General features: G+C 70.4%; 207 protein-coding genes, 1 tRNA gene, 4 pseudogenes and 2 riboswitches (1 of these 214 only partly in view). Of the genes and pseudogenes, 79 read left to right on the top strand and 133 right to left on the bottom strand.

Annotation, left to right across the window (positions count from 1 at the left end; genetic code table 11):
- On the bottom strand, window positions 1-617 hold the 5' portion of the coding sequence (locus tag ACWIHT_RS17875) for a helix-turn-helix domain-containing protein (RefSeq protein WP_456169062.1). It extends 244 nt beyond the left edge of the window; only the first 617 of its 861 coding nucleotides appear in the window; it begins with the start codon at window positions 615-617; its stop codon lies beyond the left edge, outside the window.
- Window positions 618-982: 365 nt separating this feature from the next.
- Here ACWIHT_RS17875 and ACWIHT_RS17870 point away from each other — a divergent pair.
- From ACWIHT_RS17870 to ACWIHT_RS17860, 3 genes and pseudogenes are all read left to right on the top strand, one after another.
- Window positions 983-1,468, top strand: a pseudogene (locus tag ACWIHT_RS17870) (ATP-binding protein); the annotation flags it as partial.
- A 371-nt stretch (window positions 1,469-1,839) separates the two neighbouring features.
- Window positions 1,840-2,283: a hypothetical protein gene (locus ACWIHT_RS17865; protein ID WP_456169061.1), complete on the top strand. Its 444-nt coding sequence runs from the start codon at window positions 1,840-1,842 to the stop codon at window positions 2,281-2,283.
- Window positions 2,284-2,479: 196 nt separating this feature from the next.
- Window positions 2,480-4,423, top strand: coding sequence for an ABC transporter ATP-binding protein (locus ACWIHT_RS17860; RefSeq protein WP_456169060.1), 1,944 nt, complete (start codon window positions 2,480-2,482; stop codon window positions 4,421-4,423).
- A 4-nt stretch (window positions 4,424-4,427) separates the two neighbouring features.
- Here the strand turns inward: ACWIHT_RS17860 and ACWIHT_RS17855 are convergent, their stop codons facing one another.
- The 4 genes from ACWIHT_RS17855 to ACWIHT_RS17840 form a co-directional block, all read right to left on the bottom strand.
- On the bottom strand, window positions 4,428-4,610 hold the full coding sequence (locus tag ACWIHT_RS17855) for a hypothetical protein (RefSeq protein ID WP_456169059.1): 183 nt from the start codon (window positions 4,608-4,610) through the stop codon (window positions 4,428-4,430).
- Window positions 4,611-4,781: 171 nt separating this feature from the next.
- The gene (locus tag ACWIHT_RS17850) at window positions 4,782-5,471 is read right to left on the bottom strand and encodes a DUF899 domain-containing protein (RefSeq protein ID WP_456169058.1); all 690 of its coding nucleotides are present in this window, start codon (window positions 5,469-5,471) and stop codon (window positions 4,782-4,784) included.
- Window positions 5,472-5,582: 111 nt separating this feature from the next.
- Window positions 5,583-6,890, bottom strand: coding sequence for a cytochrome P450 family protein (locus ACWIHT_RS17845; RefSeq protein ID WP_456169057.1), 1,308 nt, complete (start codon window positions 6,888-6,890; stop codon window positions 5,583-5,585).
- Between the two features lie 22 nt (window positions 6,891-6,912).
- A complete protein-coding gene (locus ACWIHT_RS17840) occupies window positions 6,913-8,265 on the bottom strand; it encodes an amidohydrolase (protein WP_456169056.1) in 1,353 nt (450 codons plus the stop codon).
- 127 nt (window positions 8,266-8,392) lie between these two features.
- Here ACWIHT_RS17840 and ACWIHT_RS17835 point away from each other — a divergent pair, with 127 nt between their 5' ends.
- Window positions 8,393-9,343 carry an endonuclease/exonuclease/phosphatase family protein gene (locus tag ACWIHT_RS17835; protein WP_456169055.1) on the top strand — a complete coding sequence of 317 codons (951 nt, stop codon included), beginning with the start codon at window positions 8,393-8,395 and terminating at the stop codon, window positions 9,341-9,343.
- An 18-nt stretch (window positions 9,344-9,361) separates the two neighbouring features.
- Here ACWIHT_RS17835 and ACWIHT_RS17830 read toward each other — a convergent pair whose 3' ends face one another.
- The 3 genes and pseudogenes from ACWIHT_RS17830 to ACWIHT_RS17820 all read right to left on the bottom strand — a co-directional run bounded on the left by ACWIHT_RS17830 (window position 9,362) and on the right by ACWIHT_RS17820 (window position 12,468).
- A complete protein-coding gene (locus ACWIHT_RS17830; protein ID WP_456169054.1) occupies window positions 9,362-11,221 on the bottom strand; it encodes an FUSC family protein in 1,860 nt (619 codons plus the stop codon).
- A gap of 210 nt (window positions 11,222-11,431) precedes the next feature.
- Window positions 11,432-11,959 (bottom strand): annotated as a pseudogene (locus ACWIHT_RS17825) (hypothetical protein).
- Between the two features lie 56 nt (window positions 11,960-12,015).
- Window positions 12,016-12,468, bottom strand: coding sequence for a hypothetical protein (locus ACWIHT_RS17820; protein WP_456169053.1), 453 nt, complete (start codon window positions 12,466-12,468; stop codon window positions 12,016-12,018).
- 235 nt (window positions 12,469-12,703) lie between these two features.
- Here ACWIHT_RS17820 and ACWIHT_RS17815 point away from each other — a divergent pair, with 235 nt between their 5' ends.
- From ACWIHT_RS17815 to ACWIHT_RS17800, 4 genes are all read left to right on the top strand, one after another.
- Window positions 12,704-13,294 carry a hypothetical protein gene (locus ACWIHT_RS17815; protein ID WP_456169052.1) on the top strand — a complete coding sequence of 197 codons (591 nt, stop codon included), beginning with the start codon at window positions 12,704-12,706 and terminating at the stop codon, window positions 13,292-13,294.
- Window positions 13,295-13,394: 100 nt separating this feature from the next.
- Window positions 13,395-14,057, top strand: coding sequence for a hypothetical protein (locus tag ACWIHT_RS17810; RefSeq protein WP_456169051.1), 663 nt, complete (start codon window positions 13,395-13,397; stop codon window positions 14,055-14,057).
- Window positions 14,058-14,114: 57 nt separating this feature from the next.
- Window positions 14,115-14,576 carry a RidA family protein gene (locus tag ACWIHT_RS17805; protein WP_456169050.1) on the top strand — a complete coding sequence of 154 codons (462 nt, stop codon included), beginning with the start codon at window positions 14,115-14,117 and terminating at the stop codon, window positions 14,574-14,576.
- Entirely contained in the window at window positions 14,573-15,049 is a 477-nt protein-coding gene (locus ACWIHT_RS17800; protein WP_456169049.1) for an N-acetyltransferase family protein, read from the top strand. Before ACWIHT_RS17805 ends, ACWIHT_RS17800 begins: the two co-directional genes overlap by 4 nt.
- A gap of 12 nt (window positions 15,050-15,061) precedes the next feature.
- Here the strand turns inward: ACWIHT_RS17800 and ACWIHT_RS17795 are convergent, their stop codons facing one another.
- The 3 genes from ACWIHT_RS17795 to ACWIHT_RS17785 form a co-directional block, all read right to left on the bottom strand.
- A complete protein-coding gene (locus ACWIHT_RS17795) occupies window positions 15,062-16,009 on the bottom strand; it encodes a glycoside hydrolase family 6 protein (RefSeq protein ID WP_456169048.1) in 948 nt (315 codons plus the stop codon).
- A 213-nt stretch (window positions 16,010-16,222) separates the two neighbouring features.
- Complete coding sequence (locus tag ACWIHT_RS17790; protein ID WP_456169047.1) at window positions 16,223-16,942, bottom strand: aspartate/glutamate racemase family protein; 720 nt, start codon at window positions 16,940-16,942, stop codon at window positions 16,223-16,225.
- A gap of 5 nt (window positions 16,943-16,947) precedes the next feature.
- Entirely contained in the window at window positions 16,948-18,423 is a 1,476-nt protein-coding gene (locus ACWIHT_RS17785) for an NCS1 family nucleobase:cation symporter-1 (RefSeq protein WP_456169046.1), read from the bottom strand.
- 195 nt (window positions 18,424-18,618) lie between these two features.
- Between ACWIHT_RS17785 and ACWIHT_RS17780 the strand changes: the two genes are divergently transcribed.
- Complete coding sequence (locus ACWIHT_RS17780; protein WP_456169045.1) at window positions 18,619-19,293, top strand: GntR family transcriptional regulator; 675 nt, start codon at window positions 18,619-18,621, stop codon at window positions 19,291-19,293.
- Here the strand turns inward: ACWIHT_RS17780 and pip are convergent.
- Window positions 19,281-20,252, bottom strand: a complete 972-nt coding sequence (gene pip / locus ACWIHT_RS17775; RefSeq protein ID WP_456169044.1) for a prolyl aminopeptidase — start codon at window positions 20,250-20,252, stop codon at window positions 19,281-19,283. The genes ACWIHT_RS17780 and pip overlap by 13 nt on opposite strands.
- Before the next feature lie 40 nt (window positions 20,253-20,292).
- Window positions 20,293-20,988 (bottom strand): uracil-DNA glycosylase, encoded by a 696-nt coding sequence (locus tag ACWIHT_RS17770; RefSeq protein WP_456169043.1) that lies wholly within the window; start codon window positions 20,986-20,988, stop codon window positions 20,293-20,295.
- A 191-nt stretch (window positions 20,989-21,179) separates the two neighbouring features.
- Here ACWIHT_RS17770 and ACWIHT_RS17765 point away from each other — a divergent pair, with 191 nt between their 5' ends.
- A complete protein-coding gene (locus ACWIHT_RS17765) occupies window positions 21,180-21,764 on the top strand; it encodes an RNA-binding S4 domain-containing protein (RefSeq protein ID WP_456169042.1) in 585 nt (194 codons plus the stop codon).
- A gap of 67 nt (window positions 21,765-21,831) precedes the next feature.
- Here ACWIHT_RS17765 and ACWIHT_RS17760 read toward each other — a convergent pair whose 3' ends face one another.
- A complete protein-coding gene (locus ACWIHT_RS17760; protein WP_456169275.1) occupies window positions 21,832-22,512 on the bottom strand; it encodes a class I SAM-dependent methyltransferase in 681 nt (226 codons plus the stop codon).
- A 138-nt stretch (window positions 22,513-22,650) separates the two neighbouring features.
- Window positions 22,651-23,565, bottom strand: a complete 915-nt coding sequence (locus ACWIHT_RS17755; protein WP_456169041.1) for an acyltransferase domain-containing protein — start codon at window positions 23,563-23,565, stop codon at window positions 22,651-22,653.
- A gap of 87 nt (window positions 23,566-23,652) precedes the next feature.
- Between ACWIHT_RS17755 and ACWIHT_RS17750 the strand changes: the two genes are divergently transcribed.
- The gene (locus ACWIHT_RS17750) at window positions 23,653-23,919 is read left to right on the top strand and encodes a DUF6343 family protein (protein WP_456169040.1); all 267 of its coding nucleotides are present in this window, start codon (window positions 23,653-23,655) and stop codon (window positions 23,917-23,919) included.
- Window positions 23,920-23,946: 27 nt separating this feature from the next.
- On the opposite strand, the gene ACWIHT_RS17745 is transcribed toward ACWIHT_RS17750, so the two are convergent.
- The 5 genes from ACWIHT_RS17745 to rpsA form a co-directional block, all read right to left on the bottom strand.
- Window positions 23,947-24,327 (bottom strand): tetratricopeptide repeat protein, encoded by a 381-nt coding sequence (locus ACWIHT_RS17745; protein ID WP_019067641.1) that lies wholly within the window; start codon window positions 24,325-24,327, stop codon window positions 23,947-23,949.
- Between the two features lie 50 nt (window positions 24,328-24,377).
- Window positions 24,378-24,998 carry a dephospho-CoA kinase gene (coaE, locus tag ACWIHT_RS17740; protein ID WP_456169039.1) on the bottom strand — a complete coding sequence of 207 codons (621 nt, stop codon included), beginning with the start codon at window positions 24,996-24,998 and terminating at the stop codon, window positions 24,378-24,380.
- 69 nt (window positions 24,999-25,067) lie between these two features.
- On the bottom strand, window positions 25,068-26,006 hold the full coding sequence (locus ACWIHT_RS17735; RefSeq protein ID WP_399120602.1) for a PAC2 family protein: 939 nt from the start codon (window positions 26,004-26,006) through the stop codon (window positions 25,068-25,070).
- Window positions 26,007-26,141: 135 nt separating this feature from the next.
- Complete coding sequence (locus tag ACWIHT_RS17730) at window positions 26,142-27,668, bottom strand: flavin monoamine oxidase family protein (RefSeq protein WP_456169274.1); 1,527 nt, start codon at window positions 27,666-27,668, stop codon at window positions 26,142-26,144.
- Window positions 27,669-27,904: 236 nt separating this feature from the next.
- Window positions 27,905-29,410 carry a 30S ribosomal protein S1 gene (gene rpsA, locus ACWIHT_RS17725; RefSeq protein ID WP_200690747.1) on the bottom strand — a complete coding sequence of 502 codons (1,506 nt, stop codon included), beginning with the start codon at window positions 29,408-29,410 and terminating at the stop codon, window positions 27,905-27,907.
- Between the two features lie 393 nt (window positions 29,411-29,803).
- On the opposite strand from rpsA, the gene ACWIHT_RS17720 reads away from it, so the two are divergent.
- Window positions 29,804-30,625, top strand: coding sequence for a class I SAM-dependent methyltransferase (locus tag ACWIHT_RS17720; RefSeq protein ID WP_200714620.1), 822 nt, complete (start codon window positions 29,804-29,806; stop codon window positions 30,623-30,625).
- Window positions 30,626-30,682: 57 nt separating this feature from the next.
- Window positions 30,683-33,205, top strand: a complete 2,523-nt coding sequence (hrpB, locus tag ACWIHT_RS17715; protein ID WP_456169038.1) for an ATP-dependent helicase HrpB — start codon at window positions 30,683-30,685, stop codon at window positions 33,203-33,205.
- Here hrpB and ACWIHT_RS17710 read toward each other — a convergent pair.
- From ACWIHT_RS17710 to ACWIHT_RS17700, 3 genes are all read right to left on the bottom strand, one after another.
- Window positions 33,195-34,187 carry a DUF3068 domain-containing protein gene (locus ACWIHT_RS17710; protein WP_456169037.1) on the bottom strand — a complete coding sequence of 331 codons (993 nt, stop codon included), beginning with the start codon at window positions 34,185-34,187 and terminating at the stop codon, window positions 33,195-33,197. The genes hrpB and ACWIHT_RS17710 overlap by 11 nt on opposite strands.
- Window positions 34,188-34,252: 65 nt before the next feature.
- On the bottom strand, window positions 34,253-34,387 hold the full coding sequence (locus ACWIHT_RS17705; RefSeq protein ID WP_456169036.1) for an SPW_0924 family protein: 135 nt from the start codon (window positions 34,385-34,387) through the stop codon (window positions 34,253-34,255).
- A gap of 194 nt (window positions 34,388-34,581) precedes the next feature.
- A complete protein-coding gene (locus tag ACWIHT_RS17700; protein ID WP_456169035.1) occupies window positions 34,582-36,309 on the bottom strand; it encodes a lytic transglycosylase domain-containing protein in 1,728 nt (575 codons plus the stop codon).
- 258 nt (window positions 36,310-36,567) lie between these two features.
- Here ACWIHT_RS17700 and ACWIHT_RS17695 point away from each other — a divergent pair, with 258 nt between their 5' ends.
- The gene (locus tag ACWIHT_RS17695) at window positions 36,568-37,422 is read left to right on the top strand and encodes a DUF4184 family protein (protein ID WP_456169034.1); all 855 of its coding nucleotides are present in this window, start codon (window positions 36,568-36,570) and stop codon (window positions 37,420-37,422) included.
- Here ACWIHT_RS17695 and ACWIHT_RS17690 read toward each other — a convergent pair.
- Window positions 37,385-37,792, bottom strand: a complete 408-nt coding sequence (locus ACWIHT_RS17690) for a hypothetical protein (protein ID WP_456169033.1) — start codon at window positions 37,790-37,792, stop codon at window positions 37,385-37,387. The genes ACWIHT_RS17695 and ACWIHT_RS17690 overlap by 38 nt on opposite strands.
- A gap of 260 nt (window positions 37,793-38,052) precedes the next feature.
- Window positions 38,053-40,779: a DNA polymerase I gene (gene polA, locus ACWIHT_RS17685; protein ID WP_456169032.1), complete on the bottom strand. Its 2,727-nt coding sequence runs from the start codon at window positions 40,777-40,779 to the stop codon at window positions 38,053-38,055.
- 539 nt (window positions 40,780-41,318) lie between these two features.
- Between polA and ACWIHT_RS17680 the strand changes: the two genes are divergently transcribed.
- The 8 genes from ACWIHT_RS17680 to ACWIHT_RS17645 all read left to right on the top strand — a co-directional run bounded on the left by ACWIHT_RS17680 (window position 41,319) and on the right by ACWIHT_RS17645 (window position 50,860).
- Entirely contained in the window at window positions 41,319-43,598 is a 2,280-nt protein-coding gene (locus tag ACWIHT_RS17680) for an FdhF/YdeP family oxidoreductase (RefSeq protein ID WP_456169031.1), read from the top strand.
- A gap of 51 nt (window positions 43,599-43,649) precedes the next feature.
- Window positions 43,650-44,138: a PaaI family thioesterase gene (locus ACWIHT_RS17675; protein WP_456169030.1), complete on the top strand. Its 489-nt coding sequence runs from the start codon at window positions 43,650-43,652 to the stop codon at window positions 44,136-44,138.
- Between the two features lie 96 nt (window positions 44,139-44,234).
- Window positions 44,235-44,906, top strand: a complete 672-nt coding sequence (locus tag ACWIHT_RS17670) for a hypothetical protein (protein WP_456169029.1) — start codon at window positions 44,235-44,237, stop codon at window positions 44,904-44,906.
- Window positions 44,907-45,131: 225 nt separating this feature from the next.
- A complete protein-coding gene (locus ACWIHT_RS17665; RefSeq protein WP_456169273.1) occupies window positions 45,132-46,343 on the top strand; it encodes a branched-chain amino acid ABC transporter substrate-binding protein in 1,212 nt (403 codons plus the stop codon).
- 140 nt (window positions 46,344-46,483) lie between these two features.
- Window positions 46,484-47,413, top strand: coding sequence for a branched-chain amino acid ABC transporter permease (locus ACWIHT_RS17660; protein ID WP_456169028.1), 930 nt, complete (start codon window positions 46,484-46,486; stop codon window positions 47,411-47,413).
- A 4-nt stretch (window positions 47,414-47,417) separates the two neighbouring features.
- Window positions 47,418-49,295, top strand: coding sequence for a branched-chain amino acid ABC transporter permease (locus ACWIHT_RS17655; protein WP_456169027.1), 1,878 nt, complete (start codon window positions 47,418-47,420; stop codon window positions 49,293-49,295).
- Window positions 49,296-49,301: 6 nt separating this feature from the next.
- Window positions 49,302-50,147, top strand: coding sequence for an ABC transporter ATP-binding protein (locus ACWIHT_RS17650; protein WP_456169026.1), 846 nt, complete (start codon window positions 49,302-49,304; stop codon window positions 50,145-50,147).
- Entirely contained in the window at window positions 50,144-50,860 is a 717-nt protein-coding gene (locus ACWIHT_RS17645; RefSeq protein WP_329247674.1) for an ABC transporter ATP-binding protein, read from the top strand. Before ACWIHT_RS17650 ends, ACWIHT_RS17645 begins: the two co-directional genes overlap by 4 nt.
- Before the next feature lie 79 nt (window positions 50,861-50,939).
- Here the strand turns inward: ACWIHT_RS17645 and ACWIHT_RS17640 are convergent, their stop codons facing one another.
- Window positions 50,940-51,596: an ANTAR domain-containing response regulator gene (locus tag ACWIHT_RS17640; protein ID WP_019062225.1), complete on the bottom strand. Its 657-nt coding sequence runs from the start codon at window positions 51,594-51,596 to the stop codon at window positions 50,940-50,942.
- A gap of 105 nt (window positions 51,597-51,701) precedes the next feature.
- Here ACWIHT_RS17640 and ACWIHT_RS17635 point away from each other — a divergent pair.
- Together ACWIHT_RS17635 and ACWIHT_RS17630 are read left to right on the top strand one after the other, a co-directional pair.
- Window positions 51,702-51,774: transfer RNA gene (locus ACWIHT_RS17635), tRNA-Leu, on the top strand.
- A 104-nt stretch (window positions 51,775-51,878) separates the two neighbouring features.
- Window positions 51,879-52,625: a helix-turn-helix domain-containing protein gene (locus ACWIHT_RS17630; RefSeq protein WP_456169025.1), complete on the top strand. Its 747-nt coding sequence runs from the start codon at window positions 51,879-51,881 to the stop codon at window positions 52,623-52,625.
- A 10-nt stretch (window positions 52,626-52,635) separates the two neighbouring features.
- On the opposite strand, the gene pyk is transcribed toward ACWIHT_RS17630, so the two are convergent.
- Both pyk and ACWIHT_RS17620 read right to left on the bottom strand, forming a co-directional pair.
- Entirely contained in the window at window positions 52,636-54,072 is a 1,437-nt protein-coding gene (gene pyk / locus ACWIHT_RS17625) for a pyruvate kinase (RefSeq protein WP_456169024.1), read from the bottom strand.
- A 145-nt stretch (window positions 54,073-54,217) separates the two neighbouring features.
- Complete coding sequence (locus tag ACWIHT_RS17620; RefSeq protein WP_456169023.1) at window positions 54,218-54,937, bottom strand: SIMPL domain-containing protein; 720 nt, start codon at window positions 54,935-54,937, stop codon at window positions 54,218-54,220.
- A gap of 127 nt (window positions 54,938-55,064) precedes the next feature.
- Here ACWIHT_RS17620 and ACWIHT_RS17615 point away from each other — a divergent pair, with 127 nt between their 5' ends.
- Window positions 55,065-56,867 carry a bifunctional metallophosphatase/5'-nucleotidase gene (locus tag ACWIHT_RS17615; RefSeq protein WP_456169022.1) on the top strand — a complete coding sequence of 601 codons (1,803 nt, stop codon included), beginning with the start codon at window positions 55,065-55,067 and terminating at the stop codon, window positions 56,865-56,867.
- Between the two features lie 33 nt (window positions 56,868-56,900).
- On the opposite strand, the gene ACWIHT_RS17610 is transcribed toward ACWIHT_RS17615, so the two are convergent.
- The 7 genes from ACWIHT_RS17610 to ACWIHT_RS17580 form a co-directional block, all read right to left on the bottom strand.
- Window positions 56,901-58,352: a lysine N(6)-hydroxylase/L-ornithine N(5)-oxygenase family protein gene (locus tag ACWIHT_RS17610; protein WP_456169021.1), complete on the bottom strand. Its 1,452-nt coding sequence runs from the start codon at window positions 58,350-58,352 to the stop codon at window positions 56,901-56,903.
- Window positions 58,349-59,716, bottom strand: coding sequence for a pyridoxal phosphate-dependent decarboxylase family protein (locus ACWIHT_RS17605; protein ID WP_456169020.1), 1,368 nt, complete (start codon window positions 59,714-59,716; stop codon window positions 58,349-58,351). Before ACWIHT_RS17605 ends, ACWIHT_RS17610 begins: the two co-directional genes overlap by 4 nt.
- 117 nt (window positions 59,717-59,833) lie before the next feature.
- Window positions 59,834-60,664: an SDR family oxidoreductase gene (locus ACWIHT_RS17600; protein WP_456169019.1), complete on the bottom strand. Its 831-nt coding sequence runs from the start codon at window positions 60,662-60,664 to the stop codon at window positions 59,834-59,836.
- 113 nt (window positions 60,665-60,777) lie between these two features.
- Window positions 60,778-63,261 (bottom strand): aminopeptidase N, encoded by a 2,484-nt coding sequence (gene pepN / locus ACWIHT_RS17595; RefSeq protein WP_456169018.1) that lies wholly within the window; start codon window positions 63,259-63,261, stop codon window positions 60,778-60,780.
- A 56-nt stretch (window positions 63,262-63,317) separates the two neighbouring features.
- Window positions 63,318-63,848, bottom strand: a complete 531-nt coding sequence (locus tag ACWIHT_RS17590; protein ID WP_456169017.1) for a response regulator — start codon at window positions 63,846-63,848, stop codon at window positions 63,318-63,320.
- Window positions 63,849-64,001: 153 nt separating this feature from the next.
- Window positions 64,002-64,352, bottom strand: coding sequence for a chorismate mutase (locus tag ACWIHT_RS17585; protein ID WP_456169016.1), 351 nt, complete (start codon window positions 64,350-64,352; stop codon window positions 64,002-64,004).
- A gap of 43 nt (window positions 64,353-64,395) precedes the next feature.
- Complete coding sequence (locus tag ACWIHT_RS17580) at window positions 64,396-65,286, bottom strand: helix-turn-helix domain-containing protein (RefSeq protein ID WP_456169015.1); 891 nt, start codon at window positions 65,284-65,286, stop codon at window positions 64,396-64,398.
- 102 nt (window positions 65,287-65,388) lie between these two features.
- On the opposite strand from ACWIHT_RS17580, the gene ACWIHT_RS17575 reads away from it, so the two are divergent.
- Together ACWIHT_RS17575 and ACWIHT_RS17570 are read left to right on the top strand one after the other, a co-directional pair.
- Entirely contained in the window at window positions 65,389-67,152 is a 1,764-nt protein-coding gene (locus ACWIHT_RS17575; protein ID WP_456169014.1) for a glycoside hydrolase family 35 protein, read from the top strand.
- Between the two features lie 46 nt (window positions 67,153-67,198).
- The gene (locus ACWIHT_RS17570; RefSeq protein ID WP_456169013.1) at window positions 67,199-68,080 is read left to right on the top strand and encodes a hypothetical protein; all 882 of its coding nucleotides are present in this window, start codon (window positions 67,199-67,201) and stop codon (window positions 68,078-68,080) included.
- Between the two features lie 43 nt (window positions 68,081-68,123).
- On the opposite strand, the gene ACWIHT_RS17565 is transcribed toward ACWIHT_RS17570, so the two are convergent.
- A complete protein-coding gene (locus ACWIHT_RS17565) occupies window positions 68,124-69,035 on the bottom strand; it encodes an SDR family oxidoreductase (RefSeq protein WP_456169012.1) in 912 nt (303 codons plus the stop codon).
- Between the two features lies 1 nt (window position 69,036).
- On the bottom strand, window positions 69,037-69,810 hold the full coding sequence (locus tag ACWIHT_RS17560; protein WP_456169011.1) for an SDR family oxidoreductase: 774 nt from the start codon (window positions 69,808-69,810) through the stop codon (window positions 69,037-69,039).
- Window positions 69,811-69,895: 85 nt separating this feature from the next.
- On the opposite strand from ACWIHT_RS17560, the gene ACWIHT_RS17555 reads away from it, so the two are divergent.
- The 5 genes from ACWIHT_RS17555 to ACWIHT_RS17535 are packed head-to-tail and all read left to right on the top strand — an operon-like array spanning window position 69,896 to window position 73,935.
- On the top strand, window positions 69,896-70,660 hold the full coding sequence (locus ACWIHT_RS17555) for an enoyl-CoA hydratase family protein (protein ID WP_456169010.1): 765 nt from the start codon (window positions 69,896-69,898) through the stop codon (window positions 70,658-70,660).
- Window positions 70,657-71,505 carry a CoA transferase subunit A gene (locus tag ACWIHT_RS17550; RefSeq protein ID WP_456169009.1) on the top strand — a complete coding sequence of 283 codons (849 nt, stop codon included), beginning with the start codon at window positions 70,657-70,659 and terminating at the stop codon, window positions 71,503-71,505. Before ACWIHT_RS17555 ends, ACWIHT_RS17550 begins: the two co-directional genes overlap by 4 nt.
- On the top strand, window positions 71,505-72,233 hold the full coding sequence (locus tag ACWIHT_RS17545; protein ID WP_456169008.1) for a CoA-transferase subunit beta: 729 nt from the start codon (window positions 71,505-71,507) through the stop codon (window positions 72,231-72,233). Before ACWIHT_RS17550 ends, ACWIHT_RS17545 begins: the two co-directional genes overlap by 1 nt.
- The gene (locus ACWIHT_RS17540) at window positions 72,233-73,297 is read left to right on the top strand and encodes an NAD(P)H-dependent flavin oxidoreductase (RefSeq protein ID WP_456169007.1); all 1,065 of its coding nucleotides are present in this window, start codon (window positions 72,233-72,235) and stop codon (window positions 73,295-73,297) included. The genes ACWIHT_RS17545 and ACWIHT_RS17540 overlap by 1 nt, the downstream gene beginning before the upstream one ends.
- On the top strand, window positions 73,294-73,935 hold the full coding sequence (locus ACWIHT_RS17535) for an SIMPL domain-containing protein (RefSeq protein ID WP_456169006.1): 642 nt from the start codon (window positions 73,294-73,296) through the stop codon (window positions 73,933-73,935). Before ACWIHT_RS17540 ends, ACWIHT_RS17535 begins: the two co-directional genes overlap by 4 nt.
- A gap of 42 nt (window positions 73,936-73,977) precedes the next feature.
- Here the strand turns inward: ACWIHT_RS17535 and ACWIHT_RS17530 are convergent, their stop codons facing one another.
- The 3 genes from ACWIHT_RS17530 to ACWIHT_RS17520 are packed head-to-tail and all read right to left on the bottom strand — an operon-like array spanning window position 73,978 to window position 76,601.
- Window positions 73,978-75,135 (bottom strand): acetyl-CoA C-acetyltransferase, encoded by a 1,158-nt coding sequence (locus ACWIHT_RS17530; RefSeq protein ID WP_456169005.1) that lies wholly within the window; start codon window positions 75,133-75,135, stop codon window positions 73,978-73,980.
- Window positions 75,136-75,161: 26 nt separating this feature from the next.
- Complete coding sequence (locus tag ACWIHT_RS17525) at window positions 75,162-75,773, bottom strand: TetR/AcrR family transcriptional regulator (RefSeq protein WP_456169004.1); 612 nt, start codon at window positions 75,771-75,773, stop codon at window positions 75,162-75,164.
- Between the two features lie 39 nt (window positions 75,774-75,812).
- Window positions 75,813-76,601 (bottom strand): SDR family oxidoreductase, encoded by a 789-nt coding sequence (locus ACWIHT_RS17520; protein WP_456169003.1) that lies wholly within the window; start codon window positions 76,599-76,601, stop codon window positions 75,813-75,815.
- 48 nt (window positions 76,602-76,649) lie between these two features.
- On the opposite strand from ACWIHT_RS17520, the gene ACWIHT_RS17515 reads away from it, so the two are divergent.
- On the top strand, window positions 76,650-77,789 hold the full coding sequence (locus ACWIHT_RS17515) for an acyl-CoA dehydrogenase family protein (protein ID WP_456169002.1): 1,140 nt from the start codon (window positions 76,650-76,652) through the stop codon (window positions 77,787-77,789).
- Window positions 77,789-78,751, top strand: coding sequence for an acyl-CoA dehydrogenase family protein (locus ACWIHT_RS17510; protein WP_456169001.1), 963 nt, complete (start codon window positions 77,789-77,791; stop codon window positions 78,749-78,751). Before ACWIHT_RS17515 ends, ACWIHT_RS17510 begins: the two co-directional genes overlap by 1 nt.
- Here the strand turns inward: ACWIHT_RS17510 and qcrB (ACWIHT_RS17505) are convergent.
- From qcrB (ACWIHT_RS17505) to ACWIHT_RS17495, 3 genes are read right to left on the bottom strand one after another with little or no spacing between them, the layout of a single operon-like run.
- Window positions 78,726-80,375, bottom strand: a complete 1,650-nt coding sequence (qcrB, locus tag ACWIHT_RS17505; RefSeq protein WP_456169000.1) for a cytochrome bc1 complex cytochrome b subunit — start codon at window positions 80,373-80,375, stop codon at window positions 78,726-78,728. The genes ACWIHT_RS17510 and qcrB (ACWIHT_RS17505) overlap by 26 nt on opposite strands.
- Window positions 80,376-80,428: 53 nt before the next feature.
- The gene (locus ACWIHT_RS17500) at window positions 80,429-80,989 is read right to left on the bottom strand and encodes a HutD/Ves family protein (RefSeq protein WP_456168999.1); all 561 of its coding nucleotides are present in this window, start codon (window positions 80,987-80,989) and stop codon (window positions 80,429-80,431) included.
- The gene (locus tag ACWIHT_RS17495; RefSeq protein WP_456168998.1) at window positions 80,986-81,705 is read right to left on the bottom strand and encodes a vWA domain-containing protein; all 720 of its coding nucleotides are present in this window, start codon (window positions 81,703-81,705) and stop codon (window positions 80,986-80,988) included. Before ACWIHT_RS17495 ends, ACWIHT_RS17500 begins: the two co-directional genes overlap by 4 nt.
- Before the next feature lie 116 nt (window positions 81,706-81,821).
- Here ACWIHT_RS17495 and ACWIHT_RS17490 point away from each other — a divergent pair, with 116 nt between their 5' ends.
- On the top strand, window positions 81,822-82,661 hold the full coding sequence (locus ACWIHT_RS17490; RefSeq protein ID WP_456168997.1) for a chitosanase: 840 nt from the start codon (window positions 81,822-81,824) through the stop codon (window positions 82,659-82,661).
- 128 nt (window positions 82,662-82,789) lie between these two features.
- Here the strand turns inward: ACWIHT_RS17490 and ACWIHT_RS17485 are convergent, their stop codons facing one another.
- The 3 genes from ACWIHT_RS17485 to ACWIHT_RS17475 form a co-directional block, all read right to left on the bottom strand.
- Window positions 82,790-84,253 carry a glutamate synthase subunit beta gene (locus tag ACWIHT_RS17485; RefSeq protein WP_456168996.1) on the bottom strand — a complete coding sequence of 488 codons (1,464 nt, stop codon included), beginning with the start codon at window positions 84,251-84,253 and terminating at the stop codon, window positions 82,790-82,792.
- Entirely contained in the window at window positions 84,246-88,841 is a 4,596-nt protein-coding gene (gene gltB / locus ACWIHT_RS17480) for a glutamate synthase large subunit (RefSeq protein ID WP_456168995.1), read from the bottom strand. Before gltB ends, ACWIHT_RS17485 begins: the two co-directional genes overlap by 8 nt.
- Before the next feature lie 365 nt (window positions 88,842-89,206).
- Window positions 89,207-89,938, bottom strand: a complete 732-nt coding sequence (locus ACWIHT_RS17475) for a VIT1/CCC1 transporter family protein (protein WP_381242174.1) — start codon at window positions 89,936-89,938, stop codon at window positions 89,207-89,209.
- A 281-nt stretch (window positions 89,939-90,219) separates the two neighbouring features.
- On the opposite strand from ACWIHT_RS17475, the gene ACWIHT_RS17470 reads away from it, so the two are divergent.
- The 7 genes from ACWIHT_RS17470 to ACWIHT_RS17440 are packed head-to-tail and all read left to right on the top strand — an operon-like array spanning window position 90,220 to window position 98,136.
- Complete coding sequence (locus ACWIHT_RS17470) at window positions 90,220-91,281, top strand: ADP-ribosylglycohydrolase family protein (protein ID WP_456168994.1); 1,062 nt, start codon at window positions 90,220-90,222, stop codon at window positions 91,279-91,281.
- Complete coding sequence (locus ACWIHT_RS17465) at window positions 91,278-92,675, top strand: ADP-ribosylglycohydrolase family protein (protein ID WP_456168993.1); 1,398 nt, start codon at window positions 91,278-91,280, stop codon at window positions 92,673-92,675. The genes ACWIHT_RS17470 and ACWIHT_RS17465 overlap by 4 nt, the downstream gene beginning before the upstream one ends.
- An 8-nt stretch (window positions 92,676-92,683) precedes the next feature.
- Window positions 92,684-93,877, top strand: coding sequence for an ADP-ribosylglycohydrolase family protein (locus tag ACWIHT_RS17460; protein ID WP_456168992.1), 1,194 nt, complete (start codon window positions 92,684-92,686; stop codon window positions 93,875-93,877).
- A complete protein-coding gene (locus ACWIHT_RS17455; protein WP_456168991.1) occupies window positions 93,865-95,238 on the top strand; it encodes an ADP-ribosylglycohydrolase family protein in 1,374 nt (457 codons plus the stop codon). The genes ACWIHT_RS17460 and ACWIHT_RS17455 overlap by 13 nt, the downstream gene beginning before the upstream one ends.
- Entirely contained in the window at window positions 95,235-96,128 is an 894-nt protein-coding gene (gene rbsK, locus ACWIHT_RS17450; RefSeq protein WP_456168990.1) for a ribokinase, read from the top strand. Before ACWIHT_RS17455 ends, rbsK begins: the two co-directional genes overlap by 4 nt.
- Window positions 96,125-97,327: a CaiB/BaiF CoA transferase family protein gene (locus ACWIHT_RS17445; RefSeq protein ID WP_456168989.1), complete on the top strand. Its 1,203-nt coding sequence runs from the start codon at window positions 96,125-96,127 to the stop codon at window positions 97,325-97,327. The genes rbsK and ACWIHT_RS17445 overlap by 4 nt, the downstream gene beginning before the upstream one ends.
- Window positions 97,324-98,136 carry an HpcH/HpaI aldolase/citrate lyase family protein gene (locus tag ACWIHT_RS17440; protein ID WP_456168988.1) on the top strand — a complete coding sequence of 271 codons (813 nt, stop codon included), beginning with the start codon at window positions 97,324-97,326 and terminating at the stop codon, window positions 98,134-98,136. The genes ACWIHT_RS17445 and ACWIHT_RS17440 overlap by 4 nt, the downstream gene beginning before the upstream one ends.
- Window positions 98,137-98,194: 58 nt before the next feature.
- Here ACWIHT_RS17440 and lgt read toward each other — a convergent pair whose 3' ends face one another.
- The 11 genes from lgt to hisI form a co-directional block, all read right to left on the bottom strand.
- Window positions 98,195-99,172, bottom strand: a complete 978-nt coding sequence (gene lgt / locus ACWIHT_RS17435; protein ID WP_456168987.1) for a prolipoprotein diacylglyceryl transferase — start codon at window positions 99,170-99,172, stop codon at window positions 98,195-98,197.
- Window positions 99,173-99,264: 92 nt separating this feature from the next.
- A complete protein-coding gene (locus ACWIHT_RS17430) occupies window positions 99,265-100,044 on the bottom strand; it encodes a DsbA family protein (protein WP_456168986.1) in 780 nt (259 codons plus the stop codon).
- A 90-nt stretch (window positions 100,045-100,134) separates the two neighbouring features.
- A complete protein-coding gene (trpA, locus tag ACWIHT_RS17425) occupies window positions 100,135-100,950 on the bottom strand; it encodes a tryptophan synthase subunit alpha (protein WP_401945250.1) in 816 nt (271 codons plus the stop codon).
- Window positions 100,947-102,236 (bottom strand): tryptophan synthase subunit beta, encoded by a 1,290-nt coding sequence (gene trpB / locus ACWIHT_RS17420; protein ID WP_456168985.1) that lies wholly within the window; start codon window positions 102,234-102,236, stop codon window positions 100,947-100,949. The genes trpA and trpB overlap by 4 nt, the downstream gene beginning before the upstream one ends.
- Window positions 102,237-102,292: 56 nt before the next feature.
- Window positions 102,293-102,508: a tryptophan biosynthesis modulator TrpM gene (trpM, locus tag ACWIHT_RS17415; RefSeq protein ID WP_456168984.1), complete on the bottom strand. Its 216-nt coding sequence runs from the start codon at window positions 102,506-102,508 to the stop codon at window positions 102,293-102,295.
- 21 nt (window positions 102,509-102,529) lie between these two features.
- Window positions 102,530-103,339, bottom strand: coding sequence for an indole-3-glycerol phosphate synthase TrpC (gene trpC / locus ACWIHT_RS17410; protein WP_456168983.1), 810 nt, complete (start codon window positions 103,337-103,339; stop codon window positions 102,530-102,532).
- 125 nt (window positions 103,340-103,464) lie between these two features.
- Window positions 103,465-103,926 carry a DUF2752 domain-containing protein gene (locus ACWIHT_RS17405; protein WP_456168982.1) on the bottom strand — a complete coding sequence of 154 codons (462 nt, stop codon included), beginning with the start codon at window positions 103,924-103,926 and terminating at the stop codon, window positions 103,465-103,467.
- A 102-nt stretch (window positions 103,927-104,028) separates the two neighbouring features.
- Window positions 104,029-104,277, bottom strand: a complete 249-nt coding sequence (locus tag ACWIHT_RS17400) for an HGxxPAAW family protein (protein ID WP_456168981.1) — start codon at window positions 104,275-104,277, stop codon at window positions 104,029-104,031.
- Window positions 104,278-104,386: 109 nt separating this feature from the next.
- On the bottom strand, window positions 104,387-105,028 hold the full coding sequence (locus tag ACWIHT_RS17395; RefSeq protein WP_456168980.1) for a TIGR02234 family membrane protein: 642 nt from the start codon (window positions 105,026-105,028) through the stop codon (window positions 104,387-104,389).
- A 52-nt stretch (window positions 105,029-105,080) separates the two neighbouring features.
- Window positions 105,081-106,559 carry an anthranilate synthase component I gene (locus ACWIHT_RS17390; protein ID WP_456168979.1) on the bottom strand — a complete coding sequence of 493 codons (1,479 nt, stop codon included), beginning with the start codon at window positions 106,557-106,559 and terminating at the stop codon, window positions 105,081-105,083.
- Between the two features lie 11 nt (window positions 106,560-106,570).
- On the bottom strand, window positions 106,571-106,981 hold the full coding sequence (gene hisI, locus ACWIHT_RS17385) for a phosphoribosyl-AMP cyclohydrolase (RefSeq protein WP_456168978.1): 411 nt from the start codon (window positions 106,979-106,981) through the stop codon (window positions 106,571-106,573).
- Window positions 106,982-107,086: 105 nt separating this feature from the next.
- Between hisI and ACWIHT_RS17380 the strand changes: the two genes are divergently transcribed.
- Window positions 107,087-107,722, top strand: coding sequence for a TIGR03085 family metal-binding protein (locus tag ACWIHT_RS17380; RefSeq protein WP_456168977.1), 636 nt, complete (start codon window positions 107,087-107,089; stop codon window positions 107,720-107,722).
- Between the two features lie 95 nt (window positions 107,723-107,817).
- Here the strand turns inward: ACWIHT_RS17380 and hisF are convergent, their stop codons facing one another.
- From hisF to hisD, 8 genes are read right to left on the bottom strand one after another with little or no spacing between them, the layout of a single operon-like run.
- Window positions 107,818-108,573 (bottom strand): imidazole glycerol phosphate synthase subunit HisF, encoded by a 756-nt coding sequence (hisF, locus tag ACWIHT_RS17375; RefSeq protein WP_262059920.1) that lies wholly within the window; start codon window positions 108,571-108,573, stop codon window positions 107,818-107,820.
- Window positions 108,570-108,986, bottom strand: coding sequence for a RidA family protein (locus ACWIHT_RS17370; RefSeq protein WP_456168976.1), 417 nt, complete (start codon window positions 108,984-108,986; stop codon window positions 108,570-108,572). Before ACWIHT_RS17370 ends, hisF begins: the two co-directional genes overlap by 4 nt.
- Window positions 108,983-109,708, bottom strand: a complete 726-nt coding sequence (gene priA / locus ACWIHT_RS17365; RefSeq protein ID WP_200714877.1) for a bifunctional 1-(5-phosphoribosyl)-5-((5-phosphoribosylamino)methylideneamino)imidazole-4-carboxamide isomerase/phosphoribosylanthranilate isomerase PriA — start codon at window positions 109,706-109,708, stop codon at window positions 108,983-108,985. The genes ACWIHT_RS17370 and priA overlap by 4 nt, the downstream gene beginning before the upstream one ends.
- A gap of 3 nt (window positions 109,709-109,711) precedes the next feature.
- The gene (hisH, locus tag ACWIHT_RS17360) at window positions 109,712-110,359 is read right to left on the bottom strand and encodes an imidazole glycerol phosphate synthase subunit HisH (protein ID WP_456168975.1); all 648 of its coding nucleotides are present in this window, start codon (window positions 110,357-110,359) and stop codon (window positions 109,712-109,714) included.
- Window positions 110,350-110,514, bottom strand: coding sequence for a hypothetical protein (locus ACWIHT_RS17355; protein ID WP_456168974.1), 165 nt, complete (start codon window positions 110,512-110,514; stop codon window positions 110,350-110,352). The genes hisH and ACWIHT_RS17355 overlap by 10 nt, the downstream gene beginning before the upstream one ends.
- Window positions 110,511-111,104 carry an imidazoleglycerol-phosphate dehydratase HisB gene (hisB, locus tag ACWIHT_RS17350; RefSeq protein ID WP_043675308.1) on the bottom strand — a complete coding sequence of 198 codons (594 nt, stop codon included), beginning with the start codon at window positions 111,102-111,104 and terminating at the stop codon, window positions 110,511-110,513. The genes ACWIHT_RS17355 and hisB overlap by 4 nt, the downstream gene beginning before the upstream one ends.
- The gene (locus tag ACWIHT_RS17345) at window positions 111,101-112,228 is read right to left on the bottom strand and encodes a histidinol-phosphate transaminase (RefSeq protein WP_456168973.1); all 1,128 of its coding nucleotides are present in this window, start codon (window positions 112,226-112,228) and stop codon (window positions 111,101-111,103) included. Before ACWIHT_RS17345 ends, hisB begins: the two co-directional genes overlap by 4 nt.
- A complete protein-coding gene (gene hisD / locus ACWIHT_RS17340) occupies window positions 112,204-113,529 on the bottom strand; it encodes a histidinol dehydrogenase (RefSeq protein ID WP_456168972.1) in 1,326 nt (441 codons plus the stop codon). Before hisD ends, ACWIHT_RS17345 begins: the two co-directional genes overlap by 25 nt.
- Window positions 113,530-113,699: 170 nt before the next feature.
- Between hisD and ACWIHT_RS17335 the strand changes: the two genes are divergently transcribed.
- The 4 genes from ACWIHT_RS17335 (at window position 113,700) to ybaK (ending at window position 117,798) form a co-directional block, all read left to right on the top strand.
- Window positions 113,700-115,277: an oxidoreductase gene (locus tag ACWIHT_RS17335; protein ID WP_456168971.1), complete on the top strand. Its 1,578-nt coding sequence runs from the start codon at window positions 113,700-113,702 to the stop codon at window positions 115,275-115,277.
- A 139-nt stretch (window positions 115,278-115,416) separates the two neighbouring features.
- Window positions 115,417-116,523, top strand: coding sequence for a hypothetical protein (locus ACWIHT_RS17330; RefSeq protein WP_456168970.1), 1,107 nt, complete (start codon window positions 115,417-115,419; stop codon window positions 116,521-116,523).
- An 11-nt stretch (window positions 116,524-116,534) separates the two neighbouring features.
- On the top strand, window positions 116,535-117,278 hold the full coding sequence (locus tag ACWIHT_RS17325; protein ID WP_456168969.1) for an LON peptidase substrate-binding domain-containing protein: 744 nt from the start codon (window positions 116,535-116,537) through the stop codon (window positions 117,276-117,278).
- A 7-nt stretch (window positions 117,279-117,285) separates the two neighbouring features.
- Window positions 117,286-117,798, top strand: a complete 513-nt coding sequence (ybaK, locus tag ACWIHT_RS17320) for a Cys-tRNA(Pro) deacylase (protein WP_456168968.1) — start codon at window positions 117,286-117,288, stop codon at window positions 117,796-117,798.
- A 220-nt stretch (window positions 117,799-118,018) separates the two neighbouring features.
- On the opposite strand, the gene ACWIHT_RS17315 is transcribed toward ybaK, so the two are convergent.
- The 4 genes from ACWIHT_RS17315 to ACWIHT_RS17300 form a co-directional block, all read right to left on the bottom strand.
- Complete coding sequence (locus ACWIHT_RS17315) at window positions 118,019-118,726, bottom strand: DUF2567 domain-containing protein (protein ID WP_456168967.1); 708 nt, start codon at window positions 118,724-118,726, stop codon at window positions 118,019-118,021.
- Window positions 118,727-118,760: 34 nt separating this feature from the next.
- Window positions 118,761-119,588: an ABC transporter permease gene (locus tag ACWIHT_RS17310; RefSeq protein ID WP_456168966.1), complete on the bottom strand. Its 828-nt coding sequence runs from the start codon at window positions 119,586-119,588 to the stop codon at window positions 118,761-118,763.
- A gap of 64 nt (window positions 119,589-119,652) precedes the next feature.
- Window positions 119,653-120,624, bottom strand: coding sequence for an ABC transporter ATP-binding protein (locus ACWIHT_RS17305; RefSeq protein WP_456169272.1), 972 nt, complete (start codon window positions 120,622-120,624; stop codon window positions 119,653-119,655).
- Window positions 120,625-120,748: 124 nt separating this feature from the next.
- A complete protein-coding gene (locus tag ACWIHT_RS17300; RefSeq protein ID WP_456168965.1) occupies window positions 120,749-121,972 on the bottom strand; it encodes an NYN domain-containing protein in 1,224 nt (407 codons plus the stop codon).
- A gap of 227 nt (window positions 121,973-122,199) precedes the next feature.
- Between ACWIHT_RS17300 and ACWIHT_RS17295 the strand changes: the two genes are divergently transcribed.
- On the top strand, window positions 122,200-122,364 hold the full coding sequence (locus tag ACWIHT_RS17295; RefSeq protein WP_019067731.1) for a hypothetical protein: 165 nt from the start codon (window positions 122,200-122,202) through the stop codon (window positions 122,362-122,364).
- Between the two features lie 83 nt (window positions 122,365-122,447).
- Here the strand turns inward: ACWIHT_RS17295 and dnaE are convergent, their stop codons facing one another.
- On the bottom strand, window positions 122,448-125,987 hold the full coding sequence (gene dnaE / locus ACWIHT_RS17290) for a DNA polymerase III subunit alpha (RefSeq protein WP_456168964.1): 3,540 nt from the start codon (window positions 125,985-125,987) through the stop codon (window positions 122,448-122,450).
- A gap of 187 nt (window positions 125,988-126,174) precedes the next feature.
- Here dnaE and ACWIHT_RS17285 point away from each other — a divergent pair, with 187 nt between their 5' ends.
- The 4 genes from ACWIHT_RS17285 to ACWIHT_RS17270 all read left to right on the top strand — a co-directional run bounded on the left by ACWIHT_RS17285 (window position 126,175) and on the right by ACWIHT_RS17270 (window position 130,921).
- Complete coding sequence (locus ACWIHT_RS17285) at window positions 126,175-127,500, top strand: DUF2252 domain-containing protein (RefSeq protein ID WP_456168963.1); 1,326 nt, start codon at window positions 126,175-126,177, stop codon at window positions 127,498-127,500.
- Window positions 127,501-127,568: 68 nt separating this feature from the next.
- Window positions 127,569-128,258: a hypothetical protein gene (locus ACWIHT_RS17280; RefSeq protein WP_456168962.1), complete on the top strand. Its 690-nt coding sequence runs from the start codon at window positions 127,569-127,571 to the stop codon at window positions 128,256-128,258.
- A 103-nt stretch (window positions 128,259-128,361) separates the two neighbouring features.
- Window positions 128,362-129,180 (top strand): DsbA family protein, encoded by an 819-nt coding sequence (locus ACWIHT_RS17275; RefSeq protein WP_456168961.1) that lies wholly within the window; start codon window positions 128,362-128,364, stop codon window positions 129,178-129,180.
- Between the two features lie 79 nt (window positions 129,181-129,259).
- On the top strand, window positions 129,260-130,921 hold the full coding sequence (locus ACWIHT_RS17270) for an alkaline phosphatase D family protein (RefSeq protein WP_456168960.1): 1,662 nt from the start codon (window positions 129,260-129,262) through the stop codon (window positions 130,919-130,921).
- Here the strand turns inward: ACWIHT_RS17270 and ACWIHT_RS17265 are convergent, their stop codons facing one another.
- Window positions 130,922-131,491 (bottom strand): dienelactone hydrolase family protein, encoded by a 570-nt coding sequence (locus ACWIHT_RS17265; RefSeq protein WP_456168959.1) that lies wholly within the window; start codon window positions 131,489-131,491, stop codon window positions 130,922-130,924.
- A gap of 29 nt (window positions 131,492-131,520) precedes the next feature.
- Between ACWIHT_RS17265 and ACWIHT_RS17260 the strand changes: the two genes are divergently transcribed.
- A complete protein-coding gene (locus ACWIHT_RS17260; RefSeq protein WP_456168958.1) occupies window positions 131,521-132,633 on the top strand; it encodes a mechanosensitive ion channel family protein in 1,113 nt (370 codons plus the stop codon).
- 10 nt (window positions 132,634-132,643) lie between these two features.
- On the opposite strand, the gene ACWIHT_RS17255 is transcribed toward ACWIHT_RS17260, so the two are convergent.
- The 6 genes from ACWIHT_RS17255 to ACWIHT_RS17230 form a co-directional block, all read right to left on the bottom strand.
- Window positions 132,644-133,381: an SDR family NAD(P)-dependent oxidoreductase gene (locus tag ACWIHT_RS17255; protein ID WP_456168957.1), complete on the bottom strand. Its 738-nt coding sequence runs from the start codon at window positions 133,379-133,381 to the stop codon at window positions 132,644-132,646.
- A gap of 77 nt (window positions 133,382-133,458) precedes the next feature.
- Window positions 133,459-135,045, bottom strand: a complete 1,587-nt coding sequence (locus tag ACWIHT_RS17250; RefSeq protein WP_456168956.1) for a Na+/H+ antiporter — start codon at window positions 135,043-135,045, stop codon at window positions 133,459-133,461.
- 86 nt (window positions 135,046-135,131) lie between these two features.
- A complete protein-coding gene (locus ACWIHT_RS17245) occupies window positions 135,132-135,614 on the bottom strand; it encodes a GNAT family N-acetyltransferase (protein WP_456168955.1) in 483 nt (160 codons plus the stop codon).
- Complete coding sequence (locus ACWIHT_RS17240; protein ID WP_026178396.1) at window positions 135,611-136,555, bottom strand: RluA family pseudouridine synthase; 945 nt, start codon at window positions 136,553-136,555, stop codon at window positions 135,611-135,613. Before ACWIHT_RS17240 ends, ACWIHT_RS17245 begins: the two co-directional genes overlap by 4 nt.
- A 93-nt stretch (window positions 136,556-136,648) precedes the next feature.
- A complete protein-coding gene (lspA, locus tag ACWIHT_RS17235) occupies window positions 136,649-137,224 on the bottom strand; it encodes a signal peptidase II (RefSeq protein WP_456168954.1) in 576 nt (191 codons plus the stop codon).
- A 101-nt stretch (window positions 137,225-137,325) separates the two neighbouring features.
- On the bottom strand, window positions 137,326-138,357 hold the full coding sequence (locus ACWIHT_RS17230; RefSeq protein ID WP_456168953.1) for a TraR/DksA family transcriptional regulator: 1,032 nt from the start codon (window positions 138,355-138,357) through the stop codon (window positions 137,326-137,328).
- Window positions 138,358-138,973: 616 nt separating this feature from the next.
- Here ACWIHT_RS17230 and ileS point away from each other — a divergent pair.
- Window positions 138,974-142,111 (top strand): isoleucine--tRNA ligase, encoded by a 3,138-nt coding sequence (gene ileS / locus ACWIHT_RS17225; protein ID WP_456168952.1) that lies wholly within the window; start codon window positions 138,974-138,976, stop codon window positions 142,109-142,111.
- Between the two features lie 185 nt (window positions 142,112-142,296).
- On the opposite strand, the gene ACWIHT_RS17220 is transcribed toward ileS, so the two are convergent.
- The 16 genes from ACWIHT_RS17220 to rsmH all read right to left on the bottom strand — a co-directional run bounded on the left by ACWIHT_RS17220 (window position 142,297) and on the right by rsmH (window position 160,101).
- Window positions 142,297-143,571, bottom strand: coding sequence for a DivIVA domain-containing protein (locus ACWIHT_RS17220; protein ID WP_456168951.1), 1,275 nt, complete (start codon window positions 143,569-143,571; stop codon window positions 142,297-142,299).
- A 52-nt stretch (window positions 143,572-143,623) separates the two neighbouring features.
- Window positions 143,624-143,914: a YggT family protein gene (locus tag ACWIHT_RS17215; RefSeq protein ID WP_019062316.1), complete on the bottom strand. Its 291-nt coding sequence runs from the start codon at window positions 143,912-143,914 to the stop codon at window positions 143,624-143,626.
- Between the two features lie 50 nt (window positions 143,915-143,964).
- Window positions 143,965-144,606, bottom strand: a complete 642-nt coding sequence (locus ACWIHT_RS17210; RefSeq protein WP_026178397.1) for a cell division protein SepF — start codon at window positions 144,604-144,606, stop codon at window positions 143,965-143,967.
- Between the two features lie 128 nt (window positions 144,607-144,734).
- Window positions 144,735-145,454 carry a YggS family pyridoxal phosphate-dependent enzyme gene (locus tag ACWIHT_RS17205; RefSeq protein WP_456168950.1) on the bottom strand — a complete coding sequence of 240 codons (720 nt, stop codon included), beginning with the start codon at window positions 145,452-145,454 and terminating at the stop codon, window positions 144,735-144,737.
- Window positions 145,455-145,460: 6 nt separating this feature from the next.
- Window positions 145,461-146,189 (bottom strand): peptidoglycan editing factor PgeF, encoded by a 729-nt coding sequence (gene pgeF, locus ACWIHT_RS17200; protein WP_456168949.1) that lies wholly within the window; start codon window positions 146,187-146,189, stop codon window positions 145,461-145,463.
- Window positions 146,186-147,373, bottom strand: coding sequence for a cell division protein FtsZ (gene ftsZ, locus ACWIHT_RS17195; RefSeq protein ID WP_456168948.1), 1,188 nt, complete (start codon window positions 147,371-147,373; stop codon window positions 146,186-146,188). The genes pgeF and ftsZ overlap by 4 nt, the downstream gene beginning before the upstream one ends.
- A 277-nt stretch (window positions 147,374-147,650) precedes the next feature.
- Window positions 147,651-148,445, bottom strand: coding sequence for a cell division protein FtsQ/DivIB (locus tag ACWIHT_RS17190; RefSeq protein ID WP_456168947.1), 795 nt, complete (start codon window positions 148,443-148,445; stop codon window positions 147,651-147,653).
- Between the two features lie 25 nt (window positions 148,446-148,470).
- Window positions 148,471-149,562, bottom strand: coding sequence for an undecaprenyldiphospho-muramoylpentapeptide beta-N-acetylglucosaminyltransferase (gene murG, locus ACWIHT_RS17185; RefSeq protein ID WP_019067754.1), 1,092 nt, complete (start codon window positions 149,560-149,562; stop codon window positions 148,471-148,473).
- Between the two features lie 6 nt (window positions 149,563-149,568).
- Window positions 149,569-150,936 carry a putative lipid II flippase FtsW gene (gene ftsW / locus ACWIHT_RS17180; protein WP_456168946.1) on the bottom strand — a complete coding sequence of 456 codons (1,368 nt, stop codon included), beginning with the start codon at window positions 150,934-150,936 and terminating at the stop codon, window positions 149,569-149,571.
- Between the two features lie 21 nt (window positions 150,937-150,957).
- Window positions 150,958-152,391: a UDP-N-acetylmuramoyl-L-alanine--D-glutamate ligase gene (murD, locus tag ACWIHT_RS17175; RefSeq protein ID WP_456168945.1), complete on the bottom strand. Its 1,434-nt coding sequence runs from the start codon at window positions 152,389-152,391 to the stop codon at window positions 150,958-150,960.
- Window positions 152,373-153,446, bottom strand: coding sequence for a phospho-N-acetylmuramoyl-pentapeptide-transferase (mraY, locus tag ACWIHT_RS17170; protein ID WP_200712987.1), 1,074 nt, complete (start codon window positions 153,444-153,446; stop codon window positions 152,373-152,375). The genes murD and mraY overlap by 19 nt, the downstream gene beginning before the upstream one ends.
- Window positions 153,443-154,858 carry a UDP-N-acetylmuramoyl-tripeptide--D-alanyl-D-alanine ligase gene (locus tag ACWIHT_RS17165; protein WP_456168944.1) on the bottom strand — a complete coding sequence of 472 codons (1,416 nt, stop codon included), beginning with the start codon at window positions 154,856-154,858 and terminating at the stop codon, window positions 153,443-153,445. The genes mraY and ACWIHT_RS17165 overlap by 4 nt, the downstream gene beginning before the upstream one ends.
- 4 nt (window positions 154,859-154,862) lie before the next feature.
- Entirely contained in the window at window positions 154,863-156,383 is a 1,521-nt protein-coding gene (locus tag ACWIHT_RS17160; protein WP_456168943.1) for a UDP-N-acetylmuramoyl-L-alanyl-D-glutamate--2,6-diaminopimelate ligase, read from the bottom strand.
- A 161-nt stretch (window positions 156,384-156,544) separates the two neighbouring features.
- Window positions 156,545-158,515 carry a peptidoglycan D,D-transpeptidase FtsI family protein gene (locus tag ACWIHT_RS17155; RefSeq protein WP_456168942.1) on the bottom strand — a complete coding sequence of 657 codons (1,971 nt, stop codon included), beginning with the start codon at window positions 158,513-158,515 and terminating at the stop codon, window positions 156,545-156,547.
- 5 nt (window positions 158,516-158,520) lie between these two features.
- Window positions 158,521-159,099, bottom strand: a complete 579-nt coding sequence (locus ACWIHT_RS17150) for a septum formation initiator family protein (RefSeq protein WP_456168941.1) — start codon at window positions 159,097-159,099, stop codon at window positions 158,521-158,523.
- A gap of 45 nt (window positions 159,100-159,144) precedes the next feature.
- Window positions 159,145-160,101 carry a 16S rRNA (cytosine(1402)-N(4))-methyltransferase RsmH gene (rsmH, locus tag ACWIHT_RS17145; RefSeq protein ID WP_456168940.1) on the bottom strand — a complete coding sequence of 319 codons (957 nt, stop codon included), beginning with the start codon at window positions 160,099-160,101 and terminating at the stop codon, window positions 159,145-159,147.
- Window positions 160,102-160,517: 416 nt separating this feature from the next.
- Between rsmH and ACWIHT_RS17140 the strand changes: the two genes are divergently transcribed.
- The 4 genes from ACWIHT_RS17140 (at window position 160,518) to ACWIHT_RS17125 (ending at window position 166,073) form a co-directional block, all read left to right on the top strand.
- The gene (locus ACWIHT_RS17140; protein ID WP_200711559.1) at window positions 160,518-161,066 is read left to right on the top strand and encodes a beta-class carbonic anhydrase; all 549 of its coding nucleotides are present in this window, start codon (window positions 160,518-160,520) and stop codon (window positions 161,064-161,066) included.
- A gap of 227 nt (window positions 161,067-161,293) precedes the next feature.
- Window positions 161,294-162,331 carry an AAA family ATPase gene (locus ACWIHT_RS17135; protein WP_456168939.1) on the top strand — a complete coding sequence of 346 codons (1,038 nt, stop codon included), beginning with the start codon at window positions 161,294-161,296 and terminating at the stop codon, window positions 162,329-162,331.
- Complete coding sequence (locus ACWIHT_RS17130; protein ID WP_456168938.1) at window positions 162,331-163,695, top strand: DUF58 domain-containing protein; 1,365 nt, start codon at window positions 162,331-162,333, stop codon at window positions 163,693-163,695. The genes ACWIHT_RS17135 and ACWIHT_RS17130 overlap by 1 nt, the downstream gene beginning before the upstream one ends.
- Window positions 163,692-166,073 carry a transglutaminase TgpA family protein gene (locus ACWIHT_RS17125; protein ID WP_456168937.1) on the top strand — a complete coding sequence of 794 codons (2,382 nt, stop codon included), beginning with the start codon at window positions 163,692-163,694 and terminating at the stop codon, window positions 166,071-166,073. Before ACWIHT_RS17130 ends, ACWIHT_RS17125 begins: the two co-directional genes overlap by 4 nt.
- A 105-nt stretch (window positions 166,074-166,178) precedes the next feature.
- On the opposite strand, the gene ACWIHT_RS17120 is transcribed toward ACWIHT_RS17125, so the two are convergent.
- The 3 genes from ACWIHT_RS17120 to ACWIHT_RS17110 form a co-directional block, all read right to left on the bottom strand.
- Entirely contained in the window at window positions 166,179-166,574 is a 396-nt protein-coding gene (locus tag ACWIHT_RS17120; RefSeq protein WP_456168936.1) for a DUF3040 domain-containing protein, read from the bottom strand.
- Between the two features lie 277 nt (window positions 166,575-166,851).
- Window positions 166,852-167,622, bottom strand: coding sequence for a methyltransferase (locus tag ACWIHT_RS17115; protein WP_456168935.1), 771 nt, complete (start codon window positions 167,620-167,622; stop codon window positions 166,852-166,854).
- Window positions 167,623-167,782: 160 nt separating this feature from the next.
- The gene (locus tag ACWIHT_RS17110) at window positions 167,783-168,322 is read right to left on the bottom strand and encodes an SAV_6107 family HEPN domain-containing protein (RefSeq protein WP_456168934.1); all 540 of its coding nucleotides are present in this window, start codon (window positions 168,320-168,322) and stop codon (window positions 167,783-167,785) included.
- Between the two features lie 181 nt (window positions 168,323-168,503).
- Between ACWIHT_RS17110 and ACWIHT_RS17105 the strand changes: the two genes are divergently transcribed.
- The 5 genes from ACWIHT_RS17105 to ACWIHT_RS17085 all read left to right on the top strand — a co-directional run bounded on the left by ACWIHT_RS17105 (window position 168,504) and on the right by ACWIHT_RS17085 (window position 174,532).
- On the top strand, window positions 168,504-169,205 hold the full coding sequence (locus ACWIHT_RS17105; RefSeq protein WP_456168933.1) for an ATP-binding cassette domain-containing protein: 702 nt from the start codon (window positions 168,504-168,506) through the stop codon (window positions 169,203-169,205).
- Window positions 169,177-171,261 carry a YhgE/Pip family protein gene (locus tag ACWIHT_RS17100; RefSeq protein WP_456168932.1) on the top strand — a complete coding sequence of 695 codons (2,085 nt, stop codon included), beginning with the start codon at window positions 169,177-169,179 and terminating at the stop codon, window positions 171,259-171,261. The genes ACWIHT_RS17105 and ACWIHT_RS17100 overlap by 29 nt, the downstream gene beginning before the upstream one ends.
- Before the next feature lie 62 nt (window positions 171,262-171,323).
- Entirely contained in the window at window positions 171,324-171,953 is a 630-nt protein-coding gene (locus tag ACWIHT_RS17095; protein ID WP_456168931.1) for a TetR/AcrR family transcriptional regulator, read from the top strand.
- A gap of 365 nt (window positions 171,954-172,318) precedes the next feature.
- Window positions 172,319-172,945 carry a DUF4126 domain-containing protein gene (locus tag ACWIHT_RS17090; protein WP_456168930.1) on the top strand — a complete coding sequence of 209 codons (627 nt, stop codon included), beginning with the start codon at window positions 172,319-172,321 and terminating at the stop codon, window positions 172,943-172,945.
- 45 nt (window positions 172,946-172,990) lie between these two features.
- Window positions 172,991-174,532 (top strand): phytoene desaturase family protein, encoded by a 1,542-nt coding sequence (locus ACWIHT_RS17085; RefSeq protein ID WP_456168929.1) that lies wholly within the window; start codon window positions 172,991-172,993, stop codon window positions 174,530-174,532.
- Between the two features lie 3 nt (window positions 174,533-174,535).
- Here ACWIHT_RS17085 and ACWIHT_RS17080 read toward each other — a convergent pair whose 3' ends face one another.
- From ACWIHT_RS17080 to ACWIHT_RS17055, 6 genes are all read right to left on the bottom strand, one after another.
- On the bottom strand, window positions 174,536-175,534 hold the full coding sequence (locus tag ACWIHT_RS17080) for an SCO2102 family sporulation regulator (RefSeq protein WP_456168928.1): 999 nt from the start codon (window positions 175,532-175,534) through the stop codon (window positions 174,536-174,538).
- Between the two features lie 56 nt (window positions 175,535-175,590).
- Window positions 175,591-176,514 carry a methylenetetrahydrofolate reductase [NAD(P)H] gene (metF, locus tag ACWIHT_RS17075; RefSeq protein ID WP_456168927.1) on the bottom strand — a complete coding sequence of 308 codons (924 nt, stop codon included), beginning with the start codon at window positions 176,512-176,514 and terminating at the stop codon, window positions 175,591-175,593.
- Between the two features lie 111 nt (window positions 176,515-176,625).
- A complete protein-coding gene (gene thiE / locus ACWIHT_RS17070) occupies window positions 176,626-177,288 on the bottom strand; it encodes a thiamine phosphate synthase (protein ID WP_456168926.1) in 663 nt (220 codons plus the stop codon).
- Window positions 177,289-177,379: 91 nt separating this feature from the next.
- The gene (locus tag ACWIHT_RS17065; protein ID WP_456168925.1) at window positions 177,380-177,751 is read right to left on the bottom strand and encodes an Rv2175c family DNA-binding protein; all 372 of its coding nucleotides are present in this window, start codon (window positions 177,749-177,751) and stop codon (window positions 177,380-177,382) included.
- A 64-nt stretch (window positions 177,752-177,815) separates the two neighbouring features.
- Window positions 177,816-179,045, bottom strand: coding sequence for an NAD(P)/FAD-dependent oxidoreductase (locus ACWIHT_RS17060; protein ID WP_456168924.1), 1,230 nt, complete (start codon window positions 179,043-179,045; stop codon window positions 177,816-177,818).
- 32 nt (window positions 179,046-179,077) lie between these two features.
- Window positions 179,078-179,428, bottom strand: coding sequence for a hypothetical protein (locus ACWIHT_RS17055; protein ID WP_456168923.1), 351 nt, complete (start codon window positions 179,426-179,428; stop codon window positions 179,078-179,080).
- 52 nt (window positions 179,429-179,480) lie between these two features.
- Window positions 179,481-179,592, top strand: a riboswitch (TPP riboswitch).
- Between ACWIHT_RS17055 and thiO the strand changes: the two genes are divergently transcribed.
- From thiO to ACWIHT_RS17030, 5 genes are all read left to right on the top strand, one after another.
- Window positions 179,590-180,753 (top strand): glycine oxidase ThiO, encoded by a 1,164-nt coding sequence (gene thiO / locus ACWIHT_RS17050; RefSeq protein ID WP_456168922.1) that lies wholly within the window; start codon window positions 179,590-179,592, stop codon window positions 180,751-180,753. It overlaps the preceding riboswitch by 3 nt.
- Window positions 180,750-180,950 (top strand): sulfur carrier protein ThiS, encoded by a 201-nt coding sequence (gene thiS, locus ACWIHT_RS17045; protein ID WP_201049026.1) that lies wholly within the window; start codon window positions 180,750-180,752, stop codon window positions 180,948-180,950. The genes thiO and thiS overlap by 4 nt, the downstream gene beginning before the upstream one ends.
- A 3-nt stretch (window positions 180,951-180,953) precedes the next feature.
- Window positions 180,954-181,748, top strand: a complete 795-nt coding sequence (locus ACWIHT_RS17040) for a thiazole synthase (RefSeq protein ID WP_456168921.1) — start codon at window positions 180,954-180,956, stop codon at window positions 181,746-181,748.
- 104 nt (window positions 181,749-181,852) lie between these two features.
- Window positions 181,853-183,787, top strand: coding sequence for a Stk1 family PASTA domain-containing Ser/Thr kinase (gene pknB, locus ACWIHT_RS17035; RefSeq protein ID WP_456168919.1), 1,935 nt, complete (start codon window positions 181,853-181,855; stop codon window positions 183,785-183,787).
- 34 nt (window positions 183,788-183,821) lie between these two features.
- Window positions 183,822-184,715, top strand: a complete 894-nt coding sequence (locus ACWIHT_RS17030) for a deoxyribonuclease IV (protein WP_456168917.1) — start codon at window positions 183,822-183,824, stop codon at window positions 184,713-184,715.
- Between the two features lie 8 nt (window positions 184,716-184,723).
- On the opposite strand, the gene ACWIHT_RS17025 is transcribed toward ACWIHT_RS17030, so the two are convergent.
- The gene (locus ACWIHT_RS17025) at window positions 184,724-185,338 is read right to left on the bottom strand and encodes a sulfite oxidase-like oxidoreductase (protein ID WP_456168915.1); all 615 of its coding nucleotides are present in this window, start codon (window positions 185,336-185,338) and stop codon (window positions 184,724-184,726) included.
- 157 nt (window positions 185,339-185,495) lie between these two features.
- Here ACWIHT_RS17025 and bfr point away from each other — a divergent pair, with 157 nt between their 5' ends.
- Entirely contained in the window at window positions 185,496-185,972 is a 477-nt protein-coding gene (gene bfr, locus ACWIHT_RS17020) for a bacterioferritin (RefSeq protein WP_019062355.1), read from the top strand.
- Between the two features lie 9 nt (window positions 185,973-185,981).
- Here bfr and ACWIHT_RS17015 read toward each other — a convergent pair whose 3' ends face one another.
- Both ACWIHT_RS17015 and ACWIHT_RS17010 read right to left on the bottom strand, forming a co-directional pair.
- Complete coding sequence (locus ACWIHT_RS17015; protein WP_456168912.1) at window positions 185,982-186,224, bottom strand: (2Fe-2S)-binding protein; 243 nt, start codon at window positions 186,222-186,224, stop codon at window positions 185,982-185,984.
- 135 nt (window positions 186,225-186,359) lie between these two features.
- Window positions 186,360-187,715, bottom strand: coding sequence for a class II 3-deoxy-7-phosphoheptulonate synthase (locus ACWIHT_RS17010; RefSeq protein ID WP_456168910.1), 1,356 nt, complete (start codon window positions 187,713-187,715; stop codon window positions 186,360-186,362).
- A gap of 63 nt (window positions 187,716-187,778) precedes the next feature.
- On the opposite strand from ACWIHT_RS17010, the gene ACWIHT_RS17005 reads away from it, so the two are divergent.
- Together ACWIHT_RS17005 and ACWIHT_RS17000 are read left to right on the top strand one after the other, a co-directional pair.
- On the top strand, window positions 187,779-187,868 hold the full coding sequence (locus tag ACWIHT_RS17005; RefSeq protein ID WP_456168908.1) for a trp operon leader peptide: 90 nt from the start codon (window positions 187,779-187,781) through the stop codon (window positions 187,866-187,868).
- 93 nt (window positions 187,869-187,961) lie between these two features.
- Window positions 187,962-189,860 (top strand): anthranilate synthase family protein, encoded by a 1,899-nt coding sequence (locus ACWIHT_RS17000; RefSeq protein ID WP_456168906.1) that lies wholly within the window; start codon window positions 187,962-187,964, stop codon window positions 189,858-189,860.
- Between the two features lie 34 nt (window positions 189,861-189,894).
- On the opposite strand, the gene ACWIHT_RS16995 is transcribed toward ACWIHT_RS17000, so the two are convergent.
- The 4 genes from ACWIHT_RS16995 to ACWIHT_RS16980 all read right to left on the bottom strand — a co-directional run bounded on the left by ACWIHT_RS16995 (window position 189,895) and on the right by ACWIHT_RS16980 (window position 193,725).
- Window positions 189,895-190,923, bottom strand: a complete 1,029-nt coding sequence (locus tag ACWIHT_RS16995) for a 6-phosphofructokinase (protein ID WP_200681653.1) — start codon at window positions 190,921-190,923, stop codon at window positions 189,895-189,897.
- A gap of 121 nt (window positions 190,924-191,044) precedes the next feature.
- The gene (locus ACWIHT_RS16990) at window positions 191,045-191,722 is read right to left on the bottom strand and encodes a response regulator (RefSeq protein WP_427922990.1); all 678 of its coding nucleotides are present in this window, start codon (window positions 191,720-191,722) and stop codon (window positions 191,045-191,047) included.
- Entirely contained in the window at window positions 191,719-192,942 is a 1,224-nt protein-coding gene (macS, locus tag ACWIHT_RS16985; protein ID WP_456168904.1) for a MacS family sensor histidine kinase, read from the bottom strand. The genes ACWIHT_RS16990 and macS overlap by 4 nt, the downstream gene beginning before the upstream one ends.
- Before the next feature lie 33 nt (window positions 192,943-192,975).
- The gene (locus tag ACWIHT_RS16980; RefSeq protein ID WP_456169271.1) at window positions 192,976-193,725 is read right to left on the bottom strand and encodes a lysophospholipid acyltransferase family protein; all 750 of its coding nucleotides are present in this window, start codon (window positions 193,723-193,725) and stop codon (window positions 192,976-192,978) included.
- 199 nt (window positions 193,726-193,924) lie between these two features.
- Between ACWIHT_RS16980 and ACWIHT_RS16975 the strand changes: the two genes are divergently transcribed.
- Entirely contained in the window at window positions 193,925-194,737 is an 813-nt protein-coding gene (locus tag ACWIHT_RS16975) for an alpha/beta hydrolase (RefSeq protein WP_456169270.1), read from the top strand.
- Complete coding sequence (locus ACWIHT_RS16970) at window positions 194,730-195,347, top strand: hypothetical protein (RefSeq protein WP_456168902.1); 618 nt, start codon at window positions 194,730-194,732, stop codon at window positions 195,345-195,347. Before ACWIHT_RS16975 ends, ACWIHT_RS16970 begins: the two co-directional genes overlap by 8 nt.
- On the opposite strand, the gene ACWIHT_RS16965 is transcribed toward ACWIHT_RS16970, so the two are convergent.
- From ACWIHT_RS16965 to ACWIHT_RS16940, 6 genes are all read right to left on the bottom strand, one after another.
- The gene (locus ACWIHT_RS16965) at window positions 195,344-196,090 is read right to left on the bottom strand and encodes an endonuclease/exonuclease/phosphatase family protein (protein WP_456168900.1); all 747 of its coding nucleotides are present in this window, start codon (window positions 196,088-196,090) and stop codon (window positions 195,344-195,346) included. The genes ACWIHT_RS16970 and ACWIHT_RS16965 overlap by 4 nt on opposite strands.
- Window positions 196,091-196,225: 135 nt before the next feature.
- Window positions 196,226-197,179 (bottom strand): ROK family glucokinase, encoded by a 954-nt coding sequence (locus tag ACWIHT_RS16960; RefSeq protein ID WP_456168898.1) that lies wholly within the window; start codon window positions 197,177-197,179, stop codon window positions 196,226-196,228.
- Between the two features lie 104 nt (window positions 197,180-197,283).
- Window positions 197,284-197,769: a DUF5304 domain-containing protein gene (locus ACWIHT_RS16955; protein ID WP_456168896.1), complete on the bottom strand. Its 486-nt coding sequence runs from the start codon at window positions 197,767-197,769 to the stop codon at window positions 197,284-197,286.
- Window positions 197,770-197,850: 81 nt separating this feature from the next.
- Window positions 197,851-199,029: an ArsA family ATPase gene (locus tag ACWIHT_RS16950; RefSeq protein ID WP_456168894.1), complete on the bottom strand. Its 1,179-nt coding sequence runs from the start codon at window positions 199,027-199,029 to the stop codon at window positions 197,851-197,853.
- Between the two features lie 124 nt (window positions 199,030-199,153).
- Entirely contained in the window at window positions 199,154-199,597 is a 444-nt protein-coding gene (locus tag ACWIHT_RS16945; protein ID WP_456168892.1) for an SRPBCC family protein, read from the bottom strand.
- Between the two features lie 124 nt (window positions 199,598-199,721).
- Window positions 199,722-200,477 (bottom strand): metallophosphoesterase family protein, encoded by a 756-nt coding sequence (locus tag ACWIHT_RS16940; RefSeq protein WP_456169269.1) that lies wholly within the window; start codon window positions 200,475-200,477, stop codon window positions 199,722-199,724.
- 338 nt (window positions 200,478-200,815) lie between these two features.
- Between ACWIHT_RS16940 and ACWIHT_RS16935 the strand changes: the two genes are divergently transcribed.
- Window positions 200,816-202,612, top strand: coding sequence for an AMP-dependent synthetase/ligase (locus ACWIHT_RS16935; protein WP_456168890.1), 1,797 nt, complete (start codon window positions 200,816-200,818; stop codon window positions 202,610-202,612).
- Between the two features lie 13 nt (window positions 202,613-202,625).
- On the opposite strand, the gene ACWIHT_RS16930 is transcribed toward ACWIHT_RS16935, so the two are convergent.
- Both ACWIHT_RS16930 and ACWIHT_RS16925 read right to left on the bottom strand, forming a co-directional pair.
- Window positions 202,626-204,257, bottom strand: a complete 1,632-nt coding sequence (locus ACWIHT_RS16930) for a GMC oxidoreductase (protein WP_456168888.1) — start codon at window positions 204,255-204,257, stop codon at window positions 202,626-202,628.
- A 32-nt stretch (window positions 204,258-204,289) separates the two neighbouring features.
- A complete protein-coding gene (locus ACWIHT_RS16925; protein ID WP_456168886.1) occupies window positions 204,290-205,444 on the bottom strand; it encodes a glycosyltransferase family 4 protein in 1,155 nt (384 codons plus the stop codon).
- 148 nt (window positions 205,445-205,592) lie between these two features.
- On the opposite strand from ACWIHT_RS16925, the gene ACWIHT_RS16920 reads away from it, so the two are divergent.
- Complete coding sequence (locus tag ACWIHT_RS16920) at window positions 205,593-206,828, top strand: glycosyltransferase 87 family protein (RefSeq protein WP_456169268.1); 1,236 nt, start codon at window positions 205,593-205,595, stop codon at window positions 206,826-206,828.
- 69 nt (window positions 206,829-206,897) lie between these two features.
- Here ACWIHT_RS16920 and ACWIHT_RS16915 read toward each other — a convergent pair.
- Both ACWIHT_RS16915 and ACWIHT_RS16910 read right to left on the bottom strand, forming a co-directional pair.
- Window positions 206,898-207,623: pseudogene (locus tag ACWIHT_RS16915) on the bottom strand (MATE family efflux transporter); the annotation flags it as partial.
- A gap of 552 nt (window positions 207,624-208,175) precedes the next feature.
- A pseudogene (locus ACWIHT_RS16910) lies at window positions 208,176-208,811 on the bottom strand (MATE family efflux transporter); the annotation flags it as partial.
- Between the two features lie 129 nt (window positions 208,812-208,940).
- On the opposite strand from ACWIHT_RS16910, the gene ACWIHT_RS16905 reads away from it, so the two are divergent.
- Entirely contained in the window at window positions 208,941-209,471 is a 531-nt protein-coding gene (locus ACWIHT_RS16905; protein ID WP_456168884.1) for a PadR family transcriptional regulator, read from the top strand.
- Here ACWIHT_RS16905 and ACWIHT_RS16900 read toward each other — a convergent pair.
- From ACWIHT_RS16900 to ACWIHT_RS16880, 5 genes are all read right to left on the bottom strand, one after another.
- The gene (locus ACWIHT_RS16900) at window positions 209,459-210,649 is read right to left on the bottom strand and encodes a hypothetical protein (protein ID WP_456168882.1); all 1,191 of its coding nucleotides are present in this window, start codon (window positions 210,647-210,649) and stop codon (window positions 209,459-209,461) included. The two genes, ACWIHT_RS16905 and ACWIHT_RS16900, sit on opposite strands and share 13 nt — an antisense overlap.
- A 30-nt stretch (window positions 210,650-210,679) precedes the next feature.
- Window positions 210,680-211,702 (bottom strand): NlpC/P60 family protein, encoded by a 1,023-nt coding sequence (locus tag ACWIHT_RS16895; RefSeq protein ID WP_456168880.1) that lies wholly within the window; start codon window positions 211,700-211,702, stop codon window positions 210,680-210,682.
- A gap of 220 nt (window positions 211,703-211,922) precedes the next feature.
- A complete protein-coding gene (locus tag ACWIHT_RS16890; protein ID WP_456168878.1) occupies window positions 211,923-212,957 on the bottom strand; it encodes an NlpC/P60 family protein in 1,035 nt (344 codons plus the stop codon).
- Between the two features lie 238 nt (window positions 212,958-213,195).
- A complete protein-coding gene (locus tag ACWIHT_RS16885) occupies window positions 213,196-214,539 on the bottom strand; it encodes an NYN domain-containing protein (RefSeq protein ID WP_456168876.1) in 1,344 nt (447 codons plus the stop codon).
- Between the two features lie 37 nt (window positions 214,540-214,576).
- On the bottom strand, window positions 214,577-214,816 hold the full coding sequence (locus ACWIHT_RS16880) for a hypothetical protein (RefSeq protein ID WP_019067815.1): 240 nt from the start codon (window positions 214,814-214,816) through the stop codon (window positions 214,577-214,579).
- Window positions 214,817-214,977: 161 nt separating this feature from the next.
- Between ACWIHT_RS16880 and ACWIHT_RS16875 the strand changes: the two genes are divergently transcribed.
- Both ACWIHT_RS16875 and ACWIHT_RS16870 read left to right on the top strand, forming a co-directional pair.
- Window positions 214,978-215,712: a rhomboid family intramembrane serine protease gene (locus ACWIHT_RS16875; RefSeq protein ID WP_456168874.1), complete on the top strand. Its 735-nt coding sequence runs from the start codon at window positions 214,978-214,980 to the stop codon at window positions 215,710-215,712.
- Complete coding sequence (locus ACWIHT_RS16870) at window positions 215,709-215,990, top strand: Lrp/AsnC family transcriptional regulator (protein ID WP_019062383.1); 282 nt, start codon at window positions 215,709-215,711, stop codon at window positions 215,988-215,990. Before ACWIHT_RS16875 ends, ACWIHT_RS16870 begins: the two co-directional genes overlap by 4 nt.
- 113 nt (window positions 215,991-216,103) lie before the next feature.
- On the opposite strand, the gene ACWIHT_RS16865 is transcribed toward ACWIHT_RS16870, so the two are convergent.
- The 6 genes from ACWIHT_RS16865 to ctaE form a co-directional block, all read right to left on the bottom strand.
- Window positions 216,104-217,465: an aminotransferase class V-fold PLP-dependent enzyme gene (locus ACWIHT_RS16865; protein ID WP_456168872.1), complete on the bottom strand. Its 1,362-nt coding sequence runs from the start codon at window positions 217,463-217,465 to the stop codon at window positions 216,104-216,106.
- Window positions 217,466-217,632: 167 nt separating this feature from the next.
- Window positions 217,633-217,749, bottom strand: a riboswitch (SAM riboswitch).
- 85 nt (window positions 217,750-217,834) lie between these two features.
- Entirely contained in the window at window positions 217,835-218,899 is a 1,065-nt protein-coding gene (gene trpD, locus ACWIHT_RS16860) for an anthranilate phosphoribosyltransferase (RefSeq protein WP_456168870.1), read from the bottom strand.
- A gap of 135 nt (window positions 218,900-219,034) precedes the next feature.
- Complete coding sequence (gene qcrB / locus ACWIHT_RS16855; protein WP_456168868.1) at window positions 219,035-220,666, bottom strand: cytochrome bc1 complex cytochrome b subunit; 1,632 nt, start codon at window positions 220,664-220,666, stop codon at window positions 219,035-219,037.
- On the bottom strand, window positions 220,663-221,718 hold the full coding sequence (gene qcrA, locus ACWIHT_RS16850) for a cytochrome bc1 complex Rieske iron-sulfur subunit (protein ID WP_456168866.1): 1,056 nt from the start codon (window positions 221,716-221,718) through the stop codon (window positions 220,663-220,665). The genes qcrB (ACWIHT_RS16855) and qcrA overlap by 4 nt, the downstream gene beginning before the upstream one ends.
- Window positions 221,715-222,524, bottom strand: coding sequence for a cytochrome bc1 complex diheme cytochrome c subunit (qcrC, locus tag ACWIHT_RS16845; protein ID WP_019067822.1), 810 nt, complete (start codon window positions 222,522-222,524; stop codon window positions 221,715-221,717). The genes qcrA and qcrC overlap by 4 nt, the downstream gene beginning before the upstream one ends.
- 80 nt (window positions 222,525-222,604) lie before the next feature.
- Window positions 222,605-223,225 (bottom strand): aa3-type cytochrome oxidase subunit III, encoded by a 621-nt coding sequence (gene ctaE / locus ACWIHT_RS16840; protein ID WP_019067823.1) that lies wholly within the window; start codon window positions 223,223-223,225, stop codon window positions 222,605-222,607.
- Window positions 223,226-223,382: 157 nt separating this feature from the next.
- On the opposite strand from ctaE, the gene ACWIHT_RS16835 reads away from it, so the two are divergent.
- The gene (locus ACWIHT_RS16835) at window positions 223,383-223,784 is read left to right on the top strand and encodes a hypothetical protein (RefSeq protein WP_456168863.1); all 402 of its coding nucleotides are present in this window, start codon (window positions 223,383-223,385) and stop codon (window positions 223,782-223,784) included.
- A gap of 83 nt (window positions 223,785-223,867) precedes the next feature.
- Here ACWIHT_RS16835 and ACWIHT_RS16830 read toward each other — a convergent pair whose 3' ends face one another.
- The 3 genes from ACWIHT_RS16830 to ACWIHT_RS16820 form a co-directional block, all read right to left on the bottom strand.
- Entirely contained in the window at window positions 223,868-225,133 is a 1,266-nt protein-coding gene (locus ACWIHT_RS16830) for an Ig-like domain-containing protein (protein ID WP_456168861.1), read from the bottom strand.
- A 129-nt stretch (window positions 225,134-225,262) separates the two neighbouring features.
- The gene (locus tag ACWIHT_RS16825) at window positions 225,263-225,661 is read right to left on the bottom strand and encodes a cytochrome c oxidase subunit 4 (protein ID WP_200711608.1); all 399 of its coding nucleotides are present in this window, start codon (window positions 225,659-225,661) and stop codon (window positions 225,263-225,265) included.
- Window positions 225,658-226,515: cytochrome c oxidase subunit I (locus tag ACWIHT_RS16820; protein WP_456168859.1), on the bottom strand; the 858-nt coding region annotated here is incomplete at its 5' end. The genes ACWIHT_RS16825 and ACWIHT_RS16820, both read right to left, overlap by 4 nt.

Here is a 226,515-nt window from a genome sequence, read left to right as displayed (position 1 = left end):
GTCACGTTGGGCAGCTTCGTGGCGTCGAGCAGTTTGTCGATCTGGGCACGCATCACCTCCGGGCCGCCGACCGGGCGGCGCAGGGCGGTCTCGTCCATGACGGCCCAGAAGCGGGGCGCGTCGGTACGGGTCAGCAGGTCCTGGCGCTGCATGCGCAGCGCGACATGGCGCTCGATCTCGTCGGGCTCGGTCTGGCCGATGGCACCCGACAGCAGCACCCCGCGCGCGTACTCCTCGGTCTGTAGCAGCCCGGGCACGAAGTGCGGTTCGTACGACCGGATGAGCGCGGCGGCACCCTCCAGGCTGACGTACATCGAGAACCAGCCGGGCAGGATGTCATGGAAGCGCTGCCACCAGCCGGGCCTGTTGGCCTCCTCGGCCAGCCGGACGAAGGCTTCGGCCTCCTCCTCGGAGACCCCGTAGGACTTCAGGAGGAGCTGGAGGTACGGGATCTTGAGGGAGACCTCGGCCATCTCCATACGGCGGACCGTGGCGGGCGCGACGCGCAGGACCTTGGCGGCCTGCTCGCGCTTGAGCCCGGCACGTTCCCGCAGGTCCAGCAGTCGCCGGCCGAGGACGACCTGGCCGACCGTCGGTGCGGACCGCGGCTCGCTCACGCTCCACCTCCCCCTATGAGTCCCGTTGAGTCCCGTACGGCGAATGAGCCCGGCGGTCGAATCCTGACAGCCCTGCGGCGCCATTCGAAGACTCGTTCGAAGATCGGGAGTGATCTCCGGAGATTCCAACTGGCGCCGCGCGACGTTCTGTTGCGAGCAGTGTGCCACGACCGTGCAGAGCGTCATACGGCACTCTGCATTTTTCATTGTGACACTTGCCAAGTGTTCACGGCGGGGCGATAGTGGCAAGCGTGATTCCGTCCGCGCCCTTAGGAACAGACGCCACCGCAGGCCGCCTCGGCCTCGGTGCCGCCACGGGAGCCGCCCCAGGTGGGGCCGCTGCCGAGCGCCGGTTCCGGTTCGAGCTGGCCGCCCATCCGGGTTCCCCCGCCCAGGCGAGACGCCTGACGCGGGCCCGGCTGTCCGGCTGGTCCGTGTGCGAGGACACCTGCGACACGGCGGTTCTGGTCGTCTCCGAGCTGGTCACCAACGCCATCGTGCACACCGCGAGCAGCCACATAGTCTGCGAGCTGCACGACGGCGACGACCTGGTGCGGATAGCCGTCCGTGACGAGGGCTGCGTTCCTGGCGAGGCGTATCCGTCCCCGCAGCGGCCCGATGAGGAGCACGGGAGGGGATTGCTTCTCATCGACGCGCTGTGCCGGGCCTGGGGCGCACAGGAACACGGCCCCGGCCTGCTCGTCTGGGCCGACCTGCCCCGGCAGGCCGACCCGACCCACGGCCACCACCCGGCCCCCGGCCACGACAGCTCCGTACCGCGCAACGACCTGGGATGGGGCGCACGACCCAAACCGGTGCCGTCGGGCGGTACGGGCGACGAGGACGAGGCGACGGCACACTTCGGGGCCTTCGAGAATCTGGGCGTATATCCGACACGGGGGCATGGGGATGCCTCCCGCGGGCATGGGGGTGCCGGCGAGTTCGGAGGCCTGGATCTCGGCGGCTTCGGGGGCCGGGAACACGAGAACGGGGTGGGTCCCGGCAAGGGGACCGGCTCCGTACACCGGAGCCGGGAGGTCGCCGGACACTTCGGGGAGCCGGGCCTGGAGGAAACAGGATCCTCCAGAGGCCTGGGCCACCTGGACGCCGGCGACCTCCCGGACTCCGCGGACACGGCGGACACCGGGGATTCCGGTGGGCTCGTGAATCCGGGTGCGCCGAGCGGTTCCAGCGGGTTCGGTGACTTCGGGTCGGGGGTCGAATGGGTCTGAGCGGCGTTTCCGGTCCCGGCCAGGTACTCAGTCTCGACACGCTGGTCCGGCTGGGGCGCGCGCTGCACGGACCGGGCACGCCCCGGCGACTGCCCGTCCCCGAGGGCATGACGGCTCCGCTCGGCTGCGACGCGGTGGCGGTACCCGCACGTTTCGGACCGCTGGTCCTGCCCCGCCTGCCGCGCGTCGGCTGTGTCTACGCCGACGCGACGCACTGGTGGTGGATCGTGCCGTCCGACTCCGACTACGCCCTGGACTGGCCGGCACCCGCGCGGTACACCGCCGGGGCGCTGGTGCCGGACGCGCCGCGGGCGCCCGGGCTCATTCATCGGCCGGACGGGAAGCTGCCGTATACGCCGCCGATTCCGTTGTATCTGGCTGTGTGCCGGGTTACGGGGGCTACGCCTTCCTGGTCACGGCCTATCAGCGCGTAGCGCTCTGCGGGGTGGGCTGTTTTTGTCTGCGGGCCGGTGGGGGCTGGTCGCGCCCACGCGGCGGAGCCGCATATCGACACAGCGCCGCGCCCCCCGGCGTACGCCCGCGCGTCTGCGCCCCCTTCCCTCGCGCTCTCCCCCACACCGCCCCACCCCGCGATAGTGGCCGTTCGTCCGCTATCGGGGGAGGTCGACGGTGGGAAGCAAGGGTGACTCGGGACAGGTGGGGCCGTCCGCTTCGGAGCAGCTGCTCTTCGGTGGGCCCTTGCGGTACGACATGGGGTGGAACCAGCACAGGGACGCGTTCCTGGAGCTGAGTTTCCGGGCCATGGTGACGCGGTTGCCGGCGATGCTGGGGTCGAGTTTCCGGCTGGCCCGGCAGGCCGATCGGCGGGCCGCGCGGATCGTGCTGGCCGCCGAGGCGGGCCGGGGTGTCACGCAGGCGGTGAGTCTGCTCGCGGTCAACAGCGTGCTGGGGCGGCTGATCACCGGCGGCACGATCGCCGACCGGCTGCGCGGCGCTGTGCCCGCGCTGGTCACGATGGCCGCCGTACTGCTAGTGGGCGCGCTGCTGCGGGCCGCGTCGACGTATGCGACCGGGCGGCTGGAGCCGAAGGTGGAGCGGGTCGCCACCGAGCTGTATCTGGAGCGGGCGGCGGCCGTGGAGCTGGCCGCGATCGAGGACCACGCGTTCCACAAGCTGCTGGACACCGCGCAGTACGGCGCCTCGTCGGCCCGCCGCATGATCTCGCTGGCGACGCGGGTGATGAACGCGGTGATCTCACTGATCGCGGCGGCCGGTGTGCTGACCGTGCTGCACCCGGCGCTGCTCCCGCTGCTGGTGACGATGACGCTGCCGAGCGCGTGGGGCGCCCTGACGAACGCGCGCCGCCGCTACGAGTCGTTCCACATCTGGGTGCAGCACGCCCGCGCCGGCCATCTCATCAGCGGTCTGCTCACCGAACCGGAGGCGGCGCCGGAGATCCGCGTCCACGGGGTCGGCCCGTTCCTGCTGCGCCATTTCCACGCGATGTCGGAGAGCGCGGAGGCGGAGCAGGCCCGGCTGGCCCGGCTGGCGGCCCGTACCGGGCTGATCGCGGCGACCTGGACTGGCCTGGCGACGGCGGCGACGTACGCGACGCTGGGCGGGCTGCTGCTGTCCGGTGCGATGGCGCTGTCGGTGGCGGGTACGGCGGTGATCGCGATCCGCACCGGTTCCGGGAGCCTCGACACGCTGGTCCTCGCGGTGAACCAGCTGCACGAGGAGGCCCTGTTCGTGGGTGACCTGGAGAAGCTGTACAAGGAGGCGGCGGAGCGGGCGATTCCGGTCGGCGGGGCTGCGCTGCCCGAGGAGCCGCGGGAGATCCGCTTCGAGAACGTCACGTTCAGTTACCCGGGCGAGTCCACGCACCCCGCGCTCGACGATGTCACGCTCAGGCTGCCGCTCGGCCGGATCATCGCGCTGGTCGGCGAGAACGGCTCCGGCAAGACGACCCTGGTCAAGCTGCTGGCCGGGCTGTACCGGCCGGACCGGGGCCGGATCCTGTGGGACGGCGTCGACGCGGCGACGGCCGACCGGCACCAACTGGCCGACCGCATCGCGATGGTGGCGCAGAACTTCAAGCGGTGGCCGTTCACGGCCCGCGTCAACGTGGCCGTCGGGCGGTCGTCCGCTCCGCTGACCGAGGAGCGGCTGGCGGGCGCGCTCGCCGAGGCCGGTGCCGAGGACGTGGTCGCGGATCTGCCGCGCGGCCTGGACACCCTGCTGGCCCGCAACTTCAGCGGCGGGCACGAGTTGTCGGGCGGCCAGTGGCAGCGGCTCGGCATCGCCCGGGCCGCCTACCGCAAGGGCCGCATCCTGATCGTGGACGAGCCGACCGCGGCCCTCGACGCCCGCGCCGAGCTGGAGGTCTTCGAGAAGATCCGCGCGCTGGCCGGGACCGGCCAGACGGTCGTCCTGATCACCCACCGGCTGGCGTCCGTACGCCACGCGGACCTGGTGCACGTCCTCGACCAGGGGCGGCTGGTGGAGTCCGGGACGCCCGACGAACTCCTGCTCAGCGGCGGTGTCTACGCGGAGCTGTACGCGCTCCAGGCGGACCAGTTCACGACGAAGGTGCCCGCCCCGAAGGCGGGCTGACGGGTCAGGCGGCCACGTCCACGGTGTCGGCGCTGCGCACGATCACCAGGAACATGTCGGTCGCGATGTCCATGACGACCTCGGCGGGCAGCCCTTCCACCCGGCGTGCCTGCGCGAACTCCTCCGCCGGCCACGACCCACGCGGCCCGCCGGCGGGAAAACGCTGAAGCACCGTTCGCCCGTTCACCCTGTACCTCCCTGTCGTGCTGAACTCGGAGAGCTTCGTGAAGCCTCGTAGAGTTAAACGCCGACAGTACGGTGAACGGCTCGCGAAGTGACGGTACTGAGACATAGTCGACACCTGGCCACACATCTTGAACACAGGTTCCCGTAACAGGTTTCGTACTTGTCAGTCGTCTCAGTCCTCGTACTCGTCGTGATAGAGAACGCGTGCGCTGCCGGCGGGCGCCCCCAGCACCGACGCGCGCCCCTTCGGCTCCTCCCACGCCTCCTGCCGCCCCAGCGCGGTCAGGTCCAGGAAGGACGTGGTCGAGCCGAGCCCGTCGAGCCCGCGCTCATAGGTGGAGTAGGTGTGGAACACCCGGTCGTGGTCCCGCAGGAAGCAGCTGACCCCGGGCCGCTCGACGGGCTCCCCGTCCCCGACGAGCGTCACGTCGAAGTCCCAGTTGAACTCCCCGCCGAAGGACGAGTACCAGGGCACCGTCCACCCCATCCGCGCCTTGAACGGCAGGATCTTCGTGTACGGCGCCCTCGACACGGCCGCGAACGTCGTACCGCGCGCCCGCAGATGGGCGAGATGTCCGATCTGGTCGAGGAACGCCGAGCAGCTGCGGCAGCCCGCGTCCCACTCGGGCGCGAACATGAAGTGGTAGACGACGAGTTGACCGCGCCCGTCGAAGAGGTCGAGCAGGGTGGCCTTCCCGTCGCCGCCCTCGAAGAGGTACTCCTTCTCGATCTCCACCATGGGCAGCCCGCGCCGCTCGGCGTTGAGCGCGTCCCGCGCGCGCGTGGCTGCCTTCTCCTTGACCAGCAGTTCCTCGCGCGCCGCGCGCCACTGCGCACGCGAGACGATCTCCGGAAGCGACATGGGCCCTCCTGTGACAACGGTCCGTTGAGGGGTGGACCGGAGCGAGGACGGGAACTCATCGCTGCCGCGAGAAACTTCCGGAGATTCGTCGGAAACTTCTTTCGGGGACTTCTAAAGACTCGTCCCGTACGACACCGGGAGCGTGAGCAGCCCCCTCGCGCGCAGCGAGGGCCGCCACCGCACCTCGCCCTCCCCCAACTCCAGCCGGGGGAAGCGCTCCAGGAGGGCGGCGAGGGCGATCTCGGTCTCGGCGCGGGCCAGCGGCGCGCCCAGGCAGTAGTGGATGCCGTGACCGAGCGCGAGATGCCCGGTGGTGTCGCGGCCGAGGTCGAGCCGCTCCGGGTCGGGGAACCGGTCGGGGTCGCGGTTCGCGGCGGACGGGGACACCCAGACCGTCTCACCGGCGGGAATGGTGACCCCGCCGATGGTGACGTCCTCGACGGGGAAACGCCGGATGGCGAGCAGCGCGGGACCTTCGTAGCGCAGGAACTCCTCTACGGCGGCGGGGAGTTGACCGGGATCCTTGCGCAACGCGGCCAGCTGCTCCGGGTGTTGCAGCAGCGCGAGCACCGCGTTGCCGATGAGCTGGACGGTGTTCTCGTACCCGGCGAAGAGGATGAGGAAGGCCAGCGACATCAACTCGTCCTCGCTCAGCCGGTCGCCCTCGTCTCGTACGGCGATCAGGTCGGAGAGCAGGTCGTCGCCGGGCTCTTCCCGTTTGTCGGCGAGGAGTTGGGTGAAGAAGCCGAGCATCGCGACGACCGCGTGCTTGCCCGCCTCGGGCGGTGTGCCGGGGGCGGGCGCGACCAGGGTGTCGGTCCACACCCGGAAGTCCCGCCGGTGCCGGTCGGGCACGCCGAGCAGGTCGCAGATGACGGTGATGGGGAGGGGCGCGGCGTAGGAGGCGATGAGGTCGGCGTCGCCGTTCTCGCCCAGTGCGTCGAGGAGTTGGTCGGCGGTGCGCCGAATCGGCGTACGGAGCTGCTCCGTTCGGCGCACCGCGAGTGAGCCGGAGGGGCGCGCCGATGTCGAGAGTGCGGGCGCGCGGAGGCCCGAAGGGCTGAGCACGGTCGTGCTCTCGACATCGGCTGGAGCGCCCCGGAGGCGAGCCGCGGAAGAAAGAGGGGTGAAAGCACGGCCGACCAGGCGGCGGATGCGGGTGTGGTCCGGCGGGTCCATGTTGAGGAGGTTCGCGTCGAGCGCGGGCGGCAGCGCGAACCCCTTGTAAGTCCCGGCCGTGGCATGCCTCTTGTCGAGCGAGAGCCGCGGATCGGCCAGCGCCGCCCGGACGTCCTCGTACCGGGTGACGAGCCAGGCGGGGGTGCCGTCGGGGCCGGCGATGCGGTGCACGGGGGCGCTGTCGCGCAGGCGCTGGTACACGTCGTACGGGTGGTCGAGAAGGCCGTCCGCGAGATCCATGAACCTAGCGTAGAGGCGCGGCTCAGGTGTCGTATTCCTGAATGCGCCGACCGTGACTCCGGTCGACGAGTGCGGGCAGCCGCTCCCCCAACTCCCCTACGACAGCGGGTATATCGAGGGTGAGCAACTCGCGGTCGCGCATCAGGACGCGGCCGTCGACGATCGTGGTGCGGACGTCGGCGGAACGGGCGCTGTGCACGAGGGTGGCGGCGAGGTCGTGGACGGGCTGGGTGTGCGGCCCGGTGAGGTCGACGAGGATGATGTCGGCCCGCCGTCCCGGCGCGAGGGACCCGATCGAGTCGCCGAGTCCGACCGCCCGGGCACTCTGGAGGGTGGCGTGGTGCAGCGCCTGACGGGACGTCAGCCAGCGTGGGTCGCCCTCGGTCGACTTCTGGACGAGGGACGTGAGGGCCATCGACTCCCACACGTCGAGGGAGTTGTTGGAGGCGGCGCCGTCCGTGGCGAGTCCGACCGGGATGCCGATGGCGCGCAGGGCGCGGATCGGAGTGGTGCTGGGCCAGCCGAACTTGAGGTAGCCGCGGGGTGCGGTGGCGACCGCGACACGGCCGCTCGCGCGCTCCAGGACGGGCAGGTCGCGCTCGATGATGCCGGTGCCGTGGGCGATGAGCAGGTCGGTGGTCAACAGGCCGGTGCGGTCGAGGACTTCGATCGGGGTGAGGCCGTGGCGGGCGAGGCTGGCGTCGGTCTGGTCGCGGTTCTCGGCCGCGTGGAGGTGGACGGGGAGGCCGTGTTCCAGGGCGAGTTGGGCGGTGGCGGCGAGGTCGGCGTCGGTCACCGTGTAGGGGGCGTGCGGGGCGAGGGCGGTGGTGACGCGGCCGTCGGCGGCGCCCCGGTGCCGTAGCGCGAACTCCACTGATTTCTCCCGGCCTTGAGGTCCCTGGGAGGAGAAGTAGGCCTCGCCGAGGTGGGCGCGGATCCCACAATCGGTGACCACGGCGGCCACCGTGTCCATCGAGAAGTAGTGATCGGCGAAGCAGGTGACCCCGGCCCGGATCATCTCGGCGCAGGCGAGCCGCGCCCCCAACTCGACATCTTTTTCAGTGAGGTTGGACTCGACAGGCCAGACCACGTCGTTGAACCACTCCTCGGTGGGCAGGTCCTCGGCGAGCCCGCGCAGTGCGACCATCGGCGCGTGGGTGTGGCAGTTGATCAGCCCCGGCAGGGCGACCTGCCCGCGCGCGTCGAGACGTTCGAGGGCGGCGAGGCCGGCCGCGTCCGCCGCGCTCGTCACCGACGCGACGAGCCCGTCCCGTACGACGATCGCCGCGTCCGACTCGAAGCCGATCCGCTCCTTGTCGTCGTGCACGAGGACGGCGCAGCCGGTGATCAGCAGATCTGCGGGAGAGTGACTCACTCTCCCAACGTACGACGCCGTCCTCGCCCCGTGTGAGCCGAACCGCGCATCCCGGCGTGGCGCTGTCGCGAGCCGCCCCGGACCAGCACGCTTGCCCCATCACCAAGGCTTCTGGAAGGAGCCCGGCATGCTCCTCGGCACCTGGAATCTGGAGAACCTGTACCGCCCCGGCGGCCCGTTCGGCCCCAAGGACAAGGCCGCCTACGAGGCGAAGCTCGCCTCCCTCGCCGCCGTGATCACGGAACTGGACCCGACCCTGCTGGGCGTGCAGGAGGTCGGGGAGCCCGAGGCGCTCCAGGACCTGGCGGGGATGCTGGGCGGCGAGTGGCACATCGCCCTGTCCGCGCATCCGGACGTCCGGGGCATCCGGGTCGGCTTCCTCAGCCGTACGGAACCCCGGGTCGTCGCCGACACGAACGCGTTCCCCGCTCAGCTGCGCCCGGTGCAGTCCGACGACTCGGGCGCCGAGGAGTCGGCCACGGGGCGCGGCCTGCTGGCGGTGGAGGTCACGACGGCGACCGGGCCGTTGACGGTGGCGGTCGCCCATCTGAAGTCCAAGCTGCTGACGTACCCGGGGGACAGATTCTTCCCCCGCGACGAAGGCGAACGGGCCCGCTACGGCGCCTACGCCCTCTACCGGCGGGCCGCCGAGGCGGCGACCCTGCGGGCGCTGGCCGACGAACTGCTGGCCGGTGACGGCCGTACCCGGGACGTGGCCGTGCTCGGCGACATGAACGACGAGGTGCAGGCGGCCACCACACAGATCCTGCTCGGCCCGCCCGGCTCGGAGATCGGCACTCCCGGATACGACCGCCCGGACCAGGGCGACGCGGTCCGGCTGTGGGACGTGGCCCCGCTCATCCCCGCCGACCAGCGCTACTCCCGCATCAACTCCGGGCGCCGTGAACTGATCGACCACATCCTGGCCAGCCATCATCTGGTGCACCGGGTGACGGCGGCGGGGACCGGACTGCCCGGTGCGGAGGCGCCCCAACTGCCGTCCGTGGGACCGGATCCGGCGGCGCGGCGCGAGGCACCGGGGTCGGACCACGCGCCGGTGTGGGTGCGGGTGGAGTAGCCAGGACGGTCCAAGTGGCTATACGGCGACCGGGAGTTCGATGGCACGCAGCCCGACCCGTCCCCGCCCCCGCTCGAACTCCTCCAGCAGTTCGGTGAGTTGCTCGATGTGCCGACGGGTGAGCCGTCCCGTGTCGTCGAGGTGGACGGCGCAGGCGGTGGTGGTGTCGACGAGCCGTTCGAGGACGGCGGCGACCTCGTCGGTGCCCTCCGTGTGCCGGGCGAGGGCGGGGAGTTCGGCGGCCGAGACGGCGATGGCGCCACGGGCCTCGGCGAGCGTGCGGTAGGCCTCGCGGCGCAGCGTCCAGCGCTCGGCGCGGTCGCCGGACTCGTTCAGCACGTGCACGAGATAGGCGCGCGCGGCGTCGCCGGCGGCCGCGAGCCGCGCCCGCACTCCCCCACCGCTCTTCCCCGGCATCGGTAGATGTCCGACGATCAGGACGATCGCGCAGGCCATCAGCGTCTCGCTGATCCGTCCGGCGGAGGCCTGCGGTTCGCCGCCGACCATCACGAGCGAGAGCACGAGGACGGTGACGACGGCGGTCTGCGCGGCGAAGTGCCGGGTGGCGACGGGAATGAGCGCCCCGCTGAGCGCCACGAGCGCGATCAGCCCCTCGGGCCGGGGCAGCACGGCGGCGAACCCGGCGAAGAGGACCGCCCCCAGCACGGTCCCCGCCGCCCGGCACAGCACCCGGGAGGCGAGCGGTCCGAGGTCGGGCTTGACGAGGAAGACGGCGGTGGCGGGCAGCCAGTACCAGTGCTCGTGCAGCCCGTACCAACGGGCCTGGTGCAGCGCCTGCGCGACGGCGACACTGGCCCCGAAGCAGAGGGCGACCCGGAACCCGTACTCACGCCCTCCAGCCCCAAATGCCGTACGGAACAGATCAGTTGCGGTCCTGGGGCGGGTGTGTAGATCGCTCCCCTCGGCCTGGTCGAAGGCGTCGGCGGCGTGCAGCAGGGCGTCGTCGAGGGCGCGCAGCGCGGGCGCGGACCGGTTCGGGGCCGGCAGCGGCCCGGTGTGCGCGTTGCCGCGCACGGCGGCGGCGAGCCGTCGGGGCCCCTCCCCCGCCCGGGCGGACACGGCCTCCCCACCCCACGCGAGCGCGGTCGCGGCCTCGGCGAGCGGCAGTGCGGCGGCGTACTGCCCGTGCAGCCGCCGCTCGGCCGCGGAACTGGCGTACCGCCGCAGCCTGGGCCCGGCGAGGGCGTCCTGCGCGTGATCGAGAGCGGCGGTGAGCGCGGCGCGCCGGGCCGTCGCCTCCGGCCCACCCGTGGCGTCGAGCAGCGCGGCGATCGCGTCGTAGACGGCGGCTACGGCGTCCCGCTCGCCGTCGAAGCGGTAGTCACCGGCGATGGCGCCGGGCGTGGGCAGCGCGAGCCGCAGCCCGACGAGCCAGGCGGCCCCGGCGAGAAACGCGAGGGCCCGCTGCCAGCCCGGTTCGGGCAGGGGCATCCCGGCCCCGATGGCGGAGGCGACGAGCAGTTGCGTACCGGCGCCGGACGCGACGGGTCCGACGGCGCTGAACCCACCGGCGACCAGCCCGATCCCGGTGAGGAGCAGCGTGAGCACGACGGCTCCGACGTGCTCCCCGGCGTACGTCCCGACGAGCAGCCCCGAAGCACCTGCGAGGGCGGGCCCACCGAGCCGCTTGACGGAGGCCCGCCGACTGCCGGGCCGGTCGTTGATCCCGGCGAGCATGGCCCCCAGCGCGGCCAGCACGCCGAGGGACGTCCTGTCGACGAGCACGGCGACGAGGAGCAGCGGCCCGGCGGACAACGCCCCTCGCGTGACCGCACTCCAGGGAACCGGCCCGCGCTGGGCGCGCAGGGCGTGGGCGAGCCAGGGCGGAAGGGACAGTGCGACGGTACGACGGGACACAGGGCTCCTGTCTTGACGAGGGCGGGGTGTGCCTTCGGGCGACGGTGGCCGGGGCGGAACTGAGGCTGTGGTGTCCACGGTAGTTGGGGCGGGGGTGCGGAACGGGCGGGGCGTATTTCGGGGGCGTGAAGGTTGGGGGTGGGGGTGCTTTCTTTATGAACGCAACGCCCGGAAGACAGATTCCGCGTCGGCAACCGCGCGAGCGAGCACCTACGGTTCCGGGCGCAGGCCACCCGCCACGATGTCGTCGATCCGCCACAGCCCGGCCCGCTCCAACAACCGCTTCTCGCTCGTCACCCACTCCCCCCGCCCCGCCCCGCCAGCACACCGTGCCCGGCCTGTACGGCGGCCACGGCGAGCGCGCCGGCGACCTCGGTGAGGTTTCCCTTCGGCGCGTGGTTGGCCCGCGCGGGCGGTGCCGTGCCGGCGTTCGACGGCGGAGCGCCGCAGCTTCTCGGGATAGGCGTCGGGGCACGGCAGTTCACCTCGCAGCACACGATTGATCGCGAGTTCGGCGACCACCAAGTAGCTGGGGATTCCGGCGAGATGGAACAGCGACGGCTCCACCCGGAAGCGCCCTTTCTCCGCCTCGGCCTCCGCCAAGTCCCAGTCGCTGTCGGGCCGGTGGGTGCCCTGGGCAGGGGAACCGCCCAGGGCGACGGCTTGGACGGTGGGGAGGGCGGCGAGACGGTCGGCGGTGGCGGTGTCGAGGAACTCCGCGTCGTCACGCGTGGGCACGGCCGTGGCTCCAACTGGTCGGTCGGGGAAGGTAAGTGAAGGGAATCACTGGATCCTCAGCCCGTCGCCGCCACCCCGAAGTCCGCCCCCGAGATGCCTCCCAGCGCCTCCGTGATGCGGAGCAACGGCTCGCGCAGTGCGGTCAGTTCGGCGCGCATGGCCTCGGCCTGGGGCCAGGCGGCCTCGTGGTCGAGGGGGACGGTGCCGGCGGGGCAGCGGGCCTCGTAGGCGGCGAGGCGGGGATGCCAGGTGCTGGTGAAGGGGCGGATGGTGTCGTTGACGAGGGCGTGGGCGAGGCTCTGGACGGTCGGTGTGCCGGAGCCTCGCTCCAGACCGACGCTGTACGTGTGCAGCGTCCCGCGCGTGAAGTCGATCAGCGAATTCAGGGACGCCAGCGTCTCGCGCAGACTGCCCGTGCCGGGAGCCAGTTCCTGCACGCCGATCCGGGTGACCAGCTCGACCTGGATGCCGAAGGCGGCCATCCGCTCCGACTCACTGGATGCTGCCATGGGTGCCTCCCTCCGGCTTCCTGGGAAGGTCAGCGTAACCGGGTCGCGGCGGACGCACAGGCCGCGCGGCGGGGTTCGGAGAGGTGGGCGACGTGCTCGCGTACGTCGGTCGCCACGGCGGTGAGGTCGTCCGCCGGGGCGGGTCGGCTCGCGCCGGACGGTGTCGCTGATGCCGTCGCTGAGAAGGACGTCCCACACGGCGACTTGCCCTACTGTGGGTACCGGGGAGGCGATCATGAGAAACAGGCAGCGCAAGCGACGGCGTCCGAGCGGTCCGTCGCAGATCACGGCCAGGCTGACGATCCCGTTCGTCGGGGAGATCTCGGGAACCTGGGAACCGGCCGACGCGGAACGCAGCGCGGCCTGGGAGTTGTACCTCGAACTGGTCACCCGCGTCTCGGTCGAGGAACTCGCCGCCGACGAGGGGTTCTTGAGGGAGGCCCTGTCCTCCCTCTACACCTTCTTCGGCACCACCCGGGACATACTCCGCCGCTACGGCCCCGACATCGCCCCGCCGTTGGCCCCCGGCCACGTCAGCTTCGCCGTCCTCGCGGTCACCGTCCTCAACCGCGTCCTGCGTCCCCTGCTCGCGTCCTGGCATCCCCGCCTCGCGGCCTACGAGTCGCAGCGGCCCGAGGGCGAGGACCCGGTGGCGTGGGAGCGGGAGTGGGAACACGAGGACGCGCTGCGCCGGTCGATCTCCGAGGTGCGGAGTTCGCTGATGTCACTGGCCCGGACCTTGCAGGAGGTGGCCGGAGTCAGCGACCTCATCGACCTGCCCGCACCGCGCGATCCCGAGAACACGCCGACGGCCGCGGACGGCTGAGAGGTCGCTCTCTCGGCCGGAGAACGGGCCCTCGGGCCGATTGTCAGTGGTGCGCGCTTCAATGGAGTGGTCACTGAGAGTCACCACGGGGGAGCGGTCGATGACAGCACACAAGACCAGTGAGGATGGCGGCGACTCGCGGGCCGCACGTACGCATCTCTCGGCGGCCGGGTTGCGGGCGCGGGGATGGACGGCCGGCATGGTGCGTCAACTGCTCGGCGAACCCGATCTGTTGCGGGCCAACCCGCATGTCAGGTCGTCCCCGCCGACCCGCCTGTACTGCGTCGAGCGGGTCGAGGCCACCGAGCGGAGTGACGCGTTCCGGGCCGTCGCGGCGGCTGCCGCGCGGCGGTCCGCCGCGGCCCGGGGCGCCGCTCGGCGCAGGCGGCGGGAGGTACTGGCGCGCATCACGGCCGAGCCGATCGACGTACCGCGCCTGACCCCGCAGAGGCTGACGGCACTGGCGGTCGAGCACCGCGACCGGCAGGACGAGGAGCGGACGCGTACAGCGACGGTCGAGGGTGCCGATCACACCGCACTCGACCGGTGGAAGGTCGACTATCTGCGCCATCGCCTGACCCGCTACGACGAACTCCTGAACGGGCTGTACGGCACCACCGGCCGCGCCGCGGCGGAGGAACTGCTCCGACGCCGGCTCTACGCCGCCATCGCCGATGGCGTACCCACTCCTTGCACAGGAATGCGAACGCCGGCTGGCCGCAGTCAGCCGGTAATTCGGATGCGGGTGCCGCCGTGCACGTGATCCGCTGACGTCCAGCAGGGCGAAGCCCGCCGCCAACCCCCACCTCTGGGAGGCCCCGTGCTCGAACGCGTCACCGCCCACACCCTCTTCCCGCCACCCACGTACTCGCACGCCACCGTCGTCGAGGCCGGTACGAAGCTCGCCTTCCTCGCCGGGGCCGTTCCGCTCGACGCCGACGGCAAGGTGGTCGGTGAGGGGGACGCGGTACGACAGGCCGAGCAGGTACTCGCGAATCTGGGTGAGCAACTGCGGGCGGTCGGCAGCGACTTGGGGCATGTCGTGGCAACGGACGTGTACGTCGTGAGCAGTGAGCCCTCGGTGCTGTCCGCCGTGTGGGATGTGGTCGAGGCGTCCGGGCTGAGCGTCGGGCCGCACTCGTCCACACTCGTCGGCGTGGCCTGCCTCGGGTACACCGGGCAACTCGTGGAGATCACGGCGACGGCCGTCGTACCGCCCGCGTCGCCCGTACCGTCCACATCGTCCGCGCCATCCGCACCGGAAGAGGGGGCGCAGCCGTGAATCACGTCCCCGAGACCGACGTCACCCTCCGCCGGGCGACCGCCCCGGACGCGCGCCCCGCCGCCGATGTGTGGCTGCGGTCCTTCGCCGCCGCGCTGCCGACCGTCGTCAGCCCGCGGTCCGCCGACGACGTGCGCGACCACTTCCGGAACGTCGTCGTGCCCCTGCGCGAGGTCTGGGTGGCCGACGCGGCTGACAGCGGCGGAATCGTGGGGGTGATGGTGCTCAACGGCGATCTGCTGTCGCAGCTCTACCTCGACCCGGACTGGCGCGGGCGCGGCCTCGGCGACCGGTGCGTGGAACTGGCCAAGGAGCGGAGTCCGAAGGGGTTGCACCTGTGGACCTTCCAGGTCAACAGGCCCGCCCACCGGTTCTACGAGCGGCACGGCTTCGTTGCCGTCGAGTTCACGGACGGCAGCACCAACGAGGAGCGGGAGCCGGACGTGCGGTATGTGTGGGAGCCCGAGTCGTAGGTCAGGGGCCTGTCAGGGGCCTGTGTTGCGGGCCAGTTCCAGGGCGTACGTCGGCCACCACCGGCCCGCCGCCGGACCGCCCCGGCAGGTGCCGTCGGACTCGCCTGGGCGTTTGATCCACAGGTAGGCGTCGAGGAGCGGGTTGCCTGTGCGGGTCGTCGGCGGGGTGCCCAGGGCGCGGCCGGGCGGATTGCACCAGGAGTCGGTGCCGGCGTAGGGGCCGTTGCCGTTGCGGCTGGTGTCGATGACGTAGTGCGTGTCGGCGAGGTCCTTGGAGAGCTGGTCGCCGTATGTCGAACTCGCCTTGTTCGTCTGGAAGTTGGAGACGTTCAGGGCGACCCCGTCGGCTCGGGCGACGCCGGACGCCTTCAGCGCGTCGACCAGTCGCCAGGCCTCGGGGATCCAGCCGGAGTTGCCGGCGTCGAGGTAGACGCGGGTGTGCAGTTGGCGTTTGAGGCGGTCGACGGCGTAGGCGAGCAGGGCGTATCGGTCGTTCGCCACGACCCGGGTGCAGCCGGCGACCACCTGGGCGACGGCGTCCGGTTCGACGATGACGTAGGCGCCCCGGTCGCCGAGGGCGGTCGCGAACTCGTCGATCCAGGTGCGGTAGACGGTCGCGGTGGGGGCGCCGCCCAGCGAGTACTGGCCGCAGTCGCGGTTCGGGATGTAGTACGCCACGAGTACGGCGGTCTGTCCGGCGCGGGCGGCGGCGGTGGTGCGGGCGCGGACGACCGGGCCGGGGTTGGGGCCGTTCAGCCACTCGGCCTCGGGTCTGGCGGCGATGCGGTCCATCAGCGTGGCGTCGGCTGTTCGGCCGTCCTCGCGCCAGGTGGCCGCCTGGCGCGCGGCGCGCGAGTCGGGGGTGGTCCAGAAGGGTTCCGGTACGTCGCGGGTCGCCCCGGCACAGCAGAGTCCCGCGAGGAGCGTGGCGAGGAGGGCTCGCTGTACCGGTGTGGGCAAGGGAGGCTCCGTTCTTGCCGGTGAGGGCTCGTCCTTCCGGGAGTTTGCGGGGCACGCTTCCACGAGTCGCCGTAACGCCGGTCAGGTCGCTGCAAGATCACCCCTACGGATGCGCTGTCGAGAGTGCCGCGATGTGTTGTTCGGCGGGTGCGGCGCCGTCGTGGCTTGTCGCGCCCACGCGGAGGAGCCGCAAATCGATACGGCCCGGCGCCCCTAAAAACCTCCACCCCAGGCTCGTTTCTTGGGCACCGGGCTCGCATAACTCCCCGCCCTGCTCGTCCTCAATCCCAACCCCACCAGCGACTCCGCGAGTTTCACCGCCGCGCCGACCCCGTCGACCACCGGCAGCCCCAGCTTCTCCCCCACCGCCCGTTGGAGGCCCGTCATCCCCGCGCAGCCCAGGACCAGCACCTCGGCCCCGGCCGCGCACGCCCGTTCCGCCGCCGCGAGGAACGCCGCCTCCGTACGGTCCTCGTCGCCGCCGAGGTCGAGGACGCTCAGCCCCGTGCCCACCACCGCCGCGCAGTTGCGGCCCACCCCGGCCAGTTCCAGGCTGTCCTCGATCTGGCCGCACGAGCGTTCCAGCGTGGTGACGACGCCGTAGCGGCGGCCCAGCAGACAGGCCAGATGGGCAGCCGCCTCGGTGATGTCGACGACCGGTACGTCCACCAACTCCCGGACGCCTTCCCGTCCGTGCTCCCCGAAGCCGGCCATGACGACCGCGTCGTAGGACGGGCCGTCGTAGGTCCGCAGCAGGTCCATGACGGCCGCGGCCGAGAGGTAACTGTCGAGCCAGCCCTCCGCGGACTCGGGGCCCCACGCGGGGGTCAGTCCGGTCACGGTGGTGCCCGGGCCTGCGGCGGCCCGGGCACCTCGTACGATCTCCTCGGTCATCTCCTGCGTGGTGTTGCAGTTGGTGACGACGATGCGCACTCCGCTCAGACCTCCACCGGCTCGGGGGCGGCGGGCTCGGCGGCGGCGCGGTCGCTGCGGCAGATCAGCAGGTACAGGCCGGCGCCCAGGGCCGTACCGATGAACCACGAGTACGGGGCGACGTCGCTGAACGTCTTCACGAGTGCGAGTACGGCCGCGACGCCCGCCGAGGGCAGGAACGCCCACAGGGCCTTGGGGTTGACGCCCCTGCGGTAGTAGTAGCGGGAGCCGGGGGTCGCGTCGAAGAGTTCTTGGACGTCGACACGGCCGCGCTTGACCCAGTAGTAGTCGACCATGATCACGCCGAACAGCGGGCCCAGGAAGGCGCCGAGGCCGCCGAGGAAGTAGTTGACGACCGTGGGGTTGGAGAACAGGTTCCACGGGGTGACGACCAGCGCGGCGACCATGCTGATCATGCCGCCGATCCTGAAGGTGATCTTCTGCGGCCAGACGTTGGCCAGGTCGTACGCCGGGGAGACGAAGTTGGCGACGATGTTGACGCCCATGGTGGCGACGGCGAACGTGAACGCGCCCAGCACCATCACCCAGGTGTTGCCGACCTTGGCCACCAACTCGGCCGGATCCGTGATGGCTTGGCCCCAGACCTCCAGCGAACCGGCCGTGACGATCACCGAAACGACCACGAACGCCGTGGAGTTGATGGGCAGACCCCAGAAGTTGCCTCGGCGGACGGTCTTGTAGTCGGGTGCGAAGCGGGAGAAGTCGCAGAAGTTGAGCATCAGCGTGCCGTAGGTCGCGAGGATCAGGCCGATCGCGCCGAACCACTGGCGCCACTGCTCGCCGAACGAGACCGGGTGCGGGGTGGAGGTCAGCGAGATCGACCAACCGGCCTTCGCCAGCACCCAGATGGCCAGCGCGATCATCACCAGCCAGATCGCCGGGCCGCAGAAGTCCTGGAACTTCCGTACGGATTCCATGCCTTGGCTGATGATCACCGCCTGGATCAGCCACAGGGACACGAACGAGACCCAGCCGAGGGCGTCAAGTCCCAGGAAGGAGTGGTGAGTCCAGGACTCCAGGCCCGGCCAGGCGGCCAGCAGCATCACGTTGACGGCGACGGAGGCCAGATAGGTCTGGATGCCGTACCACATGATGGCGATCACGGCCCGGATCAGGGCCGGGATGTTGGCGCCCCACACGCCGAAGCTGATGCGGCTGACGACCGGGAACGGGACGCCGTGCGCCTGCCCGATCCTCCCCATCCAGTTCATGCCGACGTAGATGAGCACGAAGCCGACGAGGAGCGAGGTGAAGACCTGCCAGACGTTCATGCCGAGCACCAACAGGCCTGCGGCGAACGTGTAGTTGCCGAGGTTGTGGACGTCCGACATCCACATGGCGAAGAGGTCGAAGACCTTCCAGTTGCGCTTGTCGGCGGGGGCGAGGTCTTCGTTGGTGAGCCGGGGGTCGGGGACGAACGCTGGTGTGCCGGTGACTACGGCACGGTCGGCGAGTGACACGGGGGCCTCCAGGGCGAGGGGACGGGAGAGCGCGGAGGGCGTGGGGGGCGGGAGGGGAACAGGCGTGGGCGGGACGGCTTCCGGTGTCGTTTGGTATACCAAACTGCCGTCATGGTCCTCCCGTCAACGGTTCCGACCGATGTCACCACTGTTAACGCTCCGTAAAAGACACCCGGAGTCGGCGAAGATGGCTCCATGAGCTCCATGACAGCGAAGATCGAACCCCTCGGGGCGGTGCGCGAACGCGTCCTGGCGACCCTGCGGCAGGACATCATCGCCGGTCGTCTCCGTCCCGGAGACCGGCTGGTGGAACGCGAGCTGGCCGAACGCTTCGGTGTCTCGCGCGTGCCGGTCCGGGAGGCGATCCGGGCCCTGGTGGCGGAGGGCTTCGTCCTGTTCGAGTCGGCCCGCCGTACGGTCGTACGACGGCTGACCCCGACCGACGTCAAGGAGCTGTTCGAGCTGCGCGAGGCGCTGGAGGTGTACGCGGCCGGGCTCGCCGCGACCCGCGCCACCCCTCAAGCACTCGCCGAACTACGGGAGTTGCTGGACAGCGCGGCCGAGGCCACCCGGTCCGACGACGCCGAGGCCATCACCGACGTCAACACCCGCTTCCACGACCGCATTCTGGCCCTGGCCGGCAACAGCCTGCTGATCTCGGTCATGGAACCGGTCGACGGCCGACTGCGCTGGCTCACCCGGCAGAACGAGGAGTGGCCCCAACTCCTCACCGAGCACGAGGAGTTGTACGCGGCGATCGCCTCCGGCGACCCGGACCGAGCCCGCGCCCACGCCCTCAGCCACGTCCAGGCGAACTACCGCTCCACGGTGCGCCATCTTTTCGGCACCGCAGGGGATCAACTGGGCTGACGGCGGGCGTACTTGTCCGTCGCCGCCACCAGCGCCTCCGCGACACCGGGCGCGCTCGCGTTGTGCCCGGCCTCGTCCACGATCACCAACTCGCTGCCGGGCCAGGCATGGTGCAGCCGCCAGGCGCAACCGACAAGGTTGCCGAGGTCGAGGCTGCCTTGGACGAGGGTGCCGGGGATGCCCTTGAGCAGGTGCGCGTCCCGGAGTACGACGCCCTCGTCGTTGCCCTCGCCGAGAAAGTGGTCGTTGCCGAAGTAGTGCGTGACGGTGCGGGCGAAGCACATGCGGAACTTCGGGTCCTCGTACCGCTTTTCGGAGCGCGGCGGGGCGGGGATGATCGCCGTCTCCCAGTCGGTCCACGCACGCGCCGCCCGCTCCCGCACCGCCAGGTCGGGGGACTCGATGAGCCGGTTGTAGGCGGCGGCGAGGTTCCCGTCGCGCTCCCCCACGGGCAGTTCACCGATGAACCGCTCGAAGGCCTCGGGGAAGATTTTCCCAAGTCCCCTGGTCAGCAAGGCCACTTCCGGATCGGAACCGGTGGCCACGCAGGTCAGCACCAGCTCCGACACCGCCCCGGGATGCGTCTGCGCGTACCGCAGTCCGAGCACCGAGCCCCACGACGCGCCCCACACCAGCCACCGTTCGATCCCCAAGTGCCGCCGCAGCAGCTCCAGATCGGCGATCAGATGAGCCGTCGTGTTCACGCTCATGTCGGTGTCGTAGCGGCTCGCGTGCGGGGTGGAACGTCCGCAGCCGCGCTGGTCGAGCAGCACGATCCGGTAGACGGCGGGATCGAAGTAGCGCCGGGGGTAGGGGGAACAGCCCGATCCCGGACCGCCGTGCAGCACGACCGCCGGCTTGCCGTGCGGGTTTCCGCAGGTCTCCCAGTGGACGAGGTTGCCGTCTCCGACGTCGAGCATGCCGTGGTCGTACGGTTCGATCTCCGGATACAGGCCCATCCGGCGACCCTAACGTCCGCCGCGAATCCCCTGCCACACGTTATGGCGCGGCGGTCGGCAGCCCCGCCGCCCCGGCCGCCGTGCGCAGCACGTCCCGCAGCATCGCGGGGGTGAGCTTCCCGGTGAAGGTGTTGCGCTGGCTGACGTGGAAGCAGCCGAAGAGGTCGAGGCCGTCGAGCGGCACCCGCACCCCGTGCCCGAACGCCGGTCGCGGCTTCGGCACGGCCCATCCCGCCGCCGCGAACGCGGGCAGCGCGGCCTGCCAGCCGAAGCCGCCGAGCACGATCGCGGCCTTCAACGTCGGCCGCAGCAGCGTCAGTTCGTCGACGAGCCAGGAACGGCAGGTGTCGCGCTCCTCGGGGGTGGGCTTGTTGGCGGGCGGTGCGCAGCGCACCGGCGAGGTGATGCGCACGCCGTACAGCTCCAGGCCGTCGTCGGCACTCACGGCGGTCGGCTGCGAGGCGAGACCCACGTCGTACAGGGCCTCGTACAGGACGTCCCCGGAGCGATCACCCGTGAACATGCGGCCGGTCCGGTTCGCACCGTGCGCGGCCGGGGCGAGGCCGATGATCAGCAGGGGTGCGTCGGCGGGACCGAAGCCGGGTACCGGGCGGCCCCAGTACGTCCAGTCGGCGAAGGCCGCGCGTTTGGTGCGGGCGACCTCCTCACGCCAGGCGACCAGCCGGGGACAGGCCCGGCAGCCGGTGATCCCGCGATCGAGGTCGGACAGGTTCATCCCCTCACCGTACGGGCTCCGGCGATCACCGCACGGGCTCCGGCGAACATCGCAAGGGCTTCGGCGATCACCGCGCGGGCTCCGGTGCCGACCGGGCAGAGCACCGGGCGGCCGCGGATCGGCCGATCACCCCGACCGGCGGCGTCGGCAACCGCCACTGCCCGATGTCCCCCGGGGACTAAAATCGGCGCATGGCTTCCGAGGGCGTGCACGAGAGCGACGACGTGAGCGATGACGTGAGCGACGAGACCGACGACCATCGCCCCGCGCCCGAACCGCGGGGCGATGCCGTGGCCGCCGCCGTTGCCGCCGGTCCCTCGAACGGCGAGAGCGTCCGCGTCGACAGCTGGATCTGGTCCGTCCGTCTGGTCAAGACCCGTTCCATGGGCGCCGCCGCCTGCAAGGGCGGCCACGTCCGCGTCAACGGCGAGCGGGTGAAGCCCGCCCACTCCGTCCGCGTCGGCGACGAGGTACGCCTGCGCCACGAGGGCCGGGAGCGGATCGTTGTCGTGAAGCGCGTCATCCGCAAGCGGGTCGGCCCTCCCGTCGCCGCCGAGTGCTACGTGGACAACTCCCCGCCGCCCCCGCCCCGCGAGACCGTGGCCCCGGCCGGTGTCCGCGACCGCGGCACCGGCCGCCCCACCAAGCGCGACCGCCGCGAACTGGAACGCCTGCGCGATCTGCCCACCTCCGGCTCCCCCGGCGAAACGCCCGATCCGCACCGCGGAGCACACGGCACCGCCCGCCACAACACCCGCCGGGGCACGCAACGGTGAGATCGGACGCGGGTCACAGCCGTCGGGGCAGTCGCGGCACCTCCCCGTGCTGCCCGCCCTCAGACCGTCAGTCCATCGGCACCGCCCGCACCCACACCCGGTCCGGTGTCAGATAGCTGTCCACCTTCAGTCCCGCCTCCGCCAGCGCCTCCTCGAACTGATCCTTCGTCAACGGCCGGGCCAGGAACGTCTGGGTCCAGACCGCGTCCGGGAACACATACTCCGCGCGCACCGAGTTGACCCCGTCCCCGACCGGCTCCGCCGACACCATCCGTAGGGTGAAGCCGCTGGGGTCGACCCGCTCGCGCGGCAGATTCAAGTGGTAGTCCTCGCCCTCCCGCTGGATCAGCACGCAGCCGCCCGCCGCGACATGCCGTACGCAGGTCCTCAGCAGTCCGCGCCGCACCTCCTCGTCTCCGGCGTGCACCAGGAACGACGCCAGCATCACGACGTCGAAGGTCTCGCCCAGGTCGAGATTCTCGATGGGGCTGCATATCGTGCGCGCGCCCCGGATCCGCTCCAGCATCTCGGCGGACTCGTCGACCGCCGTGACCGTGAACCCGCGCTCCAGGAGGGGGTGGGTCACCCGTCCCACCCCGCTGCCCAGCTCCAGGACGCGCGCGCCCGCCGGCACGGCCGCCGTGATGATGTCCGGCTCCGCTCCCACGGGCAGCCGTGAATACAGCTCCACCGCGCAGCCGTCCGGGGTGATCGCCCCGGGTCCTGTCCCCTCGTACCCCTCACGCATTTCGAGTCGCATGCCCGTCAAACGGCTCGCGACCGCACGCCCGTTCCCGACTCGCACTGGTTCACCCGTACGAGTCAATTCCCTTGGGAGAGGCAACCGTTGGGGCGGAACCCGCTGGACCCGGACGGCGGGCCCGGCTCAGAGCGGGAACCAGCCGTGCCCGAGGTACCAGTGCCCGCCCGCCCGCAGATGGTCGCCGACGGCCCGCTCCACGGAGGTGCGCCGAGGCAGGGTCGCCACCGGCAGTGCGGGGTTGCCGAACACGAACTGGACCGGATCGCCGTCGGTCGGCTCCGTGTCGTCGTAGGCCACCCGGAACCGTTCCTGGAAGTGGACGATGTTCGAGTCGGCGGGCAGGTGTTGCTTCAACTGCCGGTCCAGCAGCCAGGAGTGACAGACCGCGATCGCGTGGTGTTCCTCGGGGAAGTGCCGGGCGAAGAACGGGCGGGCCAGCTCCAGCGAGCGGTCGTAGGCGGTCGGCGAGAGCGGTCCTTGGAAGTCGGGGATGTGCAGGTTCAGGCAGGGCGATCCGGGCTCGACGTCCAGCCCGGCCGCCTTGAGCGCCTGTGCGGTGCGCTCGCCCAGCCGTGCACGTTCGTACTGAAGTCGCCCCAGTTGGTACAGCTCGCCGCGGAAGTGCGGGACGAGCCACTGCGGGAACGGCAGGCCTCCCCCGCCGAACCGTTTGTGGTGCACCGCGATGTTGCGTCCCAGGTCGGCGAGGGTGCGCCGGGAGACGTCCGCGGGGATGCCGCGTTCGCGGTGGTACGCGTGCGTGGCGGGCAGCGCGGCGACGAACACGTACACCGAGAAGTAGGGGCCGATCTCGGGTGGGGCCTCGGGCAGCCGGGCGAGGAGCAGCTCGGTGAGCCGGGTCCAGTGGCCGTGCTCCCCGATGTCCTTCACCAGTTCCCCGACACACTCCTCCAGGAGCTCTACCGCATCGGGGTCGCGCGCCAACACCCGGCGCAGTCGGACCAGTTCGTTGATGTCCTCGTGGGGTACGGCGAGGTCGAGCAGGACCTCGGGCAGTTCGTCGGCGTCCGGCAGCACAGTGCGCTTCCCCTCCCTGTCGGGTCTCTACCTGTGGAGAACGTCCGACCCGAAGAGTACGTTGCAAGGAGGAGTAGTGATCCGGATATGCGTACGGGCAGTGAGCCGACGACAGCGCGCAGTCCGCTGCGGGCGCGGTTCTGGCTGAGCGTGTGGGGGCTGGTCTGGACGATCTTCGGCACGGCCGCGTTCGCACTCGCCGGGCGCCCCGGCTGGGCGGCGGCCTGCGGGGTCCTGTGGCTGATCGTCACGGTCGACATGGCCATGATCCTCAGACATATGCGCCAGGGCCCGCACTACCAGCCGGGCCCCGACATCCCGCCGTACCGACCGCCGGAGCACCGCCACCCCTGACCGACTGACCGACTCGCGCGCGGGGGCCTATCCGTCGAAGCGGGCCGCCTTCAGGTACTGCGGCTGGGGATCGAGCGCGGCGGCCAGCCTGAAGTGGCGTTTGGCCTGGTCGGCGCGTCCCTGCCGCTCGTAGGTGCGGGCGAGCGCGAAGTGCGCGAACGCGTTGTCCGGCTCTCGCTCCAGGACGATGGTGAACTCCAGCTCGGCGGGGCGCAGTTGCGCGGCGGCGAAGAAGGCTCGCGCGCGCAGCAGGCGGGCGGCGGTGTTCTCGGGGTGCGCGTCGATGACGTTGTCGAGCAGCTTCACCGCGCCCCGCGGGTCCCGCGCGGCGAGCAGCTGCTCTGCGGCGCGGAAGTCGATGACATGCGTCTCCGGAGTACGTCCGGTTGTTCCGCTGTTCTCGGGCACGGCGAATTCCTTCCCTCGCTCGGACGTTTCAACGCCCGGGAGAAGCCCCGCTATTCCTGGGGTGGCTGCTGGGGCGCGTGCGCCCTGCGCACGAGTTCCTCCCATACGTCCCGTACGCGCCGCTCCAGCTCCTCCAGGGGTACGTCGTTGTCGATGACGATGTCCGCGATGGCGAGCCGCTTCTCGCGCGTCGCCTGGGCGGCCATACGCGCGCGTGCGTCCTCCTCGGTCATGCCGCGCAGCCGCACCAGCCGGTCGAGCTGTGTCTCGGGGCTCGCGTCGACGACGATCACGAGGTCGTACAGCGCGGCGAGGGCGTTCTCTGCGAGGAGGGGTACGTCGTGGATCACCACGGCGTCGTCGGCCGCCGCGGTTTCGAGCTCTCGGGAGCGCCGGCCCACCAGGGGGTGGACGATCGAGTTGAGCACGGCGAGCTTCTCGGGGTCGGCGAAGACGATGCTGCCCAGCTTCGGCCGGTCGAGGCCGCCGTCCGCACCGAGCACGTCCTCGCCGAAGGCCTCGACGACCGCCGCGAGCCCGGGGGTTCCGGGCGCGACGACCTCGCGCGCGATGCGGTCGGCGTCGATCAGGACGGCGCCGTATCCGACGAGCAGCCGCGACACTTCACTCTTACCGGCACCGATGCCCCCGGTGAGGCCGACCTTCAGCATGGACAGAAGCCTACGGCCTGTCACTGACAGGCCACCCGGCAACCGACGCCACGACCGCCGACTCGTCCGTCAGTTGTCGCCCTCGCGCTCCGCCAGGAAGCGCTCGAACTCCTGGCCGATCTCGTCCGCGGACGGGATCTCGACCGGCTCGGCGAGCATGTTGCCGCGGCTCTCGGCGCCCGCGGCGGCGTCGTACTGGTGCTCAAGGCCCTGGACGAGCGCCACGAGTTCCTCGTCGCCCTCCTGGATCTGGCGGTCGATCTCGGTCTGGGTGCGGTGGGCCTCGGTGCGCAGGGAGTGCGCGATGCCCGGGAGGACCAGTCCGGTGCCCGCGGTGATGCCCTCCAGGACGGTCAGGGCCGCGTCCGGGTACGGGGAGCGGGCGATGTAGTGCGGGACGTGCGCGGCGACGCCCAGGACGTCGTGGCCGGCCTCCATGAGGCGGTACTCGACGAGCGCCTCGGCGCTGCCGGGGACCTGCGCCTCGTCGAAGGGGCTGCGGTGGCCCGGGACGAGGTCGGTGCGGTTGCCGTGCGGGGTCAGGCCCACCGGGCGGGTGTGCGGGACGCCCATGGGGATGCCGTGGAAGTTCACGGACAGGCGGACACCGAGGCGCTCCACGATCTGCTGGACGGCCAGGGCGAAGCGCTCCCACTCCACGTCCGGCTCGGGGCCGGAGAGCAGCAGGAAGGGCGCTCCGGTGGCGTCCTGGACCAGTCGTACGTCGAGCGTGGGCTCCTCGTAGTCGGTCCACCGGTCACGCTTGAAGGTGAGCAGCGGACGGCGGGCGCGGTAGTCCACGAGCCGGTCGTGGTCGAATCTGGCCACGACCTGGTGCGGCAGCGTGTCGAGCAGTCGTTCGACGATCTGGTCGCCCGTCTCGCCCGCGTCGATGTATCCGTCGAAGTGGTAGAGCATGACAAGACCGGCCGACTCCTGTGCGAGCGCCATGTCGACGACGGCCAGGCCCTTCGGCTCCCATGCGTACAAACCCTGCGGATCAAGCACTGTGACCGCTCCTCCTCGTGTTCGTACTGCACAACGCCCTCCAGGGCATGGGCATTCCCGCCCATGCCCCTGATCAGGCGCCTCTTACTGGCTTTTCATGCGCCGCTCCCCCGCGTCACCAGGAGAGCGCCCACGTCACGAGGACAGCACGCGCGCGTGGAGCGCGATCACGGCCTTGCGGGCGGAGGAGAACGCGCCGTGCTGCCAGGCGTCTGTGTAGCTGAGCCAGTCGCCTGCGAAGTAGACGCGTCCCGTGGGTTCGTTGAGCGGTTTGTAGCGGACGTCGTCGGGGCCGCCGGGGGTGTCGTGCCACGCGGCCTCCAGGTGGGGCGTCTGACGCCAGTGGTGGGAGAAGGACGATGCCAGTTCGCTGCGGTACTTCTCCCCGTAGATCTTCACGCCCACGGCCACCGCCCGCTCCTCGCGCCCCTTCGGGGAGAGCTTCGCGTACGAGTCCGCGTCGTCGTCGTAGTTGTAGTACCCGATGAGGACGCCCCGCTCACCCTGGAAGCCGTACGAAGGGTGCCAGATGTGGGTGACGTCCTGGTCGGTCTCGGTGATGCCGCCGTAGATCCGGTGATCGAGTTCCCACCAGCGGGACTTGTACTCCAGGCCGATCTTGGCTGCGGACGACGGGGTGATCGCCTCAAGGGCGGTCTGGACGCCGGAGCCGAGGTTGTGCGGGATCTTGGCGAGGATGTTGGGCGGCAGGGCGCCGACGCAGTAGTCGGCCTCGACGACCCTCGTACGGCCTCCCTGGGTGTAGGTGACCGAAACACCACTCCCCTTGTCGGTGATTTTGGAGACGACCGCCCCGGTACGGATGCGATGGGCGCCGATCGCCCGGGTCAGCGCCTTCGGGATCTGGTCCATGCCGCCGACCGGCTGGAACATCAACATGGCCTGGTCGAAGCCGAATTCGAAGGAGAAGTAGCGGCCGACGCCGCTGGCGAGCACCTGGGAGGCGGTGGGTACGTCCCCGAGCAGTACACCGGGGGTGCCCGCGGCGGCCGGGACGGTCGAGTACCCGCGCCGCTCACCGCCCGTGTACTTCAGCGTGTCGCCCAGCTCGCCCCAGTCCTTGAGGAACTCGACGAGCCGCTCCTGGTCGGTGGCGGTCAACTCCTTGTCCAGGGCGCCCTTGTCGGTGGCCTTGGCGAGCAACTCCGAGACATAGCCGTAGACATCGGCCTTGGCGGTGCGGTAGCGCTCGGGCTTGGTCATGCCCGCGGACTCGTTGTAGAGGTACGCGTCCGCGTTGACGTTGGTGAACACCTGGATGGGGACGCCGAGTTCACGGCAGTAGTCGAGGGTGACCATCCACTGCGGGATCCGCGCGGGACCGCAGTTCATGTAGTGCCCGTCGGCGAACCGCGCGGTCTGCCGGTTGCCGTAGAGGTCGGTCGTCGTGTCGCCGCCGCGGACGGTGAAGTTGCGGCCTCCGGTGCGGTCCCTGGCCTCCAGGATCGTACAGTCGTAGCCGGCCTTGCCCAGTTCGTACGCCGTGGTCAGTCCGGCGATGCCACCGCCGACGATGACGACCTTGGCGGCACCGCGTCCGGTGAGCGTGAAGTCGCTTGCGTTGAGGGCCCGGAAGGGCTGTTCCCGCTGGGCTGCCTGGGCGGTGGGGGCGAGCCCGAGGGCGCCCATGGTGGCGAACATGGTGCCCGCTCCACCGGTGAGGCCCACGTTCCGCAGAAAAGCACGTCGGCTCTGGTCGCTTGCCATGGTCCGGCTCCCCTCTCCGATCATGAATGACCGGGGAAGCGTGCCAACGGCCGGTTACGGCACGGCAGTTACTGATGTATCCCACAAGTTTCTGCAAGGCCGGGGAAACGACTGAGGGACCGCACCTCGAAAGGTACGGCCCCTCAGTTCAAGAGCTACTGCTCAGGTGATCAGCTCTGGCCGCCGGCCAGCTTCTCACGCAGGGCAGCGAGCGCCTCGTCCGAAGCCAGGGCACCGGACGTGTCCGCACCCTCGGAGGAGTACGAACCGCCGCCGCCACCGGCCGCGGCCGGAGCCGCACCCGGGGTGTCGACACCCTCGGCCGCCGCCTGGGCGTCGGCCTCGCGGGACTTGATGACCTGCGCCTGGTGCTGCTCGAACCGCTGCTGCGCCTCGGCGTACTGGTGCTCCCACGCCTCCCGCTGGGTCTCGTAGCCCTCAAGCCAGTCGTTGGTCTCGGGGTCGAAGCCTTCGGGGTAGATGTAGTTGCCCTGGTCGTCGTACGACGCGGCCATGCCGTAGAGCGTCGGGTCGAACTCGACCGAGGCCGGGTCGGCACCGAAGGACTCGTTGGCCTGCTTCAGGGACAGCGAGATCCGGCGACGCTCAAGGTCGATGTCGATGACCTTGACGAAGATCTCGTCGTTGACCTGGACGACCTGCTCCGGGATCTCCACGTGGCGCTCGGCCAGCTCGGAGATGTGCACCAGACCCTCGATGCCCTCGTCCACGCGGACGAACGCACCGAACGGAACCAGCTTCGTGACCTTGCCGGGCACGACCTGGCCGATCTGGTGGGTGCGGGCGAACTGCTGCCACGGGTCTTCCTGGGTCGCCTTCAGCGACAGGGAGACGCGCTCGCGGTCCATGTCGACGTCGAGGACCTCGACGGTGACTTCCTGGCCGACCTCGACAACCTCGGAGGGGTGGTCGATGTGCTTCCAGGACAGCTCGGAGACGTGGACCAGACCGTCGACGCCACCCAGGTCCACGAAGGCACCGAAGTTGACGATCGAGGAGACCACGCCGGAGCGGACCTGACCCTTCTGGAGGGTCGTGAGGAAGGTCTGGCGGACCTCGGACTGGGTCTGCTCCAGCCAGGCACGGCGGGACAGGACCACGTTGTTGCGGTTCTTGTCCAGCTCGATGATCTTGGCTTCGAGCTCCTTGCCCACGTAGGGCTGGAGGTCGCGGACACGACGCATCTCGACGAGAGAAGCCGGCAGGAAGCCACGGAGGCCGATGTCGAGGATGAGTCCACCCTTGACGACCTCGATGACGGTACCGGTGACGATGCCGTCCTCTTCCTTGATCTTCTCGATGGTGCCCCAGGCGCGCTCGTACTGGGCGCGCTTCTTCGAGAGGATCAGGCGGCCTTCCTTGTCCTCCTTCTGGAGAACAAGGGCTTCGATCTCGTCGCCGACCTTGACGACCTCGTTCGGGTCGACGTCGTGCTTGATCGAGAGCTCGCGGCTCGGGATGACACCTTCGGTCTTGTAACCGATGTCGAGCAGGACCTCGTCCCGGTCGACCTTCACGATGACGCCGTCGACGATGTCGCCGTCGTTGAAGTACTTGATCGTCTCGTCGATCGCGGCGAGGAAGGCTTCCTCGTTACCGATGTCGTTGACCGCTACCTGCGGGGTGGTGGCGGTGGTCTCGGTGCTGCTCGTCATGTGGGAAAGGGCTCCGGTACGGACATTGAAGTCGTAGGTACTGCTCACGCCGAGAGCCTTTTTCGCTTCGCTCTGCAGAAGGCCGGACAGCCAAGGAAGCGCCGATCCGGAACACCAGGTGTCCGGTGGCGCCTCGAAAACCGAGGGGACATACATACAGATGCGAGCGCAACCTGCTACGTCTGAGGTGCGCAGGCCCGCAGCGCAACTTGTAGCATACGGGGGCAGCCGGACAGGGTCAATGCGCGAAGGCGCACACCCGGGGCGGATCGCCGCATACCCGGCACAAAACGTGTCCCGCGAGGCCACGCAGGCCTGACACACCCCTTCAGTGACGCCGCCGGGACAGCCGCACCGTAGAGGTGACGGAAGAGTACGACGAGGGAGCCGATCATCCAAGAGCCCGATACGTTCGAACCGGAAGCCACCCGACGTGACGCCGACGTCACCGAGAGTTCCCGCGCCAACCGCGGCTGGTGGGACCGGAACGCGGACGACTACCAGGTCGAACACGGCACGTTCCTCGGCGACGACCGCTTCGTGTGGGGCCCCGAGGGCCTCGACGAAGTGGAGGCCGAACTCCTCGGCCCGCCGGAGGAGCTGAAGGGCAAGGACGTCCTGGAGATCGGCGCCGGCGCGGCCCAGTGCTCGCGCTGGCTGGCCGCCCAGGGTGCCCGCCCGGTGGCCCTGGACCTCTCGCACCGCCAGCTCCAGCACGCGCTGCGCATTGGCGGATCGTTCCCTCTGGTGTGCGCCGACGCGGGCGCGCTGCCCTTCGCGGACGAATCCTTCGACCTGGCGTGCTCGGCGTACGGGGCGCTGCCGTTCGTCGCCGACCCGGCCCTGGTGCTGCGCGAGGTGCACCGGGTGCTGCGGCCCGGCGGCCGGTTCGTCTTCTCGGCCACGCACCCGATCCGCTGGGCGTTCCCCGACGAGCCGGGCCCCGAGGGACTCACGGTCTCGGCCTCCTACTTCGACCGCACTCCGTACGTCGAGCAGGACGACGACGGCCGCGCGGTCTACGTCGAGCACCACCGCACCCTCGGCGACCGCATCCGCGACATCGTGGCGTCGGGCCTGCGCCTGGTGGACCTCGTCGAGCCGGAGTGGCCGTCCTGGAACACCGCCGAGTGGGGCGGCTGGTCGCCCCTGCGCGGCAACCTGATCCCGGGAACGGCGATCTACGTCTGCGAACGCGACCGCGGGCGGGACTGAGGGAACACGGGCACGCGCGCGTAGAGGCCGTTCCGGAAGCCGTACGACACTGGGGGCGTGATCCGCTACGACGCCCTCGACGCGCTGCCCGTCCGCAGTGCCCTGCCCGGCCTCGACGCAGCCCTGGAGGCGGGCGGTGCCGCGGTGCTCGTGGCGCCGCCCGGCACCGGCAAGACGACGCTGGTGCCGCTCGCGCTGGCCGGGCTGCTCGGCAAGGGGAACGAGGGGCCCGCGCGGCGCGTGGTCGTCGCCGAGCCGCGGCGGATCGCGGCACGCGCGGCGGCCCGGCGGATGGCCTGGCTGCTGGGCGAGAAGGTCGGGGAGAGCGTCGGCTACACCGTGCGCGGTGAGCGGGTCGTGGGACGGCACGCACGCGTGGAGGTCGTCACGACCGGAGTGCTGCTCCAACGCCTTCAGCGGGACCAGGAGTTGACCGGCGTCGACGCGGTGGTCCTGGACGAGTGCCACGAACGGCATCTGGACGCGGACACCGTGGCGGCCTTCCTGGTCGACGTACGGGAGGCGCTGCGGCCCGAGTTGCATCTGCTCGCGGCGTCCGCGACGACCGACGCGCAGGGCTGGGCCCGGCTGTTGGGCGGGGCACCGGTGGTCGAGGCGGAGGGTGTCGCGTACCCGGTGGAGGTCGTGTGGACGCCTCCGGCACGGCCGGTACGTCCGCCGCACGGGATGCGGGTGGACCCGGCGCTGCTCACGCACGTGGCGGCGACGGTACAGCGGGCGCTGGCCGAGCGGGACGGGGACGTGTTGTGTTTCCTGCCCGGGGTCGGCGAGATCGCGCGCGTGGCAGGGCAGTTGGGCGACCTGGGTGGAGTCGAGGTGCTCCAGGTGCACGGGCGGGCGCCGGCCGCCGTGCAGGACGCGGTGCTGTCCCCGGGGACGCGGCGGCGGGTGGTGCTGGCGACGTCCGTGGCGGAGTCCTCGCTGACGGTTCCCGGTGTCCGGGTGGTCGTGGACTCGGGGTTGGCGCGGGAGCCGCGGGTCGATCACGCGCGCGGGCTGAGCGCGCTCGCGACGGTACGGGCCTCGCAGGCGGCCGGCCGGCAGCGGGCGGGGCGGGCCGGGCGGGAGGCGCCGGGGGCGGTGTACCGGTGCTGGGCGGAGGCCGAGGACGCGCGTCTGCCGCGTTTTCCGGCGCCGGAGATCAAGGTGGCCGACCTGACGGCGTTCGCGCTCCAGGCGGCGTGCTGGGGCGATCCTGGGGCATCGGGGTTGGCGTTGCTCGACGCGCCTCCCGCCGGGGCGATGGCGGCTGCGCGGGATGTGCTGACCGCCGTGGGTGCGGTCGACTCGGGCGGGCGGGCCACTGCTCGCGGTGCGCAGTTGGCTCGGCTGGGGTTGCATCCCCGGCTGGGGCGGGCGCTGTTGGACACGGGGGCGGCGGGTGCGGAGGTGGTCGCGCTGCTCAGCGAGGAGGCTCCGCGGGAGTACGGCGACGATCTCGCTGGAGCTTTGCGGCGCGCCCGGCGTGGGGGTGACGCCTATGCCGGGCGGTGGCGTGCGGAGGTTCGGCGGCTGCGGGCCGTGGGGGCGGAGATTTCCCGACCGGCCACCCATGACTCCCCTCTCGCGAAGGTGAACGTCGAGAGCGATGACGCCCTCGTCGGACTCGTCGCCGCCCTCGCCTATCCCGAACGGGTCGCCAAGGCCGACGGCGGTTCCTACCTCCTCGTCTCAGGCACCCGCGCCGAACTGCCCGACAACAGCCCCCTCCGCGGCGCCCCTTGGATCGCCGTCGCCGCGGCGGACCGGCCCATCGGCAAAGGGCACGCGCGCGTGCAGCTCGGGGCCGTCGTCGACGAGGACGTCGCCCGGTTCGCCGCCGGGGCGCTGCTCAGCGAGGTGGACGAGGTCCACTGGGCCGACGGTGACGTCGTGGCCCGGCGTGTCGAGCGGCTGGGGGCAGTCGAGTTAGCGGTGCGGCGGCTCAAGGACGCCGACCCCGTCGCCGTACGGGACGCGCTTGTCGACGGGCTGCGGGAGGAAGGGTTCGGGCTGTTGCGGTGGTCGGCGGATGCCCAAGTGCTGCGGCAGCGGCTCGCGTTCCTGCGGCTGAACGTCGGTGCGCCGTGGCCGGACGTGTCCGACGAGGCGCTGCACGCGCGCGTGGACGAGTGGTTGGAGCCGGAGTTGGGGCGGGCCCGGCGGCGGAGCGATCTGGGGCGGATCGAGGCGGGGCAGGCGCTGCGGAGGTTGTTGCCGTGGGCCTCGGGGGACGCGGGGCGGTTGGACGAGTTGGCTCCGGAGCGGTTCGCCGTGCCCAGTGGGTCCAGGGTTCGCATCGACTACGGGAACCCCGAACAGCCCGTCCTCGCCGTGAAGTTGCAGGAGATGTTCGGGCTCCAGGCGTCACCGGAGGTCGCGGGGGTGCCGGTGCTCGTGCATCTGTTGTCCCCCGCCGGACGGCCCGCCGCCGTGACCGCCGATCTCGCGTCCTTCTGGAAGGACGGGTACCGGGGCGTGCGGGCCGAGTTGCGGGGGCGGTATCCGAAGCACCCGTGGCCCGAGGACCCGGCGACCGCCGAGGCCACGCGGTTCACCAACGCGCGGCTCAGGCGGTGACCGGTTCCGGTTCCTGGACCTCGGCGGGGGCGGGGTCGCCGGGGCGCCTGCCGCGGGCCTCCAGGTAGAGGGAGAGCGCCAGCAGGAGGAGACCGAGGGCCAGGAAGCCCCAGGGGAGGTAGGAGACCATCAGCAGGACGAGGGTGCGGTTGGACTTCACCAGGGCGACGGTGTGCTTGATGTAGTCCTCGCGCATCTTCACGTCACCGGCGAACGCCGTCACCTTCGCGCGACCGCCCAGGAGGGTGCCGCCGCGCAGTTCCTCCTTGTGGATCTCCTCGCCGTAGACCGGTGCTCCGGTGACGGGTTCGACCCAGAACCTGCGGACCGTGGTGTACCAGCGGGTGGTGCCCGTCTTCGCGACGGACTCCGGGGTGATGCCCTTGACCGGCATGGTCCTGGGGAAGGGGACCTTGGTCCAGGGGATGGTCTGCTCGAAGTAGTAGACCTTGACGCCGCGGAAGTTCCGGGTGCCCTTGTAGTGGATGGGGTTGGTGGTGCGGGTCTGCGCGTCGAAGTACTCGTAGTCCCGTTTCTGGGTCAGGAACGGCCACTTGAACTCGATGCCGTCCCGTTTCACCGGGTCGCCGTCGACCATCTCGCCGGTGGCGTGGACGGGGTCCTGGGTGTGCGCGTCGAAGATGTAGCGCTCGGGGATCGAGGAGACCATCTTGCCGTCGGGGCCCTGGACGTAGGACAGGCCGTCCCAGACGACGACGTCCCGGCCGGCGGTCCTGTCGATCTTCTTGGCGGCATCGACGTCGCCCTTGAGGGTCTGCACGATGGTGACCTTGGGGACCGTCTTGGCCTGCATGGTGCCGTAGTCGAGGAGGGTGGCGTTCTTCGCCTCCAGGACCATGTCCTGGTACTGGTTCGCCGGGATCTTGGCCAGGCGCGGGAAGGCGTACCAGCGCAGCAGTGGGGACAGCGCCGTGAAGAACACGGCGAGAGCGAGCAGGATCAGGCTGGCCTTGCGGCGCATCTCGGCCTCCATCCCGGGCGGTTAAACGCTTGCGCAAAGGCTTGCGTAAACGCTTGCGCAATCGTTTACGGGTGCGCGGGCACCGTCGTCAGCAGCGGTTTCGGGGAGGTCTTCCCCATCGGTGAGCCCATCGCGGTGATGGTCAGGATCAGCGCGAACGCGAGCGCCAGTCCGGTCGCGGCGGCGATCAGGGCACGCATGCCGGCCTCCCGACAGACAGAAACCAATGGATTCAGGAACTGATAGGTCGTCAGGTCGGGCACCGTAGCAACGCGCGGGCGAGATGAGAACACGTTGCACACGGACGAGCGCGGAGCGGTGGGGACACGACGAGGGCGCCCGCCCGCCGAAGCGGAGGGGCGCCCTTGTCTTGTCGCAGGGTCGTGCGGTCGGACTACGCGCTCGGTGAGGCCGACGGGCTCGGGTCGGCCGAGGCGCTCGGGCTCGGGCTGGGGCTCGGCGAGGAGGTGTCGGTCGCCGCGGCCACGGTCAGTTCGACCGTGAGGGTCGCGCCGCCCGTGGTGGTGATGCGGAGCAGGAAGGTGCCGGTGGTGTCGTCCGCGTACAGCTTCGGCAGCTTCAGGAGGCCGTCGGCGTCCGTGGCCAGGCCTGTGAGGGTGCGGACGGTCTTGCCGTCGGCGTCCTTGAAGTAGGGGCCCTTGTCGTTCTCGGTGGCGTCGTCGGTAGTCTTGATGAGGGTCGCGGTGGCCGCGACCTTGTCGGCGATCGCGCCGCCGTCGGTGGCCTTCACCTCGACCTGGTCGGCGAACTCGCCGCCCGGGGTGCAGGTCAGCGCGGTGGTGCTGGTGCGGACGAGGGTGTCGGCGACCCGGGGCGTGACGCTCGCCGTGTAGTCGAGAGCAGAGATCACGCGGCCCAGGAGTGTGGCGCGGACGGTGAAGTCACCGGTGGTCTCGCCGGCTTGCAGGGCCGGGGCGACGGCCACGCCGGAGGCGTTGGTGACGGCCAGGGCGACCTTCTCGCCGCCGGCGAACGTGGCGTCCGTGGTGCCGACGACGGTGAACCGGACCTTGACCTTGGCGACGCCCTTGCCGGCCGCGTCCTGGGCGCGGGTGCTGATCTTCTTGGTGAACGCGTCGCCCGCCGTCGCGGTGAGCTTCGCCGTGCCCGCGTCGGCCAGCTTGGTCACCGTGTCGGTGGGGGTCGGCGTGGGCGTCGGGGTCGCCGGCACGGAAGGGCTCGGGCTGGTGGTGTCGCCCGGCGTGCTCGGACTCGGGCTCGGCGACGAGGTGCCCGGAGTCGAGGTCGAGGGGCTGGATGTGGAGTTGTCGTCGCTACGCCCCCCGTCCGGGACCGAGTGGGTGCCCTTGCGGTAGTACTCCAGCCACGACAGGACCGTGTTCAGGTAGTCCGTCGAGTTGTTGTAGCTGAGGATCGCGCTGCGCAGGCCCGCGTCGGTCGACAGGTTCCAGTTGTTGCGGCACAGGTAGTGGCCGGCGGCGAGCGCCGCGTCGTAGACGTTGTTGGGGTCCTTGACCCCGTCGCCGTTGCCGTCGCGGCCCGCCCAGGCCCAGGTCGACGGGATGAACTGCATGGGTCCGACGGCCTGGTCGTACTCGCTGTTGCCGTCGTACTTGCCGTTGTCGGTGTCCCTGATGAGCGCGAAGCCGTTGCCGTCGAGCGCGGGGCCGAGGATCTTGGAGGTCGTGGTGCCGTTCGCGTCGACCTGGCCGCCGCGCGCCTGGCCCGACTCCACCTTGCCGATGGCGGCGAGGAGTTGCCAGGGCAGGTTGCAGCCGGGCTTGGAGGTGGCGAGTTCCGTCTCGGCCTTCTTGTAGGCGTCGAGGACGGTCGCGGGGATGCCCGCCTCGGCCTCGCCGACCGAGACGGGGGTCCCTATGGACGGCGACTGGGTGGGGCTCGTACTGGGGTTCGGGCTGCTCAGCGGCGGGAGGTCCGTGTAGTACGGCGAGTCTCCGGTGGCGCCGTGGTTGTCGGTGCTCCCGTCACTCGCATCGAGCGCGGTCTGACCGGCGGGAAGCGTTCTGTGACCGCCGGTCACCGCCGGAGCCTGGGACGCGGACAGTGCCGCGACCGCTGCCGCGGCCACCGCCGTCGTCGCCGCACCCTTGCGCAGTCGCCTGCCGAAATGCGCCGTCATGGAGTGAACCCCTCCCAGGGACGCCCGAGCGCCCGCCTTTTCTGTTGCCTCTGCGCCTGTTGTGACGGTCGAGCCGCACCGCAGGTTGCCCTCGTGGTGGTTATCGGATGGTGTGTACTTGTTCTCCGTCTCCGCCCGCCCGCGGGCCCCGCGCGGGGACCCAGGCGACCCTACGACAACTTGCTTTGCACGGGCACCCGTTGGTGGCCGTTATTCACCACCTGGCCATATGCCGATGACTCCTACGGGGAGCCCCTGTTGCCGTTCACCTTGAGTCATGCCGCCGCCGTACTGCCCGCCGTGCGCGGCGACGGCGGCGGGCGCGGCCGACTGGTACCGGCGGTGCTGGTGGCGGGCTCCTTCGCCCCCGACATGACGTACTACGCGGCGAGCGCGGTCCCCGGGGCGATGGAGTTCGGGAACGTCACGCACTCCTTCCCCGGCGTCTTCACGGTCGACGTGCTCATCACCTGGACGACGGTCGCCCTGTGGCTCCTGCTGCGCGAACCCCTGGTGGCCCTCCTCCCCCGCGCCCGCCGGCCCCGGACGGCGACCCTGCTGCGCTGCGGCACGCCACGCGCGCGTGCCACCCCTTCACTGGCCGCGTGGTGGTACGTCTCCGCGGTCCTCGGCGGCCTGACCCATGTCGTGTGGGACGCGTTCACGCACCACGACCGGTGGGGCGTACGGCTGTTCCCCGTCCTCGACCGCACGCTGGGCGGCAGACCGCTGTTCTCGGCTCTCCAGTACGGCAGTTCGGCGGTCGGCGCGCTGTTGATCGCCGCGTTCGTCGTACGTGCGCTACGACGGGTTCCGGCCACCGCGCCGGTGGGAGTGCCCGTGCTGTCGGTACGGGACCGGTGGGTGGCCGGTGCCGTCATCGGCGGCTGCGCACTGGTGGCGGCGGTGGAACGGGCCTCCCACTGGTGGGCGTACTGGGGCTCGACGGCGACCGCCTGGGACCTGATCCCGACCCTGTGCTTCGGAGCGGGGGCCGGGCTGGTGCTGGGCGTGCTGCTGTACGCCGTGGGCGTCCGTGTCTGGCGCCCGGCGACCTCCGGGGCACCCGACGAGGTCAGCGCGGAGCGGAGCCGTCCGGCGGGGTCGCGATGAACACCGTCATGGTGTGCACAGGGCGTGACCTCGGGAGCCGGGCGAGCACGAGGTCCAGATAGCCGCGCCCCAGCTCGGCCCACAGCCGCCACACGGGAGTGCCGGTGGGGGTGGTGGCCGGCCCCTGCGGGTGCCTGGCCTGTTCTCGCGGGTCTACGACCGTGTCGTCCCGGAACGTGAGGCGGCACCGGAGGCCTGCGGCCGTGTGCCGGACGGCCATGGTGAGGTCGGCGGGGATGCGGGCGGTGCTTGCGCCGGCGGCGAGGGCCGGGACCGGTGGGCGGGGCGTGACCGGTGCGGCAGCGGCGCCCGCTGCCCGCGCCTGCGTCCGTGCCCGGCCCGACCGGCGATGGAGCATGCGTATACCCATGCCCGCATCCTTACGGTCACCGGGGGAGGGAGGCGCTTCCGCGAGGGCCACGCGGGTGACGGGTCCGCTGTGGGGTGGGCGAGGGGTTGTGCGGGGGTTGTGCGGGGTTGTGCGGGGAGTTTCTGTTGCTGGAAAGGGGCGGGAGTGGGTTCGGCACCGCCGGAATGTGCCGTGGCGTGTGCTCGCCGTTGCGGCGGAGAGTCAAGGCGGGCCCAAGTGACGAGCCCGCTCGGGACAACCCTCCGCCGCACCGCCGCGGGCTAGTGCGCCGCCGACTCCCAGTCCGGGCCCACTCCCACCGAGACGTCGAGGGGCGCCCGGAGATGTACCGCGCCCGCCATCTCGTGGCGGACGATCTCCTCCGTGGCCGCTCGTTCGCCGGGGGCGATCTCCAGGACGATTTCGTCGTGGACCTGGAGGAGCATGCGGGACTTGAGGTCGGCCGCGCGCAGGGCGGTGTCCACCTTGAGCATGGCCATCTTGACGATGTCGGCGGCGGTGCCCTGGATCGGTGCGTTGAGGGCCATCCGCTCGGCGGCTTCCCGGCGTTGACGGTTGTCGCTGTTGAGGTCGGGGAGGTAGCGGCGGCGCCCGAAGAGGGTCGCCGTGTAGCCGGTGGCCCGCGCCTCGTCGACCGCGCGGCGCAGATAGTCCCGTACACCGCCGAAACGCTCGAAGTAGGTGTCCATCAGGACCCGCGCCTCGCCCGCGTCGATGTTCAGCTGCTGGGAGAGGCCGAACGCCGAGAGGCCGTAGGCGAGGCCGTACGACATCGCCTTGATCTTGCGGCGCATCTCCGCGTCCACCGCCGGGCCCTCGACGGAGAACACCTGGGAGGCGACCGTGGTGTGCAGGTCCTCGCCCGAGGTGAACGCCTCCAACAGGCCCTCGTCCTCGGAGAGATGGGCCATCACGCGCAGTTCGATCTGGCTGTAGTCCGCGGTCATGAGGGACTCGAAGCCCTCGCCGACCACGAAGCCGCGGCGGATCGCGCGGCCCTCGTCCGTGCGGACCGGGATGTTCTGGAGGTTCGGGTCCGTGGACGACAGACGGCCCGTCGCGGCGACCGTCTGGTTGAACGTGGTGTGGATACGGCCGTCCGTCGCGATCGTCTTGATCAGGCCCTCGACGGTGACGCGCAGCTTCGCCTGTTCGCGGTGGCGGAGCATGATGACCGGCAGTTCGTTCTCGGTCTGGTTGGCGAGCCAGGCCAGGGCGTCCGCGTCGGTCGTGTAGCCGGTCTTCGTCTTCTTGGTCTTGGGCAGGCCGAGTTCGCCGAAGAGAACTTCCTGGAGCTGCTTGGGCGAGCCGAGGTTGAACTCGTGTCCGGCCGCCGCGTGCGCCTCCTTCACCGCCTGCTGCACGGCACCGGCGAACATCTGCTCCATGGCTTCGAGGTGCGCCTTGTCGGCCGCGATGCCGTACCGCTCCAGGCGGGCGAGGAGGATCGAGGTGGGCAGCTCCATGTCCCGGAGGAGGTCCGCCGCGCCGACCTCCTGGAGGCGCTCCCCGAAGGCGTCCCCCAGGTCGAGGATCGCGCGGGCCTGCACCATCAGGGCGTCCGCCTCGGCGCCGTCGTCCGCGCCGAAGGCCAGCTGCCCGTCGGCCGTGGCGGCGGGAGCCAGCTCGCGGCCGAGGTACTCCAGGGACAGCGCGTCCAGGTCGAAGGAGCGGCGGCCCGGCTTCACCAGGTAGGCGGCGAGCGCGGTGTCCATGGAGATGCCGTTGATGGTCCAGCCGTGCTCGGCGAAGACCCGCATCGCGCCCTTGGCGTTGTGGAACACCTTGGGGCGGTCGGCGTCGGCGAGCCAGGCCGCGAACGCGTTCTCGTCGCTCTCGTCCAGCTCGGTGGGGTCGAACCAGGCGGCCGGTCCCCCGGCGGTGGCGAGCGCGACCTCGGTCACCGAACCCGAGCCGAGCGTCCAGGTGTCGACGGTGGCGACGCCGAGGGGCTCGGTGCCGTAGTCGGCGAGCCAGCCGGGCAGTTCGCCGGTGCCGAGGACCGAGCCGTCGACCGCGACACCGCTCTCGGCGGGCGGGGTCGGGTCGGCCTCCTCGCTGCCCGGGTCGACGGCGAGGAGCCGTTCGCGCAGCGAGGGGTTGCGGATCTCCAGGGTGTCGAGAACCATCGCGACGGCCGTGCGGTCGTAGGGAGCGCGCTCCAGGTCGATCACCGTCTTGGGCAGCTCGACGTCCTTGACCATCTCGGTGAGGCGGCGGTTGAGCTTGACCGCGTCCAGGTGGTCGCGGAGGTTCTGCCCGGCCTTGCCCTTGACCTCGTCGACGCGGTCGACCAACTCGGCGAAGGAACCGAACTGGTTGATCCACTTCGCGGCGGTCTTCTCGCCGACACCGGGGATACCAGGGAGGTTGTCGGACGGGTCGCCGCGCAGGGCCGCGAAGTCGGGGTACTGGGCGGGCGTCAACCCGTACTTCTCGACGACCTTCTCCGGAGTGAACCGGGTCAGCTCGGAGACGCCCTTCGTCGGGTAGAGCACCGTGGTGTGGTCGGACACCAGCTGGAAGGAGTCGCGGTCGCCGGTGACGATCAGCACGTCGAAGCCCTCGGCCTCGGCCTGGGTGGCGAGCGTGGCGATGACGTCGTCGGCCTCGAAGCCGTCGACCGCGAACCGGGACACGTGCATCGCGTCGAGCAGCTCGCCGATCAGCTCGACCTGGCCCTTGAACTCGTCCGGGGTCTTGGAGCGGTTCGCCTTGTACTCGGTGAACTCCTCGGAGCGCCACGTCTTGCGGGACACGTCGAAGGCCACCGCGAAGTGCGTGGGCGCCTCGTCGCGCAGGGTGTTGGCCAGCATCGACGCGAAGCCGTAGATCGCGTTCGTCGGCTGGCCCGTCGCGGTCGTGAAGTTCTCCGCGGGCAGCGCGAAGAACGCGCGGTAGGCAAGCGAGTGCCCGTCCATCAGCATCAGCCGTGGACGGTCTTCGCCGGAGGTCTTGTCGGTCTTCTTCGATGCTGTCTCTGCCACGACCCCGATCCTGCCACGCCCCACTGACAGTCGGAGTCACGGTCGCCGCGCGGGAGGGCGTGGCCGCGACGAACGAGGGCCGGGCGAGGGTGAACGGGGCGCGCGGGAAGGACGGCGGAAGTCGCCGCCGCGACAGCGGGAGCGGCGGCCGATCCGACGCGACCCGCGGCGCGGAGACCTCGGAAACGGAGGAAGCGGAGGAAGCGCGCAGGCGCGGGCAGTGTGGCCCATCGCGTCGCGGCAACGGTCGTACGAGAACCGGTCCCCGTCGCCGCGCGGAGGGCCACGCACGCGTGCGAGTTCACCGGCGCCGCAGGAGATCTGGAGGAACACTCCCCGATCCACCGCCCGGCGGAGGGAACCGACCGGCGCCACCCGCCGCAGCGAGGACCCGGACAAGCCCACCCCGCCCTACGCCCCACACCCGCACACGCACACGCACCGAAACCATTGAGCCCACGAACCGACCTCGGCGTTGTCACTGCCGCGTGCGAGGATCGGAGATGTAGTGCACACGTGCCAGCGAAGGAGGGCCCGCGATGGCCACGAAGCCGCCCCAGGGCGATCCGGTCCAGGACGCGCCGCAGGTCACCGAGCCGAAGCATGCCGCGGCCGGCCTCCCGGCGATCGGGCACACGCTGCGCATCGCCCAGCAGCAGATGGGTGTGAAGCGCACCGCGCTGACGCTGCTGCGGGTCAATCAGAAGAACGGCTTCGACTGCCCGGGCTGCGCCTGGCCGGAGCCGGACCACCGGCACGCGGCGGAGTTCTGCGAGAACGGCGCGAAGGCGGTCGCCGAGGAGGCCACCCTGCGCCGGGTGACCCCCGAGTTCTTCGCCGCCCATCCGGTGGCCGATCTCGCGAACCGCAGCGGCTACTGGCTGGGCCAGCAGGGCCGTCTCACACACCCCATGTATCTCCCCGAAGGGGCCGAGCGCTACGAACCGGTCACCTGGGAGCGGGCGTTCGACATCGTCGCGGAGGAGATCGCCGCCCTCGGCTCGCCCGACGAGGCGCTGTTCTACACCTCGGGCCGCACCAGCAACGAGGCCGCGTTCCTGTACCAGTTGTTCGCGCGGGAGCTGGGCACCAACAACCTGCCGGACTGCTCGAACATGTGCCACGAGTCGTCGGGTTCCGCGCTGAACGAGACGATCGGCATCGGCAAGGGCAGCGTCCTCCTTGAGGACCTCTACCAGGCCGACCTGATCGTCGTCGCCGGCCAGAACCCGGGCACCAACCACCCGCGCATGCTCTCCGCCCTGGAGAAGGCCAAGGCCAACGGCGCGAAGATCATCAGCGTCAACCCGCTGCCCGAGGCGGGCCTGGAGAAGTTCAAGAACCCGCAGACCCCGCAGGGCATGCTCAAGGGCGCCGCCCTCACCGACCTGTTCCTACAGATCCGCATCGGCGGCGACCAGGCGTTGTTCCGCCTCCTGAACAAGCTCGTCCTGGAGACGGAAGGGGCCGTGGACCAGGCCTTCGTCGACGAACACACCCACGGCTACGAGGAGTTCGCGGCAGCCGCGCGGGACGCCGACTGGGACGAGACGCTGCTCGCGACCGGGCTGACCCGCCCGGAGATCGAGAAGGCCCTGTCCATGGTGCTCGCCTCCGAGCGCACCATCGTGTGCTGGGCGATGGGCCTCACCCAGCACAAGCACGCCGTGCCGACCATCCGCGAGGTCGTCAACTTCCTTCTGCTGCGCGGCAACATCGGCCGCCCTGGCGCGGGCGTGTGCCCGGTGCGCGGCCACAGCAACGTGCAGGGCGACCGCACCATGGGCATCTTCGAGCGCCCCGCACCGGCCTTCCTGGACGCCCTGGAGAAGGAGTTCGGCTTCGCCCCGCCGCGCGAGCACGGCTACGACGTGGTCGCCGCGATCCGCGCCCTGCGCGACGGCGACGCGAAGGTGTTCTTCGCCATGGGCGGCAACTTCGTGTCCGCGTCCCCCGACACCGAGGTCACCGAGGCGGCCATGCGGCGCGCCAGCCTCACCGTGCACGTCTCGACGAAGCTGAACCGCTCGCATGTCGTCACGGGCGCGCGTGCCCTCATCCTGCCCACCCTGGGCCGTACCGAGCGCGATCTCCAGGGCGGCGGCGAGCAGTTCGTGACCGTCGAGGACTCGATGGGCATGGTGCACGCCTCGCGCGGCCGGCTGGAGCCCGCGAGCGCCCACCTGTTGTCCGAGCCGGCCATCGTGTGCCGCCTCGCCCGCCGCGTCCTCGGTGCCGGATCCCGCACCCCGTGGGAGGAGTTCGAGAAGGACTACGGGACGATCCGCGACCGCATCGCGCGCGTGATCCCAGGATTCCAGGACTTCAACGAGCGGGTCGCCCACCCCGGCGGCTTCGCCCTCCCGCACGCCCCGCGCGACGAACGCCGCTTCCCGACGACCACCGGCAAGGCCAACTTCACCGCAGCGCCCGTCGAATACCCCGAACTCCCCGAAGGGCGCCTGTTGTTGCAGACGCTGCGCTCGCACGACCAGTACAACACCACGATCTACGGCCTCGACGACCGCTACCGGGGCATCAAGAACGGCCGCCGGGTGGTGCTCGTGCACCCCGAGGACGCGAGCAGGCTCGGTATCGCCGACGGGTCGTACGTCGATCTGGTCGGCGAGTGGAAGGACGGCGTGGAGCGGCGGGCGCCCGGCTTCCGGGTGGTGCACTACCCGACCGCGCGGGGCTGCGCCGCCGCCTACTACCCCGAGACCAACGTCCTCGTCCCCCTCGACGCCACCGCCGACACCAGCAACACCCCGGCCAGCAAGTCCGTCGTCGTACGTCTGGAACAATCGGCGACCGACTGAGCGTTTGCTCAGCAGCCGCAACAGTGATCACGACGAACGGAGTCGGGCCCCATGGGCGAGCAGCAGCAGGTGCAGTTCCCGCAAGAGGTCGTCGACGAGTACGCCGCGCTCGGCGTCGATCTGCCCGCACTCTTCTCCGCCGGATACCTGGGCTCGCGCATGGGCCTGGAGATCCTTGAGGCGTCCGCCGAGCGCGTCGTCGGGACCCTGCCGGTCGAAGGGAACACCCAGCCGTACGGGCTGCTGCACGGCGGCGCCTCCGCGGTGCTCGCCGAAACCCTCGGGTCCATCGGGTCGATGCTGCACGGCGGCAGCACGAAGATCGCCGTCGGCGTCGACCTGAACTGCACCCACCACCGCGGCGCCCGCTCCGGCCTGGTCACCGGCGTGGCCACCCCCCTGCACCGGGGCCGCTCGACGGCGACGTACGAGATCGTGATCAGTGACGAGGAGGGGCGGCGGGTGTGCAGCGCGCGGCTGACCTGTCTGCTGCGGGACATCAACCCGGGGGACGCGATCCCCGAGCGCGCCGCGATCTGATCCCGCCGGTCCATCGGCCCATCGGGGGCGGTGGACCGGACTCCGTCTTCCGCACCCCCGTCCACTCCCCTACCGTTTCCCCATGAGGCTGTCGGCATGAGCGGTATCGGGCCCGTCGAATCCGTCGACTCGCCGGAGACGAACGGGAGTTACGAAGTCATCGGCGGCGACCCGCCCCATCTGACGGACCGTTGGCACACCCTGTCGCCGCGCGCCCGCAGAGCCGCGCTCGCGGCGGGCGCGATCGCCGTCGCGAGTGTCGGAGCCGTCCTCCTGTCACCCGCCCAGAGCCTCCGGCAGAGCGACCCGCGGCCACCCACGCCATGGCCCGCGAACGTCACCAACTGGCGCTACGTCGGACTCGCCCAGACCACCGACTCCCCCACCACGACCGGTTTCTTCCGCTTCGCGGTCTCCGTGGACAGCGGACCCGCGGTCACCCTGCGGGTCACCGGCGCCGCCTTCGACGGACTCATCGCCCAGGCCGTCCCGGAACCGTCCTTCACCGTGCACACCGGAGCGACCCGCCGCGTCACCGTGGAGATATCCGTTTCCGACTGTTCGGGACTGCCCCTGAATGCGGACCTCGCCTTTCTGGACGTAACGCTGCGTAACACGCGCGCAATACAACGCCACAGTTTCATCTTCGGCGCCTCCTACTCCAAGGACCTTTCCCAGCTCCTTCACAGGGCTTGTGGCACGACAAACGCCAGGCCAGGCCCACGGCCAAGCGGAAGTGCAGGTTCTCAAAATGTGGACCGCGGCTGAATTCCGCCAAACCGGCCGAGACCCACCCTCCACGATCCCCGCCAACCTGCACGTCATAACAAGAAAGTCACAAGCCAGCGCACGACGATGCCCATGCCCACAGACCGGGCTTAGAGTCACGGCCAGTCACCGCTCCATCGGGAGTTGGGTACCAGCGCAGCACCTCGCCGCTCCAGACCGGAGCGACTGTGCCTGCGGAAAGGACTGATTGTGCGACAGCGTTCTTTGGTGATACTGACCTCCGTTCTCACGACCGGAGCTCTGACCCTCACCGCCTGCGGCTCCCGGGACAGCGACAGCAAGAGCGACAGCGGGACCACCCTGACCATCGGCGTCGACGCCCCGCTGTCCGGTGAGAACTCCACCACCGGCCTCGGCATCCAGTACGGCGTCCAGATCGCCGTCGACGACGCCAACAAGAACAACTGGGTCCCCGGCGTCAAGTTCAAGGTCAAGGCCCTGGACGACAAGGCGCAGCCCGCCACCGGCCAGTCCAACGCCACTGCCTTCACCGGCCAGAGCGACGTCGTCGGCGCCGTCGGCCCGCTGAACTCCGGCGTCGCCCTGTCGATGCAGAAGGTGTTCGCCTCGGCCAACATGGTCGAGATCTCCCCCTCGAACACCGACCCCAGCCTGACCCAGGGCAAGGACTGGGCGACCAGCAAGACGCGGCCGTACAAGACGTACTTCCGCACCGCCACCACCGACGCCCTCCAGGGTGGCTTCGCCGCCGACTACGCGTTCAACGGCCTCAAGAAGAAGAAGGCCTTCGTCGTCGACGACAAGCAGACCTACGGCGCCGGCCTGGCCGGAATCTTCAACAGCGGCTTCAAGAAGCTCGGTGGCACCATCGCCGGTACCGACCACGTCAACACCGGCGACACCGACTTCAGCTCGCTCGTCACCAAGATCAAGAACTCCGGCGCCGACCTGGTCTACTACGGCGGCCAGTACGACGAGTCGGAGAAGATCACCAAGCAGCTCAAGGGCGCCGGCGTCAACATCCCGCTGTTCGGCGGTGACGGCATGTACGCCACCACCTACATCCAGACCGCCGGCAAGGCCGCCGAAGGCGACCTCGCCACCTCCGTCGGCGTCCCCGTCGACACCCTGCCCGCCGCCAAGGCGTTCATCGACACCTACAAGGCCAAGGGCTACAAGGGTGACTACGGCGCCTACGGCGGCTACTCCTACGACGCCGCCACCGCCATCATCAAGGCCGTGAAGGCCGTCAAGGACGCCAACGGCGGCAAGCTGCCCTCCAGCAACGACCTCCGCTCCAAGGTCGTCGACGCCGTCCAGAAGTCCGACTTCGAAGGCATCACCGGCAAGGTCACCTTCGACGAGTACGGCGACACCGGCAACAAGCAGCTCACCGTCTACCAGGTCACCAACGGCGCCTGGAAGGCCGTGAAGACCGGCACCTTCACCGGCTGATCCCAGCCCAGCACCACAGCACCACCGCACCACGGGCCGCGCGGAAGGAGGACCCCGACCGCGCGGCCCGTTGTCACACCCCCCACCCCCAGGCACACGCGTCTGTGCACACGACCACCAGCGACAATGGAGGCCACGCGGTGAACACCCTGCCGCAGCAGCTGGCCAACGGGCTGCTCCTAGGCTCGATGTACGGGCTGATCGCCATCGGCTACACGATGGTGTACGGCATCGTCCAGCTCATCAACTTCGCGCACGGCGAAATCTTCATGACCGGGGCCTTCGGCGCCCTCACGGTCTACGCGTACATCCTGCCCGACGGCACCGCGATGGTGGTCGCCGTACCGCTCATGCTGATCGGCGGCGGAATCGTCTCCGTCCTCGTCGCGGTAGGGGCCGAACGATTCGCCTACCGCCCCCTGCGGCAAGCACCACGACTGGCGCCCCTCATCACCGCCATCGGCCTCTCCCTGTCACTCCAGGAACTCGTCCGGAACTTCTACCCGGGCGCCGACAAGGCCCGCTCCTTCCCCAGCCTCGACGGCAACCACGACATCGGCTCCGTGACCATCTCCGACGCCGACATCTTCCTGGTCGTCGCCGCCATCGTCTGCATGTCCGGCCTCGCCTGGTTCGTCCGCAAGAGCCGCACCGGCCGCGCCATGCAGGCCACCGCCCAGGACCCGGACACCGCCCAGCTCATGGGCATCGACACCAACCGCATCATCGTCATAGCGTTCGCCATCGGCGGCTTCTTCGCCGCCGTAGCAGCCGTCTCCTACGGCCTCAAGTACGGCAACATCGACTACCGCATGGGCTTCCTGATGGGCCTCAAGGCCTTCACCGCGGCCGTCATGGGCGGCATCGGCAACATCTACGGCGCCATGCTCGGCGGAGTCGTCCTCGGTGTCGCCGAGACCCTCGCCTCCGCCTACATCAGCAAGATCCCCGGCATGGAACAGCTCGGCGGCTCCAGCTGGGCCAACGTCTGGGCTTTCTGTCTCCTCATCCTCGTACTGCTGTTCAGGCCACAGGGCCTGCTCGGCGAACGCGTCGCGGACAGGGCGTGATCACATGACCGAGACGACCAAAACCCCGGCCACCCCGCCCTCCGACGCCCCCGCGACCGAGCACCCGGGCCTCATCCCGATGCCGACCGCGGCCGCCCGCGCCCTCACCCTCGGCGGCGGCATCGCCACCGTCGTCTCCGCGTTCCTCGCCTGGACGTGGACCTCCGACTTCCCCGGCGACCTCACGGTCTACGGCTACCCCGGCGGCCTGCAATGGCTCACCGTCATCGGCGGCGTCCTCGTAGCCCTGTTCGCCCTCGCCGGATACGGCATCCGCGGCCTCGGCTGGCTCACCCCCGCCGGACCCACCGGCCCCGCCATCCTCAGCGCACTCGGCGTCTTCGCCACCACCTGGTACACGGTCATCGCGATCGCCGTGAAACTCGGCGGATTCGTCAACCTCGAACCCGGCGCGTACATCGCGGCCATCGCCTCCCTCGCCACGGCCATCGGCGCCTTCGGCCTGCCCGCCGGCGAAGGCGCGACCCAGCGAGCGAAGGAAGCGTCCAGCTCCTACCTCGCCCTCCACGGCCGCTCCCGGTGGCGACTCGTCCTCGCCGGCGTCAAGTTCCTCAACGCCTACATCGGCAAGCCCAGCTCCATCCCCGCCGCCGCACCCACCGCCCCGTGGATCCAGCGACTCGTCATCACGATCGTCGCCGCCCTCGCGCTCACCGTCTTCGCCTACGGCATCGACGCCGAGGACCAGCTCTTCATCGGCTTCCTCATCGTGGTCGTCTTCACCACCTGGGCCCTGCACAGCGCCGGCCTCTTCGACCGGTTCAGCCACCTCACGGCCACCAACCGCAGCTTCGCCCTCGCCATGGGCTTCGTCGCCGCGATCGGCTTCCCCTTCACCCAGACCAACGACCACTACGCCAACCTCGGCGTCAACATCTTGATCTTCGGCACCGTCGCCCTCGGCCTCAACATCGTCGTCGGCCTCGCCGGACTCCTCGACCTCGGCTACGTCGCCTTCCTCGGCGTCGGCGCCTACACCGCCGCCCTGGTCTCCGGCTCCGAGTTCTCCAAGTTCTCCGGCGTCCAGTTCCCCTTCTGGGCCGCCGCCCTCACCGGCGCCGCCGCCAGCCTGATCTTCGGCGTCCTCATCGGCGCCCCCACCCTGCGCCTGCGCGGCGACTACCTCGCCATCGTGACGCTCGGCTTCGGAGAGATCTTCCGCATCTCCGTCAACAACATGGACGGCGTCTCCGGCCCCGACATCACCAACGGGCCCAACGGCATCCCGTCCATCCCCGACCTGTCGTTCTTCGGCTTCAACTTCGGGGACAACCACGACATCGGCGGCTTCACCATCGGCCGGTTCGCCAACTACTACCTGCTCATGGTCCTGATCAGCGCCCTCGTGGTCACGATCTACCGCCGCGCCTCGGACTCCCGCATCGGCCGCTCCTGGATCGCCATCCGCGAGGACGAGACCGCCGCCACCGCCATGGGCATCAACGGCTTCCGCGTCAAGCTCATCGCCTTCGCCCTCGGCGCGACCCTCGCCGGCCTCGCCGGCACGGTCAGCGCCCACGTGACGTACAGCGTGGTGCCCAACCCATACCAGTTCGCCGGAGCGGCCCCGCCCAACTCCGCGTTCCTCCTGGCCGCCGTCGTCCTCGGCGGCATGGGCACCGTCTCCGGACCCTTCCTCGGCGCCGCCCTGCTCTACCTGCTCCCGGAGAAGCTCGTCGCCCTCCAGGACAAGTCGCTCCTCGCCTTCGGCATCGCGCTCATCCTCCTGATGCGCTTCCGCCCCGAGGGCATCATCCCCAACCGGCGACGCCAGCTGGAGTTCCACGAGACCGGCCAACTCGACGTACCGGACACCACGACCCTGACCGACGAACCGGCCATCACCAAGGCAGGGGCGTAGAGAGCCATGACGACACCCGTACTCGAAGCCCGTGACGTCACCATGCGCTTCGGCGGCCTCACCGCCGTCCGCTCCGTCGACTTCACCGTCAACTCCGGCGAGATCGTAGGCCTCATCGGCCCCAACGGCGCCGGCAAGACCACCTTCTTCAACTGCCTCACCGGCCTCTACGTCCCCACCGAGGGCACGGTCTCCTACCAGGGCACGGTCCTTCCCCCGAAGCCCCACCTGGTCACCAAGGCCGGCATCGCCCGCACCTTCCAGAACATCCGCCTGTTCGCCAACATGACGGTCCTGGAAAACGTCCTCGTCGGCCGCCACACCCGCACCAAGGAAGGCCTCTGGTCGGCCCTCCTGCGCGGCCCCGGCTTCAAGAAGGCCGAAAAGGCGAGCGAGGAACGCGCCATGGAACTCCTGGAGTTCATCGGCCTCGCCCACAAGCGGGACCACCTGTCACGCAACCTCCCCTACGGCGAACAGCGCAAGCTGGAGATCGCGCGGGCGCTGGCGTCCGAGCCCGGGCTCCTCCTCCTGGACGAGCCGACGGCCGGCATGAACCCCCAAGAGACGCGCGCCACCGAAGAGTTGGTCTTCGCGATCCGCGACAAGGGCATCGCCGTTCTCGTCATCGAGCACGACATGCGCTTCATCTTCAACCTCTGCGACCGCGTCGCCGTCCTCGTCCAGGGCGAAAAACTCGTCGAAGGCACCTCCGACGTCGTCCAGGCCGACGAACGCGTCGTAGCCGCCTACCTCGGCGAGCCGTTCGAAGGCACCCCCGAGGACCCCCCGCCCGCGACGGAAGCGGAGAGCACCACCAGCACCACCAGCGCCGAGGGAGAAGCCCCGTGACCGCACTGCTAGAGGTCGAGGACCTCAGGGTTTCCTACGGCAAGATCGAAGCCGTCAAGGGCATCTCCTTCAGCGTCGAGGCCGGCCAGGTCGTCACCCTCATCGGCACCAACGGCGCCGGCAAGACGACGACCCTGCGCACCCTCTCGGGCCTGCTCCAGCCCTCCGGCGGCAAGATCACCTTCGACGGCAAGCCGCTCAACAGCGTCCCCGCCCACAAGATCGTCGCCCTCGGCCTGGCCCACTCCCCCGAAGGCCGGCACATCTTCCCCCGCCTCACCATCGCGGAGAACCTCCAGCTCGGCGCCTTCCTCCGCAAGGACAAGGAAGGCATCGAAAAGGACATCCAGCGCGCCTACGACCTCTTCCCGATCCTCGGCGAACGTCAGAAGCAGGCGGCAGGCACCCTCTCCGGCGGCGAGCAGCAGATGCTGGCCATGGGCCGCGCGCTCATGTCCCAGCCGAAACTGCTCATGCTGGACGAGCCGTCCATGGGCCTCTCCCCGATCATGATGCAGAAGATCATGGCAACGATCGTGGAGCTCAAGGCGTCGGGCACGACGATCCTCCTGGTCGAACAGAACGCCCAAGCGGCCCTGTCGCTCGCCGACCAGGGCCACGTCATGGAGGTCGGCAACATCGTCCTCTCCGGCACGGGCGAGGACCTGCTGCACGACGAGTCGGTACGAAAGGCGTACCTCGGCGAGGACTGAGCCGGGTTCCCTTTCTACGACGAGGCCCGCACCCCCGACTCAGGGGGCGCGGGCCTCGTCGTATTCACCGTCCCGGGCGTCAGCCCTTCGAGGACTTCTTCTCGTCCGCGTCTTGGATGACCGCCTCGGCGACCTGCTGCATGGACATCCGGCGGTCCATCGACGTCTTCTGGATCCACCGGAACGCGGCGGGCTCGCTCAGCCCGTACTCCGTCTGGAGAATCGACTTCGCACGGTCGACCAGCTTGCGGGTCTCCAGCCGCAGTGTGAGGTCGGCGACCTCCTGCTCCAGCTGCTTGAGCTCGGTGAAGCGCGAGACGGCCATCTCGATCGCCGGTACGACGTCACTCTTGCTGAACGGCTTCACCAGGTACGCCATGGCACCGGCGTCCCGGGCCCGCTCCACAAGGTCACGCTGCGAGAAGGCGGTGAGCATCAGCACCGGGGCGATCCCCTCCTCGGCGATCTTCTCGGCGGCGGAGATGCCGTCCAGCTTCGGCATCTTCACGTCGAGGATCACGAGGTCGGGCTTGTGCTCACGGGCCAGCTCGACGGCCTGCTCACCGTCACCGGCCTCACCGACGACGGTGTACCCCTCTTCTTCGAGCATCTCTTTGAGATCGAGCCGAATCAGGGCCTCGTCCTCGGCGATGACGACACGGGTCGTCAGCGGAGGCACGTGCGACTTGTCGTCGTCGGGCGCGTCTACGGGCTGGGGCGACTCGGGGGCGGTCACGGGGGCTCCTCGTTCAGGGCAAGGGGGTAGTGCTGGGCAAGAGCCTACCTAGCTGCGATAAGGTAGGGGCACAGCGGGAGACCGCTGACCTTTGTTTCAGAGGAAGCCCCGGTAGTCCAGCGGTAGAGACAATGGATTCAAAACCCATCAAGCGTCGGTTCGAATCCGACTCGGGGCACTTTTCCTTCAAATCGAAGGCTGGCATTTAAGCGGAGGTTCACGTTCGCGTGAACCTCCGCTTTTCGCTGCGTGTCCTCGCGATCACTCTCACAGAGTGTCCACATGTACGACATCAGCACACGCAAGCGAGCCGTTTCACTGCTCGGACAGGGCCGCAGTCTCAACTCCGTGAGCCGCGAGACCGGTATCTCACGCGCCGCGATCCGCTCCTGGCAGGACCGACTCGACCCGCTGCCCGGAATCGCGTCTCCGGACCCCGGTCCACCCGCCGACGATCACGCCTACTCCTACCTCCTGGGCCTCTACCTCGGCGACGGCTGTATCAGCGCCCACCCTCGCGGCACCGGCTACTACCTCAGGATCGCGTGCGCCGACGCATGGCCCGGGCTCCTCCAACTGTGCCGCGAGGCCATCACGAAGGTGCGCCCGGGCATCGGCGTCCACGCACTCCGGAAGGAGGGCTACGCGATGGTCACCAGCTACTCCCGGCACTGGCCCAGCCTGTTCCCCCAACACGCCCCCGGCAAGAAACACGACCGCCGAATCACCCTTGCCCCCTGGCAACAAGACATCGTCGACGCCCACCCCTGGGAATTCATCCGGGGCCTCATCCACTCCGACGGCTGCCGAATCACCAACTGGACGACTCGTGTCGTAGGCGGTGAGAAAAAGCGCTACGAATACCCCCGGTACTTCTTCACCAACCTCTCAACGGATATCAGGCAGCTCTACACCGACACCCTCGACAAAGTCGGCGTCAGCTGGAAACAGGCGAACACCCAGAACATCTCCGTCGCCCGCAAATCCTCAGTGGCCCTCATGCACGCCCACGTGGGCCCCAAACACTGACCCCTCGCCCCTACTTGGGGCTGTCGTCCTCGCCGACATGGTGCACGCGGACGAGGTTCGTGGAGCCGGCCACCCCGGGAGGTGAGCCCGCCGTGATGACGACGATGTCGCCCTTTTGGCAGCGGCCGTATTTGAGGAGGAGTTCGTCGACCTGGTCGACCATCGCGTCGGTGGAGTCGACGTGCGGGCCGAGGATGGTCTCCACGCCCCAGGTGAGGGTGAGTTGGGCGCGAGTGGCCGGGTCGGGGGTGAAGGCCATCACGGGGATGGGGGACCTGTAGCGGGACAACCGCCGTACCGTGTCGCCGGATTGGGTGAAGGCCACCAGGTACTTCGCGCCGAGGAAGTCGCCCATCTCGGCGGCCGCTCGGGCCACCGCGCCGCCCTGGGTGCGGGGCTTGTTGCGTTCGGTCAGCGGGGGCAGGCCCTTGGCGAGGATGTCCTCCTCGGCGGCCTCGACGATGCGGGCCATCGTGGTGACGGTCGCGATGGGGTAGTTGCCGACGCTGGTCTCGCCGGAGAGCATCACGGCGTCCGTGCCGTCGATGACGGCGTTCGCCACATCGGAGGCTTCCGCCCTGGTCGGGCGGGAGTTCTCGATCATCGAGTCGAGCATCTGAGTGGCGACGATGACCGGCTTGGCGTTGCGCTTGGCCAGTTTGATCGCGCGCTTCTGGACGATCGGGACCTGTTCGAGGGGCATTTCGACGCCGAGGTCGCCGCGGGCGACCATGATGCCGTCGAAGGCAGCGACGATGTCGTCGATGGCCTCGACCGCCTGGGGCTTCTCGACCTTGGCGATGACGGGGAGGCGGTGGCCTTCCTCGTCCATGATGCGGTGGACCTCGTCGATGTCCTTGCCGCTGCGGACGAAGGAGAGCGCGATGACGTCGAAGCCGGAGCGCAGCGCCCAGCGGAGGTCGTCCTCGTCCTTGTCGGAGAGGGCGGGGACGGAGACGGCGACTCCGGGGAGGTTGAGGCCCTTGTGGTCGGAGACCATGCCGCCTTCGACGACCTTGGTGTGGACGCGGGGGCCGTCGACGGAGGTGACTTCGAGGCAGACCTTGCCGTCGTCGACGAGAACGCGTTCGCCGGGGGTGACGTCGGCGGCGAGGCCGGCGTAGGTGGTGCCGCAGGACTGGCGGTCGCCTTCGGCGCCCGCTTCGACGGTGATGGTGAAGGTGTCTCCGCGTTCAAGGAGTACGGGGCCTTCGGTGAATCGGCCGAGTCGGATCTTCGGACCTTGAAGGTCGGCGAGCATTCCGATGCTGCGGCCGGTCTCTTCGGAGGCCTTTCGGACGCGCTGGAAGCGCTCCTCGTGTTCGGCGTGGGTGCCGTGGCTGAGGTTGAAGCGGGCTACGTCCATTCCGGCTTCGACCAGGGCTTTGATCTGGTCGTACGAGTCGGTGGCGGGGCCCAAAGTACAGACGATTTTTGCTCGGCGCATGGTTTGAGCCTAGGCCTTACCGGCGGGTAGGGAATTGGTCGCGCATGACTACTCAACAACCTTTGGGTGAAGGGTTATTGACAAGGCTTGAATGTGCGGTGGGGTGCTCCAATGAGCGTTCGAATCGGTGAATTGGGATCTCCAGTCACAGGCTCGGGGGTGCCATCGTGAAGCGGGCGTTGACCTGGGCGTAGACGTGTTGCCGTTGGGGTTCGAGGTCGAGGGGTGCGGCGGCGGTGTCCTCGGCGGCCGCGCCGGCGAAGGACATGGAGCGCATACGGCGCTGGGGCGTGCCGTAGGTCTCGGCGTTCTCGGCGCCGATATCGGCGAGTTCCACGAGGGCGGCGAGGGTGGTGCCGAGTGCTTCGGCGTATTCGCGGGCGCGTTGGACGGCTTCGCGGACGGCTTGCTGGCGGGCCTGGCGGTGGACGGGCGAGTCGGGGCGCAGGGCCCACCAGGGGCCGTCGACGCGGGTGAGTTCGAGGTCGGCGAGGCGGGTGGTGAGTTCGCCGAGGGTGGTGAAGTCGGTGAGTTCGGCGGTGATGTGGACTCTGCCGTGGTAGCGGTGGACGCGTTCGCCGCGGCCGTGTTTGGTGAGTTCGGGGGTGATGGAGAAGCCGCCGGTTTCGAGGCGTTCGACGGCTTCGCCGTAGCTTTTGACCAGGTCGAGGACGGTGGCGTTGCGGCGGGTGAGGTCGTCGAGGGCGGTGCGGCGGTCGGTGCCGCGGGCGGCGACGGTGATGCCGATGCGGGCGATCTCGGGGTCGACTTCGAGGCGGGCTTCGCCGCGGACGGCGATGCGGGGTGCGTCGGGGGTGCCGTAGGGGACGGCGGGTTGCTGGTCGTCCGTGCTGGGGGCGGTCATACGTCCCACTCTGTCAGTCGTGCCGCCTGCTGGTCATCAGATCGAAACCTGCGGGACCTGTCGCATCCAGTAAGAAGCAAGTAAGAATCTACGCGCGTCGTTGACCGTTTCCCGAGGAGATCGAGACATGCCCTTGAACCGCCGGAAGTTCCTGAAGAAGTCCGCCGTGACGGGTGCGGGGGTGGCGCTGGCCGGTGCGGCGGCGGCTCCGGCGGCGCGGGCCGCGCAGAAGAAGCCGGGCAGGCACCCGAAGCGGTACTCGCTGACCGTGCTGGGGACGACGGACCTGCACGGGCATGTCTTCAACTGGGACTACTTCAAGGACGCGGAGTACGCGGACGCCAAGGGCAACGCGATGGGTCTGGCGCGGGTGTCGACGCTGGTGAACCAGATCCGGCAGGAGAAGGGCCGGCGGAACACGCTGCTGCTGGACGCGGGCGACACGATCCAGGGCACCCCGCTGACGTACTACTTCGCGAAGGTGGACCCGATCACCGCGAAGGGTGGTCCGGTGCATCCGATGGCGCAGGCGATGAACGCGATCGGGTACGACGCGGCGGCGCTGGGCAACCACGAGTTCAACTACGGCATCGAGACGCTGCGGAAGTTCGAGGACCAGTGCCGTTTTCCGCTGCTCGGGGCGAACGCGCTGGACGCGAAGACGCTGAGGCCTGCCTTCCCGCCGTACTTCATCAAGAAGTTCCAGGTGCCGGGGGCGCCGCCGGTGAAGGTGGCGGTGCTCGGGCTGACCAATCCCGGCATCGCGATCTGGGACAAGGCGTATGTGCAGGGGAAGTTGACGTTCCCGGGGCTTGAGGAGCAGGCGGCGAAGTGGGTGCCGAAGCTTCGGTCGATGGGGGCGGACGTCGTCGTGGTGTCGGCGCACTCGGGGTCGTCGGGGACGTCGTCGTACGGTGACCAGCTGCCGTACGTGGAGAACTCGGCGGCGCTGGTCGCGCAGCAGGTGCCGGGGATCGACGCGATTCTCGTCGGCCACGCGCACGTGGAGATCCCGGAGTTGAAGGTCACGAACACGGCGACGGGGAAGACGGTCGTGCTGTCCGAACCGCTGGCCTACGCCGAGCGGTTGAGCGTGTTCGACTTCGAGTTGGTCTTCGAGAAGGGGCGTTGGACGGTCGAGTCGGTGGCGGCTTCGCTGCGGGACGCGAAGACGGTCGCGGACGATCCGAAGATCACGCGGCTGCTGAAGGACGAGCACGCGCTGGTCGTGGAGTACGTCAACCAGGTGGTCGGTACGGCGACGGCGACGCTGACGACGGTCGACGCGCGGTACAAGGACGCCCCGATCATCGACCTCATCACCAAGGTGCAAGAAGACGTGGTGAAGGCGGCGTTGGTGGGGACGGCGTACGCGTCGTTGCCGGTGATCGCGCAGGCGTCGCCGTTCTCGCGGACCTCGGAGATCCCGGCGGGTGAGGTGACGATCCGGGATCTGTCGGGTCTGTACGTGTACGACAACACGCTGGTGGCGAAGTTGCTGACGGGTGCTCAGGTGCGGGCGTACCTGGAGTATTCGGCGGAGTACTTCGTGCGGACGGCCGCGGATGCGGTCGTCGACACGGAGAAGCTGACGAACGCGAACGGCCGTCCGGACTACAACTACGACTACGTGTCCGGGTTCTCGTACGAGATCGACATCGCGCAGGCGGCCGGTTCGCGGATCAAGAACCTGACGTACAACGGTGCGGCGCTGGACGACGCGCAGCAGTTCGTGCTGGCGGTGAACAACTACCGGGCCAATGGCGGCGGTGCGTTCCCGCATGTGGCGTCGGCGACCGAGGTGTGGTCGGAGTCGACGGAGATCCGGACGCGGATCGCGGAGTGGGTGACCGCGAAGGGTGTGCTGGATCCGGCCGAATTCGCGTCGGTGGACTGGAAGTTGACGCGGAACGGCACGCCCGTCTTCTAGTGCCTGCCGATCTTCCAGTGCCTGCTGGAGCCCTCACCTTCCTTCGACGAGGGGGGTGAGGGTGCGGGCGGCCCGGCGGGCCTGGGGGATCTGGGCCTGCGGGTCGAGGCCGAAGGTGGTGAAGGCGGTCCGGCCCGGCAGGGGGTAAGGCTCCTTGCCGGTCAGGGAGTTGAGGATGGTGGCGCTGCGCCAGGCGGCGAGGCCGAGGTCGGGGGCGCCGACTCCGTGGGTGTGGAGTTCGGCGTTCTGGACGTAGACCTGGCAGCCCGCGCCGGTGACGGAGGGGTCGAGGACGAGTCTGAACTGCTCGTCCACGCGCGGGCGTTCGGCGCTGTCGCGGCGCAGATAGGGGTCGAGTCCGGCGAGGATGCGGCCGAGGGGGCGTTCGCGGTAGCCGGTGGCGAGGACGACGGCGTCGGTGGTGAGGCGGGAGCGGGTGTTCTGCTGGAGGTGTTCCAGGTGGAGCTCGACCTTGGTGGTCGCGATCCTGCCCGCCGTACGCACACGGACGCCGGGGGTGAGGACGGCGTCGGGCCAACCGCCGTGCAGGGTACGGCGGTAGAGCTCGTCGTGGATGGCGGCGATGGTGTCGGCGTCGATGCCCTTGTGGAGTTGCCACTGTGCGGTGACGAGGCGGTCGCGGACGGGTTCGGCGAGGGCGTGGAAGTAGCGGGTGTAGTCGGGGGTGAAGTGTTCCAGGCCGAGCTTGGAGTACTCCATGGGGGCGAAGGCCTCGCTGCGGCCGATCCAGTGGAGTTTCTCGTGTCCCGCGGGCCGGTTACGGAGCAGGTCGAGGAAGACCTCGGCGCCGGTCTGTCCGGAGCCGATGACGGTGATGTGTTCGGCGGCGAGGAACGTTTCGCGGTGGGCGAGGTAGTCGGCGGCGTGGATGACGGGGACGCCGGGTGCTTCGACGAGGGGCTTGAGCGGGTCGGGAATGTAGGGGGCGGTGCCGATGCCGAGGACGATGTTCTTGGTGTAGGTCCGGCCCAGTGCCTCGGCCTCGCCGTCGCTGTCGAGCTGGGTGAAGTCGACCTCGAAGACGTCGCGTTCGGGGTTGAAGCGGACGGCGTCGACCTGGTGGCCGAAGTGGAGTCCGGGGAGGCTGTCCGCCACCCAGCGGCAGTAGGCGTCGTACTCGGCGCGCTGGATGTGGAAGCGCTCGGCGAAGTAGAAGGGGAAGAGCCGGTCGCGGGCCCGCAGGTGGTTGAGGAAGGACCAGGGGCTGGCGGGGTCGGCGAGGGTCACCAGGTCGGCCAGGAACGGGACTTGGACGGTCGCGCCGTCGATGAGCAGGCCCGGGTGCCAGTCGAAGCCGGGGCGCTGTTCGTAGAAGACGGTGTCGAGTTCGGTGAGCGGGTGGGCGAGCGCGGCGAGCGAGAGGTTGAAGGGGCCGATGCCGATGCCGACCAGGTCGCGGGGTGGATCGGGTTCGTGGCGTGGGGGGTTGGGGGTCTGGGGGTGACCCGTCGGGGGGTGGCTCATCGGGGGGTGTGTCCTTCCACCAGCTTCAGGAGGGCGGCCAGGTCGTCGGGCCGGGTGTGGGGGTTGAGGAGGGTGGCCTTGAGCCAGAGCCTGCCGTCGAGCGCGGCCCGGCCGAGCACGGCCCGTCCGTCGTGGAGGAGTTGACGGCGTACGGCGGCGACGGCTTCGTCGGTGGCTTCGGCGGGCCGGAACAGGACGGTGCTGATGACGGGTGGGTCGTAGAGCTCGAAGCCGGGGTGGTTGTGGACCATGGCGGCGAACTCCCGTGCGCGGGCGCAGACTTGGTCGACGAGCGTGCCGAGTCCGGTGCGGCCGAGGGTTTTCAGGGTGACGGCGAGTTTGAGGACGTCGGGGCGCCGGGTGGTGCGCATCGAGCGGCCGAGGAGGTCGGGGAGGCCCGCTTCGGTGTCGTCGTCGGCGTTGAGGTAGTCGGCGCGCTGGGTGAGGGCGGCGAGGTCGCGGGGGTGGCGTACGGCGAGGAGGCCGGCGGCGACGGGTTGCCAGCCGAGTTTGTGCAGGTCGAGGGTGACGGTGTGGGCGCGGTCGAGGCCGGCGAGTTTGTCGCGGTGGCGGTCGCTGAAGGTGAGGCCTCCGCCGTAGGCGGCGTCGATGTGGAGGCGGGCGCCGTGGGCGGCGCAGAGGCCGGCGATCTCGGGGAGCGGGTCGATGAGTCCGGCGTCGGTGGTGCCCGCGGTGGCGGCGACGAGGACGGAGCCGCGCGGGCCCGGGAGTGCGGTGAGGGCCTCGTCGAGGGCGGCGGGGTCGAGGGTGCCGGCGGGTGCGGGGACGACGACGGGGTCGGGCAGGCCGAGGAGCCAGGCGGCGCGGGGCAGCGAGTGGTGGGCGTTGCTTCCGCAGACCAACTGGACTGTGCCGCCGTGGGCTTCGCGGGCGAGCAGCAGGGCGAGTTGGTTGGCTTCGGTGCCGCCGCTGGTGACGAGGGCGTCGGCGAGGCCGATCTCGTGGGCGAGGGTGCGGGTGACGAGGGCTTCGAGGGCGGAGGCGGCGGGGGCCTGGTCCCAGGAGTCGAGGGAGGGGTTGAGCGCGCTGACGGCGAGGTCGGCGGCGGTGGCGACGGCGAGCGGCGGGCAGTGCAGGTGTGCCACGCAGAGCGGGTCGGCGGGGTCGGCGGCGCCTTCGGCGAGGGCGTGCACGAGGGTGCGCAGGGCGGTCGGGTCGCCGTCTTCGGGCAGTACGTCCCCTACGGCGTCCCGCATGCGGGCGGCGACCGCGTCGGGGCCGCCCGCGGGGAACGGTCCGCCTCGTGCGCGGCGTCCGGTGCCGAGCGCGTCGAGGACGGTGTCGAGCAACGGCCGTAGGGCGTCGGGGCCTTCGGCGCCTGAGGCGAGGGGCGCGTTGCTCATGGGCTGTCCTCCGGGGCGCGGGGCAGGGGCGGTTCCAGCTTGTACCTGGATGGGTCGGCGCGCCCGGGAAGAACAACGATCAGAACCCGAAAGTGTTGTGTGAGCGGTGTGGGAGGGTCACCGGAAGTCGTCCGCGTGGTCCTTCGCCCAGGTGCTGAACGGGCGGGCGGGTACGCCGGTGATCTCCTCCACCGTGGTGGTGATCTCCGGTGTCGTGCCGACGCTTCCGCCGAAGGCCCTGAGGAGGCCGGGGAGCATCTCCGGGGGTACGTGGGGGAAGAGTTCGGGGCCGACCTCGTCCACGGGGATCTCGTCGAAGCGCAGGTCGCGGCCGACGGCGTGGCCGATCGCGGTGATCTGCTGGGCGGTGGTGACCGGTTCGGGGCCGGTGAGTCGGTGGGCCGCTCCTTCGTGGCCGGGGTCGAGGAGGGCGCGTTCGGCGACGGCGGCGATGTCGTCCTCGTGGATCGGTGCCGAGACGCCGTCGGCGAAGGGGCCGCGTACGGTGTCGCCCGCGCGGATCTGCGGGGCCCACTGGAGGGCGTTGGCCGCGAAGGCGTTGGGCCGCAGGACGGTCGCCGCGAGGCCGCTGTCGCGTACCTGTTGTTCGGCCTTGGTGTGCCAGACGTGGATGGGGTGGCTGGTGTCGGCGCCCTCGCGGATGATTCCGGAGGAGAGCATGACGACGTACCGGACGCCTGCCGCGCGGGCCGCGCCGAGCAGTGCCGGGATCGTGTCGCCGGTGGCCTGGAGGTTCAGGAAGAGCTGGGTCGCGCCGGTGAACAGGGCGGCGGGGTCGTCGAGTTGGTGGCGGACGACCTCGGCCTGCCGCGGTAATCCGGCCCGCTGGGGGTCGCGCGTCAGCGCCCGCACGGGCCGGCCGGCGGCGGTGAGGCGTTCCACCAGTGCGCGGCCGACGTTGCCGGTGGCGCCTGTCACTACGATCACGGGTTCCTCCTGGGGCTGATCGTCCTTGGCGGTGTCGAGCCTACGAAGGACGATCAGCCCGCCGCATCGTCGGCAGGGACGAGGCGTGCCCGTGACGGCGTAGGGCTTCGGCCCTACGCCTCCCGTACCTTCAACGCCCTTGCGAGGTCGTCGAGTTGGTCGACGAGCTTGCGGCGCAGGGCCGGGGTGAGGTCGGCGTCGCGGAGGCATTCCTCGCCGAGGCGGAGGGTTTCGGGGTCGACGGCGTGGGTGGGGAAGGCCCAGCGGCCGGCGGCTTCGGCCATGGCGGGGCCCCGGCGGGCGGCGAGGGTGACCGCGTCCTCGTAGAAGCGGGGCACGTACTCCCGTACGAGATCGGCCTGTTCGGGTTGCCAGAAGCCCTGGGCGGTGGCGGTGAAAAGGTAGTTGGAGAGGTCGTCGGTGGTGAACATCGCCTCCCAGGCCGTGTGTTTGGCCTCGGGGTCGGGCAGGGCGGCGCGGCAGCGGGCGGCGCCTTCCTGGCCGGTGGCGGACGGGTCCCGCGCCAACTCGGCGGCGATCGCGGTCTCTTCGGTGGCGCCGAGGACGGCGAGGCGGGACAGGACGCGCCAGCGCAGCTCGGGGTCGAGTTCGGGGCCGCCGGGGACGGTGCCCTCGGTGAGCCAGGCGGCGATGGTGTCGGGGTGGGCGGCGACGTCGATGAAGTGGCGTACGGCGATGAGGCGCAGGCCGGGGTCGGAGCCGTCCTCGGTGCGGCGGATGAGGTCGCGGCACAGGGCGGTGAGGGTGGCGAGGGCGGCCGGGCGGTCCTCGGGGGTGAGGTAGCGGTCGGCGACCTGGGCGGAGGCGAAGGCGAGGACGCCTTGCACGAGGGCGAGGTCCGTCTCGTGCGGGAGGTGGGCGCGGGCGGCGTCCAGGTAGGCGGAGGCGGGGAGTTGGCCGTCGCGGACCGCGTCGCGCAGGGCGTTCCAGACGACCGCGCGGGTGAGGGGCTCGGGGAGGCCGGAGAGGCTGGTGCGGACGGTTTCGAAGGAATCGGGGTCGAAGCGGACCTTGGCGTAGGTGAGGTCGCCGTCGTTGAGGAGGAGCAGTGCGGGGCGCTTGCCGAGGGCCTGGGGGTCGCTCTGCGGGATGTCGAGGTCGAGGCGTTCACGCAGGACGAGGCGGCCGGTGTCGCCGAGGTCCTGGTCGTAGAGGCCGACGGCGATGCGGTGGGGGCGGCTGCCTGCGCGGTCGACGGTGAGGGTGTGGGTGCCGTCGTCGGCGCGGGTGATGGTGGGCGTGAGGGTGTCGACGCCCGTGGTGCGCAGCCATACGTCCGCCCAGGCGTGGACGTCGCGTTCGGTGCCGGAGGCGAGGGAGTCGATGAAGTCGGCGAGGGTGGCGTTGGCGAACTTGTGGCGGGCGAAGTGGGTGTTGATGCCGGCGAGGAAGTCCTTCTCGCCGAGCCAGGCCACCAACTGCCGTAGTGCGGAGGCGCCCTTGGCGTAGGAGATGCCGTCGAAGTTGAGGAGGGCGGAGGCGGTGTCGTCGACGTTCTCGGGGGCCACGGGGTGGGTGGAGGGGCGCTGGTCGGCGTCGTAGCCCCAGGCCTTGCGGACGACGCCGAAGTCGGTCCAGGTGTCGGTGAAGCGGGTGGCTTCGGTGAGGGTCTGGTAGCCCATGTACTCGGCGAAGGACTCGTTGAGCCAGATGTCGTCCCACCACTGGAGGGTGACGAGGTCGCCGAACCACATGTGGGCCATCTCGTGGGCGATGACCATGCCGCGGGTCTGGCGCTCGGTGTCGGTGACGGCGGAGCGGTAGACGAACTCGTCGCGGAAAGTGACCAGGCCGGGGTTCTCCATGGCGCCCGCGTTGAACTCGGGGACGAAGGCCTGGTCGTAGGAGTCGAAGGGGTAGGGCTCCTCGAACTTCTCGTGGTAACGGTCGTAGCACTGGCGGGTGATGTCGAGGATCTCCTCGGCGTCCGCGTCGAGGTGGGGGGCCAGGGAGCGGCGGCAGTGGATGCCGAAGGGCAGGCCGCGGTGTTCGGTGCGGATCGAGTGCCAGGGGCCGGCGGCGACGGCGACGAGGTAGGTGGAGACGAGGGGGGTGGTGGCGGCCTGCCAGCGGCCTTCGCCGAGGTGTTCGGTGATGCCGTTGGCGAGGACGGTCCAGCCTTCGGGGGCGGTGACGGTGAGGTCGAAGACGGACTTGAGGTCGGGCTGGTCGAAGGCGGCGAAGACGCGCTGGACGTCGTTCATGAACAGCTGGGTGTAGAGGTAGGTCTCGCCGTCGGTGGGGTCCGTGAAGCGGTGCATGCCCTCGCCGGTGCGGGAGTAGCGCATGCTCGCGTCGACGCGCAGTTCGTGCTCGCCGGCGGTGAGGGCGGGCAGCGGGAGCCGGTTCTCGACGAGTCGTTCCGGGTCGAGGGGGTGTCCGTCGAGGGTGACGGAGCGCAGCTCGGCGGGCTTGAGTTCGACGAAGGTGTCCGCGTCTACGCGAGCGGTGAACGCGATGACGGTGCGGGAGTCGAAGGTGTCTTCGCCCGTCGTCAGATCGAGTTCGATCGTGTAGCGGTGGACGTCGAGGAGCCTGGCACGGGTCTGCGCTTCGTCGCGCGTCAGTACGGACATGGTGGACATGCTGCCTGATGGCACTGACATGGCACAGAGCCGGTCCGCTACGCGGCTTATGTCCGCTCGGTGGTGGTGGCGGTGTTCTGGGGGTCGCGCTGGTAGGGAACGCGCGCGTCCGGGTGGGGCAGGGCGGGGCGGGATTCCTGGGGCTCCTTGAGGAGGGCGCGCAGTTCGCGGAGTTCCTGTTCCAGGGCCAGGTGGCGTTGGTGGGCGTCGTAGAGGTAGCGGATCTTGGTGCGCAGGGTCCAGGGGTCGACGGGTTTGGTGATGAGGTCGGCGACGCCGAGGCCGAAGGCGGTGGTGGTCAGTTCGGGGTCGAGGCCGAAGCCGGTGAGGAGGACCACGGGGATGTGCTGGGTCTGTTCGAGGCGGCGCAGATAGCGGACCACGTCCAGGCCGCTGACGCCGGGCATCCGTACGTCGAGGAGGAGCAGGCCGACCTGGCCGCGGAGCACCTGTTTGAGGGCCTCGTCGCCGCTGGTGGCGCGGGCGAGCCGGTAGCCCAGTGGGGCGAGGGCGCTCTCCAGCGCGTACAGCGTGTCCTCATGGTCGTCGACGATGAGGATCCTGGCATCCGACGGCATGACCCGAGGTCCCTCCCGCGTGGGACGACCAGCTTATGACGCAGGCGCTGACGGGGTGTGCCCGTCGGCTGACAAGGAGTGCACATGCAGGTGCACAGCGCAGCATCGCCCCGAACGCACCCCGGTGTCACGCCCCTTACGGGTCCGGCGGGCTCAGTTCGCCGTGGGTGAACCGCCGTTCACGGCGTCCTCGGCGATGCGCTCGTGGTGGCGGATCACCTCGGCGACGATGAAGTTGAGGAACTTCTCGGCGAACGCCGGGTCCAGTTTGGCGCTTTCGGCCAGGGCGCGCAGGCGCTCGATCTGGCGGGCCTCGCGGGCCGGGTCGGCGGGCGGCAGCCGGTGGGTGGCCTTGAGGAAGCCGACCTGCTGGGTGGCCTTGAAGCGTTCGGCGAGCATGTGGATGACGGCCGCGTCGATGTTGTCGATGCTGTCGCGCAGCCTGGCCAGTTCCTCGCGCACGGCGGGGTCGACGTCACCGGTTCCGTTGTTGCTGGTGGTCATGGGCGACCACCCTACGTGGAGTGCGGCCACTCGATGATCGGCCCTAGGGGGAGTGCGCCCACCCGATCGTCGGCGGATCGGCGGGATCGGGCACCTGGTCGCTCCAGCCGCCGGGGACGGTTCGGCCCTGCTGGGCGCGGAAGCGGACGGGGGGCATCCCGACGCGGCGGGTGAACAGGCGGGAGAAGTAGGCGGGGTCGTCGTAGCCGACGCGGCGGGCCACGGCCGCGACCGGGAGTTCGGTGGCGGCGAGGAGTTCTTTCGCGCGCCCCAGGCGGATGCCCAGGAGGTAGTCCTTGGGGCTGCATCCGGCGCCCCGGCGGACGGCGGCGCGCAGTGCGGCGGGGGTCATGCCGTGCCGGGCCGCGTGGTCGGCGACGGTCAGCGGCAGGCAGGCGTCGCGGGCGAGGGCCTGGAGGACCGGGTCGCCGTCCGGGGCGAGGTCCGCGCGGGCCCGCCGCAGGGCGACCAGGAGTTCATGGACGGCGGCCCCGGTCTCCACCTCCAGGAGGGGGTTTCCGCGGCGCGCGGCGCGGGCCATGCGCCCGATGACCGCGCGGGGTCCGCTCGCGTCCGAGAGGGCCACCACGGGCCGCTCCGGCTCGATGTAGCCGAGTTCGGTGTACGTCGCCGTCGCGGGCCCGGTGAAGTCGACGAAGCCCTCGTCCCAGCCGGCGCCGGGGTCGGGCGCGTAGTGGTGCGGCACTCCGGGGGTGAGCCACAGCAGCGCGGGCGCGGTGACGGTCGTACGACGTCCGTCCGGGGCGAGGTACCAGCCGCCGCCCGCGCTGATCACGACGGCCACGTGGTGGTCGAGGGTGCGGGGGCCGACGGTGGGGAGTTCGCCGTACTGGAGGCCGACGCCGAGGCAGGCGAGGCCGAGGCGGTGGTGGGCGGGCGCGGGCGTGAAGAACCGCATCCAGGTGTGGTACATCCGCGCCCCCTCACGCATTGCCCGGTTCACACGATGCTCGGTCCAAGTAGTGGCGATCTTTGTCCATGGACGTGATCGCCGCCAAGGGGAGAGAGTCGGGGCATGAGCGAGTTCACCGTGGGCGACAGGGACTTTCTGCTGGACGGGCGGCCGGTGCGGCTGCTGTCCGGGGCGCTGCACTACTTCCGGGTGCACGAGGCGCACTGGGGGCACCGGCTGGCGATGCTGCGGGCGATGGGCCTCAACTGCGTGGAGACGTACGTCCCGTGGAACCTGCACGAGCCGGCGCCGGGCGACTTCCGGGACGTGGAGGCGCTGGGCCGGTTCCTCGACGCGGCCCGGGAGGCGGGCCTGTGGGCGATCGTGCGCCCTGGGCCGTACATCTGCGCCGAGTGGGAGAACGGCGGGCTCCCGCACTGGCTGACAGGTGAGCTGGGGCCACGCGCGCGTACCCGTGACGCACGCTTCCTGGGCCACCTGGAGCGCTGGTTCGGCAGACTGCTGGCCGAGGTCGTGCCCCGCCAACTGGACCGCGGCGGCCCGGTGATCATGGTGCAGGTCGAGAACGAGTACGGCAGCTACGGCTCCGACGCGGCCTATCTGCGGCAGGTGGAGGCGCTGTTGCGCGACCAGGGGGTCACGGTCGCGCTGTGCACCTCGGACGGCCCCGAGGACCACATGCTGGGCGGCGGCTCCCTCCCCGGTGTCCTGGCGACGGTGAATTTCGGGTCCCACGCGCGCGTGGCCTTCGAGACGCTGCGCGCCTTCCGCTCCGAGGGTCCGTTGATGTGCATGGAGTTCTGGTGCGGCTGGTTCGACCACTGGGGCGGCGAGCACGTCGTCCGCGCGGCCGAGGACGCGGCGTCCGCCCTGCGGGAGATCCTGGAGTGCGGCGCGTCGGTCAACGTCTACATGGCGCACGGCGGCACCAACTTCGCCGGCTGGGCGGGCGCCAACCGGGGCGGCGGCGCCCTGCACGAGGGCCCGCTGGAGCCCGATGTGACGTCCTACGACTACGACGCCCCGATCGACGAGTACGGGCGCCCCACGGACAAGTTCTGGCGCATGCGCGAGGTGTTCGCCGAGTACGCCGACGCCCCGCCGCCCGAACCCCCGCCCGCACCACCGGTGTTGGGCCACCCGGCGGAGGCGAGCCTGACCGGCTGGGCACCCCTGGCCGACGTACTGGAGGCACGCGGTGGACCGGAGTACACGGGCCCGGTACCGCCCACCTTCGAGGAGTTGGACGTCGACCGCGGTCTCGTCCGCTACGCGGTGACCGTGCCGGGACCGCGCGCCCCGTATCCGCTCACCGCGCGGGGACTGCGGGACCTGGCGGTGGTGTACGTCGACGGGGAGCGGGCCGGGATCCTCATGGAGGGCGACGAGCAGCTCAAGGAGCCCGTCGCCGGGCACGCGCGCGTGGAGCTGTGGGTGGAGTCCCTGGGGCGGGCCAACTACGGGCCCCGGCTCGGGGAGCCGAAGGGGATCACCGGGGGCCTGTTGCACGAGCGGCAGTACCTGCACGACGTACGCGCGCGTGGGCTACGACTGGACGCGCTGGACTCCCTGGAGGACGTCGAGGGCATTGCGCTGGGGGCACTGCCCACCGGCGACTCCCCCGGTCTGTACCGGGGCACCGTCGAGGTACGGGGCGCCGGGGACGCCGTACTCGAACTGCCGGGCTGGACGCGGGGGTTCGTGTGGGTCAACGGGTTCGACCTGGGGCGGTACTGGTCGGCGGGGCCGCAGCGGGAGCTGTTCGTGCCCGGGCCCGTGCTGCGGGAAGGGGTGAACGACGTGTGGCTGCTGGAGCTCCAGGAGCGGGCTCCGGACACGTCCGCCGTACTGCTCCGGGCGGTGTGAACGCCTAGAGTGGGAACAGGTCGGGGGCGTCTTTGGGGGTACGGACGTGGCGGACGACGGACCGGTCGAGCACGGCTACCCGCACCTGGACACGGTGCGGGACTCCATCACCGCGCTCTACAAGCGGTTGTCCTACGACACCGTCCAGACGTTCGCGACCAGTGTGGCCCCCGTGGACGTGGCGTTCTGCGACACGGACGACCTGCATCTGGGGGCGCAGCGGGTGGCCCGGGAGATGGTCCGGCACTACCGGCTCCCGGATGCCCGGCTGATCGTCAGCTTCCGTGAGATGACGCATGCGGCGAACGTCGAACTCACGGCCGGGCCCGAGTACTTCGTGGAGTTGAACGACCGGTTCCGCACGCATCGCCGGGACATCGGCGCGGCGCTCGCGCACGAGGTGATGCATGTCTATCTGCACCGCCTGGACCTGTCGTTCCCCGGTACCCGGGAGAACGAGATCCTCACGGACACCGCGGCGACGTATCTCGGCGCGGGGTGGCTGCTGCTGGACGCGTACCGGGAGGACTCGGCGTCCTCGCAGAAGCTCGGGTATCTCACACCCGAGGAGTTCGGGTACGTCCTCGCCAAGCGGGCGCTGGTCTTCGGCGAGGATCCCTCGGTGTGGTTCACGAGCCCGCAGGCCTACACGGCGTACGTCAAGGGCATGGAGCAGGCCCGGCGTGACGAGCAGCAGCCTCCGCTCACGGCGGCGGGGTGGGCGGGGCGGCGACGCTACGTGCACGACCGGCGGCACGGGCCCGGCGCCCAGAAAGGGGTGCCGTACGCCTTCAGCGGGGACGGGCACGGGAGCTTGCGGGTGTCGTTCCCCTGCCCCACGTGTCATCAGCGGATCAGGGTGCCGGTGCGGGGGAGGGTACGGGCCCGGTGTTCCCTGTGCCGGACGGTGCTGGAGTGCGACACGTAGGCGGGTGTGCCCCGCTGGAGCAAAAGGGCGGGTCGGACCAGTACTACGCCCCGTACACCGCCCCCGGAACCTCTGCCTCCGCCAGCAGCTTCAGCACCGCCTCCCCCGCCTCCCCCGGGCTCCACCGCGCCCCCTTGTCCGCGCTCGGGCCCGCCCTCCAGCCCTCCATCACGGTGATGCGTCCGCCCTCCGTCTCGAAGACCCGACCCGTGACCCCCGCGCTCGCGGCCGAGCCCAGCCATACCACCACGGGGGACACGTTCTCCGGGGCCATCGTGTCGAAGCCGGAGTCGGGGGCCGCCATCGTCTCGGCGAAGGTGTGTTCCGTCATGCGGGTGCGGGCCGAGGGGGCGATCGCGTTGACCTGGACGCCGTAGCGGGACAGTTCGGCGGCCGCGACCAGGGTGAGGCCTACGATGCCGGCCTTGGCGGCGCTGTAGTTGCCCTGCCCCAGGGAGCCCAACAGGCCTGCTCCGCTGCTGGTGTTGATGATCCGGGCGGTGGGGGTGCGGCCCGCCTTGGACTCGGCGCGCCAGTGTGCCGCCGCGTGTTTCAGGGGCAGGAAGTGGCCCTTCAGGTGGACGCGCAGCACCGCGTCCCAGTCGTCCTCGTCGAGGTTGACGAGCATGCGGTCGCGCAGGTAACCCGCGTTGTTGACCAGGGTGTCGAGGCGGCCGTAGGTCTCCAGTGCGGTCGTCACCAGGGACGCGGCACCGGTGGTCGTGGCGATGTCGCCGCCGTGGGCCACCGCCTCGCCGCCCGCCGCGCGGATCTCCGCGACCACCTGGGCGGCGGGGCTGTCGGGGTCCGGGGCGCCGTCGAGGCCGACGCCGAGGTCGTTGACGACGACCTTGGCGCCCTCGGCGGCGAAGGCGAGGGCATGGGCGCGGCCCAGCCCGCGGCCCGCACCGGTGACCACGACGACCCGGCCGTCGCAGAGAGCACTGGTACTCATCTCACGTCTCCTTGTTGGCGGTTGCGGCGTCAAGAAACGCGGGGCGCTCCCCGCCCCCGTGGACCAGGAGGCTCGCGCCGCTGATGTACGCGGCGGCGGGGGAAGCGAGGAAGACCGCCGCCGCGCCCACGTCGGTGGGGTCGGCGAGGCGGCCGAGCGGGACCGTGCGGGAGACGGCCGCGATGGCGTCCTCGCCGCCGTAGTGCAGGTGGGACGAGTCCGTGCGGACCATGCCGACGACGAGGGTGTTGACGCGGATGTCCGGCGCCCACTCCACCGCCATCGAACGGGCCAGGTTCTCCAGTCCGGCCTTGGCCGCCCCGTACGCCGCCGAACCGGGCGAGGGGCGGCTGCCGCTGACGCTGCCGATCATCACGACCGAACCGCCGGCCCGCCTGAGGTGTTCGTACGCGGCGAGGGAGGCGGTGAGCGGGGCGAGGAGGTTCAACTCGATGATCCGCGCGTGGCGTTCGGCCGTCGCGTCGACCAGCGGGCGGTACGGTGCGCCGCCCGCGTTGTTGACGAGGACGTCGAGCCGGGGCAGCGCGGCGAAGAACTCCCGTACGGCGTCCGGGTCGCGGAGGTCGAGGGGGCTGAACTCGGTTCCCTGGACGGGGTCTTCGGGCGGTTTGCGCGCGCAGGTCAGCACCTGGGCGCCGGCCGCGACGAAGGCGCGCGCGATACCGGCGCCGACGCCTCGGGTGCCGCCGGTGACGAGGACGGTCCGGCCGTTCAAGGGACGGTCGGGTGAGTTGTCCACAGGGGCGTTGTCCACAGGCCCTCCCGCTCGGATTCTCCGGCTGCTAGCTTCGAAGCCTCACACCTAACAAATGTTTGGTGGAAAGGTAGCTGATGCGTCCATGGGTGTCTCCACCTCCTCCCCGGAAAACTCGTTCGCGAGCAAGGGGATCTCGGTCGTCACGGTCGACTTCCCGCCGGTGAACGCGCTGCCGGTGGACGGCTGGTTCGCGCTGGCCGACGCCGTGCGGGCGGCCGGCCGCGATCCCGGTGTGCGCTGTGTGGTGCTGGCGGCCGAGGGGCGGGGCTTCAACGCGGGCGTGGACATCAAGGAGATACAGGCGCGCGGACAGTCGGCCCTGGTCGGGGTGAACCGGGGCTGTTTCGAGGCGTTCGCCGCGGTGTACGAGTGCGAGGTGCCCGTGGTGGCGGCCGTGCAGGGCTTCTGCCTGGGCGGGGGCATCGGTCTGGTGGGGAACGCGGACGTGATCGTGGCGAGCGAGGACGCCACCTTCGGGCTGCCCGAGCTGGACCGGGGCGCGCTGGGTGCCGCCACGCATCTGGCCCGGCTGGTCCCCCAGCACCTGATGCGCGCCCTGTACTACACCTCGCGCACGGCGACGGCGGCCGAGCTGCACGCGCACGGCTCGGTGTGGCGGGTCGTACCGCGCGCTGAACTGCGGTCCGCCGCACTGGAGTTGGCGGCCGAGATAGCCGCCAAGGACGGCGAGCTGATCCGGCTCGCCAAGTCCGCGATCAACGGCATCGACCCCGTCGACGTCCGCCGCAGCTACCGCTTCGAGCAGGGCTTCACCTTCGAGGCGAACGTCAGCGGGGTGGCCGACCGGGTCCGAGACACCTTCGGGAAGGAGGGTGGTGACCAGTGAGCGACAAGACGATGACCGCCGACGAGGTCGTGTCCCGGCTGGCGAGCGGTATGACCCTGGGCATCGGCGGCTGGGGTTCCCGCCGCAAGCCGATGTCGCTGGTCCGAGCGCTGTTACGGAGCGACATCGGCGATCTCACCCTGGTCTCGTACGGCGGCCCGGACGTCGGGATGCTGGTGGCGGCCGGCCGGGTCCGCAGGCTGGTGGCGCCCTTCGTCACCCTCGACTCCATCCCGCTCGAACCGCACTACCGGGCGGGGCGCGAGCGCGGGGAGTTCGAGCTGACGGAGGTCGACGAGGGCATGTTCATGTGGGGCCTGCGCGCGGCGGCGAACCGGCTGCCGTTCCTGCCGGTGCGCGCGGGGATCGGCTCGGACGTCATGCGGGTCAACCCCGCCCTGCGGACGGTGACTTCGCCGTACGACGACGGGGAGACGTTCGTCGCGATGCCCGCGCTGCGCCTGGACGCGGCGCTGGTGCACGTCAACCGGGCCGACCGGCTGGGCAACGGGCAGTATCTGGGCCCGGACCCGTACTTCGACGACCTGTTCTGCGAGGCGGCGGACGCGGCCTATGTCTCCTGCGAACGGATCGTGGACACGGCCGAGTTGACGAAGGAGGCGCCGCCGCAGTCCCTGCTCGTCAAGCGGCTGAACGTCACCGGGGTCGTCGAGGCGCCCGGCGGCGCCCACTTCACGTCGTGCGCTCCCGACCACGGCAGGGACGAGGACTTCCAGCGGCTGTACGCGACGACACCCTGGGCGGAGTTCGCCGAGCGTTTCCTCTCCGGGGACGAGGCGGACTACCGGTCGGCAGTGCGCAACTGGCAGGAGGAACAGGGGTGATGGAGGTGCTGCGTTCCGAATACTGCGTGATCGCCTGTGCGGAGGCGTGGCGTGACGCCGGTGAGATACTGGCCAGCCCCATGGGCTTGATCCCGTCCGTCGGCGCGCGGCTGGCCCGGCTCACCTTCGCGCCCGACCTGTTGCTGACCGACGGCGAGGCGATGATCGTCCGTCCGGACGGGACACCGGAAGGCTGGTTGCCGTACCGGCAACACCTCGCCCTGGTGTCCGGCGGGCGCCGGCACGTGATGATGGGCGCGAGCCAGATCGACCGGTACGGCAACCAGAACATCTCGTGCGTCGGCGACTGGGCGCGCCCGAAGCGGCAGTTGCTCGGAGTGCGCGGGGCGCCGATCAACACCCTGAACAATCCGACGAGTTACTGGATACCCCGGCACTCGCCGCGGGTGTTCGTGGAGAAGGTCGACATGGTGTGCGGGGTGGGGTACGACCGGGTCGCCGAGCACCCGGGGACGGCCCGCTTCCACCGTATCCCCCGGGTCGTCTCCGACCTCGGTGTGTTCGACTTCGCGACCCCGGACCGCTCGATGCGGCTGGCCTCGCTGCATCCGGGGGTCACGGTCGAGCAGGTCAGGGAGGCGACCGGCTTCGAGCTGACGATCCCGGACGAGGTTCCGCCGACGCGTGAACCGACCCCGGAGGAGCTGCGGTTGATCCGTGAGGTCATCGACCCGGCCGACACCCGCCGCAGGGAGGTGGCGGTCTGATGGAGACCGCGCTGACCAGGCTGGTCGGGGTGCGGCATCCGATCGTGCAGACGGGGATGGGCTGGGTGGCGGGCCCGCGTCTGGTGTCGGCCACGGCGAACGCGGGCGCGCTGGGCATCCTGGCCTCCGCGACCATGGACACCGACCGGCTCCGGGAGGCGATCCGGGAGGTCAAGTCCCGTACGGGGGCGCCGTTCGGGGTGAATCTGCGAGCGGACGCGGCGGACGCGGGCGACCGGGTGCGGATCATGATCGAGGAGGGCGTACGGGTCGCGTCCTTCGCGCTGGCGCCGTCCGCCGAGCTGATCGCCGAGCTGAAGGAGGCGGGGGTGGTCGTGATCCCGTCGATCGGGGCACGGCGGCACGCGGAGAAGGTCGCGGCGTGGGGCGCGGACGCGGTGATCGTGCAGGGCGGGGAGGGCGGCGGCCACACCGGGGAGGTGGCGACGACGGTGCTGCTGCCACAGGTGGTGGACGCGGTGGACATACCGGTGGTGGCGGCGGGCGGCTTCTTCGACGGGCGGGGACTGGTCGCGGCGCTGGCCTACGGGGCGGCGGGCGTCGCCATGGGCACTCGCTTCCTCCTCACCTCGGACTCGACGGTCCCGGACGCGGTGAAGGCGGCGTATCTGGCGGCGACGGTCAAGGACGTCACGGTCACACGGGCGGTGGACGGCCTGCCGCACCGGATGCTCCGTACGGAACTGGTCGACGCCCTGGAGCACTCCGGCCGGGCGCGAACCCTGGCGCACGCGGTCCGCCGGGCGGCCGGATTCCGGAAGCTGTCCGGGCTCACCTGGCCGCAGTTGATACGCGACGGCCTCGCCATGAGACACGGCAAGGACCTGACCTGGAGCCAGGTCCTGCTGGCCGCGAACACCCCGATGCTGCTCAAGGCGTCGATGGTGGACGGCCGTACGGATCTCGGGGTGATGGCGTCCGGGCAGGTCGCCGGGGTGATCGACGACCTGCCGTCGTGCGCGGAGCTGGTGGCCGGGATGATGGATCAAGCGGCTTCAATTGTGGGCGAGTTGGCGTCCGGCGGTGCTTCAATGCGCGCATGACGCAAATGATCCAGGAGCCCTGGGGGCTCAGTGTTTTCGGTGCGGGCAGTGTGCGGGCGGAGCCGCAGTTGGTCCGGGTGAAGCTGACGGTCAATGTGCTGGAGCCCTCGGCCGACCGGGCGTTCCAGGAGGCGGACGCGGCGGTGGTCAGGCTGCGCGAGGTGCTGCGCGGGCACGGGATACCCGACGGGTCCGTGTCGGGTTCCCGCCTGCGGCTCAGCTCGGACTACTCCGGGTACGGGGAGGACCGGAAGTTCCTCGGGTACCGCTGCCAGGCTTCCTACGTCATCGAGACGGAGTTGCTCGACGACCTGCGGCAGTTGATCGTGGACGCGGTCGACGCCGGGGCGCACCAGATCGACAGTGTCGACTTCGACGTACGGAACAAGCCGGAGCTGCGGGACGAGGCGCGCCGCAAGGCGGTGGCCGCCGCCCGCCGCAAGGCCGAGGTGTACACGGAGGCGACGGGCGTGCCGCTGGGGCCGGTGGTGCACATCCAGGACGTGGACGCGGAGTCGTACGAGTTCCGCCAGTCCCGGGGCCACGGTTCCGCGAACGGCAGTTCGCAGGGCGATCTCGCGCCGGGGCTGGTGGAGGTGTCCGCCGGAGTGATCCTGGGCTTCTCGCTCAGCGGCTGACGGCTCCTGAGTCCTGAGCCGTCCCGGTCGCCGGGCTGACGATCAGAGCCGTTCGATGATCGTCACGTTGGCCTGGCCGCCGCCCTCGCACATGGTCTGGAGGCCGAACCGGCCGCCGGTGCGCTCCAGTTCGTGGAGGAGGGTGGTCATGAGTTTGACGCCGGTCGCGCCGAGGGGGTGGCCGAGGGCTATCGCGCCGCCGTTGACGTTGACCCTGTCGGGGTCGGCGCCCGTCTCCTTCAGCCAGGCGAGGACGACGGGCGCGAAGGCCTCGTTGATCTCGACGAGGTCGATGGCGTCGATGGTCAGGCCGGTCTTCTTCAGGGCGTGGGCGGTGGCCGGGATGGGGGCGGACAACATGCGGATCGGGTCCTCGCCCCGGACGGAGAGGTGATGGACGCGGGCGCGGGGCGTCAACCCGTGTTCGCGTACGGCCCGTTCCGAGGCGAGCAGCATCGCCGCCGCGCCGTCGGAGACCTGGGAGGAGCAGGCGGCGGTGATGGTGCCGCCGTCGACGACCGGTTTCAGGCCCGCCATCTTCTCCAGCGAGGTGTCCCGGCGCGGGCCCTCGTCGACCGCGACCGGGCCGTAGGCCACCGTCTCCCTCTCGAAGCGGCCCTCGTCGATGGCGCGCAGGGCCCTCCGGTGCGAGCGGAGGGCGAACTCCTCCTGGTCCTGCCTGCTGATGCCCCACTTCGCGGCGATCATCTCGGCGCCGGCGAACTGGTTCACCGGCTGCGTTCCGTACCGGGCGCGCCAGCCCTCGCTGCCCGCGAAGGGGCCGTCCGTGAGGCCCAGCGGCAGGGCGGCCTGGCGGGAGGCGAAGGCGATGGGGATCAGCGACATGTTCTGGACACCGCCCGCGACGACCAGGTCCTGGGTGCCGGACAGCACGCCCTGGGCCGCGAAGTGAACGGCCTGCTGCGAGGACCCGCACTGCCGGTCCACCGTCACGCCCGGCACCTCCTCGGGCAGCCCGGCCGCCAGCCAGGCGGTCCGCGCGATGTCCCCGGCCTGCGGCCCCACCGCGTCCAGACATCCGAAGACGACGTCCTCGACGGCGGCGGGATCGATCCCGGAACGCCCGACCAGTTCCTTGAGCACATGAGCCCCGAGGTCGGCGGGATGGACCCCGCTGAGCCCTCCCCCGCGCCGCCCGACGGGCGTCCGGACCGCTTCGACGATATAGGCCTCGGCCATGTCAACTCCCCATGCTTGCCCGTGAGTTACGTGCGTACGGCGATCCCGTCCAGCACCATCGACAGGTACTGCCGGGCGATCTCCTCGGCGCTGTGCTGTCCGCCGGGCCGGTACCAGGACGCGGCGACCCACACCGTGTCCCGCACGAACCGGTAGGTGAGCCGGACGTCGAGGTCGGCCCGGAAGACCTTGGCGGCGACCCCGCGCTCCAGCGTGGCCAGCCACGCCTTCTCGAACTTGCGCTGCGACTCGGCGAGGAACGCGAACCGCTCCTGCGCGACCAGTTGCTTGCTCTCCTTCTGGTAGATCGCGACGGCCGCGCGGTGCCGGTCGATCTCCCGGAACGACTCGATGACCAGCGCCTCCAGCGTCTCGCGCGGCCCCGACTCGGCGTCCAGGACGGTGTCGTAGCCGCTCCACAGCTCGTCGAGGAAGGTCCGCAGGATCTCCTCCAGCATCGATTCCTTGGAGTCGAAGTGGTAGTAGAGGCTGCCCGCGAGCATGCCCGCGTGGTCCGCGATCTTCCGTACGGTGGTGGCGTTGTAGCCCTGTTCGGCGAAGACCTCGGCCGCCGTGTCGAGGAGTTCACGGCGGCGGGCCGGGGCGGCGGTCACCGGGGGTTTCTTCTTGGTCGGCACGGACCCATTGTCGTGCCCCAGCACCGGCCCTTCGTCCCGCTACGCATGCTGGCTGCTCACCGAGACGACCTCGCCGGTCATGTACGAGGAGTAGTCCGAGGCCAGGAACACGATCACGTTGGCCACCTCCCAGGGCTCGGCGTACCGCCCGAAGGCCTCTCGCGCGGTGAGTTCGGCCAACAGCTCCGGGGTCGTCACCTTCACCAGGTGCGGGTGCATGGCGAGGCTCGGCGAGACCGCGTTGATCCGCACGCCGTACGCGGCGGCCTCGATCGCCGCGCACCGGGTCAGCGCCATCACGCCCGCCTTGGCGGCGGCGTAGTGCGCCTGTCCGGCCTGGGCGCGCCAGCCGACGACGGAGGCGTTGTTGACGATCACCCCGCCGCCCATTTCTCGCATCGCGCGCAGGGCGGCCCGGGTGCAGCGGAAGGTGCCGTTCAACGTCACGTCCAGCACCTTCGACCACTGCTCGTCGGTCATGTCGACGAGGTCCGAAGTACCGCCCAGGCCCGCGTTGTTGACGACCACGTCCAACCGCCCGTGCGCCGCTACGGCCGCGTCGAACAGGGCCCGCACCTGCGTCTCGTCGGTGACGTCGCACGGCAGCGCGGCGACCGACTCCGCGCCGAACTCCCCGGCCAGCTCGGCCTCGTACTCCTTCAGCCGCCGGGTGTGCGCGTCGCTGATCAGCACACGGGCGCCCTCCTGGAGGAAGCGGCGCGCGGTGGCCCCGCCGATCCCCGCTCCGGCGGCGGCGGTGACGACGGCGGTGCGCCCCTTCAACAGCCCGTGCCCGGGGACGTATGCCGGACTCTCGACGCCTGTCATACGGCCACGCTAACCTACCAAACACTTGTTAGGGAAGGATGGTTGGCGATGGACCTCGACTTCACTCCCGCCGAGGAGGCGTTCCGCGCCGAGGCCCGCGCCTGGCTGCGCGCGCACGTACCGGCCACGCCGCTCCCCTCCCTGGAGACGAAGGAGGGCTTCGCCGCGCACCGGGCGTGGGAGGCCCAACTCGCGGCGGACCGTTGGTCGGTGGTGTCCTGGCCGGAGGAGTACGGCGGCCGGGGCGCGGACATCGTGCGGTGGCTGCTGTTCGAGGAGGAGTACTACGCGGCGGGCGCGCCGGGCCGGGTCGGCCAGAACGGCATCAACCTGCTCGCGCCGACCCTCTTCGACCACGGCACGCGGGAGCAACGCGCGCGCGTGCTGCCGGAGATGGCGACCGGCGAGGTGGTGTGGGCGCAGGCGTGGTCGGAGCCGGAGGCGGGTTCGGACCTGGCCTCGCTCACCTCGCGGGCGGTGCGCACGGGCGGCGGCTGGCTGCTGAGCGGGCAGAAGACGTGGTCGTCGCGGGCGGCCTTCGCGGACCGCGCGTTCGGCCTGTTCCGCAGCGAGCCGGACACCCCGAAGCCCCAACAGGGCCTGACCTACCTGATGTTCGACCTGCGCGCGCCCGGCGTCACGGTCCGCCCGATCGGCCGCCTGGACGGCAAGCCGGCCTTCGCGGAACTCTTCCTGGACGAGGTGTTCGTGCCCGACGAGGACGTGATCGGCGAGCCGGGCCAGGGCTGGCGGGTAGCCATGTCGACGGCCGGAAACGAACGCGGTCTCACCCTCCGCTCCCCCGGCCGCTTCCTCGCCTCCGCCGACCGGCTCCTCAACCTCTGGCGGGAGCAGGGCAGTTCGGAAGCGCTGCGCGACCGGGTGGCGGACGCCGTCATCGGTGCCCGCGCCTACCAGCTCTTCACCTACGCCAACGCCTCCCGTTTCCTGGACGGCGAGTCCATCGGCCCGGAGTCCAGCCTGAACAAGGTCTTCTGGTCCGAGTACGACATCGCCCTGCACGAGACGGCCCTCGAACTGCTGGGCACGGAGGGCGAGTTGGCGGACACCGACTGGGCCGAGGGGTATGTCTTCTCCCTCGCCGGGCCCATCTACGCCGGTACGAACGAGATCCAGCGCGACATCATCGCCGAGCGCCTGCTCGGCCTGCCGAAGGGCCGCCGCTGATGCGCTTCCTCCTCGACCCCGAACAGCGGGCGTTCGCCGACTCGTTGAACGCGATGCTGACGGCCGCGGACACCCCGTCGGTCGTACGGTCCTGGAGCCGTGGCGAGCATGCGAGCGGGCGCTCGCTGTGGCGCCGGGTCGCGGGCGCCGGAGTGTTCGCGCTCGCCGTGCCGGAAGCCTACGAGGGGCTCGGTCCCCGGCCGGTCGAACTCGCGGTGGCGTTCGTGGAGTTGGGGCGGCACGCGGTTCCGGGGCCGCTGGTGGAGACGGTCGTGGCAGCCGCGCTGCTGACCGAACCCGCCCCGGCCAAGCGCCTGTTGCCCGCGCTGGCGGCGGGCGGGGCGATGGCCACGGCGGCACCGGCGGGGTCGTACGCGCTGGACGGTGACGTGGCGACGATCCGGCTGAGCTGGGACGCCGACGGGCTGCGGCTGGCGCCCGGGCACGAGGGACCGGTGCGCGCCTCCCTCGACCCGGCGCGCCGTCTCACCCGGCTGCTCCCGGGCGGTGAACTCCTCACTGCGGAGCCGCCGTTGGCGCACGCCCTCACCTGGGCCCGGCTGGCCACCGCCGCGCAGGCGCTCGGCGTCGGTCTCGCGCTGCTCGACAGGACCGTCACCTACGTGAAGCAGCGCACCCAATTCGGGGTCCCCGTCGGCTCGTTCCAGGCGGTGAAGCATCAACTGGCCGACGCGAAGATCGCGTTGGAGTTCGCGCGTCCGCTGGTCTTCGGCGCGGCGCTCACCATGGACCCGGCCGATGTGGCCGCCGCGAAGGTCACGGCGTGCGAGGCGGCGTACAGGACCGCCCGTACAGCGCTTCAACTGCACGGTGCGATCGGGTACACCGCCGAGTACGACCTGTCCCTGTGGTTGACCAAGGCCCGTGCCCTGCGCGCGAGTTGGGGCTACCCTGACGAATGCCGGGCGATCGTGCTCAGTGGTGATGGTCCCCGCTGGTGAGTTCCTTGTACTCCTCCACCGTCGGCTTCGCGATCCGCGTCTCCGGTCCGAACATCGCCTTGGCGAGCCGGGCCCGCACCCGCTGCCCGCCCTTGACCTGCCGTTCCACGCCGTTCGCGTCGACGAGCGGCCCGATGGCGTAGGGCGGTTCCTGTTCGTGCTGGGTGAGTCTGAACAGCTCGTCCTGCGCGAGGGGTTCGTGGACCTCGACGTACTCGCCGTGCGGCAGCATCTTGATGAGGCCGGACTCGCGGCCGTGCAACACCTTGTCCCGGTCCCGGCGTTGGAGCCCCATGCAGACGCGCTTGGTGACGAGGAAGGCGGCCACCGGCATCGCGAAGAAGGAGACCCGTACGAACCAAGTGATCGCGTTGATCGAGAGGTTGAGATGGGTGGCGACCACGTCGTTGCCGCCGCCGATCAGCAGCACGCCGTACAGGCTCAGCCAGGCCACGCCGAGGCCGGTGCGCACGGGCATGTTGCGCGGGCGGTCCAGGATGTGGTGTTCGCGTTTGTCGCCGGTGATCCAGGCCTCGATGAAGGGGTAGGCGCCGATGGCGGCGAGGATCAGCGGGAAGAGCGTGAAGGGGATGAAGACGCCCAACTCCAGTGTGTGGCCCCAGGCGTCGATCTCCCATCCCGGCATCACACGGATCAGTCCCTCGGAGAAGCCGAGATACCAGTCGGGCTGGGCGCCGGTCGTCACCAGGTCGGGCCGGTAAGGGCCGAAGGCCCACACGGGGTTGATGCTGGCGATGCCGCCCATGATGGCGAGCACCCCGAAGACGAGGAAGAAGAAGCCGCCCGCCTTGGCCATGTAGACCGGCAGGAAGGGCATGCCGACCACGCTCTTCTGGTCCCGTCCGGGCCCGGGGTACTGCGTGTGCTTGTGGTAGAAGACCAGGATCAGATGCGCGACCACCAGACCCAGCATGATCCCCGGAAGCAGCAGGACATGGACGGGGAAGAGCCGCGAGATGATGTCGTGCCCCGGGAACTCCCCGCCGAACAGGAACATCGACATGTACGTCCCGACGATCGGCACGGACAGGATCGCGCCGTCCGCGAAGCGGATGCCGGTGCCGGAGAGCAGGTCGTCGGGGAGCGAGTAGCCGGTGAGTCCGGTGATGATGCCGAGGAACAACAGGGTCCAGCCGAACACCCAGTTGAGCTCGCGCGGCTTGCGGTAGGCGCCGGTGAAGAACACCCGCATCATGTGGATGAGCATGCCGGCGATGAAGACGACGGCCGCCCAGTGGTGGATCTGCCGGATCAGCAGTCCGCCGCGCACGTCGAAGCTGATGTCGAGCGTGGACTCGAACGCCCGGGTCATCGGGATGCCGTTCAACGGCGTGTACGAGCCGTGGTAGATGACCTCGACGCCGCTCGGCTCGAAGAACAGGGTGAGATAGATGCCGGTGAGGATCAGGATGATGAAGCTGTAGAGGCAGATCTCGCCCAGCATGAAGGACCAGTGGTCCGGGAAGACCTTGCGCATATTGGCCTTGGCCAGCGCGTACAGCCCGAGCCGTCCGTCCGCCCAGTCGGCGAGCTTCTCCCCTTTGCCGGCCTCGCCCGGCCGTCCGCCGCCCGCTGTGCCGTTCACCGATCGTGCGCCGTCCATACGTTCGCCGCCTCCCCGTCCGGATCACCCCACAGGGTGTCACGGGGGCCGGGCTAAGCCAACGGTGCGTCAGCAGGCAATGACAGCCCGATCACGGCGGTACGACCCCGGGCGTGCAGGACAGCTCCCTCGCCCAACTGCACTGCGTCATAAGGCCCGAGAGTCGCTCCGGCCACCTCGGCGACTCCGTCCAGCGCCACGACCAGGGCGCCCGCGCCCACCCGCAGCCGTCCCCGGACGACGGCGACCGTGGGGGCCGTAGCGCCCGCGCCCCTGCGCCACATGACGTTGAGGTTGACGACCGGGCCGTCCAGCAAGCGGCCCTCGGTCGGCAGGTCGCCCCTGAAGTCGTGTGGAACATAAGGGGAGTTGACGAGTACCCGGGTGCCGCCCACGGTGAGGTCCATGCCGGCGCCCTCGACAACCGTGAGGGTGCGGTCGATGTCGGGGAAGGCGGAGAACGGTCCGTCCGCGCCGACCTCGGCGAGGCTCACCCGCCACGCGAAGTCGTCCATGCCGGAGCCCTCGGGCCAGGCGGCGATCTCCCGGGTCACACCGCCACCGTTCTTCCAGGGCACGGCGGTTCGCGCCGAGGCGGGCAGGAGACGGGTCACTGGACGATCCCCTGTTCCCGCGCCGTCGACAGCCACTGCGGGAACTCACCCACCAGTCGGTCGTAGAGCTCCGCGTCGGACATCTTCAGCGGGTCCGAACCGGCGTGGAAGAAGCCCGCGTTGTCGACCGGGCGCTTCTGCGGCACCGCCAACTCGTCGAGTTTGCGCAGGAATTCGAACTGCTTGCTCTTCGCGTCGCCGAATCCGACGAACTGCCAGAACATCGGCAGCTTGGCGGCCTTGCACACATAGCGTTCCGCGGCGAGCTTGTTGATCGGGCCGCCGTCGGTCTGGAAGACGACGAGCGCGGGCTCCTTGGAGCCGCTGTCGAGATAGTGGTCGATGACGGCGTCCATGGCGAGGTGGTAGCTCGTCTTGCCCATGTGTCCAAGTCCGGCCACGACGCGGTCGATCCGGCCCGCGTGGTCGGCGAGGGCGATGTCCGTGACGGCGTCGACGTCGGTCGAGAAGAAGACGACCGGCACGGTCCCGTCGTCGTCCAGGTGGGCCGACAGGCCCAACACCCGGTCCGCCAGCGCCTGCACGCTGCCGTCCTTGTAGTACGGCTTCATGGAACCCGAGTAGTCGACCACCAGGTAGACGGCCGCGCGCTGCCCGTCCAGCCCGTGCTTGCGGAGCGAGACCCCGGCACTCTTGTACAGGCTGACCAGCGCGGGCGCGGTCTCCTCGACCTTGCTGAGCGAGATCGCGGACACAGGGGCTCCCTTCGGATCACGGCGAAAGGATCGAGATTACGCCACGCAGGTCCGGCAGTCCCAATGTCCCCCCAACCCCCGGAATAAGGGACGTAACCGCCCCTACTCTGGGCCCCATGAAACGCGTCGGCGTCCTGATCCTCGCCGCCGTACCCGTCGTCCTCCTCGCGGCGACGGCCTACGGCTCCTCAACCACCGCCCACGACGACCCGCGGCCAGCGCAGCCGTCCGCCGCGGCGCAACGGAGAGCGCCCGAGGGGCTGGCCGCGCCGGCCATGAAGAACCTCGCGCAGGAGCTGGTGGCCAGCGCAGAGAACTCGACGCTCAACTGGCGCAGCGCGTACGGATATGTGCAGGACATCGGAGACGGCCAGGGCTACACCGCGGGCATCATCGGCTTCTGCACCGGCACCCACGACCTGCTCGTCCTCGTCGAGCGCTACACCGCAGCCCACCCCGACAACGGCCTCGCCCGCTACCTCCCCGCCCTGCGCAAGGTCGACGGCACGGACTCCCACCAGGGCCTGGACCCCGGCTTCCCGGCCGCCTGGCGCGCCGAGGCGAAGGTCCCCGCGTTCCAGGCGGCGCAGGACGCGGAACGCGACCGCATCTACTTCGACCCGGCGGTCAGCGCCGCCAAGCGCGACGGCCTGGGCCCGCTGGGGCAGTTCATCTACTACGACGCGATGGTCTTCCACGGCCCGGGCACGGACGGCTTCTACGGCATCCGCACGCGCGCGACGCAGCGGGCCGAGCCCCCGGCCCAAGGCGGCGACGAGAAGGCCTACTTGAGCGCCTTCCTCGACGTCCGCCGCGCCGCGATGCGGGCCAAACACCCCGGCATCGACACCTCCCGCGTCGACACGGCCCAGCGGAAGTTCCTGGACGAGGGGAACCTGGGGCTGCGGACGCCGTTGGTGTGGAAGGTGTACGGGGAGACGTACCGAGTGCCGTAGAAGTGAGGGCGGACGCGCCGCGGCGCCTGCCGGTCCGGTCGGGGACTGAGCAGGCGCCGCGCTCTGTTCCGCACGCCATTGTGCGGGACGTCTGTTGAGGGGATTCCCCCTCGTTGTACTCGCTGCCGTCAGACCATCAGTGAGCGGTCCGTCGGGCGGATCGGGGCCGGGAGTTCGCTGGCGCCGGTGAGGAAGCGGTCGACGCCGCGGGCGGCCGAGCGGCCCTCCGCGATGGCCCAGACGATGAGGGACTGGCCTCGGCCCGCGTCACCGGCGACGAAGACGCCGGGGACGTTGGTCTGGAACTCGGCGTCACGGGCGATGTTGCCGCGCTCGTCGAGGTCCAGGGCGAACTGGTCGACCAGGCCGTTCTCGCGGTCCGTGCCGGTGAACCCCATGGCCAGGGTGACCAGTTGGGCGGGGATCTTGCGCTCCGTGCCCGGCTTCTGGGTCAGCTTGCCGTCGACGAACTCGACCTCGACGAGGTGCAGCCACTGGACGTTGCCGTCCTCGTCGCCCTCGAAGTGGGTGGTGTTGACGGAGTAGACCCGCTCACCGCCCTCCTCGTGCGCGGACGTCACCTTGTAGAGCATCGGGAAGGTCGGCCACGGCTGGGAGACCGCGTTCCGCTCGTCTCCGGGGCGGGGCATGATCTCCAACTGCGTGACGGACGCGGCCCCTTGGCGGTGTGCCGTACCCACGCAGTCCGCGCCGGTGTCGCCGCCGCCGATGACGACGACGTGCTTGCCCGCGGCCGAGACCGGGGCGGTGACGTAGTCGCCCTCCTGCACCTTGTTGGACAGGGGCAGGTACTCCATCGCCTGGTAGACACCGGTCAACTCCCGCCCGGGGACGGGGAGATCACGCGCGGTGGTGGCACCGGCGGCGATGACGACCGCGTCGTAGCGCTTGCGCAGGTCGGTGGCCTTGAGGTCGACGCCGATCTCGATGCCGGTGCGGAAGCGGGTGCCCTCCGCGCGCATCTGCTCGATACGGCGGTTGATGTGCCGCTTCTCCATCTTGAACTCGGGGATGCCGTAGCGCAGGAGGCCGCCGATGCGGTCCGCGCGCTCGTACACCGCGACCGTGTGGCCCGCCCGGGTCAGCTGCTGGGCGGCGGCGAGGCCCGCCGGGCCCGAGCCGACGACCGCGACGGTCTTGCCGGAGAGGCGCTCCGGGGCCTGGGGGGCGACGTCGCCCGTCTCCCAGGCCTTGTCGATGATGGAGACCTCGACGTTCTTGATGGTGACCGGCGGCTGGTTGATGCCCAGCACGCACGCCGACTCGCAGGGAGCCGGGCACAACCGCCCAGTGAACTCAGGGAAGTTGTTGGTGGCATGGAGGCGCTCGGAAGCCGCCGTCCAGTCACCGCGGTAGGCGTAGTCGTTCCACTCGGGGATCAGGTTCCCCAGCGGACAGCCGTTGTGACAGAACGGGATACCGCAGTCCATGCACCGGCCGGCCTGCTTGCCGATGATCGGCAGCAGCGAACCGGGGACGTAGACCTCGTTCCAGTCCTTCAAACGGACGTCCACCGGACGGGACTTGGCGACCTCGCGCCCGTGGTTCAGAAAGCCCTTCGGGTCAGCCATTGATCGCCGCCTCCATCATCTTCTCGGTGATCTCGGTCTCGGAGAGACCCGCTCGCTCGGCGGCGTCCTTGGCGGCGAGCACTGCCTTGTACGCACTGGGGATGATCTTGCTGAAGCGGTCCACGGAGACGGCCCACTCGGCGAGCAGCTTCTCGGCGACCGTGGAACCGGTCTCCTCGGCGTGGCGGCGCACCACGTCGTGCAGCCACTGCTTGTCGGTGTCGTCCAACTCGCTTACGGCGCCCGCGTTTCCGACATTGACGTTGTCGGGGTTCAGGTCGATGACGTAGGCGATGCCGCCGGACATGCCCGCCGCGAAGTTGCGGCCGGTCTCGCCGAGCACGACCGCCCGGCCGCCGGTCATGTACTCGCAGCCGTGGTCGCCCACGCCCTCGGAGACCACCGTGGCACCGGAGTTGCGGACACAGAACCGCTCGCCGGTCCGGCCGCGCAGGAACAGTTCGCCGCCGGTCGCGCCGTAGGCGATGGTGTTGCCCGCGATGGTGGAGAACTCGGCGAGGTGGTCGGCGCCCCGGTCGGGGCGGACGATCACCCGGCCGCCCGAAAGACCCTTGCCCACATAGTCGTTGGCGTCGCCCTCCAGGCGCAGCGTGACACCGCGCGGGAGGAAGGCGCCGAAGGACTGACCGGCGGAACCCGTGAAGGTGATGTCGATGGTGTCGTCGGGCAGGCCCGCCCCGCCGAACTTCTTCGTCACCTCGTGGCCGAGCATCGTGCCGACCGTGCGGTTGATGTTGCGGATCGCGATCTGCGCGCGGACCGGCTGGGCGTCGGTGGCGCTGGACGCGGCGAGGGCGTCGGCGGCGAGCTTGATCAGCTCGTTGTCGAGCGCCTTCTCCAGGCCGTGGTCCTGCTGGATGACCTGGTGGAGGGCTGCGCCGTCCGGGAGTTCGGGGACGTAGAAGAGGGGGGCCAGGTCCAGGCCCTGCGCCTTCCAGTGGTGGACGGCGCGCTCGACGTCGAGCGTGCCCGCCTGGCCGACGGCCTCCTCGATGGTGCGGAAGCCCAGCTCGGCGAGGATCTCGCGGACCTCTTCGGCGATGAACTGGAAGAAGTTCACGACGTATTCGGCCTTGCCGGCGAACCGGTCGCGCAGCACCGGGTTCTGCGTGGCGATGCCGACCGGGCAGGTGTCCAGGTGGCAGACACGCATCATGACGCAGCCGGAGACGACGAGCGGCGCGGTCGCGAAACCGAACTCCTCGGCGCCGAGCAGCGCGGCGATGACGACGTCACGGCCGGTCTTGAGCTGGCCGTCGGTCTGGACGACGATCCGGTCGCGCAGGCCATTCAGAAGGAGCGTCTGCTGAGTCTCGGCGAGGCCCAACTCCCAAGGCCCACCAGCGTGCTTGAGGGAAGTCAGCGGGGACGCGCCCGTACCGCCGTCGTGGCCGGAGATCAGGACGACGTCCGCGTGCGCCTTCGACACACCCGCGGCGACCGTGCCGACACCGACCTCCGAGACCAGCTTGACGTGGATCCGCGCCTGCGGGTTCGCGTTCTTCAGGTCGTGGATCAGCTGGGCGAGGTCTTCGATGGAGTAGATGTCGTGGTGCGGCGGCGGGGAGATGAGGCCGACACCGGGGGTGCTGTGCCGGGTCTTCGCGACCCACGGGTAGACCTTGTGGCCGGGCAGCTGCCCGCCCTCACCCGGCTTCGCGCCCTGGGCCATCTTGATCTGGATGTCGTCCGCGTTGACCAGGTACTCGGAGGTGACGCCGAAGCGGCCGGAGGCGACCTGCTTGATGGCGCTGCGCCGGGCCGGGTCGTAGAGCCGGTCCGCGTCCTCGCCGCCCTCACCGGTGTTGGACTTGCCGCCCAACTGGTTCATGGCGATGGCGAGGGTCTCGTGCGCCTCCAGGGAGATGGAGCCGTACGACATGGCGCCGGTGGAGAAGCGCTTGACGATCTCGGAGACGGGCTCGACCTCGTCGATGGAGATCGACGGGCGGTCCGACTTGAAGCCGAAGAGTCCGCGGAGCGTCATGAGGCGCTCGGACTGCTCGTTCACGCGGTCCGTGTACTTCTTGAAGATGTCGTAGCGGTTGGTGCGCGTCGAGTGCTGGAGGCGGAAGACCGTCTCCGGGTCGAACAGGTGCGGCTCGCCCTCGCGGCGCCACTGGTACTCGCCGCCTATGTCGAGGGCGCGGTGCGCGGGCGCGATGCCGGAGGCGGGGTACGCCTTCGCGTGCCGGGCGGCGACCTCCTTGGCGATGACGTCGATGCCGACGCCGCCGATCTTGGTGGCCGTACCGCTGAAGTAGTTGTTGACGAACTGCTCGTCGAGGCCGACCGCTTCGAAGACCTGGGCGCCCCGGTAGGAGGCGACCGTCGAGATGCCCATCTTGGACATGACCTTGAGGACGCCCTTGCCGAGCGCGTAGATCAGGTTGCGGATGGCCTGCTCGGCCTCGATGTCGGTGAGGAAGGTGCCCGCGCGGACGAGGTCCTCGACGGACTCCATCGCCAGGTACGGGTTGACGGCCGCCGCGCCGAAGCCGATGAGCAGCGCGACGTGGTGGACCTCGCGCACGTCACCGGCCTCCACCAGCAGGCCCACCTGGGTGCGCTGCTTGGTGCGGATGAGGTGGTGGTGGACGGCGGCGGTGAGCAGCAGCGAGGGGATCGGCGCGTGCTCGGCGTCGGAGTGCCGGTCCGAGAGGACGATCAGGCGGGCGCCGTTCTCGATGGCCGCGTCGGCCTCGGTGCAGATCTCGGCGAGGCGGGCGGCGAGGGCGTCGCCGCCGCCGGAGACCCGGTACAGGCCGGAGAGGGTCGCGGCCTTCATGCCGGGCATGTCACCGTCGGCGTTGATGTGGATGAGCTTGGCCAGCTCGTCGTTGTCGATCACCGGGAAGGGCAGGGTGACGCTACGACAGGACGCGGCCGTCGGCTCCAGCAGGTTGCTCGCGGGCCCGAGCGACGAGCGCAGGCTGGTGACCAGCTCTTCGCGGATCGCGTCCAGCGGCGGGTTGGTGACCTGCGCGAACAGCTGCGTGAAGTAGTCGAAGAGCAGGCGCGGGCGGGCGGACAGCGCGGCGATCGGCGAGTCGGTGCCCATCGAACCGATCGGCTCCGCACCGGCCTTGGCCATCGGCGCGAGGATGACGCGCAGCTCCTCCTCGGTGTAGCCGAAGGTCTGCTGGCGGCGGGTGACCGAGGCGTGCGTGTGCACGATGTGCTCACGCTCGGGCAGGTCGGACAGCTCGATCTCACCGGCTTCGAGCCAGTCGCCGTACGGCTTCTCGGCGGCGAGGCCGGCCTTGATCTCGTCGTCCTCGATGATGCGGTGCTCGGCGGTGTCCACGAGGAACATGCGGCCGGGCTGGAGGCGGCCCTTGCGGACGACCTTCGCGGGGTCGATGTCGAGGACGCCGACCTCGGAGCCGAGGACGACGAGGCCGTCGTCGGTGACCCAGTAGCGGCCGGGGCGCAGGCCGTTGCGGTCGAGGACCGCGCCGACCTGGGTGCCGTCGGTGAAGGTGACACAGGCCGGGCCGTCCCAGGGCTCCATCATCGTGGCGTGGAACTGGTAGAAGGCGCGGCGGGCCGGGTCCATGGAGTCGTGGTTCTCCCACGCCTCCGGGATCATCATCAGCACGGAGTGCGGGAGCGAACGCCCGCCCAGGTGGAGGAGTTCGAGCACCTCGTCGAAGGACGCGGAGTCGGACGCCTCGGGCGTACAGATGGGGAAGATCCGGTCGATCTTCTCCTGGTCGCCGAACAGGTCCGAGGCGATCTGGGACTCGCGGGCCGCCATCCAGTTGCGGTTGCCCTTGACCGTGTTGATCTCGCCGTTGTGCGCGACGAAGCGGTACGGGTGGGCGAGCGGCCACGACGGGAACGTGTTCGTGGAGAACCGGGAGTGCACGAGCGAGATCGCGGAGGCGAAGCGCCGGTCGGACAGGTCCGGGAAGAAGGGCTCCAGCTGGCCGGTGGTCAGCATGCCCTTGTAGACGATGGTCCGCGCGGAGAGCGACGGGAAGTAGACACCGGCCTCACGCTCGGCGCGCTTGCGCAGCGCGAAGGCCTTGCGGTCGAGGTCGATGCCCTGGGTCTCGCCGTCGCTCACGAAGACCTGCCGGAAGAGCGGCATGGTGGAGCGGGCGGTGGCACCGAGGAGTTCGGGCGCGGTCGGGACCTCGCGCCAGCCGAGGACGGTGAGGCCCTCTTCGGCGGCGACCGTCTCGATCTGTGAGACGGCGGCGTCCGCGCCGTCCGGGGGCAGGAAGGCGATGCCGACCGCGTATCCACCGGCGGCGGGCAGTTCGAATCCGGCCACCTCGCGGAAGAAGGCGTCAGGGACCTGGGACAGGATGCCCGCGCCGTCGCCGGAGTCGGGCTCGGCGCCCGTCGCACCGCGGTGCTCCAGGTTGCGCAGCACCGTGAGCGCCTGCTCGACCAGCGCGTGGCTCGCCTCGCCGGTGAGGGTGGCCACGAAGCCGACGCCACAGGCGTCGTGCTCGTTGCGGGGGTCGTACATACCCTGCGCGGCAGGGCGAGCATCCATGAAGGACCACTTCTGGCCATTCGTGGGCTGCTGGGACGGCTGGCGCGGCGTACGCATCGGCTCTCCCGTCGTCGTCGTGGCATATGCATGGGCATAGGGACGACGTTGGCCCTCTGCGGGTAAGCGCAAAATTTCGTGCAGGTTACATGATGGAACGGTTCTCGGGAACCGGATACTCCGTTCCAACATGCGGACGCCGCGGGGTGGCGGCGGTGCACCGCGTCAGCGGTGGAGATGAAGGGGACCAAAGCGGACAGATCGATGTCCGCCGGACCAAGGCAGAGGGAGCGTCGTCGCCCATCCCGCGGGTGCGCCCCAGGCGTCGTTGCCCGAAGCGCTTACGGCTCATGCCCAGTGGTTAAGCGTTCGAAACCAGCGGGTAACGGCTACTTATGCAGACCACCGCATAAGTGCGCGTCGAGCTATCCTACGACCGTTCCGAACAAGGTGCCCAGGGCGTACGTCACACCGGCCGCCGCACCACCCAACGCGAGCTGCCGCAGCCCGCTGAACCACCAGGTCCGCGCGGTCACCCGGGCCACCACCGCACCACAGCCGAACAGCCCGACGAACGCGAGCAGCAGCGCGGGCCAGAGAGCGGTCGCCCCGAGCAGGAACGGCAGCACGGGAAGCAGCGCGCCCAGCGCGAAGGACCCGAAGGACGACACGGCGGCGACGAGCGGCGAGGGCAGATCGCCCGGGTCGATGCCCAGCTCCTCGCGGGCATGTATCTCCAGGGCCTGCTCGGGGTCGCGCGAGAGCTGCCGGGCGACTTCACGGGCGAGTTCTTTCTCCACCCCGCGGGAGACGTAAAGGGAGGCGAGTTCGTCCTCCTCGTCCTCCGGGTGCTTGCGCAACTCCCGCCGCTCGACGTCGAGTTCGGCCTCGACGAGTTCCCGCTGGGAGGCCACGGAGGTGTACTCGCCCGCGGCCATGGAGAAGGCACCGGCGGCAAGCCCGGCCAGCCCGGTGATGACAACGGTCTGATGACTGACGGCACCGCCGACGACACCGGTCATCAGAGCGAGGTTGGAGACGAGACCGTCCATCGCGCCGAACACCGCGGGGCGCAGCCAGCCGCCGTTCACATCGCGATGGGTGTGGTTGTCGCGGTGCGCTTCGTGGAGCGTCGCCTCGGTCTCGATGATGGCCATGCGGTGATCCCCCAGGAGCTAAGGTAAGGCTAAGTTTAGACAAGTTCTACTCTTCGACAACACCGAACATACGCCTTTCATTTCCCGCCCACCAGCAAGGAAAGGCTGCGCTAACCAGCACGTTTACCCTCGAACGCTCATCCGAGCCGCTAGCCAATCAAATGTCGACCGGGTGATGCTGCGCTCCGTCAGGCTCTGCCGAAGGCCTCCCGTGGGAGACATCCGCAAAGGGTTCCGCGCCCTGAGGCGCTCTGAGGGAACCCCGTAGGGAGAGGCCGCGTATGGCATCGATCGCCTGCATTCCCCCGGTCCCGGCGCCCAAGAACGCCACCGAACTCCGCGAACGGGCACGCGGCGCGCTGCTCGGCCTGGCGGTCGGGGACGCCCTGGGCGCACCGGCGGAGAACATGAAACCGTCCGAGATCCGCGCCCGCTGGGGCCGTATCGAGGGATACGTGGCGGAGAACCCGGCGGGCACGGACGACACCGAGTACGCGATCTTCTCCGGCCTCCTCCTGGCCCGCCACGGTTCGGCACTCACCCCCTCCCATGTGGAGGCGGCCTGGCACGAGTGGATCGCGGACCGGGACGAGGGCCCGTTCCGGGGCGCGGGCTTCAGCGAACGCGGCACCCTGGAGAACCTCCGCCGGGGCCTCGCCGCCCCCATCTCCGCCCAGCACCGGCACGCCTGGAGCGACGGCCTGGCCATGCGCGCGGCCCCCTTCGGCGTCTTCGCGGCGGGCCGCCCGGCGGAGGCGGCCCGGCTGGTCGCGATCGACGGTTCGGTGAGCCACGACGGCGAGGGCATCTACGGCGGCCAGGCGGTCGCGGCCGGTGTAGCGGCGGCGATGGCGGGCGCCCCGACGATCGCGGTGGTCGCATCGGCCCTGGCCGTGGTCCCCGACGACTCCTGGACGGCCCGCTCCCTGCGCCGCGCGGTGGCGGTCGCCCACCGCGGCGAACGCGCGGTCCGCTCCGCGGTGGTCATCGGCGGCTACCCCTGGACCGACCTGGCCCCCGAGGCGGTCGCCCTCGCCTTCGGCGCGTACGCGGCGGCGGACGGCGACTTCGTGGAGTCGGTCCTCACGGCGGTCAACATGGGCCGCGACGCGGATACGACGGCGGCGGTGGCGGGCGCGCTGGCGGGAGCGACACGGGGCGTCTCGTCGATCCCCTCCGACTGGGCGTCGGCGATCGGCCCGGCACGGGGGAGTTGCCTCCCGGCGATGGCCGGCCACCATGTGCTGGACATCGCGGAGTTGCTGGTCCCGGGGGAGGGCGGCAAGTGGGGTCGCCAAGGGGAGTACGTACTGGCGGCGGACGAGGACGAGGTGCACCCATGAGAACAACCCACGGCGAAGGGCTGACCGCGGAAGACGCGAACACTCCGCAGTTCCCGGGGGAAGCGGCAGCGGCAGACGGCGACTCCGCCCCACAGGGACCCCTCACACCCCACGAACTCCCAGCCGCCGACGGCGAATCCACACCCAACCCCGCTCACCCCACCCCCCACAGACCCCCAGCCGCCGACGGCGATTACCCCCCACTGGGGCCACCCGCACCCGACAACGAAAGTCGCACGGGCGGTGCGGGTGGGAGAACAAAAGGCGATGGCGGAGCCGAGGTGTGTCGGATCGAGGGGCTGCTGCTCGGGCTCGCCGCAGGGGATGCCGCCGGTTGGCCCGCCGCAAGGCACCGCGCCGCTCGGATGCCGGAGTGGACCCGCCGCCTCACCCGCGAACTCGACACCTTCGCCGAACAGAACGCGACCACGACACTCCCCGTCCCCATCGCCCTCAACCAACCCCCCGAGCCGCTCCGCCTCGGCCCCTCCGACGACGCCGAATGGGCAGCGTTCGCCGCGGAAGCCGTACTAAGAGCGGGCGACGACACCGTCCTCGGCGACCTCAGCAGAGAGCGCCGGATGCGCGCTTCCATCGACCTCAGCTGGAACGCCGTAGCCAGCGAAGTAGCCGCCGCAGCGGACCGCGCCCCCGAGGTCGAGTCCGCCGTACTCCCCCTCCGCGCCCGTATCTCCGTACGAGCGGGCCTCGGCAACCTCGCCGCCGGCCTCCGCCCGCCCGCCACCGGCCACGACAACCCCCACTACTTCGACGACGCGGCCTGCATCAGGGCCTGCGTACTGGCGGTGGCGCACCCCGGCGATCCCCAACGTGCCGCCGCCCTCGCCGAGTTCGACGCCCGCTACACCCAGGACGGCGACGGAGTCCACGGCGCCAGAGCCATGGCGGCGGCCCTCGCACTCGCGCTCGTCGGCGCGGACGTGGACGAATGCGTGGCGGCCGCGCTCGCCGAACTCCCCGAAGCCACCGAGATCGGCCGCAACGCCCGTCACGCCATGAAGTTGGCCCGGGACAGCGACAACGCGTTCGCTCTGATCCCCCTCTTGGAACATCAGATCGTGGACCACGTCTACAGCTACGGCATCGCCGCCGCCGAAACCGTCCCGGTCGCCCTCGCCCTCGCCACCGCGTCCCGCGGCCGTATCGCGGAAGCGGTCCCGGCCGCGGCCTGCCTCTCCCGCGTCGCGGACTCCGCACCCGCCCTCGCGGGCGCCCTGACCGGCGCGTTGAGCGGCGGCGCGGCCATCCCCGCCACCTGGCGGGACGCCTGCCGCACCCTCTCCGGCTGCGCCCTTCCCCGTCTCACCGGCACCGACCTCGTAGAACTCGCCGAACTCCTGGAAGCCACACAACCACCCCCACCAGGAGGATGATTCGGGGCATGACGCCCAAAGAATCCAAAGAATCCAAAGGACCTAAAGAGCCGGATAGCGGCCTCGACGAGAAGATCACCGGAGCCCTCGTCGGTGCCGCGGTCGGCGACGCCCTCGGCGGTCCCGTCGAGGGCTACTCCCCCGACCAGATCCTCGAACGTCACGCCGGTCGCGTCCACGGCATCGTCGGCCCCTGGAACGGCGACGCGTGGCGCACCGCCCGCCCCATCGCGCCGTACCACAAGGGCGACGGCCACGTCACCGACGACACCTTGATGACCCACGCGCTGGTACGGGTCTACGCGACCGTCCGCGACCACCTCGACGCGTACGCGATCGCCGACCACCTGGTCCCGGACCTGATGCAGAACCCGCGCTGGATCCCGGAGTTGGAGGCGGAGGCCATCCCGCTCCAGCGCGTCTTCCTCGCCGAGAAGTGGCTCGCGACCCGCCTCCACTACGGCCATGTCGACCCCCGCGAGGCCGGCGTCGGCAACATCGTCAACTGCGGTGCCGCGATGTACATGGCGCCGGTCGGCCTGGTCAACGCGGCCCATCCGGCGGGTGCTTACGCCGAGGCCATCGACATCGCGGGCGCACACCAGTCGTCGTACGGCCGTGAGGCGGCCGGTGTCTTCGCGGCGGCCGTCGCCGCGGCCTGCGTACCGGGCGCGACCCCCGACTCCGTGGTCACGGCCTGCCTCGCCCTGGCGAAGGACGGCACCCGCACGGCCATCGAGAAGGTCTGCGAAGTGGCCGCCCGTTACTCGGACTTCGAGTCGGCGCTCGTTCCGCTGCGGGAGGCGGTCGCACCGTACGACACGGTGGGCCCCGACTACCGTTCCCCCTCCCTGGACGCCCGCCGCCCCTCCCGTACCCGTGCGATCGAGGAACTCCCGGTCGCGCTGGGCATGTTGGTGGTGGCCGGTGGCGACTACCGGCACGCGGTGCTGGGTTCGGTGAACTACGGCCGGGACTGCGACTCGATCGCGACGATGGCGGGCGCGGTGGCCGGTGCGCTCGGTTCGCCGGTTCCGCAGGAGTGGTCGAAGACGGTCGCCGAGGCCAGCCGCCTGGACCTCTGGGAACCCGCGGTCACGCTCACCGCCGTCACCCGCGAGGTCTTCGCCCAGGACGTCCGCCGACGCCGGGCCCACGAGGCCGCGTTCACCGGGATCGGAGGGGAGCGGTGCTCCGACTGACCTGGGTCCAGCCGGAGGATCTGCTCGGCCACGAACTGCGCCAGGCCGCCCAGGACGGCCGCGAACCGTCGGCGATCGCGACGCGTTGGCGCGCGGCGGGCGGTGCCGAGGCTCCGGACCGGGCGGGCGCGTCCGCCCAACCCCCCACCCGTTACCTCCGGTTGCTCGCCGAGGACCTGCTGGACGAACTGGCCGACCTGCCCAGCCGGTTGGCGCACCAGGAGCCGACGGACCTCGCCAGGATCAAGGCCCTCTGCCCCAACTGGCCCGCCCCACAAGCTACTTCCCCACCCCGCCCGGCCACCCGTCCCGCCACTCTCCAGGCCGCCTGGCTGGGCCGCGCCGTCGGCTGTCTCCTCGGCAAACCGGTCGAGAAGCTCCCTCTCGACGGCATCCGCGAACTCGCCCGTGCCACCGGCAACTGGCCCCTCACCAGCTACTTCACCGCCCGGGGCGTCCCCGCCGAACTCCTCGCCGCCCACCCCTGGAACCGCCGCTCCGCCCCCACCTCCCTCGCCGAGAACATCGACGGCATGCCCGAGGACGACGACCTCAACTACCCCCTGTTGAACCTCCTGTTGCTGCAACGCCACGGCAAGGGCTTCACCACCGCCGACGTGGCGAAGCTCTGGCTCGACGAACTCCCCGCGGGCCGCACCTTCACCGCCGAACGCATCGCCTACCGCAATCTGCTCTCCGGCCTGGAACCCCCGCGAACGGCCCGCCACCGCAACCCGTTCCGCGAGTGGATCGGCGCCCTGATCCGCGCCGACGTGCACGGCTGGACCAACCCCGGAGACCCGGGCGCGGCAGCCGAACAGGCCCACCGCGACGCCACCCTCACCCACACCGCGAACGGCGTCTACGCGGCGATGTTCACGGCCGCCGTCATCGCCACCGCGGCCACCGGCACCGATGACGTCCACACCTGCCTGCGCACCGGCCTGACCGTCGTCCCGCCAGGCTCCCGCCTCGCCAAGGCGATCCACCACGCCCTCCAACTCGCCAGGAAACACCGGGACTTCGACGAGGTCGTGGACGAACTCCACACGACCTACTCACCCACCCACCACTGGGTCCACGCGATCCCCAACACCGCCCTGATCACCGCCGCCCTCACCCACGCGGACGGCGACTTCACCGGCTCCATCTGCCGTGCGGTGTCGGGCGGTTGGGACACCGACTCCAACGGGGCCACGACAGGCTCCATCTCGGCCCTGCTGGCCGGCAGTCCGGCCGCGCTGCCCGACCGCTGGACGTCCCCCCTCAAGAACCGACTCGCCACCTCCGTAGGCGACTTCAACGGCATCGGCTTCGACACCCTCGCCCGGCTCACCCACCAGGAGACCGCCCGCCCATGACCCTCATCGCCGTGCTCGGCAGCACGAACATGGACCTCGTCGCCTACGTCACGAAGGCCCCGCGGCGCGGAGAGACCGTGACGGGGCGGGAGTTCCGTACGATCCCCGGCGGCAAGGGCGCCAACCAGGCGATCGCCGCGGCCCACGCGGGCGCCGACGTCACCATCATCAGCGCGGTCGGCAACGACATCTACGGCGCCCAACTCCGGTCCACCTTCGAGCACTCCGGCGTCGACACCGACCATCTGCGCACCGTCGAGGGCGCGTCCGGCACCGCGCACATCGTCGTGGACGACGAGGGCGGCAACTCCATCGTCGTCATCCCCGCCGCCAACGGCACCGTCGACCACCTCGCCCCCGGCGACGAGGCCCTCATCGCCTCCGCCGACGCCCTGCTCCTCCAGCTGGAGATCCCCCTCGCGGCAGTCGTCGCGGGTGCGGAGGCGGCCCGCCGCCACGGCGTCCGTACGATCCTCACCCCCGCCCCCGCGCAACCCCTCCCGCCCGAACTCCTCGCCGCCACCGACCTGTTGGTCCCCAACGAACACGAGGCCACCGCCCTCACCGGACACACCGACCCGCACGAGGCGGCAGCCGTCCTGCTCGACCTGGTGCCCGAGGTGATCGTCACCCTGGGCTCGGCGGGCAGCCTGTACGCGGCCCGGGGCGCCGAGCCGTTCACCGTCCCCGCGCCTCAAGTGACCGCCGTGGACTCGACCGGGGCGGGCGACACCTTCGTCGGCGCGCTCGCCGTGGCCCTCGCCGAGGGCCGCCCGATCCGGGACGCGCTGGGCTGGGCGGCAGCCGCGGCGGCGCTGTCCGTGCAGCGGCCGGGTGCGACGGCGTCGATGCCGTACCGCGCGGAGATCGACAAGCAGTACGCCTCATGACCGAGCCGACAACCACAACTCCCCTGTCCGGCCTGCGCGTTCTCGACCTCGCCACGCTGTTCGCCGGTCCCCTCGCCGCCACCATGCTCGGTGACTTCGGTGCCGAGGTCATCAAGGTCGAGCACCCGACGAAGCCCGACCCGTCCCGGGGCCACGGCCCCTCCAAGGACGGCGTCGGCCTGTGGTGGAAGCTGCTGGGCCGCAACAAGCGCACCATCACCCTCGACCTGTCGAAGCCGGGCGGACGCGCCACCCTCCTCCGCCTCGCCGCCACCGCCGACGTGATCGTCGAGAACTTCCGCCCCGGCACCCTGGAGAAATGGGACCTCGGCTGGGCCGAACTCTCCGCCTCCAACCCGAAGTTGGTGCTCGCCCGGGTCACCGCCTTCGGCCAGTTCGGGCCCTACGCGCACCGCCCCGGTTTCGGCACCCTCGCCGAGGCGATGAGCGGCTTCGCCGCCATCACCGGCGAACCGGACGCACCCCCGACGCTCCCGCCGTTCGGCCTCGCCGACTCGATCGCGGGCCTGGCGACGGCGTACGCGGTGATGACGGCCCTCGCGGCCCGCGACCGCACGGGCGAGGGCCAGGTGGTGGACATGGCGATCATCGAACCGATCCTGACCGCCCTCGGTCCCCAGCCCCTCTGGTACGACCAGCTCGGCCACGTCCAGCCGCGCACCGGCAACCGCTCGCAGAACAACGCCCCGCGCAACACCTACCGTACGGCGGACGGCAGTTGGGTCGCCGTCTCCACCTCGGCCCAGTCGATCGCCGAGCGCGTGATGCGTCTGGTCGGCCGCCCGGAACTGATCGACGAACCGTGGTTCGCGACCGGCGCGGACCGGGCCCGGCACGCCGACATCCTCGACGCGGCGGTCGGCGACTGGATCGCGCGGCGCTCGCGTTCCGAAGTCCTGGCCGCCTTCGAGAAGGCGGAGGCGGCCGTGGCCCCCATCCAGGACGTACGGGACGTGATGGCGGACCCGCAGTACCAGGCCCTCGACACGATCACCACCGTCGACGACCCCGAACTCGGCCCGCTCCGCATGCAGAACGTCCTCTTCCGCCTCTCCGCCACCCCGGGCGCCATCCGCTGGTCCGGCCGCCCGCACGGCGCCGACACGGACACGGTCCTGACCGAACTCGGCCTGACCGAGGCCGAGTTGGCCACTCTCCGGCAGGAGGGCGCCCTGTGACCCCGTACCCGCTGACCTGGCTCTACGTCCCCGGCGACCGCCCCCCGATCGTCGCCAAGGCCCTCGCCGCCGGCGCCGACGTGGTCGTGATCGACCTGGAGGACGCGGTCGCCCCTGACCGCAAGGACTACGCCCGCGCGGCGACGGCGGAACTCCTCGCGGAGCCTCAACTCAACGTCCACGTCCGGGTGAACGCCCTGCACAGCCCGTGGGCCGCGGCCGACCTCGGAGCACTCGCACCCCTGCCGGGTGTGTCCGGCCTACGGATCCCGAAGGTGATGTCCGCCGAGGAGGTCGTAGCCGTGGCGGAGAAGACGGATGGCCTTCCCCTGTACGCCCTCCTGGAGACGGCCCTCGGCATCGAGCGGGCCTTCTCGATCGCCGCCGCGCACCCCGCCCTGCACGGCATCGCGCTCGGCGAAGCGGATCTACGGGCCGACCTGGGCGTGCGCGACGACGCGGGGCTCGACTGGTCGCGCTCGCGGGTGATCGTCGCGGCCCGGGCGGCAGAGCTGGCTCCGCCGCCGCAGTCCGTCCACCCGGACATCCGCGACCTGGAAGGCCTGGCGGCCTCCTGTGCGCACGGCCGCGCCCTCGGATTCCTGGGGCGCGCGGCGATCCATCCCCGTCAACTCCCGGTCATCGAGAGCGCGTTCCTCCCGACCGACCGCGAACTCGAACAGGCCGAGACGATCGTCAAGGCGGCCGTGCGCGAGGAGGGTGCTCAGGCTCTTCCGGACGGGCGGTTCGTCGACGCGGCGGTGGTGGCGGCGGCGCAGCGCACGCTGGCGTTGGCGCGCCGGACCTGACATGCGACGAGGGCGCCCTGTCGATCGCAGGGCGCCCTCGTCGTCGTAGAACCAGTTGTCAGCTCTTCTTGGCCGACTCGGGCTCGTCCTTCTTCATGTCCACGGCCGCCTCTTCGGTTTCCGGGGTGTCTTCCTCGGTCTCCGGGGCTTCGGCCTTGTCGGTCTTCGGGTCTTCCGCCGAGACCTCGTCGTCGCCGCCGTCGGTCGGGTCCTCGGCCGCTTCCGGCTCCACGACCTCTTCGCGGCCCGGGCGCTTCTTCGCCGAGATCACGAAGTAGGTCACCGCGAGGATGAAGACGATCATCGCGGTCCAGTCGTTCAACCGCAGGCCCAGGAAGTGGTGGGCGTCGTCGACGCGCATGTACTCGATCCAGCCGCGGCCCACGCAGTACGCGGCGACGTACAGCGCGAACGCCCGGCCGTGGCCCAGCGTGAAGCGGCGGTCGGCCCAGATGACGAGGAAGGCGACGCCGACGCACCACAGGGACTCGTACAGGAAGGTCGGCTGGTAGTAGCCCGGGACGCGGCCGTCCGTCGAGGACGTGATGTGCAGCGCCCAGGGGAGGTGCGTCTCGCGGCCGTACAGCTCCTGGTTGAACCAGTTGCCCCAGCGGCCGATGGCCTGGGCCAGGGCGATACCGGGGGCGAGGGCGTCGGCCCAGGCGGGCAGCGGGATGCCACGGCGGCGGCAGCCGATCCACGCGCCCACCGCGCCGAGCGCGATCGCGCCCCAGATGCCGAGGCCGCCCTGCCACACCTTGAAGGCGTCCACCCAGTCGCGGCCCTCGCTGAAGTACAGCTCGTAGTCCGTGATCACGTGGTAGAGGCGACCGCCGACGAGGCCGAACGGCACGGCCCAGACAGCGATGTCGGCCACCGTCCCGACCTTGCCGCCGCGGGCGACCCAGCGTTTGTTGCCGAGCCAGACGGCGACGAAGACGCCGATGATGATGCAGAACGCGTAACCGCGCAGCGGAATCGGGCCGAGGTGGATGACCCCGCGCGACGGGCTGGGAATGTAGGCAATGGTTTCCATGGCAGGGTCGACGCTACCGTGCCGGACCGTGACCGCGGCAAGCGGCCCGGCTACGGCTCCATAACGGGCCGGTGTGAAAACCGGCCCGCCACTTACCCCTTGTTGGCGGCTTGGACCAGCTGCTTCAGCTTCGCCGGGGTCATCGTCTGGTCCGCGTAGATGTTCTTGCCGTCGAAGAGGACGGTCGGGGTGCCGGTGAATCCGCCGGCCTGGAACGCGGCGGCGGACTTGGTGACCCAGCTGTCGTGCGTACCGCTGTTGACGCACTTCTGGAAGGCGGGCGTGTCGAGACCCTTCACCTTGCCCGCCAGCTCGATCAGCTTGGCGTTGCTGGAGAAGGCGTCGTCCGTCTCCTTGGGCTGGTTCTCGTACAGCACGTCGTGGAAGTCGCGGAACTTTCCGGCGTCCTGGGCGCAGGCCGCCGCGTTGGCCGCACGCTTCGAGCCGGTGCCGCCGAGGTTGCCGTCGATGATCGTGACCAGGTGGTACTGCACCTTGAGCTGCCCGGAGTCGGTCAGTTCGTGGAGCGTCGAGCGGTACGCCGTCTCGAAGGCCTGGCAGGCCGGGCAGCGGAAGTCCTCCCACACCGTGAGCGTCGGCTTGGCGCTGTCCTTGCCGACCTGGATCGCCAGGCTGTCCTTGCCGGTCGCCCCGGAGGGCGCCACGACCGGGCCCGCGCTCTTGCTGCCGCCGTCGTCCTTGCCGTGGTTCGCGGCGAGCACGCCGATCACCGACGCCAGACCCAGCACGCAGACGACGCTCGCGGCCACGATCAGCGTGCGCCGCCGCCTCTCCGCGGACTTCTGCTTCTCACGCTCGACCGCCAGCCGCTCGCGGGCGGTGCGCTTTCCGTCACGGTTCTTCTCGCTCACACCCCGCAGAACGAACCGGGGAGGCGCAGCGCGCCTCCCCGGTCCCAGGTCCACCCATACGGGGGACGGTTGTTCTTTTGTGCCGATGCGCTACGCCTGTCCGCGCACGCCCTTCGCGAGGTCGGCCGCGAGGGCGCGGACCGCCTCGACACCGGCCGCGTCGTCCGGCGCGTCCAGCATCCGCTTGACGAAGGCCGAGCCGACGATCACGCCGTCCGCGAAGCGGGCCACCTCGGCGGCCTGCCGGGCGTCGGACACGCCGAGGCCGACGCACACGGGCGTGTCGGTGGTGGCCCGGGTGCGCTCGACGAGGTCCTGCGCCTGCGCGCCCACCGATTCACGGGTGCCGGTGACGCCCATGAGCGAAGCGGCGTAGACGAAGCCGGTGCCGACCTTGGTGATCTCGGCGAGGCGGGCGTCCTTGCTGCTGGGCGCGACCACGAAGACCGTGGCGAGCCCGTGCTTCTCCGCGTGCTCCCTCCACAGCCCGGCCTCCTGGACGGGCAGGTCGGGCAGGATGCAGCCGGCGCCGCCCGCCTCGGCCAGTTCGGCGGTGAAGCGCTCGACGCCGTAGCGGTCGATGGGGTTCCAGTACGTCATGACGAGCACCGGCTTGCCGGTCGCCGCGTGGGTCTCGCGGACCGTGCGCATGACGTCCGCGATCTTGACGCCGCCGCGCAGGGCGATGTCGTCGGCGGTCTGGATGACGGGACCGTCGAGGACGGGGTCGCTGTGCGGCAGGCCCACCTCGACGATGTCGGCGCCGCCGTCGAACGCGGCCTTGATGGCCTCGATGCCGCCGTCCACGGTCGGGAATCCGGCCGGGAGGTAGGCGATGAGCGCGGCGCGTCCCTCGGCCTTGGCGGCGGCGAGGGTGTCGCTCAACAGCTGGATGTTGCCGCTCACTTGGCGTCCCCCTCGATCTCGGCGGTGTCGGCCGCGTTGGCCGCGACGGTGGCGTCGGCTTCGGTTTCGTACAGGCCGAAGTAGCGTGCGGCGGTGTCCATGTCCTTGTCGCCGCGCCCTGACAGGTTGACGACGATCAGGCCGTCCTTGCCCAGCTCCCTGCCGACCTCCAGCGCGCCCGCGAGCGCGTGGGCGCTCTCGATGGCCGGGATGATCCCCTCCGTGCGCGACAGCAGGCGCAGGGCCTGCATCGCCGCGTCGTCGGTGATCGCGCGGTACTCGGCGCGGCCACTGTCCTTGAGGTAGGAGTGCTCGGGGCCGATGCCCGGGTAGTCCAGTCCGGCCGAGATCGAGTACGGCTCGGTGATCTGGCCCTCCTCGTCCTGGAGGACGTAGGAGCGGGAGCCGTGCAGGATGCCGGGCTCGCCGGCGGTGAGGGTCGCCGCGTGCTCGCCGGTCTCGACGCCGTGTCCGGCCGGTTCACAGCCGATGAGGCGTACGTCCGCGTCCGGGATGAAGGCGTGGAACAGGCCGATGGCGTTCGAGCCGCCGCCGACACAGGCGATCGCCGCGTCGGGGAGGCGTCCGGCGCGCTCCAGGATCTGGCGGCGGGCCTCGACGCCGATCACGCGGTGGAAGTCGCGGACCATGGCGGGGAAGGGGTGCGGGCCCGCGACCGTACCGAAGAGGTAGTGGGTGCGGTCGACGTTCGCGACCCAGTCGCGGAACGCCTCGTTGATCGCGTCCTTGAGGGTGCGGCTGCCGGACTTCACGGCGATGACCTCGGCGCCGAGCATGCGCATGCGGGCCACGTTCAGGGCCTGGCGCTGGGTGTCGATCTCGCCCATGTAGATGGTGCATTCGAGGCCGAACAGCGCGCAGGCGGTGGCCGTCGCGACGCCGTGCTGGCCTGCGCCGGTCTCCGCGATGACCCTGGTCTTGCCCATGCGCTTGGTGAGCAGGGCCTGGCCGAGGACGTTGTTGATCTTGTGGGAGCCGGTGTGGTTCAGGTCCTCGCGCTTGAGGAACATCCGGGCGCCGCCCGCTTCCGCGGCGAAGCGGGGTACTTCGGTGAACGCGCTTGGCCTGCCGGTGTAGTTGACCAGGAGGTCGTCCAACTCGCGGGCGAACTCGGGGTCGTGCTTGGCCTTGTCGTACTCGACGGCCACCTCGTCCACGGCGGCGACGAGCGCCTCCGGGATGAACTTGCCGCCGAAGGCGCCGAAGTAGCCTTCGGGACTGGGGATTTGACCGTCGGGGTCGGGGATGAAGAACTCGCTGGGCATGCGGAAACCTCACGGTGAGTTTGGGAAATGCCTAATCGCCGTGGGGCGGGGGGTTGTTAGTTGGCTGCGGGCCCGTTGGGGCTGGTCGCGCAGTTCCCCGCGCCCCTAAAGGCCCGTTGCCATCGGCGCCCGTTTACTTGCCCAGGTTCGTCACCGATGACGTAGCGCACCCGACGACCGTGAACTCGCCTCGCGGGCGCACGGCAACCCCTTGGACGGCAGCCACGCGCGAGGCGGGCGTGCCGGTCCATGGGGGTCAGGGTGAGTGTCATCGGGGGCAGCCTAGCGGGTGATCAGCCGCGGCCGTGGCGCAGTGCCGGGTGTTCGCCCGCTGCCACCAGGTCGGAGACCGCGGACTTGGGGTCGCGGCCGGTGACCAGGGACTCGCCGACCAGGACCGCGTCGGCGCCGGCGTTGGCGTAGGCGATGAGGTCGTGGGGGCCGCGGACCCCGGACTCGGCGATCTTGACGATGTGGGCCGGGATCTCGGGGGCGACGCGCTCGAAGGTGGCGCGGTCGACCTCAAGGGTCTTGAGGTTGCGGGCGTTGACGCCGATGATCTTGGCGCCGGCGTCCACCGCGCGGTCGACCTCGTCCTCGTCGTGGACCTCGACGATCGGGGTCAAGCCGATCGACTCGGCGCGCTCGATGAGGGACTCCAGGGCGGGCTGGTCCAGGGCCGCGACGATCAGCAGGGCGAGGTCGGCGCCGTAGGCACGGGCCTCCCAGAGCTGGTACGACGTGACGATGAAGTCCTTGCGGAGGACCGGGATGTCCACCCGCGCGCGGACGGCCTCCAGGTCGGCCAGGGAGCCGCCGAAGCGGCGCTGTTCGGTGAGGACGGAGATGACGGCGGCGCCGCCCGCCTCGTAGTCCGCCGCGAGGCCCGCCGGGTCGGCGATCGCCGCGAGCGCGCCCTTGGAGGGGCTGGAGCGCTTGACCTCGCAGATGACCTTGACGCCGTCACCGCGCAGGGCCGCGACGCCGTCCTTGGCCGCGGGTGCCTTCGCCGCGCGCTCCTTGAGCTCGTCGAGGCTGACGCGCGCCTGCCGTTCCGCCAGGTCGGCACGGACTCCGTCGATGATCTCGTCGAGCACACTCACGCGAGCGGCCCCCTTCCGGACGGTGAAAAGCAATGGTCACATCTGACCTCGATGGTATCCGGAGGAAGGCGTAGCCCTCGCATCCGGTTGACGCCGGTCCCACTACCTGGACATCCGCCGGTTGATCAAGGATGTAGCCAGCCACCGAACGGCAGGTTCCGGACAACCGTGAAGACCAGCACCAATGCGCCCAGAGTCCAGAGCTGGACCCCGCCGAGATCGATCCGCACCGGTCGGCCGCGTGCCGCGCGGACCACCCAGACGGTCCATACGACCGTGAAGGCCAGATAGCCCACCACGGCGATCGCGTTGTCCTGGAGAGCGGCGAGGAAGTCGCCGTGGATGAACTCGTGCGCGCTGCGCAGTCCGCCGCAGCCGGGGCAGTACAGGCCGGTGAGGCGGTACAGGGGGCAGACGGGGTAGTGGCCGGGCTGGTTCGGGTCGACCGTGCCGACGTACGCGAAGGCTCCGACGACGGCCGCGAGGATTCCGGCGGGTACGGCTACGCGGTTCAGCACGGAGGCGGAACCGGGGGCGCGGGTCTTCGGCATGCTCCGGCTGTCGCTGTCGGCGTTCACGTCTCGCATTGTGCCCCCTGGCCCCTTCGTGCGGCACGCGCGCGTGAGGGGCGGTCCCCGGTGTGTCCGGGACCGCCCCTCCACGAAGTGGTGGCCGACAGCGGCTACGGCTCAGCTGTCGGCGTGCGCCGTCTTGCCGAGCAGCTCGGTCAGGTCCTGGGGACGGTCCTTGGGCATGCCCATACCCATCGCGCTCATGACCCAGCCGACGATGCCGCCGATGATCACGATGCCCATACCGGCCCAGAAGCCGACCGGCTGCGCCATGACCATGAAGGCGCCCGCGACCAAGAAACCGATGAAGATGATGGTGGTACCGGTCCAGGCGGCCAAAGTGTGACCGTGGCTGTTGCCCGCCATGACGTGCTCCTCGTTGCTGTGTGCGTGTGTGAGCAGACGCTCGGAGTTCATTGTTCCGCACGCGTGCGTGTGCGGTGCTTCGGGGTGGGGCACTCGCGCGTCGGCCCGGCTACGCCCCTGTGGGGTCCTCGCCGCGGTCCAGGGCCTTCCAGATGTCCTCGGGACGGTCGGGGTCCACCACCGGAGCCCGCCGGGGGCGAGGCGCGCCGTTGCGTTCGTAGCGGCCGGACATCGCGGGCCAGCGGCGGCCGTAGAGGAGGGCGAGGAGGCCGGCCAGCAGGATCAGGGCGCCGCCGACCGCGGCGACGTAGGGCCAGGCGGTGTGGTCGAAGGCGTGCACGGCGGACGAGGTGCCGCCGGAGGCCTGGGTGGCCTTGTCGTCCAGTGCCGAGCTGTCGGAGGCGCCGAGCAGGGCGGCGACGGTGATGCCCGCGCCGGAGAGCGCGAGGAGGGCGGAGACCGCGAAGCGGCCGGTCCTGCGGACGGCGAAGACGGCGACGAGCGCGGCGAGGCCCACTATGGCGAGCGCCGCGGGCACACCCGTGACGTCGCTGCCCTTGGCGGACAGCGGGAACGGGTCGCCCGCCACCGTCGCGATCCCCTCCGACCAGCGCTGACGGGTGGCCAGCAGCGCCACGGCCGCGCCGAGCGCACCGCTCATCAGCGCTACGGCGAGGCTGCGGCGGCCGGCGCGTGCGGGGCCTTCGCCTTCGGAACGGGGGGGAGGAACAGCTGCAGTCACGTAGTCCACTATCGCTCGAACCCCGGGCGAACCGTCACCCGGGGTTCATATGACCCTCGTCCTATTGCCCGAGCCGGTTCGCCGTGTGCACCGCGCGGAGGACCGCCGCGGCCTTGTTGCGGCACTCCTGGTCCTCCAGATCCGGGTCCGAGTCGGCGACGATTCCGGCGCCCGCCTGGACATAGGCCGTGCCGTCGCGGAGGAGGGCCGTACGGATGGCGATGGCGGTGTCGGAGTCGCCCGCGAAGTCGAGGTAGCCGACGCAGCCGCCGTACAACCCCCTTCTGGAGGGCTCCAGTTCGTCGATGATCTGCATCGCGCGGGGCTTGGGCGCGCCGGAGAGGGTGCCGGCCGGGAAGCAGGCGGTGAGGACGTCGAATGCGGTGCGGCCGGGGGCGACGCGGCCGGTGACCGTGGAGACGATGTGCATCACGTGGGAGTAGCGCTCGACCGACATGAAGTCGACGACCTCGACGGAGCCGGGCTCGCAGACGCGTCCCAAATCGTTACGGCCGAGGTCGACCAGCATGAGGTGTTCGGCGCGCTCCTTGGGGTCGGCGAGGAGTTCGTCGGCGAGGGCCTGGTCCTCCTGCGGGGTGGCGCCGCGGTGCCGGGTGCCGGCGATGGGGTGGACCATCGCGCGGCCGTCCTCGACCTTGACTAGGGCCTCCGGGGACGAGCCGACGACATCGAAGCCGTCGAAGCGGAACAGGTACATGTACGGCGACGGGTTGGTCGCGCGCAGCACCCGGTACACGTCCAACGCGCTTGCCGTGCACGGGGTTTCGAAGCGCTGGGAGGGGACGACCTGGAAGGCCTCGCCCGCGCGGATGCGCTCCTTGATGTCCTCGACGGCCTCCTTGAAGTCGGGGCCGCCCCACAGCGCGGTGTACTCCGGAAGCTCGGAGGGCGGGAGCTGGGCGGGCGGCTGGGCCACCGCGCGGGAGAGGTCCGCCTCCATGGAGTCGAGGCGGGCCACCGCGTCCGCGTAGGCCTCGTCGACGCCGGTGTCGAGGTCGTTGTGGTTGATCGCGTTGGCGATCAGCAGGACCGAGCCCTCCCAGTGGTCCATCACGGCGAGGTCGCTGGTGAGGAGCATGGTCAGCTCGGGGAGCTTGAGGTCGTCCCGCTCGCCGGGGCCGATCTTCTCCAGGCGGCGGACGATGTCGTAGCCGAGATAGCCGACCATGCCGCCGGTGAAGGGCGGCAGGCCCTCCTGGTGAGGGGTGTGCAGGGTGTCGATGGTGGCACGCAGGGCGGCGAGGGGGTCGCCGTCGACCGGGACGCCGACGGGCGGGGTGCCGAGCCAGTGGGCCTGGCCGTCGCGGGCGGTGAGGGTGGCCGCGCTGCGGACTCCCACGAACGAATAGCGGGACCAGGAGTGGCCGTTCTCCGCGGACTCCAGGAGGAAGGTGCCGGGGCGCTCCGCGGCGAGCTTGCGGTAGAGCGCGACCGGAGTGTCGCCGTCGGCGAGGAGCTTGCGGGTGACCGGGATGACCCGACGGTCGGTGGCCAGCTTGCGGAAGGTCTCAAGGTCCATGGCGGCTGACCCTACTGATCCGAGGCGGCGGTGCCGGAATCAGCGCCGTCCTTGAGGTGAGCCTCTTCGAGGAGCACGTCCGCGTCGAAGCAGGTGCGGGCGCCGGTGTGGCAGGCGGCGCCGATCTGGTCGACCTTCACCAGGACCGTGTCCGCGTCGCAGTCCAGGGCGACGGACTTCACGTGCTGGAAGTGGCCGGACGTGTCGCCCTTGACCCAGTACTCCCGGCGGCTGCGGGACCAGTAGGTGCAGCGGCCGGTCGTCAGGGTGCGGTGCAGCGCCTCGTCGTCCATCCAGCCGAGCATGAGCACCTCACCGGTGTCGTACTGCTGGGCGATGGCGGGGACGAGCCCGTCGGCGCTCCGCTTGAGGCGGGCGGCGATCTCGGGATCGAGGCTGCTGGACTGGGGCGCGCTGGTCATGGGGCCATTGTGCCGCGCGGCACCGACAGTCCCGGTCGACGTCCACTGTGCGGACCGGCCAGGCGTCCACTGTGCGGAGCGGACGGGCGGTCGTAGGCTGACGGTATGTCGACCTTCGCCAAGCGTGAACGACTTCTTCTCGCCGACCTCCTGGAGACGACGGGCCCGGACGCCCCGACCCTCTGCGAGGGCTGGCGGACCCGTGATCTGGCCGCGCACGTGGTGGTGCGCGAGCGCCGCGCGGACGCCGCCGGCGGCATCATGATCAAGCAGCTCGCGCCGCGTCTGGACCGGGTGATGGCGGAGTTCGCGGCGAAGCCGTACGAGGAGCTGATCCAGCTGATCCGTACCGGCCCGCCGCGCTTCTCGCCGTTCCAGCTCAAGCAGCTCGACGAGGCGTCCAACACGGTCGAGTTCTACGTGCACACCGAGGACGTGCGGCGGGCCCAGGAGGACTGGACTCCGCGCGAGCTGGACCCGGTGTTCCAGGACGCCCTGTGGTCCAAGCTGGAGCGCATGGCCAGGCTGGTGGGCCGGAGCGCGCCGACCGGGCTTGTGCTGCGCCGCCCGGACGGGCAGACGGCGGTCGCCCACAAGGGGGCGCCGGTCGTGACGGTGACCGGTGAGCCCTCGGAGCTGCTGCTGTTCGCGCACGGCCGGCAGAACGTGGCCAAGGTGGAGCTGGACGGCGACGAGAACGCGATCGCCAAGCTCCAGGAGGCCAAGCAGCTGGGGATCTGAGAGGTCGGGTAAGCCCCGACCGCCAGGCGGCCGGGGCTTACAACACCGCTGATGACACCCGCTGATGACATCCGCCAATGACACCTCTACGGGTGTCACCGCACCGGATGTCCCGCTTCCCTGAGCGCCTGCTTGACCTCGCCGATCCGCAGATCGCCGAAGTGGAAGACGGAGGCCGCCAGCACCGCGTCCGCGCCCGCCGCGACCGCGGGCGGGAAGTCGGCGAGCTTGCCCGCGCCGCCGGAGGCGATGACCGGGACGGTCACGTGCTTGCGGACGGCCGCGATCATCTCCAGGTCGTAGCCGTCCTTGGTGCCGTCCGCGTCCATCGAGTTGAGCAGGATCTCCCCCGCGCCCAACTCGGCGGCCCGGTGCGCCCATTCGACGGCGTCGATGCCGGTGCCCTTGCGGCCGCCGTGGGTGGTCACTTCGAAGGACCCGCTGTCTGTCCTCCGCGCGTCCACCGACAGGACCAGCACCTGGCGGCCGAACCGCTCCGCGATCTCCTTGATCAGCTCCGGCCGGTTGATCGCCGCCGTGTTGACGCCGACCTTGTCCGCGCCCGCGCGCAGCAGCTTGTCCACGTCCTCGGCCGTGCGGACGCCGCCGCCGACCGTGAGTGGGATGAAGACCTGCTCGGCGGTGCGGCGGACCACGTCGTACGTCGTCTCCCGGTTGCCGGAGGACGCGGTGATGTCCAGGAAGGTCAGCTCGTCGGCGCCCTCGGCGTCGTAGACCTTGGCCATCTCGACGGGGTCGCCGGCGTCGCGCAGGTTCTGGAAGTTGACGCCCTTGACGACCCGGCCGTTGTCGACGTCCAGGCAGGGGATCACGCGTACGGCGAGGGTCATGAGGAACCCTCCCCGCGCGGCGCGGCCGGGTCCCGGTACGCCTCCACCTCGACCTCGACGACCAGGCTGGGGTCGACGAAGCCGGACACGATGATCATCGAGGCGGCGGGGCGGATCGCGTCGAAGAGTTCCTTGTGTGCGCGGCCCACGTCCTCGACGTCCCGGGCGTGGGTGATGTACATACGGGTGCGCACCACATCGGCGGGGCCGAGGCCCAGGTGTTCCAGCGCCGCGAACGCGACGTTGAACGCGTTGACCGTCTGCTCGTAGGGACCGCCCCCGGCGATCTCGCCGTCCACTATCGACGTGCACCCGGAGATCAGCACCAGGCCGTTCGGCAGTTCCACCGCGCGGGAGTAGCCGAAGGCGTCCTCCCAGGGCGCGCCGGTCGACACGCGTCGTAGCTCGGTCACCGGGCCACCGCCTCCAAGGCCTCTTCGAGAGTGAACGCCTTCGCGTAGAGGGCCTTCCCGACGATGGAGCCCTCGACACCGAGGGGTACCAGCTCGGCGATGGCGCGGAGGTCGTCGAGCGACGACACGCCGCCGGAGGCCACGACCGGGCGGTCGGTCGCCGCGCAGACGTTGCGCAGCAGCTCCAGGTTGGGGCCCTGGAGGGTGCCGTCCTTGGCGATGTCGGTGACCACGTAGCGGGCGCAGCCCTCGGAGTTGAGGCGGTCCAGCGTCTCGTAGAGGTCGCCGCCGTCCCGGGTCCAGCCCCGGCCGCGCAGGGTCGTGCCGCGTACGTCGAGGCCGACCGCGATCTTGTCGCCGTGCTCGGCGATGACCTTGGCGACCCACTCGGGGGTCTCCAGGGCGGCGGTGCCGAGGTTCACCCGGGTGCACCCGGTGGCGAGGGCGGCGGCGAGGGTGTCGTCGTCGCGGATGCCGCCGGACAGCTCGACCTTGATGTCCATGGCGCCGGCGACCTCGGCGATGAGCTTGCGGTTGTCGCCGGTGCCGAACGCGGCGTCCAGGTCGACGAGGTGCAGCCACTCGGCGCCGGAGCGCTGCCAGGCGAGGGCGGCCTCCAGGGGGGAGCCGTAGGAGGTCTCGGTCCCGGACTCGCCGTGGACGAGGCGGACGGCCTGGCCGTCGCGGACGTCGACGGCGGGGAGGAGTTCGAGCTTGGCCATGGTCTACAGGGTTCCGATCCAGTTGGTGAGCAGCTGCGCTCCGGCGTCGCCGGACTTCTCGGGGTGGAACTGGGTGGCCCACAGGGCGCCGTTCTCCACGGCGGCCACGAAGGGCTTGCCGTGCGTCGACCAGGTCACCAGGGGGGCGCGCATCGCCGGGTTCACGACTTCGAGGGACCAGTCGTGGACGGCGTAGGAGTGCACGAAGTAGAAGCGCGCGTCGGCGTCCAGCCCTGCGAAGAGCTGGGAGCCCGCCGGGGTGTCGACGGTGTTCCAGCCCATGTGGGGCACGATCTCGGCCTGGAGGGGCTCGACCGAGCCGGGCCACTCGTCCAGGCCCTCGGTCTCGACGCCGTGCTCGATGCCGCGCGCGAACAGGATCTGCATGCCGACGCAGATGCCCATCACCGGGCGCCCGCCGGCGAGCCGGCGGCCGACGATCCAGTCGCCGCGCGCCGAGCGCAGGCCCTCCATGCAGGCGGCGAAGGCGCCGACGCCGGGCACCAGCAGCCCGTCCGCGTTCATGGCCTTGTCGTAGTCACGCGTTATCTCGACCTCGGCGCCCGCGCGCGCGAGGGCACGTTCGGCGGACCGGACGTTCCCGAAGCCGTAGTCGAAGACGACTACCTTCTTCGCTGGACTCAATTCCACACCTCCAGCCTCATGACCCCGGCCACCAGGCACAAGGCGGCGGAGACGGCGACCAGCACGATGAGCTGGCGCGGCATCTTCTGCTTGACGAAGGAGTAGACCCCGCCGAGCAGGAAGAGTCCGACGACGATCAGGATGCTCGACAGGCCGGTCACAGCGCGCCCTTCGTGGAGGGGAGGATGCCGGCCGCGCGCGGGTCGCGCTCGGAGGCGTAGCGCAGGGCGCGCGCGAGGGCCTTGAACTGGCACTCCACGATGTGGTGCGCGTTGCGCCCGTACGGCACGTGCACGTGCAGGGCGATCTGGGCCTGGGCCACGAAGGACTCCAGGATGTGCCGGGTCATCGTGGTGTCGTACTCGCCGATCATCGGCGCCATGTTCTCGGGCTCGGTGTGCACGAGGTAGGGGCGGCCGGACAGGTCGACGGTCACCTGGGCGAGGGACTCGTCCAGCGGGACCGTGCAGTTGCCGAACCGGTAGATGCCGACCTTGTCGCCGAGCGCCTGCTTGAAGGCGGCGCCGAGGGCGAGGGCGGTGTCCTCGATGGTGTGGTGCGAGTCGATGTGGAGATCGCCCTCGGTCTTCACGGTGAGGTCGAACAGACCGTGCCGGCCGAGCTGGTCGAGCATGTGATCGTAGAAGCCGACTCCTGTCGACACGTCGACCTTGCCGTGTCCGTCGAGATCGATCTCGACGAGGACCGAGGTCTCCTTCGTCGTCCGCTCCACTCGTCCAACGCGGTTCATGCGCTCTGCTCCTTCTTCAGTTCACGGACCGCGTCGAGGAACGCGTCGTTCTCTTCGGGGGTTCCGGCGGAGACCCGCAGCCACCCCGGGATGCCGTTGTCCCGGACCAGGACACCCCGGTCGAGGATCGCCTGCCAGGCGGTGTGGGAGTCTTCGAACCGCCCGAACTGCACGAAGTTGGCGTCGGACTCGACGACTTCACACCCGAGAGCCCGCAACTCCCGTACCAGCCGGTCCCGTTCGCCCTTCAGCTGCTCCACATACCCGAGCAGGGTGTCGGTGTGCTCCAGGGCGGCCAGCGCGGTCGCCTGGGTGACGGCCGACAAGTGGTAGGGCAGCCTTACGAGTTGGACGGCGTCGACGACCGCCGGGTGCGCGGCGAGATAGCCCAGGCGCAGCCCTGCCGCCCCGAACGCCTTCGACATCGTCCGCGAGACGACGAGATTCGGCCGACCTTCGAGCAGCGGCAGCAGCGACTCGCCGTGGCTGAACTCGATGTACGCCTCGTCGACGATCACCATCGACGGCTTGGCGGCCTGCGCGGCCTCGTAGAGCGCGAGGACCGTCTCGGGCGGAACGGCGTTGCCCGTGGGGTTGTTGGGGGTCGTGATGAACACGACGTCGGGCTTGTGCTCCGCGATCCAGCGCTCGGCGGCGGCGAGATCCATGGTGAAGTCCGCGTTGCGCGGCCCGGAGATCCAACCGGTCCCCGTGCCGCGCGCGATGAGCGCGTGCATCGAGTACGACGGCTCGAAGCCGATCGCGGTGCGGCCGGGGCCGCCGAAGGTCTGGAGCAGTTGCTGGATGACCTCGTTGGAGCCGTTGGCCGCCCACACGTTCTCGGCGCCGACCCGGTAACCGCCGGTCTTCGTGAGGTAGTTGGCCAGCTCGGTGCGCAACTCGACCGCGTCCCGGTCCGGGTAGCGGTTGAGGCTGCGGGCGGCCTCGCGGACCCGCTCCGCGATCCGCTCGACCAGCGCCTCGGGCAGCGGGTAGGGGTTCTCGTTGGTGTTCAGCCGTACGGGGACGTCCAACTGGGGCGCGCCATAAGGGGACTTGCCGCGCAGTTCGTCCCGTACGGGAAGATCGTCGATGCCGGTCACTTGCTCTCTGGAACCTTCCATCCGAACCTCGCCTTGACCGCCGCGCCGTGCGCCGGCAGGTCCTCCGCCTCCGCCAGCGTCACCACGTGATGCGCTACGTCGGCGAGGGCGTCGCGGGTGTAGTCGACGATGTGGATGCCGCGCAGGAAGGACTGCACGGAGAGCCCGGAGGAGTGGCAGGCGCAACCGCCGGTCGGCAGCACGTGGTTGGAGCCGGCCGCGTAGTCGCCCAGCGAGACGGGCGCCCAGGGGCCGACGAAGATCGCGCCCGCGTTCCGCACCCGGTCGGCGACGGCGGCGGCGTCCGCCGTCTGGATCTCCAGGTGCTCCGCGCCGTACGCGTCGACGACCCGGAGCCCCTCCTCGATGCCGTCGACCAGGACGATCGCGGACTGCCTGCCCGCGAGGGCCGGGGCGATCCGGTCCTCGATGTGCTTGGTGGCCGCGACCTGCGGTTCGAGTTCCTTCTCGACCGCGTCCGCGAGCGTGACGGAGTCCGTGACCAGGACAGCGGCGGCGAGCGGGTCGTGCTCGGCCTGGCTGATCAGGTCGGCGGCGACGTGCACAGGGTCGGCGGTGTCGTCCGCCAGGACCGCGATCTCGGTGGGTCCGGCCTCGGTGTCGATGCCGATCTTGCCCGTGAAGTAGCGCTTGGCGGCGGCGACCCAGATGTTGCCGGGCCCGGTGACCATGTTGGCGGGCGCGCAGGACTCGGTGCCGTGGGCGAACATCGCGACGGCCTGGGCGCCACCGACGGCGTAGACCTCGTCGACGCCGAGCAGCGCGCACGCGGCGAGGATCGTCGGGTGCGGCAGCCCGCCGAAGTCCGCCTGCGGCGGCGAGGCGAGCGCGACGGAGCCGACGCCTGCCTCCTGCGCGGGGACGACGTTCATGATCACGGACGACGCGTAGACCGAGCGCCCGCCGGGCGCGTACAGCCCCACCCGGTCGACCGGCACCCACTTCTCGGTGACGGAACCGCCGGGCACGACCTGCGTGGTGTGGGTCGTACGGCGCTGCGCGCGGTGGACGAGCCGGGCGCGCCGGGCGGACTCCTCCAGGGCCGCGCGGACGGCGGGGTCGAGCTGTTCCAGAGCCTCGCTCAGCGCCTCGGCCGGGACCCGTACCGATTCCAGCCGCACGCCGTCGAACTTCTCGGCGAAGTCGATCAGCGCCGCGTCGCCCCGATGATGCACGGCCTCGCAGATCGGACGCACCTTCTCCAGGGCGGCCGAGACGTCGAAGTCGGCTCGGGGCAGCAGGTCGCGCAGGGCGGGCCCTTCGGGGAGGGCGTCACCGCGCAGATCGATTCGGGAGATCACGCGCCAATTCTCTCAGACGGCGATCGGGCGTCGTCCGCGCGTATCAATGGCTGATACAGAACGTGGCCGGAACCCGGAAGATCCCCTTCACGTCTAGTGTTCCGGGCGTTACTCAGCGGGCATGAACAGCTGTGCGAAACCCGTGAGCAGTCGAGAGGGATGACAGAGCAGTGACCGAGGGTGCCGGCCTCCGCGCGGGGGATGTGCCGGACGATGCGAGCGCCGCCGAGGCCGGGATGTGGCAGGCCTTCCGCAACGGCAGTGTGTACGACCTGAGCAGCGGCGACACCGTCGTCGACGATCCGCACGGCGGACATCCGTGGGGCCCGGAGCGGACCGTACGGGCCCGGTTCGTGTGCTGGCTGCTCCTGGACGGGCCGCCCGCGCTGTCGGGCCGGGTGGCCTCGCTGAAACTCACCGGAGTGCAGATCAGCGGCACCCTGGACCTGGCGGGCGGCACGATCCACCCGTTCGTCGAGCTGAAGGGCTGCCGCTTCGAGCACGAGATCCTGCTGCCGGAGGCCCGCTTCCAGACCGTACGGCTGGTGGACTGCTCGGTGCCGCGGCTGGAGGCGGCGCGGGTGCACACGGAGGGTGACCTGCATCTGCCGCGCTGCCGGTTCCACAACGGGGTACGGCTGACCGACGCGCACATCGGCACCGATCTGCTGCTCAACCAGGCGATCGTGTACCGGGACCGCACGGGCCGTTCGATCGCCGCGGACGGCATGACCGTGGGCCAGGATCTTCAGGCCGAACTCCTGGAATCGCACGGTGAGTTGAGCCTGCGCAGCGCGAAGGTCGGCGTCTCGCTGAGTCTGCGCGGTGCCCGGCTGGCCAACCCGTACTCCCGACTCGCCCTGAACGCGCCGCAGTTGACCGTCGGCCGCACCCTGTACCTCACCCCGGCGGGCGTCGGCGGCCCCTGGCTGAGCGGCACCACACCCGCGCGCGGGACCCGCATCCAGCGTTTCACGTGCCAGGGCGGAGTGCGCCTGGACGACGGGCGGTTCGGGGACGCGGTGGACCTGGAGCGGGCCCGGTTCACCTTCACGGACGACCAGGAGCTGTCGCTGCTGCGCGTCCAGGCGCCCGAACTGCGCTTCCTCGGGGAGAGACCGCGGCGCGGGAAGGTGGTGCTGTCGGGGGCGCGGGTCGTCAACCTCATTGACGGCAAGGACAGTTGGCCGGGTCCGGGCAACCTCCACATGGGCGGCTTCGGGTACGAGAACCTCGTACCGCAGGGCCCGTTCCCGCTGGCGGCCCGGCTCGACTGGGTGGCCGCCGCGACCGCCGAGTACAACCCGGAGCCGTACGAGCGGCTCGCGACCGTGCTGCGCAACGCCGGTGAGGACGAGGACGCGCGCGAGGTGCTGCTCGCCAAGCAGCGGCGGCGCCGGGAGAGCCTGCCCGTCGCGGCGAAGCTGTGGGGGTTCGCGCAGGACTGGACGGTGGCCTACGGGTACCGGCCGGGCCGGGCCGCCGTATGGATGGCGGTGCTGTGGGCGGCCGGTTCGCTGGCCTTCACGCACGCGGACCATGTGCCGGTGAACCCGAGCGGGCATCCGCCGTGGAGTCCGGCGCTGTTCGCGCTGGATCTGCTGCTGCCGGTGATCGACCTGGGGCAGGTGGGGCAGTGGCAGTTGCACGGGGGCTGGCAGTGGCTGTCCGTGGCGCTGATCCTGCTGGGCTGGATCCTCGCGACGACGGTGGCGGCGGGGGCGACCCGGCTGCTCAGGCGCGGATGACCAGTGGCCGCGCACAGCACTCGAACAGGTGAGCAAAAGTCACCTTTTACCGGGCCTTGACCGAGACGCGTACAACTTTCCACGGGGTGCTCAAACGGTCTGGCGCACTCCGGATCCCGGTCATTCAATGGTCGGCACCATGGCTCTGCTGCGCGACTTCATCCGCACCGCCCGGATGGCAAGGAGCACCTCGCGGCCCGCCGCCGGACTGCCGGCCGACGACGAGGTCCTCCTCGACGCGCCCGACGACCGGCTCGGCCCCGCGCTGGTCGCGGCCGGACGCGGCGAGTACGGGCCGGCCGCCGAGCTGCTGGCCGCCACCCGCGCGTCCGCCGAGTGGGAGGACCGCGACCGTTACACGCGCCGCCTCTCGGCCTTCGCCCGCTCCCGCCCCGAGTGGCTGGCCGCCTGGCACGCCGCCGACCCGCACGACCCCGACGCGCTGCTGGTCGGCGCCCAGCTGGCGGTGGACCGCTGCTGGGTATCGCCCGCCCGCGTCGAACTGCTCGGCGAACTCGGCCCGTTGATCGCGGCGGCGGCCGAGGCCGAACCGCGCGACCCGGTGCCCTGGCGGATCGCCCTGGACCACGCGCGGGGCACCCACGCCGGCCACGCCGCGTTCGAACGGCTGTGGGGCGAGGCGGTCCGCCGCTCCCCGCACCACTACGGCTGCCATGTGGCCGCCCTCCAGTACCTCTCGGCCGCCAGCCGCACCCCGCACACCGCGCGGCACTCCCACCGCGAGTGCTTCGACTTCGCCGAACGGGCCGCGCAGGACGCCCTGCCCGGCTCCCTCGTCCAGGCGCTGCCGGTGCGGGCCGCCTTCGCCTGTCTGACCGACGGCTGCGGCGCGACGGTGCCGCGCGCCCGGCTGGACACGGCGGCCGACCTCGGGATCGCCCTCTCGGCGGGCTACGCGGCGGCCGACCCCTGGCCCGCCGGGGTCCGCAACCTGCTGGCCTACGTCCTGGTCCGCCTCGAACGCTGGCCCGACGCCCTCGACCAGCTGCGCCTGATCGGCCCGTACGCCACGTCCTTCCCCTGGGACCGGATCTCGGACGACCCGCTCGGACAGTTCCTGGAAGTACGCGACGGAGTGCGGATCGCGGTCGCCTCGCACCTGCCGCTGGGCGGGCCGGTTCCGCCCTGTCTCACGGCGATTCCGGCGCAGCCGAGGGGCTTCGAGGACGCGCCGCCGTATCCACGGAGTGGGCACGACGGTCGCGCCCGCTCCCGCGACCACTAGGCTTTTGCGCCGTGACCACCGTCCGGCTGCCGCTCTTCCCCCTGAACTCGGTTCTGTTCCCGGGGCTCGTGCTTCCTCTGAACATTTTCGAGGAGCGCTATCGCGCCATGATGCGCGAACTGCTCAAGACCCCCGAGGAGGAACCGCGCCGATTCGCCGTCGTCGCCATCCGTGACGGCCACGAGGTGGCCCAGACCGCCCAGGGCATGCCGGACCAGACCGCCGTGCCCGAACGCGGGCCCACGGCGGGCTTCGGCCCCGACCCGCTCAAGGCCTTCCACTCCGTGGGCTGCGTCGCCGACGCGGCCACGATCCGCGAGCGCGCCGACGGCACCTTCGAGGTACTGGCGACGGGCACGACCCGGATGCGGCTGCTCACCGTGGACGCCTCGGGCCCGTTCCTGACGGCCGAGCTGGAGGAGCTGCCCGAGGAGAAGGGCGACGAGGCCGGCGCGCTGGCCGAGGGGGTGCTACGCGCGTTCCGCCAGTACCAGAAGCGCCTGGCGGGCGCCCGCGAGCGCTCCCTGTCGACCGGCGACGCGGAACTCCCCGACGAACCGGCGGTGGTCTCCTACCTGGTGGCCGCCGCGATGATGCTCGACACATCGACAAAGCAACGTCTGCTCCAGGCCCCCGACACCGCCTCCCGCCTGCGCGACGAGCTGAAGCTCCTGCGCTCCGAGACCGCCATCATCCGCAACCTGCCGTCCCTGCCCGCGTCCGAGCTGACACGCAACCCGACAAGCCTGAACTGAGACCCCGATGGCCAAGAAGTCCAGGAAGCAACAACAGCCCCAGTCCGGCGGCACTCCGGCGACCGTGGCCCTGACGGCCGCCGGAGTGCCGTACGAGGTGCACGCCTACGAGCACGACCCCGCCCACCCGTCCTACGGCGAGGAGGCGGCCGAGGCGATGGGTGTCTCCCCCGACCGCGTCTTCAAAACACTCGTCGCGGACGTGGACGGCACACTGACGGTGGCCGTGGTCCCGGTGGCGGGCCAGCTGGACCTGAAGGCCCTGGCGACGGCGGTGGGCGGCAAGCGCGCGGCGATGGCCGACCCGACCCTCGCCGAACGCACCACGGGCTATGTCCGCGGCGGCATCTCCCCGCTCGGCCAGCGCAAGAAGCTCCGCACGGTCCTCGACGACTCGGCCACCGCCCACCCCACGATCTGCGTCTCGGCGGGCCGCCGCGGCCTGGAGGTGGAACTCTCCCCCGAGGACCTGACCACCCTCACGGCAGCGGTACTGGCCCCCATCGGCCGTGCGTGTTAAGTACAAGGGGCATGTCGAAGAAAACCAGGAAACGAAAGTGGCGCATCAAGAAGCGCCGCTCGAACCATGGACACCGGCCGGCATAGAAACGCGGGTCGGCTATATCCAGCCCGTCCGGCGTTTGAGGACGAGGCCCCTTCAGGGCCGATCGGGGGTCTGGGGGCGCAGCCCCCAGTGACGGGACGGGAAGGGGCGGCGGGGGCGAAGAAACCCCCCGCCCCTACGACAGCGGCGCCCCGTACCCGTCCGTCGGAACCCCCTGCGGCTCAGGATCCCGCGGCCCGAACAACGCGGTCAGCCCCAGATGGACGACCAGCGCCGCGATGGACCAGGCCAGCAACGCCCCCTTCGCCCCCAGCTTCAGCGGCGCGGAGAACGTGACCCCCTTGCCCACGGACTTGGCATGCGCGAGCACGTCCTTCGTCGGCCCCAGCCACATCCCCAGCCGCCACGCGAGCAGCGAGGCGAGCAGCCCGCCCACGGTCAGCGCGACCACCAGCGGCACTCCCCCACGCCGCCGCAGCAGGAACGCGGCGACGGCACTCAGCACCCCGAAACCCACCCCGAGCAGAGTGAACGTTCCGTCCACCCCCACCGCCTGCTCGCCCTCGGAGTCCTTGAGGTAGACGACCCAGCTCTTGTCGACCACGTCCCCGACCAGCGGCACATGCGGGGCCAGCCACCACCACAGCAGCCCGAGCAGCACCCCGCCGAGCGCCACGACGACCGTGGCGACCACGGCCTCGATCAGCTCGGTCTTCATTCCGGGCCCGTCCGCGCCGTAGGAGACGTCCTGCGGGGCGTACACGGGATACCCGGCGCTCGGGTCACTGGAGGCGCCGGAAGTGCCCTGGTCACCCGGCGGCTGCCACGGGTCGTGCGGGGACTGGTCACGCGGCGGCGGGGGCGGAGTCAGCGGTGCGGTCACAACGCCATCGTGCCAGGCCCGGCTGTGCGGCGCGTCACCGGACGGCGGCCCGACGGTAGGCCCAGGCGGCGACGGCCAGCGAAACGACGCCGACCGCGGCGCATACGGCGAGGTCACCGAGGACCAGTGCCCAATCGGGGTGCGCCGCGAAGGTCTGCGCGAAGGCCTCCACGCCGTAGGTGGAGGGCACCAGGTCCCGCAGGAACCGCACCGCGTCGGGCATCCGGTCGGCCGGCAGCACCCCGAGCAGCAGTGCCGCGGACATGCCCAACTGGCCGAGCAGCGTGGCGAGTTCGGGGCGCGGCGCGAGCAGCCCCAGAGCAGCGCCGAGCCCGGCGAGGGCGGCTCCGGCGAGCGGGATCACGGCCGCGAGGATCCAGATGTTGCCCATCGGCAGCCCGAACAGCACACACCCGAAGACGGCGGTGAGCACGGTCCCCGGCACGGTGAAGGAGGCGTAGGCCCCGGCCGCGCCCAGCACCACCGCGGCGGGCGGCACCGGCAGGGTGGCGTAGTGGTCGAGCCCGCCGCTGCCGCGCAGCTGACCGAAGTACTGCGCGAGCAGGTTCAGCCCGACGTAGGCGACGACCAGCACGGACGAGCCCGCCACCACGAACCGGGCGTCGTGGCTCCCGCCGTCGACGACCCCGCGCATCATGATCAGGATGCCGACCGACTGGAAGGTCGCCACGAACAGCAGCGGGATCCGCGCGACCCGCGCCCGGGACAGCTGCGCCCGGTACACGGCGGCCAGCGAGGGCCACAGCCGCGCCTTCGGCCCCAGCTCGGCGGCGCCTGCCCCGGCGGCCTGTGGCACGGCCAGCGGGCCACTCGGCAGAACATCGGCGGATACGACACTCACGTCGCGCTGCTCCTCTCGACGCCGGCAGTCGCCCTGTCCCATACGGATACGACGGCCCGTGTACTCATGCCTTCACCAGCCCCTGTCCGTTGCCGCCCAGTGTCAGGTAGACGTCCTCCAGGCTGGGCGTGGCCAGGGTGAAGTCGTCCAGGGCGGCGAAGGCGGCCCCGCCGGTCACCGTGGCGACGGCCACCCGGGCCTCCTCGGGGGCGAGCCGGAGCGTCCAGCGGCGGCCGGACTCGACGGCCCGGTCCCGCAGCGCGGCGACCTCCGGGACGTCCAGCGGCGGTTTCTCCCGCCACACCAGCTCGACCCGGACCTCCCCGGCGACCTGTTCCTTGAGCCCGGCGGGGCTGTCGCAGGCGATGACCCGGCCCTGGTCGAGGACGGCGACCCGGTCGAGGACGGTCTCGGCCTCGATGACGTTGTGGGTGACGAGCAGCACGGTGGACCCGCGCTCGGCCCGGCGCCGGTCGACGGCGGCCCACACGGCCCGCCGGGCCACCGGATCCATCCCGGTGGTCGGCTCGTCGAGCACCAGCAGCGGGCGTTCCCCGACCAGCGCGGCGGCCACACACGCCAGCCGCCGCTGCCCGCCGGACAGCTTCTTCAGCGGCCGTCCGGCAATGGCCGTGAGCCCCAACTCGTCCAGTACGGCGTCCCGTTCGGCCCGTGCGTCGCGCAGGTCGAGGCCGCGCAGCCGCGCGGTGGTCTCGGCGGCGAGGGACACGGTGAGTTCGTCGAGCGCGGTGGACTCCTGGCCGAGGTAGGCGAGGATCCGCGCGGCGCGTTCCGGGTGGCGCACGATGTCGTGTCCGAGGATCTCGACGCTGCCGGCGTCGGGCCGCATGAGCCCGGTGAGCTGGCGTACGAGGGTGGACTTGCCGGCGCCGTTGGGTCCGAGCAGGCCGAAGATCTCGCCCCGGCGGATGTCGAGGGTCACCGCGTCGGTGGCCCGTACCTCGGGGGTGCCCGGCGCACCGCGTCGTCCGCGCACCGCCGGGTAGGTCTTGCTGAGTCCGCGCACCGCGCACACGACATCACCAGCGTGTCGAAGTGCCTGTCCCGCGCGCGTACTCACAAAGGACGAGAGTACGGGGTCCGCGGCCCCCGCCCGTTCGCGGGTGGGTCGAGAACCGCAAATACCCCGGTAAAGAGCGTCAATCCCCCGCGGGGGCGTGCTCGGCCGCCGTGCGGACGTCGATCTCGCGCCAGAACCCGGCCCGGATCGCGTACCTGTCGTGCTCGTCGATCTGGTCGTCCTTGTGGGCGAGGAGTCCGAAGCGGGCCGCGTAGCGGAGCAGTTCCCCGTCGATGCGGTGCGGGACGCGGGGGTACATCCCGGAGAGTTTCTGGAGGTGGGCGCCCTGGTCGCCGAGGCGGCCCATCCAGCGGCGGGCGAACACCTGTCCGACCTCGAAGGGGTCGCCGCCGACCGTGGTGATGTCCTCCTCGCGGTCGGCCCAGCGCTGCTCGGCGGTGGTCAGCTGCGCCAGCGTCGGCATCGAGGCGACCTCGGGCGGTTCGGTGGCGCCGCCCGGCCTGTCGACCCACCCTTTGTCGGAGGACCAGCGCAGGGTGGCGCTCGCGGGATGCGGCGCGGGCGCGGCGGCTCCCGGGGCCTTGAGGCTCGCCAGGTCCTTCGGGGTGGGCACGCCCTTGGGCGCGGGCACCCGCTCCTGTGTGCCGTTCTCCGAGCCTGCCTCGGCCGCCGCGTGCTCGCCGTCCTCGGCCACCCGCTCGCGCGTCGTGGGCGCGGACTCGGGCAGCGGCGCGGACAGGATCGCGGCGATCTCCGGCCGCGGCACGGGCTGCGGCGCACACACCCCGCCGAGGTCCTTCGCCCGTACGGCCTTGGTGATCCACGTCCGGTCGAGCACCCGCCGCTCGTCGGCCTCGGCGACCAGGTCCTCGGACTGGTTGTAGTCCCCGTCGGCGGCCTGCACGGCCCACAGGTGTACGGCGACGCCGTGCTCCTTGGCGGCCATCATGCCCGGCAGCAGGTCGCCGTCGCCGGTGACGAGGACGACGTCGGAGCAGGCGCGGTTGCGGGCCAGCTCGGTCAGTTCGGCGTGCATGGCGGCGTCGACGCCCTTCTGCGCCCAGCGGCCGTCGCTGCGGGTCAGGGCGCCGAGGCGGACGGTGACCCGGGGCATCACGCGCAGCCTGCGGTGCTCGGGCTGCGGGACGCGGTCGGGGGCGCCGTCGAACCAGTAGATGCGGAGCAGGGGCCGTTCCGTGTCGGACTCGGCTCGCTCGCGCAAACCCTGGATGAGGGCGGCGTGATCGACGGTGATACGGGAACGCGAGGGCTCTCCGGCGAGGAGACTGGCGGCTGCCCCCAGCAGATACCCGGCGTCCACCAGGACGATGCAGCGGTCCACGCGACTCACCCTCTTCCCGGTCGGTTTTGCTTCGGGCTCGCTTCGAGTCTGCCCGACCGCACTGGGGTTAACGGCCCGAAACTCGATCTTCGGCGTGGCGTTTCGGCGCTTCCGTCTCGCACCAACCATGTCACACACGGTAATTATCCGAAATGCGTTCTTCGTCAGCCTATGTGAATCTGGTCGCGGTCCCGGCCCCTAGTTCCCCCCTCAGGAGGCAGATCACCATGGCCAAGAACAAGCATCGTGACCGTAAGCAGCCCCAGTCCGAGCGCGCCCAGGAGCAGGCCACGTCGTCCTCGATGGAGGCACAGGCCGAACAGCGGATATCCCAGGCGACGCCGAGCGACATGGCCCGCAAGGGCAAGCAGAAGCGCTTCGGCCACAACTGAGGCCTGTGACAAGAGTTGTTGAATGACTGAGGGGCGCGTCCGTTGGCGGACGCGCCCCTCAGTCACTTCTGCAAGTCCCTTGCTCAGCCCGCCAGGCAGGCCGGGCCGAGCAGCACCTTGAGGTCGCCGAACAGGGCCGGGTCGGGCTTCACCCGGTGCCGGTCCAGGCGCAGCACGGTGGTCTTGGTCGGGCCCTGGAGCCTGATGCGGACCTCACTGTCGCCGCGGTGGTGGCTGAGGATCTCACCGAGCCTGCTCACCATCGGCGGGGTGACCCTGGTCGCCGGGATGGTGAGGATCACCGGTGCGTTGGTGCCCACGTTCGACACGTCCGGGACCTGCATCTCCATCGCGACCAGGCGGGGCACGTCCTCGCGCTTGTCGAGGCGGCCCTTGACGAACACGATGGTGTCCTCGACGAGTTGGGTCGAGATGAGCTGGTAGGTCGCCGGGAAGAACATGCACTCGATGGAGCCCGCGAGGTCCTCGACGGTGGCGATCGCCCAGGCGTTGCCCTGCTTGGTCATCTTGCGCTGGAGGCCCGAGATGATGCCGCCGATGGTGACGACCGCGCCGTCCGCGTGCTCACCTCCGGTGAGCTGGGCGATGCCCGCGTCGGCCTTGTCGGACAGCACGTGCTCCAGGCCGAACAGCGGGTGGTCGGAGACGTAGAGACCGAGCATCTCCCGCTCCTGGGCGAGGAGATAGGTCTTCTCCCACTCGTCGGTGGTGAACTCCACGTCGAGTCCGAAGCCGGGCTCACTGGTGTCCTCGTCGCCCATGCCGCCGAAGAGGTCGAACTGCCCCTCGGCCTCCTTGCGCTTGACCGCCACCACGTTGTCGATCATCGGCTCGAAGTGCGCGGTGAGGCCCTTGCGGGTGTGCCCGAGGGTGTCGAACGCCCCTGCCTTGATGAGGGATTCGGTGGTGCGCTTGTTGCAGGCGGCGGCCTCGACCTTGTCGAGGTAGTCGGGGAAGGAGCCGTACTTCCCCTTCGCCTTGCGGGACCTGATGATCGAATCGACCACGTTCGTGCCGACGTTGCGCACGGCCTCCAGGCCGAAGAGGATCACGTCGTCGCCCTGGGCGGCGAAGTTGTGCACCGACTCGTTGACGTTCGGCGGGAGCACCTTGATCTTCATGCGGCGGCACTCGTTCAGGTAGATCGCGGACTTGTCCTTGTCGTCCTTGACCGAGGTGAGCAGCGCCGCCATGTACTCGGCCGGGTAGTTGGCCTTGAGGTAGGCGGTCCAGTACGAGACCAGGCCGTACGCGGCGGAGTGCGCCTTGTTGAACGCGTAGCCGGCGAAGGGGACCAGGACGTCCCACAGGCCCTGGATCGCCTCGTCGCTGTAGCCGTTCTTCCGGGCGCCCGCCTGGTAGATGGTGAAGTTCTTCGCCAGTTCCTCGGGCTTCTTCTTGCCCATCACGCGGCGCAGGATGTCGGCCTCGCCGAGCGAGTACCCGGCGACGATCTGGGCGGCCTTCTGCACCTGCTCCTGGTACACGATCAGGCCGTAGGTCACCGCGAGGACCTCTTCGAGAGGCTCCTCCAGCTCCTTGTGGATCGGGGTGATCTCCTGGCGCTTGTTCTTGCGCTCGGCGTAGTTGATGTGCGAGTTCATGCCCATCGGGCCGGGGCGGTACAGGGCCGAGACGGCGGAGATGTCCTCGAAGTTGTCGGGCTGCATCTGGCGCAGCAGCGAACGCATCGGGCCGCCGTCGAACTGGAACACGCCCAACGTGTCGCCGCGGCACAGCAGTTCGTACGTCGCCGGGTCGTCCAGCGGGAGGGCGAGCATCTCCAGGTCGATGCCCTTGTTGGACTTCACCATCTTCACGGCGTCGTCCATGATCGTGAGGTTGCGCAGCCCCAGGAAGTCCATCTTGATCAGGCCGAGCGACTCGCACTGCGGGTAGTCCCACTGTGTGATGGTCACGCCGTCCGTGTGCCGCACCCAGATCGGGGCGTGGTCGACGATGGGCTCGCTGGACATGATGACGCCGGCCGCGTGCACACCCATCTGCCGGACCAGGCCCTCGACGCCCTTGGCGGTGTCGATGACCTTCTTGACGTCCGGCTCGTTCTCGTACATCCCGCGGATCTCGCCCGCCTCGCCGTAGCGCGGGTGCTTCGGGTCGGTGATGCCGGAGAGGTCGATGCCCTTGCCGAGGACGTCGGCGGGCATCGCCTTGGTGAGGCGGTCGCCCATCGCGTACGGGTAGCCCAGCACGCGCGCGGAATCCTTGATCGCGTTCTTGGCCTTGATCTTGCCGTAGGTGCCGATCATGGCGACCTTGTCGGCGCCGTACTTCTCGGTCACGTACCGGATCACCTCGACGCGCCGGCGCTCGTCGAAGTCGATGTCGACATCGGGCATGGAGACGCGCTCGGGGTTGAGGAACCGCTCGAAGATCAGGCCGTGCGGGATCGGGTCGAGGTCGGTGATGCCCATGGCGTACGCGACGATCGAACCGGCCGCGGAACCACGCCCTGGACCGACCGCGATGCCGTTGTTCTTCGCCCACATGATGAAGTCGGCGACTACAAGGAAGTAGCCGGGGAAGCCCATCTGGATGATGACGTCCAGCTCGTAGTCGACCTGCTTCTGGCGGTCGTCGGGGACGCCGCCCGGGAAGCGACGCTCCATGCCGAGGCGCACCTCCTCCTTGAACCAGGTGACCTCGGTGTAGCCGTCCGGGATGTCGAATTTCGGCATGAGGTTCTTGGCCTCGAACATGCCGGTGGTGTCGATCTGTTCGGCGACCAGGAGGGTGTTGCGGCAGCCCTCCTGCCAGGCGTCCGAGGAGTCCACGGCGTACATCTCGTCGGTGGACTTCAGGTAGTAGCCGGTGCCGTCGAACCGGAAGCGGTCCGGGTCGGAGAGGTTCTTGCCGGTCTGGATGCAGAGCAGGGCGTCGTGCGCCACGGACTCGTGCGCGTACGTGTAGTGCGAGTCGTTCGTCACCAGGGGCGGGATGCCGAGCTTCTTGCCGATGTCCAACAGGCCGTCACGGACCCGGCGTTCGATCTCGATGCCGTGGTCCATCAGCTCCAGGAAGTAGCGGTCCTTGCCGAAGATGTCCTGGTACTCGGCCGCCGCCTTGAGGGCCTCTTCCTCCTGCCCGAGGCGCAGCCGGGTCTGGAGTTCGCCCGAGGGGCAGCCGGTGGAGGCGATGAGCCCCTCGGACCACTGGGAGATGGTCTCCTTGTCCATGCGCGGCCACTTCTGGAGCCAGCCCTCGGCGTACGCGTCCGAGGACAGCTTGAAGAGGTTGTGCAGGCCCGTCTTGTTCGCCGCCCAGATCGTCTTGTGGGTGTAACCACCGGAACCGGACACGTCGTCGCGCTTCTGGTGCGGCTGGCCCCACTGGATCTTGCGCTTGTTGCGCCGGGACTCGGGGGCGACGTACGCCTCGATGCCGATGATCGGCGTGACCCCGGCTTTCTTCGCGGTATGGAAGAAGTCGTAGGCCCCGTGGAGATTGCCGTGGTCGGACATCGCGATATGGGTCATGCCCATCTCGTTGCACGCGTTGAACATGTCCTTGAGCCGCGCGGCACCGTCCAGCAGCGAGTACTGGGTGTGGACGTGCAGGTGCGTGAACGGCGGCTTTGACACGGCTTGGCCTCCAGGGATAACAGGGGAAACGATCGACGAAGAGCAGCGGACGGTCTGGGGGGACGAGACCGAATCCTATGCCTCGCCACTGACACAAGCGGGGCACTCCCACGTACCTTCGAGCGTTGGAAGGTGACGACAGACCCGTCACATGTCACGCACCACCCGTACCAGGAGGCACAGAGCGATGTCGGTTCCGCAGCTCAACGACGAGCACCGCGGCGAGGAGATCCTCGCCGTCTTCGACACCGCCTTCGGCGAGCTCCTGGCCGCCGACCCGGCCGCGTTCCGCGTGAAGTTCCGGAAGATGGCGGCCTCCGCCTTCGCCTTCTACCGGGGCACGGCGGCCCTCTTCTACCACGATCTCGACGCGGAGAAGCGGGGCGGCCCGTACCTGGACGACCGCACCTCGCGCGTGTGGATCCACGGCGACCTGCACGCCGAGAACTTCGGCACGTACATGGACTCCAACGGCCGCCTGGTCTTCAACGTGAACGACTTCGACGAGGCCTACGTCGGCCCGTTCACGTGGGACCTGAAGCGCTTCGCGGGGTCCATCGCGCTCCTCGGGTACGCGAAGGCGCTCAGTGACGAGCAGATCACCGAGCTGGTGAAGATCTACGCGGGCGCCTACCGCGAGCGGGTGCACGCGCTGGCGACCGGCGCGAAGAGCGACGAGGTGCCGCCGTTCACCCTGGACACCGCCGACGGCCCGCTCCTGGGCGCGCTGCGCACCGCCCGCTCGCTGACCCGCTTCGAGCTGCTGGACTCGATGACGGAGATCCGCGACTACGAACGCCGGTTCGCTTCGGGCGGCGGCTCCATCGAGCTGGACGCGGCCACCCGCTACAAGGTCCTCGCGGCCTTCGACGGCTACCTGGAGACGCTCCCGGATTCCTCCCTGGACCGCCCGGACTCGTACCGCGTGAAGGACGTCGTCGGCCGCCGCGGCATCGGCATCGGCTCGGCGGGGCTGCCGTCGTACAACATCCTTCTTGAGGGCAACAGCGACGCCCTGGAGAACGACGTGGTGATCTACATCAAGCAGGCGCAGACGCCGGCCGTCTCCCGGCACATCACGGACGCGGCGATCCGGGACTACTTCCAGCACGAGGGCCACCGCACGGTGATCTCGCAGCGGGCCCTCCAGGCGCACGCGGACCCGTGGCTGGGCTGGACCGAGCTGGACGGTTCGGGACAGCTGGTCGCCGAGGTGTCGCCGTACGCGGTGGACCTGGACTGGAGCGACATCGACGACCCGGAGGAGATCGCCGCCGTCGTCGCCGACCTCGGGCGGGCCACGGCCACCATGCACGCGGCGGCCGACGACCAGTCCGGCGAGTCCCTGGTGCCGTTCTCCACCGAGCGCGCCATCGACGCGGCGATCGCGGCCGACGAGGACGGCTTCGCGGGCGTCCTGGTCGACTTCGCGCACGACTACGGCACGCGCGCGCGTGCCGACCACCAGATTTTCGTCGACCTGTTCCGCAACGGCCGGATTCCGGGTCTGTAACCATCCGTACGCTCACAGGAACCCTTTAGGGGTCCCCTACCGGAGCACATGACAGACTCACCCACGCTATGGACATATCCGGGATCCAGCTCAGGGCCGTACGCGCGGCGCTGTTCACGGCACTGGTCGTGACGCTCAGCACCGCGTCGCACGTGCTGCTGTCCCGGGTCCCCCTTCCGTTCGGCACGGTGGCCGTCATCGCGGCCACCGTGTTCGTCCTCGCGTACGCGCTGGCGGGCCGCGAGCGCGGCTTCGGCCGGATCGCCGCCCTCCTGATCCCGCTGGAACTGGCCGCCGACACGGTGTTCACCACCGGCCAGCACGCCTGTTACGGCAGGGCGGGCGGCCCGGTCGCCGGACCGCTGCGCGCGGTCGGCCTGGACGTGCTGTGCAGCGGCGGCAGCGTGGGCACCCCGCTGGCCCGGATGACCGACGATCCCCAGCAGGCGGCGGCGCTGCTCGCGCACACCGACGCCACCGCCGCCTGGCTGCTGCTCGGCGCGCACATCGGTGTGGGGCTGCTGGCCGCCGCGTATCTGCGCCGCGGCGAGCGCGCGCTGACCGAACTGCTGCGCGCGGCCACGGCGATGGGCTTCCGCCCGCTGCTCCTGGCCGTCGCGGCGGTGAACGCCCGGCGCACCTCACCGGTCCGCCGGCTGCCGCGCACCACGCACCGTACGGCCACCGCCCGTGAGCGGCTGCTGGTGCACTCCCTGGGACGGCGTGGACCGCCGTGCTCGGTCCTCCTCGCGGCCTGAACAGGCCCGCGCACCGCACCTGAGCACCTCCAGTAGTCCCGAGCAGTCCCCCCATACGTATTCCGCGCACACCCTGTGCGCGTCCCTGATGGAGATCACCACCATGAGCAAGCGGAACAGCGCGGCGGCCAAGACGCAGGCCCGTGAGCGGCTGCGCGCCGAGCGCGAGCGCCAGGCCAAGCGCGCGAAGGTCAAGCGGCAGCTCATAGTCGCCGGTTCGGTCGTCGGCGTCCTCGCGATAGCCGGCGGCATCGGCTACGCCGTCGTGCAGAACAACAAGCCCAGTTACTGGGAGGGCCTGAAGGACGCCAAGGTGACCGCCCCGGCGAACACTTCGGGCACCAAGGGCACGACGGTCGTCATCGGCAAGTCGACGGCCAAGAAGACCCTCAAGGAGTACGAGGACCCGCGCTGCCCCGTCTGCGCCCAGTTCGAGCAGACCGTCGGCTCGACCGTCATCAAGGACATCGACGACGGCAAGTTCAAGATCCAGTACATCGGTGGCACGTTCATCGACAACAAGGACAACGGCGTCGGCTCCAAAAACGCGCTGAGCGCCCTGGGCGCCGCGCTGAACGTCAGCCCCACCGCGTTCCTGGAGTACAAGTCGGCGCTGTACTCGACGAAGTACCACCCGGACGAGACGACCGACAAGTTCAAGGACGACAGCTACCTCATCAAGGTCGCCGACACGGTCTCCGCGCTGAAGGGCAACACGAAGTTCCAGACCGCGGTCAAGAAGGGCACCTACGACGCCTGGGCGATGGCCATGTCGAAGACCTTCGACACCAACAAGGACGGCGTGACGGGCACCCCGAGCTTCGTCATGGACGGCAAGATGCTGACCGCCGACACCGCGGGCAACGCGCCCATGACGGTAGCTGACTTCACCAGGGTGGTGGACGCGGCCCTGAAGGGCTGAGTCAACGGCCGGTGGAAGAGCGGGCGAACTTTACGAGTTCGCCCGCTCTTGTTAATACCGGTCAGTAACCTGGTCGCTCGTGACCAGTCGATACAGAGCACCCGAGAGCGTCAACTCGCCCTCCCCGCGCCGCCGTACGGTCGTCAAGGCCGCTGCCGCCACCGCCGTGCTGGCCGGCCCGCTCGTCGCCGCGCTGCCCGCCGGGGCCGCGACCGAGACCCCCGCCTTCCTCCATGGGGTCGCCTCCGGGGACCCGCTCCCGGACGGCGTCCTGCTGTGGACCCGAGTGACACCCACCGCCGAGGCGGTCCCGGGTTCCGGGCTCGGCCCGGACACCGAGGTGAGCTGGACCGTCGCCACCGACAAGGCGTTCACCACCATCGTCTCCAGGGGCTCGCTCACCGCGACCGCCGCCTCCGACCACACCGTCAAGGCCGACATCCGCGGGCTGGCCCCGGCCACCGACTACTGGTTCCGCTTCTCGGCCGGCGGCACCGACTCCCCGGCGGCGCGCACCCGCACCGCGCCGGCGGCGGACGCCACTGTGTCCGGCCTCCGCTTCGGCGTCGTCACCTGCGCCAACTGGGAGGCGGGCTACTTCTCCTCGTACCGCCACCTCGCGAACCGCAACGACCTCGACGCGTGGCTGCACCTAGGCGACTACATCTACGAGTACAAGTCCGGCGAGTACGGGACGCGCGGCACGGTCGTACGGCCGCACGCGCCGCTGAACGAGATCATCACGCTCGCCGACTACCGCACCCGGCACGGCAAGTACAAGACCGACCCCGACCTCCAGGCGCTGCACGGCAAGGCGCCGGTCATCGCGATCTGGGACGACCACGAGTTCGCGGACAACGCCTGGTCGGGCGGCGCGGTCAACCACACCGAGGGCGCCGAGGGGACCTGGACGGCCCGTCAAGCGGCCGCGAAACAGGCCTACTTCGAGTGGATGCCGGTCCGTCCCGCGATCGCGGGCACCACCTACCGCCGCCTCCGTTTCGGCAAGTTGGCGGACCTCTCCCTCCTCGACCTGCGCTCCTTCCGCTCCCAGCAGGCGAGTTCGGGCAGCGGTGCGGTCGACGACCCGGACCGTACGATCACGGGTCGCGCCCAACTCGACTGGCTGAAGGCCGGGTTGAAGGCGTCGGACACCAAGTGGCGGCTGGTCGGCAACTCGGTGATGATCGCGCCGTTCGTCATCGGCTCGCTCACCGCCGACCTGCTCAAACCGCTCGCCAAGCTGCTGGACCTGCCGCAGGACGGCATCGGGATCAACACCGACCAGTGGGACGGCTACACCGACGACCGCCGTGAACTCCTCGCCCATCTGCGCTCGAACGCGATCGGCAACACGGTCTTCCTCACCGGCGACATCCACATGTCCTGGGCCAACGACGTGCCCGTGGACGCCGGTACGTACCCGCTGTCGGCATCCGCGGCAACGGAGTTCGTGATCACCTCGGTGACCTCCGACAACCTCGACGACCTGGTGAAGGTGCCCGAGGGCACGGTCTCCGCGCTGGCCGCCCCGCTCATCCAGCTCGCCAACCGGCACGTCCACTGGGTCGACACGGACCGCCACGGCTACGGCGTCCTCGACATCACCGCCGACCGCGCGCAGATGGACTACTACGTCCTGTCCGACCGCACCTCGCCCACCGCGACCTCGTCCTGGGAACGGTCGTACCGCACGCGCAGCGGCACGCAGAAGGTGGAGCGGACGTACGACCCCGTATAGCTACAGGCTGTCGAGGAAGCCGAAGGCCACCCGCCAGGTGGCCTCGGCGGCCTCCTCGTCGTAGTCGGGCAGGCCGGGGTCGGTGTACAGGTGACCGGCTCCGGCGTACCGGTAGATCTCCACATCCGCACCGGCCTTGCCCATCTGGAGATACCAGGAGCTGAGCCAGTCGTCGGTCTCGAACTGGTCCGGCTCGGCGACATGCAGCTGGACCGGGAGGTCGTCGACGGAGGCGGTGGCCGCGATGTCCGAGGTGCCGTGCAGAAGCAGCAGCCCGCGGGCCTTCTCGTCGCCGAGGGCGAGGGTCTGGGCGACGGAGGCACCGAGCGAGAACCCGGCGTAGACGAGCCCGCGCTCGGAGTAGGGAGCGGCGGCCAGCACGGCCCGCTTCAGCAACTCGTCCTTGCCGATCCCGTCGTTGAAGGCCATGCCCTCCTCGACCGTCTCGAACGTATGCCCCTCGAAGAGGTCCGGCGTCCACACCTCGTGGCCCGCGGCGCGCAGCCGGTCGGCGGCCTCGCGCACCGCCGGGCGGAGTCCGTACGTCGAGTGGAAGAGCATGATGTTCATGAAGCCATCGTGCCAGTACGGTCGGACACATGGAGAACGTACTGCGCCCGCTGATCGTCATCGGCGGTTCCGTGGTCCTCACGCTGCTCATCGGCTGGGTCACCGACCTACTGCTGCGCAAGGCGGACGCCCGCCACGACGACACCACGCTCTGGGGCCTGCTGCGCCGAGGCCGAGTCCCCTACCAACTACTGCTCTGCGCGGCCTTCCTCAGAGGCTCCTACGACCAGGCGCAACTCCTTGAGGAACACCGGATCGGCATCGGCCAGACCCTGACCCTGGTACTGATCGGCGCCACCGCCTGGCTGATGATCCGGGTCGCGGCGGCGATCGTGGAGTCGTCGTACGCGCGCTACGCCCGCGCCTCCCGCGACGCGGCCCGGGTCCGCCGGGTCCGGACCCAGGTGACGCTGATCACGCGGGTGGTGGCCGCGATCGTCGGGGTGGTGGCGGTGGCCGCGATGCTGCTCACCTTCCCCGCGATGCGCGCGGCCGGCGCCTCGCTGCTGGCCTCGGCGGGCGTCCTGGGCATCGTCGCCGGTGTCGCCGCGCAGTCCACGCTCGCCAACCTCTTCGCGGGACTCCAGATCGCCTTCGGTGACATGGTCCGCATCGGCGACACCGTGGTGGTCGACGGCGAGTGGGGCACGGTCGAGGAGATCACCCTGACCTTCCTCACGGTACGGACCTGGGACGAACGCCGGATCACCATGCCGGTGTCGTACTTCACGTCCAAGCCGTTCGAGAACTGGTCGCGCGGCACCCCGCAGATGACCGGCATCGTCTACTTCCAGGTCGACCACTCGGCCCCGGTCGACGCGATGCGCGAGCAGCTCCGCGAGATCCTGCGCGCCTGCCCCGAGTGGGACGGCCGCAGCTACGGCCTGGTCGTCACCGACACCACCCCCAACACCATGGAGGTACGGGCCCTGGTCACGGCGAAGGACGCGGACGACATCTGGACGGTACGGGTCACGGTCCGCGAACAGATGATCCGCTGGCTGTACGTGGAGCACCCGTACGCCCTCCCCCGCGTCAACACGGCGGACGCGGCACCGGTGCCGGGCGAGGACACGTCGCCCAACGGGGGTGCGGGGCGGTCGGCTCATGAGCCGCCGGGGGCGGGGCGCCTCAACACCTGAGTCGGCCCCCTCAACGCCCCCGCTCAGCCCCGCCGTTGACCTGGATCACCTGCGAAGTGACATGCCCCGCGGCCGACGAGGCGAGCCAGTGCAGGGTCGCGGCGATATCCCCAGGTGTCCCGGCCCGTCCGGTCGACGTGTCGCGGATCATCCGCTCCCGCCGGGCCTCCGCGATCTCCGGCCCGAAGAACTCCGTGTCCTCGACATACCCGGGCGCGACCACGTTCACGGTGATACCGCGCGGCCCCAGATCCCGGGCCAGATCATGGGCGTACGGATGCAGCGCGGCCTTGGCCGCGCCGTACGCCCCGCTCCCCGACCCCCGGTACGCGGCGATGGAGCTGACGAACAGCACCCGCCCGCCCGGCTCCGCGAGCCGCGGCCTGAGCGCCTCGGTGAGGAGCGCGGCGCTGAGGGTGTTGCCGCGGAAGTTGACGGTCCAGTCGTGCGCGACGGCGTCCAGCGCGTCGCCGCCGCTCGCGGGTTCCAACGTCCCGTTGCCACCCGCGCTGTGCACCAACACGTCCACCGTGCCGAACTCCTCGGCCACGAACCGCGCGACCCCGCGCACCACTTCGGGCTCACTGAGATCCCCGGCGTACGTCAGCGCCCCCGGCACCCCGGCCTTCTCCAGCACCTCACGCCGCCGCCCCAGCAGCAACACCTGATCCCCGCCGGCCACGAAGGCATGCGCCGCGGCGAGCCCAATTCCCGTACCCCCACCACTGATTACTACGTTTCGAGCCATGGCGCGAGCTTACAAAGGAAACCGGGAAGTCCTCTCCCGCATTTACACAACTGCCATGCCATGCGTGTACACGAGGCTCACCTCAAACTGCGCACATCGAGATGCCGAAGCACCCGGTCCACGATCTCCGGATCCGCCCCTGGCTCGCTCCGCGCCGCCAGCACCTCGTGCCGGGCCGCGCTCATCATCTCCGACTGGATCCGCCGCATCCGCTTCACCCGCTGCACCCGCTTCTCGTACGCCTCCCGCCGCTCCCCGTCCCCCACCTCGGGAGAGATCCGCACCCCGATGTCGAACGCCCGCCGCAGCAACTGCTCGGACACCTCCTCGGGCAGCTCCTCCACGTCCTCGATCTCCCGCAGCCGCCGCTTCGCGGCCTTCGCCGCCCGTACCGCGAGTTCCTTCTCGAAGGCCTTCTCGCTGTCGGTGTCGGCCCGCACCCCGAGCCGCTTCACCAGCCACGGCAGCGTGAGCCCCTGGAGCACCAGCGTCGCCATGATCACGCCGAACGCGATGAACACGATCTCGTCCCGGTCGGGGAACGCCGACCCGTCGTCCATGGTCAGCGGAATCGCCAGCGCCAGCGCGACCGACGCCACGCCACGCATCCCGGCCCACCACATGATCACGGTCTCCCGCCAGGACGTCGGGATCTCCTCGTCGTAGTCCCGCTTGGCGTGCAGCCGTTTGGTCAGCCAGGTCGCCGGCAGCAACCACGCCAGCCGTACGACCACGACGACCCCGACGATCGCGGCGGCCCAGCCGAGCATCTCGCCCCAGCGTCCGGACGCCGTACGGATCGCGTTGTGCAGTTCGAGCCCGATCAGCCCGAAGGCGACCCCGGTGACCAGCGTGTCCACCACGTCCCACACCGTGGCCCCGGCGAGCCGGGTCAGCACGTCGTCGGCGCCGAGCGAGTACTCGGCGAGGAACAGCGCGGTGGTGAGCACCGCGAGCACACCGGAACCGTGCAGTTCGTCGGCCAGGACGTACGAGGCGTACGGCACCAGGAGGGTCAGCCCGATCTGGAGGGTGGCGTCGTCGAGGACCGACATCAACTTGTTCGCGGCCCAGCCGAGAGCAAGGCCGATCGCTACGGCGACGACGGCGGACAGTACGAAGTCGAGCCCCGCGCGCCAGGGGTTGAACGATCCGCTCACGGCCGCGGCGATCGCCACGTGGTAGAGCACGATGGCCGTGACGTCGTTGAAGAGGCCCTCGCCCTCCAGGATCGACACCAGCCGCCGCGGCAGCCCGAGTTGGCCGGCTACGGCGGTCGCGGCGACCGGGTCGGGCGGCGCCACCAGCGCCCCGAGCGCGATGGCCGCGGCGATCGGCAGCCCCGGCACGATCGCACTCGCGACGAAGGCCACGGCGAGAGTGGTGACGAAGACGAGCGCGACGGCGAGCAGGAAGATGGGCCGGATGTTGGCGGTGAACTGCCGCCAGGAGGTGCGCCGTACGGCCGCGTACAGCAGCGGTGGCAGCAGCAGGGGCAGGATCAGCTCGGGCGGGACGTTCACGTTCGGCACGAAGTCGGCCACCGCGAGGACTATCCCGAGGAGCGTCATGAGCACCGGCGCCGGCAGACCGAACCGGTCCCCCAGCGGGACGCTCACCACGGCCCCGAGCAACAGGACGAAAAGCAGGGCCAATTGATCCACGGTCAGGGCTCCGGCGGGATCTCGACGTTCACACAGCGGACGCCCCAGCCTGCCACGCCGCCCACCAGACCAGCTCTTTCGACGCCCTACGGTTGGTGAAGTGCGCGCCGCATCGCCCGGTGCGAGATGCCCGCGTCCGGGAACTCCGGGCCGTACGCCTCGTAACCGAGCCGTTCGTAGAACCCCAGCGCGTGCGTCTGGGCGTGCAGGTCGACCGCGGCCAGCCCACGCGCGCGTGCCGCGTCCTCGACGGCCCGCACCAGCGCGACCCCGACCCCGAGCCCCCGCGCCTCCTTGGCGACGGCCAGCCGCCCCAGGGAACCCACGGCGAGATCACCACCGGTCTTCTCGGCGGCCACCTCGCCGTACAGCAACCGCCCGGTGCCCAACGGCAGCCCGTCCTCCCGCACGGCGAGCACATGTGTCGCTACGAAGTCGTACACGTCGTACTCAAGCTCCTGGGGCACGCCCTGCTCGACGACGAAGACCTCCTTGCGCACCGCGAAGCAGGCCTCGCGGTCGGCCGGGTCCTCGGCGACGCGCACCACGTAGGAGGGCGTCGGACTCATGCGTACGTCTCCTCGCGCACCAGGTCCAGGGCCTGCTGGAGGTCGTCCGGGTAGCCGCTCTCGAACTCGACCCACTGGCCGTCGGCGGGGTGCTCGAAGCCGAGCCGTACGGCGTGCAGCCACTGGCGGGTCAGGCGCAGCCGCTTGGCGAGCGTCGGGTCGGCGCCGTACGTCAGGTCGCCGACGCACGGGTGCCGGTGGGCTGCCATGTGCACGCGGATCTGGTGGGTGCGGCCGGTCTCCAGCTTCACATCGAGCAGGGAGGCCGCGCGGAACGCCTCGATGAGGTCGTAGTGCGTGACCGACGGCTTGCCCTCGGCGGTGACCGCCCACTTGTAGTCGTGGTTCGGGTGGCGGCCGATGGGGGCGTCGATGGTGCCGCTGGTCGGGTCGGGGTGGCCCTGGACCAGCGTGTGGTAGCGCTTGTCGACCGTGCGCTCCTTGAACTGGCGCTTCAGCGAGGTGTACGCCCGCTCCGACTTGGCGACCACCATCAGGCCGGAGGTACCCACGTCCAGGCGGTGCACGATGCCCTGGCGCTCGGCGGCACCGGAGGTGGAGATGCGGTACCCGGCGGCGGCGAGCCCGCCGATGACCGTCGTGCCGGTCCAGCCGGGGCTGGGGTGGGCGGCGACGCCGACCGGCTTCACGATCACGATCACATCGTCGTCGTCGTAGACGATCTCCATGCCCTCGACCGGCTCGGCGACGATCTGCACGGGCGCGGGCGCCTGCGGCATCTCGACTTCGAGCCAGGCCCCGCCGTGCACGCGCTCGGACTTCCCGACCACCGAGCCGTCGACCGTGACCTTCCCCGCCGAGGCCAGCTCGGCGGCCTTCGTACGGGAGAAACCGAACATCCGGGAGATGGCGGCGTCGACACGCTCGCCCTCCAGGCCGTCGGGCACGGGCAGGTTTCGGATCTCGGGAACTGTGCTCACTCGGTCGAGTATGCCGGACGGGTCCGACACCGCCTTACCTGAGCCCGTGCGCGCAGGCCTCGTGGACCTGTGCTCAGCCGTCGTGACCCGCGCTCAGTCCTTGTGGACCGTGCCGTCCGGGTCGAGGCCGCGGAAGGAGAGCAGCACGATCAGGATGCCGCCGCAGACGATCGCCGAGTCGGCGAGGTTGAAGACGGCGAAGCCCTTGGGCGCGATGAAGTCGACGACCTCGCCCTGGAAGATGCCGGGCGAACGGAAGATCCGGTCGGTGAGGTTGCCGAGCGCGCCGCCCAGCAGCAGCCCCAGCGCGATCGCCCAGGGGAGGCTGTAGAGCTTGCGGGCCAGCCGCGCGATCACCACGATCACGGCGGCGGCGATCATCGTGAAGATGACCGTGAAGGCCGCGCCGAACCCGAAGGCCGCCCCGGGGTTGCGGATCGCGTGGAACTCCAGCCAGTCCCCGAAGACCTCGATCGGCGCGTGGTGCTCCAGCTTCGCCACCACGAGCAGTTTGCTGACCAGGTCGAGGGTGTACGCGAACGCGGCCACCGCGAACAGCACGGCGATCCGGCGCTTTCCCCTGGGGCGCGCGGTCTCGCCCCGCTCCGGGTCGGCCCCCGCCGCCTCTGGGGTATCCGGCGTACCGATGATGCGCTCCGCCTCTGCCACGTGAGTCCCTCGAACCTAGGTACCTGACTGAGGAAGAGGGTACGGCACACCTCTCGGCACCCTCTGTACCGGCGTTCAGTACCGGCGCTTGGTACCGGCGTTCAGTACCGGCGTTCCTGCTTCTGCTTGCACTCGACGCACAGGGTGGCCCGCGGGAAGGCCTGCATGCGCGCCTTGCCGATCGGGTTGCCGCAGTTCTCGCACAGGCCGTAGGTGCCCGCGTCCAGTTTCCCGAGGGCGCGCTCGGTCTGGATCAGCATCTCGCGCGCGTTGGCGGCGAGCGCCATCTCGCTCTCCCGCGTGATGTTCTTGGTGCCGGTGTCGGCCTGGTCGTCGCCGGCACCGTCCCCGGAGTCCCGCATCAGACCGGCCAGCGCCCGCTCGGTGGACGTGATCTCCTCGCTCAGCCGCTCGGCGTCGGCCAGCAGCTCGGTGCGGGCCTCCTCGACCTCCTGAGGCGTCCAGGGGTCCTCGCCCGGGCGGACCGCCAGCTCGCCCGGCCCGGCCGCCGCGGCGAGCCGCGCCTTGGGAACGGGTGTCTTCGCCGCCGTGGCCGTACCAGGAGTCTTCTTCGCAACCACCGTCGTGGCTCCCGTCTGCTCCGCGGCCCGCGCCGCGCCCGCCGTTGCCTTCTTGGCCGCACTCTTCGTGCGCTTCGCGCTGTTCGTCGTCGTCCTGGCGGTCGCCGCCGACTCGGCCGTCGACTTCGCGACCGCCTTCTTCGCGACCGCCTTCTTCACGGTCGGCTTCTTCACGGCCGACTTCGTGGTCGTCCTGGTCGCGGTGCCCTTCGGGGACTCGTTCAGGGCGACGGCCGCCTTCGGGGCCGCCGTCTTCTTCACCGCCGCCTTTTTCGATGCCGTCTTCGTCGGAGCCGTCTTCTTCGCGTCCACAGCCGTCGCCTTCGCGGCCGTTCTCTTCACCGTCGTCTTCTTCGAACCGGTTCCCTTCTCGGAACCGGTCGCCCGCTCGGAACCGGCCGCCCTCTCGGAACCGGCCGCCCTCTCCGAAGCGGTCGCTTTCTCCGAGGCGGTCGTCTTCCTCGAACCGGTCGCCTTCTCCGAAGAAGCCGCCTTCGTAGCGACCGCCTTCCTCGCCGCGGTCTTCTTCGTTGCGGTCTTCTTCGCCACCATGGCCGCGGCCCCTTCACATTTTGTGATCACGCACGCGAATCGTGGTGGGACGATAAATCGACTTGAGTCCCGCGGCAACGGGGCACGCCGCCCGATTCGTCCACCCTTCCGGCCCCGCGCGGCGAGCCTTCAAGCGTTGTGCCCAGCTCCCCGCCGGGTAATCCGCCGAGCTCGGCACCCTGGACCTCGAACGCGCGTTCAGCGCCATTCGAGTCATACGACGGGCCGGGAAGCCTCCGCGCGAAGCACCCGCCGAGGCCCCCGCAAAACCGGTCGGCCGCTGTCGGCGCGGGCCCGTACACTGGGCGGAGCGAGAAGCGTGGATGGGGACGAGTAGCGGCGTACGCAGCCCAGAGCGACCCGGGGACGGTGGAAGCCCGGGGGCCGGCGCGACGTGAAGATCACCCCGGAGCCGCCGGAAGAAAGCCGCAGCCGACCGGCCGTGGCGAGTAGACCCGGTATCGCGACCCCAATGAGGGGGCTCACTGGTGCGCAGGGTGCACCGGGGAGCCAAGGAGGGTGGTACCGCGGGAGCGCGCCGCACACGGCGTACGGAAAGTCGTAGCTCTCGTCCCTCCGGACGGAAGGCAGAAAGTCCGCCGGAGGAAGCTCGCTGATGACAACGCCGACGTACCGCCAGGTGCCCGCCCAGGTCGACCTGCCCGCGCTGGAGCACGCCGTGCTCGACTTCTGGCGCGAGCAGAAGATCTTCGCCAAGACCCTGGACCAGTCCGAGGGGCGCCCCGAGTGGGTGTTCTACGAGGGCCCGCCCACTGCCAACGGCATGCCGGGCGCCCACCACATCGAGGCGCGCGTCTTCAAGGACGTCTTCCCCCGCTTCCGGACCATGCGCGGCTACCACGTGGGCCGCAAGGCCGGCTGGGACTGCCACGGCCTCCCGGTGGAGCTGGCGGTCGAGAAGGAGCTGGGCTTCACCGACAAGCAGGACATCGAGGCGTACGGCATCGCCGAGTTCAACGACAAGTGCCGCGCCTCCGTGACCCGGCACACCGACGCCTTCACCGAGCTGACGACCCGCATGGGGTACTGGGTCGACCTCGACGACGCCTACCGGACCATGGACCCGGAGTACATCGAGTCGGTCTGGTGGTCGCTCAAGGAGATCTTCAACAAGGGCCTGCTGGTCCAGGACTACCGCGTCGCCCCCTGGTGCCCGCGCGACCAGACGGGCCTCTCGGACCACGAGCTGGCGCAGGGCTACGAGACGGTCGTCGACCCCTCCGTGTACGTCCGTTTCCCGCTCACCTCCGGTCCGCTGGCCGGCCGCGCCGCGCTCCTGGTCTGGACGACGACGCCCTGGACGCTGGTGTCCAACACGGCCGTCGCCGCCCACCCCGGGGTCACCTACGTCGTCGCGACGAACGGCGAGGAGCAGCTCGTCGTCGCCGAGCCGCTGCTCGCCAAGGCCCTCGGCGAGGGCTGGGAGACCACCGGTGAGACCTTCACCGGCACAGAGATGGAGCGCTGGACGTATCAACGTCCGTTCGAGCTGGTTGAGTTCCCGGAACCCGCCCACTACGTGGTGAACGCAGAGTACGTGACGACCGAGGACGGTACGGGTCTGGTCCACCAGTCCCCCGCCTTCGGCGAGGAGGACCTCAAGGTCTGCCGCGCGTACGGCCTGCCGGTCGTGAACCCGGTCCGTCCGAACGGCACGTTCGCCGAGGACGTCCCGCTCGTGGGCGGTGTCTTCTTCAAGAAGGCCGACGAAAAGCTCACCGAGGACCTGAAGGACCGCGGTCTGCTCTTCAAGCACGTGCCGTACGAGCACAGTTACCCGCACTGCTGGCGCTGCCACACCGCGCTCCTGTACTACGCGCAGCCCTCCTGGTACATCCGCACCACGGCCGTCAAGGACCGCCTCCTCCAGGAGAACGAGAACACCAACTGGTTCCCGGACACCGTCAAGCACGGCCGGTACGGCGACTGGCTGAACAACAACATCGACTGGGCGCTGTCCCGCAGCCGCTACTGGGGCACCCCGCTGCCGATCTGGCGCTGCGCGGACGACCACCTCACGGTCGTGGGCTCCCGCGCGGAGCTGACCGAGCTGACCGGCACCGACCAGTCGGAGCTGGACCCGCACCGCCCGTTCATCGACGCGGTCACCTTCGCCTGCCCCCAGTGCGGCGAAACGGCCACGCGCGTGCCCGAGGTCATCGACGCCTGGTACGACTCGGGTTCGATGCCGTTCGCGCAGTGGGGCTACCCGTACAAGAACAAGGAGATGTTCGAGTCCCGCTACCCGGCGCAGTTCATCTCCGAGGCGATCGACCAGACCCGCGGCTGGTTCTACACGCTGATGGCGATCGGCACCCTGGTCTTCGACAAGTCGTCGTACGAGAACGTGGTGTGCCTCGGCCACATCCTCGCCGAGGACGGCCGCAAGATGTCCAAGCACCTGGGCAACATCCTGCAGCCGATCCCGCTGATGGACCAGCACGGCGCGGACGCGGTGCGGTGGTTCATGGCGGCGGGCGGTTCCCCGTGGGCGGCCCGCCGGGTGGGTCACGGCACCATCCAGGAGGTCGTCCGCAAGACGCTCCTGACGTACTGGAACACGGTCGCCTTCCAGGCCCTGTACGCGCGCACGTCCGACTGGGCGCCGAGCGCGGCGGACCCGGCCCCGGCCGACCGCCCGGTCCTGGACCGCTGGCTGCTCTCCGAACTCCACGCGCTCACCGACCAGGTGACGCAGGCTCTGGAGGCGTACGACACCCAGCGCGCCGGCAAGCTCCTGTCGGCGTTCGTCGACGACCTCTCCAACTGGTACGTCCGCCGCTCCCGGCGCCGCTTCTGGCAGGGCGACAAGGCCGCGCTGCGCACCCTGCACGAGGTCGTCGAGACGGTCACCAAGCTGATGGCCCCGCTGACCCCGTTCATCACCGAGCGGGTCTGGCAGGACCTGATCGTCCCGGTGACCCCGGGCGCCCCCGAGTCGGTCCACCTGTCCTCGTGGCCGGAGGCGGACCTGTCCGTCATCGACCCGGAGCTGTCGAAGCAGATGGTCCTCGTACGGCGTCTGGTGGAGCTGGGCCGGGCCACGCGCGCGGAGTCGGGCGTCAAGACGCGCCAGCCGCTGTCCCGCGCGCTGATCGCGGCGACGGGCTTCGCCGCCCTGGACCGCGAACTGCACGCGCAGATCACGGAGGAGCTGAACGTCGAGGGGCTCGCCTCGCTGAGCGAGGTCGGCGGCTCGCTGGTCGACACGACCGCGAAGGCCAACTTCCGCGCGCTGGGCAAGCGGTTCGGCAAGCGCGTCCAGGATGTGGCGAAGGCCGTCGCGAACGCCGACGCGGCTGCCCTGTCGCTCGCCCTGCGCGAGGGCACGGCGACCGTCGAGGTGGACGGCGAGACCATCACGCTGGCTCCGGATGAGGTGATCATCACAGAGACCCCGCGCGAGGGCTGGTCCGTGGCGTCCGACTCGGGTGCGACGGTCGCGCTCGACCTGGAGATCACGGAGGAGCTGCGGCAGGCGGGCCTGGCCCGTGACGCGATCCGGCTGATCCAGGAGGCCCGCAAGAACAGCGGCCTGGACGTGGCCGACCGGATCGCGCTGCGCTGGACGTCGACGGACCCTGAGGTCATCTCGGCGTTGGCCGAGCACGCGGCGCTGATCGCCGACGAGGTGTTGGCGACGGACTTCGCCCAGGGCGAGGCGGACGACGCGTACGGTGTGCCGTTCACGGATGAAGGTCTGTCGCTGGTGTTCCGCCTCCGTAAGGCGTAAGCACCACTGGTGTGAAGAAGGGCCCGGTCTCCATGGAGGAGGCTGGGCCCTTCTCATTGCCTCGGGTCGGACCGGAGCCGTGCGCGGTTCCCCGCGCCCCCAAGGAACAAGGGCGGGGCCCCCGGAAGATTCCGGGGGCCCCGCCCTTTGAACGCTGCCGACGCCTGAGGCGTACTACAGGCCGGTCAGTTGTCGTCCTCGTCGATCAGGAAGCCGCGCATCGGCGAGGGAGCCTGGCCCATCGGGGAGGGGCCCTGCGGCCGTACCGGAGCCATCGGCTGGGTCATGGCCGGGGACATCTGCTGCTGGCCGCCGTAGGACGGACCGGCCGGAGCCGGGCCACCTCCCATGCCGCCCATGCCACCCATACCCTGCGGGCCGCCGTACGACGGGGCACTCGCGCCGGCCGGGGCCATCGAGGGCGCCGGGGACGGCGGAAGCGACGCGGCGGCCGGAGCACGCGGCGGAGCCAGCGAGTCGTCGGCCTGGGTCTCCAACTGGCGCAGCTGGGACTCCAGGTAGGACTTCAGACGCGTGCGGTACTCGCGCTCGAAGCCGCGCAGGTCCTCGACCTTGCGCTCCAGCGTGGCGCGGGCGGACTCCAGGGAGCCCATCGCGACGCGGTGCTTCTCCTGCGCGTCCCGCTCCAGGGCGTCGGCCTTGGCACGGGCGTCGCGCTCAAGACCCTCGGCGCGCGAACGGGCCTCGCCAACGATCTTGTTGGCCTCGGAACGCGCCTCGGCGATCGCCTGGTCGGCGGTCTGCTGGGCCAGCGAGAGGACACGGGCGGCGCTGTCGCCACCGGGGCCCTGCTGCGGCATGCCGCCGCCCATCGGTCCGCCCATGCCCATCTGCTGCTGCATGGGGGGCTGGCCCATCTGACCCTGCATCGGGCCCTGGCCCATCTGCTGCATCTGGCCCTGCATGGGGCCCTGGCCCATCTGACCCTGGCCCATCTGGCCCTGCATCGGACCCTGACCCATGGGGCCCTGTCCCATCGGACCCTGGCCCTGCGGGCCACCCTGGCCGGGGCCGGGCGGCAGCTGCGGGGCACCGCTCGGCAGCTGGGGCGGGCCGCCCATGGGGCCGCCCATCTGCTGCTGCGGCGGGCCCGATATGCCGGCGGGCACCGGGGCGCCCGGACCGCGCATGCCCTGCTGCGGCATGCCCTGTTGCGGCATGCCTTGCGGGGGCATGCCCTGCTGGGGCATCCCCTGTTGCTGCATGCCGCCCTGCTGCTGGTCCTGTTCGGGGGGCTTGCGCATGTTCTGCTGGTTCTGCGCAGCGGCGCGCGTGGCCGCGGCCAGCTTGGCGCGCAGGTCCTCGTTCTCGCGCAGCAGGCGCGTCAGTTCGGCTTCGACCTCGTCGAGGAAGGCATCGACCTCGTCCTCGTCATAGCCTTCTCGGAGGCGGACGGTCGTGAACTGCTTGTTCCGCACGTCCTCGGGGGTCAACGGCATCTCTTCACCTCAACGTAGTCATCGGCAGTCGGCAAGACCGTATCGTCCACTGTCACCTCGCGAGATTGCCCACGATAGAGATCAAGATGTAGACGATGATCATCAGGACGAAGAAGGACAGGTCGAGCGCCACGCCCCCGAGACGCAACGGCGGGATGAACCGCCGCAGAAGCTTCAACGGTGGATCGGTGACAGTGTAGGCGGCCTCCAGAACGACCACCATCGCCTTGCCGGGTTGCCATGAGCGGGCGAACTGGAAGACGTAGTCCATGACCAACCGGAAGATGAGCACGATGAGGAACACCATCAGCGCGATGTAGATCACCTGCGCGAACACGCTCATGGTCTGTCTTTCCCTCTCCCCTGTTCCGTGCTTCCTAGCGGCTGTCTGTCTCAGCTCTGATTGAAGAACCCGCCCTCTGCGATGCGGGCCTTGTCCTCCGCCGTGACATCGACGTTAGCAGGCGACAACAGGAACACCTTCTGCGTCACCCGCTCGATGCTGCCGTGAAGACCAAACACCAAACCGGCCGCAAAGTCGACAAGTCGCTTGGCGTCTGTGTCATCCATCTCAGTCAGATTCATGATCACCGGGGTGCCTTCACGGAAGTGTTCCCCGATGGTACGGGCCTCGTTGTAGGTCCGGGGGTGAAGTGTGGTGATCCGGTAAGGCTCTCGTTCCGACACGACCTTGGGCATGATCACCGGTGCGTTCTTCTCCAGGGACTGGCGTTCTTGTGTGATGGATGCCACGGGCGCGATGCGCGCCGGACGCCCTGATTCCGCACCCAGTGAAGCGGAATGGGACACCGGGTCGCGAGGGGCCGGAGGCTGCACCACTCGTACCGGTTCGTCCCTTTGGGACTGATGTGAACTGTGTGCCTGGTGCGACGGCTCGTGCCGTCGACGGTCCCGCTCGGGCTCCGGGTCCAGTTCGGGTTCGAAGTCGTCGTCGGGGTCGAAACCCCGGCCGTCGTACCCATCGTCCTCCACGAGGCCGAGGTAGACCGCCATCTTGCGCATCGCGCCGGCCATTCTCTGAGTCCTCCGCTCTGTGGTGGATCGGCTGACGACTGCCAAGTGCCCGCGATCCACGAGGTCGTTGTGCCCGCCTGCGGCGGCAATGACCATATTTTCTGCTGTGGTCCGACTTCCTGGCGACGTTACCCGAGCCTGGGGCGGACGCCGAGTACCGCAGTGCCGACGCGTACATGTGTCGCTCCGGCTGCCACGGCCTGTTCGAGGTCCGCACTCATCCCTGCCGACACCATGTTCGCAGCCGGATGGGCTCGGCGCAGGTCAGTCGACAAATCCATCAACCGCCCGAACGCCTCCTGTTGGCGTCCCGCGTACTCCCCGGTGAGCGGAGCGACGGTCATCAGACCGTCGAGCCGCAGCCCCGGGGAGCCGGCCACCAGGTCGGCCAACTCCGCGATGCCGCCCGGTCCGACGCCACCGCGCTCGCCCCGCCCGCTCACTCCCGCGTCCAGCGCGACCTGGATGAGACAGCCCAGTTCGCGCCCGGAGCGCTCGGTCTCCTTCGACAGTGCGGTCACGAGCCGGGCCCGGTCGACCGACTGCACGACATCGGCGTAACCGGCCACGGATCGCACCTTGTTGGTCTGCAACTGACCGACGAAGTGCCAACTCAGCGGCAGATCCGCGCATTCGGACGCCTTCGGGGCCGCGTCCTGGTCCCGGTTCTCGGCGACATGACGCACACCGAGTTCGGCCAACGTCCGTACGTCGCTCGCCGGATAGGTCTTGGTGACCACGATCAGGGTCACCTCTTCGCGCTTCCGCCCGGCCGCGGCACAGGCGGCGGTGATGCGCTCCTCGACTTTCGCCAGATTTACGGCGAGTTCGTCCCTACGGTCCGTCATGTCCCGTCAGTCCAACCACACATAGCTCGCGAACCGCCCGGTGACGCGGTCGCGGCGGTACGAGAAGTGGTCGCCCGATTCACGGGTGCACACCGGCGACCGCTCCCGGTCGCGCACCCCGAGCCGGTCGAGTTGCGCGTGCGCTCCGGCGGTCACGTCGACCGCGGGAGTGCCCCAACTCGTCTCGGCGTACGCCGCCGGTTCCACGGCGGCGACATCGGCGCGCATGTCCGCGGGCACTTCGTAGCACCGGCCGCAGACGGCGGGTCCGGTGCGGGCGACGATCCGGGCGGGATCAGCGCCGAGTTCCGTCATGGCCCGTACGACGGCGGGTACGACCCCTGCCACCATGCCCGGGCGTCCGGCGTGGGCCGCGCCCGCGATCCCGGCGACCGGGTCGGCGAGCAGGACCGGCGTGCAGTCGGCGGTCAGGACCGCGAGGGCGAGTCCGCGCCGGGCGGTGACGAGCGCGTCCACGGAGGGGATGTCGGCGGCGCCCCGGGGACCGTCGACGACCGCCACGTCCGTGCCGTGCACCTGGTTCATCCAGACCACCAGCGCCGGGTCCAAGTCGAGTGACTTGGCGGCCAGTTCGCGATTGGCACGGACCGCGTCGGGTTCGTCGCCGACCGCGTCGCCGAGGTTGAGCTCCTCGTACGGAACGGCGCTCACCCCGCCCCACCTGTCGGTGAAGGCGAAGTGCGCGCCGCTCACGGTGTCGAACTGTCCTATCACTTCAGGAAGTCCGGTACGTCCAGCTCCTCGGCCGCGCTGTCCGAGTAGGTCCGCGACGGCGGGACCGGCGGGGCGATCGGAAGGTCGGCGACCGGCTCCTGGGCGGGCTCCGGCTCCTCCTTGGGCTTGACGCTGCCGAGCGAGCCGAAGGACGGACGGCTCTCCTGCCGTACCGGAGTCGGCTCGTCGCGGCGGGCCGAGGACGAGCCCATGGTCGTCTCGCGGCGGGTCGGCGGCTGGCCGCCGTCGAAGCCGGCCGCGATGACCGTGACCCGGACCTCGTCGCCCAGGGCGTCGTCGATGACCGCGCCGAAGATGATGTTGGCCTCGGGGTGGGCGGCCTCGCTGACCAGTTGGGCCGCTTCGTTGATCTCGAACAGGCCGAGGTCGGAGCCGCCGGAGATGGAGAGCAGGACGCCGCGGGCGCCGTCGATGGAGGCTTCGAGGAGCGGCGAGGAGATCGCCATCTCGGCCGCCGCCACCGCGCGGTCGTCGCCGCGGGCCGAGCCGATGCCCATGAGGGCCGAACCGGCCTCGGACATCACGGACTTGACGTCGGCGAAGTCGAGGTTGATCAGGCCGGGCGTGGTGATGAGATCGGTGATGCCCTGGACGCCGGAGAGCAGGACCTGGTCCGCCGACTTGAAGGCGTCGAGGACCGAGACCTGGCGATCCGAGATGGACAGCAGGCGGTCGTTCGGGATGACGATGAGGGTGTCGACCTCTTCGCGGAGTTCGGCGATGCCGTCCTCCGCCTGGTTGGCCCGGCGCCGTCCCTCGAAGGTGAAGGGGCGGGTGACCACGCCGATGGTCAACGCGCCCAGGGAGCGGGCGATGTTGGCCACGACGGGGGCGCCGCCGGTGCCGGTGCCGCCGCCCTCGCCGGCCGTCACGAAGACCATGTCGGCCCCCTTGAGGACCTCCTCGATCTCCTCGCGGTGATCCTCGGCGGCCTTGCGACCGACGGCCGGGTTGGCGCCGGCGCCGAGTCCGCGGGTGAGTTCGCGTCCGACGTCGAGTTTGACGTCGGCGTCGCTCATCAACAGCGCCTGCGCGTCGGTGTTGATGGCGATGAACTCGACGCCCTTGAGACCGACCTCGATCATCCGGTTGATGGCATTGACACCACCGCCGCCGACACCGATGACCTTGATGACTGCGAGGTAGTTCTGCGGTGCTGCCACGTCGAAGGCCTCTCGCCTCGAATTACGTCGCCGTCTCCGTGCGGTTCCCGCGCGGGACGGCAGATGCCGAATGGGACGGTCCGTAGCGCCGACCCGAACCCTAACGTTGAAGTTTAGGGTTACCAGTGTGTCCGTTCCTTGAAGTCTTCTGAACAGGACACTAAGTCGACAAGTGGCGCACGTTCAACGAACACGCCGAACCTCCCGTTTTTCTTTTCACCCTATGTGATCAGCCGTAGCGCTGCCCAACCAGGGTGCTGGCCTGCGCGAATGTGCGTCAACTCCCGGCTGACGCAGGGGCGGTGGGAACACTTACGTCGAAGTGCCGGGCTCCGGAAGCTGCTTTCATGAGAGCGGTGAGCGTACGCGCCTTCGCCGCGCCCTTGTCGCCGCTTCCCCAAGAGACGGTCCGGCCACCGCTCAACTCCAGTGAGATGTCGTCGTAGGAACGGACCTTGACGACCTGTGTGTCGCGTGCGACCGCGGCCGGAATGTCACCCGCGACGCGCACCGCCTCGCGGACGAGTCGGTCCTCGCCGAAGCGGCGCAGGCCGGCGGTGGAGGAAGCCGTGGGAGAGAGCGTCAATTCGAGGGTGGGGACGGACTTCGGTGGCGTGGAAACGGTGGCGAATCGCACGCCCTCGTCGTCCACTTCGACAAAGTTTCCGCCCTTTTTCACCACCAGGACCGGGCTGCGTTCGGTCACTTTCAGCCCGATTCCATGCGGCCAGGAACGGACTACGTCAACAGTGTCAATTCGGGGCAATTTCCTGCGGAGTCGGGCTTCGATCGTATCGGTGTCGACGGAAATGAGCGGTCCGCCGACCGGTACGCCGGCGGCTTCGCGCACCTGTTCCGGCGTCAGGACCCTGGTCCCGGAGACCGAAACCTTCTCCACCCGCAACCACTGCGAGCCGTAGAGCAGCCAGACCGCGGCGGTGCCCAACAGGGCCCCGGCGAGGGCGAGTACGACAATCAGACGGAGGCGCCGACGCCCCAGGCGCCGGACAAGGGGCGGGCCGGACGACTCCTGTTGGCGTTCACCGCGTTCGGCGGTCGTCGGTCCGGCCACGATCCCCTGCCTCTCTCACATAGGGCTAGCGGTGTCGCGAGGCGATCGCCTCGTACACCATGCCGACGAGCAGGTCGTCGGCGTCCCGGCGGCCGAACTCGCTTGCCGCGCGCGACATCTCGTACAGCCGGTGCGGGTCGGCGAGCACGGGCAGGACGTTGCCCTGGACCCACTCGGGCGTCAGTTCCGCGTCGTCGACCAGGAGTCCGCCGCCGGCCTTGACCACCGGCTGGGCGTTCAGCCGCTGTTCGCCGTTGCCGATGGGCAGCGGGACGTAGGCGGCCGGGAGTCCGACGGCGGAGAGTTCGGCGACGGTCATCGCGCCCGCGCGGCAGAGCATCATGTCGGCCGCGGCGTACGCGAGGTCCATCCGGTCCACGTACGGTACCGGGATGTAGGGGGGCATCCCCGGCATCTGGTGCACCTGCGGCAGTTCGTTCTTCGGGCCGACCGCGTGCAGGATCTGGATTCCGGCCTGTTGGAGGTACGGCGCGACCCGCTCGACGACCTCGTTGAGGTGCCGGGCGCCCTGTGAACCGCCGGAGACCAGCAGCGTCGGCAGGTTCGGGTCGAGCCCGAACGCGGCCCGCGCCTGCGGGCGTACGGCCGCGCGGTCCAGGAGGGCGATGGAGCGGCGCAGCGGGATGCCGATGTAACGGGCGCCCCGCAGCTTGCTGTCCGGGGTGGAGACGGCGACCTGGGCCGCGTAGCGCGAGCCGATCTTGTTGGCCAACCCGGGCCTGGCGTTGGCCTCGTGGATCACGATCGGCACCCCGAGGCGCTTGGCCGCGAGATAGCCGGGCAGCGCCACATAGCCGCCGAAGCCGACGACCGCGTCCGCCTTGGTGCGCTCCAGGATCTGCTCGGCGGCCTTGATCGTGCCGCGCAACCGGCCCGGTACGGTGATCAGTTCCGGGGTGGGCTTGCGGGGCAGCGGTACGGCGGGGATCAGCGCGAGTTCGTAGCCCCGCTCGGGTACGAGGCGGGTCTCAAGGCCGCGTTCCGTGCCCAGCGCCGTGATCCCCACGGTGGGGTCCTGCCTGCGCAGGGCGTCCGCGAGGGCGAGCGCGGGCTCGATGTGGCCGGCGGTCCCCCCACCGGCGAGTACGACATGCACCGAAATTCACCGCTCTCCGGACGAACGCGCCGCCGAGGCACGCCGTCTCATCGTGTTCCATCTGCGGGGACTCCGGCCGGAACCGGGTCCCCTGGCCCCCCGTTTTCTACCAAAGCGGGGTTGCCGCATCGCAAGCGCCGCCCGCGCAGCGGGGTCGTCGCGCGCGAAGGCGATCAGCAACCCGATGGCGAACATGGTCGGCAGCAGGGCGGAACCCCCGTAGGAGAACAGCGGGAGCGGGACGCCGGCGATCGGCAGCAGGCCGAGCACCGCACCGATGTTGATCACCGCCTGAGCGGTGATCCAGGTGGTCACGCCTCCCGCGGCATACCTCACGAAGGGGTCCTCCGTGCGTCCGGCCACGCGGATACCCGCATAGCCTAGAGCCGCGAAGAGGGCGAGGACCGACAGCGTGCCCGCCAGACCCAGTTCCTCACCGGTGACGGCGAAGATGAAGTCCGTGTGGGCTTCGGGGAGTTGACCCCATTTCTCCACACTCGCGCCGAGCCCGGAGCCGAAGATCCCGCCCGATGCGAGCGCGTAGATCCCGTGCACGGCCTGCCAGCAGTCGGCGACCCCGGTCTTGGGCTCGGTGGCGCCGATGCAGGCCAGCCGGGCCATCCGGTTGGGGCTGGTCTTGATGAGGATCACACCGATCACACCCGCGATCGACAGCACACCGGCGAACAGCCGGGTCGGCGCTCCGGCCAGCCAGAGCAGGCCGAACAGGATCGCGGTGAGGATGATCGCCGTCCCCATGTCGCCGCCGAGCATGATCAGTCCGAGCAGCATGAACGCGACCGGCACCAGCGGCACCAGCATGTGCTTCCACTGGGACAGCATCGCCTTGTCCTGTTTGCGGGCGAGCAGGTCGGCGCCCCACAGGACGAGGGCGAGCTTGCCGAACTCGCTGGGCTGGATCTGGAAGGAGCCGCCGAGCGAGATCCAGTTGCGGTTGCCGTTGACCGACATCCCTATCCCCGGCAGCTGCACCAGCGCCATCATGAAGACGGCGCCCGCGAGGATCGGATAGGCCAGCGCCCGGTGCAGTTTGACCGGCATCCGCGAGGCGGCCAGCGCCAGCACCCCGCCGATACAGGCGGCGAGAAACTGTTTGCGGAAGAAATACGAGCCGGGCAGCGAGAGTTGGAGTGCCGTGATCTGGGAGGCCGAGTAGACCATCACCAGACCGAGCACGGTGATCAGCACGCTGCCGCCGGCGATCAGGTAATAGGCGGTCAGCGGCCGGTCCCAGGCCCGCCGCGCGTTGGCGTACAGCCGTCGTACGGGGTTGTCCCGTACGGTCCGTGCGGCGGCGGGACGTCTGGGGGGCCGCTGCTGCACGGGCGGCCGGCCGGTACGGCTACTGGGCATCAGCGCCTCCGCTCACGTCGGTCAGGCGCCGAGTTCGCGAACCGCCTGGGCGAACGCGTCACCGCGCTTCTTGTAGTTGGCGAACATGTCCATGGAGGCGCAGGCCGGGGCGAGCAGCACCGTGTCGCCGGCGGCGGCGAGCCGCTGTGCCTCCTGGACAGCCGCGAGCATCGCCCCAGTGTCGGTCCGGGCGAGGTCGACGACGGGTACTTCCGGGGCGTGTCGCGCGAGGGCTTCCCGGATGAGCGCACGATCGGCGCCGATCAGCACCGCGCCCCGAAGTCGCTTTGCCGACTTGGCGACGAGTTCGTCGAAGACGGCGCCCTTGGCGAGTCCGCCCGCGATCCACACGATCGACTCGTAGGCCGCCAACGAGGCTTCCGCCGCATGGGTGTTGGTGGCCTTGGAGTCGTCGATGTACGTGACACCGTCCACGTCGGCCACGTGCGCGATGCGGTGCGCGTCGGGCGTGAAGGCCCGCAGCCCGTCCCGTACGGCCTTGGCGGGCACCCCGAAGGCGCGCGCGAGGGCAGCGGCGGCAAGGGCGTTGGCGATGTTGTGCGGGACCGGCGGATTGACGTCGGAGATCTCCGCCAGCTCCTGCGCGTTGCGCTGCCGGTCCTCGACGAAGGCGCGGTCGACCAGGATGCCGTCCACGACGCCGAGTTGGGACGGCCCGGGGCTGCCCAGCGTGAACCCGATGGCCCGGCACCCCTCCTCGACGTCGGCCTCGCGGACCAGGTCCTCGGTGGCCTTGTCGGCGACGTTGTAGACGCAGGCGACCCGATTGCCTTCGTAGATACGGCCCTTGTCGGCGGCGTACGCCTCCATGGAGCCGTGCCAGTCGAGGTGGTCGGGCGCCAGGTTGAGAACGGCGGCGGAGTGGGCGCGGACCGAGGGCGCCCAGTGCAGCTGATAGCTCGACAGTTCGACGGCGAGGACGTCGTACCGCTCGTCCCCGAGTACGGCCTCCAGGACCGAGACGCCGATGTTGCCGACCGCCGCCGTGCGCAGGCCGCCCGCCTTCAGGATGGAGGCGAGCATCTGGACGGTGGTGGTCTTGCCGTTGGTGCCGGTGACGGCGAGCCAGGGGGCCGCTTCGGGGCCGCGCAGGCGCCAGGCCAGCTCCACGTCCCCCCACACCTCTACGCCCGCCTCGCGGGCCGCCGTGAACAGCGGCTTGTCGGGCTGCCAGCCGGGGGTGGTGACGATCAGTTCGGTGCCCTCGGGCAGGCTCTCCCCGTCGCCGAGGCGCACGGTGATGCCGAGCGCCTCCAGGTCGGCCGCCTGGGCCCGGGAGCGCTCGTCGTCGCCGTCGTTGACGACCGTGACGAGCGCGCCGAGGCCGTGCAGGACCTTGGCCGCCGGGATCCCGGAGACTCCGAGTCCGGCGACGGTGACGTGCTTGCCCTCGAAGGAGAGCCCCTGCCCTTCGGTCACTTTTCCGCTGCCCATCCCGCGTAGAAGAGGCCAAGGCCGACGATCACGCAGATGCCCTGGATGATCCAGAAACGGACCACCACGAGCACTTCGGACCAGCCCTTGAGTTCGAAGTGGTGCTGGAGCGGGGCCATTCGGAAGACCCGCTTGCCGGTGAGCTTGAAGGAGCCGACCTGGATGACCACCGACATGGTGATGAGGACGAAGAGGCCGCCCATGATGGCGACGAGCAGCTCGGTGCGGGAGAGGATCGCCAGACCGGTGAGGACACCGCCGAGGGCCAGCGAACCGGTGTCCCCCATGAAGATCTTGGCCGGCGAGGTGTTCCACCACAGGAAGCCCAGGCAGGCCCCCATCAGCGCGGAGGCGATGACCGCGAGGTCGAGCGGATCGCGCACCTCGTAGCAGGCGTTCGGGTTGGTCAGTGTCGTCGCGTTGGCGCAGGACTCCTGGAACTGCCAGACACCGATGAAGGTGTAGGCGCCGAAGACCAGGACCGAGGCGCCGGTGGCGAGGCCGTCCAGACCGTCCGTCAGGTTCACGCCGTTCGACATCGCGAGGATCATGAACAGCGCCCAGATCACGAACAGGATCGGGCCGAGCTTCCAGCCGAAGTCCGTGATGAACGACAGCTTCGTGGAGGCCGGGGTGTTGCCGCGGGCGTCCTGGAACTGGAGGGCGAGCACCGCGAAGCTGATGCCGACGATCAGCTGGCCGGCCATCTTCGCCTTGGCCCGCAGGCCCAGCGAACGCCGCTTGACGATCTTGATGTAGTCGTCGAGGAAGCCGACCAGGCCCATGCCGACCATCAGACCGAGCACCAGCAGACCCGAATAGGTCGGCGTGTAGCCGGTGATGACCTTGGACAGGAAGTACGCGGCGACCGTCGCGAAGATGAAGGCGATACCGCCCATCGTCGGCGTACCGCGCTTGCTTGCGTGCTCGCGCGGGCCGTCGTCACGGATGTACTGGCCGTAGCCCTTGCGGGCCAGCAGCTTGATCAGCAGCGGGGTGCCCACCAGGGTCAGGAACAGGCCGATGACTCCTGAGAACAGGATCTGCTTCATCATCGGGCGGCAACCTCACCCTCGGTACCGGCCTCGACGAGCGCCTGCGCCACGCTCTCCAGACCGACCGACCGGGACGCCTTCACGAGAACGACGTCTCCCGGGCGCAACTCGCTGCGCAACAGGTCGACCGCCGCCTGTGCGTCGGACACGTGCACCGACTCCTCACCCCACGAACCCTCGTTATATGCGCCCAGTTGCAGCCAGGACGCTTCCCTGCCCCCGACCGCGACGAGCTTGCCGACATTGAGCCGGACAGCGAGCCGTCCGACCGCGTCGTGCTCGGCGAGCGCCTCGTCCCCGAGCTCGGCCATCTTGCCGAGCACCGCCCAGGTCCGCCGCCCCTTGCCCATGGCCGCGAGCGCGCGCAAGGCGGCTCGCATGGACTCGGGGTTCGCGTTGTAGGCGTCGTTGACGATGGTCACGCCGTCCGAACGCTCGGTGACCTCCATCCGCCAGCGGGAGAGGGAGCCCGCCTCGGAGAGCGCGGTGGCGATCTCGTCTGCGGACATGCCCAGCTCATGGGCGACGGCGGCCGCGGCGAGCGCGTTCGACACGTGGTGCTCACCGTACAGGCGCATGGTCACTTCGCTGCACCCGGAGGGTGTGTGAAGGCTGAAGGCGGGCTGTCCGCTGTCCGTGAGTCTGACGTTCTCGGCCCGTACGTCCGCTTCGCCGGACTCTCCGAAAAGGATCACCTTCGCCTTCGTACGGGACGCCATGGCCCGTACGAGCGGATCGTCGGCGTTGAGGACCGCGACACCGCCCTCTTCAACTGAAGGGAGCGCCTCCACGAGTTCGCCCTTTGCCTGCGCGATCTGCTCACGGCCGCCGAACTCGCCGATGTGGGCGGTGCCGACGTTCAGGACGAGGCCGATCTGCGGGGGCGTCAGATCCGTGAGGTAGCGGATGTGACCGATCCCGCGGGCGCCCATCTCCAGGACGAGGAACCGCGTCTCGTCGGTGGCGCTCAGCGCGGTCAGCGGCAGCCCGATTTCATTGTTCAACGATCCCGGCGTGAACACTGTGGGCGCCTTGCGGGCGAGCACCTGGGCGATGAGGTCCTTGGTGCTGGTCTTGCCCGCCGAGCCGGTGAGGGCCACGAGGGTCGCGCCGAGCCGTCGTACGACATGGCGGGCGAGGGCGCCCAGGGCGCTCTGGACGTCCTCCACGACGATCGCGGGCACGCCGACCGGGCGGGACGCCAGGAGGGCCACCGCGCCCGCCTCGACGACCGCCTGCGCGAAGTCGTGGCCGTCGACGCGCTCGCCGACGAAGGCGACGAAGAGGCTGCCTGGTTCCACTTCCCTTGAGTCGCGGACCACCGGGCCGGTGACCTGGACGGACGGATCCGGTATGTCGTGCGTCTGCCCGCCGACGACTTCTGCGATCTCGGCGAGGGAGAGGGCGATCACAAGTTCATCCCTGGGTCTTCTGGATAGCTTCGCGAAGCACCTGGCGGTCGTCGAAGGGACGGACCACTCCGGCGATGTCCTGGCCCTGCTCATGGCCCTTGCCCGCGACCAGCACGGTGTCGCCCGGCCGTGCGCGGGCGACGGCGGCGGCGATGGCCTCGGCCCGGTCCTCGAAGACCTGGACCTCGCCGCGCTCGTGCGCGGGCACGGACGCGGCCCCCTGGAGCATGGCCGCGAGGATCGCGAGGGGGTCCTCGGAGCGGGGGTTGTCCGATGTCAGTACGGCGGTGTCGGCGAGCCGGGCGACAGCGGCACCCATGGGCTCGCGCTTGGTCTTGTCCCGGTCCCCGCCGCAGCCGAGCACGACGTGCACCTTGCCCTCGGTGACCTTGCGCAGCGCACGGAGAACCGATTCGACGGCGTCCGTCTTGTGCGCGTAGTCGACGACCGCGAGATACGGCTGCCCGGCGTCCACGCGCTCCAGGCGCCCCGGTACGCCCGGTACGGCGGCGATGCCGTCGGCGGCGAGCTGCGGGTCGAGGCCCGCGGTGGCCAGGGCGGCGATCGCCGCGAGGGTGTTGGCCACGTTGAAGGAGCCGGCCAGCGGCGATCTCGCGGTGATCAGCTCGCCCTTGGGGCCGACCGCGGTGAACGTCGAGTCCATGGGGCCGATTTCGACGCCCTCGGCACGCCAGTCGGCGTCCGGGTTGCCCTCGGCGGAGTAGGTGGTCACGGGGACCGTGGCCTCGCGCGCGAGCCTGCGACCGTACTCGTCGTCGAGGTTGACCACTCCCTGCCTGCTGCGCAGCGGTGTGAACAGCCGCGCCTTGGCCTGGAAGTAGTCCTCCATGCCGGAGTGGAACTCCATGTGCTCCGGGCTGAGGTTGGTGAAGACCGCGACGTCGAAGACGCAGGCGTCGACCCGGCCGAGGACCAGCGCGTGGCTGGAGACCTCCATGGCGACCGCGTCGACCCCGCGCTCCAGCATGACCGCGAACAGGGCCTGGAGATCGGTGGCTTCGGGGGTCGTGCGCTCCGACTTCATGCGCTCGTCGCCGATGCGGGTCTCGACCGTGCCGATCAGACCGGTGGACCGGACCGTTTTCAGCCCACCCTCTACGAGGTAGGCGGTGGTCGTCTTCCCGGAGGTGCCGGTGATGCCGATCTGGAGCAGATCGCGGCCGGGATGGCCGTAGATGGTGGCTGCCAGCTCGCCCATCTGCCCGCGCGGATCGGCTACGACCAGCACCGGCAGGCCGGTCGCGGTCGCGCGGTCGGCGCCCGCCGGGTCCGTGAGGACCGCTACGGCGCCGAGGCCGGCCGCCTGGGTGACGAAGTCGGCGCCGTGCAGACGGGCGCCGGGCAGCGCGGCGTAGAGGTCGCCGGGGCGGACGGCGCGCGAGTCATGGGTGATGCCCGTGACCTCGGCGGTCGACACCGGCTCGGCGGCGCCCAGTTGGTCGGCGAGTTCCGCGAGGGGTGTGGCGGAGAGCTGCGCCGGCCTGGGCGGCCCCGGGTATGTCACGGATGCGCCCTTCTGGGGGGTTTGGGACTGATCGGCGGATGGCACGGCGGTGAGCGTACCGGGCGCACCGGCCGAGGGGCGAAGCGAGGGGCGGGGCTCGCCCTGGTTCCCGGAATGGGAAGTGATCATGGTCACGGATCGGTTCCTGGCTGTTGCGCTGATCAGGGAGTGAAGGTCACGGGCAGGTTCGCGGCCTTCGCCCCGGTGGGCGGGACCTGGAGGGTCTTGAGGGCGAACTCCATCACCTGCTTGTAGATCGGTCCGCAGATCTGACCGCCGAAGTAGCTTCCGCTGGTGGCGTTCTGGATCGCGCAGTAGACGGTGATGCGGGGATTGTCGGCCGGCGCGAACCCGGCGAACGACGAGGTGTAGCCCTTGTACTTGCCGGTGGCCGGATCCACGCGGTTGGCGGTGCCGGTCTTGCCCGCGACCCGGTACCCCGGAATCGCGGCCTTACCGCCGGTGCCCTGCTCGTCGTCCACCACGGACTCCAGCATCTGGGCGAGGGTCTTCGCCGTCTTCGCACTGATGACCCGGGTCTTCTTGGGCGTGGCGGCCGGTGTGAAGCGGCCGTCGGGACCCTTCGTGCCGCGCACCAGGGTGGGTTCGACGCGGACTCCGCCGTTGGCGACCGTCGAGTAGACGGAGGCCGCCTGGAGCGCGTTGAGGGACATGCCCTGGCCGAAAGGAATCGTGTACTGCTGCGAGGTCGACCACTTGGAGGCGGGCGCGAGGATGCCCTTCGTCTCGCCGGGGAAGTCGAGCCCGCTGTAGCTGCCGATGCCGAACTTGCGCAGATACGAGTACAGGACCTCGTTGGCCTGCGCCTGGGTCTTGTCTAGCTGGCCGGCCGCCTCGATGGTGCCGATGTTGCTGGACTTGGCGAGGACGCCGTTGAGCGTGAGGTTCCAGGTCGCGTGGTCGACGTCGTCCTGGAAGAGGCGGTCGCCGCGGTGCAGCCGGTTCGGCACGACGACATGCGTCAGCGGGGTGGCCACGTTCTCCTGGAGTACGGCGGCCATCGTCATGACCTTGGCGGTGGAACCGGGCTCGTAGGCGTCCTGGAGGGCCGCGTTGCCCAGGGAGGCCGCGTTGGCCTGGGCGAGGTCGTTCGGGTCGAAGCCGGGCGCGTTGGCCATGGCGAGGATCTCTCCGGTGCGGGTGTCCTGCACTATCACGTACCCGCGGTCCGCCTTGGACTTCTTCACCTGCTCCGTGATGGCGTTCTGCGCGGCCCACTGGATGTCGCGGTCGATCGTCAGCTCGACGTCGGAACCGGGCACCGCGGGCGTCTCCGTGGAGCCCGCGGTGGGCACCTGGAGGCCGCCGGACTGTGCGTAGCGGACCTTGCCGTCCTTGCCGGTCAGATCCTTGTTGAGCTGCTGCTCGACCCCGCCGCCGCCCTTGCCGTCGGCGTTGACCCAGCCCAGTATCCCGGCGGCGAGATCGCCGTTCGGGTACACGCGCTTGGTGGTGGGGACGGCCAGGACACCGGCAAGGACGTTGACGGTGGTCGGGTCGGTTCCGGACTTGGTGGTGAGCGCGCTCTTCAGGTCCTTGATCTGCTTCCAGACCTGCGGGGTCTGCCGGTTGGCGAGCACCACGTAGCGCAGGTTCTTGTTCGCGGGCCTGAGCTTCTTGACGATCGAGGCCTGGTCCACGCCGAGGATCGGGGCGAGGAGGGCGGCCGCCTGTTCGGGCCCGTCGTCGATCTTGAGCTGCTTGCGGGTGAACAGCGTCGGGTCGGCGGTGATCGTGTACGCGTCCACGCTGGTCGCGAGGGCCACCCCGGAGCGGTCGGTGATCTCACCGCGCTCGGCGGCCAGTACGTAGTCGACGTACCGGTTCTGCGCGGCCTTGGCGGCGTACGCGCTCGCGTCGACGGCCTGTACCTGGAGCAGTCGTACGACGAACGCGATCAGGACCAGGGTCAGCGCGAGGCTGATCATGCGCAGCCGGGGGCGGGGGCTGCCGAGCCGGAGGGAGCGCGGGCCTCCCGGGCGGGCGGCGGGCGGGGCCGGTGCCGGGCGGCGGGCCGGGCGGGCGCCGGGCCCTGGGCGGCGCCGGGCATCGGGCCGTTCGGGCCTGGCCGGTCCGGGCACTCGGCGGCGCGGCGGTTCCCTGTCGGACACTTCCGTCACCTGCCGGGTGTAGTCGGGGTGGAGGACTGAACTGCCGTGGACCGCACGGGCTTTACGGGCTGTACGGAACGGGCCGGGGTGGGGGTGGGAGTGGCCACGGGTGCCGCCGCGCCGGCCGCGGGGGTCGGGCTCGGGCTCGGCCTGCTGATGAGCGCCTCGGGGGCGAGTACCGCCGGGGTGCTCACGGCCTTCTCGGCGGTGGCCTGCTCCGGGACACCCTTCACGGTGCCGTTCGGGTCGAGGAAGGCGGGGTCTCCCCCGGGCACCATGCCCAGTTCGTGTGCGCGGCGCTGGAGGGCGTCGGGGGCAGAGTAGGCGTCCACGTCCCGCTGGAGGGCCTGTTCCTCGTCGGTGAGGCTCTTCGTCTGCTTCTGGAGGTCGTCCAGCTTGAACTGCCCCTCGCTGAGCGCGGAGTTCAGCACGAGCAGCGCGATCAGACCGCCGCCGAGGAGAAGCACGACAAGGAGGACGAACGGGGTCCGGGCCGCCTGGATCCCGCCCGACTGCGCGGGTCCGGTCGGGAAGAGTCGCGCCAGCCGGGCGGCCCTGCCCCTCAGTTCGGGTTTCCTACTCACTCACGCACCCCGCACCCCAACACCCCGCACCGACTTGGTACGTAATCACCCGATGTCCTCCCTGATGCGCTCGGCCCCCCGCAGCCGCGCGGGTGCCGCCCGCCGGTTCTCGGCGACCTCTTCCTCGGTGGGAAGTTCGGCACCGCGCGTCAGGAGCTTGAGCCGGGGCTGGTACTGCTCGGGCACCACCGGCAGTCCAGGAGGCGCGGTATTGGCGGCGCCGGCCGCGAACACCTGCTTCACCAGGCGGTCTTCGAGCGAGTGGTACGACAGGACGGCGATCCGGCCGCCCACGGCAAGGGACTTCACGGCGGCGGGAATCGCCCTCTCCAGGACGGACAGTTCGCCGTTGACCTCGATGCGCAGCGCCTGGAAGGTGCGCTTGGCCGGGTTGCCGCCGGTGCGCTTGGCTGCCTGGGGCAGCGAGTCGCGGATCAGCTCGACGAGCCGCGCGCTGTTGTCGAACGGCTCCTTGTCGCGCTCGCGGACGATCGCCGACACGATCCGCTTGGCCTGCTTCTCCTCGCCGTACGCCCGCAGGATGCGGACGAGTTCACCGGGCGCGTAGGTGTTGAGGACCTCGGCGGCGCTGATGCCGGTCGTCTGGTCCATGCGCATGTCGAGGGGCGCGTCCTGGGCGTAGGCGAAGCCGCGGTCGGCCTCGTCCAGCTGCATCGAGGAAACGCCGAGGTCGAACAGGACGCCCTCCACGCGCGCGAGGCCGAGCCGCTCCAGCACGTCGGGCAGTTCGTCGTAGACGGCGTGCACGAGGGTGGCGCGCTCCCCGAAGGGGGCGAGGCGTTCGCCGGAGAGGCGCAGGGCCTCCTTGTCGCGGTCGAGGGCGACGAGGCGGGTCTCCGGGAAGCGGGTGAGCAGTGCCTCGCTGTGGCCGCCGAGGCCGAGCGTGCAGTCGACGACCACCGCTCCCGGCCGCTCCAGGGCGGGTGCCAACAGGTCCAGGCACCGCTGGAGCATCACCGGGACGTGTCGACTGTTGCTCAAGGGGCCCTCTCAGGTCCGGCGGGCCCGTACGCACCGCCGGGTCCCCGCCCGCTCAGGAAGGGGAGGGCCTGCCGGCGCCGGAAGCGTCAGCCGACCGGGAGCGGGAGGAGGCCGAGCCGTACGTACGCGCCGCGCACGTGGGGAGAATCCGGAAAGTCGCCGGAGCCTCCGGGAAAAGTCCAGCAGGGAGGCCTCGCCTCCCGCTTCGCGCAACTTTAGTCCACGCTGTCTCACGGTCAATCAACCGGCCTGCGCGTCGCGGGCCGGGGTGCGCGTGAAGCCTCAAAACGGGAAGAATCACCCACACGGGTGCACCCCCGCCACTCGTGTGGGTTACCTCACAAGAGGACGCGATGACGCTCTTTTTCCCATCCCGCGCCAAGACCGCACCGCCGGTGACCAGTACCGTCATAGGTATGACGACCTCCGCATCCGTACCCACAGAGTCCGAAGGCGCCATAGCTCACGGCGGGACCGTGACGGACCGCCTTGTCGACGCCAACGCCCAGTACGCCGCCGAATTCACCGATCCCGGGATGGACGCCCACCCCGTCCTCCAGGTGGCCGTCGTGGCCTGCATGGACGCCCGCCTGGACCTCCACAAGGCGCTCGGCCTCCAGCTCGGCGACTGCCACACCATCCGCAACGCGGGAGGTGTCGTCACCGACGACGTCATCCGCTCCCTCACCATCAGCCAGCGGGCGCTCGGTACCCGCAGTGTCGTGCTCATCCACCACACCGGCTGCGGCCTGGAGTCCCTCACCGAGGAGTTCCGGCACGACCTGGAGATGGAGGTCGGCCAGCGCCCCGCCTGGGCGGTGGAGGCCTTCCGGGACGTGGAGCAGGACGTACGGCAGTCCATGCAGCGTGTGCGCACCTCACCGTTCCTGCTGCACACTGATGATGTGCGCGGCTTCGTGTTCGACGTGAAGTCGGGTCTGCTGCGCGAGATCGACCCCGCCTGACGCGCCCGCCCACCCCGAAAACTCACGCCTCGGACCGCCCGTAAGGTCGTAAAACCCGACAAAGCGAAGGCAGTTGTCCACAGGCGAGTGACACGAACCGGTAACGGCAACAAGAATGCGGGTGTGGCGTCACGCGGAACTTTTCCCGCGTGCCGTCCGTGTTTCGGGGTGGGCCGATCCGCAGTGCGCGCGTCGGCCCATGGAAAGAACGGGCCGAGGAGGGCCGGGTGACGACCTATGACGATCGAGCGAGCCTTACAGATCTGACCGCCACTGTGGAGCGAGTCCGCAGTTCGGTGGAAGGAGTGATCGAGGGCAAGCCCGAGGTCGTACGGCTTTCGCTGACCGTGCTGCTCGCCGAGGGACATCTTCTGATCGAGGACGTTCCGGGCGTGGGCAAGACAATGCTGGCCAAGGCGCTGGCACGGTCGATCGACTGTTCGGTGCGGCGAATCCAGTTCACGCCGGACCTGCTGCCCTCGGACATCACCGGTGTGTCCATCTGGGACCAGCAGCGGCAGGACTTCGAGTTCAAACCGGGCGCCATCTTCGCGCAGATCGTGATCGGCGACGAGATCAACCGCGCCTCGCCGAAGACGCAGTCCGCGCTCCTGGAGTCGATGGAGGAGCGGCAGGTCACCAGCGACGGCCAGACCTACGAGCTGCCCAGCCCCTTCATGGTGGTGGCCACGCAGAACCCGGTCGAGATGGAGGGCACCTATCCGCTGCCCGAGGCCCAGCGCGACCGTTTCATGGCCCGGGTCTCCATCGGCTATCCCAGCGCGGAGGCCGAGTTGCAGATGCTGGACATCCACGGCGGGGTGAGCCCGCTGGACGACCTCCAGCCCGTGGCCCACGCGCACGACATCGTCAAGCTGGTCGAGGCGGTCCGCGGCGTCCATGTCGCCGACCCGGTGCGCAGATACGCGGTGGACCTGGTCTCCGCCACCCGCACCCACCCCGACCTCAGACTCGGCGCCTCACCGCGCGCGACGCTGCATCTGCTGCGCGCGGCGAAGGCGTCCGCCGCCCTGAGTGGCCGTGAGTACGCGCTGCCCGACGACATCCAGGCGCTCGCGGTCGCGGTCCTGGCCCACCGCCTGCTGCCCACCGCCCAGGCCCAGTTGAACCGCCGTACGGCGGAGCAGGTCGTCCAGGAGATCCTGCAACGCACCCCCGTGCCCGCGGCGCCGCCGCAGCAGAGCAGCTTCGGCATGGGCCGCGGCCCGGCGTCCTACGGCGAGCAGCCGCCCCGGAGGCTGTGATGGCCGTCGGGGGGCCGGGAGTCCCGGAACCCGAGCGGGACGAGAAAGGCGGTGTCCGTACGGCCCTGGCGGGGCTGACCACCCGCGGTCGCTCGTTCCTGGCCGCCGGTATCGCGGCGGCCGTCTGCGCGTACGTCCTGGGGCAGGGCGACCTGCTCCGGGTCGGACTGCTGCTGGCCGTGCTGCCCCTGGTCTGCGCGACCGTGCTCTACCGCACCCGCTACCGGGTCGCCGGCAGCCGCCGGCTCTCCCCCGCGCGCGTGCCGGCCGGCAGCGAGGCCCGCGTCCATCTGCGGATGGACAACGTCTCGCGGCTGCCCACGGGCCTGCTGATGCTCCAGGACCGGGTGCCCTACGTGCTCGGCCCGCGCCCCCGGTTCGTGCTGGACCGGGTGGAGGCGGGCGGCCGACGCGAGGTGTCCTACCGGGTCCGCTCCGACCTGCGCGGCCGCTACCCCCTGGGCCCGCTCCAGCTGCGCCTGACGGACCCCTTCGGGATGTGCGAACTGACCCGCTCCTTCTCGACGTTCGACACCCTGACCGTGATCCCGCGCGTGGAGGCCCTGCCCCCGGTCCGCCTCAGCGGCGAGGCCAAGGGGTACGGCGACGGACGCAACCGCTCGCTGGCCCTGGCCGGCGAGGACGACGTGATCCCGCGCGGCTACCGCTACGGCGACGACCTGCGCCGCGTGCACTGGCGCTCCACCGCCCGCTACGGCGAGCTGATGGTGCGCCGCGAGGAGCAGCCGCAGCGCGCCCGCTGCACGGTGCTCCTCGACACCCGGGGCATCGCCTTCGCGGGCCAGGGCCCGGACTCGGCCTTCGAGTGGGCCGTCTCGGGCGCCGCCTCGGTCCTGGTGCACATGCTGGAACGGGGCTTCTCCGTACGGCTGTTGACCGACACCGGGAACTCGGTGCCCGGTGAGGGCGCCGACGGGTTCGCGGGCGCGAGCCAGGAGTCGGCGGACGCGGCCGGGCTGATGATGGACACCCTCGCGGTGATCGACCACTCGGACGGCGAGGGCCTGTCCCGGGCCTACGACCTGCTGCGCGGCGGAAACGAAGGATTGCTGGTGGCCTTCTTCGGCGACCTCGACGAGGAACAGGCGGCGATCGTCGCCCGGATGCGGCAGCGCAGCGGGGGCGCCCTCGCCTTCGTGCTGGACAGCGGCGGCTGGGTGCGCGAGTCGACCGACGTACCCGGACCGGAGAACGAGCAGGAGGAGCGGCTGCGGATGCTGCGCGACGCGGGCTGGACCGCCGTGGGTGTGCCGCGCGGCGCGTCCCTGACCGAGCTGTGGCAGCGGGCCGACCAGGAGCGCAACGGCATCACCGCGGCCGGTCTCGGGGAGGGATGGGGATGAGCGGGCGGGCACGGCTGGCGTTCTGCGCCTGGGTGGCGACGCTGCTGGCGTCCACCGCCCTGATTCCCCTGGTCTCCCCGGCGATCTGGATCTTCCAGGCGGCCTTCATGCTGGCGATCCAGGCCGGGGTGGGCGCGGCGACCCGGCGGGTCCCGCTGGCCCGGCCGCTGACCGTCGCGGCGCAGGCCCTGGTCACGCTGCTGATGCTGACCCTGGTCTTCGCCCGTGAGCAGGCCTTCGCCGGGATCGTCCCGGGCCCCCAGGCCTTCCAGCACTTCGCCGACCTGCTCCAGCAGGGCTCCGACGACGTCTCCCGGTACGCGATCCCGGCCCCGCTGCACGACGGCATCCGGCTGATGATCATCGGCGGTGTGCTGGTGATCGGCCTCTCGGTGGACACGCTCGCGGTCACCTACCGCAGCGCCGCCCCGGCCGGGCTGCCGCTGCTCGCCCTGTACTCGGTGGCCGCCGGGCTGTCGAACAGCGGCAACGACTGGCTGTGGTTCCTGCTCGCGGCGGCGGGCTACCTGACGCTGCTGCTGTCCGAGGGCCGGGACCGGCTCGCCCAGTGGGGCCGGGTCTTCGGCGGGGCGCCACGCACCACCCCGGGTTCGGACTCCTCCGGACCACTCGCCCCGGTCCGCACCGGGCGACGCATCGGCGCGGTCGCGCTGGCCGTCGCCCTGCTGCCGCTGCCCACGATCTCGGGCGGACTGCTGGACGCCGCCGGGACCGGTGTGGGCGCGGGCACCGGGAGCGGCGGCACGATCTCCGCGGTCAACCCGCTGGTCTCGCTGCGCGACAGCCTGAACGTGGACGAGAACCGCCAGGTCCTGTCCCTGCGCACCAACACGAACGACATCTCGGACATGTACCTGCGGATCGTGTCCCTGGACGACTTCGACGGCATCACCTGGAAGCCGTCGCAGCGGCACATCGAAAGCGTGCCCGACACGTTCCCCACCCCGACCGGTCTCGGCGCCGACGTCAAGCGCGCGGAGATCAAGACCCGGATCTCGGCCGCGGACTGGTACGCCCAGGACTGGCTGCCGATGCCGTACCCGCCCAGCCGCGTGAACATCGACGGCAGCTGGCGCTACGAGCCCGTGGGCATGACGGTCGTGGGGGACCACGGCCAGAACACCCGTGGGGTGACCTACACGGTCACCAGCCTGGACGTGGAGCCGACCGCGGAGCAGCTGGCCACCGCGCCCGCGGCGTCGAAGGCCCTGGTGACCCAGTACACCAAGGTGCCGAAATCGCTGCCGGCGGTGGTGGCCCAGACCGCCCGCCGGGTCACCGCGGGCTCGGCGAACGCCTACGAGCAGGCGGTCAAGCTCCAGGACTACTTCGCGGTGACCGGCGGCTTCCAGTACGACACCCAGGTGGACGTCGGTACCGGCCGCAACGCGATAGCGAAGTTCCTCAAGGACAAGCAGGGTTTCTGCGTCCACTTCTCCTTCGCGATGGCGGCGATGGCCCGCACCCTGGGCATTCCGGCCCGGGTCGCGGTGGGCTTCGCACCCGGCACCCCTGAGGCGGACCAGTCGGTGTCGGTGGGCCTGAAGGACGCGCACGCCTGGCCCGAGCTGTACTTCGAGGGCATCGGCTGGACGCGCTTCGAGCCGACGCCCAACCGGGGCTCGGTGCCGTCGTACACCCAGTCGACCACCCCCGGCAGCGACATCCCTGACCCGGCCAAGCCCTCGGCCTCGACGAGCACGGCCCCCTCGGCCGCCCCCTCGGCGAGCGAGAGCTGCACGGCCCAGCTGCGGAAGCTGGACGGCTGCACGAGCCAGGCCCCGGCGCTCGCGGCGGGTGACGACGGCAGGGGCCCGTGGTGGTACCTGAAGATGTCGCTGGTGGGCCTGGGCGCGCTGCTGCTGCTGACGATCCCGTTCTCGCCGATGCTGTGGCGGGCCCGTGCGCGCTCGGTACGGCTGGGCGCACACGGTCGTACGGCGTCGGACGCGGCCCTCCACACGCTGGCGGTCTGGGAGGAACTGACCGATACGGCCTGGGACTTCGGGATCTCGCCGGACGATTCACTGACCCCGCGCAAGGCCGCCGCCCGGATCGTGCGACTCGGGCATCTCGATCCGCCGACCGCCGCCTCGGTGCAGCGGGTGGCGGACGCCGTGGAGCAGGTCCTCTACGCCCCGAGGCCGCAACTGGCGGCGGGGCTCACCCAGGACGTGCGCCGGGTGATCGCCGGTTTCCAGGACACGGCCGACCGCACCACACGGCTGCGCGCACTGGTCGCCCCACGCTCGACCGTCCGGGTGGTGTGGGCGCTGTCGGCCTGGTGGGCGTCCGTGACGACGCGGGTGGCGGCGATCCGGCCGCCCCTGCGCAAGCCGTCGGGACAGCAGGGCTGAGGGGCCGGGAGGCCTGGGCACACGGGAGGGGGTGACCACCGGTTCGGTGGTCACCCCCTCACTCGTGTTCCGGGGTGCCTCGCTTCGCGCGGAGCGGGGCCGCCGTTACTGGCCCTGCTGCTCGTCGCGGCGGCGCTGCCAGCGCTGCTCGATACGATCCATGACCGAGCGCCGCTGCCGTCCCTGGCGGGGGGCGCCAGGAGCGCTCCCGGCGGGCTGTTCGCCGGGCTTCGGAGCCTTGCGCCAGCCGGTCACGGCGAGTACCGCGCAGCCCAGCATGACGAGGAATCCCACCACGCTGACCCAAATCTGCTTTGCGACCATTCCTGCCATGAGGAGCGCGATACCTACGAGAAAACCGGCCACCGCCTGGTAGACCCGTCGCCGGGTGTACGTGCGCAGGCCGCTTCCTTCGAGCGCTGTCGCGAACTTGGGGTCTTCGGCGTACAGCGCTCGCTCCATCTGCTCAAGCATTCGCTGCTCGTGCTCCGAGAGCGGCACGGAGTCCTCCTCATCGTGCAGTCGCCGGGGCGACCCGGGGGGTCCCTTCAGGATAGGCAGGGAATCGCCCCCGTGAAACCCGCCCCTCTACGCCAATTGGCCAACCGGAACCCGTCATGGCTGTTCCGACTCGCTGAAGCTTCCATTCCCCAGCGGCCGTCCTGTCATGCCGGGCGGTCTCCCTCGATCATACGGCGCCGGGCCCGCGATCGGGGGGCCTGTGGCGTACTCCATGTGCGGCCGAGCCCCTGATCAGGGCTCCGTCACAGGAGGCCGCTCACGCCTCGCCGGCACCCCGCGTCTCGCCAAGCACATGAAGCTGCGTCGCCACGGAGTGGTACGCCGGGAGCTCGGCCGCCGCGGCCTCCAGCTTCAGCAGCGCGTCCAGGGCGCCGGGCTCGGTGTCCACGAGCACTCCGGGCACCAGGTCGGCGAAGACCCGCACCCCGTGCACGGCGCCGACGGCGAGGCCCGCGCCCTGGACGAACGCGGTGAGCTGCTCGGCGGTGAAGCGGTGCGGGACGGGGTCGGCGGCGCCCCAGCGGCCGTTCGGGTCGGTGAGGGCCTGGCGGGCCTCCGTGAAGTGGCCGGCGAGGGCGCGCGCGAGGACGGCACCGCCGAGCCCGGCGGCGAGCAGGCTGAGGACGCCCTCGGGGCGCAGCGCGGCCACCACGGTCCGGACGCCCTCGGCGGGGTCGTCGACGTACTCCAGGACGCCGTGGCACAGCACCGCGTCGTAGCCGCCGCGCTCGACCACGTCGAAGAGGCCGTGCGCGTCGCCCTGGACGCCCCGCACGCGGTCGGCGACACCGGCCTCGGCGGCGCGGCGCTCCAGCGCGAACAGCGCGTTCGGGCTGGGGTCGACGACGGTGACGCGGTGGCCGAGGCGGGCGACGGGCACCGCGAAGTTGCCGCTGCCGCCTCCGGTGTCGAGGACGTCCAGCGCGTCCCGACCCGTGGCCTTGACCCGGCGGTCGAGGGCGTCCTGAAGGACGTCCCAGACCACGGCGGTACGGAGGGAGGCGCGGGGGCGGCTCGGGTCCGACACGGCAGTTGACTCCTCGGCGCGGCACCGCCTGTGCACGGCGGAGCGAAGGGGCTGCCTCCCCGGCCCGGAGGCGGGCGGAGGGAGGGCTTCAGGCGCCCTCCACCCTATTGCCTCCGGTGCCGTACCCGGTGATGTGTCTCGCGCGGCGGAACGCCGCCGCTCAGCCGGCGCGGTCCCCCGGCCGCTCCGGGTCCTGGCGTGGCTGGGGCAGGACCGGCTGGAGGACGAGCATCCGCTCCACCAGGCGCAGGAACATCGCCACGTCGCGTATGAGGTCGTCGGCGTCCCGGCGGGTCGCCGCGCCCTGGATGCCCGCCTCGGCCCGGGCGCGGCGCCGGGCACCGGCGGCGAACAGGGCGCTCCACTCGGTGAGTTCGGGGGCTGTCTCGGGGAGTACTTCCCAGGCGCTGCGGATGCGGGCCCGGCGCCGGGCCGTGGGCTCCGGCTGGGCACGCGCGGCGAGTACCGCGGCGGCGGTGCGCAGGGCGGCGAGGTGGGCCGTCGCGTAACGCTCGTTCGGCGTTTCGAGGACGGCTGCCTCCTCCAGTCCGGCGCGGGCCTGGGCGAGCAGGTCGAGGGCGGCGGGCGGGGCCGTGGCCCGGCGGAGCACGGGGTGTACGTCGCTCGCCGGGCCGGTCAGTGAGGGGGCAGGGCCGGAGGCGCGGCGCCGACGGGCGGCGGCTGCGGACGAGTTGGCCATGACGAACCTCCTGTCGTCGTGTGACGGCACGCCCTGTCAGGTAGTGCCGTATGTGCCCATCGTGAGGTATGGCACTGACAATCCGTTCTGACCTGCGCTTTTGCTTCGATCGAAGGTTCGCGTTAGTTTTTGCACTGACCAGTCAGTTCAAAAGAGTTCGGCATCAGGGGATGGGGAAACCGTGGGTGGGGTCGGTGTCACGGCCGAGGACTTCGGGGTCAAGGGGCCGCGCGGCTGGGCGTTCCGGGGGATCTCCCTCGACGCCGGGCCCGGGTCGCTGATCGCCGTCGAAGGGCCTTCCGGGTCCGGGCGTACGAGCCTGCTGCTCGCGCTCACCGGGCGGATGAAGGCGTCCGAAGGGACCGCCCGCGTGGGCGAGTCGACGCTGCCGAAACAGTCGGCGGCCGTACGCCGGGTCGGCGCACTGGCCAATGTCACCGGGGTCACCGACCTCGACCCGGCACTGACCGTCGGCGAGCACCTGCGCGAACGGGCCGCGCTGCAAAGGCGGTTCGGGGACTCCGTGCGCGCGATGCTGCGGCCGCGGTCCGAGCGGGCGGCCGAGGCGGGGCTGCGGATCGAGCGGGCGCTGACCGCGGCCGGGCTCGACGTCGACGCCCTGTCCAAGGGCTCGCGGACCGCCGTACGGGATCTGGAACGGCCGCAGGAGTTGCGGCTGTCCATCGCGCTGGCGCTGATCGGGCGGCCGGCCCTGCTCGGCGTGGACGACGTCGATCTCAAGCTCTCGGACGCCGAACGGGCGGAGATCTGGGACCTGTTGAGGTCCCTCGCGGATTCCGGGACGACCGTCGTGGCGGTGTCCGCCGAAGGAGCCGAAGGAACGGAGAAGGCCGATGCACGCGCCACGACTGGCCGCGCTTGAGCTCAGGCGCTTCGGCAGGGGCAGGCTGCCGCGCGCCGCGCTCGTCGCCCTCCTGCTGCTGCCCCTGCTGTACGGCGCCCTGTACCTGTGGTCCTTCTGGGACCCGTACGGCCGTCTGGACCGCATCCCCGTGGCGCTCGTCAACGACGACCGGGGGACGACGGCCGACGGGAAGAGGCTCACCGCGGGCGACGACATCACCCGGGGGCTGCGCGAGAGCAAGACCTTCGATTGGCACGAGGTGAACGCGGCCACCGCGCGGAAGGGCGTCGAGGACGGCACGTACTACTTGTCGTTGACCATGCCTGCCGACTTCAGCTCACGCATCGCCTCCAGCGCGGGCGACTCCCCCGAGACGGGCGCGCTCCAGGTGCGCACGAACGACGCGAACAACTACATCGTCGGGCAGATCTCCCGGACGGTGTTCGGCGAGGTGCGCTCGGCCGCGTCCACCAAGGCCTCGCGGACTTTCCTGGACCGGATCTTCGTGTCGTTCTCCGACATCCACGGGCAGACCGTGAAGGCGGCCGACGGCGCCGATCGGCTCAAGGGCGGCATCGGGACGGCCGAGGCGGGCTCCAAGGATCTCGCCGACGGCCTGAAGGACGCCAAGAAGGGCAGCGGAAAGCTCTCCAAGGGCCTGAAGAAGCTCGACACGGGCGCGGGCGACCTGGCGGACGGTTCGAAGCAGGTGGCGGCCGGGACGCAGACCCTCGCGGACACGGTCAATGGAGTCGCCGACAAGGTGGGCCCCTTCCTGAAGGACAACGAGAGGACCATCGGGGACACGGCCCAGCTGGTCGCCGACTCGGCGAAGACGATCCGCGCCAACCTCGGCGTCCTGGTGAAGACGGCCCCGGTCGCCGCCAAGGGCGCGCACGCGGCCTCCGACACCCTGGACGACGTCTACCGGGCCCGCTGCGAAACCGCCGCCCTGGCCGACGCCGCCTGCCCCGACCTCAAGAAGGCCGCCCAGGCCGCCTCGGACGTGGCGAAGGTCGCCGACGACGTCGACAACCTGGTGGCCGACCAGAACGGCGACCTGAAGCAGCTCGACGCGAACCTGCGCACCCTCCAGACGCAGGCCCAGGCACTCGCCGACCGCGCACCGCACCTCTCCGAGGACCTCGACGACGCGGTGGCCAGGATCAACAAGCTGAACGACGGCGCCGGGAAGGTCGCCGCGGGCGCCAAGACGCTGCACACCGGGCTCGGCACGGCCAAGACCGGTGCGACCGCCCTGGACACCGGGGTCGGCAGGCTGAGGACGGGCGCCGTGGACCTCAGCGGCGGCCTGTACAAGCTCGTCGACGGCTCCGGGAAGCTCGCCGGCGGACTGCACGACGGCGCGGCGCAGATCCCCGACTACGACAAGCAGGACCGCGACCAGCGCACCGGCGTCATGGCCGACCCGGTCCAACTGGCCTCCCAGGACCTGCACAAGGCGCCCAACTACGGCACCGGATTCGCCCCGTACTTCATCCCGCTGTCCCTGTGGGTGGGCGCGATGGTGGCCTACATGCTGATCGCCCCCATGAACCGGCGCGCGCTCGCCGCCGGTGCCCCGGCCCGGCGGATCGCGCTCGCGGGCTGGCTGCCGGTGGTCGTGATCGGGGTGCTCCAGACGGTGGCCCTGATGGCCGTACTGCACTGGGCGATCGGTCTGCGGATGGCGCATACGGCCGGTACGGTCGGTTTCCTGTTCCTGGTGACGGCCTGTTTCGCGGCGATCGTGCAGTGGCTGAACGCGCGCTTCGGGGCGGCGGGCCGGATCCTCGTACTCGCCCTGCTGATGCTCCAGTTGACGTCGGCGGGCGGCACCTATCCGGTACAGACCAGCCCGGGCTTCTTCAACGCGATCCACCCCTTCCTGCCGATGAGTTACGTCGTGGAGGCACTACGGAGGCTCATCACGGGCGGCGGTCTGGAACCCGTGTGGCACGCGTGCGTGGTGCTCGTCGCCTTCACCGCGGGCGCGCTCGCGCTGACCGCGCTGTCGGCGCGCCGCCGCCAGGTGTGGACGCTGGACCGGCTGCATCCGGAGCTGAGCCTGTGACCTCGCCCAGGACCTCGGCACCCGTGCCCACCGCCGCGGCCGGGCCTGTGACAATCAGGCCCATGGAAAGCAGCAGCACCCCGTCGGGCGGCAGCACGCGCCGCGAGGCCACCCGGCAGAAGCTCTACGAGGCGGCCGTCACGCTCATCGCCGAACAGGGCTTCTCGGCCACCACGGTGGACGAGATCGCCGAGCGTGCCGGGGTCGCGAAGGGCACCGTCTACTACAACTTCGCGAGCAAGTCCGTCCTCTTCGAGGAGCTGTTGCGACACGGCGTGGGCCTCCTCACCGCCTCTCTGCGGGAGGCGGCCGAGCAGACCGCGCGGGACGGCGGCAGCAAGTTGGACGCCCTGGACGCGATGATCCGCGCGGGCCTCGGCTTCATCGCCCGCTACCCGTCCTTCACGCAGCTCTACGTGGCCGAGCTGTACCGCACCAACCGCGCCTGGCAGTCCACGCTCATGGTGGTGCGCCAGCAGGTGAACGCGGCCATCGAGGACGTGCTGCACGCGGGCGTGGCGAACGGCGAGTTCAGCCCCGAGATCGATGTCCGGCTGACGGCCGCCGCGCTGGTCGGGATGGTCCTGGTGGCCGCCCTGGACTGGCAGTCGTTCCAGCCGGAGCGCTCCCTGGACGACGTCCACTCGGCACTGTCCCGGCTGCTCCAGGGCCGGGTGAGCGGGGGGCACTGAGCGCACACACAGAAGCGCCGGTCCGTTGTGGCCGCGTCCCCCGCGGGCCGCCCCGAACCGGCGCTCCCTTGTGCTCCCCCGTACGTTTCCCCCGTTGGAACCCCCGTTGGTCAGTCCCCCTGGGCTCCCCCGTGCCTCGCTTCCGCCGACGTTCCGGCGGAAGGAGCGGCCAAGGGCGCGCGCCCCGTTCCGCCGCCCCGTGTCGGCGGTACCGGAGCCGCGCCCCTTTCCGTGTCTCCACTCTCTCGTTCACGCAGGTCGCGCCCCATCCGCGCGCGTACTCATCTCACTCCCTAGGTACGCGTACTCAGCCGTACGCACTCAGGCCCAGGACGCCCTGTTGCCGAGTGGTTACTATCGCCCCCGTGTCCGTACTCCCCCTGGTCTTCACCAGCGGCTGGGCCAGCGGCATCAACGCCTACGCGGTGGTGCTGCTGCTCGGTGTCTTCGGCGCGACCGGGGTGAGCGACGCCGTCCCCGAGTCGCTGCAACGCCCTGAGGTCCTCGTCGCAGCGGCCGTGCTCTTCCTGTGCGAGGCGGTCGCCGACAAGATCCCCTACGTCGACTCCGTGTGGGACTCCGTGCACACCCTGATCCGGCCGGCCGCCGGAGCGTGGGTCGGCGCGGTGCTCGCCGGGCACAGCGGATCGTTGAACGATGTGGCGGCGGGGCTGATCGGCGGTTCGACGGCGCTGGCCAGCCACACGGTCAAGGCCGGGACGCGGATGGCGATCAACACCTCGCCCGAGCCGTTCAGCAACGTGGTCATGAGCTTCGCGGAGGACCTCGGGGTCGGCGGGATCGTCTCGTTCGCGATGTTCCATCCGCAGGCGGCGGCGATCATCGCGGCCGTGCTGCTGGCGACCGGGCTGACGGTCCTGTTCTTCCTGGTCTCACGGATCCGCCGGTTCCTGCGCCGCCGGGCCCAGCTCCGGGAGGAGAAACGGCTGGCCTCGCAGGTGGGCGGGCCACCGGACCGGCCGCCCTGGTGACGGCCCGTGACCGGACTGTCAGTGGCGGCCGATAAAGTCGCGGGCATGGCACGGATTGCGGTGATCGGCGCCGGCATGGGCGCGATGGCGGCCGCTGCCCGGCTGGCCGTCGCGGGCCACCGGGTGGCGGTGTACGAGCGTACGGAGACGTACGGCGGTGCGGTGCGCCGCTTCGAGCGGGACGGTTTCTCCTTCGACACCGGCCCCGGGCTGCTGACCGTGCCCGCGGTCTACCGCGATCTGTTCATCAAGACCGGCAAGGAGCCGCTGGAGGACCTGGTCGAGCTGGTCCAGGTCGACCCGTCCTCGCGGCACGTCTTCGCGGACGGCACGGAGGTGTCGTTGCCGAACGCCTCCCGCGCGGGTGTCGTCACGGCCCTGGACGACGCGCTGGGCGGCGGCGCGGGGCAACGCTGGGGCGACTTCCTTATCCGGGCCCGCGAGGCCTGGGACCGCACCCGCAGGCCCCTCCTGGAGGAGCCGTTGTGGCCCAACTGGTCGGTGCTCGCCGAGCAGGAGCCCTACCCCGCGGTCCCGCACAAGAAGTTCCTGCGCACCCGCCGGGCGAGCACCCTCGCCGAGATCGGCGCCTGGGAGCTGCGCGACGACCGTCTGAGAGCCCTCCTGGAGAGCCACGCGCTCACGTACGGCCTCCACCCCTGGTCCGCCCCGGCGAGCGCGGCCGTGCTGCCGTACATGGAGCACGCCTTCGGTACCTGGTATGTGCGGGGCGGTATGCGGGAGTTGGCGCGTGCGGTGTACGAGCGGTGTCTGGCGCGGAAGGTCGAGTTCGTCTTCGGGGCCGAGGTCACCCGGGTCCTGGAGAAGGACGGGCGGGCGGCGGGAGTCGAGCTGGCTGGGGGCACCTCCCAGGCTTTTGGCTCTGGGGGAGGGACCGTGGTCGACGCGGATCATGTCGTGGCGGATGTGGACCCTGCGCGGTTGCGGGCCCTGACGGACCGTCCGCTGGACGAGGAGGGCGATGTGCGGGCCGATGCGGACTCGCCCCGGCCGGTGCGGCTCACGCTCCTGCTGGCCCTGCGTGGCCCGCGCGAGGCCGGGGCCGTCCACCGGACGGTCGTCCACGCGGCGGACCGGGAGGCCGAGTTGGACTTCCTGGCCTCCCCGGGCGGCGACGAGCCCAGCTGTCCCACGGTGACGGTGTTGCGCCCGGACGACCCCGCGCTGCGGCCTGACGACGAGCACGAGTCCGCGGTGGTGTCGGCCGTGTTGTCGAGCGAGACCAACTGGGGAGAGGAGGGCACGGTCCGGCGGTACGCCGGCTTCCTTCTCCAGGCCGCCGAATCCGCCGTACCGGGTCTGCGGGAGCGCCTGTTGTGGCACGAGGTGCGCACACCCGGGGACACCGAGAGCGAGACCGGCGCCCGCTCAGGAGCCGTACCCGCGCCCTCGCTCGCCGCCGGCCAGGGCCGTTTCCTGCATCCGGCGAACACCACGCGCCTGCCCGGGCTCTACCGGGTCGGCGGCTGGTCCCACCCCGGTGGCGGGCTGCCGCACGCCGGGATGTCGGGGGCGCTGGTGGCCGGACTGATCGTGGAGGGACCGCGGTTCAGAGGGTCTCAGTAGGCTTCAGAAACGGTACTGCTCGTCATAGCCGGGGCCCGACTGCGGCTGCTGCTGTTGCTGCTGGCCGTCGCCCTGGTAGTACTGCTGGTCCGCCGGGACTTCGCCGCCGTAGGTCTCGTCGTTGCGCTGCTGCGGGACCCAGACCCCGCCGGCCGGGGTCTCGCCGACATAGCCGTTGTTGCCGTACTGGTCCTGCGTGTAGCCCTGTTGGGGATACTGCTGCTGGCCGTCGTAGCCCGTGTCGTACGTGGCGCCGCCGTAGGTCTGGGTGCCGATGTACGGGTCGGAGTAGGCCGCGTACTGCTGCTGGCCGGTCGTGTCGTAGCCGTACTGCTGCTGGTCGTAGCCCGCGTAGGTGTCGTAGCCGTACTGCTGCTGGTCGGCCGCCGCGTAGGCCTGGTCCTGGGTCTGGCCGGCCGCCGCTGCCGCGTAGGCCTGGTCCGTGCCCGCGTAGTTCGGGTCGGCGGCGTTCGCGTAGGCGGTGGGGCTGTAGACGCCGTAGGTACCGGTGTCGTCCGGCAGGGGCTGCGGCTCGTAGACCGACGTGCTCTCGGCGGCCGTGGGGTCGAGCGGGCGGTTCGGGGTGAAGACGTCGTCGCGGTCGAAGTCGTCGTCCTGGCCGAAGTCGGCGTTGCCGCCGTAGTCCTGGAAGGCGGGCTGGGAGCCCGTCGAGTCGAGGCCAGAGGCGTCCGGGCCCAGGTCCTGCTCGTCCGGTTCGCCGCGGCGCTTGAAGCCGCCTGCGCCGGGTCGCCCGGAGACCGCCCAGCCCGCTTCGAAGCCGCGGCGGAACGACAGCGTGACGTAGGTCTGGCCGATGGCGAAGGCCACCGCGCCCAGTCCGATCACGACGACGGAGGGCATCAGTACGCCGAGCACGACGCCCAGGAAGCCGACGAAGGCCAGCAGTCGCCAGCGCAGCCGCGCCTTGTACTGCAACAGCACCTCACCGAGCAACCACAGTGCGACGATGCCGAACGCGATGTAGAGGACCGTCCAGCCCATGTACGCCCCTCTCCCAGTGGCCGCTACGCAGTGTGTCGTATGTCCGGGCGGCCGGTCTAGGCCCGCGGTGGGTGGTGCAGGCCCAGGTTCTCGTAGATTTCCAGCGTCGCCGTGGAGTTGTTGAGCGTGATGAAGTGCAGTCCGGGCACTCCCTCGGCCAGCAGCCGGGCGCAGAACTCCGTGGCGAAGTCGATTCCGATCGAGCGTACAGCCGCCGGATCGTCTTTGGCTGTGAGGATTCGCTCTTTCAGAACGTCCGGGATGACGGCGTTGCTGAGCTGCGGCAACCGCTCCAGCATCCGCACGCTGGTCACCGGCATGACCTCGGGGATGACCGGTGTGGCACAGCCTGCCGCGCCGACGCGGTCGCGCAGGCGAAGATAGGACTCCGGGCGGAAGAACATCTGGGTGATGGCGTAGTCGGCGCCGGCCCGGCACTTGTCGACGAAGTGCCGTACGTCCGTGTCCCAGTCCGGGGAGCGCGGGTGCAGCTCCGGGAAGGCGGCGACGCCGACGCAGAAATCGCCCGACTCCTTGATGAGCCGGACCAGTTCGGCCGCGTACGTCAGGCCTCGCGGGTGCGCCACCCAGTCGGCCATGGGGTCGCCGGGCGGGTCGCCGCGCACCGCGAGGATGTTGCGGATCCCGGCGTCGGCGTACTGGCCGATGATGTTGCGCAGTTCGGCGACGGAGTGGTCGACCGCGGTGAGGTGGGCGACCGGGGTGAGCGTGGTGTCGGCGACGATCTGCTCGGTCTCCTTGACGGTGCCCGCGCGGGTCGAACCGCCGGCGCCGTAGGTCACGGAGACGAAGTCGGGGGCGACCGCCTCGACCCTCCGCAACGCGCTCCACAGGCTTCGCTCGCCCTTGGGGGTCTTCGGCGCCGAGAACTCGAACGAGTACGTGTTTTTGCCGGTCGCGAGCATGTCGCGCACCGTCCGTGCGCGATCGGTCCTGGTCGATGCGATTCCGAAGGCCATACCCGCAGGTTAGTCAGGGGACGGCGGTCACCCAACCGGAACCGGAAATTTGCCTGATTTGTCGCCCCGTTGTCCACCCACCGGACAACAGCTCGACACCCCGGACCGCTCTCAGTGCTCCCGGAGCCGCTTCGCGAACTCGGCCGCCGCCGCGCCCGGGTCGTCGGCCTCCGTTATCGCCCGTACGACGACGACCCGACGGGCGCCCGCTTCGAGCACCTCGTCGAGGTTGCCGAGGTCGATGCCGCCGATGGCGAACCAGGGGCGGTCGGTGCCCAGGGCGGCCGTGTACCGGACCAGGTCGAGGCCGGGGGCGTGGCGGCCGGGCTTGGTGGGGGTCGGCCAGCACGGGCCGGTGCAGAAGTAGTCCACGCCCTCCTGGACGGCGGCCGCGGCGGCCTCCGCCTCCGCGTGCGTGGAGCGGCCGATCAGGACGTCGGCGCCGAGGATCGCGCGGGCCGCGGGGACCGGGAGGTCGCCCTGCCCCAGGTGCAGTACGTCGGCGCCGACGGCGTGGGCGACGTCCGCGCGGTCGTTGACCGCGAGGAGTCTGCCGTGCCGGGCGCAGGCGTCGGCGAACACCTGGAGGTGCTCCAGCTCCTCGGCGGCCTCCATGCCCTTGTCGCGCAGCTGCACGATGTCGACCCCGCCGGCGAGGACCGCGTCCAGGAACTCCGGGAGGTCGCCCTGGCGACTGCGGGCGTCCGTGCAGAGGTAGACCCGGGCGGCGGCGAGTTCAGCTCGCGCGGAAGCGGCCGTGGTGGTGTCGGGCATGTGCGTGTCCCCCGTTGTCATGGCGTGGTGGTGCCGCGTGCGGGCCGCGGACGATGGTCGCCGCGACCCGCACACCGGTCGGTCGTCCGGGTCAGACGGCGAGCGCCTGGGCGCGGCGCTTCACCTCCGTGCCGCGATTCTCGCTCAGGGCCTGCGCGGGGGTGCCGGGCAGGCTGGGGTCGGGGGTGAAGAGCCATTCCAGCATCTCTTCGTCGGAGAAGCCGTCGTCCCGCAGGAGCGTCAGGGTCCCCGTGAGGCCCTTGACGACCTTCTGCTCGACCCCGTCGATGAAGGCGGCGGGGACGTGCAGTGCGCGGTTCTCGCCACGCCGTACGGCGATGACTTGGCCCTCCTTGACCAGCTGCCGCACGCGTGTCACCTCGACATCGAGCACCTCTGCGATGTCGGGCAGCGTGAGCCAGGCGGGGACGAGAGCATCGATCTTTGCGTCAATCTCGGTCACGTAAACAGCGTGCCATCCCGGACTGACAGTCGGAAGCCGGGCCGGTCCGACCCGGGGTCACGAACTAGGCGATAGCCGCCTTCATCGGGAGAGAAGGGTCCGCCAGCGGCCCGGGATTCATCGGCGTGCCCGAGTCGATCAGGCGGCGACCCTGGGCCAGGTCACGGGGTCGGCCGACCGCGAGAAGAGCCACCAGACGGTCCCCCCGCAGCCAGCAGACGGTCCAGGCCGGGGTGGCCGGGTCGCCGCGCCACAGGGTCGTGTCCGCGGATGCGTGATGGCCGACGTACTGCACGAAGCGGCCGAACTGCTCGGACCAGAAGTACGGCACCGGGTCGTAGACCGCCGGGGTCTGGCCGACGATGTTCGCGGCGACCGTGCGCGGGCCCTGGAGGGCGTTGTCCCAGTGGTGGACGAGAAGGCGCTCGCCGTACCTCCCCGAAGGGAAGGAGGCGCAGTCGCCGACCGCGTACACGTCCGGCACCGAGGTGCGCAGCCGGTCGTCGGCCACGACCTCGCGGTGGGCGCCCAGCTCGATGCCGGAGTCCGCGAGCCAGCCGGTGGCGGGGCGGGCGCCGATGCCGACCACGACGGCTCCCGCGGGCAGCCGGGTGCCGTCGTCGAGGACCACGGCGCCGGGTTCGACGCGCTCCACGCGCGTGTGCGTGCGCAGCACGGCTCCGGCGTCCGCGTACCAGGCGGCCATCGGTGCGGCCACCTCGGCGGGCAGCGCGCCCGCGAGCGGCCGTTCGGCGGCTTCCACGACGGTCACCGCGCAGCCCGCCTCGCGCGCGGCCGTGGCGAACTCCGCGCCGATCCAGCCCGCGCCGACGACCACGATGTCGTGCTGCCGCGCGAGCACCGGCCGCAGCCGCTCGGCGTCGTCCAGGGTGCGCAGCAGATGCACCCCGGGGATGCCGTCGGCGCCCGGGAGCCGGATCGGTTCGGCGCCGGTGGCGAGGACGAGGACGTCGTACGGCACCGGGCCTTCGGCGGTGTCCAGTTCGTGGTCTCCGGGGCGCAGGCCCAGCACCTCGCGGCCGAGCCGGAGTTCGATGCCGAGTGCCTCGAAGTCGACGTCGAAGGCGGAGCCCTCGGCCTTGCCGAGCAGGACCGCCTTGGACAGCGGGGGCCGGTCGTAGGGCTGATGGGGTTCGGCGCCGAGAAGGGTGACGGTGCCGGTGAAGCCCTGTTCGCGCAGGGCGACCGCGGTCTGCACCCCGGCCATGCCCGCGCCGACGACGACCACGCGCCGTCCCGCTCCCGCGCCCTGTCCCGGTGTCTGCTCGCTCATCCGATCACCATAGACACCTGACAAATCGTCAGTCAGGGGGCGCGTTCAGTGACCTGTTCCACAACACTCGTCCCGCTGCCCGCCTGGGACTCCCACTCCCAGGTCTCGTCGAGGCGGATCCGGCCGTCGGACAGCTCGACGACCTCGGAGACGCAGTGTCCGGAGGACGTCGTCCCGTCGGCCTTCAACTGCACGTACCTGAAGTCGAGCCGGTCCCCCGCGCGCGTGCCGACGAGATGTCCGCGGACGACGTCGCCGCCCGCGTACTCGGCCCAGATCTCGCCGTCCTTCTCGTGGTACGCGAACCGGGTGCGGGTGCCGACCTGACCCGGTTCCTGGTCCGCGACCGGGGCGAGGACGAGACCGTCGAGCGAGCGGGCCATGGACGGAGGCTCCCTTACTGGGACATGGGGTACGGGCTAGGGTGGCCAACGTACAAGCACTCGCGGGAGTCCGGACGCACCGGGCTGAGAGGGAGGCTGGCGGCCTCCGACCGTACGAACCTGATCCGGGTCATGCCGGCGAAGGGAGGGGCTGGACGCCCATGCCTACACGTACGTCAGACGTCCTCGTCGTCGGGGGCGGGATCATCGGCCTGGTCACGGCCTGGCGGGCGGCCCAGCGCGGGTTCGCGACCGCCGTCGTGGACCCCGAGCCGGGCGGCGGGGCCGCGCAGGTGGCCGCCGGAATGCTGGCCGCCGTCACGGAACTGCACTACGGCGAACAGACCCTGCTGGCCTTGAATCTGGCCTCGGCGCAGCGCTATCCGGACTTCGCGGCCGAGTTGACCGACCTCACCGGCCTGGACCTCGGCTACCGGCGCTGCGGCACGCTCGCGGTCGCCCTGGACGCCGACGACCGCGCCCACCTCCGTGAACTGCACGCCCTCCAGCACCGGTCGGGCCTGGACTCCGAGTGGTTGTCCGGGCGCGAGTGCCGGCGCCTTGAGCCGATGCTCGCGCCGGGGGTGCGCGGGGGGCTCCGGGTCGACGGGGACCACCAGGTCGACCCGCGGCGGCTGGCGCGGGCGCTGGTGGCCGCGTGCGAGCGCGCCGGGGTCGTGTTCCACCGGACGTGGGCCGAGCGGCTCACGGTCGGCCAGGACCGCGCCACGGGGGTCGTCACGCGCGAGGGTGACGTGCTGGGCGCGGGCCAGGTGGTCCTCGCGGGCGGCAGCCTCAGCGGGCGGCTGGCGGGGGTCCCGGACGACGTCCTGCCGCCCGTACGGCCCGTGAAGGGGCAGGTGCTGCGGCTGACCGTGCCGGAGCGGTACGCGCCGTTCCTGAGCCGGACCGTGCGGGCCGTGGTGCGCGGCAGCCACGTCTATCTCGTGCCGCGCGAGAACGGCGAGCTGGTCGTCGGCGCCACGAGTGAGGAACTGGGCTGGGACACCACGGTGACCGCCGGCGGGGTCTACGAACTGCTGCGCGACGCCCACGAGTTGGTGCCCGGGATCACCGAACTGCCGCTCACCGAGACCCGGGCCGGACTGCGCCCCGGCTCCCCCGACAACGCGCCGCTGCTCGGCCCGACCGCACTCCCCGGGCTGCTGCTGGCCACCGGGCACTACCGCAACGGCGTACTGCTCACGCCGGTCACCGGCGACGCCCTCGCGCACGCCCTGACCACCGGTGAACTCCCGGACGAGGCACGCCCGTTCACGCCGAAGCGGTTCGCCCGCGCGGCACTCATGGAGCAGCCCGCATGAACGTCTCCGTCAACGGGGAGCCCCGGGTGATCGCTCCCGGCACGGCTCTCGACACCCTCGTACGCACCCTGGCCCCTTCGCCCTCCGGGGTGGCCGCCGCCCTCAACGAAACCGTCGTCCCGCGCGCGGAATGGCCCTCGACGTCCCTCTCCGAGGGGGACCGCGTCGAGGTCCTCACCGCCGTCCAAGGAGGCTGACCCATGGCCGACGACCCGTTCATCCTTGGTGGTACGTCCTTCACGTCCCGGCTGATCATGGGCACCGGGGGTGCGCCCAGCCTCGACGTCCTGGAGCGCGCCCTGGTCGCCTCCGGGACGGAGTTGACGACGGTCGCGATGCGGCGCGTGAACGCCTCCGTGCACGGTTCGGTGCTGTCCGTCCTGGAGCGGCTCGGGATCCGGGTGCTGCCCAACACCGCGGGCTGTTTCACGGCGGGCGAGGCGGTGCTGACGGCCCGGCTGGCGCGGGAGGCGCTCGGGACGGCGCTGGTCAAACTGGAGGTGATCGCGGACGAGCGCACGCTGCTCCCCGATCCCATCGAGCTGCTCGACGCGGCCGAGACCCTGGTCGACGACGGCTTCACGGTGCTGCCGTACACGAACGACGATCCCGTGCTGGCGCGGAAGCTGGAGGACGTCGGGTGCGCGGCGATCATGCCCCTGGGGTCACCGATCGGCTCCGGGCTCGGGATCCGCAACCCGCACAACTTCCAGCTGATCGTCGAGCACGCGCGCGTGCCGGTGATCCTGGACGCGGGGGCCGGTACGGCGTCGGACGCGGCGTTCGCGATGGAGCTGGGATGCGCGGGGGTGATGCTCGCCTCGGCGGTGACGCGGGCGCAGGAGCCGGTGCTGATGGCGTCCGCGATGCGGAGCGCGGTGGAGGCGGGGCGGCTGGCGTTCCGGGCGGGGCGCATCCCCCGTAGGCACTTCGCCGAGGCGTCGTCTCCCGCGGAGGGTCTGGCACGGTTGGACCCGGAACGTCCGGCCTTCTGATCTCCCCCTCCAGAGCGTGCGATCCGTCACAGCTCGGCTGCAGTACCGCCCCGAAACTGGCCGAAAAGGGGGCGCTGTCAGCCTCGGCTCGTACACTCACCTGCGTGGATACGACCCTTCATGACCCTCTCGTCGGGCAGTTGCTCGACGGCCGCTATCGCGTCGACGCGCGGATCGCCGTCGGCGGGATGGCCACGGTCTACCGGGCCGTGGACACCCGCCTGGACCGGGTTCTCGCGCTCAAGGTGATGCACCCGACACTCGCGGCGGACGCCTCCTTCGTCGACCGGTTCATCCGCGAGGCCAAGTCAGTGGCGCGGCTGGCGCATCCGAACGTGGTGCAGGTCTTCGACCAGGGCGCCCAGGGGGCGTACGTCTATCTGGCGATGGAGTACGTGGCCGGCTGCACCCTGCGGGACGTGCTGCGCGAGCGCGGGGCGCTCCAGCCGCGGGCCGCCCTGGACATCCTGGAGCCGGTGCTGGCCGCGCTCGGTGCCGCGCACCGGGCCGGGTTCGTGCACCGGGACATGAAGCCGGAGAACGTGCTCATAGGGGACGACGGCCGGGTCAAGGTCGCCGACTTCGGGCTGGTGCGGTCCGTGGACACGGTCACCAGCACCACGGAGAACGTGCTCGGCACGGTCTCATATCTCGCGCCGGAGCAGATCGAGGGCGGCACGGCGTCCCCCCGGGTCGACGTGTACGCCTGCGGTGTCGTCCTGTACGAGATGCTCACCGGCCAGAAGCCGCACGACGGGGACTCCCCCGCGATCGTGCTCTACAAGCACCTGCACGAGGACGTCCCGCCGCCGTCGGCCGTCGTGCCGGGGCTGGCGTACGAGCTGGACGAACTGGTCGCCACGGCCACCGCGCGCACCCCGGAGATCCGGCCGTACGACGCGGTCGCGCTGTTCGGTCTGGTCCGCGAGGCGCGGGCGGGGCTGAGCGACGAGCAGTTGGACGTGGTGCCGCCGCAGGCGCTGACCTCGGAGCATCCCTACTCCGAGAACCGTACGAGCGTGATCCCGCGCTCGCTGACCGTGCCGCGTCCGCTGCCGGTCAACGAGGACGACGAGCCCGGTGACCCGTTCAACCGGACGAGCCGGTTCGAGAGCGGGCCGCCGCTGCCGCCCCGGCGGCGCGACGCGCGGCGGCCCCGGCGCGGGCTACTGGCGATCATTGCCGCCGTGCTGCTGATCCTCGGGGTCGGGGCAGGGGTCTGGTACATCAACTCCGGCCAGTTCACCAAGGTCCCGCCGCTGCTGGCGAAGACCGAGGCACAGGCGAAGGAGCGGCTGCAAGAGGCCGGTCTCGACGTCAAGTCGGTCAAGCACGCCTACAGCGACACCGTGAAGCGGGGCACGGTCATCAGCACCGACCCGGTGGCCGGCGCCCGCATCCGGGACAACGACTCGGTGGCCCTGACCGTCTCGGACGGCCCGGAGACCGTGAAGGTGCCCGATCTCACGGGCTTCGCCCTGGGCAAGGCGCAGGCCCTGCTCAAGACGGACGGGCTGGCGGCCGGCATGGTCACCAGGGAGTTCAGCGACGACGTCCCCAAGGGCTCCGTGATCAGCACGGACCCCGAGGCGGGCACCGAGCGCCACGCGGGTTCCGCGATAGCCCTGACCGTCAGCAAGGGCAGCGCGGTCGACGTGCCGGACGTCACCGGTGAGGACCTGGACGACGCGAAGTCGGACCTCCAGGAGGCCGGTCTCGCGGTGAAGGTGTCCGACACCCAGGTCACCTCGGAGTACGACGCGGGCCAGGTCGCCCAGCAGACCCCGGCCGGCGACAGCCAGGCCGCCGAGGGCGACACGGTGACGCTGACGGTGTCCAAGGGCCCGGAGATGGTCGAGGTCCCGAGCGTGGTCGGCGCGAGTGTCGACGCGGCGACGAAGCTCCTGGAGGAGTCCGGTTTCAAGGTCAAGGAGGACCGCGGGCTGCTCGGTCTGTTCGGCGACACTGTGAAGAGCCAGTCCGTGGACGCGGGCGAGCAGGCTCCCAAGGGGTCGACGATCACGATCACCATCCGGTGACGGGGGCGGCACGCGCGCGTGACACCCTGGTCGGGTGAGCAGCGAGTTCCCCTCCCGTACGCCCGAGTTCCCGTCCCGCAACCCCGTCGGCGGCCATGTCCCGGTGGCCGGCGGTCTCCACTCCGTGGGGCTGTCCTACGCCCGTGAGCTGGCCGCCGAGACCGTGCAGGTCTTCGTCGCCAACCCGCGCGGCTGGGCGACACCGGTCGGGAACCCGCGCCAGGACGAGGAGTTCCGCGCGGTGTGCGAGGCCGAGTCCATCCCGGCGTACGTGCACGCCCCGTACCTGATCAACTTCGGCTCGCACACCGAAGCCACCGTAGAGAAGTCCGTCGAGTCGCTCCGGCACTCGCTGCGGCGGGGACGGGAGATCGGCGCGCTCGGTGTGGTCGTGCATACGGGGAGCGCGACGGGCGGGCGGGAGCGGGCCGTGGCGCTGGCCCAGGTGCGGGAGCATCTGCTGCCGCTGCTGGACGAGTTGACCCACGACGACGATCCGTTCCTGCTCCTTGAGTCGACGGCCGGTCAGGGTTCGTCGCTGTGCTCGCGGACCTGGGACTTCGGGCCGTACTTCGAGGCGCTGGACGCCCATCCGAAGCTGGGCGTGTGTCTGGACACGTGCCACATCTTCGCCGCCGGGCACGATCTGACCGGTCCGAGCGGGATGCACCAGACGCTCGATCTGCTGGTGGACACGGTCGGCGAGGGGCGGCTGAAACTGATCCATGCCAACGACTCCAAGGACGTCGTCGGCGCCCACAAGGACCGGCACGAGAACATCGGCTCCGGGCACATCGGCGAGGATCCGTTCCGCGCGCTGATGACCCACCCGGCGACCGAGGGCGTACCGCTGATCATCGAGACGCCCGGCGGCAAGGAGGGGCACGCGGCGGACGTGGAGCGGCTGAAGAAGCTCAGGGACTCGTAGTCACGTAGTCACAGCTCGGGACCCTCGCCGGGCCCCTCCTGGTACGAGTACCGCTGTTCCTTCCACGGGTCCCCGACGTTGTGGTACCCGCGTTCCTCCCAGAACCCGCGCCGGTCGGCCGTCATGTACTCGACGCCCCGGACCCACTTCGGGCCCTTCCACGCGTACAGGTGGGGGACGACCAGGCGGAGCGGGAAGCCGTGTTCCGCGGTGAGGAGTTCGCCGTCCTTGTGGGTGGCGAAAATCGTTCCCTCGGCGGCGAAGTCGGCCAGCCGGAGGTTGGCGCTGAAGCCGTACTCCGCCCAGACCATGACATGGGTGACGGCGGGTGACGGCGGGGCGGTCTCCAGGATCGTACGGGCGGGGATTCCGCCCCATTCGGCGCCCAGCATGCTGAACTTCGTGACGCAGTGCAGATCGGCCACGACCGAGTCGTAGGGCAGAGCCGTGAACTCGTCGTGGTTCCAGGAGTGCTTGTCGGCGTCGGCGGTGGCGCCGAAGACACTGAACTCCCAGCGCTCGGGGCGGAACTTGGGCACCGGGCCGTAGTGGGTGACCGGCCAGCCGCGCTGAAGTCGCTGGCCGGGCGGCAGCTCGGACTGTTCGACCCCTCTCTGACCCATGGCTCCATCCTGACAGACGGGGGCCGGTGCACATGACCGGCTCTGGGCGGATTCGGGCAACTCCTACTAAGCATGCACTTACTGGACGACGTCTTCGCGCCGGTGCAATCATGCGGCGCACCCCACCAGTTCCCTTGTTTTGGAAGGAGCCTCTGCGATGCAGGGCGACCCCGAGGTCCTTGAATTCCTCAACGAGCAGCTCACCGGTGAGCTGACCGCGATCAACCAGTACTGGCTGCACTACCGCATCCAGGACAACAACGGCTGGACCAAGCTCGCCAAGTACACGCGTGAAGAATCCATCGACGAGATGAAGCACGCGGACAAGATCACCGAGCGCATCCTGATGCTCGACGGTCTGCCGAACTACCAGCGGCTGTTCCATGTCCGGGTCGGCCAGACGGTCACCGAGATGTTCCAGGCGGACCGGCAGGTGGAGGTCGAGGCGATCGACCGCCTCAAGCGCGGGATCGAGGTGATGCGCACCAAGGGCGACATCACGTCCGCGAACATCTTCGAGGACATCCTTGAGGACGAGGAGCACCACATCGACTACCTCGACACGCAGCTCCAGCTGATCGAGCAGCTCGGCGAGGCGCTGTACATCGCGCAGCAGATCGAGCAGCCCAGCTAGGTTCCGCCCCTAAGCGGCTTCGTCCAGTTCGTCCAGTTCGGCGAAGACCGGCGCGCCCTCTTCCGCGAGATCGCCGAGATCGCGGCGCGGGCAGTTGCCGCGGCCGAGGATCGCCTGGATCCGGCGGACGCACGAACCGCAGTCGGTACCGGCCTTGCAGGCGGAGGCGATCTGGCGGGGCGTGCAGGCACCCCCACCCGCGTGCTGCTGGACCTGCGCCTCGGTCACCTGGAAGCAGCTGCAGACGTACACGCGGATTCACCTCCCGCCGGAACTTGATAAGGCCAACCTAACCTTACCCGGCCCACAGGAGTCGTAAAAGTGCCGTGGGGCGGGGATCGTATGTGATCCCCGCCCCACGGCACTCTGCTGTAACAGGTGAAACGGTTACTGGTCCCTGTACATCTCGGCGACGAGGAAGGCCAGGTCGAGGGACTGGCTGCGGTTGAGGCGCGGGTCGCAGGCCGTCTCGTAGCGCTGGTGGAGGTCGTCGACGAAGATCTCGTCGCCGCCGCCCACGCACTCGGTGACATCGTCGCCCGTGAGCTCGACGTGGATGCCGCCCGGGTGGGTGCCGAGGCCCTTGTGGACCTCGAAGAAGCCCTTCACCTCGTCGAGCACGTCGTCGAAGCGGCGGGTCTTGTGACCGGAGGCCGCCTCGTACGTGTTGCCGTGCATCGGGTCGGTGATCCAGGCGACGGTCGCGCCGGACGCGGTGACCTTCTCGACCAGCTCGGGCAGCTTGTCGCGGACCTTGTCCGCGCCCATCCGCACGATGAAGGTGAGGCGGCCGGGCTCGCGGTCGGGGTCGAGGCGCTCGATGTACTGGAGCGCGTCCTCGGCGGTGGTCGTCGGGCCGAGCTTGATGCCGATCGGGTTGCGGATCTGGGAGGCGAACTCGATGTGCGCGCCGTCCAGTTGGCGGGTGCGCTCGCCGATCCACACCATGTGCCCGGAGACGTCGTAGAGCCTGCCGGTGCGGGAGTCGACCCGGGTGAGGGCCGATTCGTAGTCCAGCAGCAGCGCCTCGTGCGAGGAGTAGAACTCGACGGTCTTGAACTCCTCCGGGTCGGTCCCGCAGGCCCGCATGAAGTTCAGCGCGTTGTCGATCTCGCGGGCGAGCTGCTCGTAGCGCTGGCCGGAGGGGGACGACTTCACGAAGTCCTGGTTCCAGGCGTGCACCTGGCGCAGGTCGGCGTAGCCGCCGGTGGTGAAGGCGCGCACCAGGTTGAGCGTGGAGGCGGACGCGTTGTACATCCGCTTCAGGCGCTCGGGGTCCGGGACGCGGGCCTCTTCGGTGAAGGCGAAGCCGTTGACGGAGTCACCCCGGTAGGTCGGGAGCGTCACCCCGTCGCGGGTCTCGGTCCCCTTGGAGCGCGGCTTGGAGTACTGGCCGGCGATCCGGCCGACCTTGACCACCGGCACCGAGGCGGCGTACGTGAGGACGGCGCCCATCTGGAGGAGGGTCTTGAGCTTGGCGCGAATCTGGTCGGCACCGACGGCGTCGAAGGACTCGGCGCAGTCGCCGCCCTGAAGGAGGAACGCCTCCCCCTTGGCGACGGCCGCCATACGGGCACGCAGCTGGTCACACTCACCGGCGAAGACCAGTGGAGGATACGACTCCAGCTCGGCAATCACCTTGCGCAGAGCCTCGGAGTCGGGGTAGTCAGGCTGCTGCGCCGCGGGCAGGTCGCGCCAGGTCGCCTGAGCGGCGACGGCTTGGGAATCAGCGTTCACGGTCACTCAGTAAACATTACGGCGTCGTGTCGAGTCGTTTTCCTGCGGCTCGACAGGTGAGACGCCCAGATGCTCACCTGTGCGTGGGGTATGGTGCGCTCCATGTTCGCGCATTCGACCCGTAACTGGTGGTGGACCGCTCATCCGGCGGCCCACTGACTGCGCGTACTCCCAGTACTCCGCGAAGGCCGCCCGAGGGGCGGCCTTCGGTGTGTCCGGGGTCGTTCCTCCTCCATCGATGGCAGAGGAACCATGGACCTGACACAGCTGCTGACCGACGACCGACCGTTCGCCCTGCTGCGCCGTCGCACCCCGGGCCACGACCAGGACGTGATCGAGGTCATGCGCGGCCCGGTCTCCACCCACGACCGCCTCGCCGACCTCCCCGCCGAGGGCCTGGCCCTGATTCCCTTCCGCCAGATCCGCGAGCGCGGCTTCGACGTCCGTGACGACGGCACCCCGCTGGCCTTCCTCACCCCCGAGGAGTCGTACGGCATCCCGCTCGCCGACGCCCTGGACCAGCTGCCCGCGCACGACGTGCGGGTCGAGGGCGGTGGCTTCGACGTCGGTGACGAGGCGTACGGGGAGATCGTCGGGCGGGTGCTGCGGGAGGAGATCGGGCGCGGCGAGGGGGCCAACTTCGTCATCCGGCGGACGTACGGGGGCGAGATCCCGGGGTTCTCGCGCAAAGACGCTCTCGCGCTCTTCCGGCGGCTGCTGGTGGGTGAGCGGGGCGCGTACTGGACGTTCGTCGTGCACACCGGGGAGCGCACGCTCGTGGGCGCGAGTCCCGAGGTGCACGTGCGGATGTCCGGCGGGACGGTCGTCATGAACCCGATCAGCGGGACGTACCGCTATCCGGCCGAGGGGCCCACGCCCGAGCACCTGCTCTCCTTCCTCGCCGACGGCAAGGAGATCGAGGAGCTGTCGATGGTCGTCGACGAGGAACTGAAGATGATGTGCACGGTCGGCGACATGGGCGGGGTCGTGGTCGGGCCGCGGCTGAAGGAGATGGCCCATCTCGCGCACACGGAGTACGAGTTGCGCGGCCGGTCCTCGCTGGATGTGCGGGAGGTCCTGAGGGAGACCATGTTCGCGGCGACCGTCACCGGCTCGCCGGTGCAGAACGCCTGCCGGGTCATCGAGCGGTATGAGCCCCTCGGACGGGACGGTGTCGGGCGCGGCTACTACGCGGGCGCCCTCGCCCTGCTCGGCCGCGACTCCGGCGGCGCGCAGACCCTCGACTCCCCCATCCTCATCCGCACCGCCGACATCGACGCGGCCGGCCGGCTGCGGGTACCGGTCGGCGCGACCCTCGTCCGTGGCTCCGACCCGGCGGGCGAGGTCGCGGAGACCCACGCGAAGGCGGCGGGAGTGCTGGCGGCGCTGGGCGTACGGCCCTCCCGGCCGCGCGAGGAGGGCACGCGGCCCCGGCTCGCCGACGATCCACGGGTGCGCGCCGCCCTCGACGGTCGCCGCACCTCCCTGGCGCCCTTCTGGCTGCGGATGCAGGAGCGGTCCGAGGAGCTGACCGGGCACGCGCTGGTCGTCGACGGGGAGGACACCTTCACGGCGATGCTCGCGCATGTGCTGCGGTCGAGCGGCCTGGAGGTGACCGTGCGCCGGTACGACGAGGCGGGGCTGCGGGAGGCGGTGCTCGCGCACGAGGGACCGGTGGTGCTGGGGCCGGGCCCCGGTGACCCCTCCGACACGGCCGATCCGAAGATGCGGTTCCTGCGGGCGCTGACCGCCGAGGTCCTCCGCGAGAACCGGCACGGCGTCCTCGGTGTGTGCCTCGGGCACGAACTGATCGCGGCGGAGCTGGGGTTGGAGATCGTGCGGAAGGAGGTTCCGTACCAGGGGGCGCAGACGACGGTCGACCTGTTCGGGCGGGAGGAGACCGTCGGCTTCTACAACAGCTTCGTGGCGCGGTGCGACGACGAGGCCGCCGCCGAACTGGAGGCCCACGGCGTGGAGGTCAGTCGTAGCGCGAGGGGTGAGGTGCATGCGCTGCGGGGGCCGGGGTTCGCCGGTGTGCAGTTCCACCCGGAGTCCGTGCTGACGCTCAACGGGGCCGCTGTCGTACGGGAGTTGATGGGTCGGCTGCGGGGGTCGAGCACGGCGTCGTCGGTGGAGCGCCGGACGGGCTGAGTCGCCCGGCCGGCGCCCGGAGCGCGGCCATGGCTCAGCCGAAGAACACCCCGACCTCCTCGTACAGCTTCGGGTCGACCGTCTTCAGCTGGGCCGTGGCCTCCGCGATCGGGACCCGGACGATGTCCGTGCCACGCAGGGCGACCATCTTGCCGAAGTCGCCGTCGCGGACGGCCTCGATGGCGTGCAGGCCGAAGCGGGTGGCGAGCCAGCGGTCGAAGGCGCTCGGCGTGCCGCCGCGCTGGATGTGGCCGAGGACGGTGGTGCGGGCCTCCTTGCCGGTCCGCTTCTCGATCTCCTTGGCCAGCCACTCGCCGACCCCGGACAGCCGCACGTGTCCGAAGGAGTCGAGGGTGCCGTCCTTGAGGACCACCTCGCCGTCCTTGGGCATGGCCCCCTCCGCGACGACCACGATCGGGGCGTACGACGCCTTGAAGCGGGAGGTGATCCAGCCGCACACCTGGTCGACGTCGAAGCGCTGCTCGGGGATGAGGATGACGTTGGCGCCGCCGGCCAGGCCGGAGTGGATCGCTATCCAGCCGGCGTGGCGGCCCATGACCTCGCAGACCAGGACCCGCATGTGCGACTCGGCGGTGGTGTGCAGCCGGTCGATGGCCTCCGTGGCGATGCCCACGGCGGTGTCGAAGCCGAAGGTGTAGTCGGTGGCGGACAGGTCGTTGTCGATGGTCTTCGGCACGCCGACGCACGGCACGCCGTACTCGTCCGAGAGCCGCGCGGCCACGCCGAGGGTGTCCTCGCCGCCGATCACGATCAGCGCGTCGACCTCCTGCGCGGCGAGGTTGGCCTTGATGCGGCCGATGCCGTTCTCCAGCTTCAGCGGGTTGGTGCGGGAGGAGCCGAGGATGGTGCCGCCGCGGGGCAGGATGCCGCGCACGGCGGGGATGTCGAGCCGGACGGTGTCTCCTTCGAGCGGGCCCCGCCAGCCGTCCCGGTAGCCGACGAAGTCGTAGCCGAACTCCTGGACGCCCTTGCGGACGATGCCCCGGATGACGGCGTTGAGTCCGGGGCAGTCGCCGCCTCCGGTCAGTACTCCGACGCGCATGGAAATATCCCTTCGCCGCAGTTTCCTGTGACAGCCACGCTAATGGTGATCCAGGTCACAGAGGGATGGGCGGGAAGGTCAATTCACCTGAATTGTGGGGTAGTTGATCTACCCGGTCCGGCTACGCGTCGTCGAGGCCGCGCTCTATCGCGTACCGCACCAGCTCCACGCGGTTGTGCAACTGGAGCTTGCCCAGGGTGTTCTGGACGTGGTTCTGGACCGTGCGGTGCGAGATGACCAGGCGTTCGGCGATCTGCTTGTAGCTCAGGCCCTTGGCGACCAGGCGCAGTACTTCGGTTTCCCTGTCGGTGAGTTGGGGCGCCTTGGGCTCGTCGCTGCCGGCGGCCGGTGCCGGGTCGGAGGCCAGGCGCCGGTACTCGCCGAGGACCAGTCCGGCGAGCCCCGGGGTGAACACCGGGTCGCCGACGGCCGTCCGGCGCACCGCGTCCAACAGCTCTTCCGTGGAAGCCGACTTGAGCAGATAGCCGGTCGCGCCCGACTTCACCGCCTCCAGCACGTCGGCGTGCTCACCGCTCGCCGAGAGCACCAGGACGCGCAACGCCGGGTTGGCGCCCACCAGTTCCTTGCAGACCTGGACACCGGGCAGCACCGGCAGGTTCAGGTCCAGGACCAGGACGTCCGGGGCGGCTGCCTTCGCCCGGCGCACCGCCTGCTCGCCGTCCCCGGCGGTGGCGACCACCTCGAAGCCGGACTCGGCCAGGTCGCGCGCCACGGCATCGCGCCACATCGGGTGGTCGTCGACCACCATGACCCTGATCGGGCCCCGCTGCTCACTCATCGTGTCCCCGCCTTCCCCCGCGCCTTCGGTACCTTCAGCTCAACTTCCGTGCCCTGACCGGGAATCGACACCAGCTCGGCGCTGCCGCCGAGGTGCCGCAGCCGCCCCCGGATCGACAGGGCGACCCCGAGCCGCCCCTCCCCCTCGGCCTGCGCGAGCCGCCCCTCGGGGATACCGGGCCCGTCGTCCCGCACGGTCACCACGACCTCCCCCGGCTCGTCCTCGACCAGGATCCAGGCACGGGCCTCGTCACCGGCATGCCTGCGCACATTGTCCAACGCGGCACCGACAGCGGCGGCCAGCTCCTTCGCCGCGGGCGCGGGCAACGGCACCGGAGCCCCGGGCTCGGCGAAACTCACCTTCGCGGCGGCATACGGCGCGAGCAGCGACCGAAGATCGACCGGCCCGTCGTCGTCCCCGGCATCGGGTTCCTCTTCTACGGCCCTCACGACCGCGCCCTCCGCCGCGTCCAGCGACACCCTGGAGACGGGCACCAGGCCGGCGGAGACCAGAGTGCGCAGGGCGATCTCCTGCTCGCCCGCCATCCGGCCCAGTTCGCCCGCCTCGCCGCCGAGCACGGCACCGCGCCGCTGCACCATGGCCAGCACCTGAAGGACACCGTCGTGGATGTCCCGGGCGAGCCGCTCCCGCTCCCGGGTGGTGGCCTCGATCTCCAGGGCGCGGGCGAGGGTGCGCTCGGAGGCGCGGGCGACCTCCACGACGTAGCCGATGGCGATGGAGGCGACCCAGACGAGGACCACGTTGTGCACGGTGTCGCGGGCCGGGGAGCCGCGCTCGATCAGGTTGGCGACGGCGACCGGGGTGGAGGCGAAGGCGGCCCAGCGCCAGCCGCCCTTGATGGCGAAGGCGAGGACCGAACCGGCGGTCCATATCGACGGCAGGGTGGGGCCGCCGCTGTCGATGTGGTGGGCGTCGGCGGCGACCGGGGTGAGGACGATGCCGGTCAGCGCGATCGCGAGGTCCACGGCCAGGAAGCGCTTGGTGCAGGCGACCGCGCTCTGCACCCGGGGCAGGGTGGCGAGCGTCCAGACGAACAGGACGACGTAGAAGGCGATGGCGATGCCCGGGCGGTCGAACTGGTCGTACTCGGAGGCGAACAGTCCGACCGCGTACAGCATGGTCAGCACGCGGTAGCCGCTCAGGGCGCGCCACAGCGGCTGCTCGACGGACATTCTGATGACGCGCTCGCGTTTCGCCACGATCCCCACCCCCGACAACAGACTGCCCTCGCGCTACGAGGACCCGGTCTGTTCCTTCTCCGCTTGTGCGAGCGCGGCCTTGGTGGCCTTGTCCGCTTCCTTCTCGGCCTTCGCCGCCTCCGCGAGCTGCCGTTTGGCGGCCGTCGCATAGATGTCGACGTACTCCTGGCCGGAGAGCTTCATGATTTCGTACATGACCTCGTCGGTCACGGCGCGCAGCACGAAACGGTCGTGCTCCATGCCGTTGTACCGGCTGAAGTCGAGCGGCTTGCCGATCCGGATGCCCGGGCGCATCAGCTTCGGCACGACCTTGCCGGGCGGCTGGATCTTCTCCGTGTCGATCATCGCGACCGGGATCACCGGAGCGCCGCCGGCGAGCGCCACGCGCGCGAGGCCACCCGGTTTGCCGCGGTACAGGCGGCCGTCCGGGGAGCGCGTGCCCTCCGGATAGATACCGAACAGCTCACCGCGCGCCAGGACGTCGAGCCCGGCCTTGATCGCGGCCTCGCCCGCCCCGCGCGCACCCGAGCGGTCCACCGGGAGCTGGCCGGCGCCCTTGAAGAACGCGGCCGTCAGCTTGCCCTTCAGCCCGGGCGTCGTGAAGTACTCGGCCTTCGCGATGAAGGTCACCTTGCGGTCGAGGATCGCGGGCAGGAAGAACGAGTCCGAGAACGAGAGGTGATTGCTCGCCAGAATGGCGGCGCCCTCCGCCGGAATGTTCTCAAGGCCCTCCACCCACGGCCGGAAGGCGACCTTCAGCGGCCCACCGATGGCGACCTTCATCGTGCCGTACAACAACCGAGTGCCTCCTGTGCTCATCGATCAGACCTTAACCCGGAGCACCGTCAAAGGACCCGACGGCCCTGGTCGGTGTCAGTGCGGTCGCGTACGGTTAACCGCACCTGGACTCGTTCACGCCTCACTGACGCACACCCTTCTTCATGAACATGAACACGCCCCTCTCATGAACAGGAGACCGAAGGTGCCGGTCCTCCCCGGAGCCGAGCCGTACCGCCACGAGGGCGGGGAGGTCGGAGTTCTCCTCTGCCACGGCTTCACCGGTTCCCCGCAGTCGCTGCGCCCCTGGGCGGAGTATCTGGCCGAGCGCGGCCTCACCGTGTCGCTGCCGCTGCTGCCCGGGCACGGCACCCGCTGGGAGGACATGCAGCTCACCGGCTGGCAGGACTGGTACGCGGAGGTGGACCGCGAGCTGCGCGCCTTGCGCGAGCGCTGCTCCCAGGTCTTCGTCGCGGGCCTGTCCATGGGCGGGGCGCTGGCCCTGCGGCTGGCCGCGAAGCACGGCGACGAGATCAGCGGTGTCGTGGTCGTCAACCCCGGTATCAAGGTGCACGGCCTCGCCGCGTACGCCCTTCCGGTCGCGCGCCACCTGGTGCGTACGGCGCCGGGTATCGCCAGCGACATCGCGAAGGAGGGCAGCGACGAGGTCGGCTACGACAAGGTGCCGCTGCACTCCGCGCACTCGCTGCGCAATTTCTTCCGGCTGGTCGACCGCGAGCTGCCGCAGGTGACCCAGCCGCTTCTGCTGCTGCACAGCACCCAGGACCATGTGGTGCCGTCGGCCGACTCGGCCCGTGTCCTCAGTCGCGTTTCCTCGGCCGACGTGGCGGAAATCCTGCTGGAACAGAGCTACCACGTCGCGACGTTGGACCACGACGCGGACCGGATTTTCGAGGAGAGCTTCACGTTCATCGGCCGGCTCGCACCCAGTGTCGGCAAGCAGGCGTCCGACACGGGCCGGGTGAGCGAGCAGGAAGGGACGGCCACAGGTGGCTGAGCACGACTCCGACCGCGAGGGCCTCGAACCGGACGAGCAGGGCGTCCCGTTCGACGAGGAGGCCGCGTGGGCCGCGATCGTCGCCGGATACGGTGACGAGCCCAAGGATCCGCCGGGCGCCAAGCCGTTCAAGTCGATCGAGGACCTGGCGCTGCTCGACCCCGAGAAGAACGACGAGCAGCCCAAGGCCAAGGAGCAGTCCTCCAAGGACAAGGGCAAGGACAAGGGCAAGGACAAGGACGCGGAGGAGCCGCCGTCCGCCAAGCCGCTGGGCAGTTCCGTCTCGTTCGCGCCCGGTGTCGGCGGTCCCCGTGACTACACCGCGCCGGACGCCTCCGAGGAGGACTTCGACGAGGACGACGAGGGCCACTTCGTGCCGCCGGAGCCGCCGCCGCTGCCGGCCGCCGACACGACGGCCAAGTTCGCCTGGCTCGGGGTGATCGGCGGCCCGATCCTGCTGCTGCTGGCGGTGCTGCTCGGCTGGGACATGACCTGGTGGCTCACGACCGTCGGCATCGGCGGCTTCCTGGGCGGCTTCGGCACGCTGGTGATGCGGATGCGGACGGACGACGAGGAGGGGGACGACCCCGGGCGCGGGGCCGTCGTCTAACTTGCGGGGATTTTGAGGGCGGCCAGGACCGGGAAGTGGTCCGTGGCCGCCCTCAGGTCTGTCTCCGTCACTCCCGGTTGCTCCGACGGCACCCCGCAGCCCAGCACCTCGACGCCCTGGGTCGCGAAGATCGCGTCGATGCGCTGGAAGGGGTTGCCGGGGGTCCAGGTGTACTCGTCGCCCCAGGGTGTGGTGGCCCAGCAGTCCTGGAGGTCCTTGGCCAGCCGGGTGAAAGTCCGGCCTCCGGGGCGGTCGTTGAGGTCGCCGCCCGCGATCGCGTGGTCCACGCCCAGGCCGGCCAGCCGGTCGAGCAGCATGCCGCCCTGGTCGTAGCGCTCGTCCTCGCGGAGGCTGAGGTGGCAGCTGAGGACGCCGAGCCTGGCGCCGCCGAAGCGGACGACCGCGGTCGCGAAGCCGCGGCGGTGTTCGCCGGGGGTGAGGGGGAGGAGTACGTCCTCGGTGCGTTCGACTGTCGCGCGGAGGGAACAGAGCAGGGCGGGCCCCGCGGCGGTGCCGCCGCCGGAGAGGACGACCAGGTCGGAGGCTGACGCCAGGCGGGCGAGCTTCTTGCGCCAGCGGAAGAAGCGGGGGGCTTCCTGGACGAGGACGAGGTCCGGGGCGCAGGCCCTGATCACGCGGGCCAGGGCGGCGGTGTCGTCGCGCATCGAGCGGATGTTGTAGCTCAGGACGCGGATGATCGCGGAACCGTCGGGTTCGGTGCGGGAGTTGGGGAGCGGCGCCATGTGGATCAATTTACGCCGCGAGGAAAAGAGCCGCGCGCCCAATAGCTCGGGGCGCGAGGTTCGTGTGCGACTGCCGGTCCGATGTGGCTGGTCGCGCAGTTCCCCGCGCCCCTTAAAAGCACAAAGCGAGGCGCACTACATGATCGGGTCCGGCTCCCTCGCCAAGTCCGCCGCACCCACCATGCCCGCCTTGTTGCCCAGTTGGGCCGCGATCACGTCGGCCACCGGGCGCCAGTTGCCGCCCACCAGCCAGCGTTTGTAGGACTTGCGGATCGGGTCGAGGACGAGTTCGCCCTCGTCCGAGAGGCCGCCGCCGACGATGAACGCGGAGGGGTCGAAGAGGGAGGCCAGGTCGGCGAGGCCGGCGCCGGCCCAGCGGGCCAGCTCGCGGTAGGAGTCGACGGCCACCGGGTCGCCCTGCCGGGCGGCCATGGAGATGTGCTTGCCCTCGATGCCCTCGGGGCTGCCGTCGCCCAGCGAGAGCAGTACCTCGGCCGCCTCGGGGGTGGCGTTGGCGCGCTGCTTGGCGTAGCGGACGAGAGCGCGGCCGGAGGCGTACTGCTCCCAGCAGCCCTGCGAGCCACAGCCGCACAGCAGGCCGTCCGGCACCATGCGGATGTGGCCGAACTCGGCGGCCACCCCGAAGTGCCCGCGGCGCAGCTTGTTGCCGATGATGATGCCGCCGCCGAGGCCGGTGCCGAGGGTGATGCAGATGACGTTGCGGTGGCCCTTGCCGGCGCCGAACTTGTACTCGCCCCAGGCCGCGGCGTTCGCGTCGTTCTCCACGACGACGGGCAGGCCCACGCGGGCCTCGACCTTGTCCTTCAGCGGCTCCTGGCGCCAGTCGATGTTCGGCGCGAAGTAGACCGTGGAGCGCTGCCGGTTCACGTAGCCTGCCGCGCCGATGCCCACGCCCACGATCTCGTGCCCGGCGCGCGCTCCGTCGACGGCGGCGGCGATGGCGTCGACGATGCCCTCGGGCGTGCCCGGGGTGGGCACCTGGTGGGTCGACAGGATGGTGCCTTCCTCATCGACCACGCCGGCCGCGATCTTGGTGCCGCCGATGTCGACGCCGATGGTGAGTCCCATGAATCCCTCAGTTTCGGTCGAGCCCCGCTACGGCCCACCGTACCCGAGGGCCCGGCGTCGGATCAGCGACGTCGTTCCGGAGAGCGGGCCCTCCGGAGCGGGTCCTAGTCGAGGTCGATGCGCTCCCCCGGGCCCGAGTCGTCTCCCGGGTCGCGCAGGTTCTTGAGTTCGCTGTCGCGGGCCGTCCAGCGCTGTTCCTGGGCCTGGACGGCGGAGCGGTACGCGGCGAGGAGTTCGTTTCCGGCCGCCGCGAGGTGGTCGAAGACGTCCGGGTTGCGTTCGATGACGGGCTCGACGGCGGCCTTGGCCTGCTGGACGACCTGCTTGACCACCTGCTGGGCGGCCGGTCCCGCGACCTGGCCGAGCAGTGGCGACTGCAAGCTGGACAGCTTGTCCGTGACGGTGTCGACGAGCTTGCGCAGTTCCTCGGCGGCCGAGCCCGGGGGCGGGCCGTACTGGGTGCGGCGGCGGGCCTTCTCCGCCGCGAGGTCTTCGGCGGCCGCCGTCGCCCAGGCGTCGGCGTCGGTCGCCCGCACCTCGTCGAGCGCCTCTTCCTTGCCGGCCTCGTACGGGGGGAGCTCTTCGCTCATGACGGACTCCTGACTACGGTTCGTCTCTACGACGTTACCCGAATGGGCGTACGTGCTTCACGTCTCCGCACGCACCAATGCTCACCTTCCCCGCGGCCACAGGTCCGGGTCGGGCGTGAAGCGGATACGCAGCTCGCCCTCGCGCAGGGCGGCACCCGCCACGGTGCAGCGGCGCAGGGCCGAGGGCAGGGGGACGATACGGCGGAACTGGCCGACGGTGACGACCAGTTCGTCGCCCCGGCGGACGAGGTCCAGCTCGTCCCGTATCGCACCGGGCAGCGGGATGTGCCAGACGAGGACCCTGTCGCCGCCGTCCTCGACCGGCTCGTCGGTCACGGGCCACTCGACCGTGGAACCGGTCGCGTTGACACCGGGTACGGCGAGCGCGGCAAGGTCGTCGGTGCCGCGCGGGTCGTGGCCGAGGTGACGGACGGGATGGCAGTCGTACGTGCCCTGCCACTCGTCCAGGGTCTTGCGCTGCTGGGCGTTCAGGGCGGCGAGCCAGGTGTCCTCGACGGACTCGGGCAGTACTCGGTTGGCGATCAGCGCATCCGGGCGCAGGCCGCGCAGGGCGAGGGCGAGACCGGCCGCGCGGACGGCGTCGGCGCCTGCCGGGCCGGGGTCCGCGACCAGGCGTACGGACGTGTCGCGGTCGGCGAGGACCGCCTCGACGGCCGCCAGTTCCACGTCCCACCGGCCCGCGGTGTCGTAGAGCCACTCCGAGGGCATCGGGACGCCGGCGAGGCGGCCGAGGACCGGGCGCAGGGCGCGGGCCGCCTGGCGCTCCGCGGGGAGGAGGCGGCGGAGGTAGCGGCGGAGTTCCTCGGGGAGGGCGAGGAGGGCGAGAGCCTGGGGGGTGGGCGGGAGGTCGACCACGAGCAGGTCGTAGGCCTCCGAGAGGGCCGCGTCGCGCAGGGCGCGGAGCAGGGCCAGTTCCTCGGCGCCGGGGAGGGGGGTGAGTTCTTCCGCGTCCAGGCGTGCCGCGCCCAGGAGTTCGAGGGCGGAGGAGGCCCGGTTCTGGAAGGCGGTGAGGTCTGCGCGGAACGACTCCGTGGCGTCGGGGCGCCAGGCGGTGAGGTGTTCGGTGACGTGTACGGGCGCCGCTCCTGTCGGCACGGCGAGGGCCGCGCCGAGGGTGTCGCCTCGGTCCGCCCCCAGGAGCAGGGTGCGGGTGCCGGGGCCTGCGGCGGCTTGGGCGGTGGCTGCGGCGATGGTGCTGCGGCCGCTGCCGCCTGGGCCGGTGATCAGGAGGGTGCGCATGTCTGTGAACGGTAGTCGGTCGGTGGGGGCTTGGCGCCGCTGCCGGGGGCTCCGCCCCCGGACCCCCGTCGGCCCCGAAGGGGCCTCGTCCTCAAACGACGGACGGGCTGACACGCACCCCCGTCTACTTCTCGCCCGACTCCACCCGCTTCTTCAACCCCGCCAGCGCCCTGTCGATGATGACCTTCTCGGCCTTGCGCTTGATCATGCCCAGCATGGGGATCTTGACGTCCACGGTCAGCAGGTACGTGACCTCCGTGGCGCCCGCGCCCTTGGGCTTGAGGAGGTAGGAGCCGTCCAGGGAGCGCAGCATCTGGGACTTGACGAGGGTCCAGGAGACCTCGTTGTCGGCGGTCCAGGTGTACGCGAGGACCTGGTCGTCCTTGATCGCGCCGGCGTCCATGACGAGCCGGACCTGTTCGGCGCGGCCCCGGTCGTCGGTCTTGAGGACGTCCGCCTCCTTGACCTCGCCGGTCCAGTCCGGGTAGCGGGCGAAGTCGGCGATCACCGCCATGACGTCGGCCGGTGCCGCCTCGATCGTGATGCTCGAACTGGTGTGTTCCGCCATCGCTGTGGCTCCTCCAGATGCGGACCGGCAGGGCGTCGTCGTCGTGCGCTTGTGCGTGCAGCGTGAAGGCTACCTCCCCGCCAACCCCCTTACCGCACCCCCTACCTGCGGTATCGGCGGGCGGTCACCATTCCAGTGCCCACGGCTTGCCGCTGCCCGCGAAGTGGCCGACGTTCACGCACTCGGTCGCGCCGATCCGCATCCTGGGGACGAGCGGCTGGTGGACGTGGCCGAACAGTGAATAGCGGGGCCTGGTGCGGCGGATGGCGTCCAGGAGGGCGCGGCTGCCGCGTTCGAAACGGCGCGCGACGGTGTCGTAGACCAGCTCGGGGACCTCGGGTGGGATGTGGGTGCACAGGACGTCGACCTCGCCGACGGCCTCGATCTTGGCGGCGTACTCCTCGTCGCTGATCTCGTACGGGGTGCGCATGGGGGTGCGCAGGCCGCCGCCGACGAAGCCGAAGGTCCAGCCGCCGATCTCGACGCGTTCGCCGTCGAGCACGGTCGTTCCGGATTCGGCGTACTCGGGCCACAGGGTCGGCATGTCGACGTTGCCGTAGGTGGCGTACGTCGGGGTGGGGAAGGCGGCGAACATCTCCGCGTACTGCTTGCGGACCGCCTTCTCGATGAGGGCGGCGCGGTCGCCGCCGACCGTGCTCCAGAGGCGGGCGCCTAGTTCGCGGGCCTCCTCGAAGCGGCGGGCGGTGCGCAGCTCGACCAGGCGGTCGGCGTTCGCCTCGCCGAACAGTTCGGGGAAGATCCCGCGCGTGTGGTCGGCGTAGTCGAGGAACAGGACCAGGTCGCCCAGGCAGATCAGGGCGTCGGCACCCTCACCGGAAGTGGCCAGGTCACGGGCGTTGCCGTGCACGTCGCTGACCACATGGACGCGCGTCCGGGAGTTACCGGATGGTGTGGGTGCCATGACGATCAAGCGTAGGCCTGTGCGGCAAACGTGAACAGTGGCGGCCTCGCTTGCGGTTACTGGCCAGTCAAGAAAGGGGTGGACTACTGTGCGCGAGGAAACACCAATCTGTGTGACGCAGCGAACATCTCGCCGGACCCCCCTGTCGTAGGAGCCATACCGGCGGGTAACGTCCGGGCAGTCCAGTCGTGCTCAGGATTTCAACCACCGGGTCCTGACGCACCTGCCCGAGCCTTGGACCGGACCGTCGCATCACACAACGTCGTGGCGCCGGCGCCCTATGAGGAGCAGCAGTCTTGCGCGAGTTCAGCCTTCCGGCTTTGTACGAGGTCCCTGCGGACGGCAACCTGACCGACATCGTCCGCAGAAACGCCGCGCAGCACCCAGATGTCGCCGTGATCGCCCGCAAAGCGAACGGCGGTTGGCAGGACGTGACCGCCACGGTCTTCCTCGCCGAGGTGCACGCCGCCGCCAAGGGGCTCATCGCCTCCGGTGTCCAGCCCGGCGACCGGGTCGGGCTGATGTCCCGCACGCGGTACGAGTGGACGCTGCTCGACTTCGCGATCTGGTCCGCGGGCGGGATCACCGTGCCGGTGTACGAGACCAGCTCGCCGGAGCAGGTGCAGTGGATCCTCAGCGACTCGGGTGCCACCGCGCTCGTCGTGGAGCAGGACGGGCACGCCGCCGCCGTCGAGTCGGTGCGGGACCGGCTGCCCGCGCTCAAGCACGTCTGGCAGATCGACGCGGGCGCGATCGACGAGCTGGGCCGTGCGGGCAAGGACGTCTCGGACGCGACCGTCGAGGAGCGCAGCTCGGCGGCGAAGGCCGACGACCCGGCGACCATCGTGTACACCTCGGGTACTACGGGTCGCCCCAAGGGCTGTGTGCTGACCCACCGCAGCTTCTTCGCGGAGTGCGGCAACATCGTGGAGCGGCTGCGCCCGCTGTTCCGTACCGGCGAGTGCTCGGTGCTGCTGTTCCTGCCGCTCGCGCACGTCTTCGGGCGGCTGGTGCAGATCGCGCCGATGATGGCGCCGATCAAGCTGGGCCTGGTCCCGGACATCAAGAACCTCACCGATGAACTCGCCTCGTTCCGGCCGACGTTGATCCTCGGTGTGCCGCGTGTCTTCGAGAAGGTCTACAACTCGGCGCGCGCCAAGGCGCAGGCGGACGGCAAGGGCAAGATCTTCGACAAGGCGGCCGACACCGCGATCGCGTACAGCCGCGCGCTGGACACGCCGTCGGGTCCGTCCCTCGGTCTGAAGATCAAGTACAAGACGTTCGACAAGCTCGTCTACAGCAAGCTGCGGGCCGTTCTCGGCGGGCGGGGTGAGTACGCGATCTCCGGCGGTGCGCCGCTGGGTGAGCGGCTCGGGCACTTCTTCCGGGGGATCGGGTTCACCGTCCTTGAGGGGTACGGGCTGACCGAGTCCTGTGCGGCTACGGCCTTCAACCCCTGGGACCGGACGAAGATCGGCACGGTCGGGCAGCCGCTGCCCGGCTCAGTCGTGCGCATCGCGGACGACGGCGAGGTGCTGCTGCACGGCGAGCACCTGTTCAAGGGCTACTGGAACAACGAGGCCGCCACGGCCGAGGCGCTGGCCGACGGCTGGTTCCACACCGGGGACATCGGCACCCTCGACGAGGACGGGTACCTCAGGATCACCGGCCGCAAGAAGGAGATCATCGTCACCGCGGGCGGCAAGAACGTCGCCCCGGCCGTGATCGAGGACCGCATCCGCGCGCACGCGCTGGTCGCGGAGTGCATGGTCGTCGGCGACGGGCGGCCCTTCGTGGGCGCGCTGATCACCATCGACGACGAGTTCCTGGGCCGCTGGGCGGCCGAGCACGGCAAGCCGGTGGGTTCCACCGCGGCGTCGCTGCGCGACGACCCGGATCTGGTGCGGGCGATCCAGGACGCCGTCGACGACGGCAACGCCGCGGTGTCGAAGGCGGAATCGGTGCGGAAGTTCCGCATTCTGTCCTCCCAGTTCACGGAGGAGTCGGGCCACCTGACGCCGTCCCTGAAGCTCAAGCGGAATGTGGTGGCGAGGGACTACGCGGACGAGATCGAGGCCATCTACCAGAAGTAGAAGGCGAGTTGGGTCAGGTGTCCTCGGCGAGGACCCGTTCCATCGTGCGCTCGGCGAGCGCGGTGATGGTGACGAACGGGTTCACGCCGATGTTGCCGGGCACCAGCGAACCGTCCGTGATGTACAGCTTCGAATACCCCTTCACCCGGCCGTAGTTGTCGGTCGCCTTGCCCAACACGCAGCCGCCCAGCGGGTGGTAGCAGAAGTCGTCCGCGAAGACCTTGCTGGGTGTGCCGAACAGGTCGGAGCGGTAGACCGTCGCGTTGGCCGAGTTGATCCGGTCGAACAGCTTCTTGGCCATGGCGACCGAGACCGCGCTCTGGGCCGCGGTCCAGCCCAGTTTCACCGTGCCGCTCGCCGAGTCGTAGGTGAACGAGGCCCGTTGGGGGTTCTTGGTGATCGCCAGATAGAGGCTCACCCAGGTCTCGAACCCGATGGGCAGCGGGGCGATCTCCGCGAAGACCGGGTTGTCGGTGTTGGACCAGTCGTCGATGCCCATGACCGGCATGGTCGCCTGGTTGGCTCCGGTGGTGTCCCAGATGTGGTTGGCGCGGCCCACCATGGTGTTGCCGTTGGGCCCCCAGCCCGCCCCGACCGTGGCATCCAGCGCGGGCAGGGTGCCGGTGTCCCGGGCGCGGACGAGGAGTTCGGTGGTGCCGAGGCTGCCGCCGCCGAGGAACAGATAGGTGCAGCTGTACTGCTTGGTCTCGACGACCGCGCCGGTGTTGTCGATCCGGTCGACGGTCAGCTGGTACGACCCGTCGCTCGCCCGCGTGACGGCCCGCACCTTCTCCAGGGTGTGGATGGTGACCTTGCCGGTGCCGAGCGCGGAGGCGAGATAGGTCTTGTCGAGGCTCTTCTTGCCGTAGTTGTTGCCGTAGATGACCTCCTGGGCGAGCGCGGACTTGGTGGCGGTGCCGGCCGCCTCCTGCTGCATGTAGCCGAAGTCGTAGACGTTGGGCACGAAGGTGGTCGTCAGGCCGGTGTTCGTGGCGGCCTTCCGCGAGGTGCGGGTGAACTGGTACCACTCGGTCGACTCGAACCACGTCGGGTCGACGGTGTTGACGCCGAGCATGGTGCGAGCGCGCGGGAAGTACGTGTTGTACATCGCGGTGGCGTCCACGGTGGGGAACTGCTCGGTGAAGTACGACTGGCGCGGGGTGACCGCCATACCCCCGTTGACCAGCGAGCCCCCGCCGACACCGCGTCCCACGTACACGGACATGGCGTCGTAGTGCACACGGTCCAGGACGCCCGGGTACAGGGGGATGTCCTTGTTGACGACGTCCAGCCAGAGGAAGCTCGCGAGCGGGGCCTCGGTGCGGGTCTTGAACCACATCGAACGCTGGTCCGGGTTGGCGGTGTTGCAGAAGATCTTGCCGTCGGAGCCGGGTGTGTTCCAGAGCCTGCCCATCTCCAGGACGAGGGTGGTGATGCCGGCCTGGCCCAGGCGGAGGGCGGCGACCGCGCCGCCGTAGCCGGAGCCGACGACGATCGCGGGCGCTGTTTCTACGGCCGCGGGTTCGACGGCCTGGGCCGACTGGAGGCCGATTCGGGTGAGACCGGCCGCCGCGGCGGTCTGGAGGGCGACCATGCCCAGTATTTGACGTCTCGTCAGCTGATGCTGCGTCAGTTTTGCTGTCATGCGCGCAGCATCTGCGGATTATCCGGTTCCGCCTAGTCCCCGGTGTGCAACAAGGTCTTCAATTTCTCCGCGAGTAGATCCCAGCGCCACTTCTCCTCGACCCAACTCCGGCCCCGTTCCCCCATGTTGCGGCGCAGCTCCGGGTCCCCGAGCAGCGCGACGATCCGGTCGGCGGCCTCCTCCGGGGACCCACCGCGCACCACCCACCCGGTCTCGCCGTCGAGCACCGCGTCGGGCGCGCCGCCGGAGTCACCGGCGACGACGGGCAGCCCGGTGGCCGACGCCTCCAGGTAGACGATGCCGAGCCCTTCGACGTCGAGCCCGCCGCGCCGGGTCCGGCACGGCATCGCGAAGACGTCACCGGCGCCGTAGTGCGCGGGCAGTTCGGCCCAGGGCACGGCCCCCGTGAACCGCACGGAGTCGCTCACACCCGTCTCCCGGACCAACCGCCGCAGATCCTTCTCGTACGGCCCGCCGCCCACGATCAGCAGGACGGCGTCGGGCTGCCGGGCCAGGATGCGCGGCATGGCGAGGATCAGCGTGTCCTGCCCCTTGCGCGGGACGAGCCGCGAGACACACACGACGACGGGCCGCTCGGTGAGCCCGAGCCGCTCCCGCACCTCGGCACCACCCGACCCCGGATGGAAGACCTTCTCGTCGACGCCGGGCGGGAGTTGGACCATCCGGGCCGCCGCCTCCGGACTCAGCGCGGCGGCGATCCGCGACCGCGTGTACTCCCCGAGGTAGGTGATGGTGTCCGTCGACTCCCCGATCCTGCCCAGGAGTTGACGCGAGGCGGGCAACTGCGCCCACCCGGCCTCGTGCCCGTGAGTCGTGGCGACGATCCGCTCGGCACCGGCCTTCCGCAGCGCGGGTGCCATCAGCCCGAGCGGCGCCGCCGCCCCGAACCACACCGCCGTACACCCGTGTTCACGCAGCAGCCCGACGGCCGTGCGGGTCGCGGCGGGCGTCGGCAGCAGCATGGTCGTGGAGTCCCGTACGACCTTGAAGGGCTGCTCGGCGTCGAAGGCGGCGGTCGCCTCGGCGCCCTCCCGGCCGCGCTTCCAGGTCGAGGCGTAGACGACGAGCCGTTCTGGATCGAGGCGCAGCGCCATGTTGTGCAGGAAGGCCTGGATGCCCCCGGGCCGGGGCGGAAAGTCATTGGTCACGATCAGGGTCTTGCGCACGCGGCCGACCTTACCCGGGCGGGCCCGGGGAGGGTTCACAGCTCGGCACGGCCGCGCTTCATGGCCATCGCACAGCCGCTCGGGAGAACATATGGCCCTCACCAGGCAGGCACGGCGCGGCACGGCACGGCACGGAACAGGGGCTCAGGTGGAGATCGCGGGCGCGAGACGGCGGCTGGCAGTGCTGCTGGGGACCTGGGGCCTGACCCGGATCGTTCTGCTGCTGTTCGTCTTCAAGGTGTTCGTGTTCCCCGGCCCGGACGTCACCAGCGATGTGTCGGTGATCTACCAGGGCTGGTACGAGACCCTGCGGCACGGCAGCTTCCCGCTGGACGACGTCACCTGGCAGTACCCGCCCGCCGCCGCCCTCCCGATCCTCTCCCCCGCCCTGCTGGGCTTCCTCGACTACGCGTCGGCGTTCTTCGTCCTCGCCTGCCTGGCCGACCTGGCGGTCCTGGCACTCCTGCTCTACACCGGCCTGCGCCCGGGCCGGACGCTCCGCGGTGCCTGGGTGTGGGTGGCGGGCGTCCCGCTGCTGGGCCCGACCGTGTACGCGCGCTACGACGTGATGGTGACCGCGGTCGCCGTGGCCGCGCTGCTCGCCGGCGCCCGGCATCCGCGCGTGATGGGCGCGCTGGTGGGCTTCGGCGCCCTGCTGAAGGTGTGGCCCGCGCTGCTCCTGCTGGGCGCGGTCAAGCGCCGGGCGTGGGGAGCGGCGGCGGTGACCGTGGTCGTGGTCGCCTCCGTCTTCGCGGTGTCGATGCCGGGCGCGTTCGCGTTCCTGACCTTCCAGCGCGCGCGGGGCACGGAGGTGGAGTCGCTGGGCTCCCTGGTCTTCCACGTGGCCCGGCACTTCGGCTGGCAGGGCCAAGTGCTCCTGAACTACGGCTCGGTCGAGTTCGTCGGCCCCTACGTCAACTGGGTCAGCACCGCCGCCCTCGGCCTCACCGCGGTCGCCTTCGGCTGGCTCATGCTGTGGCGTCTGATGGCGGCCCGTTTCCTCCCGCACACCCTCGCGGACGCGGCCTTCGTGGCGGTGCTGATGTTCACGGTCACCAGCCGGGTCATCAGCCCCCAGTACGTCGTCTGGCTGATCGGCCTCGCTGCCGTCTGTTCCTGCTTCCGCGCCAGCCGTATGAAACTCCCGGTCGGCCTGGTCCTGGCGGCGGCCTTCGTGACGGTCCTGGAGTTCCCCATCTGGTTCGCCGACGTGGTCGCCAGCGACAACCTCGGCATCGTCCTCCTGCTCCTCCGCAACGGCCTGCTGGTCGCGGCGGCACTCACCGCCGCCCGCGAACTGTGGCGGGCCTCGGTCACCTGGGCGGACGTACCACCACTCCCGAATCAGGCGACGCGCTCGAAGGCGGCCTCGACCTCGTCCTGACGGGGGGGGCACGTCCTGCCGGTCACGGAGCGGGCGACACGCGCTCCCCCGCCTCATCGCCCGCCGAGGTCACGTGCTCCCCCGCCGTGCAGCCGCACGCGCCGCCCCGTGCTCGTCGGCGTCGACGGGGCGCCGTTCCTTCCCGGCAGCCCCGTCCGCCGGGAAGGCCCCCGCCCGTCGGAACAGCACCGCCACCACCGCGCACTGCACGCCCATCGAGAGCGCCATCGCCAGGCACACACCGGGCAGCCCGAGCCCCGACAGGCCGTACGCCAGCGGGAGTTGGACCACCGTGCCGAGCACGGTGACCCGGAGCAGCGCCGGTGCTCCCCCACTGCCCTCGAAGACCCCGCCGAGCGCGATGAAGCAGGCCATCAGCAGCAGATAGGGGCCGACGCAACGCAGGAACAGGGCGCCCTGGTGGGCGACTTGAGGCCCGGTGCCGAAGGCGGCCATGATCCAGGGAGCGGTGCCGCAGAGCAGGACGGCCGCGACCGCACCGACCGTGCCGGACACGAACATGGCCTGCCGTCCGATCTCCCGCCGCGCGTCCTTGCCCGTCCCCCGCAGATGCGCGGTGTGGATGGAAGCGGCCTGCCGCACGGAGTAGAAGGCCATCGTCGCGACGTACAGGACCTTGTAGCCGATGGCGTACGCGGCCACCGCCGTCACCCCCAGCCGCGCCACGATCGCGACCAGCACCAGCGCGCCGCCCTGCCGCACGGTGAAGTCGACGGACATGGGCAGACCGGTGGTGAAGGTCCGGCGGAGGGCGGCGGAGAGGGGGTCGGCGGGCGCCGGCTCTCCGGGCGCCTGCTCTCCGGGCATCGGCTCTGCGGGGGCGGGTTGAGCGGGCGCGGGCTGAGCTGATGCGGGCCCACCAGGCATGGGCCGACCGGGCGTGGGCTGGGCAGATGCGGACTCGGCGGGTGCGGGGCGAGCGAGAACCGCCTCCGGAGGGCCGGGCACGACAGCAACGGACTCGCCCGAAGCCGCATCGACGGAAGCGGACACAGCGGATGCGGACCCGGCGGATGCGGGGTGGGCGAATGCGGGCCGGGTGAGGACGGCCTCCGCAGAACCGGGCTCGACAGCAACGGACCCACCGCAAGCCCCTTCGGCGGAAGCGGACTCGGCGGCAGATGCGGGCCAGGCGAAGACAGCCTCCGCAGGACCGGGCCCGGAAGCAACGGACCCACCGGAAGCCGCATCGGCGGAAGCGGGCCGGAGGCAAACAGCCTCCGCAGGACCTGGCCCGTCGACGGTGGACTCGTCGGACTCCGGTTCGGCGGGTGCGGGCTCTTCAGAGGCGGGTTCGGCGGGAGGGCACACCGCGAGGACGGTGCTCGCCCGCAACACCGCGTTGCGACGCAGCGCGCGCAGTCCCACCCCCAGCGCCAGCACCCGGCACAGCACGGTCGAGGCGGCGGCGCCCCGGACGCCGTAGAGGTGGATGAGGAACGGGTCGCAGACCAGGATCAGGCCGTTGGCCAGGAGGGCCAGGCGCATCGGGGTCCTCGTGTCGCCGGTGCCCTTGAGGATGCCGTCGACGAGTTGCTGGACGTAGAAGACGGCGATGCCCGGCAGGGAGATCGTGAAGTAGGCGACCGTGAGCGGGAGTTCGGGGCCGGTGCCGCCGAGGAGCAGGCGGGACAGCGGGGCGCGGAGCAGGAAGCCGGCCGCCACGACCGCCGGGGTGACCAGTGCGCACAGGGCCCAGCCGCCGCGGACCGCGGAGCGCAGCGCGGCCGGGTCGCGGGCTCCCCTCGCGTGGGCGACCAGCACGGTCGTACCGGAGGCGAAGACCAGGGCGATGCCCAGCAGCACGTTCTCGGTACTGGTCGCGACGGCCACCGCGGCGACGGCCGGGCCGCCGAGCCGGGCGACCCAGACGGTGTTGATGATCCCGGCCGCGACGGAGGCGAGGAGCGAGAGATAGACGGGGTGGGCGAGCGATATGAGCTGCTTGCGGTGACTGTTCACAGCGACTGGACCCCTCGATGCGAGCTACCGAGCTACCGAGCTACCGGACTATCGACCCATCGGGCTACCTCTAATCGAGGTAGCACGATTAGAGGTACCATGACCTCATCCCGCCCGCAAGGAGGACACATGCTGGAGCTCTCGATCCTGGGTTTCCTCGCCGAACAGCCGCTCCACGGCTATGAGTTGAAGGAGCGGATCAAGGCGCTCAGCGGTCACGTCCGCCCGGTCAGCGACGGCGCGCTCTACCCGGCGATCACCCGCCTGGTCACCGCGGGCAAGCTCGACCAGCGCACGGAGGACGGCACGAGCGCGGCCCCGCGCCGGGTCCTGTCCCTCACCGGGACGGGCCGCGCGGACCTCCTGGAACGCCTCCGCCACCCCAAACAGACCGACATCACCGACCACGTCCGCTTCAACACGGTCCTGGCCTTCCTACGGCACCTGCCGGACCGGGAGGAACAGGCGGACGTACTGCGCCGTCGGCTGGAGTTCTTGCGCACCCCCGCGAGTTTCTTCTACCGGGACGGCGAACCCGTACGGGCCGAGGAGGCCCAAGACCTGTTCCGGCAGGGCATGTTGAGGGTCGCGCGGGCGACCGGCGCGGCCGAGCGTGAGTGGCTCACCGAGGCCATCACCCAACTGGATCAGGCGAGTTGAGTCTTGAGGTAGTCCCGCCACTGCGCGGTGAAGTCGTCCAGGCTCACTCCGAGGACCTTCTTCATCGCGTCCTCCACCGCACCGGCCCGCTTCTTGTGGGCGCCAACGGCCCGGTAGAACCTGCCCAGTTGGGCCGTACCCCACCGTTCCTCGATCATCCGGCAGGCCAGCCAGCCGCCCTCGTAGGCCTGCGCCAGTTCACCGGCCTCGCTGCTGAAGCCGAAGTCCTTGTCGGTGGGGAGTGCGGCCGGGACGCGGCCGTCCTCGACCGCGCGGTACAGCTCGGGCGCGGCCTGGGTGGGGGTGCGGCCGGTGCCGCGGTAGCCGATCCAGTCGGCGTAGCCCTCCGAGAGCCAGAGGGGGGTGGCGGGGGTGGTGTGGGCGCGGGTGGCCACGTGGGTCGTCTCGTGGGTGAGCACGACCTGCTTGCCGACCGAGCCCAGCAGGGCGTACGCGTCCGGGTTGACGATGATCCGGTCGGCCGGGGCGTCGCCGGAACCGCCCGCCTCCCCCGTCGTCACCGCGGCGATGCCCCGGTAGGACGCGGCGGGTGCGCCCAGGAGGCCCGCCATGCCGTCCAGGGAGCCGGGGACGAGCACGACGACGTGCCGGGTCCAGTCGGTGCCCCAGGCGCCCGACACGGCCGGTACGGCGTGGTCGGCGAGCGTGCGGTACTCGCGCAGACCGGCCGCTGACTGCCCGACCCCCATCACGAGACTGTGCGCGCCCTTGACGACGCTCACCTTCCCCTGGTCCCACAGCTGCTGGCCCGACTTCTTCGCGGGCTTGTCCGAGTCGACGTACCACTGCCCGTCCGCGGTGAGGCGGAGCGTGAGCGCCCGGCCGACGGTGACGGGTGAGGTGTCGTAGCCCCGGACGCGGTAACTGAGGTCGGCGTCGGCGGTCGCGGTGGCGCCGGAGCGGTGCAGCGAGGTCAGCCGGTAGGACCAGGACGCCAGCGGTACGGCGCTCAGGTTCTCGTAGGCGGTGCGTGCGCCGGTCCGGGTGTACGCCGTCTCGTCGTGGTGCAGGACGGCCGCGGACTGCCGGTCCAGCAGGCGCTGCACCGCCGTCCTCGCGCTGTCCGGCACCGGCTGCCCGCCGCACGCCACCAGCGAGCCGAACAGCAGACACAGCGCGAGCACTCCGGAGCGCGACGCCCGCCTACGACCAGTCACTTCCCGATCGTACGACCCTTTCGCGCCGGTTCAGACCCTCGTGACCGACGAGACCGGCATCATGCCGACCGGGTCGTAGCGCACCGGCGCGCCGGGGTAGGGGGCGTGGATGACCTGGCCGTTGCCCACGTACATCGCGACATGGCTGGCGTCCGAGCGGTAGACGACCAGATCGCCGGGCTGCGCCTGGGAGAGCGGGATCTGGTGGCCGGCGTAGCGCTGTTCCTGCGAGGTGCGCGGGAGGTGGACGCCCGCCCGGGCGTACGACCACTGCATCAGACCGGAGCAGTCGAAGCCGCCGGGGCCGGTGGCGCCCCAGACGTAGGGCTTGCCGAGGGCGGACTGGGCGGCGGCCACGGCGGCGGCCGCGCGGCCCGAGGACGGGACGCCGGCGCCGAGGTCGGGGATGTCCACGCGGGAAGAGCGGGAGGCCCGGTCGAAGGCGGCGCGGTCGGCGAGCGGCATCCCGTTGAGGATCTGCCGGGCCTTGGCGAGCTTGCCCTCGACGGTCTTCTTGTGACCGGCGACGGCCTTGCGGCTGCGCTCCAGTTCGGCGAGGTGCCCGGAGGCCTCGCTGCGCTCCTGCGCGAGTTCGCGCATGGCGTCCTGGAGGTCCTTGAGCTCGCCCGCCTGCTCGGTGGTGATGCGGTCGAGGACGGAGGCCTTGTCGAGGTAGTCGGCCGGGTCGTCGGAGAACAGCAGCGCGACGGTGGGGTCGATGCCGCCGGAGCGGTACTGGGCGCCGGCGAGTGAACCCAGCGCGTCCCGCATGGTGTTGATGCGCTGCTGCTGCCGGGCGATCCGGTCCTGGGCGTCGCTCACCTGCCGGTGCAACTGCGCGGCGCGCTCGTCGGCCTTGTCGTAGGCCTGGGTCGCCGTCTCGGCCTCCTGGTAGAGCCGGTCCACCTCGGCCCGGGCGTCGTCGTGCGGCGCGGCCACGGCGGAGCCGGCCGGAAGGGCGCCGAGTGCCGCGGCGGCAGCGGACATCACACAGACCGCGGCACTGGCGCCTCGGTCGAACCCGGACGGTGCTTGGCGACGACGGGATCCCACGGGAAGCCGCACTCCTTCCGCTGGCGGACACGGACCGCTCCCCCGATGCGGGGAAACGCGCCAGACAGTAGCTCCGCGAAGGGGTGCGGGCCAAAGACCTCCACGGCCACACAACGTGACGCCCCGCCTATGACGCAGGTCATGGGCGGGGCGCGGGGTCAGCCTGGAGTGTCGCAATTCGCCCGTTCGGGCGGTCCGGAACGACCGGATACGGACCGGATCAGATCCGGACGCCGAACTGGAAGGGCATGTTGCCGATCGACTCGTAGCGCACGACGGCGCCGGTGTGCGGGGCGTGCAGCACCTGGCCGTTGCCCGCGTACAGGCCGACGTGGTGGTAGTCGCCGTAGAAGATGACCAGATCGCCGACCTTGAGGTCGCTCTCGCTGGTGATGCGGGTGCCGGCGTTGGCCTGCGCCTCCGACGTGCGGGGTATGGAGACGCCCGCCTGTGCGTAGGCCCAGGAGGTGAGGCCGGAGCAGTCGAAGGAGGAGGGGCCGGAGGCGCCGTAGACGTACGGGGAGCCGAGGACCGACTGGGCGGCGGCGAAGGCCGCGGCGGCACGGCTGGAGGCGGAACCGGTGTTGCCGAGGTTCACGCGGGAGGTGGAACGGCTGGCCGCGTTGGCCTGGTCCTGGGCGAGGGACGCCTTCTCCGCCGCCGTCAGGGTGTTGAGGATCTTCTGGGCCGAGGCCAGCTTCGCCTTGACCTCGTCCTTCTTCTTCTTGAGCTCGGTGCGGGTGGCGGAGAGGTCCTTGAGCTTGGTGCTCGCCTCCGCGCGCTCCTGGGCGAGTTCGCGCTGCTTGCTCTGGATCTTCGTGAGCGCCTCGACCTGCTGAGCGCTCAACTGGTCCATGGTGGACGCCTTGTCGAGGTAGTCGCTCGGGTCCGAGGACAGGAACAGCTGGATCGACGGGTCGATGCCGCCGGTGCGGTACTGGGCGCTGGCCATCGTGCCGAGGCCGTCCCGGAGCTTGTTGAGCTCCTCCTGACCGCGGGCCACGTTGTCCTGGATGGTGGAGATCTCCTTCTGGAGCTTCTCCTGCTTCTCCTGGGCCCCGTCGAGCTTCTCGGTGGCCTGCTCGGCCTGCTCGTAGAGGGCGTCGACCTTCGCCTTGACCTCGTCCTTGCTGGGCTTCTCGCTCGGCGCGGCATTGGCTGCCTGAGCGCTGAAGGCAACGGCGGCTGCGGCTGCGGTGGTCAGCACAGTCACACGCGTGCGGCTCGGCTGCTTCGGTCGACGATGGGACGCCACGGAGTCGAGCTCCTTCTATTGAGTGATCACCCGTTCGGAGGTTCGAGGCACGACCCTAGTGACGTTCCTGTGATCAGTTCAAATCCTCACACGAAAAAATGCCGTCACTCAAAGCATTCTTTGCACATAACCAACATGCAGTGATGGTCGATTGACGCTACGTTGCGTGACGGTTCGGTCAATTCCGGCATTAAACCTGTACGTTGACCTTCACGACAGTTGCTTCACGACAGTTGCTTCACGACAGTCGTTTGAGGAGTACCGCAGAAGCGACGGGCCGCGCGCCCGCCTTCGCGATGCCGTCGGCCACCTCACGGTCGGTCGAGGCGACGATGACCGGCCTCCCCGGCGGCTCCGCGCGCACCAGCTGGCGGATCAACTCGTCGGCGGTGACGCCCGGTTTGGAGAACAGCACCCGCACTCCGCGCGGCGGCGCGAGCAGCACCGGCGCGACCAGCTCGGCCCCGTCGAAGACACAGGTGACCTCGGCGCCGGTCTGCGCGGCCAGCTGCGAGAGCTGCCCGAGCAGCCTCAACCGCTGCTTCTCCAGGGGCATTTGGGGATAGCCGGTCTTGGTGACGTTGTAGCCGTCGACGACCAGGTGCGCCTGCGGCAGCGCGAGCAACTGGTCCAGGATCGCGGGGTCGTTCTCGGACAACGCCCGCGCCGCGATGTCTTTCGGGGTCATTCGTCCCGGTTCGACCGCGTCGACGGTCTCGGCGGGCCGTACGGAGACGGGCGGCAGCGCCAGTTCGCGGCGCAGTCCCTGGGCCGCCTCCAGCACGGTGTCGAGCAGCAGCCGTACCCGCATGTCCTCGACGCTGCGCCCCTCCCGGGCCGCCTTGCGGGTGGCCTCCAGGGCCGCCTCCGCCTCGGCGAGCCGGGCCTTGAGCCGCCGGCTCTCGCTCTCGGCCGCGGACACCTGGGTCTGGCCCTCCGCGCGCGCGGTGTCCGTCTCGGCCCGCAGCTTGCGCAGGGCGGCCTCGCCGCGCTTGATGTCGCTGTGCGCGGACCGCAGCTTGCGGTGAAGCGATTCCGCTTCCTTCTTCGCCACGTCCAGCTCGGTGCGCAGCCGCTCGGTCTCGGACCGGGTCGCGTCCCGCGCCTGCGCCAACTCCTCGCGCAGCCGCTCCAGTTCGGCCCGGCTCTCCTCGTCGGCGCGCTCGGCGTCGGCGCGCAGCGCCTCCTCGCCGGCGGCGGTCACCAGCTTCACCCAGCCGGTGGGGCGCAGAACATAGGCCGCGGCCGCCACGTCGAGCGGATCCGCGGCCGGGGGCGGCGAGCCGGAGTCGAGGGCGCCGGTCAGTTCCGGCTGGGTCTCTCTCAGCTTCTCCCCGATACGCTGCCGGAACAGCGGATCGGACTCCAGCGCGGCGGCCATGGCGTTGCCGGCGAACTTGGCGCGCCGGTTGGGGGCGAAGCGGGCGTACTGTCGTAGCTGCGCGGGCAGTTCGGCGACGGTGAGGCCGCCGAAGCCGTCCGACACGATCTGTACGACTCTCCTCCGCACGCCGTCGGGCAGCGGACGGTCGAGCACCTCGGCGGCGCCGTCGCCCGGCCCCCCGCCTGAGTTCTCCACCATCCCTCACACCCCTATACGTGTGCGGGGCCGCTCCCTCTCAGGAGCCGGCACCCGGCCTGTCCACGAGTTCCACCTGATCCACGGCGTTGCACCAGCGGCAGCGCACCGACTCGATGGTCTCACTGACCACCTCGCGCTCCTCCACCTTCGGCTCACCCGCCAGGTCCAGGTGGAGGTACTCCACGACCTTCGACGAACGCGTCACGTCGAAGCGCGTGAGGTTGCCGCAGAGGGTGCAGCGCCACCGCGTCGAGGCGGTCGGCAGGGGTACCGTCATCGTGGCTTTCCGCTTCCTTCTTGTTCCAGTTTCCGTGATCGCCGGTTTGCCCGGCGAGTGTGGCTCGTAACCCTACGGCCTGGCGGGTACTCGCCGCTCGGTCGTCCACAGCGGCGAGGCACCACGCCCCGGTACATCCCCTTACGTCATGCTCTGTGTCCATGATCAGCAACTGGGGCCCGGCGCTCGTCAGGACGTTCCGCGGCACCTCGACGCCCATGACATACGCCCTGATCGGCCTGTGCTGCCTGATCTTCGTCCTCGGCCCGACCTCGGGTTTCGTCCCGTCCTACGGCACGGGGGACGCGCTGCTCGCCGCCCAGCGCGCGTACTTCCACCGCTGGGGCGTGGTACCGGCCGACCTGTTCGCGAGCCCGGCGCGAGAGGCGCTGACCCCGGTCACCGCCCTTTTCATCCACGGCAGCTGGATCCATCTCCTCGGCAACATGCTCTTCCTCTACGTCTTCGGAGCGATGACCGAGGAGCGGCTGGGCCGAGTCGAGTTCACCCTGTTCTATCTGGCCTGCGGTTATCTGGCGCTGCTGGGCTACGCGCTGGCCAACGCCGACTCCGCGCAGTCCCTCGTCGGCGCGTCCGGGGCGATCTCGGCGGTCCTCGGTGCGTTCCTGTACCTGTTCCCCCGGGCCCGCGTGACGAGCCTCCTCCCCTTCCTCTTCTTCCTGCCGCTGCGCTTCCCCGCGTGGGTCGTCCTGCCCTTCTGGGCCGCCCTCCAGTGGCTGGCGGCGGGCCAGGCCGCACAGGGACCGGGGGTGGCGTACCTGGCCCACCTGGTCGGCTTCACCCTGGGCTTCGGTTACGCGTGGGTCAGATTCGGCCGTACGACTAGAGTGAGGGCCGCCCCAGCAACGGTCCCCGAGGGAGAGAACCAGCCGTGATCACCGCGATCGTCCTCATCAAGACCAGCGTGGACCGGATTCCGGAGATCGCCGAGTCGATCGCCGCGCTCGAATCCGTGAGCGAGGTCTTCTCCGTCACCGGTACGTACGACTTGATCGCGATGGTGCGGGTGCGACAGCACGAGGACCTGGCCGAGGTGATTCCCGGCCGGATCAGCAAGATCCCGGGCGTCGAGGGCACGGACACACACGTGGCGTTCCGGACGTACTCACAGCACGACCTTGAGGCCGCGTTCGCCATTGGGCTGGATTCTTGAGGTTGGGCGCCTAGTGGGGTGGGGGGCGCGGATCGTTTGCGACTGACGGCCGTGTGTGGCTGGTCGCGCAGTTCCCCGCGCCCCCGGGGCGACTCGCCCCAAGCCTGTTTACATCACACCGCCGGGACGCAACGGCCACCCTCTGTGCGGTAGTTCCACTTCGCGCCGTCGGTCACCAGTTCCCGTACCGCCGTCACGAAGCGCTCCACGTGCTCGTCCGGAGTGCCCGCGCCGAAGCTCACTCGGATCGCGTTGAGGGACTTTTCACCCGGGGCGGCCTCGGGGGCGCCGCACTCGCCCTGGGTCTGGGGGTCGCTGCCCAGGAGGGTGCGGACCAGGGGGTGGGCGCAGAAGAGGCCGTCGCGGACGCCGATGCCGTACTCGGCGGAGAGGGCGGCCGCGAAGTGCGAGCTGTTCCAGCCGTCGACGACGAAGGAGATGACGCCCACGCGCGGGGCGTCGTCGCCGAAGAGGGACAGGACCTTGACCTGGGGGATCGCCGCCAGGCCCGCGCGGACCTCGGCGATCAGGTGCTGCTCGCGGGCCACCAGCGTGTCGAAGCCCGCCTCCGTCAGCGCCTTGCAGGCCGACGCGATGGAGTAGGCGCCGATGACGTTCGGGGAGCCGGCCTCGTGGCGGGCGGCGCTGTCGTGCCACTCCACGTCAACTCCCCCGTCCTCGCGCCGAGTTACCTTGCGGCTGGCGCCGCCGCCCGCGAGGTAGGGGTCGGCCGCCTGGAGCCAGTCGGCGCGGCCGGCGAGGACTCCGGAGCCGAACGGGGCGTAGAGCTTGTGGCCGGAGAAGGCGATCCAGTCGACGTCGAGGTCCTGGACGGACACCGGGTGGTGCGGGGCGAGTTGGGCGGCGTCGAGGACGATCCGGGCGCCGTGGGCGTGAGCGGCGGCCGCCAACTCCCGTACCGGCCACAGTTCGCCGGTGACGTTCGAGGCGCCGGTGACGCAGACCAGGGCCGGGCCGTAAGGGTCGCGGGCGGCGAGGGCCTGCTCCAGGGTCTCGACGGCCTGGGCCGGGGTGCGCGGGGCGTTGAGGTAGGTGACCCGGGCGTCCTTCCAGGGGAGGAGGGACGCGTGGTGCTCGGTCTCGAAGACGAAGACCTGGCAGTCGGCCGGGAGGGCGGCGGCGAGGAGGTTGAGGGAGTCCGTGGTGGAGCGGGTGAAAATCAGCTGGTCGTCGGGGCGGCAGTCGAGGAACTCCTCGACCGTCTTGCGCGCGTTCTCGAAGAGGTCCGTCGAGAGTTGCGAGAGGTAGCCGGCGCCTCGGTGGACGCTGCCGTAGTACGGGGCGTAGGCCGCCACGTCGTCCCAGACGCGCTGGAGGGCGGGGGCGCTGGCCGCGTAGTCGAGCGCCGCGTAGGTGACCTCGCCGCCCGTGACGAGCGGGACGGTGACATCCCGTCCGAGAACGGGCAGCTGGGCACAAAGCGTCGTAGCGGCGGCCGTGGTGGAGACAGACATGGCGAACTCCTGTGAGAGGCAAGGCGGTTCCGCCGCGCGAGCGGGACATGGCTCAAGCACGGAGGGGGGTGAAAGGGGGTGTGCGGAGGCGGGGCTCGACGCCCTATCGCATTCGCTTGCTCACAGAGGGCTCCCTCGATGACCAGGACCCCTGGTGTCTTTCGAGGGGCCCGCGCTTGCCGCAGACCTCGCTGCCTACGGCCTGGTCTTCACCCGGGGCACCCCGCCACGGACGGAGGGTTGCCGGACAGTCGGCCGGGGCCTCATGACTGTCACTCATGACCTGGTCAAAAAACTTACGTGAAGTGATCGTCGTCCCGCAACCCGTGTCCGGATCGCGGGACGACGACCGCTGTACCGCTGTACCGGCTACGCGTTGGTCGCCGCCGCCCAGCGCTCCAGAGTGCGCTTGGCCGCCCCCGAGTCGATCGACTCCGCCGCCTTCTCCATCCCGACGCGGATCCGGTCCACCAACGGCCCGTCCCCCCGCTCCAGCGCCACCAGGGCGGCCGCCGAGTTCAGGAGTACGGCGTCCCGTACGGGGCCCGGCTCGCCGTCCAGGATGCGGCGGGCGACGCCCGCGTTGTAGTCGGGGTCGGCGCCGCGCAGGGCCTCGACGGGGACGAGTTCGAGGCCTACGTCCCGGGGGTCGAAGGACTCCTCGGTGACCTTGCCGTCGCGGACGATCCACACCCGGGAGGTCGCCGTGGTCGTCAGCTCGTCGAGGCCGTCGTCACCGCGGAACACCAGCGCGGAGGAGCCGCGTTCGGCGAGCACGCCCGCGATGAGCCCGGCCATGCGGGTGTCGAAGCAGCCGACCGCCGACGAGGTGACCTTCGCCGGGTTGGTGAGCGGGCCGAGGAGGTTGAACGCGGTCGGGATCCCCAGCGCCCCCCGGACCGCGCCGACGAACCGCATCGACGGGTGGAACTTGGCCGCGAAGCAGAAGGTGATCCCGGCCTCCGCCGCCACCCGCGCCACCTGCTCGGTCGGCAGGTTCAGATTGATGCCGAGCTTCTCCAGCACGTCGGAGGAGCCGCTCGCCGAGGACGCGGCCCGGTTGCCGTGCTTGACGACCTTCGCACCCGTACCGGCGATCACGATCGCGGACATCGTCGAGATGTTGACCGTCTTCGCCCGGTCGCCGCCCGTACCGACGATGTCGACGGCGGGACCCGGGATGTCCAGCGGCTTCGCGTGGGCGTACATCGTCTCGACGAGACCGGTGATCTCCTCGACCGTCTCGCCCTTGGCCCGCAGCGCCACCAGGAAGCCCGCGATCTGCGCGTCCGCGGCCTCACCGCTCATGATGCGGTCCATCGCCCACGCCGTGTCGGCGGTGCTCAGGTCCTGTCCGGCCAGCAGCGCGCTCAGTACGTCGGGCCAGGAACGGGCCGCCGCGGTGTCGCCTCCAGCGGGGGTCACAGCGCTCATACGGCCGCTCCTGAGTGTCGTACTTCAAATAATGGTGTGTGTTCGGCCCACCCTATCCAGCTCACGGCACGGCAAAGGGCCCCGTCCGGTGTTCGGACGGGGCCCTTCGACCGCGGCGTGGCGACGCCTCAGCGATCAGTGGTGGCCGTGGCCGCTCGTGATCTCCTTGTACTCCTCGACAGTGGGCTTGGCGATCTGGGACTCCTCGCCGTAGTACGCCTCGCTCAGCTTGGCGCGCAGCTTCTCGGAGCCCTTGACCTTGCGCTCGACACCGTTCTCGTCGACGGTCGCGCCGATCGCGGCCGGCACGTACTGCTCGTGCGCGGTGAGCGTGTGCAGCGCGTCCTGGCTGAGCGGCTCGTGGATCTCGACGAACTCACCGTGCGGCAGGCGCTTGATGATGCCCGACTCGCGGCCGTGCAGCACCTTGTCCTTGTCGCGGCGCTGGAGGCCGAGGCAGACCCGCTTGGTGGCGATGAAGACGAGCACCGGCACCACGAAGAAGCCGACGCGCACAGCCCAGGTGATCGTGTTGATCGACAGGTGGAAGTGCGTGGCCCAGATGTCGTTGCCGCCACCGACGAGCAGGACGAAGTACCACGAGATCCACGCGGCACCGAAGGCCGTACGGGTCGGGACGTTGCGCGGGCGGTCCAGGATGTGGTGCTCGCTCTTGTCGCCGGTGACCCAGGACTCGATGAACGGGTAGACCGCGATCGCGACCAGGACCAGCGGGAAGATGATCAGCGGGATGAACACGCCCAGGACGAGCGTGTGACCCCAGAAGTTGATCTCCCAGCCGGGCATGAAGCGGATCAGGCCTTCGGAGAAGCCCATGTACCAGTCGGGCTGGGCGCCCGTGGACACCATGTCCGGACGGTACGGGCCCATGGCCCAGATCGGGTTGATCGAGGCGATCGCCGCGACGGCCGCGATGACACCGAAGACCAGGAAGAAGAAGCCTCCGGCCTTGGCCATGTAGACCGGCAGCAGCGGCATGCCGACGACGTTGTTGTTCGTCTTTCCGGGGCCCGCGAACTGCGTGTGCTTGTGGTAGAAGACCAGGATCAGGTGGCCGACCACCAGGCCGAGCATGATGCCCGGCAGCAGCAGGATGTGGATCGAGTAGAACCGCGCGACGAAGTCGCCGCCCGGGAACTCGCCGCCGAAGAGGAAGAACGACAGGTACGTGCCGACGATCGGCACGGACAGGACCGCGCCCTCCATGAAGCGGACACCGGTGCCGGAGAGCAGGTCGTCCGGGAGCGAGTAACCGGTGAAGCCGGTGAACATGCCCAGGACGAACAGCAGGAAGCCGAACAGCCAGTTGACCTCACGCGGCTTGCGGAACGCACCCGTGAAGAACACGCGCATCATGTGCACGAACATGGCGGCGAGGAAGATCAGCGCCGCCCAGTGGTGGATCTGACGGATCAGCAGACCACCGCGCACATCGAAGGAGATGTGCATCGTCGAGTTGAACGCCTCCGACATCAGCTGCCCCTGGAGCGGGACATAGCTGCCGTGGTACGTCACCTCGTTCATCGACGGGTGGAAGAACAGCGTCAGATACACACCCGTGAGGATGATGATGATGAAGCTGTAGAGGCAGACCTCGCCCAGCATGAACGACCAGTGGTCGGGGAAGATCTTGCGCATGTTGGACTTGGCCAGGGAGTAGATCCCCAGGCGTCCGTCCGCCCAGTCGGCGATCTTCTCGCCGGCCGGTGCTTTGTCGCGCCGCTCATTGGTCTCGTTGGTGCTCATCCGCGCTCCCAGAATGCAGGACCGACGGGCTCCTCGAAGTCGCCGAGCGCTTCGAGGTAACCCTCGTCGCTCACGCCGATGCGCAGCTGCGGCAGGGCGTGACCGGCCGGGCCGAAGATCACTCGGGCACCGTCGGAGAGGTCGAAGGTGGACTGGTGGCACGGGCACAGCACGTGGTGCGTCTGCTGCTCGTACAGGGAGATCGGGCAGCCCACGTGGGTGCAGATCTTCGAGAAGGCGACGATGCCCTCGTGCGCCCACTCCAGCTCGCGCTTGTCCTTGATGTTCTCCGGCTGGAGCCGGACGATCATCAGCGCCGCCTTGGCGATCTCGGTCTGGAACTCCTCGTCGGTCTCCTCCAGGCCCTCGGGCTTGGCGAAGGTGAGCGAGCCGACGGCCACGTCCGAGGGACGCAGCGGCAGGTTCGTGTTCATGTTGACGAGCAGCTTGCCCTTGGACCAGATGGTGTGGCGGAGCTTCGTCCCCGGCAGCGGGCCCAGGTCGCGCAGCAGCATGACGCCGGAGAGCGGGAACAGGGCCAGCGCGCCGAACATCGTGTTGCGAATCAGCTTGCGACGGCCGAGCGCGGACTCCTTGGCACCCTCCTTGAAGTCGGCCAGAACCTTGGCCTTGACCTCGGGGGGCGCCTCGATCGCGTGCCGCTCGTCGGCGATCTCCACGTCGGACATCAGGGTGCGGGCCCAGTGGACCGCGCCCGCGCCGATGGTGAAGAGCGCCGTACCGAGGGTCAGACCCAACGCGAAGTTGAGCGCGTTGATGTGACCGATCGGGAAGACGAAGATCGCCTTGTTGTGCGGGATGCCCACGTACGAGGCGATGAAGCCGACGGTGGCGAGCATCGAGACCGTGAACAGGAAGGCGACGACGCGCTCGGACCGCTTGGCGGCCCGCTCGTCGATGTCCTGGACACGGTGCTCGTGCGGCGGCAGTCCCGGGTCGGCGAACGGGTTCTGCTCGTCCGCGACCGACACCGCGCCGTGCGCGTCCTGCTCAGCGGGCAGGTTCTCTTCTGGAATGTCTTGGCTACTCATGACTTCTTGGCCTTTGCGGTCCGAGCGGCGACCCAGACGGCTACCGCGATCAGCGCGCCCAGACCGAAGATCCAGGCGAAGAGACCCTCACTGACCGGACCGAGACCGCCCAGCTCAAGACCGCCGGGGCTCTCGGTGTTGTCGCCGTTGACCGCGTTGAGGTACGCGATGATGTCCTTCTTGTTCTTCGACGACAGCGTGGTGTCGGGGAAGGAAGGCATGTTCTGCGGGCCGGTCTGCATGGCCTCGTAGATGTGCTTCGGGGCAACGCCTTCGAGGCTCGGCGCGAACTTGCCGTGCGTCAGCGCGCCGCCCTTGCCGGTGAAGTTGTGGCACTGGGCGCAGTTGGTGCGGAACAGCTCGCCGCCCTTGGCGATGTCCGACCCTTCCGGCCCGTACTCGTTCTTCGTCGGGATGACCGGACCGGCGCCCAACGAGGCGATGTACGCCGCGAGTTGGTCGATCTCGGCCTGGGAGTAGATGACCTTCTTGGCCGGGATCTGAGCGCCCGGCTGCTGGGCCGGCATACGGCCGGTGCCCACCTGGAAGTCGACCGCCGCGGCGCCGACACCCACGAGGCTCGGCCCGTCGGAGGAGCCCTGACCGCCGGTGCCGTGGCAGCTGGCGCAACCGACGGCGAAGAGCTTCTTGCCCTCGTCGATGGAGAGGGACTGAGCCGACTCGTCGGCCTGCGCCTTGCTCGCGGGCGCGAGCAGGCTGAACGCCCCTCCGGCTGCCGCCAGCGCGAGGAGTAGTACGACGACCGCCGCCAGCGGATGGCGTCGTCGTGTGGAGAGCTTTTTCACGGATTACCCCGGTGTCAGGATCTTCTGCGTCGATGCTTCTGGAATGTGCGCTTCTTGGCCGCGCGCGGGATCGGGCCCGACTACTTGATCAAGTAGATCGTGGCGAAGAGGCCGATCCAGACGACATCGACGAAGTGCCAGTAGTAGGACACGACGATGGCCGCGGTCGCCTGTTCGTGGGTGAACCTCTTCGCCGCGTAGGTGCGGCCGAGAACGAACAGGAAGGCGATGAGGCCACCCGTCACGTGCATGCCGTGGAAGCCGGTGGTCAGGTAGAACACCGAGCCGTACGGGTCGGAGGACAGCGACAGGCCGTCCTTCTTCACCAGCTCCGTGTACTCGAAGATCTGACCGCCGATGAAGATCGCACCCATCACGAACGTGATGATGAACCAGCCCCTGAGCTTCTTCACGTCCCCGCGCTCGGCGGCGAAGACGCCGAGCTGGCAGGTGAGGGAGGAGAGCACCAGGATCGTGGTGTTGGTCGCGGAGAACGGAAGGTTGAGATGGCTCGCCATCTCCTTCCAGTGATCCGGACCGGTCACCGATCGCAGGGTGAAGTACATCGCGAAGAGGGCCGCGAAGAACATCAGCTCGGAACTCAGCCAGATGATGGTTCCGACGCTGGTGAGGTTCGGCCGGTTGACCGACGGGTGCGCGTGCCCGGTTTCTACTGTCGTTGCTGTCGCCACGACCGACATTATGTCGGTCGCTTATCCCGCCCTCACTCCGGGGGGTGCCGTTCGGAGTGTCCGCAGCGTGTGTACTGCCCGTATGGCCCATCGCAGGGGTGTTCCAACAGGTGTTGACGGGGTGTTCAAGGGAGTAGCATCCGCGCAACGGACCTTGGGAGGAAGAATGCAGCCGACCGCCACGGTGCTGGTCTACAGCGATGACTCCAACACCCGCGAGCAAGTCCGGCTGGCCGCGGGGCGCCGGCCGGCTCCGGACGCGCCGTTGGTCGAGTTCCTGGAGTGCGCGACGCCCGCGGCGGCCTTGAAGGAGCTGGACCGGGGTGGGATCGACGTCTGTGTCTTCGACGGGGAGTCCGTGCCGATGGGTGGCATGGGGCTGTGCCGTCAGGTGAAGGACGAGATCTTCAACTGCCCGCCTGTGCTTGTCCTCATCGGGCGGCCTCAGGACGCGTGGCTCGCCACGTGGAGCCGGGCGGACGCGGCTGTGACGTTGCCTGTCGACCCTGTTGAGTTCGCCTCTGCTCTGGCGTCTCTCTTGCGTGAGAAGCGGGCTTTGAGCGCCTAGTAGCTCGGGGCGGCCCGCAGTTTCGCGGCTGCGGGCCGGTTGTGGTTGCTCGCGCAGTTCCCCGCGCCCCTTTGGGGCGCTTCTCACACGGACTCAGGACGGAGCCGTGCCGCGTCCTCAGGCCTGGGACCGTCAGGGGTCCCCCCTACGAGTGCGCTGCCGCCCCGCCACTTCTTCCAGCCGACGTTCCAGTCGCCGAAGCCGTTGCCGAAGGGCTCCATGTCGTCGCCGTTGGAGTTGACGACCTTGACCACGTCGCCCTCGTGGATGGTGTCGAAGAACCACTCGGCGTTGCTGGTGCTCATGCCCGTGCAGCCGTGGCTGACGTTCTCGGAGCCCTGGGAGCCCACGGACCAGGGGGCCGCGTGGACGTACTCGCCGCTCCAGGTGACGCGGGTGGCGTAGTACACGGGGAGGTCGTACGAGTCCGAGGAGCCCTCGGAGATGCCGACGGTGGTACCGCGCATCCGTACGAAGTACTCCTTGCCCAGTACGACCTTGACGCCGTTTCGGGTCTCGAAGCCGGGCTTGCCGGTGGTGACGGGGATCTCGTTGATCTCCTCGCCGTTCCTGTAGACCGTCATCTCGTGGGACGCGGCGTCCGTCACGGCGACGATCTTGTCGCCCGTGCTGAGCTTGAGCCCCTTCGAGGCGCCGCCCCAGAGGCGGTCGCTGATCTTCACGCCGTCGAGGTCGCTGTGGACCTGGATGGTGGCGTGGGCGGGCCAGTACTCCTTGGGGCGGTAGTGGAGTTCCTTGTCGTCCACCCAGTGCCAGGCGCCCTCCACGGCGGGCACGGAGTCCACCCTGAGGGCGCGTTCCACGACGGCCCGCTGCGCCTTGTCCTTGACGGGCATGTTCAGTTCGGCGGTGACGGGCTGGCCGACGCCGTAGGTGCCCGCGTCCGGACCGAACTTCACGGTCAGGCTCTTCTTGGTGGTGGGCCTGGTGGTGTCGAAGGTGAGGACCTTGCGGCCGGGGGCGCCGTCCTCGTCCTCCGTGCTCACCCGCACCGTGTAGTGGGCGTTGGCGGCCAGCGGGGAGGTGCTGCGCCAGCGGGTGCCGTCGGCGTTGAGTTCGCCCGTGACGTAGCGCCCCGTGGCGTCCGTGGCCGTGACGTCCGTGATCCGTCCGTCGTCCTCGGAGGTGGTGACCTCCAGGGGCTTGTCGGGGTCGGCCTTCTTGCCCTTGCCGGACGGGCCGTTGAAGGAGATCTGCCCCGCCGCGTCGTACGGCTCGGCCGACAGCGGGTTGCCGCCGTCCGAGCCGCAGGCGGTGAAGCCCGCGCCGAGGGAGATCACCAGCACGGTGCAGCTGACGACGGTGCGGATGCGCGGAGAGTGGTTCATGAGCCGAGGCTATGAAGGTTCGTCAGCGGCGGCGCGTTGGGTCACTCGGACGAGGGACCGGGGCTGCGGCAAAAGCACGAGCCCGGACCTCCTGACGGAGTGTCCGGGCTCGGGTGCGTTCCGCGTGTGCTACTGCGTGCGGTTCTCACCGCGGTAGTACTCGAAGACCCAGCCGAACAGGCCGAGCACGATGAGCGGCGCCGAGAAGTACAGCAGCCACCAGCCGATGGCCACGCCGAGGAAGGCCAGCGCGCCACCGATGCCGAGGGCGAGGGGCTGCCAGCTGTGCGGGCTGAAGAAGCCCACCTCGCCGGCCTCGTCCGCGACGTCGGCCTCCTTGTTGTCCTGCGCCAGCGTGTCGACCCGCCGGGCCGTGAAGCCCAGGTAGAAGCCGATCATGACGCAGAGGCCGAAGGCCATGAAGAGGGCCGTGGTACCGGCCGCCTCCTTGGACCAGAGGCCGTAGACAACCGCCATGGCGAGCACGAAGGCGCTCAGCCACATGAACATCCAGCCCTGGACCTTCACTTGCCCGCCTCCTTGCCGCCGGCGAGGGCCTTGTCAGCGTGGTGCGCGTTCTCCAGCTGGTCGAGAGCCGCGATCTCCGGGTGGTGCAGGTCGAACGCCGGGGATTCGCTGCGGATGCGGGGCAGGGTGAGGAAGTTGTGCCGCGGCGGCGGGCAGGACGTCGCCCATTCGAGCGAACGGCCGTAGCCCCACGGGTCGTCGACCTCGACCTTCTTGCCGTACTTGGCCGTCTTCCAGACGTTGTAGAGGAACGGCAGGATCGACAGGCCGAGCAGGAAGGAGCTGATCGTCGAGATCGTGTTCAGGGCGGTGAAGCCGTCGGCCGCGAGATAGTCCGCGTAACGACGGGGCATGCCCTCGGCGCCCAGCCAGTGCTGGACCAGGAAGGTGCCGTGGAAGCCGATGAACAGCGTCCAGAAGGTGATCTTGCCGAGGCGCTCGTCCAGCATCTTGCCGGTCATCTTCGGCCACCAGAAGTGGAAGCCGGAGAACATCGCGAACACGACCGTGCCGAACACCACGTAGTGGAAGTGCGCGACCACGAAGTACGAGTCCGAGACGTGGAAGTCCATCGGCGGCGAGGCCAGGATGACACCGGTCAGACCACCGAAGGTGAAGGTGATCAGGAAGCCGGTGGCCCAGAGCATCGGGGTCTCGAACGACAAGGACCCCTTCCACATCGTTCCGATCCAGTTGAAGAACTTCACGCCCGTCGGTACGGCGATGAGGAACGTCATGAAGGAGAAGAACGGCAGCAGCACTCCGCCGGTGACGTACATGTGGTGGGCCCACACCGTCACGGACAGGCCGGCGATGGAGATGGTCGCGGCGACCAGGCCCATGTAGCCGAACAT

Source organism: Streptomyces sp. NPDC002276 (assembly GCF_053891435.1).
Note: the sequence above shows the minus strand (reverse complement) of the source record. Positions and strands in the feature narration are given on the sequence as shown.

Bases quoted from the DNA above. Each gene is read 5' to 3' on its own strand.
- ACWIHT_RS17865 (WP_456169061.1), top strand. From the start codon at position 1,840: ATGGGTCTGAGCGGCGTTTCCGGTCCCGGCCAGGTACTCAGTCTCGAC.
- ACWIHT_RS17850 (WP_456169058.1), bottom strand. From the start codon at position 5,471: ATGTCGCTTCCGGAGATCGTCTCGCGTGCGCAGTGGCGCGCGGCGCGC.
- ACWIHT_RS17845 (WP_456169057.1), bottom strand. From the start codon at position 6,890: ATGGATCTCGCGGACGGCCTTCTCGACCACCCGTACGACGTGTACCAG.
- ACWIHT_RS17835 (WP_456169055.1), top strand. From the start codon at position 8,393: ATGCTCCTCGGCACCTGGAATCTGGAGAACCTGTACCGCCCCGGCGGC.
- ACWIHT_RS17820 (WP_456169053.1), bottom strand. From the start codon at position 12,468: ATGGCAGCATCCAGTGAGTCGGAGCGGATGGCCGCCTTCGGCATCCAG.
- ACWIHT_RS17815 (WP_456169052.1), top strand. From the start codon at position 12,704: ATGAGAAACAGGCAGCGCAAGCGACGGCGTCCGAGCGGTCCGTCGCAG.
- ACWIHT_RS17810 (WP_456169051.1), top strand. From the start codon at position 13,395: ATGACAGCACACAAGACCAGTGAGGATGGCGGCGACTCGCGGGCCGCA.
- ACWIHT_RS17780 (WP_456169045.1), top strand. From the start codon at position 18,619: ATGAGCTCCATGACAGCGAAGATCGAACCCCTCGGGGCGGTGCGCGAA.
- pip (WP_456169044.1), bottom strand. From the start codon at position 20,252: ATGGGCCTGTATCCGGAGATCGAACCGTACGACCACGGCATGCTCGAC.
- ACWIHT_RS17770 (WP_456169043.1), bottom strand. From the start codon at position 20,988: ATGAACCTGTCCGACCTCGATCGCGGGATCACCGGCTGCCGGGCCTGT.
- ACWIHT_RS17765 (WP_456169042.1), top strand. From the start codon at position 21,180: ATGGCTTCCGAGGGCGTGCACGAGAGCGACGACGTGAGCGATGACGTG.
- ACWIHT_RS17760 (WP_456169275.1), bottom strand. From the start codon at position 22,512: ATGCGTGAGGGGTACGAGGGGACAGGACCCGGGGCGATCACCCCGGAC.
- ACWIHT_RS17750 (WP_456169040.1), top strand. From the start codon at position 23,653: ATGCGTACGGGCAGTGAGCCGACGACAGCGCGCAGTCCGCTGCGGGCG.
- coaE (WP_456169039.1), bottom strand. From the start codon at position 24,998: ATGCTGAAGGTCGGCCTCACCGGGGGCATCGGTGCCGGTAAGAGTGAA.
- ACWIHT_RS17730 (WP_456169274.1), bottom strand. From the start codon at position 27,668: ATGTTCGCCACCATGGGCGCCCTCGGGCTCGCCCCCACCGCCCAGGCA.
- rpsA (WP_200690747.1), bottom strand. From the start codon at position 29,410: ATGACGAGCAGCACCGAGACCACCGCCACCACCCCGCAGGTAGCGGTC.
- ACWIHT_RS17710 (WP_456169037.1), bottom strand. From the start codon at position 34,187: ATGCGCCGCAAGGCCAGCCTGATCCTGCTCGCTCTCGCCGTGTTCTTC.
- ACWIHT_RS17705 (WP_456169036.1), bottom strand. From the start codon at position 34,387: ATGCGTGCCCTGATCGCCGCCGCGACCGGACTGGCGCTCGCGTTCGCG.
- ACWIHT_RS17700 (WP_456169035.1), bottom strand. From the start codon at position 36,309: ATGACGGCGCATTTCGGCAGGCGACTGCGCAAGGGTGCGGCGACGACG.
- ACWIHT_RS17690 (WP_456169033.1), bottom strand. From the start codon at position 37,792: ATGGGTATACGCATGCTCCATCGCCGGTCGGGCCGGGCACGGACGCAG.
- ACWIHT_RS17680 (WP_456169031.1), top strand. From the start codon at position 41,319: ATGGCCACGAAGCCGCCCCAGGGCGATCCGGTCCAGGACGCGCCGCAG.
- ACWIHT_RS17675 (WP_456169030.1), top strand. From the start codon at position 43,650: ATGGGCGAGCAGCAGCAGGTGCAGTTCCCGCAAGAGGTCGTCGACGAG.
- ACWIHT_RS17670 (WP_456169029.1), top strand. From the start codon at position 44,235: ATGAGCGGTATCGGGCCCGTCGAATCCGTCGACTCGCCGGAGACGAAC.
- ACWIHT_RS17655 (WP_456169027.1), top strand. From the start codon at position 47,418: ATGACCGAGACGACCAAAACCCCGGCCACCCCGCCCTCCGACGCCCCC.
- ACWIHT_RS17650 (WP_456169026.1), top strand. From the start codon at position 49,302: ATGACGACACCCGTACTCGAAGCCCGTGACGTCACCATGCGCTTCGGC.
- ACWIHT_RS17630 (WP_456169025.1), top strand. From the start codon at position 51,879: ATGTACGACATCAGCACACGCAAGCGAGCCGTTTCACTGCTCGGACAG.
- pyk (WP_456169024.1), bottom strand. From the start codon at position 54,072: ATGCGCCGAGCAAAAATCGTCTGTACTTTGGGCCCCGCCACCGACTCG.
- ACWIHT_RS17620 (WP_456169023.1), bottom strand. From the start codon at position 54,937: ATGACCGCCCCCAGCACGGACGACCAGCAACCCGCCGTCCCCTACGGC.
- ACWIHT_RS17615 (WP_456169022.1), top strand. From the start codon at position 55,065: ATGCCCTTGAACCGCCGGAAGTTCCTGAAGAAGTCCGCCGTGACGGGT.
- ACWIHT_RS17610 (WP_456169021.1), bottom strand. From the start codon at position 58,352: ATGAGCCACCCCCCGACGGGTCACCCCCAGACCCCCAACCCCCCACGC.
- ACWIHT_RS17605 (WP_456169020.1), bottom strand. From the start codon at position 59,716: ATGAGCAACGCGCCCCTCGCCTCAGGCGCCGAAGGCCCCGACGCCCTA.
- pepN (WP_456169018.1), bottom strand. From the start codon at position 63,261: ATGTCCGTACTGACGCGCGACGAAGCGCAGACCCGTGCCAGGCTCCTC.
- ACWIHT_RS17590 (WP_456169017.1), bottom strand. From the start codon at position 63,848: ATGCCGTCGGATGCCAGGATCCTCATCGTCGACGACCATGAGGACACG.
- ACWIHT_RS17585 (WP_456169016.1), bottom strand. From the start codon at position 64,352: ATGACCACCAGCAACAACGGAACCGGTGACGTCGACCCCGCCGTGCGC.
- ACWIHT_RS17580 (WP_456169015.1), bottom strand. From the start codon at position 65,286: ATGTACCACACCTGGATGCGGTTCTTCACGCCCGCGCCCGCCCACCAC.
- ACWIHT_RS17575 (WP_456169014.1), top strand. From the start codon at position 65,389: ATGAGCGAGTTCACCGTGGGCGACAGGGACTTTCTGCTGGACGGGCGG.
- ACWIHT_RS17565 (WP_456169012.1), bottom strand. From the start codon at position 69,035: ATGAGTACCAGTGCTCTCTGCGACGGCCGGGTCGTCGTGGTCACCGGT.
- ACWIHT_RS17555 (WP_456169010.1), top strand. From the start codon at position 69,896: ATGGGTGTCTCCACCTCCTCCCCGGAAAACTCGTTCGCGAGCAAGGGG.
- ACWIHT_RS17545 (WP_456169008.1), top strand. From the start codon at position 71,505: ATGGAGGTGCTGCGTTCCGAATACTGCGTGATCGCCTGTGCGGAGGCG.
- ACWIHT_RS17540 (WP_456169007.1), top strand. From the start codon at position 72,233: ATGGAGACCGCGCTGACCAGGCTGGTCGGGGTGCGGCATCCGATCGTG.
- ACWIHT_RS17535 (WP_456169006.1), top strand. From the start codon at position 73,294: ATGACGCAAATGATCCAGGAGCCCTGGGGGCTCAGTGTTTTCGGTGCG.
- ACWIHT_RS17530 (WP_456169005.1), bottom strand. From the start codon at position 75,135: ATGGCCGAGGCCTATATCGTCGAAGCGGTCCGGACGCCCGTCGGGCGG.
- ACWIHT_RS17520 (WP_456169003.1), bottom strand. From the start codon at position 76,601: ATGACAGGCGTCGAGAGTCCGGCATACGTCCCCGGGCACGGGCTGTTG.
- ACWIHT_RS17515 (WP_456169002.1), top strand. From the start codon at position 76,650: ATGGACCTCGACTTCACTCCCGCCGAGGAGGCGTTCCGCGCCGAGGCC.
- ACWIHT_RS17510 (WP_456169001.1), top strand. From the start codon at position 77,789: ATGCGCTTCCTCCTCGACCCCGAACAGCGGGCGTTCGCCGACTCGTTG.
- qcrB (WP_456169000.1), bottom strand. From the start codon at position 80,375: ATGGACGGCGCACGATCGGTGAACGGCACAGCGGGCGGCGGACGGCCG.
- ACWIHT_RS17490 (WP_456168997.1), top strand. From the start codon at position 81,822: ATGAAACGCGTCGGCGTCCTGATCCTCGCCGCCGTACCCGTCGTCCTC.
- ACWIHT_RS17485 (WP_456168996.1), bottom strand. From the start codon at position 84,253: ATGGCTGACCCGAAGGGCTTTCTGAACCACGGGCGCGAGGTCGCCAAG.
- gltB (WP_456168995.1), bottom strand. From the start codon at position 88,841: ATGCGTACGCCGCGCCAGCCGTCCCAGCAGCCCACGAATGGCCAGAAG.
- ACWIHT_RS17475 (WP_381242174.1), bottom strand. From the start codon at position 89,938: ATGGCCATCATCGAGACCGAGGCGACGCTCCACGAAGCGCACCGCGAC.
- ACWIHT_RS17470 (WP_456168994.1), top strand. From the start codon at position 90,220: ATGGCATCGATCGCCTGCATTCCCCCGGTCCCGGCGCCCAAGAACGCC.
- ACWIHT_RS17465 (WP_456168993.1), top strand. From the start codon at position 91,278: ATGAGAACAACCCACGGCGAAGGGCTGACCGCGGAAGACGCGAACACT.
- ACWIHT_RS17460 (WP_456168992.1), top strand. From the start codon at position 92,684: ATGACGCCCAAAGAATCCAAAGAATCCAAAGGACCTAAAGAGCCGGAT.
- rbsK (WP_456168990.1), top strand. From the start codon at position 95,235: ATGACCCTCATCGCCGTGCTCGGCAGCACGAACATGGACCTCGTCGCC.
- ACWIHT_RS17445 (WP_456168989.1), top strand. From the start codon at position 96,125: ATGACCGAGCCGACAACCACAACTCCCCTGTCCGGCCTGCGCGTTCTC.
- lgt (WP_456168987.1), bottom strand. From the start codon at position 99,172: ATGGAAACCATTGCCTACATTCCCAGCCCGTCGCGCGGGGTCATCCAC.
- trpB (WP_456168985.1), bottom strand. From the start codon at position 102,236: ATGCCCAGCGAGTTCTTCATCCCCGACCCCGACGGTCAAATCCCCAGT.
- trpM (WP_456168984.1), bottom strand. From the start codon at position 102,508: ATGACACTCACCCTGACCCCCATGGACCGGCACGCCCGCCTCGCGCGT.
- ACWIHT_RS17405 (WP_456168982.1), bottom strand. From the start codon at position 103,926: ATGCGAGACGTGAACGCCGACAGCGACAGCCGGAGCATGCCGAAGACC.
- ACWIHT_RS17400 (WP_456168981.1), bottom strand. From the start codon at position 104,277: ATGGCGGGCAACAGCCACGGTCACACTTTGGCCGCCTGGACCGGTACC.
- ACWIHT_RS17390 (WP_456168979.1), bottom strand. From the start codon at position 106,559: ATGGACCTTGAGACCTTCCGCAAGCTGGCCACCGACCGTCGGGTCATC.
- hisI (WP_456168978.1), bottom strand. From the start codon at position 106,981: ATGACCAGCGCGCCCCAGTCCAGCAGCCTCGATCCCGAGATCGCCGCC.
- ACWIHT_RS17380 (WP_456168977.1), top strand. From the start codon at position 107,087: ATGTCGACCTTCGCCAAGCGTGAACGACTTCTTCTCGCCGACCTCCTG.
- hisF (WP_262059920.1), bottom strand. From the start codon at position 108,573: ATGACCCTCGCCGTACGCGTGATCCCCTGCCTGGACGTCGACAACGGC.
- priA (WP_200714877.1), bottom strand. From the start codon at position 109,708: ATGGCCAAGCTCGAACTCCTCCCCGCCGTCGACGTCCGCGACGGCCAG.
- hisB (WP_043675308.1), bottom strand. From the start codon at position 111,104: ATGAACCGCGTTGGACGAGTGGAGCGGACGACGAAGGAGACCTCGGTC.
- ACWIHT_RS17345 (WP_456168973.1), bottom strand. From the start codon at position 112,228: ATGGAAGGTTCCAGAGAGCAAGTGACCGGCATCGACGATCTTCCCGTA.
- ACWIHT_RS17330 (WP_456168970.1), top strand. From the start codon at position 115,417: ATGGCTCTGCTGCGCGACTTCATCCGCACCGCCCGGATGGCAAGGAGC.
- ybaK (WP_456168968.1), top strand. From the start codon at position 117,286: ATGGCCAAGAAGTCCAGGAAGCAACAACAGCCCCAGTCCGGCGGCACT.
- ACWIHT_RS17295 (WP_019067731.1), top strand. From the start codon at position 122,200: ATGGCCAAGAACAAGCATCGTGACCGTAAGCAGCCCCAGTCCGAGCGC.
- ACWIHT_RS17285 (WP_456168963.1), top strand. From the start codon at position 126,175: ATGTCGGTTCCGCAGCTCAACGACGAGCACCGCGGCGAGGAGATCCTC.
- ACWIHT_RS17280 (WP_456168962.1), top strand. From the start codon at position 127,569: ATGGACATATCCGGGATCCAGCTCAGGGCCGTACGCGCGGCGCTGTTC.
- ACWIHT_RS17275 (WP_456168961.1), top strand. From the start codon at position 128,362: ATGAGCAAGCGGAACAGCGCGGCGGCCAAGACGCAGGCCCGTGAGCGG.
- ACWIHT_RS17265 (WP_456168959.1), bottom strand. From the start codon at position 131,491: ATGAACATCATGCTCTTCCACTCGACGTACGGACTCCGCCCGGCGGTG.
- ACWIHT_RS17260 (WP_456168958.1), top strand. From the start codon at position 131,521: ATGGAGAACGTACTGCGCCCGCTGATCGTCATCGGCGGTTCCGTGGTC.
- ACWIHT_RS17255 (WP_456168957.1), bottom strand. From the start codon at position 133,381: ATGGCTCGAAACGTAGTAATCAGTGGTGGGGGTACGGGAATTGGGCTC.
- ACWIHT_RS17245 (WP_456168955.1), bottom strand. From the start codon at position 135,614: ATGAGTCCGACGCCCTCCTACGTGGTGCGCGTCGCCGAGGACCCGGCC.
- ACWIHT_RS17230 (WP_456168953.1), bottom strand. From the start codon at position 138,357: ATGGTGGCGAAGAAGACCGCAACGAAGAAGACCGCGGCGAGGAAGGCG.
- ileS (WP_456168952.1), top strand. From the start codon at position 138,974: ATGACAACGCCGACGTACCGCCAGGTGCCCGCCCAGGTCGACCTGCCC.
- ACWIHT_RS17220 (WP_456168951.1), bottom strand. From the start codon at position 143,571: ATGCCGTTGACCCCCGAGGACGTGCGGAACAAGCAGTTCACGACCGTC.
- ACWIHT_RS17215 (WP_019062316.1), bottom strand. From the start codon at position 143,914: ATGAGCGTGTTCGCGCAGGTGATCTACATCGCGCTGATGGTGTTCCTC.
- ACWIHT_RS17210 (WP_026178397.1), bottom strand. From the start codon at position 144,606: ATGGCCGGCGCGATGCGCAAGATGGCGGTCTACCTCGGCCTCGTGGAG.
- ACWIHT_RS17205 (WP_456168950.1), bottom strand. From the start codon at position 145,454: ATGACGGACCGTAGGGACGAACTCGCCGTAAATCTGGCGAAAGTCGAG.
- ftsW (WP_456168946.1), bottom strand. From the start codon at position 150,936: ATGCCCAGTAGCCGTACCGGCCGGCCGCCCGTGCAGCAGCGGCCCCCC.
- murD (WP_456168945.1), bottom strand. From the start codon at position 152,391: ATGGGCAGCGGAAAAGTGACCGAAGGGCAGGGGCTCTCCTTCGAGGGC.
- mraY (WP_200712987.1), bottom strand. From the start codon at position 153,446: ATGATGAAGCAGATCCTGTTCTCAGGAGTCATCGGCCTGTTCCTGACC.
- ACWIHT_RS17140 (WP_200711559.1), top strand. From the start codon at position 160,518: ATGACGACCTCCGCATCCGTACCCACAGAGTCCGAAGGCGCCATAGCT.
- ACWIHT_RS17130 (WP_456168938.1), top strand. From the start codon at position 162,331: ATGGCCGTCGGGGGGCCGGGAGTCCCGGAACCCGAGCGGGACGAGAAA.
- ACWIHT_RS17125 (WP_456168937.1), top strand. From the start codon at position 163,692: ATGAGCGGGCGGGCACGGCTGGCGTTCTGCGCCTGGGTGGCGACGCTG.
- ACWIHT_RS17110 (WP_456168934.1), bottom strand. From the start codon at position 168,322: ATGGCCAACTCGTCCGCAGCCGCCGCCCGTCGGCGCCGCGCCTCCGGC.
- ACWIHT_RS17100 (WP_456168932.1), top strand. From the start codon at position 169,177: ATGCACGCGCCACGACTGGCCGCGCTTGAGCTCAGGCGCTTCGGCAGG.
- ACWIHT_RS17095 (WP_456168931.1), top strand. From the start codon at position 171,324: ATGGAAAGCAGCAGCACCCCGTCGGGCGGCAGCACGCGCCGCGAGGCC.
- ACWIHT_RS17085 (WP_456168929.1), top strand. From the start codon at position 172,991: ATGGCACGGATTGCGGTGATCGGCGCCGGCATGGGCGCGATGGCGGCC.
- ACWIHT_RS17080 (WP_456168928.1), bottom strand. From the start codon at position 175,534: ATGGGCTGGACGGTCCTCTACATCGCGTTCGGCATCGTCGCACTGTGG.
- metF (WP_456168927.1), bottom strand. From the start codon at position 176,514: ATGGCCTTCGGAATCGCATCGACCAGGACCGATCGCGCACGGACGGTG.
- thiE (WP_456168926.1), bottom strand. From the start codon at position 177,288: ATGCCCGACACCACCACGGCCGCTTCCGCGCGAGCTGAACTCGCCGCC.
- ACWIHT_RS17060 (WP_456168924.1), bottom strand. From the start codon at position 179,045: ATGAGCGAGCAGACACCGGGACAGGGCGCGGGAGCGGGACGGCGCGTG.
- ACWIHT_RS17055 (WP_456168923.1), bottom strand. From the start codon at position 179,428: ATGGCCCGCTCGCTCGACGGTCTCGTCCTCGCCCCGGTCGCGGACCAG.
- thiO (WP_456168922.1), top strand. From the start codon at position 179,590: ATGCCTACACGTACGTCAGACGTCCTCGTCGTCGGGGGCGGGATCATC.
- thiS (WP_201049026.1), top strand. From the start codon at position 180,750: ATGAACGTCTCCGTCAACGGGGAGCCCCGGGTGATCGCTCCCGGCACG.
- ACWIHT_RS17040 (WP_456168921.1), top strand. From the start codon at position 180,954: ATGGCCGACGACCCGTTCATCCTTGGTGGTACGTCCTTCACGTCCCGG.
- ACWIHT_RS17025 (WP_456168915.1), bottom strand. From the start codon at position 185,338: ATGGGTCAGAGAGGGGTCGAACAGTCCGAGCTGCCGCCCGGCCAGCGA.
- bfr (WP_019062355.1), top strand. From the start codon at position 185,496: ATGCAGGGCGACCCCGAGGTCCTTGAATTCCTCAACGAGCAGCTCACC.
- ACWIHT_RS17005 (WP_456168908.1), top strand. From the start codon at position 187,779: ATGCTCACCTGTGCGTGGGGTATGGTGCGCTCCATGTTCGCGCATTCG.
- ACWIHT_RS17000 (WP_456168906.1), top strand. From the start codon at position 187,962: ATGGACCTGACACAGCTGCTGACCGACGACCGACCGTTCGCCCTGCTG.
- ACWIHT_RS16995 (WP_200681653.1), bottom strand. From the start codon at position 190,923: ATGCGCGTCGGAGTACTGACCGGAGGCGGCGACTGCCCCGGACTCAAC.
- ACWIHT_RS16990 (WP_427922990.1), bottom strand. From the start codon at position 191,722: ATGAGTGAGCAGCGGGGCCCGATCAGGGTCATGGTGGTCGACGACCAC.
- ACWIHT_RS16980 (WP_456169271.1), bottom strand. From the start codon at position 193,725: ATGAAGGTCGCCATCGGTGGGCCGCTGAAGGTCGCCTTCCGGCCGTGG.
- ACWIHT_RS16965 (WP_456168900.1), bottom strand. From the start codon at position 196,090: ATGGCGCCGCTCCCCAACTCCCGCACCGAACCCGACGGTTCCGCGATC.
- ACWIHT_RS16960 (WP_456168898.1), bottom strand. From the start codon at position 197,179: ATGGGACTCACCATCGGCGTCGACATCGGCGGCACCAAGATCGCGGCC.
- ACWIHT_RS16955 (WP_456168896.1), bottom strand. From the start codon at position 197,769: ATGAGCGAAGAGCTCCCCCCGTACGAGGCCGGCAAGGAAGAGGCGCTC.
- ACWIHT_RS16950 (WP_456168894.1), bottom strand. From the start codon at position 199,029: ATGCGCACCCTCCTGATCACCGGCCCAGGCGGCAGCGGCCGCAGCACC.
- ACWIHT_RS16945 (WP_456168892.1), bottom strand. From the start codon at position 199,597: ATGGCGGAACACACCAGTTCGAGCATCACGATCGAGGCGGCACCGGCC.
- ACWIHT_RS16930 (WP_456168888.1), bottom strand. From the start codon at position 204,257: ATGACAGCAAAACTGACGCAGCATCAGCTGACGAGACGTCAAATACTG.
- ACWIHT_RS16905 (WP_456168884.1), top strand. From the start codon at position 208,941: ATGCTGGAGCTCTCGATCCTGGGTTTCCTCGCCGAACAGCCGCTCCAC.
- ACWIHT_RS16885 (WP_456168876.1), bottom strand. From the start codon at position 214,539: ATGGTGGAGAACTCAGGCGGGGGGCCGGGCGACGGCGCCGCCGAGGTG.
- ACWIHT_RS16880 (WP_019067815.1), bottom strand. From the start codon at position 214,816: ATGACGGTACCCCTGCCGACCGCCTCGACGCGGTGGCGCTGCACCCTC.
- ACWIHT_RS16875 (WP_456168874.1), top strand. From the start codon at position 214,978: ATGATCAGCAACTGGGGCCCGGCGCTCGTCAGGACGTTCCGCGGCACC.
- ACWIHT_RS16865 (WP_456168872.1), bottom strand. From the start codon at position 217,465: ATGTCTGTCTCCACCACGGCCGCCGCTACGACGCTTTGTGCCCAGCTG.
- trpD (WP_456168870.1), bottom strand. From the start codon at position 218,899: ATGAGCGCTGTGACCCCCGCTGGAGGCGACACCGCGGCGGCCCGTTCC.
- qcrB (WP_456168868.1), bottom strand. From the start codon at position 220,666: ATGAGCACCAACGAGACCAATGAGCGGCGCGACAAAGCACCGGCCGGC.
- qcrA (WP_456168866.1), bottom strand. From the start codon at position 221,718: ATGAGTAGCCAAGACATTCCAGAAGAGAACCTGCCCGCTGAGCAGGAC.
- ctaE (WP_019067823.1), bottom strand. From the start codon at position 223,225: ATGTCGGTCGTGGCGACAGCAACGACAGTAGAAACCGGGCACGCGCAC.
- ACWIHT_RS16835 (WP_456168863.1), top strand. From the start codon at position 223,383: ATGCAGCCGACCGCCACGGTGCTGGTCTACAGCGATGACTCCAACACC.
- ACWIHT_RS16830 (WP_456168861.1), bottom strand. From the start codon at position 225,133: ATGAACCACTCTCCGCGCATCCGCACCGTCGTCAGCTGCACCGTGCTG.